Here is a 230,686-nt window from a genome sequence, read left to right as displayed (position 1 = left end):
CAAAATCGATTCGGGGTCGGCCGTTCCCTGTTCCAGGGCGGCGGTGTATTTTACCATTTCATCATATTGCCTTTCTATGATTTCCCATTTAATGCCCCTATTTAGTATGGGCAAAAGGTTTTTGAGCTCTTTCTTTAGGGAAATATCCGGAAGGTAAAGTTTCTGTGAGGCGATGCTCTTCAACCTTGGCATCAGCTCAAACCCCAATAGCCTGCAAAAGGCAAAGGCGACCTCGCTCTGGCCATGGGTGTCCACAAACTGTTTTTCAACCTTCATATCGGTACAGTGCTTGAGCACCCCCTCTATCATATTTGCCACCTCAGAGGAGGAGCATTTCTTCAGTTGGGAATAGATACAGGTTGAGCGGGTGTCGACATGCCAATAGATCATTACACCTTTTCCCCCGTACCTTATGTGCCATTCCGTCATCAGGTTCTGGTCCCAAGAACCAAACTTCTTTGAATCCGAGGCACATGAGGTGGTGGCCTCGCCCCAAAGTTTGGTGTCCTTGACCAAGAATGTCCCATTGGCGACTTCCCTGATCGCCCTACGCAGGGAATCCTTATGGATATAGGCGTTCTTGACATGGCGGAGCTCCTTGTAACTGACTTGGTTGCCCGATGCCAGACGATTGAGCCCCATATTGGTTCCAAGGCCGTAGAGCACCAAAAGCAACCTTTTCCTGAGCTGTTCGGGCGACAACCGTTCCGAAGTCCTCACACTTTTGAACGATTTTGTAAAGCTGGACCAACTGTCCGCCTCGCGAAGTATATCCAAAAGGGAGGTCATTGGCCATTTGGATTGGACCTCTCCCTTGAGCGCACTTATATTAGGTGGATCCATGAGAGGATCCGAGGGAGAGAGTACGATATTCTTAACTCCCGACTGCCTTAACCTTACATATTTGTTGGATGGCAGGTTCTCGTTCAACATTCTCAATGCGGTCTCCATTTCTTCCTTCAGTCCGCTAGTAAACTCTGCCGGGTCGTTCTCAACGCCCAACCGGTCATAGTAGAATTTCCTGTTAATATTGAAATCCATGGGAACGTCCTCATCGGGATTACGGTATTTATCCGCCCCTTCCACCCATATCTCCTTGCACCGAAGTCGTTTTCTCAAAGCTTCGAGGACGGCTATTTCATAATCCACTCGGTCCATATCACCTTTGCCCATCCCTTTGATAAGTTTTATAAAACTGGGCCTGATAATATCCGATGTGGGAACCGAACCATCGGCAAGAGAAAACTTTGAGTTGTGTACTGGGTTCTCCATGAGCCAGTCGATGGCATCCAAGATGGGCGCGTGTGAATCATTATTTGACCTAAAGGTCAGACTGCCCAATATCTGTGGCACCATTCTCCGATAGTGGGAGGAATAACTGGAACGCACCAAGTTGTGTATCTCATTTTTAAAACCCTTTCCGGAATATTTGTGCTCTTTGACGATATCGGAGAGTTTCGCTTTGCTGGCAATTGGAAATATTACTTTGGTGATGGTGCCTTTAGGGTCTTTCAATGATGCCTTAGCAATTCGTGCCAAAAGTGTCGTCTTGCCATAGACCCGTTTCATTTCCTTTACCAATACGGTCTCCACTTTCTTTTTCGCCTTCTTTGATAGCTTTCCCACTAGGAGGATGAACAGGTCCACAAGGTCATCGATGATTTTCTGCCTTCTGACATAAAGAAAGATGCACATCAAGGTATCCCTTATGTATGGTGGGTGCCGCCTTATTTCCCAGGCCGACTCGGAGGCTATCCTTTTGTAAAGCCTTTCCCGAATCTTGGGATGTATCCCGCCGATTTCTTTTGCGGGCAATCCGCAGTCCTCGATAAACGACAATTTGTCCAGTTCGCTGAGAATGGTAGCTAGACTGGTACGGCCAGGGTCGGAACGAATCCAGGTGAACGAACCATTTTCATGTGGTTCACTTCTAAGGCAGCGGTCGAACAGTTCAGTCGTTCCTCTTCCCAAAAGTGAGGCAACATGGGTGAACAGCTTATTTTCAAAGTCGGCAAAGGCAGACGCTATTTCTCTGTAAAGGGCATTTTCCGGAGGACACTTTAACCTTTTCTCGAAATACCATTTTTTGGCAAGATCGTTCGCCTCTTCCTTTTGGATGCCTGTCGGGAACAATTGGTCGCACATCAAAAATCTCAATTCTTGTTGGTCGACTGCGCCTGGACGTCCAATTTTTAAGAACATCAGAATCTCTGAACGGTGCCTTTTGGCCGTACTTGACATCCAATTATAATCTTTCAAAATCGATGGATTCGTATGTAATTGGGTACAGAGATGATCGATCAAATCAGATCTTATGTCCTTTTCTTTCGATATGAAGGCACCGGTTTCCGAATAATTCTTTAACTGCAGTGCAAATGCCAGTTTATGTGGGTATCTCTTGTTTTTAAGTAGTTCTGCTTCGTCGTAACTTATAAACCAGTTTGTGCTTAAATTGTCTTCCATTTTTGACTTTTTGACAATTTAAGGATTATGCTAAATTACCAACCCTTGTATTTATTGGATAAGCCGGGTAAAGTGACCCACCTTCGCCGGATGAAACTGACCAGGGTAAACGAACTGCCCAGATTTGATCTATCCGTGGGTTAAACTTAGTTTTTATTTTTCAATTTTCTTCTCATTGATTCTCCTTTTATGTCGATTCTGTGTGCCGTGTGCACCAAACGGTCAAGTATGGCATCGGCCAGTGTTTTTTCGCCTATTATGTCATGCCATTTTGATACAGGTAGCTGAGAGGCTATTATGGTCGATTTTTGTCCATGTCGGTCCTCGATGATCTCCATGAGCGCGTGCCTGTTGATGTTGTCCAACGGTTTAAGGCCGAAGTCGTCCAAGATGAGCAAGTCCTGTTTTTCAAGTTTGTTTATCTGTTTGAGATAGGAACCATCGGCCTTTGATGTCTTGAGCAGGGTAAAGAGCTTGGCCGTGTTGAAGTACATGACCTTTCGCCCCATGGAGCATGCCTGGTGGCCGATGGCCGAGGCCAGATAACTTTTCCCCACACCGGTACTACCGGTAATAAGTATGTTCTCCCTTTTTGGGATGAAGTCGCAAGAGCCTAGTCGCCGGACCAGGTTCTTGTCCAGTTGGCGTGACGGTCGGTAGTCGATAGCTTCCATGACGGCCGTATACCTGAACCTTGCGGACTTGGTCAATCGCTCTATCCTACGGTTGTGCCGGTCGTCCCATTCGCTCTGGACGAGATAGGCGATCAGTTCATCGTTGGTGTAACCGGTGGACGGACCGCCGGTTTCCATTGTTGTGGTGAAGGCCCTGTGCATTCCATAGAGCCTCATTTCTTTCATCAATTGCATTGTTTTTTCGTTCATATGTTCTGTTTTTAAGTATTGTTCCTATTCGTAGTATTTTCCTCCCCTTATGTTGTTGTGCTCGGGCATTTCCATATCCCCGTCCATACGTTCATCGATCTGGTCCCATCCCTTTTTCAGGATGCGCTCGACCATATTGTAATTGTACGCACCATATTCCGAGGCACGTTTGCACGCATTCTCAAGACGTCCCCTTCCGTACTTTTTGGCAAGGTGGAGCACGCCCAGACAGGACTTATAGGATTGTTCCGGGTGTTGCTTCTTCTCCAGGATGGCAATGATGTACCCTTTACAGTGTCCACCGATATTGCCCGCCCAATCGATGAACCTTTCACTGCTCCATTCGCTTACGAACCTGTGGTGCGAGGGCATATGGTCGGCCAAGGTGGTATAGCCGTATTTTTTCCTGTCCCTTGTATGTACGGCGAACCTTTCGTGCTTATGGTAGATCTCGACGATGTTGTCGGTATAGACCAGCTTGACCTGTTTGCCTATATGCCTGTAGGGCACGCTGTAATAATGCTTGTCCTTCCCAAAATAGATATGGCTGTTCTTGTGTACGGTGGCCTGGGCATATCGTTTTACCTCATAGCGTTTCGCCGGTAACGGCATCAGTTCGCCCTTCTCGATTTCCATGAAAAGTGAACGCCTGGAATATTCCCTTCCCCTGAACGGCATTGCGTTGTGTTTTTCCAACAGTTCCCTTATCGCCATGTTGATATCGGCCATGCTATGGAAGACCTGGTTCCGTAAAGGGGCGAACACCCTGGTGTAGATTATCTTCACGGCGTTCTCCACTATGGCCTTGTCCCTTGGCCTATAGGTACGTGTGGGCAGTACCGCCGTTTCATAGTGTTCGGCAAAGTCGGCGAAGACCTCGTTGACCTTGGGCTCGTAACGGCTGCTCTTGGTGACCGCCGACTTCAGGTTGTCGGGTACCAGGGCCTTTGGTACGCCGCCGTAGAACCATAGTGCGTTTTCGGTGCAGCGGATGAAGTCCTCCAGTTTTTGGCTCGCACAGGCCTCTACATAAGTATATTGGCTGCTGCCCAGTATGCAAACGAACACCTCCAGTTCCTTCAGTTCACCGGTGTCCCTGTCAACAATGTGGAGTTTCTTCCCCGTGAAGTCTATAAAGAGCTTGTCGCCGGCCTTGTGCTCCATGTGCATTACCGGCGAGGTCTCCTTGCGCCATTCGGCGTACCAGTACTTGAACTGTGAGAGCTTGAAGCCATCGGGATGCTTGGCATAATATTCCTCCCAGAGCAACTGTCGGGTAACCCCGGTCTTTCTTATTTCCTTGTCAAAATAGGGAAAGTACTGCCTTAAGGTCAGCAACCGTTGGCTCTTGCGCTTTTGCCCGTCCTTAAAAAGGCCGTGGAGTTCCTCCAGGGTCATCTTCTCCACTTCGTAGGCCGTAAAACGGTACCGCTTGAAGAATTCGATGTACTTCCTGACCGTGACACGGGATATGCCCAATTGTTGGCTTATCCTCCGTTTGCTAGTGCCGGAGGTGTACAGTTTGTAAATCAGTTTTGTTTTTCGCATGTCTATCTGCTTGTTCGCCATGGTGCTTTTTAACAAAAAAAGCACTTAGACTTCTTACAGATAGATCTAATCCAAAAGGTGGTCCACTTTGGCCCGGCGAGGGTGGGTCACTTTCGTCCGGCCAGCTATGGTCACTTTAACCCGGCGTGGGTGGTATACTATGTCCGGCGTTTCCATATTTATGGGGCTTATGAGCTGAATTGATACTTTTCGTAGCTATGAGGTCACTACCCCATTTAAGCTGTTTTTTAATTTAACCACAACGATGCTATGCAAAAATTAAGAAAACACCTGTGTTTATTGTATTTTGAACCCTCATCACGAAGTCCTAATGCATAATTTGGGTTAAATGGATTGAGCATACATTTAGACAGGAATTTTCATCAATAAACACAAAAAATTAGAGTGCGTCCAATTTGCCTGTAACTTTATTTCAGAGCCAAAAAAGAGACTTAGGGTTTGGGCCAGTACAATTCCGGTAGTCCGGCCTGCTTCAAAATCACATTCATCTGGGGCACTTCCTTTTCTTTGAGGTCCGATAGCCTATTTTTCAAAACGGCCCATTGCGCTAGATAATCGGCACTTACATCGCGAACGCCCGGTGTCATGGGCAAATTGCCCTTGCCGATGCTGTTCAGAAAATCCTTGAACTTAATGAGCAGACGAGCCTCGAACATGTAGTTGCTTTGATAGGTACGCATCTCCTTTTGAAGAATGGCTTCGATCCAGGTTTCGATGCGGCTGTCCAACTCCTTTCCTTCCTGTTTCACGGCTTCATTCTTGGTCATTTCCATAAGAAGGTTTAGTTGTTCTTGCACCAAGCGCACATCGCGCACGCCTTTTGCCATTTCCTTAGCACCTGTATAGATAGACTTTGAAATGGCATCTCGTTCCATATACGCCTCTTCCACATTGGGGATACTATTTTTCAACCTGGGGTCTATATCGATGTTAAATTCCTGATGATGGACCTTGTCCCCTACTTTCAAACGTACCGTATACGCTCCTGGAGGGGCATTATACGCCGTAAGGTCCCTATTAGTAGTATATAATTCGGTTAGGCAATCAAACCTTCCAATTTTCATGTTCCATTGATAGCGATGCGCCCCAGCCTTCTTTTTCAATTGGGGCTTTATCAAGGTATCGCAGCCAACGGGCGTCCTATTAGTGCTTTCGGAATGGAGCACAGTCCCATTTTTGTCCAGGATTTCCAAGGACATAGGAGTTTCCTTTGGTACTTCCTTGTTCAGCACATAGTGAATTTGAACACCCGATGGCGGATTTTCACCATACCCGCCATCGGTACTATAGGCGACGGATAATTCGGTAAATACATCCCTTGGATCATACAAATAGGAATCCGCTTGCGCTACCGTCTCCGAAATTTGATGCAACGGAGTCAAATCGTCCAAAATCCAAAGGGCACGCCCCTGTGTTGCCACCACCAGATCCTTACGCTGTACCCTAAGATCAGTGATGGGTACTTCGGGTAAATTGTTCTGTAACGGCATCCAATTGGCGCCATCATCGAAAGAAACAAAGATGCCCGTTTCCGTTCCGGCATACAACAATCCCCTTCGATCGGGATCTTCCCGAACCGTTCGGGCAAAGGTATCCCCGGGAATTCCGTTTACAATTTTCTCCCAAGTGGCACCGTAATCGTTGGTCTTAAAGATATAGGGCGTAAAATCGTTCAGTTTATAGCCTGTTACCGCAATGTAGGCAGTAGCGGGATCATGGGGCGAAGGTTCCACCACGTTGATGATACTTTCCTTCAGGCCCTTTGGTGTCACATTGGTCCAGGTTTCTCCACCATCACGTGTTAGGTGCACAAGCCCATCGTCAGAGCCTACCCAAATGACACCTTCGACCAACGGAGATTCCTCAATATTGAATAAATTGTTGTAGCTCTCTGCCGTTATCTGTTCATTGCTGATGGGCTCCCCTCCTTTCCCTTGATGTTCCTTATCGTTTCGGGTAAGGTCTTCGCTCATGACTTTCCAGGTTACCCCACGATCGGTAGATTTCATAACGTATTGCGAGCCGTAATAAATGACGGATGGATTATGCGGCGATACGATTACGGGCCCGTTCCAATTGGCGCGATATTTTAAATTTTTTGGCTGTTCCCCCGTAACCCTCGTCGGGTATGGCATCACCATCCGGGTATTGTCGATATTCCTGTCCCACTCTACGAAGTTGCTTGCAAAATATGTGGAGTACACATATCGAGGGTTATTGGGGTCCACCGCAACGGTGGAGGATTCCCCCGCACGCATCACATCCCAATGCATTTCCCCTATTCCGTCGTCCATAACCCTACTATCTATGGCAATGGTGCTATTGTCCTGCTGTCCGGAATATACGCGATATGGATAACCATTGTCCGTGATAACCCTGTAAAACTGGCCGGTGGGCTGATTGTTAAGCGTAGACCATGTTTTTCCACCATTGTAGGTCACCGAAGCCCCGCCATCATTGGCATTGATCATGATGTCGCTATTATGGGGATTTATCCAAAGGTCATGATGGTCCACATGACTACCGGGATTTCCTTCAAAGGTCTTGCCCCCATCAATGGATTTCATGGCAAAGCTGTTCATGACCCAAACTTCATCGGCATCGTTCGGGTCGGCTATAATATGCATGTAGTACCAAGAACGGGCATACGTAGTGGCATCATTGGTAGTTTGCACAAAGGATTCTCCCCCATCCTCGGAACGGTAAACCCCGGCCTTATCTCCCAAGGCATCAATTGCGATGTAGACGATGTTGGGATCGGCCGGAGAAATTGCAACGCCCATTTTACCCTTAAGCTCCGGTAATCCCTTTGTGATTTCCTTCCAGTTTTTGCCCCCATCGGTGGTTTTGTAAATTCGACTGCCGGGTCCCCCACTGTGCACTACCCAAGGTTTGCGATGGAAATCCCAGGAAGCCACCATCATGATATCCGGGTTCGTGACATCTACGGTCATATCGACGATTCCTGAATCCTCGTTTACAAAGAGTATTTTCTCCCAGGTTGTACCGCCATCCTCGGACAAGTAAACGCCCCTTTCAGGATTGGGCCCCCAAGGATTTCCCTGCGCGGCCACATAGACCTTATTGGGATTGGTGGGATGCACATACACATCGCTAATGTGCCTTGTTTTCTCAAGTCCCATATGTTTCCAGGTCTTTCCGGCATCAGTCGATTTATAGAGACCGTCCCCATGGGAAGTCTTTACGCCCCGCACGGGCGATTCGCCCGTACCCACATAGATGATATTGGGATCGGACGGTGCAACCGTAATGTCACCAATACCTGTAGTATTAAAGAATCCGTCCGATATATTGTTCCAGGTAGTGCCGCCATCGGTTGTTTTCCAGACACCTCCGCCCGTGGCGCCCATGTAATACGTAAAAATATCATCAGGGATTCCTGTAACCGTTGTGGAGCGTCCTCCTCTAAAAGGTCCAATGTTCCTATAGGTCATTGACTCGTATAATTTTTCGGTCAATTTTGGCGTACTACTTTGTTTGCGTTGCCCATGTAGGCAATAAAAAACAGTTATTAGGCTCAAGAAGTTACATAGTGCTCTTTTCATAGGAAAATGGCTTTAGGTGTTGGTTATTATTGTAATAAAATCTGTCTCATTCCCTCTGGAAGATGGTCAGGTACAATCAAATATAAAGGATATTTTGATAATCCGTATCTTGGGAAATTTGCAACAAAAAAACCGCCCCTTGGGCGGTTTTATATTTTAAAAAAGCAAATACTATTTTATCTCGACCAATTCCAGTTCAAAGGTTAGGTCTTCCCCTGCCAAGGGATGGTTGCCATCAACGATGATATCGTTTTCATTTACTTCTGCCACGCGTAACTGGCGCTCCGTACCATCTGCATTGGTCGCCACCAAGCCCATATTTACTTCAGGCTTCATTCCTTCCGGTAAATTGGCTTTGGGCACACTTTGAAAAAGTTCCCGCTTCTTTTCACCATAGGCCTCTTCTTTAGGGATGACGATTGTTTTCCTTTCGTTGGGTTCCATATTTAGCAAACCTTTTTCAAAACCGGGAATGAGACTCCCCTGCCCTAACTTCACTTCAAGCGGTTCCCTGTTCAAGGAGCTGTCGAACACCTGTCCGTTTTCCAATTTTCCCGTATAATGTACGCGTACCAAATCACCTTCCTTTACTTTACTCATCGTATAAATTCTTTTAATTTTCAATAAGCGGCAAAGGTAGTATTCTCAAAAGGGTTCGACGAAAAATTAGCCAAAACATCCTGATTTTCACCGTATTTTAACAGGATTTGGCCAAAAATTACCCGAAAGCATGCATTTTGAAGGCATTTCTTAAGTTTTTCGCCACTAATGGGCCTGATAAATAATGAGTGTTCCAAGCGTATGTTCCATTGGGCTAAGTGGGTATGTCTTAAAATGAATACGTTTAAATTCCCGACTCCCAGCCCGAAATATTTTTTCATTTTAGACAGCGCCCGGATTGCCATAAGAAACTTTGACTATTCTATCGGATGCTTTAAATATAAATGTAGCTATTATCGGCGAACCGATGCTTCCGCTTCCAATTCCTTCAATTCGCCCAAATAGCGAATGGGAAAGCGTTGGGAACTGTTGATAATGAGGGTGGCCTTTTTATTGGGAAAGGCACTGAGGGTTACCTGATAGGTTTCCAATTTATCCGAAATGGTAAACACGATCCTCATTTCGTTTTTGGAGGCATCGAATTCCTCTTTGTAATGCGTAGGGATGCCCTTGAAGGTAATACCGGTATTAGAGCCATACCCCCCACCCATTTGGCGTTCCCCAAAATAGGGTAAATCGGCAGAAATACTATCCCCCTTTACCGTCATGTAATTGTTGTTACCCTGTAGTAATATGTTCGAAAAGGTGCCTCCTGGGGGCCAAGCGCCGCTCATGGCAACGGCCGAAACACCATTGGTCATGGTTGGGTTTGCGGTATCCGCCAAAAATTTATAGGATTTTTCGTTTAGGAAATTGGAGAAGGAAGTTAGCTGTTCCTGGGTATACGATACTTTGGAAGCACTTCCACAACTAATTAGCAGGAACGTTCCCAAAAAAAATAATATGTACGCATAGGCTTTCATTTTATCCATCATGAGGCCGGGTGCAACATTGCAATATACTCCTGTACGCCACCTTCCAACTTTCGGGTTTCAACCAAATAGCTTTTAATTAGCTCGACCTGGTTTCCTACAAGTTTGCCATTATTTCTGGCCACGGTCGCCAGTTCCCGGTATCGGTTTAAAAGGTGTTCCATGGCATCGGTGAGTCGTTGTTTCAGTTCGAACTGCCGTTGGGTAGTAGGTTCAAAGAGATAGGATTCCAACGTTCGCTTCCATTGTAACAAATCCTTATAACTTCGGTCCAGCCATACCAAACAGGAATTACTGTCCAAAACACTTGTAGTCTTTTTTGAGGATTCCGTAGTCATGATGTACTATTTTTAAGGATTTTTCATACAATAAGTTACGAAATTAATCCATAACGGGACTATGATTTTGGTCATTAATTATACTTTAACTATTATTTAATTTAGAATTCAGAATTATTTAAAAACAGCACCTAAAACCTGTAGGAATTTTGTAATTTGAACGAAACATTTAATAAGAAAGCATATGAATATCAATTTTGAGTACGACGACGTAAAGGCCAGCAATCGATTGGAGATTATGGCCGCGAAGAAACTTGAAAAACTGTTGGACAAATTTGATTTTATAGTGAGGGCCGATGTTTTCTTCAAAAAGGAAAACACCTCTTCTCCAGAAACAGGAAAAATATGTAATATACGGCTAAGTGCACCTGGACCAAGGATTTTCGCCGATGCCAGTACAGGTAGTTTTGAGGCTTCCATTGCAAAGTCCGTAGAGGAATTGCATAGACAATTGCAGAAACGAAAGGATAAAATGCAGACGCATCATTGAGATAGCACTACGAGTTGACACAAATTAAAAATGGCCGAAATCCATAATCTGGATTTCGGCCATTTTTTGTGTTGTGATGGCGCTACGACTTCCATCCACCTTCAAAGGCGAATTCATTTTGTGCGATACGCGTTCTTTCCGCACTTTCCTGTTCCCTTAAATCTTCCGGTAAATTGTTCAAATCGCCTCCATAAAAACCTACGGCAATGGCCGTGGCGATATGAAATCCCTCTGGAACATTGAATACTTCGTGCGCTTTCTTCCAATCCACCCCGGCCATATGGTGTACCCCAATGCCCATATATTCTGCCTGTAGGGTCATATTTCCCAAGGAAAGTCCCAAATCGTGCAGGGCGTGGAAGTTTTCTTTTCCTTCATCCGTATGTTTTTTGAAACCGGCCAACATTAAAAATGGGGCGTTTCCTGCCCATTTTTGATTGAAATCGCTCAGACAGTCCATAATCCTATCGTATCCTTCCGAACCTTTGTGGGCGAAAATGAATCTCCAGGGCTGTCGGTTGTAGGAACTGGCAGACCAACGAACGGATTCGAAGAGTCGGTTAACATCCTTTTCCGTAAGCTTTTGATCGCTAAATATTCTAGGACTGTACCGCTGTTTTAGCAAGGGATATATTTGGTAATCGTTTTTAGCAATTTTGTCTAATTGTAACTGTTCTACTGTCGTCATTTTTTAGTTTTATGGTTTTACTTTTCTGTGAGTAAGATAAGGTCTAAATGGAAAATTCCTTGGTGCGAATGCGACAAATATTAACTTGAATCCATCCCTTTTTTTACTCGTTTAGAATTAGCTTAATCGCTTGACTTTTAAATATTTCATTTTGTACAAATCCTGCACTTGCCATAATAAATCCCTCGATGGGATTTTTATGGCCTCATATGACGTTTGTCAATGGAGAAAACCACATAATTTAGTACCTTCGACCGCTTTAAATACGTTGGTATGTTAGTCTGGATTATTTTTCTTGCCTGTATTCTTGTTTTTCTGGCCCTGGACCTAGGTGTTTTCCACAAACACGACCATGTCATAAAGTCAAAGGAAGCGGGCATTTGGACCGCCATTTGGGTGACCATAGCCTTGGCCTTTAGTGGGGTGGTTTATTGGTTGTTTTCTAATGGGATGATGGATAATCCCACCGGTCTTACCGCAAACGAGGCGGTCTTAAAATACATTACGGGGTATTTAATCGAGTTGTCATTGAGTGTGGACAATGTCTTTGTAATTGCGGTTATTTTTTCATCGTTTAAGATTCCGCCCGTATTTCAGCATCGTGTACTTTTTTGGGGTATTCTGGGGGCCATTGTGTTTAGGGCTTTGATGATTTTCTTCGGGGTAGCATTGATTACTAAGTTCGATTGGATCATTTACGTCTTTGGGGTGTTTCTTCTGTATACGGCATTTAAAATGCTACGGGGCGATGACGAGGATTTTCATCCAGAGAAATCCTTTGTTTTTAGGAACCTGAAAAAGCTGTATCCAATTACCTCCGAAATCAAGGGGCACGACTTTTTTATCAAGAAAATGGGCGTACGGGCAGCCACTCCCCTATTTGTTGCATTGATGGTCATTGAGCTGACCGACATTCTTTTCGCCCTCGACAGTATACCTGCAATTTTGGCGATTACGGCCGACCCTTTCCTAGTTTTCAGTTCCAATATTTTGGCAATCCTAGGACTGCGTTCCATGTATTTTTTGATTTCCCGAATGCTGGAAAAGTTCCGGTATATCAATTATAGCCTGGTAGTAATTTTAGCCTTCGTGGGCCTGAAGATGCTCTTTTCACATTACATACATCTTCCGGAATGGGTATCCCTTACGGTAATATCGGTTTCCCTAATCGGTGGAATTTTAGCTTCGCTCTACATCCCTGAAAAGGATTGATATTTTATGGAATTGGGATAAGTGCTTGGGAGAAATAAAATACCAAAGTCCAAATACCAAAATCCAATCGTCTTTTTAAAGCTAACTGGTCTATTGATTTGTTTTCCGGATTGGAGTTGAAATCCTTACCTATTTTGGGAAGTTTTTGGAAATTTTCGGTCATAGATTTTGCCGACCAGCCAATTTCCGGCAGGAAAATATAGCGCGAAGAAAAGAGCCATTCCCAATGCAAACGTGCGTCCCCCAAAGAATTTATCCAACAGGTTGTCCGGATAGGCATGGGAGGTTTGCAGGGCATAGCCACCAAATTCCAAAAATCCCATGGCGATCAGTCCGTAGGCGTACTGTTCATGGAAGGGTCGGTTTCTTAGCAAAAGCGAAATGGGCACCATGTATAGGATATAGCAAGTAATTACCTGCCACCAATAGGTAAAGCGGGCAATTTCCATTACAGTGCCGAACCAATTCATGCCCAAGCCCCATACTAAATATACCAAGCAGTATAAAAGAATAAGCCTGTTGTCTACTTTGAACTTCATCTTTGCATATTGGAGAAACCTTTCCATAAAACTAGCCGTTTAATTTGCTGTCGATGATATGAAGTGCATCGGCAACGGTCTGCATTTGGTTCATATCCTCGTTTTCCAGACGGATGTCGAAGGCATCCTCTACATCCAGAATGATATCCACCAAATTCGCCGAATTAATGTTCAGTTCCGAAATAAAATTACTGCTGGGCTGGATGTCATCTACCGATACATCCGAAGGTAGATATACCTGAATGATGTCCTTTAATTTTTGGTACTTTTCTTTTTCCTGCATTTTTCAATTAGTTGTTTCTACCGATTCAAGGAACTAAAAATAACACACGCATTGACATCCCCAAAACCAAAACTGGCCTTTGCGATAATTTTTGGTCGGTATGGAATCGTTTTTTGGGGAATTCTGTCCTTTTCAATGATTTTGGTTATTTCTGGATGGGCATCCTCACAGTTCACGTTGCCGAATAGTACCCCTTGCTCCATTTGCAGTATACTTGCGACGCATTCAATACTTCCTGCGGCGGACAAACAATGACCTATCATTCCCTTAAAAGAATTTATATAGGGAAATCCGCCACCATGTAACCCTAAGGCTTTGCTCCAATTGGAAATTTCCATGGCATCTTTAATCGTAGCCGTCAAATGGCCGTTGATCGCATCGATCTCCTTGGGTCGGATACCGGCGTTTTGGACGGCCTTTTGAATGCATCGCCGTACCGCCTCGCCATTGGGCGCCGTCATGGACCCCTCGCCTATCTGACCGCCACTGTTCACCTCGCCTCCCAATACTTCCGCATAGATTCTGGTTCCTCGTTTTTGGGCGCTTTCCAAGGATTCCAGCACCAAAGCCCCTGCCCCACTGCCCGGAACAAAGCCCTGTGCCGAAGCACTCATGGGCCTGCTCGCTGCACCGGGGTTCTCGTTATAATCCCGAGGCAAAATGCGCATGGCATCAAAACCGCCCCAAATATACGGTCCGCTATCGCTACAACTTCCGCAGAGCATCACCTCGGCCTTCCCCGATACAATCCGGTCATAGGCCATCAGGATGCTTTCCGTACCGGTGGTACAAGCGGAGGAGTTCGTCGTAACCTGATTGCCACAGCCCAACATGCCCGCCAAATAGGCACTGATGCCACTAGCCATTGTCTGCACCACCGTGGTACTTCCCAAACGCCGTACCTCCTTATTGTCCACTTGGTAAATGGCATCCCGAAATTTATCGGCCCCGGAAATGCCTGTACCGAAAATGATGCCCTGGTCCCAGTTGGGACTGGCCCCGGTATTGGGTTTTAGGCCTGCATCGGCCCACGCATCCCTGCCAGCAATGACACCATACACCAATCCGGAGGCGTTGAGTCCCCGTAATTGCAGCGGGGTGAAATATTTTTCCAACAGATTGTCCTTGATGAGCGGTTCCCCCGCGATTTGGCAGCCAAATCCTAAGGCCTGCAATCTGGATTGAAAGCGAATACCGCTTTTTCCCATGTGCAGGGCTTCGGTGAAATCCGGAAGCCCAACGCCATTGGGAGCACAAACGCCCAATCCGGTAATGACGACTCTTCTACCCATGTGCTGATTTTTTTAGCATGCCCGATACCGTTCCCTTGCAGGCCAATTCCTTATTGGCGTTGTACATGTGTACCTCGCACTTCAATTTTTGAAACCGGAAGTAGATTTTTTTGGATTCTACGGTCACTTTTTCACCGGGGGAAACAGGTTTTAAAAATTCCATTTCAGAACTGCTCATACCTATCAGTATATTTGGCTTCTCCAGTTCCTCTTCCCGCATTAAAAAGATTCCCAGACAGACCAACCCGATCTGTGCACAGCACTCCGTGAGGATAACGCCCGGTGTCACAGGATTTTCCTTAAAATGTCCCCTATAAAAATCGAGATTCCTGTCAAAGGTAAAGGTGCCTTTTGAACCGTCCTCCGTGACTTCCAATAAATCATCGACGAACAAGAATGGCTTTTCGTAGGGTAGCAATCGTAAGATTTCCTGGTGCGTCATATGCTATCCCAAACTTTCTCCCCCATCCACTTTTAGGACGGTCCCCGTTATCCATTTTGCCTCATCCATACTCAATAAATAGACCGCATTCGCGACATCCTCGGGGGTGGTGAGTCGGCCCTGCGGATTGCGCTTCAAGGCATGTTGCATCAGTTTTCCATACCCGGGGATCATGGCGAGGGACTTGGTGTGGGTCACACCGGCCTGGATACAATTAGCCTTGATGCCTGCCGGGGCGAATTCCAAGGCGATATTTCGTGTAAGGGCCTCCAGTGCGACTTTTGCCACGGAAACCGCCCCATAGCCCGGCATCACCTTTGTATTGCCCTCACTGGTAAAGGAAATGATCCTGGTATCCTCATGGAACAACTTTCTTTCGTGTAATTCCTTGGTCCAATCATACAGGCTCAGGGCCATGGCCTCAAAGGTGATTTCAATATCCTGATGCGTAAGCACGTACTCACTTTCGGCGTGCATAGGTTTCAAATTTCCCTTGGCGATACTGTGCACCAACACCTTGATCTTATGTCCTTCCGGCAGGAAAGCTGCTATTTCCGAAAGTAATTCCTCTCGCTTTTCTGGTTGAATTGCGTCCCTATTGAAGGATTTGAACTGAACCCCTAGGGACGATATTTCCTGAAAGTCCCGCTCGATTTCATCCATGTTCGTACGTCTGTCCCGGTGTACTATGATCATGTTGAAACCGTGTCTTGCCAATTTTTTGGCGGTCGCCAAGCCCAGCCCATTGCTACCTCCCAATATCAATGCCCAATCTTTACTCATGCTATTTTGAATATTTACCATTCTAACAATACCCTTTGCGCCGAAAACCCGGGACCAAAACTGAGTACCATACCCTGCTCACCTTTGGTCAAACCCCTATCCAAGAAGCGCTGTAACACATATAAAACCGTGACGCTGCTCATATTTCCGTACAACCGGAGTACTTCGCGGGTATCGTCTATATTCTTCCCCAAACTACCAAAAAGTTCCTCAACGGTCTGCACGATTTTACGTCCGCCGGGATGAAAGATCAAGTGGTCCACCTTTTCGATACTACTCCCGTATTTTTCAAGAAAAGGATGGACGATATGCGGGAAATATGTTGCAATTGTTTCGGGTACGGCGGGATCTAATATCATTTTGAGTCCGGTATTCACCAAATCGAATCCCATAAGGTGGGTCGCGTCCTTAAAATGGAACATTTCCTCGCCCTTAATTTCAGGACCAACTGCTTCCTTTTCGGAAGAAAGCAAAACACAGGCCGCACCGTCCCCAAAAATAGCGGCACTTACCATATTGGCCATGGAGAAATCGTCCAATTGAAAGGTAGCCGTGGGACTTTCGACCGCTACCAAGGCGATGCGTTTATTGGGATTGTTACGTAAAAAATTATGGGCATAGATCAATCCCGATACCCCGGCCGCACAGCCCATTTCAGTTACAGGGAGTCGGACGACATCCTGCCGCAATCCCAGTTCGTTTATCAAATAGGCATCCAAGGAAGGAATCATGATACCCGTACAGCTTACTGTGATGATATAGTCGAGAGAGTCTGCCGACCACCCCGCGGTTTCCAGGGCCGATTGTAAGGCTTCGCTCCCCAATTGCTTGGACGCAGCGGCATACCGACGGTTCTTTTCCTCGAAAGATGTAGCCGTAAATACATCTTTTACGGGCATAATGCCGTAGCGCTTGTCCACGGCCGCTCCTTCAAATATTTTCACGACTTTTCTTCGAAAGCGCTCTTCCTGGTCCTTAAGCCATTCGTTTACATACGGGATGATGTCCTTGGTTTCGCTTGAATACGCGGGCAAAGCCTTGGAAACGGTCACAATCTTGGTACTATTCATATATTTTAGACGCACTTTTTAAGGATCCAACGGTACCTAAAGGCCCATTTCCACGAAATTTGATGCTGTACATTTGTTAGTTGGTCGGAAAAGGTTTGCAATTCTTTCTTTTTAAAACCCCTTAAAATGGAAATTAATCCATCATTTTTGGCGGTTTCCGTTTTAATAAAAATAACACTAAATGCCTTAAAAAGGTAATAGGCGAGCCGACTTCTCTGTAAATCGTTAATAATTACACCGATATGGGCCATATTAACGAACCTTTCCAAAAATATAGGGATATTGGTATTGCTAAAATGATGCAGGGTCAAGGTGGTGATGACGATATCCACTTCGATGGAATTCAAGGTGAATACATCCCGATTGAGATAGGAAATTTCAGGGAAATCCACGGATTTTATTTTGGCGAGTTCCAATGCATCGTTATTGAGGTCCAGACCGATGAAATTTATAGGGATTTGCGACTTCCTGGCACTTAAGGCTAGTTTTCTGAGCATGTCACCATCGGAACAACCAACGTCCAAAATCGTATACGATTCTTTTTTATGTTCCCGAATCATCCTGAATACGGCGTTTGAGGTGATTTTGATACCCCCTAACAGTCGGTTTACCCTATTGATGTCTTCCAACATGACTCCCAACTCCTTTCTGGAACCTTGAAAGTCGTCCAACTGTTCTTTTTGTCTACTTCGTACCGATATATCCATCATGGCGAAACCATTTTTCCGTGGGTTTTGATAATCATTTGTTGGAGCAGTCCCTCAGACCGCCCAAAGGTGGGAATGCCCCAATTCAAAAAATGATCTTGCAACAATAATTTTTGGAAATAACGTCCATACAACAACCGACGCTTAAAATGGGTGTTCCAAGAGCTTTGGTAGGCTTCCTCCATATCCCTTCGACATTTATAGGTTCCGTTGAAATAACCGTGCACGCACCCTGAGACCAGTTTTCCCGCATGAATGGCCATTGCCATACCATTACCGCAGAGTGGATGTATCAATCCCGCCGTATCGCCGCTCATGAGCACATTGTTTACGATGGGTTTCTTTCTTTCGAAGGAAATCTGACCGATGCTCAGAGGGTGTTCAAAAACCGGTTCTGCCTTTCCTAAAAAATGCTTTAAATGCGGATTTTGGGAAACAATCTTTTCATTGAATGCCGATACTTCCTTGAACTCCTTGAATACATCATATCGTGCCAAATAACAAAAATTGACATGGCCCTTCTCCGTTTTTGAAAGTCCGCCGTAACCACCCTTAAAATTGTGCAGGGCTACGAGGTCATCGGGGAATTCGGGATACGCATAATGCGCCTTTATCGCCAACCAATGGGTTTTTTTTTGGATAAAGGAACGGTGCAGGGCTTTATCCAACCCCGATCGTTTTCCGTATGCACCGATTACAATGGGGGCAACCACCGATCTATCTCGGCTTTCGACTGTAAAGCTATTTCCATTGAACCGGATATTCTGTACCTTTTCAAAATAAAAGGTAACCTTTTGGCTCTTGGCGGTCTCGTACAAGAGATTATCCAGCGCATACCTGCTAATACCCACGCCACCTAAGGAAAGTCGGCACGCTGCAATTTTACCCTGATTGCTGCTAATTTCAAATCGGCTTAAGGGCTTACCGCCCGATGCTATAAGGTCGACCCCAAGTGAATTCAAATACGGAAGGATTTCGTTGGAAAGATATTCGCCACAAACTTTATGATGTGGATAGGGATTGCTTTCAAAAACCGCGATGTCATATCCATAACGGGAAAGCGCAATGGCGGCTGTTAATCCAGCCAAACCACCCCCTACGATGCCTATTTGATGATCGTTCACATCCTGAAAGTACGCAATCCAAAAATAATCCCCGCACAAGGCAGGGATTTATTGGCATCGCCAAAGGGTTTAATATTCCCAGGGTTACCTTGTAATTAAAAAATTGTTTCCTACGAGTGCCTCGTGGGCTTGCCCCGAGGTAGTTTATTTGTAAAAAAAAGCTTCGCAGCTTGTTGCGGGGTAACCGCTAAAGTATTTAGGGTGACTAAAAAGTCAAAATTCGATTCATATGTCACATCGAACGCAGTCAAGAGTTTATTATAATTGACATACGCCAAAATTAGGTCTCGACTTTAGTTTATCTTGAGCATTGGGTGAAAAGAAAACATGTTTTCTTTGAATGCACCTTGCGCAGCAAAACGAAAGGCTCGACCTGACAGTGGAAATGATTTTAAAACAGCTTTCTGATCTTTCCGGGATTTATCCTTTCGTTTGTTGTACGGCCTCTTCCTTCAATTCCTCGCTTGCAACAATGGCCAATTCCACCCTTCTATTTTGGGCCTTGCCTTCAACCGTATTGTTATCGCCTACAGGCTGATTCTCCCCGTACCATTTGGTCGTAAATCGGGAGGGGTCAATACCTTTTGCCACCAAATAATTCGTCACTGAAGTAGCACGTTGTTCGGAGAGCTTCATATTGTATTCGTCGGATCCTGCGCTATCGGTATGGCCTTCCACCAAAATATTGGATTTAGGATATTCCTTAAAAATGCTGGCCAATTTATCCAAAGTGGCGGCGGAAGTTCCCTTAACATCGGATTTATTGGTGTCAAAATACACACCGGCATCTTCATTAAAGGTAACGTTGATTCCCTCGCCCACTCTTTTCACTTCAGCACCTGGAATTTCCTCTTCGATACGTTCCGCTTGCCTATCCATACGGTTGCCGATATAACCACCCGCAGCACCTCCAATAGCGGCTCCTAAAATGGCACCCAAAGCAGTGTTGTTTCCGCTTCCAACGTTGTTTCCAATGACACCACCTATTACGGCACCTCCCGCAGCACCAATTGCGGCACCTTTTTGGGTCTTGTTGGCATTTTTGACGGTACTACAGCTCATAACCATGGCCAAAGCCAAAACATAACTTGTATTTTTTAATAATCTAGATTTCATCTGTTTGTTTTTAAAAATTGGGGATTTATTTCTTTGTAAAATCGTACACCACGGTAACGGGTTCTCCATTTACCTGTACATTGGATTTTAAGGTCATTGTAGATTCCGTAAGGCTTTCAATGTTAAGTCGGTAGCCCAAACCTCCGGAGATGTCCTTGTTCCTTTCGTCAATAAACTTGAACTGTAATTGACTCTGATAGTTTTCCGCACGCTCCACAACAGACCATCTAATATAGCGATCTCCCCCGTTGCAAAGGGTAGATGGGGAAATAGTATACCTTCCGGTGCTGTTGTTGTCCCTAAAGAACCACTCGCTTCCTTCAAGACAGATATCTTCAACATCGTTGAACAGGACCGCCTTAAAGTTACCGGTATTGTTTTCAAAGGAAACATCGTTTAAGGACCAGGTACCACTGAGCAGGTTGCGCTTGGACCTTGCGTCCTTGGAAATGGAACAAGAGGATAGCATCATTGCGAAAATCCCCGTAAGAACTATTGCTTTTTTCATAAATAGCATTGTTTTTAAGATTACCCTATATACGTTACCAAATAAGTTTTTGGATGTATTTAGGCCTATAACGATTTAATACCCACAAATATTTGTAGAAGTATCAAATTAGCTTCGCTCGATTCCATTTTTTGTTGACCGAAACACTAAAAGGCCATCAAATCCAGGAGTTCCTGTTCAAATCTAGATTTGGCCAAATACTGTTGTTCCAAGGCATTATTGAAAGGGATGGGGGTATCCAAGCTGGCAACCCGTTTAATGGGCCCATCCAGATAATGAAAACAGTTTTCTGTGACCAAGGCAGAAATATCACTGGCAATTCCACCAAAAAGACTATCTTCCTGTAGGATAAGGAGTTTCCCTGTTTTCCGTACCGATGCATAAATAGCCTCCGTATCCAAGGGTTGCAAAGTACGCAAGTCAAGCAGGTCTGCACTGATGTCCAGATGCCTTTCCAAGATTTCCAAGGCCCAATGCACCCCCGCACCATAGGTAACGATGGTGATATCCCTCCCGGATTTCAATAAATTGGCCTTTCCAAAAGGTATCGTAAAGGGATTAACGGGGACATCTTCATAGACACTACGGTACAGCCCTTTGTGTTCAAAGTAGAGCACTGGATTTGGGTCCTCGATGGCAGTGGCCAGAAGTCCTTTTGCGTCTGAAGGGAACGCCGGGTACACCACTTTCAACCCTGGGGTTTTCGTAAACCAGGCTTCGTTGGTCTGTGAATGGAAGGGTCCTGCCCCCACCCCGCCCCCGCAGGGCATGCGAATAACCACATCGGCCTTTTCTCCCCATCGGTAGTGGCTTTTGGCCAAATAATTGACGATTGGATTAAAACCGCTGCTGACAAAATCCGCAAATTGCATTTCAACGACCGATTTCATCCCATTTATGGACAGCCCCATGGCCGTTGAGACGATGGCGGATTCACAGATGGGAGTATTCCGCACTCGTTCCTTTCCAAAGGCCTCCACAAATCCGTCGGTAATCTTAAAAACCCCGCCGTATTCGGCTACATCCTGACCCATGATGACCAAGTTGTCATGTTTTTCCATAGCCGATTTCAAACCTTGGGAAATAGCATCTACAAAACGGATATTTCGTTTATGAATCAAGGGTGTAACTTCTTTGTAATCAAATTTTTGATACACATCATGTAATTCATTACTTATATTGGCTGAAATCGATTCCTCGAGAAAGGCCATTTGCAGATTCTGGTCAATTTCACGTGTAATTTCCTCACGGAAAGATGCCTCCATGGTTTCGGTCAACAGACCGGTTTCCATTAAGTATTTGGTATAGTTTTCCAAGGGGTCTTTCGCCGCCCAGGTTTCCATGAGATCCTCGGGCACGTATTTGGTGCCGCTCGCTTCCTCATGCCCGCGCATACGAAAGGTCTTGAATTCCAGTAAAATGGGTCTGGGGTTCTTGCGGATATCAATGCACAGTTCGTTTACTTTGGAAAAAACCTCCAGAATATTGTTTCCATCGATGATATGGGATTCCATGCCGTACCCTATTCCCTTATCCGCAATATGTTCGCAGCGATATTGCTCGTTGGTTGGGGTGGATAGCCCATATCCATTGTTCTCAACGCAGAACAGAACGGGTAATTCCCAAACGGCGGCAATGTTCAGGGCTTCGTGAAAATCACCCTCGCTGGTAGCACCTTCCCCGGTAAAGACAGCGGTTACATTTGGCTCCTTTCGCAGTTTATGCGCAAGCGCGATGCCGTCTGCCACACCCATTTGGGGTCCCAAATGGGATATCATCCCAATGATCTTGAATTCTTGCGTGCCGAAGTGAAAACTGCGGTCCCTGCCCTTGGTAAAACCGCCCATTTTCCCTTGCCACTGGGAAAAGAGTCGGTGTATGGGAATGTTTCTTGTGGTAAAAACTCCCAGATTGCGGTGCATGGGAAGGATATATTCCTCATTCTGCATGGCCAATGCCACTCCTACGGAAATCGCTTCCTGCCCGATACCACTGAACCATTTGGAAATCTTTCCCTGTCGCAATAAAATCAACATTTTCTCCTCGATCATGCGAGGTTTCAGCATGGCGCGGTACAAGGCTAGCTTAACATCATTGGATACCTTAAAAGCTTTAAAATCCATACGTAGGAACATTGGTTGAAATCAGGGAATAAATGTAACAAAAAACACATCATCTTGTTGGAAATCCAACACTTTGGATGAACGCAAGAATTTGTAGCTTTGTAATATATTCTAAATAATTTTTTCATGAGTGTAGTACCCAGTGTTGATTTGAGGGATTTTTTGTCCGACGACCCTAACAGGAAACAAAAGTTCGTACAGGAGATTGGAGCGGCTTTTGAAAATATCGGTTTTGTGGCGCTTAGCGGCCATTTTTTGTCCGATACGTTGGTGGAAGACCTTTACTCCGAAATCAAAAAATTTTTCAATCTTCCCCAAGAGATCAAGGACAAATATGAAATCGATGGCATTGGCGGTCAGCGCGGGTATACCTCCTTTGGGAAGGAGCATGCAAAAGGAAGAAAAGAAGGTGATTTGAAAGAATTTTGGCATTTTGGCCAGTATGTGGAAGACAGCCCAAAGTTGAAAGAGGAATACCCGGATAATGTAACGGTGGATGAGCTTCCAATATTCAATGAGGTAGGAAAAGAAACCTATAAAATGTTGGAAAAGACTGCAAAATATGTATTGCGAGCACTTGCCATTCACTTGGGTTTAAATGAGGACTACTTCGATGAATACATTAAGAACGGGAATTCCATTTTAAGGCCAATCCATTACCCTCCCATTACTTCGGAACCTAAAAACGCCGTAAGAGCGGCGGCCCATGGGGATATCAACTTGATTACCCTGCTTATGGGCGCCCATGGGAAAGGGCTGCAGGTACAGAACCATAAAGGCGAATGGGTAGATGCCATCGCAAAGCCGGACGAGTTGATGATCAATGTGGGGGATATGCTTTCCAGGTTGTCCAACAACAAATTGAAATCCACCATTCACCAGGTGGTGAATCCCCCAAGGGAATTGTGGGGAACGTCTAGGTACTCCGTACCGTTTTTTATGCACCCCATCAGTGAAATGCCCTTGAATTGCCTTGAAAACTGTATTGACAAGGAGCACCCTAAACTTTATGAGGATATCACGGCTGGTGAATTCCTTCACGAGCGACTCATTGAGTTGGGGTTGATTAAAAAGTAATTATGGACCTAAAAGATCAATTGAAAAACCTATTTCCGGACCATGTACCGGAAGAACCCCAGAAGGAAGCACCGCAAAGCGACCTTTGGTTACAGGACAGCCCTATGATCTGTAAATATGAGAAACGAAAAGGAAAACCGATCACCATCATAGAAGGATATACCGGGGCGGATTCCGACTTCAAAAAATTGGCCAAGGAACTAAAAACACGGTTGAGCGTGGGGGGAAGCTTCAAAAACGACCAAATTATCATCCAAGGGGATTATAGGGATAAAATCATGGAAATCCTAAAAGAAAAAGGCTTCAACGTCAAAAGGGTTGGGGGTTAAAAACTTAATATAATGCACGGATAGCGAATAGGTTGCGTCTTTTTTTGTTAATTTTTTTTGTTTTTTTGCTTTAAACCGTACTTTTAACTGTTCAACCTAAACCACTATCAGAAAATGAGTTCCCTGCTACACATAACAAACGGAGACGCATTTACGGAGCGTCTTAAGAAGTTGAATTTAAAAGGCGATATCATCACATGGCGTGAAATGCTATGTGAGGGTAAAACGCTTACGAGCGTAGGCAGTGAGTTCTTTTGGAAGACGAGGTTTGAATTCTTACATAAGAATTACAAGGTTTCAAAGTCTTGGTTTATTGAGAAAACGCTTAAGGAATACCGTTCCTTGTGTAATCACAAACAGCAGGACCAAATAGTACTTTGGTTCGAGTACGATTTATTTTGTCAGGTCAACATGTTAGCGGTCATAAGCTGGTTGTTGACCAATAGAAGATATGCCCAAATTTCTTTGGTGTGTAGTGGCAAGGAAGACAATACGGATAAATTATACTCGTTGAACGAGCTTTCGGACGAACATCTTTTGAAATTATATAAGCATAAGGTGGTGCTGAACCAAGATGATGTGGAATACGCCGATTATGTATGGCAATTGTATTGCAGCAACAATCCTATCCGTCTTGAAAACCTGACTGATTTCAACGATTACAATTTTGCTTATCTAGGTGATGCGGTCAAAACACATTTAAGACGTTTTCCTAGTATTGCCAATGGTCTCAACGAGATGGAAAACAACATTTTGCAATTGGCCATCGATAAAAAGCCTAAGTCCAAAAGTGAATTTTTAGGCACCATTTTAAACAATCAAGGCAACCTAGGCTTTGGGGATTCCCAATACGAAAGGGCCTTACAACGGTTAAAACCATTGTTTTCTTCATTGAACCCAGTACGATTGACCAAAAAAGGAAAGGAAATATTGGACGGACAGACCAGTTACTATTCCTGTATACAGGACAATGACGTCTATTTGGGAGGAGCCTTAAAATATGATTTCCTATACAATACGGATTCGAACAGAATTTTAAAACTCTAGAATGCGTCTAGGCCCATCCGAGCTTATCCTTAATGCCGATGGCAGCATCTACCATCTCAACCTTTTGCCTCATGATATTGCAGAGATCATTATTACGGTTGGTGATCCCGACCGGGTCACCGAAGTCTCCAGCCATTTCGATTCCATACAAATCAAAAAAGGTAAACGGGAATTCCTAACCCATACGGGATTTCTTAATGGAAAACGTATCAGTGTGATCTCCACGGGAATTGGGACGGACAATATCGATATTGTCCTGAACGAATTGGACGCCCTTGTCAATATCGATTTTGAGACCAGAAAGCTTAAAAAAAATCGTATACGATTAAAAATTATCCGGATTGGTACTTCCGGAGCCATCCAAGAGGACATACCGATAGATTCCTGGATACTTACAGAGTTGGCAATGGGGTTTGACGGGCTCTTGCATTTTTACAAAAATGAGCTTTCGGATTTTATGGAAATGGAGGATGCATTTATCCTTCAGACCGGCTGGTCACCGAAAAAATCGAGGCCCTATGTTGTGCAATTCAATGCAGATTTGGCCAAAAAATTTAAATCAAATCGTATACGATTAGGAATAACCATCACAAATACAGGATTTTATGGGCCTCAAGGACGAACGTTGCGACTTGCGCCAAGTACGAACGGTTTTATTGAATCGATTTCCAATTTCAGGTATCGGGACAGACAAATTACCAATCTGGAAATGGAAACTTCGGGCATTTACGCGCTTTCAAAATTGCTGGGGCACCAAGCCGTCTCCCTAAATTGCATCCTTGCAAACAGGGCTACCGGGGAATTTTCCAAAAATCCCGAAGCATCGGTACAAGAACTGATTACCTTTGCACTTCAAAAAATAACATCGGATTGAAAACTGTCAAAATAGTAGGCGTACCGGAACATTTTAACCTTCCATGGCACTTGGCTATGGAGGAAGGTGCCTTTGAAGACCGCGGCATCGATTTGCAATGGGAGGATATTCCCGAGGGTACCGGGAGAATGTGCCAACTCTTGTCCGAGAACAAAACCGATCTGGCCATTATTCTTACCGAAGGTATTGTCAAAAGCATTTCTGAAGGAAATCAGGTCAAGATCGTTCAGGAATACATCGCGTCTCCCCTGCTCTGGGGCGTTCATGTATCGGCCCAAAGCGATTTTGAAAATTTAAGCGATTTAAGGGGCGCAAAAACCGCTATTAGTAGATTTGGTAGCGGAAGCCATTTGATGGCCTTTGTGCAGGCCCAAAACGAGGGATGGGACCCGAATACCTTGCAGTTTGAAGTCATTGACAACTTGGATGGCGCCATTAAAGGTTTGAGCGATGGTACGGCCGATTATTTTATGTGGGAACATTTCACCACGAAACCCATCGTGGACGATGGTGTATTCAGAAGATTGGGGGATTGCCCCACTCCTTGGCCCTGTTTTATGTTGGTAGCCACTGAAAAATTTCTTCAGGAAAATAAAACACTGATGGCGCACATCTTGGAAGTTATCAATCTATATACGGCGGAATTTAAGAATATACCCAGTATCGATAGGACGCTAGCCAATAGATACGGACAAAAATTGGAGGATATACAGACTTGGTTGTCCTTGACATCCTGGAGTCAAAATCAATTGGATTCCGGTGTCCTTGAAAACGTACTTGACACGCTCCAGCAACTTAAATTGATTGAGAAGGCGTTACCGTTAAGACATTACTTGGAGGATATTTAAACCGTTTCCTTTAGGTTAAAATGCTTTCCTATGAGCTTTTTGAACGTACTATCCGAAAGCGGTTTTTGTGCGTAATCCAGAATATGGGGATTTGCCGCTGCCCGCTCCTTATCCTCAGGGTTGTCGCTGACCGTAACCAAAACGATTGCCAATTGTTGTTTTAATTCCTCGGGCACTTGTTCCTCGTACATTCGCATGAAATCCCAACCGTCCTTAACGGGCATTCTTAGATCTAACATTACCATACATGGAAGAGAAAGTCTCTCAAGTCCCCTGTTCATAATGAAATCCAAGCCTTCCTGACCATTAAGGGCCGTATTTATCTCTATATCAAGGCCTAGTTTATTTATAAAAATGGAATGAAGGAAGTTGCTGGATTCATCATCGTCAATCAGCAATATGGAATTTACCTGCTCAAATTTATTCATGGTGTAAACGTTTTTATTCAGAAAAATAAGAAAATTCCTATTTAAGATAAAACTAAAACCTACCAATCTATAGTTTTATTGCCTTCAGCCGATAAAATTTTATTGCATTTAGAAAAATGACGGTTCCCGAACCAATATCCCCTATTGGCACTTAGGGGGGAAGGATGGCCCGATGTTAATATCCGATGCCTTTTCCCATCGATCAGCTTAGCTTTTTTCTTCGCAAAGCCGCCCCATAACAAAAAGACCACGTTTTCACTGTTTTCGGATATTTTTTCGATGACGGAATCCGTAAAGGTTTCCCACCCTTTTCCTTGATGACTGCCCGCTTGATGCGCACGAACGGTAAGGGTGGCATTCAATAGGAGTACCCCTTGGTCTGCCCATCGTTCCAAATTACCGCTGGTTGGATAGGGTTTTTGTACGTCCGTCTCAATTTCCTTAAAAATATTCACCAAGGAAGGAGGATGTGGAATTCCGTCCGCTACCGAAAAGCAGAGTCCGTTTGCCTGTCCCGGTCCGTGGTAAGGGTCTTGCCCAAGGATGACGACCTTGGTCGCCTCAAAAGGGCAATGGTCGAAGGCCGCGAATATATCCGAGCCCTTTGGGTAGCACCTGTTTTGTGTATATTCCCGTTTCACAAATTCCGTTAAGGCCTTAAAATAGGGTTTTTCAAATTCAAGTTGCAGTTGCGATTTCCAACCCGATTCCATTTGTACATCCATAGGCGCGTTTATCTACTTTTTACAAAGCTAGGCGTATATTCCTTGAAGGGCAAGCCAAAGGTGTTTGATTGCGATAAAATCATAGGATTTCAAAATTTCTACTTGACAAAGAACAATCTAGTTATTAAATTTGTAACTCATTAATATCATGTTTGTTATGAAGAAAAACTTTGTAGTGAAGACGGTATTAATCGCAGTAATTGCCGTTTTCTGCTCTTCTCATGTTTCGGGCCAGACACTGTATGCCCTTAAAATTAATGGTAAAATACGTTCCGAAGCCGTGGACATCACTGCTAAATACCAGCCCCGTTTGGTTATGGGCATGGACCAGGCCCTTGAATTTCAAGGAACCGTGGCCAAATTCTTGGTGAAACGGAAGGCCATTGAAGAGGATGAAACCCTTTTTCCCAAGGCCAAATACGAGCTGTTAAAGCAGCTCTCCAGTAAAGAGACCATGGCCATGGCCGATGTGCTGGAATCCTATCGCTTTCAGGAATACATGCGCATCAAGCCCCAAATTCAGCCTATTTTGGAACCTACGAGGGAACAAGAGGATATTTGGGCCGCAACTTCTGAGGCGAATTAATTATCCTCGACAGTTATCGTATCCGGAAGAAACTATGAAAGGTTTTAAAATTCCTTGATTCAAGGAACATATATCTTCATATCTTTTTTGGGCCAATATGCTCCACCAAGCCACTGATTATTGCAATTGACGCCTTTCTCTATATCGTTGCCAATAGCTACCTTTACCGCCATCTAAATAGATATATGGCCAAAATTCATTCTAAAACCTTACAGGATCTCGAGTTCCCCAAAGTTTTGCAACAGATTTCCATAAGATGTAACACTGCCCTGGGAAAAGAGGCGTCGTTAGAAATAGCACCTTTGGGCAATGCATCCGTTATGACGCATTCTTTGGGTATGACATCCGAGTATCTTTCTTCCATCGTAAGCGAGAACAGTATCCCAAATCATGGTTTTGATAGTATCAATGGTGAGTTGCGACTATTGAAAATTGAAAATACAACTTTGGAGCTTCAAGGTTTCAAGCGTATCGCCCATATTTGCGATACGGTGTTGGCACATCAGAAATTTTTCAAAAAATTCCAGGAGTATTATCCCCTGCTGCATGATTTTGCCTTGGAATTGGAACCCAATAAAGAGATTCCGGAACTTGTAAATGGTGTTATAGACCGATTTGGCGAGGTAAAGGACAACGCTTCAGATAATCTTTTGCGGATTCGAAGACAGATGAACCAAGTTAGGGGAAAAATAAGTCAAAGTTTTGGCAATGCGCTAGCCACTTACCAATCTTCCGACTATCTGGATGAAATACGGGAGTCAGTAGTAGAGAACCGGCGCGTATTGGCCGTTAAGGCGATGTACCGTAAAAAGGTGCGCGGTGCGGTCATGGGGACCTCAAAAACGGGAAGTATCGTGTACATTGAACCCGAAGCCTCTTTAAAGTACAGTAGGGAACTCAACAATCTTGAGTTTGACGAAAAGGAGGAAATACAACAAATCTTGAATCGTTTGACAAGTCAAATCCGGCCATTTAGAGCTCTTTTAAGCGATTATCAGGATTATCTGACCCAAATAGATGTTACTGCGGCTAAAGCGAAGTACGCGCAGGATATCAATGCTCTTTTGCCTAAATTGAATGAAGCGCGGAGATTGTATCTACGGGATGCCTTCCACCCTCTTCTTTTTCTTAGTAATAAGCGAAAGGGGGAGAAAACTTTTCCCCAAACCATCGAACTAAATGCCGAGAATAGGATCATCGTGATTTCCGGACCCAATGCGGGCGGTAAAAGTATTACCCTAAAGACTATAGGACTATTGCAAGTAATGCTGCAGAGCGGACTTTTGATCCCTGTACATGAACGAAGCGAAGTCTGCTTTTTCGATAAAATATTAACCGATATAGGAGATAATCAATCCATTGAAAATCATTTAAGTACGTACAGTTACCGACTTAAAAACATGAACCAGTTCTTAAAACGTTGCAATGAAAGCACCTTGTTCCTGATCGACGAGTTTGGAACAGGTAGTGACCCAGAACTGGGCGGTGCCTTGGCGGAAACCTTTTTGGAAGTGTTTTATGAACGGGGCTCTTACGGGGTCATTACCACCCATTATGCCAATTTGAAAGCATTGGCCAATGAACTGCCGCACGCAACCAATGCCAACATGCTTTTTGACAGTAAGACCCTAGAACCGACATTCCAGTTAATCTTGGGTCAGGCAGGAAGCTCCTTTACCTTTGAGGTGGCACAAAAAAATGGCATCCCCTACTCGCTTATCAACAAGGCCAAAAAGAAAATCGAGCGCGGGAAGGTCAGGTTCGATGCCACAATTGCCAAATTACAGAAGGAACGCAGTAAAATGGCGGAAACGGGCTCCAAGCTTAAAGAAGAAGAAGCCAAGGCACGTGAAGAGGCGGAACGATTGGAAAAATTGAATGCCAAGATAAAGTCCAAATTGGAAAACTACCAGGAGCTGTACGACCATGACCAGCGTATGATCCAGTTGGGCAACAAAGTAAATATTGCTGCGGACAAATATTTCCAGAACAACAAAAAGAGACCCTTGATTTCCGAGTTACTGCGGATTGTGGAAACAGAAAATAGTAAGCGCAAGAAGAAATCGGCTGCGGAGGCCAAAAAGGAACGGGCCAAGCAGGCCGAGGTAGCGCAAGAAGTCCAAAAGGAGGTCAAGGTGATTCGGGAGAAAAAGAAAGTAGAAAAGAAAAAGGCCATCCAAAAGGAAAAAAGCAAACCCAGACCTGTTTTTAAGGTGGGCGATCGGGTACGAATGTTTGACGGAAAGGCCGTTGGCACCATAGATTCCCTGGAAAAAGGAAAAGCCATTGTCAATTATGGCATGTTTACCACGAACGTAAGTGTGGACCAGTTAGATTTGGTAGAAAAGTCCAAATAGAGATTGATTATCAAGTACATATATTAAATCGTATACGATTTAAGATGATGGAGCACCCTGAAATTCTTTAAAAAACAGCCGACACCAAGTTGTTGAACCCCAACTTTGGGTGCCGACTGAATTTCTCAAAACATTAACGCTAATTACAACTAACGGATTGAATCGTATACTCGGTACAAATACCTAGAAATGTTTTGGAGCAATAGGCTTCATAACACTTTTCACTATTAATGTAATTTAGGTCGAATTCCCCCATGGTTTTCCAAACAAGGTCCCAGTATTGAAATTGTATATGCACATCATGTGCTCCATTTGGCGGGCTCAAGTTGAAGAAAATGTTCTTTTCATCCACTTTTTTCCAATCGGTTTCTTCGGTTGTTTGGGTTCCTCTTTTCTTATAGGAGAACCTAAAACGAACATCTACTCCAATAGTTTTTCTTAGCCTGGCATTCTTATGAACATACGCATAGGTTTGGCATTCTTCCAATCGATAATCGGTATTGTACCCCATTTTGGCAATGCGATTATCTTTTAAATATTTAATGGTGTAGGCAATCGGTGCTCCTGGATTGTCCCTGCTGTAAAGGGCTCCTTCATTTATAACATAATTAAGACCTCCAGATGATGCTACGTCACTTCCGGTAATTACGCGTGAAGCCACTTCTGCATTTCCGCCAATGGTTACCACGTTGATAGTGGATTGTTCCAAAATCGATTTGTATTTAGCCTCAACTTCTGCATTTACGTCTTTCCCTATACTGGCATACTCCAAGGCGGCATCAAGTTCTACGCTTGTTTCGGTACTTGTTGTTTCCATACGAACCATGATTATTCTTCCATATTGTACGGAACTGACATAGGCAGGAGGGGAATCGGAGTTCATAAGAGATTTAACTCTATTTAGGTCTACCGTACTACCAAATACATCTGCTGGCGAATCCGGGGTAACCATGGTTACTTCATAAAAGACCTGTCTGTAAAGTATGGCCGCTACTCTTTTTTGAGAGCTGCTACTGTAACTGAATTGCGATTCAAACGAGGAACCGCTTGCCCACTCTACACCTACTCCCAAGTCTAAACTCATCTGTTGGGACGTATACGCTGTCGTTGACTCGTAATAGGCGTTGGAGGCAATTTCATAACCTTGAGGAGCAATTTCACTATTCCAATATTCAAGGCCCTCATCCAACGCGGTTTGAACGGTCCCGTAATCTGGATCATTTATTTCTAGGGTTCCCTTATCACCAATTCCAGGAAGGTCTAAGCGTAATTTCATACCGGCTCTTGCTATTTGCAGCGGTTGGGGGGCCCCGTCCAACATTTGATCATTACCAATAACCAATGCACCGGGATAAATAACCCCTAATGTTGGGTCAAAAATTGCAACATCTTCAAAATTTGAGCGAATATTATACTCATTGGTTTTGCATTCTGTAACATTCCCCAGACTGTTATTAGAGTTGTTGCTGACCACTCGGCTCTCTGATCCAGGTGTGCTTTGGACATTTAAAAGGGCATCTGGGTCATAAGAGAGTCTGGCGATATATGCATTAATACTATCGGCCTCTACACCACTGACACCTCCGTTTTTTTCCGGGCCATCAATGGTGTCTTTGCTGCAAGAACTGAGGGCAAATAAGAGAATGGCCAATGTTAAGGACATTCCGTTCATGTTTTTAAAATTGATTGTTTTCATAATTTTACGGTTTATTGGATTCAACACCTCAAAACTATCTTTCAATCAATGGCTTACCTAATTTTGTCCATGGACAAAGTATGGACAAGTGAAATCATATTGGCAAAAATTGGGTATGGACATATTGTAAATTGATATTGACTTATTTTTTTTAGAAATCTGATAATCAATATTTTAAATAAATTTATAATTATCTTTTGACTTCAAATTCATGGACAAAGTATGGACAGGACTGAATGTGAGGTATTTAAGTTTAACTTGTAGTTTCTATATTGATATTTCTCATTTATAACTATGAACTGTATTAAAAATTTAGCGTTTTTTTTGATTTCTATTAATTCACTCCTGTTCTCGCAAGAACCTCTGGTAAAATCGGATAGTCTTGGTGACTTATTAAAGCTAAGTAAGAGTTACAAGGATAGTGTGGATATTTTGGCTCAAATGGTAGAACATCATATGTATAATGACTCAAGGGAATCCATTGCTCTAGCCAATTTAATATTAAGTATTAGTAAAAATAACAATTATGGAAGTGGACTTTCTGACGGACATTTTCTTAAGGCAAATGCTTATGGAGCATTGCAAATAATGGATAGTGCCATGCTGAACTATCAAGAGGCCATTAGGTTCTCAAAGCTTTTTGGCAGTAATAGAAATTTGGCCAGTGCTATGGCCAATATAAGTGTTATAGAAGGACAAAATGGCAATTATGTAAAAGCTATAAAGCTTATGGATACTGTCGCAAAAATGAACCTTGCAGAAAAGGATTATCTCAATTATGGAGTTACGCTCAATAATAGGGCCTACCATTTTTACGAACAAGGAGATTACGTAAACGCCATGAAAGGTTTTAAGGCGGCATTAAATATACTTGATACTATACCGAGGGATATTTTTCGCCAAGGAGATGTTTATAGAAATATCGCCAAACTCAATTATCAGGAAAAAGATTTTGAAGACGCACTTTCTTATTTAAATAAAGCCAATGATATTTATGAAAAAGTTGATGATTACCTATTTCAATCCTATGTTTGGTCGGATATTGGGAATGTCTACTTGGAACTTAAACAGTATGACAATGCTATTGAAAGTTATAAAAAAGGACTCACCATTTGCGAAGATTACGGTTTTAAGGAATCTAGATCTTTATCTTTAGGCAACTTGGCCATTGCACTTCGGGAACAGGGAAAACTTGAGGAGGCCCTGAATAGTTTTCATGAATCGACTAAAAACACTGAACATGATGAAAGTATGGCTAACAGAATTGTCCATGAATATCATGTGGGCTATACCCATGCCCTTCTTAAAAATAAGGATTCTGCTTTATTTCATCTTAACAGGGCTATTTCTTGGTCAGACTCTTTGGGCCAAGCCAATGAGCTTAAAAATGCGTTGGAATTTAGGTCAAAATCTTATGCGCTTTGGGGTATGGAAACGAATGCCTTAGAAGATTTACTTAAAATGAATTTTATAAAGGATAGCATCTTCAATACCAAGAAATCCAAGCAAATAGAACAACTACAAACTTTATATGAAACCGAAAAAAAAGAAGCGGAAATTGCCCTGCAAAAAGAAGAAATCAACACCTTAAATGAAAAGGCCAAAGTGGATACATTGACCAAAGGGCTCTATGCCGGTGGCATGTTCACCTTTGTGACCGTTTCAGGTTTGTTGTTCTTCGGATTCCGGCAACGTATAAAGAAAAACAAAATCGAAAGGGAAAAACAAGAGGCTATCTACCAACAGGAAATTGAGCACAAACAAAAGGAATTGGCGAGTCAGACCCTGCATTTGGTCCAAAAGAACACCTTTATCCAGGAGCTTATGGAAAACCTAGAGAACATCAAGAACTCTCCGGAGAAATTCAAGATGGAATTCCGGCGTATCGTAATGCTTCTAAAAAAAGAAAATGCCTCTGACAAGGACTGGGAGGTCTTTAAAAGTTATTTTGCCGATGTCCACAACGATTTCGACCAAAAACTCAAGACCATTTATCCAGATATATCGGAAAAGGAAATCCGCTTGGCGGCCTTCCTTCGCATGAACCTTACCACCAAGGAAATTGCGGCAACCCTCAACGTTTTACCGGATAGTATTTTAAAGTCCAAATACCGCCTCAAAAAGAAACTGGGTTTGGATAAGGATACCGATTTGAACCAATTTTTAAATACGTTGTGATGCGAAATCCTTTACTACTCATATGTTTTTGGTTTTTTGTAAACGCCAAAGCCCAGGATAATGTAGGGGTCCATAGAGATAGTTTGGCATTTGAAAGCCTAATTGCGCTTTACCAAAAAACCGTTTCCGATGACCTGCCAAAAGCCAAAGTAATTTTGGATAGTCTTGCATTCAATGCCAAAAAAAAGGAATCAGGCTACTTTGAGGCCAGGGCGCATCAGTTATATGGACATTACTATTACTTAATGTCGGACTTTCAAAATTCCATTGATAATTGCAAAAAAGCATTGAATCTATTGGAACAGCTAAAAATGGAGGGTCCCATGCCCAATACACTCAATCAATTGGGTATTTCCCAGCGCTATTTGGGCCAATATGACGAGGCTTTGAAATCACATCAAATAGCAGCTCAACTTAATGAAAAAATAGAAGGAGACCCTATAGATTTGGCTAGAAGTTATTTGAACATGGGCAATCTGATGTTCGATGTAAAAAACTTGGAGGCTTCCAATAAGTACTATCTCCAAAGTGAAGAAATATGCATGAAATATGGTTTGAATGATTTTATCCCGAAATGTTGGGGAAACCTCGCAGCAAATTATCGCTACGAAGGGCACCATGAAAAAGCACTCGAGTACCATTACAAGAGTATCGCACATTTTGAAAAAAATCCAAGTATTGCATTGACGAGGGAGTATAATAATATAGGAGCCGTTTTTGACGACTTGGAGAATTATGGAAAGGCCAAATCGTACTATTCCTTGGCACTGCAGCACTCAGAAAAATATGGGGAGCCACAATTAAAGGGATTGATTTTAAGGAATTTGGGCGAAATGGCTATGGTAGAAAAAAACTATAATCAAGCCGAAGAATACATGCAACAAGCAATGGTCATAGCCAATAGTACAGGGAATATAGAAAGACTAATTCGTAGTTATGGAAAAATGGCAGAAATTAAGGCGGCTACCAATAATTTCAAAAGTGCCTATGAGTATAGGACAAAGTACAACCAATTATATGACAGCCTTAAGGGGGTTGAGGTAACGGAAAGAATAAACAATCTTGAAATTAAGTATCAAACCGAAAAGAAGGAAGCAGAAATTGCACTTCAGCAAGAAGAAATAAAAACACTCAGTCAAGAGGTAGAAATCAGTAATCTTAAAAAAGGTCTTTATGCCGGTGGCATGGCATCTGCCCTAACGGTCTCTGGACTTTTATTCTTTGGATTCAGGCAGCGAATCAAGAAAAACAAAATCGAAAGGGAAAAACAAGAAGCTATCTACCAACAGGAAATCGAGCACAAACAAAAGGAACTGGCTAGCCAGACCCTACATTTGGTCCAAAAGAACACTTTTATCCAGGAACTCATGGAAAACTTGGAAAACATCAAAATTTCCCCGGAAAAGTTCAAGATGGAATTCCGGCGCATCGTGATGCTATTGAAAAAGGAAAATGCATCGGACAAGGACTGGGAGGTCTTTAAAAGTTATTTTGCCGATGTCCACAACGACTTCGACCAAAAACTAAAGACCATTTATCCGGATATATCTGAAAAGGAAATCCGCCTGGCCGCCTTTCTTCGCATGAACCTCACCACCAAGGAAATTGCGGCAACCCTAAACGTTTTACCGGATAGTATCCTCAAATCCAAGTACCGACTCAAAAAGAAACTGGGCCTGGACAAGGAAACAGATTTGAACCAATTCTTAAATACGTTATAAACCCTTAGGTCTAGTATTAAAGCTGCATTATCTTTGTGTTGTGGAAAAAGCAAAAAAAATTATTCTATTTGACGGGCTATGCAACGTCTGTAACGGTTTCGTCCAGTTCGTTATAAAACGGGATCACAAGGATGTTTTTCAGTTTACTTCCTTACAAAGCGATGTGGGCCAACGACTTCTAAAAGAACGAAAAATTGACACCACTAAAATTGATTCCGTTGTGCTGATCGAACCGGGAGTGGCTTTTTATATAAAATCCGATGCTGCACTGGAAGTAGGCAAGTCTTTAAAAGGGTATAGGACAGTTTCTAAAATTTTTCAATTGATTCCCAGTAAAATACGTGATATCGTATACGATTTAATTGCAAAATATAGATACGAATGGTTCGGTAAAAGGGAAGCCTGTATGGTTCCAAGTCCTGAAATCAGGGCCAAATTTCTCTAGTTATTTCGATTGGATTAACAACCATAGCTTACAAGCTACATTTTCTGGATTAAATATAGAAACTTGTAAACATGGATGATAAAATTATAAAGACGGCACGCACAGGTTTTGTTGCAAAAGGAGTAGTTTATTTGATTACGGGTGTATTGGCCTTTTTGGCAGCCTTTAATCTAGGTGGCCAAAAAGCCGGTAAATTAGAGGTCATTGAATTTTTGGAAAAGCAACCTTTTGGGAAATTTATTTTGGTGGCACTTGGACTAGGACTTTGTTGCTATGCATTGTGGCGTTTTATTCAAAGTATCCAAGATCCTGAAAACATAGGGGGTGATGGAAAAGGTACGATTAAACGCATAAGTTTCTTCATTAGTGGACTAATTTACATGGGGCTTGGATTTTTATCTTTGATAAACGCATTCTCACAAACCGGAAATAATGGAGGAAGTAAATCTTCCTTGATACCACTTGAATATCAGCAGTCCTTTTTTATTGTAGTAGGTTTTTGTTTGGCAGGAAAAAGTGTTTATCAATTTGTAAAGGCCTATAAGGGAACTTTTATTTCCAAATTCAAGCTCAAAGCCATGTCGGAAACCACTAAAATAAAATTCATTAAAAATATGGGCTACGCCGGACTGTCGGCCCGGGGTATTTTAGTTGGGATAATAGCCTATTTCTTCATTACTGCCGGGCTTTCTGTGGGTAATACTTCTGGTGAAATGAAAGGCACTGAGAGCGCATTTTCCTTTTTGCAGCAAAATTCTTCTGGACCATGGTTGATGGGCATTGTTGCTGCTGGACTTGCCTGTTATGGCGTTTATATGTTTACCATGGCCCGATATCGCTCCTTTAATTAGGTTAATTGTCGATTCGATATTTAAATTGAGCTGCGGTTAATCCTGTACGGTTTGGAGCCCCTTATTTAAGGTTGTTCAATATAAAATCCAAGGTTTTATTCTCATTTTTATTTGTTTTAAAGGCAAAATTGTCATAGCTATTGGGAACGGCTAGACCTATCTTTAAGCAATGTTCAATCAGTTCTTCCCAATCCAAGGAAACCTTACCGGATAACAATATGTCCATGGATTTTTGTTGTTGATATCGCTTATATATTTTGCGAAGGCCGCTTAAGTACAATCGGTCTTTGGTAAACCCTCCTCCCCTATGGGCTCTCAGTGTGACCGAGAAAGCCGCATCGCGGTCAAGTTTATATTGGGAATGTATCATATCAAAGGTATCGGCAAAAGTATAGCCCTTAATCAAACTATCGGAAGCCAACACCCGATGCGCCAATTCCTTCAAGCGCCTTAATGTCAAGGCTCCGCTCATATACTCACTGAAAACGGCTAGTCCTTCCTGCGTCTCCACGTTTTTGGGAAATCCATTGGAAAATATTTTAAGGGGTTGGCTCTGTGCATTGAAGGTGGTAACCATGTGAACACCGATTTCATGGTTGGCCAAGGTCAGTAATTGATTCTTGCTGAATTTGGTATTTTTCTTAATCAATAATGTCTTGGTGGCATTGCTTACCATGGCATCGGCGGCAATGCTAGTAGAATATTTTATTTTTAGGGGGAAGTCATACCTACTTGCAAATTCTTCAAAATATTCCTTGGCCTCGAGAGGGGTAAATTTTCTTTCCATATCCGGACCATGGGTTTCATCGGTAAAATGCAATATATACTTGGCATTTTCAACGTCCTTTTCAGTCGGGGATCCATATACCCGCAGTGAGTTGTAATGAAATCTGTTCTTTTGGCCAATGGTCTGGATGCATTGAACCATGTTGGAATAGTAATAGATAATCTCCTGATAGGCCGTTCTCAATTTTTCGTCCTTAATACGTTCCAAACGTTGCGAAAAGAACAAACGGTGCAATTTATAAGGGTCAAACTTTAATTTGGGATAGCGAAACTCAGGATTTTGGGTATATTTTGAAGCAAAGAAAGCGTGCTTTTCCTTCTCGATGTTCAAGGGGTTTACATAGCTTAGGAGTTCTATGCTCCTTATCAACCGGTCAAGGTTTCCATCAATTTCGAAAACATATGGATACGCGTTCACCAAATTTTCCATCATAGGTTCTTGCTTCATTTTTGGCCGATTCAGGTAGATTATTAATTTTTTGTAAGCTATACGCCATACGCGGAGAGCTATTGGCAATTAGAGTTGGTTTTTATGGTTTTCATTAACCCCTAACCTCTAACGGCTAACAGCCAACAGCTTTTGTGCTTGAACTTGATACTTAAATTTGTTACTTGAACTTGATCTATTCCTCCCTATTTCACCTCTTCATAGTGGTCGTCCCAATTTTTTACTTTTGGCTTTCCGAGTTTTCCCACGGATTTGGCCACCATCATCGCTACGGTAGCATCTCCCGTAACGTTTACAACGGTTCTGCACATGTCCAAGGGTCTGTCCACCGCAAATATCAATGCCAGACCAATGGCCAATTTATCCTGTGGGAATCCAATGGATTCCAGTACGATTACAAGCATTACCATTCCAGCGCCCGGTACGGCTGCTGAACCAATAGAAGCTAACAAAGCGGTCAAAACTATGGTCAACTGGTTCGCCAAGGTAAGGTCAAAGGCCAATGCCTGCGCAATGAAGACGGCCGCGACTCCTTGGTATAAGCTGGTCCCATCCATATTGATTGTTGCCCCCACGGGTAGGACGAAACTGGAGACTTCCTTGTCCACACCAATGTGCTCCTCTACCCGTTCCATAGTGACGGGCAAGGTGGCAGCACTGGAACTTGTAGAAAAAGCCAACAACTGCGCCGGGCTCATTTTACTTAGAAATGTTAAGGGATTGTACCGAGTGAACGAGGATACGATCAAGGAATAAAACAGAATCATTAATGCCAGCCCCAATACAACCACACCGGCATATTTCAAGAGAGCCAGCAATAGTTCCGGATCACTGGAAGAGACTACGACTCCGGCCAACAAAGCAAATACGGCATAGGGAGCCGTTAACATGATAAGGTCCACCATTTTCAACACAACATCGTTCAAAGAGTCAAAGAACTTTTTGAGCGGTTCGGCATCCTTTTCGCCAATCAATAACATAGAGATCCCCAAGAATATGGCAAAAAAGATTACCTGTAACATGAGACTGTTATCGGTCATAGCAGCGAGGGCGTTATCGGGGACCATATCTTCCAAAAATTTGAGCGGTCCCGCCCCTTTTTGTCGGGATGCCTCTTCCATCTTTGAAGTAACGCCGCTATCGCTGGCATAGGTGTCCGTCAATTTCGTAATGGTTTCTTCTGAAATACCCTCACCAGGCTGCATGATATTCACCAAAACCAACCCTATGGTTATGGCGACAACAGTTGTTGTAATGTAAATTAGAATGGTCCTTACGCCAATGTTCCTGAATTTTGAAATATCCTTTAAGTCTGAAATACCTTTAATTAGTGAGGCTAAAATAAGGGGGATTGCAATCAACTTCAAAAGTTTGACGAAAATGGTGCCAAAAGGCTGTATCCAGTCCCCTACAAAGTCCTTTCCCCAGGTGACTTGGGTCATCAAGAAACCAAAAAGAATGCCCAAGAGCATTCCTATCAATATTTGCCAGTGCAATTCCAGTTTACGCATATGTTAATCTTTTGGCTCAAGATACCAAATAGAAAGCAGACACGCCACTCCCCCATAGATTAAATTTTATTCACCCTGGAAAGGAGCATATAATCCGCCAGAACCAATGCTGTCATTGCCTCCACAATAGGAACTGCCCTAGGGACAACGCAAGGGTCGTGCCTTCCTTTTCCCTGGGTTTGCACAAGGTTCCCTTCCTTGTCTATGGTCTGATACCCTTGGATTACCGTTGCAACGGGTTTGAAGGCTACATTGAAGTAGATGTCCATACCGTTGCTGATACCTCCTTGCACTCCCCCACTATGGTTGGTCTTTGTGGAACCATCCGTGTTGAAGGGATCGTTGTGCTCGCTGCCTTTCATGGTCACTCCTTCAAAACCGCTACCATATTCAAAACCCTTTACCGCGTTGATGGAAAGCATGGCCTTTCCTAATTCTGCATGTAATTTGTCGAAAACAGGTTCTCCCAGCCCAACCGGTACATTCGTGGCCACACAGGTAATCACGCCGCCAATGGTATCCCCGTCTTTTTTGATGGCTTTAATATATTCCTCCATTTTTACGGCCATCTCTTGATCCGGACACCGAACGATATTGTCTTCTGCTGTCTTAAGGTCCAGTTCCAAATAGCTTTTTTCCATTTTCAGGGTGCCTACTTGTGATACAAAGGCGTTGATTTCGATACCCTTTAAAAACTGTTTGGCTATGGCTCCGGCCACTACCCTACTAGCGGTTTCCCGGGCTGAGCTCCTTCCACCGCCCCTATAGTCCCTAAAGCCATATTTTTGGTCGTAGACATAGTCTGCATGGGAAGGCCGGTAGGAATCCTTTATATGGCCGTAATCCTTGGATTTCTGGTTGGTATTGTGAATGGCGAATCCAATAGGTGTCCCTGTTGTCCTTCCTTCGAAAATCCCAGAGTAAATCTCAACTTGGTCCGGTTCCTTGCGTTGGGTTACTATGGCGGACTGACCCGGTTTACGCCTGTCCAGGTCTTTTTGTATCAATTCCAAATCTAATGGGATGCCCGCTGGACAACCATCCAAGACCCCGCCGATGGCCCTGCCATGCGATTCGCCAAATGTCGTTACCCTAAATATATTTCCAAAGGAATTACCCGCCATAATCGTTTTTAATAAAAGATACCTACAAATGTAAACTTTAATAGCCTTATGGAAAATTATCCAGTCCTCTTAAACTTAAATTAACCTATTCATTTGGCCGGTAATGATAATTTAACGGTATCCTTATCAATTGATGATATGGCAGTTAACCATTGCATATACCATTAGGTTTAATTTTGTGAATATTTTAGGGATGAACCCTAATAGAGGGTTTTCTTGTAGAGACAAAATACCCCAATAAAACGAAATGGTTAACTATTTGATGTTTAAGTAGGTGAAAAAGCGAAAGTTGGAAATTGCCGTTATTTCCGATGTTCATTTAGGTACGTATGACACGTACGCCGATGAACTTCTGGCATACCTGTGCAGTATACAGCCTAAAATCCTCATTCTTAATGGTGATATTGTGGATATTTGGCAATTTAAGAAAAGCTACTTTCCAACGTCCCACTTAAACGTCATCAAGAAAATAGTTTCCATGGCCTCAAAGGGTACCGAAGTACACTATATCATGGGAAACCACGATGAGGCACCCAAAACCTTGGCAAATATTTCCTTGGGAAATATTCAGTTTTCCCGTAAGTTGGTTTTGACCTTACATGGAAAGAAAATGTGGTTCTTTCATGGCGATGTTTTTGATATACCCTGGATAAATGGCAGATGGGTGGCCCAATTTGGTAGCCTGGGTTTCGGTTTTTTGATCACTGTCAACAAATTGAACAATTGGTTCCTAAAAAGACTTCGGAAGGAAAAGTACTCCCTGTCCAAAAAAATCAAAAAGGACGAAAAAAAATCCGAAAGGTATATTTCTAATTTTGAGGAGACCGTAATCGACGTAGCCATTCAAAACCGATACGATCATGTCATTTGCGGTCATATCCATACACCCAAAAAGGAACATATTGAAAAACGTGGTGGTAGGGTCACCTATCTGAACTCCGGGGATTGGGTGGAAAATCTAACGGCCTTGGAATATTCCTTGAAACGCTGGAAAATGTACCATTATAAAAACGATAAGCTATCGCCTTTCTTTATGGACGAAGCCCTTAAGGAAATGAACCTCAATCAACTCATCGCTTCCATAGAACTCAAGGAAGAACAAAAAAGGATGCTTCCTCCTGGGGCATAATTATTTCAGTGCCTTTGCCAATATGCTTACCGGATGTTGGGCGATTCGTTTGGTGCCATCAAATATTTGATGTCTACAACTGGTACCGTTAGCAGCAATGATAGTCTCCGGTGATGCGTTGTTGACCGCGGGGAACAATTTTAATCCGCCTACGTTCATACTGGTTTCGTAGTGTTCCCTCTCATAACCAAAAGATCCCGCCATCCCACAACAACCTGAAGAAATGATGGTAACCTTATAGTTTTTGGGCAAGTTGAGAATGTCAAAGGTTACTTTTTGATTGCTCAATGCCTTTTGGTGGCAATGGTTGTGGATTTTTATGTCTGCCGATACTTCCGTAAAAAACGAGGCATCTATTTTGCCTTCTTGAATCTCCTTGGCTAGAAACTCTTCGATCAGGAAACAATTATTTGCTATCGACTCCGAAGCCTCTTTATTTGCCAAAAGCCTTTTATACTCATCCCTAAAAGATAATACGGCAGAGGGTTCCAGGCCAAGAACCGGCCTTCCTTTTTTGGCAAAGTCAACCAACTTCCTTGAATTCTTTTCCGCCAATTTTTTTGCTTGTTTTAAAAACCCTTTGGACAGGAAGGTCCGGCCACTTTCTGCATAAAAGAGTTCCACCTCATATCCTAAACCTACCAATAGTGCAATGGCGTCCTTCCCTATTTCAATATCCAGATAATTCGTGAATTCATCAATATAGAGGACAACTTTCTGTTTTTTTATACCTTTTTGATTACTAATATTTTGAAGGTGTTTATCGAAATTAAAACTATACACTTTTGGTAATTCTCTTTCCAGTGCTACGCCCGATGCTTTTTTTAAGATTTTTCCTAAAAACTTGGACCCATAAACGGCATTGGTCAAACCAGGAACCTTGCTCCCAATTTTGTTCAATTGGGTATTGTAGGCGAATAATTTTCCGCGTAAGGGGTATCCATTGGATTCCTGATATTGGTAAAGAAATTCGGCTTTCAAAGTAGCGACATCTACATTGCTTGGGCATTCGCTGGCACATGCCTTGCAGCTCAAACACAGGTCAAAGACCTCTTTGAGCTCCTGGCTGTCAAAACCATTGGTCTTTTTAGGGTTCGTTAAAAATTCCCGTAAGGCGTTCGCCCTTCCCCGGGTTGTGTCCTTTTCATTTTTGGTAACGTGATAGCTGGGGCACATGGCGCCATTCATCAGATGGGTCTTTCTGCAATCCCCACTGCCGTTGCATTTTTCGGCAGCCTTTAGGATTCCCTCACTGTCCGAAAAGTCCATTAAGGTCTCTATTTCCGGTTCGTTACGGTCAATCTCATAGCGGAAGGATTCATCCATGGGATAGGCATCTACAATTTTCCCCGGATTGAAAATATTATCGGGGTCGAAATAGGACTTAATCCGCTTGAGCAGTTCGTAGTTCCTTTCCCCGATCATTAAGGGCAAAAACTCAGCGCGGACAATGCCATCACCGTGTTCCCCGCTGAACGAACCTTTGTATTTCTTGGTGAGTTTCGCCACGTCCGTGGTAATTTGCCTAAAAAGGGTCACATCAGGCGACTTTTTAAGATTGAGAATAGGCCTTAAATGAAGTTCGCCCGCTCCCGCGTGGGCATAGTACACTGCACTTTGCCCGTACCCCTTCATGATTTGGGTGAATTCCCCAATAAAATCCTTTAAATCTTCTACGGCAACCGCGGTATCCTCTATACAGGCAACCGCTTTCATATCCCCCACGATATTCCCCAACAGCCCTAGACCCGCCTTTCGCAACTCTATGGCCTTGTTGATATTTTCACCGAACAGAACAGGGCTGGCATAGCTTAAGCCCGATTTTTCAATGGTCGCCATCAGTTTTTTGACTTCCGTTTCCAGGGCCTGTTCATCATCGGCACTTACCTGCAACATCAACAGCGCGGCGGGGTCGCCCTCTACAAAGAACCTATTCGCCAATTGTGAACGATTGTTTTTGGTGCAATCCAGGATTACCTTGTCCATCATTTCACAAAGCTGAAGGGAATGTTCCATGACGGGAACAACATCCATAAGGCAATCCTCCAAAGTGTGGTAATGCGTCACCACCATAGCCGATAATTTTGGTGGTAGGTTATCCAATTGGAGGGTGATTTCGGTAGTAAACGCCAAGGTGCCCTCACTTCCACATAGTAATTCTCCCAAGTTTAACGTTGGTCTTTCTCCGCCAAAGATTTCGGATTTCAAAAGTTCGTCAACCGCATATCCCGTATTTCTTCGATGGATGGACGGCTTGGGAAACTCTTTGATTATTTCATTTTTTATATCGTTATTAGCCAGTTCTTTGGATATGCTTTTGTAAATAGAAGCTTCAAATGAATCTGATGATTCGATTTTGGCCAATTCAGAGGCTGTCCTTGCTTTGAATTCGGCCTCACTACCGTCGGACAAAATGGTTTTTAGCGAAACTATTTTGTCCCTTGTCACCCCATATTGAATGGATGTGGTACCGGACGAATTGTTGCCTACCATGCCCCCGATCATACATCGGTTCGAAGTAGACGTGTTGGGGCCAAAAAAAAGACCGAACGGTTTTAAATATAGGTTCAGTTCGTCGCGGATGACCCCGGGCTGTACCGTTACCTGTTTTTTCTCGGTATCTAAATGTATTATTTCCGTGAAATATCGGGACACGTCCACCACAATACCATCACCAACACATTGTCCCGCAAGGGAAGTCCCTGCCGTTCTTGGGATTAGTCCAACTTTATGCTCCTTTGCAAAGCCTATCAATTTTTTGATATCTTCCTTGGACTTAGGGAATGCCACTGCCAAGGGAATCTTACGATAAACCGAAGCATCCGTGGCATATAGTGACTTGTACAGGTCGTCTATCTGAAGTTCTCCTTCTAATTCTAGTTGTAAATGGGACAATAATATATTCAAGGTAGCACAATTTTGACCGCTAAATTAAGTTTTATTGTCTGAGCAACATATACAACAATGTTGCTTTTTGTTATTAATCAAAAATCTAGAATACATGAAAGTTTTAAAAATTTTATCCTTTTTCTTGTTAGTGGGAACGGTTTCAGTAAACGCCCAGGAAATTTCCGATCATGCCCTTGGTTTGCGTTTGGGCGATAGCGACGGTTTTGGAGCGGAAATTTCCTATCAAAAATCAATAGGTAGAAGCAACAGGGCCGAGTTTGACCTTGGCTGGAGGGACAGTAGGAACTACGATGCATTTAAATTAGCCGCGCTTTATCAGTGGGTACGACCCATTGAGGGAGGATTTAACTGGTACTACGGCGTTGGTGGCGGTTTGGGAAGTGTTGATTTTCCAAATATTCCAGGGGTAGACGATGAAGGCGGACTCTTTATTTTTGCGGCCGGGGACATTGGGGTGGAATACAAATTTGACATTCCATTGCTCTTATCATTGGATTTTAGACCGGAAATAGGTGTTCTAGGCTATGACGGTTTCTCAGATAATTTTGATTTTGACATAGGGCTTGGTGTACGGTATACCTTTTAGTCGCTCACTTCCTAATAAAAACAAAAGGCCCTTCAAGATATTTTTGAAGGGCCTTTTTTTATCCTATGGGATAATAGTACATTTGTTTTTTACTAAAAATAGAATATGAGAAGTTTATTGTTGTTTTCGCTATGTGCCATGGCAATGAGTAGTTGTAACCAAGCAAAGGATGGCTACACCATCAATGGATCCTTACGGGGAGATTTGGAAGATGGTACACAGGTTTTCCTCAAGACGATTGGTGAGGGCAATCAGCCCATTGAAGTGGATACCACCACCATTTCCCAAGGAAAATTCGAATTCTCCGGAGTGGCAGAAAAACCCGAGTTATATTACATATTCGTGGATAAGGCCCAAGGATATACCGCCGTAATTCTAGAAAATGGCGATATCGATTTTGAGGCATCCATCGACAGCCTTGGCTTTGCGGATATTGGAGGTACGCCCCAAAATGATTTTTTTGCAAATTATATGGAGGAATCCCGAAAAATTTCATTGCAGGCGAAATCCATTCAGGAGGATTTACAGCGTGCAACAACCTCAGGTGGCTCGCCCGAAAATATTGCGGCCCTACGTGACGAAATGCAGGAACTTACCGAAGAATACCAAGGTTTTGAGACGAAATTTGTTTCGGAGAATCCCAATGCCTTGATATCCGCATTGCTTTTGGAGCGGTCCATAAGTACAAAGACCATTGAATCATCCAAAGCACAGGAACTATATGATACTTTTTCGGCTGAAATCAAGGATTCCAAACCGGGACAACGAATTTTAGATTTGTTGGAACGGCTTAAAGCGTCCGAAGAAGCCGATAAGAATACCTCCATTGGTGCAACGGCACCCAATTTTTCAGGTCCAAATCCCAACGGGGAAACCTTGGAGCTCAAAAATTTATTGGGAAAGGCGACTTTGGTGGATTTTTGGGCCGCTTGGTGCCGACCTTGCAGGGCCGAAAACCCGAACATTGTTTCCGTGTATAAAAAATACCATGATAAAGGACTGAACATTGTAGGCGTTTCTTTGGATAGAACCGCAGATGCTTGGAAAAAAGCCATTGAGGACGACGGACTGGAATGGAACCATATTTCCAACATCGCTTATTTTGACGATGCAATCGCCAAACTCTATAATGTTGATGCGATACCTGCCGCATTCCTGTTGGATGAAAATGGGGTCATTGTTGCCAAGAACTTACGAGGCCCTGCCCTGGAAGAAAAGGTTGCGGAACTCCTCAATTAAACGAAAGATTCATGAATAAAAAAGGCCAAGATTTTACACTTGGCCTTTTTTATTTTATTCAGGTTTCGGTTAGAATTTGCCCCTTACATCTAGAAATGTACCTGTTACGGTCGTATCTCCCGTTCTCGTAACGGAACCAAAAATGTTGACGGCATTATTTTCCCCGATGAATTCCACAGATGCACCATCTTCCAGGATTAAATCCCCGTAAATGGTCAGGTTACCCTCTATTCTTAGTGTCGCACCTGATTTAACGGTGACATCTCCCCTTCTGGAATTTCGTGCCACTGCAAAATGTCCGTTCATCTCAAATAGCGCATTTTCGTGTATCACGACTTGATTTCTTACGGTCCAGGAGCCACAAAGTAAAAGTTCACCATACACATCAAAATCAAAAAAGCGTTTTGAACCTCTGTAACTTTGAGTGGATCCTGAATCTACGTTCAAGTTAGAACTGCCGCTGTAGCCATTTAAGTTGGAGCATCTGGCAACCAAACTTTCATCAGGTCTGTTCAACTTAATAATCTGCAAGCCTTCCAAACCAGAAGCTGCGAAAATATAATCGTCTTTGGAGGCCACAAAGTTGATGGAGCCCTCCAATTGGATGATACCCACCAAACTGGTATCGGCATTTTCCTTGTCTTCGGATAGACAAAGTCCGGCACCTCCGTTCGCCATTAACAATACATTGTCATTCGTTGCCACGGCATTCGTAACAACATCCGCAGCGTCAACGGTTTCAGGGTTCAATAAAATAGGAATATATTCCACAAAGTCTCCCGTACTTCCATTATAGACCCCGGCACCTTTGGAACCTTCTGAAACGATAACGTTGGGGCCATAAAAATCCAATGTTCTTTTCGTGTTTTCCCCAAAATCGGAATCAATGGCGATGTCCTTTATGCTATTCAGACTTTGATCCAAAATGGAAACGCCTTCACTGGCATCCAATACGGCAATGTTGGATTCATTGGCCGCAACGGCCCTTAAATCTGCATAAGGAGCTTCAACAACCGTGCTTAAATCGGATTTATTATACACTCTTACAAAACCTTGCTGACCACTTGTGACTATCACTTTATCAGAAACGACTTCCACATCCGTGGCATTGTAACCATCCTGAAAACCATAGGTTATTCCGGCATCCAGGTCAAATCGTCCGTCAGGGGCATATATTTTGGCCACAAAGGAATTGGCGGTTGCGGTAACTGAAAGTTCGGAATCAACTCCCCCTGCCAAATAAACATAACCATTATCATGTGCAATGGCATTGATGTCTGCATTGGTATAATACAGTCTTGAGGACACCTTTGGATTTCTAGGGTTTTTCACATTTATAATATCCACGGCACCGACAAAACTGGCATCTACCGTATTGTAGGAAACATAGGCATAGTCCCCTTCCACTGCCACGTGGGACGCAGTCAGGTTCTCACCGCCTTGAAATGACGGTACATCTACCTGGGCCACCAAGGTCAAGGGATAATCTCCCGCAGGTTGTGCCTTTGCGCTGGAAGCGTATTTGCCTGTTATGGTAGCTTCGTCCAAGATGTCAAGCACACCGGCTTTATCATATAAAACACTATTTTCCAAAAGTGTTTCATTGGACTCCAATCTCAGGTTGTCCCTGTTGTTTGGATCTTCATACACGGTGGTTTCGTCACTACAGGAAAAGAGCACTGCACCTAAAGTGGCAATCAAAATGGGGAATCTTCTTATCATTGGTAAAAGATTTGGTTTTTATTCAGTCCCTTAACAACGAACCGACCCCGTATTCCTTATGATTTCGTAGTCTTTTTCGATAAAATACAAGAAAAAAACTATAAAAAGTAAAAATCTGTAAGAATAGTATTACTTAATTGAGTTTTCCCAGTTTGGCCAGTACAAAAAGCAGTATGATGGGTATAGCCAATAAGATGACCATCAACGTATCCGTAGCCAAAAGATTTGGCATAAAAATTAGGGTGATCAAGTAGCCACCTACCGCTCCACCAAAGTGTGCGGTATGGCCAATATTGCCCAGACGACTTTTCATACCGTAAATGGAATACAATAAATAGCCAATTCCAAGGACATAGGCAGGGATTGGAATGGGAATGAACATAAGGTATAGACTGTCATTTGGTTGTAAGAGTATGGCCGAATATAAAATTCCCGTAACCGCACCGCTGGCACCAACGGCACTGTAATAGGTTTCGTCCCTATGAAAGAACAGGGCCAGGAGACTCCCTGCTAGAAGGCTTATAAAGTAAATGATAATGAAATTTCCCTGCCCGAACCAGCTAATGACCACATCAGCAAAAAAGTATAGGGTGAACATATTGAAGAAGAGGTGGGCCACATCTACATGTAGAAACCCGGAGGTAAGCATGCGTTCCTTTTGGCCACTTCTAATGGCACCAATGCTAAATTTATATCGGTCAAAAAAATACGTATCGTTAAAACCTTTCAGGGAAACCATAATATTTGCTGCTATAACGGCAATGGTGGCGATGTCCAAGTTGTACATATAAATCCAATATTTATGCTTTCAAATATAGCTATATTTGCCCAGTATGAAAGATGCCATGCAACTACTGGTTTTTATTTTGACCTATCCTTTTTTGTGGATTATTTCCATTTTGCCGTACCCACTATTTTATAGTTTTTCCAATTTTGCCTTCTTTTTGGTGTACAGGGTCATTGGGTACCGACGCAAGGTCGTTCAGGAAAACTTGAATTTGGTTTTTCCCGAGAAGAGCCCAAAGGAAATCCATAGGATAGAAAAGGAGTTTTACCGACATATGTGCGATATGTTCCTGGAAATGATAAAGTCCATGAATTTGAGCAAGGAACAGATCAAAAAGAAATACAAGGTACTTAACATTGAAGTGATCAATGAAATTGAAAAAAAACGAAGTATCCTGGTAGTCTGCTCACATTATGCCAATTGGGAATGGAACGTTAGCATGAACAACTATATAAAGGCCAAAGGATATGCCGTCTACCAAAAAATAGAGAACAAGTATTTTGATCGTTTCATTAAGAAGGTGCGGGGGCGTTGGAATACGACCTTGATTACCCAACAACAAACGGTCAAAACCGTAGTTAGGGATAAGCGGGATGGCATCATTGGTATTTTTGGAATGGTCAGCGACCAATCCCCCCAGGCCCACAGGGCACAATATTGGTCCGAATTTATGGGTGTGAAGGTGCCTATTTTCAATGGGGCGGAGATCATGGCACGTAAAATGGGACTGGCGGTCGTTTTCCTAAAGGTCAGCAAGGTCAAACGTGGGTATTATCAGGCCGAATTTATCCCCATTACCGAAAACGGTAAGAATACCGAGGAAAACGAAATTACCGAAGCCTTCCTTAGATTGACGGAACAGCAAATAAGGGAACGACCGGAACATTATTTATGGACCCATAAACGATGGAAGCACAGGGGCAAAACGCCCGCCTCATTTGCCAAGGTATCTTAATTACCTTCACTTCTCAGGATACAACCAGCTACCTTTCAGTATTTTAAATTCTAATATTTATTGATATTTTAGTTGAAATACTATAATCATATGGAGGTATTGGATACGCTTTACAATGAAATCATTGGATTCTTGGGTATTTCCCAGGCTTGGGAAATTATTAAATCAGGGGATTATAGTTCCTTTAGAACTTTTGAAGGGGTACAGAGCCTTATTTTTCCAATTATTCCCCTTTTGGTATTATTGGAATTTGTATTAGGGCTTGTTTACAAAAAACCTCAAACCAAGGTCTACAAGGTCAATTTTCTTATCTATGTTTTCAATAGGTTTGTAGGTCGGTTTATAGCCATAGCAATGGTGACGCTGTGTATTGGGTGGTTTGAACCGTACGCCCTGATCAATACGGGACCCACATGGTATTGGTTCATCTTTGCCTATATAGTCTGGGAATTTGGGCACTTCATCTACCATTATTTGGGCCATAAAGTCCGACTCTTTTGGTGCCTGCATGCCACGCATCATGTACCGGAAAATATGAACCTGTCCGTAACCTATGCCCATTTTTTTCTGGAAGCTCCCTATGCCGATACGATTAGAACTACGGTTTGTATTTTGTTGGGCATGGAACCGGCCATGCTGTTTTTGATCATGTTTATTGACGGTACCTACGGTGCTTTTATCCATGTTGGAGAAAATATGATCAAGGATGCCCGATTTGGATTTTTGAATAAAATTATGCTTACACCTTCTCATCATAGGGTTCACCATGCACGTAATCCTTTATACATGGACACCAATTTTTGTAATCTACTGAATATTTGGGATCGTGTCTTTGGTACCTATCAGGAAGAGCAAACGGACACAAAACCCGAGTACGGCATCACCCGAAAAGTGAACAGTGGTAATTTTTTGGATGTTTATTTTGGGGAAATTATTGCTTTGGGCAAGGATGTTTGGAAAGCTCCCGGTGTAAAAAACAAATTGGCCTATATTTTTATGCCCCCAGGATGGAGCCATACCGGGGAACATAAAACATCTAAAATTGTACGCGCAAATTATATGGCAAACAGGTCGGGTTAGAGACCTGCGACTTCCTTGATTTCCCCAATAATCCGGTCTGCCAAGGCATCCGCATTTTCCTGACTTTTCGCCTCTGTGTAAATCCGTATAATCGGTTCTGTATTGGACTTTCTTAAGTGCACCCAATTTTCGGGGAAATCGATTTTCACCCCATCAATCGTGGAAATTTCCTCGTTTCTGTATTTATCGGCCATAGCAGATAATATTCCGTCCACATCCAATCCCGGGGTCAGCTCTATTTTCTTTTTGCTCATGAAATAACTAGGGTAGCTCGCTCGTAATTCGGCCACGGTACCTCCCTTTTCCGCCATCAACATCAAGAATAAAGCGGTACCCACCAAGGCATCCCTTCCATAATGACTTTCTGGATAAATAATTCCACCGTTTCCTTCGCCACCAATAATCGCATTGTTCGCTTTCATTTTCGTCACCACGTTGACCTCTCCTACTGCCGCGGCCTCATAGGTGCCTCCATGTTTTTCGGTAATATCCCTTAAGGCCCTAGATGAGGATAGGTTAGATACCGTATTTCCTTTTGTTTTTCCTAAAACGTAGTCTGCACAGGCTACCAAGGTATATTCCTCCCCAAACATTTCCCCATCGTTGCTGATAAAGGCCAATCGGTCTACATCTGGGTCCACAACAATACCAAAATCGGCTTTTTCCTCAACTACCATTTTGCAGATATCGCCTAAATGTTCCTTCAAGGGTTCAGGGTTGTGGGGAAAATGACCGGTGGGATCGCAGTATAATTCAACCACTTCTACGCCCAATTCCTTCAAAAGCTTCGGAATGGCAATGCCTCCTGTGGAATTAACACCGTCTACTACTACCTTGAATTTGGCTTTTCTAATCACATCGGCATCTACCAAGGAAAGGTTGAGCACTTCGTCAATATGGATATCGATATAGCTATCGTTTTTAATGATTTCACCCAAGTGGTCCACTTCGGAGAAATCAAAATCCTCCTTTTCGGCAATTTCCAAAATCTTGGCACCTTGGGCGGCGTCCAAAAACTCGCCCCGTTCGTTCAATAATTTGAGTGCGTTCCATTGTTTTGGGTTATGGCTTGCCGTAAGGATAATGCCACCATCGGCCTTTTCCAATGGCACTGCGATTTCGACCGTAGGCGTTGTGGACAAATCCAAATCTATGACATCGATTCCTAATCCCACAAGGGTGGAAACCACCAAATTCTGGATCATTTCACCGGATAAACGGGCATCGCGCCCTATCACGACTTTCAATTTGTCTTTTTTAGAATAGTCCTTTAACCAAATACCATAGGAAGCGGCAAATTTTACCGCGTCAATGGGTGTTAGGTTATCTCCTGGTTTACCTCCAATGGTGCCTCGTATGCCTGAAATCGATTTAATGAGTGTCATAAATAATAGTAAGTTTTTGCAAATATAAAGGGTTAGGGTAATTTGAAAGTTCTTCAATTCGTAAATTCGACTTTTAAAGTAAAATTCAGGTTCAATGAACTTCTTGGCCCATATCTATCTTTCCTTTAACGATGAAGAGGTCTCAATTGGCAATTTTATTGCGGATAGTATACGGGGCAACAAATACAAACACCTGCCCGGTAAGATTCAAAAGGGGATTTTATTACATAGGGCTATAGATACCTTTACGGATGCCCATAAAATTCCCAAAATGAGCAGTAAACGGCTGCATAAGAATTACAGTCATTATAGTAGGGTAATTGTGGATATCTACTATGATCATTTTTTGGCAAAAAACTGGGATATGTATTCCGATATTCCTTTGGAGAGATTCGTGGATGATTTTTATGATTCCTTGGAGACCTACTACCCCCTCCTTCCCGATAGCACCAAACATATGATACCCTATATGATTGCCGATAACTGGTTGCTCAATTATGCGAATATGGAGGGAATTGCGAACGTTTTAAGGGGCATGAACCGCAGGACCCAGAACAGGTCAAAGATGAATTTTGCAATTTTGGACTTGGAGGAACACTATAGCGATTTTGAGAGGGAGTTTACTGACTTTTTTGAGGAATTGGTTATCTTTTCCAAACAGAAATACAACACCTTGTTAACTAACAATAACCAAACCTAAACTAAATGGGAAAATATTACATACCGCTGCTCTCCCTTCTATTATTTATTCAGTGCCGAAAGGCTCCCGTACCGCCTACAGGGGTCGTGACCGAAAAAACGATGGTGGTTTCGGCCCGTGAGGAAGCCTCCAAAATTGGCGTGGAAATCATGAAAAAGGGAGGCAATGCCTTTGACGCCATGGTCGCCACAGAAATGGCCTTGGTCGTCGCCTATCCTTTTGCGGGGAATTTGGGCGGCGGTGGTTTTATGGTCTATCGTAAGGCCGATGGTGATATTGGTGCTTTGGATTACCGGGAGAAAGCACCGCTTGCGGGCCACAAGGACATGTACCTGGATTCCTTGGGCAATGTGATTCCCAATATGAGTACGTTGGGTGCCACCGCGGTAGGTGTTCCGGGTACCGTGGCGGGAATTATAGAGGTGCATAAAAAGTTTGGGTCATTACCGTTGAAAGAAATTTTTGAACCCGTTATCGCCTTGGCCGAAAAAGGAGTGCCGGTAACGGCAAATCAGGAAAAACGATTGGCCAGTCAACGTGAACTGTTCATTCAAGTGAACGGAGATAGCACTAAGTTTGCCCAAGAATTCAAGGAGGGGGACATCATTTCCTATCCGGCCTTGGCAAATACCATGCGTAGGATTGCCCAAAGTGGTAGGGACGGATTTTATAAGGGGGAAACCGCCCAAAAACTGGCGGCCTTTATCCAAGAAAAGGGCGGATTTGTTACTGAGGAAGATCTGGAAAAGTATGAAGCCGTTTGGCGACAGCCCATCATTTTTAAGTACAAGGACCTACGAATCATATCTATGAGTCCGCCCAGCAGTGGCGGGGTTACCATCAATCAAATCTTTAAAATGATAGAGCCTTTTGAGCTGTCGGATTTTGGCCATAACTCGGCAAAGACCATTCAATTGTTTACCGAAGCTTCAAGAAGGGCCTATGCGGATCGGAATTATTATTTGGGGGACCCGGATTTTGTTGATATTCCCTTGGATGTATTGCTGAGCGATTCCTATTTAAAGGAGCGTATGCAGAATTTCTCTTTCGAAAGGGCCACCAAATCCTCGGAGGTAGAACGAGGGAACGTGGAAATCGTGGAAAGCATGGAAACCACCCATTACTCCATTGTAGATGCTGAAGGTAATGCGGTTTCCGTTACCACCACTTTAAATGGGGCCTATGGTTCCAAATTGTATTCGGATGAACTGGGCTTTTTCCTGAACAATGAAATGGACGATTTCAGTTCCAAGTCCGGGGTACCGAATATGTTCGGACTCATAGGCGCCGAAGCCAATAGTATTGCCCCTGAAAAGCGAATGCTCAGTAGCATGACCCCAACAATCGTAGAAAAGGATGGAAAACTTTGGATGGTTGTTGGTACCCCCGGCGGTTCTACCATTATTACAGCTGTGGCCCAAACCATCCTAAATGCCTACGAGTTCGATATGAGCATGCAGGACGCCGTAAACGCGCCACGTTTTCACCATCAGTGGTTGCCCGATATGGTCATTTTTGAGCCAGACGGTTTTTCCGATACCTTAAAGGAAGAAATGAAAGCGAAAGGGTATATCATCAATGAAGACAGAACGCCCATTATTGGTAAAGTGGACGCAATTAAAATACTACCCGATGGCAAATTGGAAGGTGGCGCAGATAGACGCGGGGATGATGCCGCTGTAGGATATTAAATTCAAGTTCAAGTGTCAAATTCTAACTCAAGTACAAGTTCAAGTGTAAAGTTCAAGATGGAATTAGTTAAGAGTTAAGAGTTAAGAGTGCAAAGTGAATAATGAAAAGTTAAAGTTAAAAGTGAAAATGTTGAAGTAAGAATTTAGATTTTGGAATTGGGTAAAACATTTAACTTGAATTTCATATTAATAGCCAATAGCCACGAATAACAAAAAAAGTATGCTTAGAAGATTATTGAAAATCCTAGGAATTATCGTATTGGTATTTGTAATCGCCTTGGGGGTTCTTTACGCCATTTTCAACGAGCCGTTGCCCAAGGGTAGGTCGGGTCCTGAGGCGGATGCCTTGGCCGAAAAAATGCTCACCTCCTTGAACCATGAATTGTATGAAAACACCCGATTTTTGGAGTGGTCCTTTAGAAACGGTTCGCATCTATACAAGTGGGATCGTCAATTGAGAAAGGCCGAGGTGCAATGGGATAATTACCGGGTGGAATTAGATTTGATCAATACCGGTTCCAGCATTGCTTTTAGGAATGGGGAACGCCTCAATGCCAACGAAAATGAAGACGTAGTGGCAAAAGCAATTTCCATGTTCAATAATGATTCTTTTTGGTTGGTGGCCCCGTACAAGGTTTTTGATCCCGGAACCCAAAGAGAGGTCGTTTCCTTAGAAGATGGTTCGGACGGACTTTTGGTGACCTACAATAGTGGAGGAACAACCCCGGGGGATTCTTATTTATGGGTTTTACAACCCAGTGGTTTCCCGAAAAGTTTCAAGATGTGGGTCAATATTATCCCAATCGGCGGTGTAGAAGCCACTTGGGATGAATGGCTGGTAACGGAAAGCGGTGCTTTCCTCCCCAAGTCCCATGTGATGGGCCCTTTGGAACTTTCCATGGAAGAGGTAAGGGGGTATAATAGGTAGTCTAGAAATTCAATTATAAATACAAACTCAAATACAAAAAAATGGGTTTAGTTGCGATTTTAGAGTTAAGAGCGCAGAGCGCAGAGTGCAGAGTTCAGAGTGCAAAGTGTAAAGCTGTTAGCAAATGGTTTTTGGAAGCAAGAGATTTAAATTTCAAAGCGATTTGCGCATAGCTTTTGGCGCATAGCGTTTAGCGGAAAGTGAAAGGTCAGTCGACAATAGAAAATAACCAAAACCGTATGGCGTTCAGCGTATGGCGTAAAGCGATAAATGTAAAGTGTAAAGTACAAAGTGTAAAGTGAAATATATAAAGTGAAAGGTCATTGGTCAGTCGACGGTCGATAGTAAACAGTAAAAAATAAACAAAAGTCTTTGGCGTGCAGCGTATGGCGCGTAGCTTTTAGCGGAAAATAAAAAGTGTAGACTTTACCAACAGCCAACAGCCAACAGCCAACAGCCAACAGCCAATAGCCAATAGCCAATAGCCAATAGCCAATAGCCAAAACAATGGAAATTAAACTTTTATCTAAGAAAGACCTAACTGAAAGCTTACAAGAACAACTTTCAAAATTATACCTGCAACTGAATGCCGAATTAAAACAGCTTTCCCTGAAAGCAATTCTTGAAGAGGAGGCTTATATAGATATAGCCGTTTCCTTAGAGAATAATGAACTCATCGGGATTGCGATGATGGCGAATTATAAGGTGGTATCGGGCTATAAGGGTATGATTGAGGATGTCATCGTTTCCGAAACCCATCGGGGAAAGGGCATCGGAAGGAAATTAATGGAAACTCTTTTACATCAGGCCGAAAAAAGACAACTGAATGATGTGCTCCTTTTCAGCGGGCATCACAGAACGGCTGCAATCGGTCTCTATAAAAGTCTGGGCTTTACCTTGAAGAACAGCGGACTGTACATTAAAAAATTCCAGTAGCCCTATATTTTTTTAACGTGCTGTAATTGGTTTTTAAGTTCCTGCATTGATTCCTGTAACTGCTTGAGCAGGCCATTGTCCGTAGTGGCATCCACATTAAAGGTAATCTTACTGCTCACTTCCCAGATTTCCTGGATCAAAAAAGGTTTGATATCGTACGGTGGATAGGATTCGTTCAAGGAAACCAAGGTGATGTTATTGGAATTGGGCCTTTTCTCGATTTTCTTTACCATCACGGAATCTTGCAAGACCACCACATACATTTTATTGGCACTCACATGGTCAATATGTTCTATGGCCCTCGCCAATACCCATTCGCCCGGACGCAAATTGGGTAACATACTATCTCCTTCTACCTGAAAACCGCGGTAGGTGGCATTCCGGAACTCCGGTATGGGCAAATCGAATGCCGGTAATTGTTGGTACCAGCTCGTATCTGAAATATTTTGGGGATAACCTGCCGCGGCCTTGGCATTCACCAGTACCATATTGTCCCGATCGGCACTGTCTACGGTGACCACTTTGGGAATGACGCTCGTTTTGGAGGTTTCCAGATATTGGTTGTCACTTTCACCGAACAACCACAAGGGATTGATTTTAAATTGTTTTAGAAGCTCCGCTACCACTTTACCGGATAATTTGGTCCTTCCCCGTTCAATATCGGCGGTAGTGTTCTTTATACCGAGAATCTCAGCAAACTCGGCCTGAGTGTAGCCCAATTCCCGACGGACATCGGTAAATCTTTTGAGTGTCAGTTCGTTTTCCATATTCAAATATAGTCAATATGGATTATTTCCAAAATAAAATATGGATTATTTCCATATTTTGGAATAATTCCATAATTTTGGAATAATTACAAAATCAATTAAAATAAAATTGAAATCAGATAAATCAAAATATACAAGTGGTCACCTCGAGCGCTGCGGAGAGGTTATTTGTTTCGAATCATTTGGATTAAGTCTCGATTGCGCTCGACCGGACATTGGAATTGGTTTATGATTTATTATCGAAATTGAGAAGATGAGCATGGATTTTAACCGAATCAAGGAAAAATTAAATATTCTGGCCGATGCCGCCAAATATGATGTTTCCTGCTCCAGTAGCGGAAGCAATCGGAAAAACACGAATAAGGGACTGGGCAATGCGAGTAACGGCATCTGTCATAGTTATTCTGAGGACGGACGCTGTATTTCCCTTTTGAAAATCCTGCTTACCAACCACTGCATTTACGATTGCGCCTATTGCGTTACCCGTAAAAGCAATGATATAAAAAGGGCGGCCTTTAAAATTCAGGAAGTGGTGGACCTTACAGTAAACTTTTACAGAAGGAATTATATAGAAGGTCTTTTTCTGAGTTCCGGAATTTTTAAGGACCCGGATTATACCATGGAGCGTCTGATCGCCGTGGCCAAGAAACTTCGTTTGGAAGAAAATTTCAATGGCTATATCCATTTAAAATCGATTCCTGGGGCCAGTGACGAACTTATGTATGAGGCCGGATTGTACGCTGATCGATTGTCGGTCAATATTGAAATTCCCACAGTATCCGGCCTTAAATTGTTGGCTCCCGATAAAAAGCACGAAGATTTTGCAAAACCGATGCTCAAGGTCAAGAACGAAATCATCCGATTCAAGGAAGAACGTAAAATCCTAAAAAGTACCCCAAAATATGCCCCTGCGGGCCAAAGCACCCAAATGATTGTAGGCGCTACGGGAGAATCCGATAAGGATGTGATGTACTCCGCAACACACTTTTACAAGAACTTTCACATGAAAAGGGTCTATTATTCAGGTTATGTGCCGGTGAGCAACGATAGCCGACTCCCCTCCATAGGTACCCAGGTGCCAATGCTCAGGGAGAACAGGTTGTACCAGACCGATTGGTTGTTGCGGTTTTATGGTTTTTCCGTGCAGGAACTACTCAATGCAGAGCATCCCAATCTGGAAATGGATGTGGACCCAAAATTGAGTTGGGCCTTACGCAACCTGCAACACTTTCCAGTGGATGTGAACAAGGCGGATATGTCCGTTTTGGCACGCATTCCTGGAGTGGGAATGACCTCGGTCCATAAAATTATGAAGGCCCGTAAATTCCGAAAATTGGATTGGGACCATCTCAAAAAAATGGGGGTGGCCCTCAACAGGGCAAAGTATTTTATCCTGTGTGATTCCCGCCATTGGGAGCGTAGGGATTTGGACCCGCAACGTATTAAAGGATTGATTTTAAGCACGTCCTACGGAAAATTTAGACCTCAATATTCCAATCAATTATCACTTTTTAATTAAAAGAGTAGCCTCATGACAACAACAAAGACATTTATCTATGACGGTAGCTTTAACGGTTTTTTGACCGCCGTATTCGCAGGGTTTGAACAAAAATTGCCTTTTGCCGATATCCAAAAGGAACGTTTGGCGCAGAACGGACTTTTCTCCGAAACTGAGACCATTTTCACCAATATCGAGTTGGCCAAAAGGGTGTGGAACGGTATCAAAGGCCGAAGCAATTCGGCCATCAAGAACATTTATTTTTCATTTTTGAGCGGGGAGAAAAACCTGGAGCCCCTACTCTATCAATACATCCGAAAAATAATGGGCTCCAAACACGTTGCATCCGACTTCTCCGATGCCTGCATTTTAAAAATTAGTCAGACGGCGCAAAAGGTACATCAGGAAAAGCACCGTATGGAGGCATTTGTTCGGTTTCAATTGACCAAGGACGGCATCTATTTTGCGAACATCGAACCTGATTTTGATGTACTTCCTTTGATTTCCAAACACTTTAAGGAGCGCTATGCGGACCAACCGTGGATCATTTATGACCTAAAGCGCAACTATGGTCTATATTATGATTTGCATGGGGTTGAAATCATTACGATGGATCTTTCCAACGGTTTTGGCAACAGTATCCAAAAAAGTACCACAATGACGGACGATGAATATGATTATCAAGACCTTTGGAACAATTATTTCAAGAGCACAAATATCAAATCCCGTATCAACAAAAAACTACATACCCAACACATTCCCAAGCGATACTGGAAATATTTGAGTGAAAAGAAGGAGGCGGTTTAATAAACTAGCTTGAGGCAAGATCGTGATGCATTCGTAGGAAACAATCTCTTAGGTTCGAGGCAGTCTGAAAGGCTTTAGTTAGGGTAGGCCTTTGAATATTGAATCCTTCGGCGGTGCCCTAAAAAAGTATTGTTAAGGCCGTTCGTACGCTTTAATTTTTTGAAAGAAATCCGCTCGCATTCGGTCGGCATCAAAATCCTTGTAATAGAATACCTTTCTGCCACCGTTGTCCTTTGAAGTGGTGATCTCCACTTCCTTCATCCACTCCGGATGTAAAAAAGCATTTACAATGGTCAGGTCCCAGATGGTTCTTTGGGTTCGGCCGCCATCTATATGATCGTCCCAAACCTTTAGAAGAAAGTCTCCCAAGAAATGATTCTTCAATTTGGCACGGGTTTCTTCGTACTCAAAGGTCATTTTACTAGCAACGCTCACTGGAATGATGTGCATTTCCACGGTTGAAAACAATAAATGGGTCAGGGCATAGGGGTCCATGGCACAGTTAAAATCATCCCGCCTCAAAACACCTTTTTCAAAATCATACGTACTTCCCAACCAATATAGTCTAAGGTTATCAACAATGCTAGGTTCGATAAATACAGCGGATGCCACGTTGGTCAGCGCTCCAAGCGCGACAATATTTATCTTTTCACCATTTTTTTGCGCTTTCGCCTGTTTGATTATTTCGTAGGCAGCAGCGGAATGTTGGGCCCGGTCTCCCCAATCGTACATACGGGATGCCCCTCCCCTGTTAGTCTTTGTACTCAACCCCATAATACCCAATAAGGTCTGATTGAGCCTGTGACTGTCCTCCATACTATTTTCTGTAGTCCATTGGGAGGCCTGCCACTGGGTGGCGTTCAGGGCAACAACATCCACGCTATCGTTCATCAAAATGATGCTAAGTGCGTAGGCGTCATCCACTTCGTTCGCTGTATCGGCGTCCAGTACCACTTTAGGTTTCGTCTGTGCGAACCCTTCCAATGAGAATAACCCCACTAGAACCATTAAAACAAAAAACCGGTCTTTGAATTTCATTAATTAAGGTGTTTTAAGATGTAAGATACACTATAATTATGAAGAACGTTCGCCCACAAATTGGTCGCTTTTATTTTTGAAGAGCACATTAAAGGTCGTTAAACTTCCATAGATCTTGGTAATGTACTGTTGCAGGTCCACTTTTTCCTGATCATCCAGATTTTTACTGGCATTGATTTTTTGTTCCATGACCCGGATACGGTCACGCACCATCACTATTTTGTGAAAAAAGGTATCAATCGAGATTTCCTTATTGCTCAAATTGGAGTCCCCAGGTTCCAAAACAAGGCTGCCTCCTTTCCATTTATCGGCAATCGCTACCTGTTCGGTCACATCGCTCCATCTTTTTAAAATCGACATTAATGAGGTCTCCACTTCCAAAAAGCTTACCGTATCCACATCGTTTTCCAAGGCTTCGATTACTTCAAAATCATCGTTGATTTTAATGGTCTCCAGACCTTTGTCCATAAAAGTTACCCAATAGTGTTTTGAGGAGACGTTGGTTACTACTCCCATTCCAAATTCTGCGTGCTTAATGCGCGAACCAATTCCTAATAAATGCATGCGTATGGTTTAATCTAAAAGCTAAGGTAGCACCTCTTCTACTTTTCAACAAGGAAAAATTGGGCGAGAATATGATAAACTTCCCTGCAAGACCTTCTGTTGTAAATATGAAGAACTTCCATTACATTTAAGGTCAATACAACCTAAAACATCATGAAACAACATTTTTTGTTAATACTCATCACTATATTGACAATTGCTTGTAAGGAAGAATCGAAACAAAAGGAAACACCCCAGGAATTGGCCCCTGCCAAATTGAGAGCCCTAATTTTGGACGGACAGAACAACCATTATGTTTGGCCAAAGACCAGTATGATGATGAAGGATTATTTGGAGGAGACCCAGCTTTTTGAGGTAGATATCCATCGGATGGATTCCGTTTGGTTGGGTATAAAGTATAAGGAATCCCGTCCTGAGCCCTACACTTCCTTTATCGAAAAATATCCTTTGGATTCCACGAAATATGGTATCTCCCATCAGCCCATCAAAACATCAAGTTTCTCCATGGATTTTGATAAATATGATGTCATTATTTCCAATTTTGGGAATGAGGCGGCCCTGTGGCCTTTGGCTACCCGGAAAAATTTTCAGGATTATGTCTCCAACGGTGGAGGACTGGTCATTGTACATGCTGCCAACAATGCTTGGGGCGATTGGGAAGAATACAATAAGATGATTGCATTGGGCGCTTGGGGAGGCAGGGATGAAAATTCCGGTCCGTACGTTTATTACGATCAGGATGATACACTAGTCAAGGATACTACTGCCCAAGGAGTTGCTGGATCTCATGGACCTGAGTACGAATTTCTTATCACCACCAGAGAACCTGAACATCCCATAATGAAAGGACTACCCAAGACTTGGATGCACACGCAGGACGAACTTTATGAACGTATGCGTGGACCTTTTGAAAATGCTACCATTCTGGCAACCGCTTTCGCCGATGTAGAACGCAACGCACCCCCATGGGATCCAAACACAGTAGGTTTAGGAGCAAATGTACCTATGCTAATGGCTATCGATTATGGAAAAGGTAGGGTTTTTCATACTACTTTGGGCCACTTTGATTATTCCATGGAATGTGTTGGATTTATAACCACATTACAAAGAGGTTCTGAATGGGCCGCTACAGGAAACGTTACGCAGGAGTTGCCTTCCGACTTTCCTTCTGAAACAGATACTTCATCCAGAAAATGGAAAGGTTGAATAAAAGTATTTGGTGAATTAATTAGGTTGACCTTTGCAGCCTTCCTTCCTTCGGGTATCTATCAAATAAACAATCCTCCATACGCCCTGTTGTTTGACCATTTGAAAGGAGTTTACCCCGCAATGGCTAAAGGAATCGTTTACCCAAAATTCATAAGGTGTCCATGCGTTTGCCATGGCGCCATCAGTCTGTATGGAGTAATCCAATAACTTTTCCCTGAATTTGACGGAGTCCGGTATGCTTACGATCGAGCGAATAAAGTCCTCAAAATTCTGCTGTCGCAAAATAGTTTTCCCTTCCTTACCAGTGCCTATGGTCTGTAAAACGATTTTTTCCGAAACAAGGTTTGCCAATCCCGCGGAATCCTGGGCATGAAATGCGGTAAAGAACTCGTCAACTGTAGTTCTAACAGCGTCCTCATCGGTGGACTGTCCGAAGCAAATTAGGGTACTTACTACAAACAGGGTTGTTACTATTCTTTTCAAAACAGATTATTTTATTCGGAAATAAAGATAACACAATTCCTTGCTGTCCAAACTTTGCTGTAAATTTTATCTCATCAAAACTCATTACTTTTGCTTGGAACAAAAATATCTTTATGTCTACTGCAAAAAAGGAATACAAGCGGGTAACGGTCAAATCCTTGGTCGAAATGAAAAGCAACAGGGAAAAAATATCCATGCTTACGGCCTATGACTATTCCATGGCTAAAATTGTGGATGCGGCGAAAGTCGATGTTATTTTGGTGGGCGATTCCGCCAGTAATGTTATGGCCGGCCACGAAACCACTTTGCCCATTACCTTGGACCAAATGATCTACCATGCGTCCTCCGTTATAAGGGCAGTAGAAAGGGCCCTGGTCGTTGTAGACCTGCCGTTTGGCAGTTATCAAAGTGACCCTAAGGAGGCCCTTAGGTCTGCCATACGAATTATGAAGGAAAGTGGCGCCCATGCCGTGAAGGTTGAGGGAGGGGATGAAATAAAGGAATCCGTAAAGCGCATTCTGGCGGCTGGTATTCCTGTAATGGGACATTTAGGGCTTACGCCCCAATCCATTTATAAATTCGGTACCTACACAGTAAGGGCGAAAGAAGAGGAAGAGGCACAGAAATTAATGGAAGACGCAGCGATGTTGGAAAAATTAGGCTGCTTCGGCATTGTCCTGGAAAAAATACCTGCGGCCCTCACCAAAAAAGTTTCGGAACAATTGACCATACCCACTATTGGTATTGGTGGTGGGAAATATGCGGACGGACAGGTTTTGGTAGTACACGACCTTTTGGGAATGACCCACGAGTTCAATCCTAGGTTTCTAAGGCGCTATATGAACTTGTATGAAGAGATGGGCAATGCCATATCGAACTATGTAAAAGACGTAAAGTCCATGGATTTTCCAAATGATGAGGAGCAATATTGATGGTCATGAAAACAAGCGGTAACAAGCTTATGAGTCGGATTTTAATCATCTTTTTGGTGCTTTTGAACATTGGCTGTGATCAAGTCTCAAAAAAGGTGGTTCGTGAAAATGTTTCCTATCAGGAGTATATCCCGCTGATCCAAAATCATTTCATTCTTACCAATGTGGAAAATACCGGCGCCATGTTGGGATTCGGGGCCAACTTTCCGCCTGCCCTAAAGGTCATACTGTTCCAAGTACTTCCGTTGGTCGTACTTCTGGTCTTGTTGTATAGAGTCCTCACGAGAACCCATACAAACAATTGGATGCTATGGGCTTTTGCCTTTGTAATTGGCGGTGGAATTGGGAACCTTATTGATAGGATTGCCTTAGGGTCGGTCACCGATTTTTTCCAAATACGCTTGGGCTTCTTTAAAACGGGCATTTTCAACATGGCCGATGTCGCCGTAACTACCGGGGTACTCCTGATTCTATTTTTGAGCCTTTTCGGGAAAAAAATCACCATATAACAGGTATGGATGCTTTGGAAAAGGTACTGTCCACCCCAAAAAACCTTCAGGTTTTATACGAGGACAATCACCTTATCATCGTGAATAAGAGGCCCGGGGATATCGTACAAGGCGATAAAACCGGAGATAGGCCCTTGAGCGAAGTTGTCAAGGAATACCTGAAGGAGAAGTATAACAAGCCTGGCAATGTCTATTTGGGTGTGGTACATAGATTGGACCGACCAACATCCGGACTGGTGGTTTTTGCCAAAACCTCCAAGGCACTGCCAAGATTGAACAAGCTCTTCTCCGATAAAAAGGCAAAAAAGACCTATTGGGCCGTGGTAAAGGATGCACCTATAAAAAGTGCGGATACCTTGATCCATTGGCTCAAAAGAAATCCGAAGCAAAACAAGTCGTATGCCCATGAAAAGGAAGTGCCGGACGGCAAAAAGGCCGTTCTGGACTACCGCATGCTCAAAGCCCTGAATACATATTTTCTTTTGGAAATCGATTTAAAAACAGGCAGGCACCATCAGATCCGCGCACAATTATCGGCCATTGGATGCCCCATCAAAGGGGATTTAAAATATGGCTTTCCCAGGAGCAACAAAGATGCAAGTATCCACTTGCATGCCCGAAAGCTGGAATTCTTGCACCCGGTAAAAAATGAGCCTTTGACCATTTTAGCTCCTCTCCCCAAAGATTCCATTTGGGATGCCTGTTCATAATTTTTGTACATTGGGCTTACTAAACACCATAATCATGTACAAGAAAATCTGTATACTTTTTATTTGTGCCCTGTTTTATAATTGTGGCAGTTATAATTCCATAGACACATTTTATAATGCACATAAGAACGATGCCCAAGTAACGGCCGTTAGGGTACCTCAATTCATGCTCAAATTGATAAGTGGCATATCGCCTGAAATGCAATCACTTATTGGAAACACTCGGGATTTGAGATATATGAAGTTTCCCAGCACAACCCCCGCAAGGACTCAATTCTTGAACCAGCAAATGAACGGGATTACCGGCAACTCGTTTATAGAAGTCTACCGAAAGAACGATGATTTAAAAAGAAACGTGGTCTCCATACGTGAAAGGAAAAACAGCGTGAAGGAAATCCTCATGTATAATAACAATGCCGAAACTGGCTCTTTTTTGTATTTCAATGGCGATTTTGACCCGATAAAAGTTCGTGAGATGGCCCAAAACAATGAGTTTGAAACACTCGGAAACAATGTAATCAATGAATTTGCCCCAGGCATCAATCCTGAGAACTGACCTGTTGCTTTTTCGAGGCCCGAAAACCTTCAATAACCACGGAACTTAAGATCAGCGCTCCCCCAAACAGGGTGGTGGCCTTAGGGATTTCGTTCAAAAATAGGGCTCCTATTAGAATCCCATAAATGGGCTGGACACTGCTCAAAATGCTTACGGTTGTGATACTGAAATGCTTGAATGTCATGAGGAAGAGACTATGGCCAATGGCCGTGGTAAGGACCCCCAGTGCCAAAAGTCCTTCCCACTGACCCAAGATTTCCTTTGGAGCGGTAAAAAACAAGGCGGGCAACATCAAAATCGCAATCGTCCCCGTTTGATAGACCATTAAAGTGGTTCCCTGGTATTTTTCCACCTTCAGTTTTAATATGATATTCCGCAAGGCATAGGATACGGCCGAGACCAACCCCATTAAAATGGCCAAGGTATTGGAATCCCGTAAATTGAAATTCGGACTCAGAAAGTAAATGCCCAACAGTACCAAGGCACCGAGCAAGAGGTGCATCCTTTGCAGTTTTGATTTTAATAAAATGGGTTCCAAAAAGGCCGTTATGACCGGATATGTGAAAAGTGACAACATGCCTATGGCAACATTGGACCATTGCAGGGCATAAAAGTAAAACAACCAATGGGCGGCCATCAATACACCTGTGACTAGTATCAAGGGGATGTCCCCATTTTTGACCTTCAACGAGATATTTCGCCACCTACAGAAAAGTATCAGCAGGATAAAAGCAATAATTCCCCGCATCCCTGTAATGACGGGAACGGGCAAATCCACAAACCTGCCCAAAGGTCCGGAGGTGGCAATAAAGAGCATCGCCAAATTGATTTCCAATAAGTGGGAAACATGGGAGCGATTCATAGGAAACTATCGGGTCTGTTTCAGGGCTTTTTCGCGAATGATTTCCGAAACAGGTTTATTCTCCAAATGGCTTTCCAACCAAGAAATTATATCCAAATACAGGAACGCACGCTTTTCATAAGGGTGGTCCTCATATTTTTTAAGCTCGGCATGTAATTTTTCAAATTCCCCTCGAAGTTCGTTCGGATAGATACTGCCAAGATTTCTCAAAAACTTGATCATCTCTTTTTGTACCGCATGCATATCGTTCATTTTAAGCAGGAACTTATAGGTACTCTTTAATTGCACTTCCAAGTGATAGTCCATACCCGCTTCATAATGCGCTACCAAACTCAATACCCTGGCAAAGCACATTAAATCCTCGCGCATTTTTAGATTCTTGTTATTGATGATTTTTTTGAGGTAAACGATAGAGGTTTTGTTATCACCAATACCAAAATACAAACAGGCGATCTTGTAATACAACACCATCACATGATGGGCATCGATTCTATCCTTGTGCTTGGCAATGCCGTATTCAATGATCTTTACCAGATATAGGCCTTTTTCAAAGGTCCCCTCCAAAAAATGTAGATTCAATTTATTGGCATTGAGATACAAAAAGGCCAGGGAATTGATATTATCGTTCTTAGGGAAATCCTTCTCCTTCAGAACCACCTCCATTTTTTGGAGCGTTTCCTTGAATTGGGAGCTGTATTTCACATAAAAAAGGGATTCCAAAAGGTAGTGATTTCCTTTAAGGAAGAATACGGGATTCAAATAAATCATTTCGCGGTAATCGTAGAAAAGATCCACCCATTTACTAGCGTATTTATAGGAGGAAAGGAAGTCTTGGGTCAAGAAACTATACCATAAATGTGCTTTGTACAACCAGAGTTTTTCCCTAAAACCCAAGGTTTCCACATCTACCTTTGGCAAATGTTTTGAAAAATACTGCTTTACTTTCTGAAGGTCCTCATCGCTACGTACATAACCCACCTTTAACATCATACTGTACAATTGAAGGGAAAGGTTGGAAAGTTTACTTGTGATAACGTTCTGCCCAGATAATTCCTTGGCCTGTACCGCTAATTCATCCGCTCTGTCCGGAATACTGCGGGTGATGTATTGTGTCTCGATGATTTTCTCGAACTCAACGATTTCATAGGCGATGTTCTTTTCCTCATTTTCAATGGCCGTGGTTTTTGCCTTGTCCAGAATCTTGAGACTTTGTTTATACAGCCCTTTTTGATAAAGAATGGTGGCAAAGTCCAGCTGTTCACGAATCTGAACTCGAATATTTTGGTTCACGGGATTCAGCCTGAGACTTACCAGAATCTGCTTATAGAGATGTGCCTTTAAATTGGAAAGCTGCGCTTTTTTAACAATTCCGCTGGAAAGTATTACCTTTTCATCATATCGCTTAATTTTGTCCAAAAGATTGAACAACGCTAGAAACTTTGCATCGGTATTCACGCCCAAACGACCTACATAAAGTTTAAATTGCCGCTTTTCAGATTTTGAAAGCGATTTTACCAAAACGAACAACGCATCTTTATGAGCATTTGTCATCGTAAAAATATATGTTTAAATTGTTGTAAATCAATTTATTGATATTATTGAAAAGTAAATTAACGTTGTAAATATTCCTGCGAAATTTGCTTTTTTCGTCGGCAGCGTTATATATTCGTTTAACTTGCTAAAACTACATAAATATAATGAGCAAAGATATAGTACAAATTTTTGATACTACACTTAGGGATGGAGAGCAGGTTCCAGGTTGTAAATTGGACAGGGAACAAAAGTTAGTTATAGCTGAACGGTTGGACGAACTTGGTGTAAACATAATTGAGGCGGGATTTCCCATCTCCAGTCCGGGCGATTTCAAATCCGTTGAAAGTATAGCAAAACTGGTAAAAAATGCCACAGTTTGTGGTCTTACCAGGGCTGTAAAAAAAGATATCGAGGTAGCGGCGGAAGCCTTAAAATATGCAAAAAGACCGCGAATCCATACGGGAATAGGAACTTCGGATTCACATATAAAGCATAAATTCAATTCCAACAGGGATGCGATTATTGAACGTGCAGTTGAGGCAGTGAGTTATGCCAAGAAGTTTGTGGAGGATGTTGAATTTTATGCCGAGGATGCCGGTAGAACGGACAACGAATTTTTGGCCAGGGTGTGTGAGGCCGTAGTCAAGGCCGGAGCTACTGTTCTGAACATTCCCGATACTACTGGATATTGCCTTCCCGAGGAATACGGTGCCAAAATGAAGTATTTGAAAGAAAACGTGAAGGGTATCGATAAAGCTATCCTTTCCTGCCATTGCCATAACGATCTTGGTTTGGCCACTGCCAATTCCATTGCCGGGGTAATCAATGGGGCCCGTCAGATCGAGTGTACCATAAACGGAATTGGGGAGCGTGCCGGAAATACTTCGTTGGAGGAGGTTGTCATGATTATGAGGCAACACCCTAGTCTGAATTTGGATACCACTATCAATAGCCAATTGCTCTTTGATACCAGTAAAATGGTATCGAACAAAATGGGTATGGTCGTCCAGCCCAATAAGGCCATCGTTGGGGCGAACGCTTTTGCCCACAGTTCTGGAATACATCAGGATGGCGTTATAAAGAACAGGGAAACCTATGAAATTATCGATCCCGCGGATGTTGGTGTTACCGAATCCTCCATTGTGTTGACCGCCCGAAGCGGAAGGGCCGCATTGGCCTACCGTGCAAAGTTGGTGGGCTATGAGCTTACCAAGACCCAACTGGACAAAGTCTATGAGGAATTTTTGAATTTTGCGGATAGAAAAAAGGAGATCCTTGACGATGACATCCATGAAATCATTGAATCCAGCAAGGTGAATCTACAAAGTATAGGATAAATATGCGCTTGGATATCGCTGTACTTGGAGGGGATGGCATTGGCCCGGAAGTCGTTGCCCAATCCTTAAAATGCCTACGCTCCGTAGAAGAGACCTTTGGACATACTTTTCGATTCAAGAAGGCCTTGATCGGTGCAGAGGCCATTGATAAAAAAGGGACTCCCCTACCAGATGAAACGTTGAAGATTTGTAAAAATTCCGATGCTATATTGTTCGGGGCAATTGGTATGCCCAAGTACGATGGTAATCCAAATTCAAAGGTATGGCCGGAGCAAGGACTTTTGAAATTGCGGAAGGAACTGGATCTTTTTGCGAATATCCGACCTGTCAAAGTATTTCCCGCCCTTATAAAACAATCCCCGCTCAATAAAAAGTTGATCAAGGATACCGATTTAGTTATTTATAGGGAACTATCCGGGGGTATTTACTACGGAAATAAATCCATAGATTCCGGTACCAATGTCGCCACGGACACGTGTTCCTATTCCGAGGAGGAAATTAGCAGAATAACACATTTGGCCTTTAAAGCGGCAAAGAACAGAAGAAAAAAAGTGACCTTGGTCGATAAGGCCAATGTTCTGGAAACCTCCCGTTTGTGGCGGAGGGTCGTGAACTCGATAGCTCAGAGCTATCCCGAAATTGAGCTGGAAACGCTTTTTATTGACAATGCCGCGGTACAGATGATACTCAACCCATCCCAGTTTGATGTAATCCTGACGGACAATATGTTTGGGGATATTCTGTCAGACCAAGGAAGTGTCCTGGCAGGGTCTATAGGTTTACTGCCGTCAGCATCGGTGGGTACGGAACATGCCATGTTCGAGCCTATTCACGGCTCGTACCCTGATGCAAAGGATAAAAATATTGCCAATCCTGTAGCCGCTATTTTAAGTGCCGGCATGCTTTTGCAGCATTTTAAGCTCAACGAAGAGGCAGATGCCCTTGTTGCGGCCGTATTAAAATCCTTCTCGAAAAAAATCGTTACCCCAGATATTATGGGAAGCAGTAAGTATGGCACCAATTACGTGGGCGATTTTATTGCGGACAATATCATGGAACTGGATGATCATTTTAACATGAACGATGAGAACATAGATTTGGGCAAGTCTACCATAATTTAGTTCAAAACCCCACTTATTCCGATAATAGCTCCTTTATAAAACTATCGAATTCCACCTTGAATTCTTCGTATTTATCCCCTGTTGCGGGACCGTTGAATCCGGTGTGTATTTTTCGAACGTCCCCTTTTTTATCCACAAAAATGGTCGTTGGATAAGAAAGTACATGATTCAACATAGGCAGTTTCTGCTGCGCCTTTTCTTTGTCGTAACTGCCATATTGTGCCAATAGAATTGGGTAGGAGATGCCTATCCTATCCTTGAGCCGCTGTATACTTTTTAAAGCGCGTTCCTTTGTTTTTGCCTGTTCAAAGGCAAGTGCCAATACCGCCAAATCCCCAGTTGTATGATTTTTCAAGTATTCGACAAGGAATTTGGATTCGTCCAAACAGTTTGGGCACCAAGAACCCATAAGTTGAACAATGACAACCTTATCTTTGAAAGAAGGATCGGATAGGGATACCATTTCCCCTGCCAAATTAGGAAAGGAGAAGTCGAATTTATCATAACCTTCTTTTATAAACGTAAGGGAATCCGGACTAGGGAGTTCATAATTTTCGTTTCTCACGGCCATGAAAGGTTCTTTAAAGTGATTGCCCGAGTAGAAAACCCCGTTCATGGTACTATCCGTTACTTTTGCTTGAAACAAAAAGGCATGTGCCCCGTCAAATGCAGAAACCTTTAATGAATCCTTGTCCATGACTCCTTCAAGAAATCGGTAGTCACCGGTAGTTGTTCTAAAGGTTCCTGAAACAATTCCATTTTTTTGGCTAAAAATACCTTTGCCCATGTAGCTGTCATCGGTTCCCGGGCTGAACTCCGTTTCCCATATTCCGGTTGCATCGGTAGTATTCGAAGTTACATTTGAAAATCGTTCCTCAATCCCAAATTCGGCTTCAAATGGAACTGTCCTATCCAAACTTTCAATGACAAACACCCCGTCCATGTATTCACTGTCGAGTTTTGCGGAAATATAACCTTCAAAAACAGGTGCTTTTATCAGAATAGAATCCCCTTCCACTGAAATTTCATCAACCAATATAGTCTCCTCTCCGTTTAATATTTTCAGTTGAATTGATTCACCTTCATTATGGGACAATTCAATATTAAAGGGAAGTATCTGTTTGTCCTTCACTTCTAGTCTGGCCTGCCAAATGCCTTCTTTTGGACTACTCTTTTTTTCACTGTTTGCACAACCGCTAAGAAGCATAAATAAAATGGGAACAAGGGCTTTTCTCATAACTTTTGGATTCTATTGCGAATTAACGACTTAAAAACCTCATTTTAAAATTCGGGATAAAACAATCCGCCGTCTGTTGAATCTGTTATACCATTGTTTTATCTTTACGCGTTCTAAAATAGACCGATGAAAATATCTTACAACTGGCTTAAGCAGTTTATCAATATAGATTGGAACTCCCAAAAAACAGGAGAACTTTTAACGGATTTAGGACTGGAAGTTGAAGGAATAACTCCCTTTGAATCCGTTAAAGGAGGTTTGGATGGCATTGTAGTAGGACATGTACTTAGCTGTGAGCAACATCCAAACGCCGACAGATTGAAGGTGACCAAGGTCGATATAGGCAACGGAGCACCGGTACAAATTGTCTGTGGCGCACCCAATGTTGCAAAAGGACAAAAAGTGCCCGTTGCCACCATAGGCACTACCCTGTACACTAAGGAAGGAGAGGCATGGAAGATAAAAAAAAGTAAAATACGTGGCGAGGAAAGCCATGGAATGATTTGTGCCGAAGATGAACTGGGACTTGGGGAGAGTCATGACGGTATCATGATCCTGGATGACACTTTGAAACCGGGGACTTTGGCCTCTGAAGTTTTCAAGGTTGAGAAGGATGAAGTTTTTGAAATTGGCCTTACACCTAACCGTGCGGATGCCATGAGTCATTTTGGTGTTGCCAGGGACCTCAAGGCGGGCTTGAAACAAAAGGAAATTAATAAGGAATTGATTACCCCACCCGTGAGCCATTTTAATGTTGCCAACAGATCGCTAAGAATCGATGTTGATGTCAAAAACAATAGCCTTGCACCAAGATATTGCGGCGTAACAATTAGCAATATTCTGGTGCAACCATCACCGGATTGGCTCAAAAACCGTTTAAAGGCCATTGGTCTTACGCCAAAGAACAACGTGGTGGATGCCACCAATTATGTTTTGCACGAATTGGGGCAACCGCTACATGCATTCGATGCGAATAAAATAAAAGGGGGTAAAATTGAGGTGAAGACCTTGCCAAAAGGAACAAAATTCCTTACCCTGGATGGCGTGGAAAGGGAATTGCACGAGGACGACCTAATGATTTGCGATGCCGAAAAGCCCATGTGCATCGCCGGTGTTTTTGGTGGTATCCATTCCGGAGTTACGGAACACACTACGGCCATATTTTTGGAAAGTGCCTATTTCAATCCGGTGTCCATCCGTAAAACGGCAAAAAGGCACGGACTTAACACCGATGCATCCTTTCGGTTTGAGCGGGGAATCGATATTGAAAACGTGGAGTATAGTCTTAAGCGGGCCGCTTTGCTGATCAAGGAAATAGCGGGTGGGGACATTACTTCGGATATCGTTGATCTATACCCAAAAAAACACAAGGATTTTGAGGTCTTTTTGGCCTTTGAAAAAATCAATAAACTAATTGGACAGAATATTCCCCAAGATACCATCAAATCCATTTTGGCTTCGTTGGATATCAAAGTACGGAACGTTACAGAAGCCGGAATGGGGCTAACCGTACCATCCTATCGTGTGGATGTACAGCGCCAAGTGGACGTTATCGAGGAGATTCTAAGGGTATATGGTTATAACAATATTGCTTTTAGCGAAAAATTGAATGCATCCGTTGCTTCCTCAAGTCCGTACGAAGATTACAAAATTCAACAGATAATTGGGGATTTATTGGCTTCCAGAGGCTATTTTGAAACGCTGACCAATAGTTTGACTTCCCCCGATTACGAAAATCTTTTGGAGGAGGATTTAAAGGAACGAAAACATGTGACCATTTTGAATCCTTTGAGTGGCGAATTATCGGTACTAAGGAAGTCCTCCTTGTTCACAGCTTTGGAATCGGCCAGTTTCAATATCAACAGAAAGCGACAGAATTTAAAGTTATTTGAGTTCGGTAAGACCTACTACCATGAAGATACGGACCGCAAGGAGGACAAATATCTTGGTATCCTTTTGAGTGGTGATACCAGTGCTAACAGTTGGACGGATCCTTCCAAAAAATCGGATTTCTTTCTTCTCAAGTCCATTGTGGATACTGTTTTGGAACGTTTGGGGATTCAGGATTTAAAGGTGGAACCGGACACTTCTAAATTATTTTCGGAAGGTGTCTCCTACAAAAATCATGAAGGCACGGCCCTCGTTTCCTTCGGACTCGTTAAAAAAGGGATTTTAAAACACTTCGATATTAAGCAGCAAATTTTTTATGCTGATTTTCAGTGGGACGAAGTTTTAAATAGTCTTAAAAGGACCGGTATAACCTTCAAGGAAATTTCAAAATACCCAGAGGTAAAAAGGGATTTCGCCCTACTACTTGATGATGCAGTAACCTTCAAGGATGTTTATGATCTTGGATTTAGGACGGAGCGTAAACTGTTGACGCAGATAAATTTGTTTGATGTTTATCAAGGAAGCAATTTGCCGGAGGGCAAAAAGTCGTATGCCGTAAGCTTTACGTTAAAAGATACCAATGGCACCTTGACAGATGCACAAATAGATAAGATAATGGACAAGCTACAAAGCAACTACGAGAAGGAACTTAAAGCTGAACTACGATAGGAATTAAAAAAGGTTTACAGGAAAAAATACACTGTCTATTTCGTGTATTACCCCGTTGCGTTGTTCGGAATCAGCTGTGACTATTTTTGCCTGATTTCCTTTCGGATCCGTCAACACGATATCAATGCCCTTCATGGTAGCCGTAATTTTCTCTCCCAATATGGTTGTGAAAGAGGCCTCGCCATTTCCCCTGCACATTGCCCTTAAGATAGTGGAGGCCGATATTTTTCCCGCAATGATGTGATAGGACATAATGGCTTTTAGCTTCTCCTTGTTATCGGGATTTAGAAGCAATTTTTTGGTAACGTCCGATAGTTTATTGAAGGCGGCATTGGAAGGTGCAAAAACGGTGAATTGCGCATCGTACGCCAACAGGCAATCCAACTCCGAAGCCCTTAAGGCTGCCAAAAGCACACTGTGCGTTTCCGTTTTTTCGGTGATAGACAATAATGAGTTTCCTATGGGAAGGAAATTTGCGGAAGTAGTTTCAAATGTATCCGTTTTAGGTTCTTGGGCAGTGCAGAACGCTGTAAAAAGGATACATAAAAAAGACACAGGGGATGTCCAGTTTTTCATTTCAAAAGGGTTCTCGGTTTGGGGCAATGGTACTTGTTCGATGTACGGTCACAGAACATGGACAAGATACAATCTTAACACGTATGTGCCTTCTATCAAAACATGACAAATATCAATTTTAACATTATTTTAACAATTATGTGATTTTCTTGGCTTTACTATAAATTCATTTATTGTCTAACTTTGAAATAGTTGCTAAAAAAAAGAAATATGCTATTCCAAAGAACGAATCTACTAGAGAAGTTACGCTTAGAAAAAGAGAAGCTTAGTAAATCAGAGGAACTCATTTTGGACGAAGTAAGGGCCATCCTATCCAAAGTGGACGATGACAATTCCCGCATTGCCAAAAACCTTGTCAATTCCCAGTCAGGTTCTTCGGTGAATTCCTTTACTTTCGATTTATTGGATTCCGATAAAATTTTTCATATCGATCAAATAAAAAATCTCTGTATCGATTACCGTCTACGGTTTTTGGACACAAAATATTTTAAAGGGGAAATTCCTGCCGAAGCCTATTCAAAGATAAGATCACTTGAAAAGGAACACAATACGGAGCTCAGGGGTTTCAAGATTATTGCTCCTTCAAAGCTCTTTAAACTGGAGGATAAGGATGACCCACTTTTATTTGCCCCAATGGGCAACGGGTATTATTATCTCATCCATAAATGGGGGAATGACCTAAATCCGTTTCGAAAATTAATGATGTGGCCATTTAAGAATGTGGGCAACCTTATTTTCGTCATCGTGCTTATCAGCTATTTGACGACCCTGTTAATTCCCAATGGACTGTTTTCAAAATCCAATTCCGTAGCGGAATTCGGGATCCTGTTTTTCTTTATGTTCAAAAGCATCGTGGCAATAGCCATATTCTATGGATTTGCGATGGGCAAAAACTTCAGTCCGGCTATTTGGAACAGTAAGTATTATAACGCCTAGTTTTATTGGCACCGCCAATGGGGTTTAATACCCCGATGCTCGGTTCAAAATGATGTGTTCGTTTTTAATGAATGTCCCTTGGCTTGCCGGAGGTTGTTCACTGCACAATGATCGCTCGTGGAACTCCTTCCAGGTCGATAGCATCGATATACCTAAAATCCGGTGTTGGCGTAATACGCAGTATTCCTCCGTCCGTACCATTGGTCTTGGCATAGCCTATCACTATGTAATCATGTTCCAAATCATAGGCAATGGCCGTTGCCGACTTTATATGTAATTGTGTTATTTGTTCATTGGAGAGGAAGTTTTCAAAAAGGTATAAAGTGGCCTTATTGGCCTGAAAATCATATACTGCCGGATTTTTTTCCCCTCCATCGTCCATATTCATCGTGTAATAAAGCTTGCCAAAGGTGTCAAATGTTGCATATACGGATTGATATAGGTTCGGACGGATATTTTCCCCATATTGGGTATAGGCCTCTTCAAAAGTATTGCGATTTACTGTGGTATGTAGTTCAGGATAACTGATTACGATATCACCATCAGGGTCTTTAAAGATTTTTTTTGCATTGAAGCCTACCAGTTTTTCGTAAACAACGGATTGTTGTCCGATTTCGATGACACTAATGCCATTTTCATCCGTGATTGTTGTATCAAGGGTCAGCACGAACAATTTACCTTGGGAGGGAATTGATTGAAGCGGCTTTAAATCCAACGGTATGTCTACCTGATTATCGGTATCGTTTTGATCTATTATTCGAACAAAATGGGAATCTTCCTTACCAATTTCGCTCTTTGTAAAAGTGAGGAAGACATTCGCACTATCATGTGAAACAGAAGTAACCTCTAAGTTACAGGCATCCAGGTTTAAAAAGGTATCTATCAGCTTGTAATTTCCTGTGTTAAAATCAAATAATAGGACCTTTCCATTACATGTTTCGGTAACTTCATAGAAGCTAAATGAATTATTATTGGCAAAGGTAATTTCCGAATCGGAAAAAAGGGGAAATTCCAATTCACTGGCTTTCAAGGTTAGGTCATCTCCAGTTGCCTGAAGCCTTGCCATTGTCAAGCTACCGGATGCCTCCAATAAAATGGTGTAATCTGCTTGTGTGTTGGTAGGGGTTTCTATTTCCAAGGGTTCTGTGGCCGACTTACTACATGCAGCCAAAAAAACCGTCAGCATAACGCGGACCGTGTAGGTGTAGGTCTTCATGAGGTTAAGATTTGGGTTGTATTTCCTTATGCCGGAACAGCATACATCTTGCCCCTCTGTTCCTTCAATGCCTTATCGGACATATATTCATCAAACGTAGAATATCGGTCAATGTTGCCTTTTGGTGTCAATTCTATTATCCTATTGGCCACGGTCTGTGCAAACTCGTGGTCGTGGGTAGTAAATAGCACCGTTCCCTTAAAATTTTTCAAGGAATTGTTGAATGCCGTAATACTCTCCAAATCCAAATGATTGGTAGGTTCATCCAACATGAGTACGTTTGCCCTGAGCATCATCATTCGGCTCAGCATACATCGCACCTTTTCACCCCCAGAAAGTACCGTACATTTTTTTAGGGCCTCTTCCCCACTAAACAACATTTTACCCAAAAAACCTCGAATATAGACTTCCTCACGTTCCTCTTCTGTCTTTGCCCACTGTCTTAACCAATCTACCAAGTTGATATCTTGGGTAAAAAAATGAGAGTTGTCTGCCGGCAGGTACGATTGTGTGGTGGTTACGCCCCAACTGAACTTTCCGCCATCGGCTTTTTTATTACCATTGATTATTTCATAGAAGGCGGTGGTTGCTCTGGAATCCCTGGAAATAACCGCTATTTTATCACCTTTTGCCAGATTGATATTCACATTGTCAAAAAGAAGTTCACCTTCCTCGGTCGTAGCTTTTAGTCCTTCAATGTTCAAAATCTGATCACCGGCTTCCCGTTCCCTTTCAAAAATAATGGCAGGGTATCTTCTACTGGATGGTTTAATATCATCCACCTTAAGCTTGGAGAGCATCTTCTTTCTTGACGTTGCCTGTTTACTCTTTGCGACGTTGGCACTAAAACGCATAATGAATTCCTGAAGTTCCTTGGCTTTTTCTTCAGCCTTTTTATTCTGTTGCGCCCTTTGTCTGGCCGCTAACTGACTACTTTCGTACCAGAATGTGTAGTTGCCGGAATAAAGGTTCAATTTGCCAAAATCGATATCGCCAATATGGGTACACACCGTATCAAGAAAGTGACGGTCATGGGAGACCACAATTACTGTATTCTGGTAATCGGCCAAAAAGTTTTCCAACCAATTGATGGTTTCATAATCCAGGTCGTTCGTGGGCTCGTCCATTATGAGCACGTCCGGGGAACCAAAAAGTGCTTGGGCCAATAACACCCTTACTTTTAATTTGGAATCCATGTCAGACATCAATGTATAATGCAATTCTTCGCCAATCCCCAAATTTGACAGCAAAGCGGCCGCATCACTATCCGCGTTCCAGCCGTTCATTTCTTCGAACTGTACCTGCAACTCCCCTATTCTATCGGCATTGGCATCATTATAATCGGCATATAGGGCATCGATTTCCTTTTTTATTTCATACAAAGGCTTGTTTCCTTTGACTACAGTTTCCAGAACTGTAAACGCATCCGATGCATTGTGGTCCTGTTCCAAAATGGACATTCTTTTCCCTGGTTCCAGATGAACATGGCCTGAAGTTGGATCTATTTGACCAGAAAGTACCTTTAAGAACGTTGACTTTCCGGCCCCATTGGCACCAATAATACCATAACAGTTGCCTTCCGTAAAGGACACGTTTACTTCATCGAACAACACTCTTTTTCCAAACTGAACGGATAAATTGGATACGGATAACATATAACACGTTTTAAAAATCCGTGCAAAAATACTGAATTTTAAAGGCGAAAACCAACTATCGTTGCACATCATCCTATAGAACCTTCCTTACAACCTAATCCATTAATTTTTAACTAGGTATTAACAGACACAGAGAATACGTATCCTTATTTTTGACCATAAATGTTGCCCGTTTTGTGTATGGATAAAGTTTTACCTATTGCACTTGTTCTAGGTTTGATTGGTTGTAATTCCCCCGTTTCCGATAGCAAAGGTGTCTTTTTTGCAGGGGAAATTGTGAATCCCACCAGCGAATATGTAGTCCTTTATAAAGGCAGTGAAGCAGTGGATTCCGCAAAATTGGACGATACCAACCGGTTCTCTTTTCAACTGGATGCCGTGGATGATGGGCTCTACCATTTTAACCATAGTCCAGAGCAACAATATGTATATTTAGAAAAAGGTGATAGCGTGTGGATACGCTTAAATACTTTGTATTTTGACGAGTCCCTTGTATTTTCTGGTACTAACGAGGAATTGAACAACTTTTTGTTGGAAATCTTTTTAGAAGATGAAGAGGTAGAACAACTGATGTATTCCGATTTGTTCGAATTGGAGATAGATGAATTTTCAGAGAAGGTGGAAAGTCTTCGAAAGGAAAAAATTCAGGATCTGGAAGATTTGAATTCCGAAGCGGAATTATCCGATATAGCCTATGAAATCGCCAAGGCCAGTATCAATTATACCTTTTATAGATTCAAGGAGGTCTATCCTTTTAAACACAAAGGAAAACTGAAAGAAGAGCAACTTCATAAGTTGCCACCTACTTTTTATGCGTATCGCTCTGGAATCGATTACAACAATAGAAATTTAATTTACTTACGCCCCTATTATGATTTTATGAAATCCCACTTGGGCAATCTTTCCTATATGACCTGTTCCAAGTCTTGCGGTAAATCCAATGGTACCGCACATAATCAATTACATTTTAATCAGCACAAACTTGCTATGATCGATAGTTTGGTGGGCGAAAAGGAATTAAGGGATAACCTTTTTAGGAATGTGGCCTTTGATTATTTGTTACGAGAGCATGACGCCGACAGTAATAGGATTTTTATAGATGAATTCCAACGTTTTTCCGGGAACAACATGCATATTGAGGAGATACAGCGCTTATATAAGGGTATTAGCAATATACAGCCCAACAGTCCAGTACCTGATATAAAGTTGGTTTCCATTCATGATTCATTGGTTTCGTTGCCTGCACTGAGCAAGAATAAAAAAGTGGTTTTCTACTTTTGGTCAGGGACCAACAAAAATCATTACGAGAACATTTTCAATCGCGTAAATGAACTAAAGCTTGAAAAACCTGAATACGAATATATTGGTATTAGTTTCAGAACCGATGCCAGCAACTGGAAAGCTATTGTCAACAAATTTGAGTTTGATGCCCATAGCCAATTTATGGCGGAAGATTTTCATCAACTTACCGAAAGCCTTATCCTCTACCCCATGAATAAATGTGTCATTACCAATGACGCTTTGATCGTAGATGCTTTCTCCAATATCTATTGGAACAATTTTTAAGGATTACCGTATTTATACCCTACTTTTTACTGTGGTTCATCAATAACTTTTCGAACCATGTGTCTGGCAATACCTTTTTTAGTCGCATTGAAAACTTTTGAATAAATGCCCCCACGGTATAGTGTACCTTTGGATTTTTGGCATTTATGATTTGAAGCACTTTTAACGCAACTTCCCTAGGGTCACCGCCTTTATCAACATCTTTATCAATGGATTTGAGAATATTTCCATACGATTCCTTATAAGGTGAGTTTTCTTGAATTGGAGCGTGAAAACGACCTGCAGCAATATTGGTGGCGAAATCACCTGGGGCCAAACAGGTGCACTCTACGCCAAACCGTTTGGTTTCCATTCGCAAGCTTTCAGTGATTAATTCCAGCGCTCCTTTCGTTGCCGAGTAAATTCCACGATAAGGCAAGCCCATATATCCGGCTATTGAGGTTATGTTTATGATCAATCCGTTGTTTTGTTGGCGCATTTGCGGCAGAATAGCCTTAATGACGTTTAAAGGTCCTATAAAATTGGTGTCAAACGCATTTAGTATTTCAGCGTTAGGCGTTTCCTCCAAAGGTCCTGTTATTCCTACACCGGCATTATTGATCAAGACATCCACTCTTCCCTCTTTCTGCACCAATAATTCAATGGCCTTGGTAACGGATTCCGGTACCCTAACATCCATCTCCAACAATTCGAAATCTTTGAAACTTGCATATTTTTCCAAGTTTCTTGTAGTTCCGTAAACTATAAAACCATGTTGATTCAAATAGTTTCCTATGGCTTTGCCAATGCCTGAAGAGCCACCAGTGATAAGTACGATCTTTGAATTCATGTTCCAAAAGTAAGCTATGGGAATCGTTTTTTAAAAATCTAATGACGTATATATTTGGAGTTGCATTCGAATTCTCCCGATGAGATAAATGGTGTTTGAATTCTCCGAAACTTGGTTTGAAATCAAAACCGACTTCTTTCAAATACATCATGAAAATGGCCATAGTGCTGTAACTATAAGGCACAAAAAAAGGCAAGCTACCTACATCGCACCGCTACGACCGTATACCCTTGCTGCGTTCCCACCCTGGGGGATTCTACAGGAGCTGGTCGTGTAGGACTTGCCGGGTGCAAATATACAACCTTTTAAATCTTTGGCAATCCTTTTTAGATTCTAATTTTAATGGATTAACTTGCTGGCGACTTAGGAGAGCCTTAAATTTTTAGCATGTTATTTATAGAAAATTATTCTCAAATAGTTTATTCCATTAAATTGCCCATGAAGATTATTGGAATCCCATTAACCTTATTGATTGTTCTTTTATTTTTTGCCTGTGGTAGCGGAAATCAAAAGCCTTCTTCCCTGTTTACTATTGAACTGGAGGGCAATGCAAAGGAAGTAAGACAAAACGATGCGTTGGGTGTTTCCCTTAAAAACATCAAAAACAAGGAAATTGAAAGTGTGATTTATAGTATTGATGGTAATGAACTTCCGCTAGTGAACGACCAATTGGAATTTTCCATTCCAAAATTGGGCAATAAAATATTGAAGGCCAGTGTAACTTATGAGGGAAATACCGTAGAGGTAACCAAAAATCTAAAGGTTTTGGCTTCCAAGGCCCCGGACATTTATACGTATACCATTCTGAACGAATTTCCCCATGACCCCAACGCCTATACGCAAGGATTGGAGTTTTATAAGGATACCTTATATGAGGGTACCGGAAAAAATGGTCGCTCTTTTTTGAGAAAGTTCGATTATAAAACGGGAAAGGTGTATCAACAAATCGATTTGGACGAAACCTATTTTGGGGAAGGTATCACAATTTTGGGAAACAAAATTTATCAACTCACATGGCGCAGTGGAATGGGCTTCATATATGACTTAAAGGATATGAAAAAATTGGACAATTTTCAATACGGGAAAAGTCGGGAAGGATGGGGACTTGCCAATGACGGAGAAAAGCTATATAAGAGCGATGGAACGGATAAAATTTGGATTTTAAACCCTGAAACCCTAGTAGAAGAGGACCATATTGAGATTGCTACGAATAAATCCCTTTTTGCGGACACCAATGAATTGGAATACGTAGACGGCAAAATATATGCGAATGTGTACCAGAAACCGGGTGTCATGATAATCGACGCCAAAAGTGGTGCCATTGAAGGGGTCATAAACTTTGGAGGGCTTAGTGATAAGGTTACCAAAACAGAAAATTGGGTAGATACGGAGAACGTCCTAAATGGTATTGCCTATCATCCTGAAAGAAAGACTTTTTTTGTGACCGGAAAAGACTGGGACAAACTTTTTGAAGTCCAAATACAAAAGAAGTAATATGCCTTTTACAAAACGGCTAAAAGTTTCTGTTGAGGATTTGGACGACCTAAATCACGTAAACAATGTTAGGTACGTGCAATGGATACAGGATATTTCAAAGGAACATTGGAAGGAAAAGGCACCGTTGCAAATACAGAACAGCGTAATTTGGGTAGTACTAAAACACACCATTGAATACAAATCGCCCGCAGTTCTCAACGACCCCATACTAATTTCCACTTATATTGAAAAAAGCAAGGGTGCTATTTCCGTACGTGTAGTTGAAATGTTCCATGAAAAAACAAATACGCTTCTGGTGCGTTCATGTACTGAATGGTGTCTATTGAACAAGGACACGAAAAAGCCTATGCGAATTTCGGAGGATATCAAAAAAATATTTTCTTAGATCTTATATTGTTATAATTAATTGGGCACATATATGCTTTTCCTGTGTACTTTGGATTGCAGAATTTTTTGACCGTTAATTTTCAATTACTTGAAGTCATAATTTGAATAAAATTGAAATTTCCAATTGTAATCATACTGGTCCTTTTTGTACTCTGGGGAAGCGCTTGCAGAAAGGATTTCGAATACGCGCCAAGTGACGGACATCTTTCCTTTTCCAGGGATACGGTTTATCTGGACACTGTATTTAGCAATATTGGGAGTAGTACTTATACCTTAAAAGTATACAACACCACCAAGGACGATGTGCTCATTCCATCCATCGGTTTAAGAAACGGACCCGATAGTTATTATAAACTGAATGTGGACGGAAAAGCTGGGAATAGTTTTACAGATATTCCCCTGTATGCAGAAGACAGCCTCTTTATCTTTATCGAAACCAATGTGACCGCGCTTCCTAATGAAACTCTACAATTATTATATACCGATGCCATTCAATTCGATACCGATATCCATCAACAGGAAGTAACGCTTGTCACCTTGGTCAAGGATGCCATTTTTCTTTATCCAAAAAAGGATACAAACGGCGCAAATGAGATTATTAAATTATATACACATAAGGATGGCTCCGAGGTTTTTGTGGAAGGGTTCGATTTAAAGGACGACCAGTTACATTTTACGAACCAAAAACCGTATGTCATTTATGGATACGCCTCTGTTCCGGAAAACAAAGAGCTGGTTATAGATGCAGGTGCCAGGATCCATTTTCATAGGAATTCTGGAATATTTGTAAAGCCAACGGCCTCCTTAAAGGTTAACGGAACATTTAGTAACGACCGTGAGCAAATGGAAGGCGAGGTGATTTTTGAGGGAGATAGATTGGAACCTTCTTTTTCCAATACTCCGGGTCAGTGGGGAACCATTTTCATTGCCAATGGAAGTGCCCAAAATAGCATTGAGTATCTTACCATCAAAAATGCGGAAATTGGAATGTACGTAGCTGGGAATATAGAAAACGATACTAGTACCTTGGAGATTAACAATAGTCAGATCCATAATAGCGCTATTCATAGTCTTTGGGCACGGTCGGCCACAATAACCGCACAAAATCTTCTTTTGGGCAGTTCGGGTAGTGCATCCTTATATTGTGAATTGGGTGGCCGATACGAATTTACACATGCCACCATAGCCAATTACTGGAATGGCTTTAGGACGGGAAGAGCGTTGAGCTTAAGTAATCACGGAAGTATGGATGCTGTTGCAGGAGCTGATTTGATTCAGGCCGATTTTAAAAATTGTATTATAGACGGAAATTCCATGTCGGAACTCCTGCTCTCCTCCAATAAGGAGAACACCTTTAACTACTTATTTCAAAATTGTTTTCTAAAATTCAGGGAAACGGATTCGGATTCACAGGACGCGACTTTATACGACTTTGAGGGACCTGCTTTTGAAAACATCATTTTAAACGGTAACCCGGATTATTTCAATCCCAGGGACAATGATTTTAGAATCGGTCTTGATTCCGATGTTATCAATAAAGGAAGTATCCCCTTTGCCCAAGAAGTACCTTTTGACTTACTTAATACGGTTAGAACTTCCGCACCGGATTTGGGCGTTTATCAGGCTACGGCAAAAGAGGAGTAGTCCATATCTTAATTTTATAGCCGAAAATACTTTCATAATCAATTAATTAGGAAAGAATATTACAATATCCTCCATTTTTATAAGGATTTCCTAGTTCAAAGACTTTTGGTCTATTAGTAAATTGCACTAGAACTCTAGTGGATTTGGAATATTCGTATGTCATAATTGATTCTGATGCCGTCTCCAATTTGCAACTCGGTACATTTTTGGAGGAACATGGCGACTTTGTCTGTTCTGGTATGGCCAATGGGCCTGATGACGGACTGAACCAAATTTTAAAATACACGCCAGATTTGGTTTTTGTCAATCTAGACCAAAAAGCTCAGTCACTTTTTCAAATGGTGATGGAAATGCATCAATACCTTTTGGAAATGCCTATGGTCATTGGCATATCAAAGTCAAAGAAACACGCCTATGACGCCATAAAAAATGGATTTTTTGATTATTGGTTGGCGCCCTTCAATGAGTTCGATATTAGAAAATCCTTGTTAAAACTGAGGAAAAGAATGCCAAAGACCAAGGAACCTCAGACCATTTGCTTAAAATCCTATAATGATTTCCAATATCTGGACACTAAGGATATACTCTACCTACAGGCCGACAATAATACCACCGAATTCTTTATGAGGGACGGAACGGTTATAAATGCCTTCAAGACCTTAAAAACGTTCGAAAACCAACTGCCTCAAAACTTCATCCGTATCCATCAAAGCTACATCGTAAACACGGACTTTGTGTCAAGAATCAATTTTGGTAAAAATATCTGTGCTCTAAAGGAAGGAGATAAAAACCTGCCATTCTCAAAAACATATAAGGAAAGAATGGATCAACTAAAGATAATCCTCTCAAAGAACAGCGTTTCCTCGCTAAATTGAACAAATTCTTTCAAAACCGGTTCAAATACTCATAGAATTAATTACTCTACTAACTACTGCAAAATCAAGGTTTTATTTTCTTGTACACCTATTACTTTGGTAACGTAATAAAAAAAGCAACACTAAAATTTAAAACCTTACAAAATGAAAAAAATAGTTAGTATCGCAGCTGTCGCCTTAATGGCTTTAGGATTGACCACCTATGTAATTGAAAACACCGCAAACGAGTTTGACTTCATGAAAGATTTGAGCACCATGTTGGCGTGTGATGGTTGCTCCTCAAATGATGATAGAAGAGATCCTCCTTACGGCAAGGCATAATTTTAGTTAAATAAATATTTTAGACGCCCGGCAATAAATGTCCGGGCGTTTTGTTATCTTGTAAGTATTCAGTTACAAAGTGAAAATTACAAGGATTGAAAAAAATTGTTTTATTAATAGCCTTTTATGGCATTTTAGTGAACACCACGAATTCACAGTCGGTCTCTGGAGAAGATATTTCAATTCAAAAGGAAGTTGAGTTAAAAATCAAAAATGGAAGTGTAGAATCCATTTCTTCTAAAAAAAGAAAGAAAGAATTAACAGAGGCATTTGATTTACTAACTAATATTAAAAATGACAGCCTAAAACTTCAATTGTTATCCAATCTTTCCTACTATATTGAACCGCGAGACTCTGCTTTTTTTAGAGAAGTAAATTCCAGAACAATACAGCTCGCAACAAATAGTAGGGATTCAACTTCCTTAGCGTACGCTTATTGGGACTTAGGGTATTTCTTTACTAGAACCGCCGTTAAAGATAGTGCTTATTATAGCTATTCTGAAGCACAAAAAATATTTGAAAATAAAAATGATACCTTTCATTCTGCTCGAATGCTGTACAATATGGCCAAGCAACAACAAGAGATTAGGGACTATATTGGAAGTGAAGCAAATACTATTGCTGCCATTGAAAGACTCAAACCTTTAAAAAAAAATAAGGAATTATACAATTCCTATAATACGTTAGCTATAATATCTCAGGCACTTGGTGAATATGATTTATCAATAAAGTATTATGATGAGGCCTTAAATTACTTGGAAAAACTTCAAAATTCGAATTATGACATAAATCAAAATATTAATAATAGAGGTATGGTATATTTAACTATGGGTGAATATGTCAAGGCGTATGAAAATTTTCAACGAAACTATAATGATCCCATTTTAAAAAATCAAAAAAATGAGATTTATGCCAAAACCCTAAGTAATTTGGCATTAACCAAAATTCACTTGAAGGAAGATTCCGGAGTTTCAAAATTAATCGAAGAGTCAATAGAAATTAATGATAGTCTTAAAGACATTAGGGGCTTGGCTTCCTCTTATTTTGCAAAATCAAAATTTCACTTGTATGAAAATGATACGTTAAATGCTATTAATAGCGCCGAAAAGGCTATAGAGTTGGCAAGTGAAAGTTTAAGTTATGAGCGTCTTTTGGAAACCTATGCTTTTTTAGCGGAAATTGATAACAAGAATGCCTCCAAATATGCTCAAAAGTATATAGCCTTGAATGACAGTATTGTAATGGAAGAGCGGCAGGCACGCAATAAGTTTGCACGCATCCGTTTTGAAACAGATGAATTTATAGCCCAAAATGAGCAATTGGAAGAGGAGACCGCTATTTTGGCCAGACAGAAACAAATTTGGTCCGGTGTAGCCTTGGGTTTCTTTCTTTTGGGAATATCTGTTTATATAATTATCAATCAAAGGGCCAAAAACCAAAAACTATTATTTGCCCAGCAGCAACAGGCAAATAATCAAGAGATTTTCAATTTGATGCTTACTCAAAAACAAAAAGTGGACGAGGTCAAGAGATTGGAACAAAAACGAATTTCAGAGGAACTTCATGATGGTGTACTTGGGAAAATGTTAGGTGCGAGAATGGTGTTGACCGGTCTAAACAAAAGAACGGGACCAGAAGCTATAGAGGCAAGATTGGAGGCCATTAACGCGCTAAAGAATGTGGAGCAGGAAGTAAGGTCTATTTCTCATGAGCTGAGTCATAGTGCCTACCAGAAAATCAATAATTTTATAAACTCAGTTGAAGATTTATTAGGTACGGTCAAAGAAAGTTCCCATATTATCACTATTTTCAACTACGACGAAGACGAGGATTACGATGCGCTTAAGGGTGAAATCAAGATAAATTTATATCGAATGATTCAGGAATGCTTGCAAAATGCCATTAAGCATTCTGATGGCAAAACTTTCTTCGTAAAATTTGAAAGAAACGGTGATATTCTAAATGTTGAGATGGGCGACGACGGAAAAGGGTTTGATTTGGAAAAGGAAAAGAGGGGTATTGGAATGCGTAATATCAGTTCTAGGGTAGAAAAACTGAACGGAACGTGGAAGGTAATATCAGAACCCATGAAAGGAACTACTATTACCCTGGAAATACCCTTACAACATGTGGATTCCAATTCTCAAGCCGCATTACAGAAAGTTTGAGTTAATTTCGCATAAAGAATAAAACAATAAAGCATCAATAAAACTTGTTATAGAATTTATCTGGATGTTAATTGAAAGTAGGACCATTTAATTAAAATAAATGAAAACGGTAAGGATTTTGGCGGTTGATGATCATGAAATGACAACTTTAGGATACAAGTATATCCTTGAAGATTCAGAGTTTGAAGATTTTACCGTGAAAGTGGATATAGCTAAAAGTTATGATAGGGGTAAAGAAAAAATAGAGCACTCTGCACGAACTCTCCCCTATGATATTATTCTATTGGACATTCAATTATTCCCAGCTGAATCCAAAGATCCAAGATCTGGGGTAGATTTGGGTAAGTTGGCGAGGGAAATCGTACCTGACTCCAAAGTAGTTTTCATGTCATCTTTCAGTGATAGCTATAGAATCAACAATATTTTCAAGGCCGTGAATCCCGATGGTTACATGGTAAAATCGGAAATAGATGAAATGTCCCTAAGAACCATGGTGGATACAGTTGTAAAAAAACCTCCATACTATACGGCCAGTGCCTTAGGAGCGGTCCGTAGGAGAATGGCCAGTAATATTGACATCGATGAGCAGGACCAAAAAATTCTTTATTATTTATCCTTGGGAACAAATACGCGGGATATAGCCCCGTTGATAGCATCGGCAAATACAACTGTAGAAGCGCGGAAACGACAATTAAAGTCCTTATTTGGAGTCAAAAATGGTAATGATCTTGCACTAATAGAGGAAGCCAAAAAAAGAGGCTTTTTATAACTAACTTTTGTTAAATTTTAAGTAGTTGATTTTCAGTTAATTATTTAATTTTATTTCAGAATATCAGAATATCCTCAGAAATTCTAAGGTTTTCCTAAGTCCATCGGATTTTCTTTACGGCTATCTTTATGATAAAAGCTTCATAAAGTATGCACTTCAAACCACATAATTACCAACATATTTATTTTGAAAATGCAAAATGCTCGGATGCCGTTGGTGGCTTGGAAGAATTTAAAAAATCTATTGAATTAAGGTTCTTTGCCGATGTGACCCTAAAAACATCCGGTACATATAATGAAAAATTGGATTTGGTTCTGGAATTGGATTGTCCATTAAATCTATTGGATGTACTAGGCCACTTCAACAAAGGACTTTGGGGAAGTACCGAAGCTACAAATTTCGTTTTGGCTCAATGTTTCAATGTACTATTGGAGCAAAACAAAGAGTTAGAAATAGACATTCAGGAATTTACCCTTTACCTTAAGGATACCAATGTAATCATCAAGAATATATATCGGCATAGCATTCCTGAACAGTTCAACAACATAATTACAGAAATTGCAGAACAGTACGTATCAATAACAAAAGGACTTACCGAACAGCCCGAGGAAATTTTCATTCCTGTTTTTGAAGACCCATTGACAAATCCATTTGACTGTCATTTTCAGGAAAAGCTTCCACAGCCAACCTCGTATAACGAATATTGGGGTATCTATTTGGATACCGCCGAGGAAGGGGAAATTTTTGATGTTCGGCAAAAAAAATTCATTTCCGCAAATCTTGATTATTTTTTATACGAGTAAGAAATTCATTAGTGCCGCCAAGGTGTTTAATCTAAACTATTCCTTTGGTCACTATCTCGGTTATAGCATCAGGTGGTTCACATCCTAAATGCAAACAAAAGGCTGAGACCAAGACAAAAGGTCTCATCTCTTTACTCTTGTAGCGCAGCGAACTTGATTTCTGAGACCTCTACGGCTCTGCCTCGAGGTAGATAATTAAGCCTTAACGGTCATTTCGTTGAATATGGCCCTACCTCCCATCATCGCATTCACCTGCTTCCGTACTTCGGAGATTACCTGATTATCCTCTGGGTTTGTAAGAACCTTATCTATCAAATCCACAACTGTTTTCATATCGTCTTCCAACAATCCCCTTGTTGTGATGGCCGCAGTTCCAAAACGTATGCCAGAGGTTACAAACGGTGATTTATCATCAAAAGGAACCATATTCTTATTTGCGGTGATATCGGCCAAGACCAAGGCTTTTTCGGCATCCTTTCCAGTAATTCCCTTGTTACGAAGGTCGATCAGCATCATATGATTGTCGGTTCCCCCTGAAATTATGTTATAATCCTTGGCTACAAAAGCCTTTGCCATGGCATCGGCGTTCTTCTTTACCTGCGTCATATACACGCCAAATTCCTCGGTAAGGGCCTCACCAAAAGCAACGGCCTTGGCGGCGATAATATGCTCTAAGGGACCACCCTGATTCCCTGGAAAAACCGCCAAATCCAATAAAGCGGACATTTTTCTTAGACTACCGTTTTTTAAAGTAATCCCAAACGGATTGTCAAAATCCTTACCCATCAAGATCAAGCCTCCCCTTGGTCCCCGCAATGTTTTATGCGTGGTGGTGGTAACAATATGACAATGGGGAATTGGGTCGCTCAATAGACCCTTGGCAATTAATCCTGCAGGATGCGAAATATCGGCAAGCAGGAGTGCCCCAACACTATCGGCTATCTCCCGAAACCTTTTAAAATCCATATCCCTCGAATAGGCAGATGCTCCCGCTATGATCATTTTTGGTTGCTCCCTTTTTGCGATTTCCTCGATTTTATCGTAATTCAAGGTTCCGGTCTTTTCGTCTACACCATAAAAAACAGGATTGTATAATTTACCTGAAAAGTTCACTGGTGAGCCATGGGTAAGGTGCCCGCCATGCGATAAATCAAAACCTAGTATAGTATCACCAGCTTGTAGACAGGCATGGTATACGGATGCATTGGCCTGGGAGCCGGAATGCGGTTGTACGTTCGCATATTCTGCACCAAACAGTTCCTTTGCCCTATCTATGGCCAATTGTTCCACTTCATCAACTACTTCACAACCACCGTAATAGCGTTTTCCAGGATATCCCTCTGCATATTTGTTGGTAAGTACGGAACCCGCAGCCTCCATAACCTGTGGGCTTACAAAGTTCTCTGAAGCTATCAACTCAATACCATTTGTTTGACGCTTTCTTTCCGCTTCAATGAGTTCAAAAATTCGGGTATCCCTTTCCATGACTTTATGAATTTTAATTCTTGTGCAAAAGTACAATATGCCCTAATTTCTATTACTATAAAATTTAGCATGTCTATATATTTTTATTAAACAAGCGTTAATAACTAAAATGTGGGAATTCATACATGGTACCTAAAAAGAAATTAAAAAGTACCGTTCATTCACTTTACACTATTCTTTATCCTTTTTCGTTATGTATGGGAATATTTCTGGCATAGGTCTTGAAATATGACATTGAAACCCATAAAGTTTTAGTTATGAAAAGATTTCTACTATTATTTGGAATAAGTGCTTTTTTACTTTCATGTAATGGAGTAAAAAGGACTCAGGAAGCATTGAATACAGGAAATTACAATGCTGCCATTAACAAAGCGATCGTAAATATTGCTGAAAACAAGACAAAGAAAAGTAATCAGGCATTCATTGTCCTTTTGGAGGAGGCCTATCAAAAGAATACGGAAAGGGAACTTCAAAACATCAAGTTTCTAAAAAAGGATGGCAACCCGGCAAATTATGAAACCATTTACGAGTCCTATGTTCGATTAAAGGAAATACAGGAAGGGATCCGACCCTTACTTCCTTTATACATCATGGACGAGGGAAGGGACGCCCGATTCAATTTCAATAACTATGATTCCGATATTATTGCCTCCAAGGATTATTTGTCGGATTATCTATACAACAATGCTGTTGGTCTTTTAGGAAATGCAAGATATAAAAATGAATATAGGGAAGCTTATGACGATTTGAAGTATTTAGAGGAAATCAATCCAAATTATCGGGATACCAAAGATAAAATGGACGAAGCCTATCAGAAAGGTTTGGATTTTGTCCTGGTGGAAATGGTAAACAATACGGATAAGGTCATCCCCCAACGTTTGGAGGATGAATTATTGAACCTGAATACCTATGGGTTGAACAACCTCTGGACCGAATATCATACCAATAGGCTTTCCAATATAGATTACGACTATTTGATGGAGGTTTCCTTTCAGGACATTAACATTTCACCAGAGCAGGTGAACGAAAAACAGATCATTAAGGAAAAACAGATCAAGGACGGATTTCAATATGTGGAGGACCAAAATGGCAATATTGTCAAGGACAGTCTTGGAAACAAGATCAAGGTGGACAAATTTAAAACCGTGCGTTGTGATTTCTACCAGTTCACCCAGTTCAAAAGTGCCCAAGTAGTTGGAGTAGTCAATTTTACAGATTTACGAAAACAACAGCAAATAAACCAGTATCCTTTGGCAAGTGAATTTGTGTTCGAACATATTTATGCCAATTACAATGGGGATAAAAGGGCCTTGGACAATGATCTTTTACCGTTTCTTCAAGCGGTACGAGTGCCGTTTCCAACAAACGAACAAATGGTCTACGACGCCGGTGAGGATTTAAAGAACAATCTAAAATCCATACTCACAAGACAACGGTTTAATTAAAAAAGGAACTCCGCAAAAGCGGAGTTTTTTTATACATATTTTTCCAAGCTGATATCGGAGATTCCTCCATGCGAACTATGCGCCACTACCACCCCGTTTTTAATTATCAATAATTGGGGAGACTGATGCAAAACTTCGAACCTATCAGCAATTGCATTGGAAATAGCCCTATACGCGTGTAAATCCAAAAAGTAGAGGTCCATTTGGGAGGGTTCTAAAGAAAAAGACGCATTGAACATGTTCAGCACCATTCTGCTCACCCCGCAGGTTGTTGAGTGCTTAAAAATAGCCTGAGATTTATTTTTTGATTTTGCTACGATTTCCTCCAATTGGTCGGGATTGTTAAGGGTAATCCACGGGATGTCATTTTTTCCATCCTTTTCAATGTTACTATTTTTATTAAAAAAATTCCCGAATAATGCCATCTTAAACTAACTTTAAATGATTGCTTTTAACTTTTAGTCAAAACTGACTTTATGTCTTTAAAAAATTGACTTCGCAGGACATTTTGTCCTGTTATTTCAATTGGTAGGATTGTTGAGTACTTCCTTACAAAAGTAACATTCAACACAAAATTTACACATATGAACTTTAATAATTTCACCATAAAATCCCAGGAGGCCGTTCAGCAGGCCCAGGTCATTGCACAATCATTGGGGCATCAACAAATTGAGAACGAACATCTTTTCAAGGCCATAACAGAAGTAGAGGAAAATGTGGTTCCCTTCATTTTTAAAAAGTTGGGGCTTAACGCCAACCTGATAAAACAGATTTTAGAAAAGGAGCTAAACTCCTTTCCTAAAGTACAGGGCGGCGACATTATGCTTTCTCGTGAAGCGGGTAAGACCGTAAATGAAGCTTCCATCATTGCCAAAAATATGGGCGATGAATATGTCTCCATAGAGCACCTGCTTTTGGCAATCTTTAAATCTAAGAGTAAAATAGCCCAGATTTTAAAGGACCAAGGGGTTACGGAGAAAAATCTGCTAGCTGCCATCAATGAATTACGGAAGGGTACCAAGGTGACTTCTCAAAGTGCGGAGGAAACTTATAATTCATTGAACAAATATGCCAAAAACCTCAATGAATTGGCGGACAGTGGAAAATTAGACCCGGTTATTGGAAGAGATGAAGAGATAAGAAGGGTATTGCAAATCCTATCAAGAAGGACCAAAAACAATCCCATGCTGGTTGGGGAACCCGGTGTTGGTAAAACGGCCATTGCGGAGGGATTGGCGCATAGAATCGTGCAAGGCGACATCCCCGAAAATTTGAAGGACAAAGTCATTTACTCCCTGGACATGGGTGCCCTTATTGCGGGAGCCAAGTACAAAGGAGAATTTGAGGAGCGTCTAAAGGCGGTAATTAAAGAGGTCACGAGTGCAGATGGTGCCATAATCTTATTTATCGATGAAATCCATACCTTGGTAGGTGCAGGCGGAGGACAAGGTGCTATGGATGCTGCAAACATTTTAAAACCTGCCTTGGCAAGGGGCGAGCTTAGGGCTATTGGCGCCACAACTTTGGACGAGTATCAAAAGTATTTTGAAAAGGACAAGGCACTGGAACGTCGATTCCAAAAAGTGACCGTGGACCAGCCCGATACGGAAAGTGCCATTTCCATCCTCAGAGGTATCAAGGAACGCTATGAAACCCATCACAAGGTGCGTATAAAGGATGAAGCGGTAATCGCTGCGGTAGAATTATCCCAACGCTACATTACCAATAGATTTTTACCGGACAAGGCAATTGACCTCATGGACGAGGCGGCATCAAAATTGCGTATGGAAATCAATTCCAAACCAGAGGAATTGGATGTGCTGGACAGAAGGATCATGCAGCTTGAAATCGAAATTGAGGCCATAAAGCGAGAAAACGATCAATCAAAATTAAAATCGCTCAATTTGGAACTCGCCAATGTAAAGGAAGAACGAAACGAGATTTTTGCCAAGTGGGAGACTGAAAAATCGGTTGTGGATAACATCCAAAAAACCAAAATGGACATTGAAAACTTTAAGGCCGAAGCGGAACGTGCGGAGCGTAATGGAGACTACGGAAAAGTAGCTGAAATACGATACGGTAAAATCAAGGAGGCCCAGGAAAACCTTGCAAAACTGCAAGAAGAACTGGACCAACAGCAAAATGCTGGCACACTTATTAAAGAAGAAGTGACCAGCGAGGATATCGCCGAAGTGGTAGCCAAATGGACCGGTATTCCTGTGACAAAAATGTTGCAAAGCGAACGGGAAAAACTTTTGAACCTTGAAAATGTCTTACATAAAAGGGTTGTGGGGCAAGACGAGGCCATTCAGGCAGTCTCCGATGCGATTCGAAGAAGCAGGGCCGGTTTACAGGATATGAAAAAACCGATTGGTTCCTTTCTTTTCCTGGGTACCACGGGTGTTGGTAAAACGGAGCTGGCCAAAACCTTGGCGTCCTATTTGTTCGACGATGAAAATGCCATGACCAGAATCGACATGAGCGAGTATCAGGAAAGACATTCCGTTAGTAGATTGGTGGGTGCTCCTCCGGGATACGTGGGCTATGACGAGGGAGGTCAGCTCACCGAAGCCGTAAGGAGACGCCCCTACTCCGTTGTGTTGCTGGATGAAATTGAAAAGGCACATCCGGATACCTTTAACATTTTGCTACAGGTTTTGGATGAAGGAAGATTGACGGATAACAAGGGCCGTGTTGCCGATTTTAAGAATACGATCATCATAATGACCAGCAATATGGGTAGCCAGATTATTCAGGAGAAATTTGAAAACTCCACGGATATCCATAGTGCATCGGAAGCGGCACGAGTGGAAGTTCTTGGGCTGTTGCACAAAATGATTCGGCCAGAATTTTTAAACAGAATCGACGACATCATCATGTTCACTCCGCTGACCAAAGAGGATATCAGGCAGATTGTGAAGCTTCAGTTGGAAGGCTTGAAAAAAATGTTGGACAAACAGAATATTACCTTGGATGCTACCGATGAGGCCATTGATTACCTGGCGGAACGTGGATACGAACCACAATTTGGCGCAAGACCCGTAAAAAGGACCATTCAAAAAGAGGTTTTGAACAATATGTCCAAGGAACTCTTAAGCGGTAAAATCAAATCCGATAGTGTGATTCTATTGGATGCATTTGACGACGAACTGGTCTTTAGAAACCAGAACGATTTGGTCATGTAAATGGATTTTCAAATCTAAAGACACCCTGAATATATTTTCAGGGTGTTTTTTTATTCGTATTATATACCATGCAGTATTGTTTTTTTATCTTCGTATAAAACATTGGAACATGTCCACCAAAGCTGAAAAAACCACTGCCTACATCATTGAAACAGTTGCCCCAATTTTCAACAAACACGGTTACATAGGTACTAGCATGAGCGACCTTACGGATGCAACGGGTCTTACAAAGGGAGCACTTTACGGTAATTTTGAAAATAAGGAAGCCTTGGCGCTTTCGGCGTTTGAACACAATAGCAAGATACTCTTGGATGCTTTGGACAAGGCCATTGGGGTTTCCGGTTCTACCATGGACAAATTAAAGAGTCTCATGGATTTCTATAAGAAATACGACACTTTTACACTTCCCTTGGGTGGATGCCCTGTTTTGAATGTTGGGGTCGATGCACAGCATAACAATAAACTATTGGCTTCGGCAGCTAAGGAAACTATTAAGGAAATAGAGGGAAAAATCGCTTTGGTATTGGAAAATGGTGTCAATAAAGGGGAAATCAAAATACCGGTATCCCCGCTACAGTTTGCCAAGCAATTATTTACCATGGTTCAAGGTGCAGTTGCCATGTCTACCATAACAATGGACCGAAAGTATCTCCTGAACACCATGACCTATTTGGAAGTGCTGGTAAAGCGGGAATTATAGCACGTACCACATTCTTCTATACACTCCTTTAATAAGGAATTATTCACCAACCACCCGGAATATCCAGGTCTTTTCCGTATACCTTCCTCCAAAATTGGAATCCCGTGCGGACCTTGCTTCGGATATGGAATCGTACCGGGCCAAGAATACGTAGTTGTATTTGTTCGTCTCTCTATAAAATGATCCCGGGGTCAGGCCCTTTTTCTGCAAATCAGCCATAAAGGCGTCGAAATAACGTTTGGTACCAAAAACATTGGCAATTAGATAATAGCCAGGTTCCAAGGTTCCCTGTTTGGTCACTTCCTCATAACGCTCGCCTTTCTCAGGGGTTACGACCTCTTTCCTTGCATCTTCGGCCTCCGCCAATTTTACTTGTGCTATAGAATCTTGTTTGCGCTGTTGTTCCAATACCAAGGCTTCTTCCATGGCCTTTTTGGCTGCATGGGTAGAATCGATTTTTCTTTGTTGAGCTATTGCTTGGGCTTCCGCCAAGGCCGCATTTTCCTTGGCAAAATTTAATGAATCCCGTTTTCTTTGGGCTTCTAGTTTTGATGCTTCCATGGCCAATTGCTCCAATCTAGTTGCTTCCCTTATGGAATCTTTTTGCCGCTGGCGTTCCAATTTGGCCATTCGCTCCTCCTCTTTTTGTGCTTCACGCTGTGCCAGTTTTTCGGATCTGGTCAACTCTGGTTCAACGGGTTCGTCAACAATAAGCTCTTCCTGTGGATATCGTTCTTCTGAGGATAATGGTCCCAATTTATAGGATGTGACCAGTTCAAAGGTAGGGTCGGTTCCTTTTAGGTCATTGGAAACACCAAATTCCACCAAAGCGCCCAATGAAAAGCGTTTAAAAAATCGGCCCCCGGCACCTCCTGAAATTCCATAAAAACTATTGTAACCCAGTTGCGTCCAAAACTTGTTTGTACTTAATAGGGCATTAATTCCCAACTGGGAATCAAAACCGGGTATGGATTTGTAATAGAGGGTTGGTCTTAAAACCGAGTTTTCATAGGACGAAAGTATACCTACCGGAAAATCGTAACTGGCGAGGGCCAGGAATATCCGTCCGTCGGTACTGGTATTCCTTTCGTTCGTACTGATATTGTAATCCATTAAATTTTCCGAGGACAGTCCCAAACTAAACTTATCGATCCGTACATTGATGCCCGGTGCCATTTGCACAATGAAATCATTGGTGATTTCGGTCTGTATCGGATTTGGTATGAAAAACCGTTGGTCCGCCAATTTTTGCTGAAACCCCAAAATATTGATTCCAACTCCCAAACTTGCCGTTTCGCTCAATGGAATATTATAGGCGTAATTGGCAACGATACCTGTATTAATAAAGATTTCCGTATTCTGCTGAAAGAATCCCAAACCTGCCGTGGAAAGCTCGTTCAGACTATGGGAGTAATTAAAAAATAAGCTCGTTGGGTCACCATCAACGGTCTGCCATTGCCACCTTGACCAGAATGCAAAAGAGGATGGATCGTTCCTATCCAATGCAAAGGCCGGGTTCAGTAGACTGGAATTGTATTCCGTTAAATTGTGCTGTCGATAATCACTAGGAAGTGCGACATCCTGAGCATTTAAACCAACAACTACAAAAACAATAAGAAGTGCCCCACAAAATTTATTCATATGCAAAAAAACAAAAAATAGCGGTGTAACGTACTATTTTAAAGTAAATTTAGTTCTGTATAAACGCAATTGTTAACGCTGAACCATGAAAGTACTAAAGATTCTATCAATTTGTCTTTTGTTGACTATTTTTTCCTGCAAAGAGGATACGCCTGTTGAAAAACAGGATGCGAGTTCGGGTATTTCCACCTTTTATTTTATAAGACATGCAGAAAAGGATAGAACCGATCCAGAGGATGCAGACCCAGAACTCAACCAAAGTGGTCTGGGAAGGGCCATGCATTGGGCCGAAATTTTAAATGAAGTGGACTTGGATGCCATTTATTCCACAAATTTCAACAGGACATCCATGACAGCGGCACCAACATCGGTGAAAAAGAACATTGACGTGCAATACTACGATCCAAGAATTTTGGATATAGACCAGTTTAAAAAGGACAATCTAAATAAAAATGTTCTTGTCGTAGGCCATAGCAATACCACACCAGAATTTGTAAACTTACTTTTAGGTGAGGACCGATATGCTCCCATTGACGACGCTGAAAATGGAACCTTGTTCATAGTGACCATTGTAAACGGTGTCCCCTCAAGTACCCGATTGGTTTTTAATTGTAATTGCCCCGATTAACTTTCACGTTTTCCAAGGTAATATTTGAAAGTAATTCCAATTGGTTGTTTACAAATAGACTGTCAATGTTGTAGATTGACGTATTCTTTAATTTGGGTTTATAATTTTTATAGTCCACAAACCTGATATCGCCCACATAACGTTCGTTATACGCCTCCCGAAAACGCTGGCCACCTCCATTAACATGAAATTCATAGGCCAAATAATCGGGTTTAAAGGTTTCCGTATGGAACCAATAGATATAAACATCGTCAAAATCATCTCCGCCGCCTTCTTCTTTAAAGGTAACCTCGATTTTGTAATACGATTTGCCCTTAATGTCGACTTTACCCAAAAGCTTCTTCTGTACGGCCCTGTCGTTCAAACCGTAGGGCAGATTGGCAAAATAATGCACGGAGTTCACGGAATTGGCATAGTTGTTTGCTAGAGAATCGGTCAATACAATAAGACTGTCATTTACAAATCGCTTAAATCCAGAGGGTTCCTTTCTATCCAAAATAAGGGCCGTGTCACTTTCTATAATCCGCTCCAAGACTTTATTTCCATTCTCCAATTTTGAACTGTAATGAATGTCCCTAAAGTCAAAGTCGATATTGGACTTCGTATAGTTACTCCCACCGCTTACTTGAATACTTTGGTCTATTATTTCTTGGGCTGTGGGAATCTTTTCCTTTACCTCACAGCTCATAATAAGGCCAAGTAAAACGAAAAATGAAATAATTCTGGTCATTGATGTTTTCATGCTTAATCGTATACCTATCGGATTCATTACAAAATAAATGCAATAAAACCTTATATCGCTTAAATGTGCTTATTTTTGTGGGAAATGCAAAAGAACATCAACATAAAAAATAAAAGGGCACGCTTTGAATATGAGCTGTTGGAAACCTTTACGGCAGGTATCGTACTAGCGGGAACCGAGATAAAATCCATCCGGTATGGAAAGGCTTCCATAACTGAAAGTTTTTGCGAGTTCAATGACCGTGGAGAACTTTTTGTTATCAATATGCAGATCGACGAGTATTCCCATGCATCGCACTTTAACCACAAACCCAAAGCGGAGCGTAAGCTCCTTTTGAACAAACGGGAGTTGAAAAAATTGCATAAAGAGGTCAAAACGACCGGACTTACCATAGTTCCGTTGACCCTATTTATCAATGACCGTGGTCTTGCCAAAATACAGATTGCTTTGGCAAAAGGTAAAAAGCTTTACGATAAAAGGGAAACCATTAAGGACAGGGACAATAAGCGTAACCTGGATCGTATAAAAAAGAGCTTTAATGCCTAACTGCCTAGTTTTTGTCCTCCAACAAGGGCACAAACCGGAAAGAACCGTATTCCGTCTTTTTGAATTCCTTTTCAGAAGTTCTCTCAAAAAGCGTCATAATCTGCTCTTCGTATCCAACAGGAATCACAAGCCTACCCCCTACTTTTAGTTGGGACATCAATGCCTTTGGTACTTCTGGCGCACCAGCCGTAACGATAATGCGGTCAAAGGGTGCTTCTTCGGGAAGGCCTTTATAACCATCCCCAAAAACAAACTTCTTGGGGCGATAGCCCATTTTTTTAAAGAAGAGGTTCGTTTTTTTAAAAAGTTCCAACTGTCTTTCAATGGTGAAGACTTTTGCCTTGCATTTTAACAGCACGGCAGTTTGGTAACCACTTCCGGTGCCTATTTCCAAAACACTCAAATTGGGTTCCAGTTGCAATAATTCCGTTTGAAAGGCAACGGTATAGGGTTGGGAAATTGTTTGGTCTGCAGCAATAGGAAATGCTTTGTCTTGATATGCATGCCCTTCAAAACTACTGTCCATAAAAAGATGCCTCGGCACTGCCCTGATGGCATCCAAGACCTTATTGTCGGTTATGCCCTTTTCAATCAGCAATTCTGCCAATTGATTTCGCATGCCCCTGTGTTTATAGGTGTCTTTCAATGTTAGCTTGGTTTGGTTACCAAAGTTATAAAAGATAGCATTAGAAATGAAGTGGCCCCAATGGTAATTATCAAAAATGGATTTTACAATGCTGTCGTAACTTATAAACTATGTGTATTTTTGATGAAAAAGTTACAACATGCTCAAAGTTGGGGTTCTAGGGGCCGGTCATTTAGGCAAGATTCATTTACGTTTGCTAAACCAATCCGAAAAATATGAATTGAAAGGGTTTTATGATGCCGATATCATGAATGGTACTAAAGTGGAGACCGAGTTTGGTTATACTTATTTTGACAACATCAACACGCTGATAAATGCCGTTGATGTGGTCGATATTGTCACTCCTACCCTTTCCCATTACGAATGCGCCAAGAAGGCCATGGAAAAAGGCAAGCATGTTTTTATTGAAAAACCCATTACCAATACCTTGGAAGAAGCTGAAACGCTTTTGGTTCTTGAGCAAAAATTTGGGGTCAAGGGACAAGTGGGCCACGTGGAACGCTTCAACCCTGCTTTTACTGCAGTTAGGGAATCCATAAACCAACCCATGTTCATTGAAACGCATCGTTTGGCGGAGTTCAATCCCAGGGGTACGGATGTTCCGGTTGTATTGGATTTGATGATTCATGATATCGATGCCATTTTGAGCGTGGTGAATTCGAAGGTAATAGGGATAAAGGCAAGTGGGGTATCGGTGTTGAGTCAGTCCCCGGACATTGCGAATGCCCGATTGGAATTTGAGAATGGCTGCGTCGCCAACCTAACCGCAAGCCGTATTAGTCTTAAGAACATGCGTAAATCTAGATTTTTCCAAAAGGACGCTTATATATCCGTGGATTTTCTGGAGAAAAAGGTGGAAGTAGTGAAAATGAAGGACGCACCGGAGGTTCCCGGGGATTTTGATATGATCTTGCAAAATGCGGAAGGCGTTAAAAAGCAGATTTATTTTGAAAATCCTTCCATTTTGGGCAACAACGCTATTTTGGATGAACTTGAATCTTTTGCCGATGCAATTAACAACAATACTAGGCCCACAGTAACATTGCAACAGGGTACGGAGGCCTTAAAAGTGGCCCTACAGATTATAGATGCATTTGAGAATAAATCACTGCTGGGATGATTATTGTAATCTCCTAAATGCTTTAAATAAAAGAAAGAATGGAAAAAATTGCGGTGATAGGTGCTGGAACGATGGGTAACGGAATTGCCCATGTTTTTGCCCAAAATGGTTATAAGGTACAGTTAATCGACCTGAATGAAAATGCTCTTGAAAGGGGTATTGCCACCATTTCCAAGAATTTAGACCGAATGCTGGCCAAGGAAAAAATATCCGAAGTAGATAAACAAAATACTTTAGATAATATTGCTACATATACCGATTTGGAAAGCGAGGTAAAACAGGTGGATCTGGTCGTAGAGGCCGCCTCAGAGAAATTGGAAATCAAGCTGGATATTTTTAAAAAATTGGATGCCTTCTGCAAACCTGATGCTATCTTGGCAACCAATACATCCTCCATTTCCATTACCCAGATTGCTTCGGTGACCTCTAGGCCATCCCAGGTAATTGGGATGCATTTTATGAATCCAGTGCCCATTATGCAATTGGTGGAAATCATCCGTGGATATTCTACTTCGGACGAAACCACAAAACAGATTATGGAGCTTTCCAAGAAATTGGGAAAGACACCCACCGAAGTCAACGACTATCCCGGATTTGTGGCCAATAGGATTCTTATGCCTATGATAAACGAGGCCATAGAATCCCTACATCATGGGGTTGCCGGAGTGGTGGAAATAGATACGGTCATGAAATTGGGTATGGCCCACCCCATGGGTCCGTTGCAATTGGCAGATTTCATTGGGTTGGATGTTTGTTTATCCATTTTACAGGTGATGTACGACGGATTTAAAAATCCAAAATATGCACCTTCCCCCCTTTTGGTCAACATGGTTACCGCAGGAAAATTGGGTGTTAAGTCCAAGGAGGGTTTTTATGATTATTCAGAAAACACAAAAGCCGAAACCGTTTCAAATCAGTTTAAATAATATCCATGTCCATAGCCGAAAACCTTAGGTCCATCAAAAAAGAGATTCCTGAAAGCGTAACCTTGGTAGCGGTTTCCAAAACCAAACCGGTGTCGGATATTCTGGAGGCCTACCATAGCGGACATAAAATCTTCGGGGAGAACAAGGTGCAGGAAATGGTCCAAAAATGGGAGGAAATGCCCAAGGATATCCAATGGCATATGATCGGACACGTACAACGCAATAAGGTCAAATATATGGCGGAGTTCGTTTCCTTGATACATGGGGTTGACAGTATAAAATTATTATCCGAAATCGATAAACAGGCGAAAAAGCACAATCGGGTAATCCCCTGTCTTTTACAGGTACACATTGCCGAAGAAGATACCAAATTTGGTTTCGATGCCGATGAAATAACCGATTTGATTCACCATCCGGAATACAAAAAACTACAGAACATATCCGTTCAAGGATTGATGGGTATGGCCACATTTACGGATGACATGGAACAGGTTAGAAGGGAATTCAGGACCTTGAACAGGCTTTTTCGCGAATTGAAAAATACACTTCCCCAAATAGCCATTCTTTCCATGGGAATGAGCGGCGATTATACCGTTGCCATTGAAGAAGGAAGCACGATGGTACGCATTGGAAGTAGTATCTTTGGAAAACGGAATTACAAGTAAACGTGTTAGTGCAACGTTCAAAATAGGATTGAAATTATTTTATGTACGCCATACTGGATATAGAAACGACGGGAGGGAAATTCAATGAAGAGGGCATTACGGAAATCGCGATTCATAAATTCGATGGGCATAAAGTAACCGATTCTTTTATCAGCTTGATCAATCCCGAAAAGGAAATCCAGCCGTATGTGGTCAATTTAACGGGCATAAACAACAAAATGCTCCGCACCGCACCCAGGTTTCATGAGGTTGCCAAAAGAATCATCGAAATTACCGAGGATGCCGTACTAGTAGCACATAATGCTCAGTTCGACTATCGTATACTGAGAACGGAATTTCGTAGATTGGGTTATAACTACGAGCGAAAAAGCCTCTGCACGGTCGACTTGTCCAAAGTGCTTTTACCCGATGCCGAATCCTATAGTTTGGGTAAATTGGTTAGATCCCTGGGTATTCCGGTAAGTGACCGTCACCGGGCAAATGGAGATGCCCTGGCTACCGTAAAATTATTCAAGCTACTGCTGGCAAAGGATACGGGAAAGACCATAATCCAGGATGTCATTAGAAAAGAGGCGCATGGGGAACTCTCTGAAAAACAATTGGATATTGTCCAAAGCATGCCCAATAAGACCGGCGTTTTTTACATGCATAACAAGGATGGGGATATCATTTACTTGAGCAAAAGCACCGATATCAAAAAAAAGGTGAACCAACTATTTACCAAGGCTGGGGAACGGGCCAGAAAACTGACCAAGGATACCAGAAAGGTTACCTATGAAAAAACGGGCAGCGAATTGGTGGCACTGCTCAAAGAACATCAAGAACTATTAAAAAATAGGCCTAAATACAATTCCATGCCAAGAAAAAGAATGTTCTCCCATACGCTCTGTCTTTCAAAAAATGAATATGGGTATTTGGGATTAAAAACTGTCAAGGTAAATCAGTGTACGGACGCTTGGGGATTTTTCAACGGGGAATTCAGTGCCAAAAATCATTTGTTTAAGATTACTAGGGAATTCAACCTATGTGACAAAATCAATGGCATAAGTGAGGCCAGAGGTAACTGTGCCAACTATTTGGAAGGCAAATGCAAAGGTGCCTGTATTCAAAGGGAAGATGTTGAAACCTACAATGAACGGATTTTGGAAGCTCTGCAAAAATATTCGCTAAGGAATAAGGAAGTGGTGTTGGTGGATAAAGGTCGTGAGGTAGGTGAATATTCGGCCATTATGGTTCGGAAAGGTTCTTTGGTGGGTGTTGGTTATTACGACCTTAACCATCAAATAAATAATATTCATATCTTAGAAAATTTGATAACTCCAATGAACGGCACTCAAAACGCCAATTTCATTATTGAATCATATCTAAGAAAACGGAAAATATTGAAAACGATTTCCTTGTAAATACCATTGAACAAGAAGGGCGAAAATACCGATTGGAAACAGAAACTTCATGAAATCATTTATGAGGCAGATACCCCTATGGGCAAATGGTTTGATATTGTCCTTATTTTTGTCATACTCTTCAGTGTGCTGTTGATTATGTTGGAAAGTGTGAAGCAAATCGATGAGGAATATCATAGAACACTTCTTACCTTGGAATGGGTCGTCACCATTCTTTTCACCATAGAGTACATCGCAAGAATCATTTGCATACAAAAGCCCTTTAAGTATATTTTCAGTTTCTACGGCATCATCGATTTTTTATCCACGATTCCCTTATACCTTTCCTATGTGCTCGCGGGCTCCCAGGTTTTGTTGGCGGTGCGGGCATTTAGATTGTTGCGCGTATTTAGGATATTGAAATTGGTCCGTTTTCTTGGCGAAGCCTCACAATTGAAAAGTGCTTTGAGAGCAAGTAGCGCCAAGATTACGGTCTTTTTGTTTGCCGTTTTGATACTTTCCGTAATGTTGGGTACTTTGATGTATTTGGTAGAAGGCGACGAAGCTGGATTTACCAGCATCCCAATGAGTATTTATTGGACCATAGTTACTTTAACCACGGTAGGTTACGGAGATATTGCTCCCATAACCCCACAGGGTCAGTTCATAGCAACCGTTATTATGCTGCTGGGTTATGGTGTTATTGCCGTGCCAACGGGGATGGTAACCGTTGAATTTGGGAAACGGTCCAGGGCTTTAAAAACGGGCGAGGATAAAGTGGAAAAATTCGTCCATGTAAACACCCAAGCGTGTCCATCATGTTCCAAGGAAGGCCATAGGGACGATGCCAGCCATTGTTATAATTGCGGAAGTTTGCTGAATGAATAAAGTGCTCATTTCTGTAATTGGTCCCACGGCGATCGGAAAAACGCGATTGGCCATTTTATTGGCAAATCATTACAAAACGGAAATCATTTCCGCGGATTCCCGACAGTTTTTTAAGGAAATGTCAATAGGTACCGCTGTACCAAACCCTACCGAGCTTTCTAGTGCCGTTCATCATTTCATACAGCATAAAAGTATACTTGAACCCTATTCCGTGGGTGATTTTGAGAGGGATGCCCTAAACATGTTGAAGGGAATATTTCAAAAAAATCATGTGGCAATCATGGTGGGTGGTAGCGGTCTTTATGTGGATGCCGTCACCAAGGGACTGGATTCCTTTCCCCAAGTGGATAGTGCCATACGTGAAAAACTGAACAGGGAGCTAGCCGAAATAGGAATTGAAAGTTTACAATCCAGACTCAAGGAACTCGACCCCGATCACTATCAAAAAATGGATATTCAAAACCCCCATCGTATCATAAGGGCCTTGGAAATCTGTATTGGTACGGGAAAACCTTATTCCAGTTTTTTGAATAGGCCCAAAGACAAAAGAAACTTCAAAGTGGTATCCGTTGGTTTAATGGCCGACAGAAAAGTGGTCTATTATAGAATTAATGAAAGGGTGGATGGTATGATGCAGGACGGTCTGTTGGCAGAAGTGAAATCCCTCGTTGCATATAGCGAATTGAACGCACTGCAAACGGTAGGTTACAAAGAACTTTTTGAGTATTTAAATGGAAATTGGACCTTGGATTTTGCAGTTTCAGAAATCAAGAAAAATACGCGAAGATTTGCCAAGAGACAGATTACCTGGTTCAAAAAAACCGAGGATGTCCTGTGGTTGGATTTTGATAATACTGCAGATAAAATGATTACCAAAGTTGATAGGAAGGTCAAAGAATTACAAAATGAATGAGACAAAAATTATTTTCGTAATGGGTGTTTCCGGTTGTGGAAAATCGACCGTTGGAAACCTTTTGGCCAAGAAATTGGGTTATGCCTTTTTTGATGGTGACAATTACCATCCCCAAGCGAACATAGATAAGATGAGCAAAGGGATTCCCTTAGATGATAATGATAGAAAAGGTTGGTTGGAAACATTGAATGAATTGGGGATAAAACATCGGGAACAGGGGGCCGTAATCGTATGTTCTGCACTAAAAGCAACCTATAGGGAAATGCTAAGGAATGGGTTGGAAGAAGTGGCTGTTTTTCTATTTCTAAAGGGTACTTTGGAGCAAATTAGTTATCGGCTTAGTTTAAGAAAGGGGCATTTTATGCCCAAGGAATTGTTGCAATCTCAATTTGAAACTTTGGAGGAGCCAGAAAACGCACTTGTAGTAGCAATAGATCATTCTCCAGAAGAAATTGTAAATCAGGTTCTTCATCTTCTTTCAAATTAAAAAAGCACCCTAGTGAGGTGCTTTTTTGTTCTTATAATTGTTAGGACACGATTATTCGTCCTCATTTTTTATGACCAACCGGAAGCCCTCGCCATGGATGTTCAAAATTTCAACATTTTCATCTCGTTTTAGGTATTTTCTAAGTTTGGCGATATACACGTCCATACTTCTGGAAGTAAAGTAATTGTCATCTCTCCAGATTTTGGTCAGTGCCAATTCCCTAGGCATCAGATCATTTTCATGGAGAGCCAAAAGCCGTAACAGCTCGTTCTCCTTTGGGGACAATTTTATAGCTTCCTCTTCCTTGTACTTTAAAAAACGAAGTTTTGAATTGAGATGGAAACCGCCAATTTCAAATTCGAACTTTTTACTATCGGCAAGGCTGCTGGATGCTTTTCTTTGAAGTATGGCCTTTATTTTCATCAATAGCACCTCAGAGTCAAAAGGTTTGTTCAGATAATCATCGGCACCCGCCTTATAACCTTTTAGGACATCCTCCTTCATGGTTTTCGCCGTTAAAAAAACTATGGGAACGTTCTCGTTCTTTTCCCTTATTTCTTTAGCCAAGGTAAACCCATCCTTATAGGGCATCATAACATCCAAAATGCAGATGTCATAGTTGTCCTTCTTAAACTTTTCAAATCCCTCCATACCATTTTTGGCCAAGGTTACATCAAAGTCGTTCATGGACAAATAGTCCTTAAGGACAATACCAAAGTTTGGATCGTCTTCTACTAAAAGTATTTTCTTATTTACTGTTTCCATAATTTTTAAATTAAAGGCAGTTTAATGTAGAAAGTGCTTCCTTTGTCTTTTTCACTTTCCGCATATACTTCCCCTTGATGATCATCTACTATTTTTTTTACATAGGCCAGTCCTAATCCATGACCCTTAACATTGTGAATATCCCCAGTGTGTTCTCTATAAAATTTTTCAAATACCCGTTTTAATACGGCCTTGCTCATCCCTGCTCCTTGATCCTGCACTTTAATAAGAATACTATTCTTGACTACTTCTGTATATACATCTATTTTTGGCGAATCATTTGAATATTTTATGGCATTATCCAAAATATTTACAATAACATTGGTAAAATGCATCTCATTTGCCAAAACTTCTGAACGGTGTGCATCCAAATGGGTTTCAATATAACCCCCTCTATCCTGAACGATAAGTTCAACATGTGTAATTGCATCGTTAATTATATCATGCGCATCTACTCTATCCTTACTGATATCCAATTGATTTTTTTCCAATTTGGAGATACGAAGTACATTTTCAACTTGAGCGTGCATACGTTTGTTCTCGTCCCTGATCATTTGTAAATAGCGGGAAACTTTTTCCTGGTCACCTATGATTTTTGGATTTCGAATCGCTTCAACTGCAAGATTGATAGTTGCAATGGGCGTCTTGAACTCATGCGTCATGTTGTTGATGAAATCTGATTTTATCTCGGATATCTGTTTTTGCCTGATCAACTGGTATATCGCCCCTGAATATGCAATGACGATTATTAGTGTAAAAAGGAGTGACAAAAGTGCCAATCCCAAAATGGACTGGACCAAAAAGCGCTTCTTTTTTGGAAATGAAACCAACAAGTCAAAGTTGGAAATACCGTCAAAATCCGTAAATAGGGGTGACTTATAGATATTCACTTCTGAATATTTGAATTTTCTGGATTTCAACTTGGTCGGCAGACCATTGCTATATACACCATATTCAAAAGCTATATCCACTCCCCTATCAGCTAATTCCCGCTGTACCAATAACTCAATTTCCTGTTTGGATACGCGCTTGTGAATGGGAACCCTTTTGGCGTAGTTCGTAAAAAGATCTTCAACGGCATATTTGTCTATATCCCTCAAACCACCTATTTTTTCCAATCTTTGGATAGGTGTAAGCCGATATCCTTTTCCATCTATATTTAAATCTTCCCTAAAGATAGAAGTAGTACGCTTGCTTGTATAGTTTTTGATGAAAGTGGTATCGCCCACTTCTCCATTATCAAAGAACGTTGAGGAAATTCCATAGTCCTCCTCCAGGATACCATGCTCATACAACAATATCTCATTGGAATTGACATCCCTATCAATGAAAAAGAAATTTCTGAAATGGGTTTCCTTCAATTCCCCGATACTATCCTTAGCATAAAGATATCTATCGTAATAATTTTTTTTCTCCCGCTCCTCTATTTGATTGGTAACACTGTTTAAAGCCTCGGAAACAACATTTGAAAACTGTTCTTCCTTGTTCTCGACGGATTTTTTTATCCAAATACTTTGAATGAAAATCAACCCAATGAGAGAAAGGCTCATTAGAACTACCAAGAGAACAAATAACCTCTTATTCATTATAATGTTAAAATTAATTATTTACAGGGAAGCCCTAAGTACGTTTAACCAAACCTTAACACAAATGTTAAAATTTGCAGTCCTTAGTAAAAATCAAGGATTCGAGAATGAATCTCATCCACTTTTGCACTAGTTTTTTCTAGGTTAACATTTTCAATGACATAATCCGCTAAGGGCAACTTTTTTGAATCCTCCAACTGATTGTTCATTCGGGCCAAGATCTCCTCACGTGTCGCGTTGTCCCGTTCCAAAAGCCGTTTTATGCGTACTTCCATAGGGGCAGTGACCAAAATAACCTTATCATATAAACCCTGGGCGTCATTTTCAAACAACAATGCAGTTTCTTGAATTACATATGGGGCATTTTGAGTTTCACTCCATTTAACAAAATGTTTCCGAACGACAGGATGCACAATTTTGTTTAACCTTTTCAATAATTTGGGGTCGTTAAAGACCGACTTTGCTATATATGAACGGTTCAATTTGCCATCTTGATAGGCCGTTTCCCCAAACAAGTCTACCAATTTTTTTCTAATGGTTTTGGAGGTATGCATAAGTTTTTTGGCCTCCAAATCAGAATTATAAATAGGCACACCCAATTCTTCAAACATCTTTGCTACGGTAGTTTTTCCACTACCAATGCCTCCGGTAAGGCCAATTATTTTCATCTGTTTAAAAGCGTTTAAAAAATTTTAGATGCCACAAAAAGTAATAAATTAAAAATAGTTTCCTCTTTATAAGTCAGGTATTATTCCTTCTTTAAAATAAATTCAACTTCCTGGGGTCTTAGGATGGCACTATTGATATTTTCCGGTTTTTCCCGGAGCACCACGGGCAACATATTTTGGTTATTTTCCTCGATTTTTTCATAATCTGCCAAAACCAGAAAATCCTCTGAGGAAATCTTTTTGAGCACTTCCAAGGGTGCTTGGCAAACGACCTGAACGACATCAGGGAACATACGGACCTGAACGCTATCCGGTAGGTTCAACATAGTGACCGGAACTTCAAAAACCTGTTCTGAAAATTTGTAAATCTTCCCAGAAATTGTCACTATAGAAGGCTCAAAATTGGTCTTGGTCAATTCCCGGGATTTAACCAACGTAATTTTCTTTGTAAAATCAGTAGTTAGGTTCAATAGTTCCGTATAGGAGGTAGAAACGGACGAAATAGTATCAATTTGGGGTTTTGGGCCGTTGACAACAATGGTTTTGGGTTCAATTACCAAAGAGTCCATAAGTGTGTGGTTCTTGGCAAATGTAATGTTGAGCTTTGGTAAAACAGGAACTTCCTTGGATTCAAGTGTAGTCAATTTCACAAAAATCGTGTCGTTGTCCATATCCAGCAGTTCCATGTTGTTGGATAGTTGATCTCGTACTTGCTTTCTGTAAACGGATGGAGGTATGTAAAAGCGATCCGACTTCTTTTGTATGTCCGATAAATTGATCTGGATGCTCTTTTTTCTGATGCCAAACCCAATAAATTGAAAGCCTACCGCACGTAACCGAACCCGTAGTTCACTTCTAGGATTTTCTAATAAGAGATACTCTGGTGGAACATTTACATAGTTCAATTCAAAAGAGGTTGTACCTACAAACGTTTGGGCAAGATTGTTTACCAACCATGCCAAAAAGGAGAAAAATAAAAAGACCAAAAATACCTTGACCTTACGCTTTTTTAATCCAGTCTTTATTCGCTCTATGATCACAACCTATCCTAAGTTCTAAAAAATAATTTCGGAAAAATTTCCTCCGGTGTCCTACTACTAAATGTAGTATAAAAAGTAGACTTCAAAAAACCAAAACCATAGCCGCCAAATTGCACCAACGTAGCGAAAACAGCCATACTGCCCACTTTTAAGCTTTTAGTGCTAACAGTAGCATCCATAAACAAGACCAGAAAGTAAATCAAAACGCAAATTAAAGGAGCCTTAAAACCCAAAAAAGCGAATCCAATAGATGTTAAGAGGAATAAAATAAACAATGTGGGAAACCAATAGGTCAATTTTGCCGTTGTTGGGTGCCACTTGTTAAGTATGGGGCGTACCATTCCAAATTTCCTGACCTGTATGTAAAATTTGTTCCAGTCTATCCTTCTTTTATGGTATACAAAGGCTTCGGGTATCAATTTTGTCTCATAACCCTTTTCCCAGATACGAATCGTCAAATCTGGGTCTTCGCCGGGATGGATATTCCCATAACCGCCAGTAGCTTCAAATGCTTCCTTTGAAATGCCCATATTAAAACTTCTGGGCTGGAATTTATTTACGGCATCCCTTCTTCCGCGGATTCCGCCTGTGGTCAAAAAGGAGGTCATGGCATAATTGATTGCCTTTTGCACATCACTAAAGGAGGAGTGTGCCGCATCAGGGCCGCCATAGCAATGTACAAATTCCTGGGTTAGGCTTTTTTCAGCCTCCTCCAAATATTGTGGCGGTAGAATGCAATCGGAATCCAGGACAATGAAATAGTTCCCCTTGGCCTTTTTCATACCATAATTACGGGAATCCCCTGGGCCAGAATTTGGTTTTTGAAAATAGGATATATTGAGTTGTCCCTCATAACTTGCAACAACCTCTTTTGAGGGAACTGTGGAACCATCTTCAATAACCACAACTTCAAATTCCTTGGGATAGGTCTGTTTTAAAAGACTCTCCAAAAGTTCCTCTATTTCGCTGGGCCTGTTATATACCGGGATTATAAACGAAAATGATAAATTCATTTCAAATTTTCATCTGTTTATTTTTATTGTTTTTAACAGATTTGATGTAATTCAAAATACCCATCTTACTGGATATCAATATATTATATGCTCATTTCACACAATTAAAATCCCCGATAATCCTCGGAAAATCTTGTTAGAATTTATCTATCACCTCCTGACTAACGCCTGTATTGGAGAATCCGCCATCATGAAAAAGATTCTGCATGGTCACTTTTCTTGTTAGGTCTGAGAATAAGGTTAGGGTATAGTCTGCACAATCTTGGGCAGTGGCATTCCCCAAAGGCGACATTTTTTCCGCGTAATTAATAAAGCCATCAAAGCCCTTGATACCCTGACCGGCAGTGGTTGCAGTTGGGGATTGGGAAATAGTATTGACCCGAACCTTCTTTTCCTTACCGAAGAAATAACCAAAACTACGGGCTACGGATTCCAGATAGGCTTTATTATCGGCCATATCATTATAGTCTGGAAAAGTTCGCTGTGCGGCCATATATGTTAAGGCAACAATACTGCCCCATTCGTTCATTGCATCGTTCTTGTATAAGGATTGCATTACTTTATGAAAGGATAGCGCGGAAACATCCCAGCCTTTTGCCGTAAAATCATAGTTTTCATCGGTATAGGCCCTTCCCTTTCGCACATTCACTGACATCCCTATAGAATGTAGTACAAAATCCAACTTGCCCCCCAAAATTTCCATCGACTTGGTCACTAAATTGGACAAATCTTCCTCGTTCGTGGCATCGGCGGGAATAATTTCGGAACCCGTCTTTTCGGCCAACTCCTTGATCTGCCCCATTCGCATCGCTATGGGAGCATTGGTTAGGACAAATGTTCCACCTTCCTCATGTACACGTTCCGCCGTTTTCCATGCGATTGAATTGGCATCCAAAGCGCCAAAAATGATTCCCTTTTTTCCTTTCAATAGATTATAGGCCATGTTCGTTGGTTCTTTCAGTTGTTAATTTTTCAAAGATATTTAAAATATACCAATCCGATTTTACCCCTTCGGATTTAATTTAGCAATTGCCGGGCATGCGCCAAGGCGGAATCAGATAGTTCGTTGCCTCCTAGCATTTGGGCGAGTTCCACTACTCTTTCATCATTGGACAGTTTGCGCATGTTGGTACTGGTTCCATCGGTCGTATCGGTCTTAAATACTTTAAAATGGTGATTGCCCTTGGATGCGACCTGTGGCAGGTGCGTAATGGTAAATACCTGCATATCCTTGCTCATTTCCTTCATGATGTCCGCCATACGGTTCGATATTTCCCCGGATACGCCCGTGTCAATTTCATCGAACATGATGGTGGGCAATTTTTCGTATTTCGCCAAAATGGCCTTTATGACCAACATGATCCTGGAAAGTTCACCGCCCGATGCCACTTTTTTAAGTTCGCCATAATCACTTCCTTTATTGGCCGTGAACAAAAAAGATAGCTCGTCCATGCCGTTGGTCCTAAACGCATCCGTACTTTCCAGTTGGATTCTGAAGGAAGCACTGGGCATTCCCAAGTGGGCCAAATCCGATTCCAACTGGTTTTTTAAATCAGGTATGATGGCATTCCTGCGTTCCCTTAATACCAGTGCCTGCTCCTCCAATGAGGATTCCAAGTCTTGGAGTTCCCTCCTTTTGATGGATATCTTTTCATCCACATGGGCGGTTTCAAAGGCTTTTTGGGAAAGTTCCTCCCTTATTTTAATCAATTCCGATATTTCAGAAACCCCGTGTTTTTTCTGTAGATTGTACAGTAACTGCAATTTGGTGTTGGTCTGTTCCAAAAGCTCCGGATTGGACTCTACACCATCCTGAAAAGCCTGCAGCTCCGCATTTATGTCATCCATTTCAATATAAATAGATTGGATGCGCTCGTGTAGGTTTTCATATTGCTTCCCAAAACCGGACAGTCGGGAGAGAGTGCTTTTTAAGTCGGACAAGAGTGTTGTTAGTCCGATCTGTTCGTCGTTCATCAATTGGTCGCCCTTGGAAAGTTCCTCCATGATCAATTCAACATTGTTCAATTGCTCGTATTGCTCTTCCAATTCTTCCAAAATACCTTCCTTTAAGGGCGCCGCTTCCAGTTCAGTCAATAAAAAATCATTATAGTCCTGTTCCTTTAGGGCGTTATTTTGAAACTCGATAAGTTCCTCAAGTGCCGATTTTGTGGATGTATAGGAAGACAACGTCTTTCTAAATTCATGGAGTCCAGACTTATTGTCCGCCAAGGCGTCAATCAATTTTAATTGAAAATCGATCTCGGTCAATCGCAACGTTTGATGTTGGGAATGGATGTCTATGAGTCGGTCACCCAATTGGGACAGCACATCCAAGGTTACCGGGGTATCGTTAATGAATGCCCTCGATTTGCCACTGGGGAGAATTTCCCTTCGAATTACCGAACTATCCTCATAATCCAAATCATTCTCCTTAAAAAACGATTGGAGACCATAGTTCTTAATCTGGAAATAGGCTTCTATAACGCACTTGCGTTCTTTGTCCCTCAGAGAAGACAGATCCGCCCGCTTTCCCAATACCAAGGAAAGACCTCCCAAAAAAATGGATTTTCCGGCACCCGTTTCACCGGTGATAATGGTAAAACCAGCATCCAAACCGACTTCTAGACTATCGATCAGTGCGTAATTGTCAATGGAAAGATTGGTCAGCAAATCCTTGAATTTTTAGAAAATCAAAGGTAATCTATTTAGGGTATCAAAATCAAATTCAAGAACAAGTTCAAGTTCAAAACGAAAAGTCAAAAGTTAAAAGTGGAAAATATTAAATTTTAGTGCGAATAGCGCTTTTCGTTCAGCGGACAGTGAAAAACGAAAAATAATTAGCTATTTGTTGGAAAAATGAATTAAAAATTCAAATTCCAAATGTCTGTTGCGCTATTAATCTAGTAGCGATTAGCGTTGTGCGTACAGCGAACAGCAAATGGCCAAAAGCCAAAAAATCAATACTTAATTTCATTCCAAGTGCTGGAATACAGGGGGGCAATTTTGTTGAGGGTCTCCTTTAGTTTTACAATATCCACCTTGGGACCATCGGAGAAGATATTCTGGATTTCCTCTGACTTGGCATCAAAAAAGGTCTGAATCAGAAAAGCATTGGGCCTTCTATTTATCATGGTCTGGAACAGGTTCATGGTACCTGCAATGATTTGCTTTCCAGTGCTGTTGTTATCGGCCAAAATATCCAAACCTTTTCTATGATAGTTGTACATCGCCACGCGATATTCTTTATACGTATTGGATAGTAAATTGTCCACCAATTCAAATCTGCTACGATCCGTTGTTTGTGTCCAACCACTATAATTACTACCTTGGGCTTGCGTTACGATACTTTGGGCCTTTCGATAGAAATCGGTACCGCCTTCCAAGGAAAACGTATCCGCATCAAGTCCCAAAATAATATAGACATAATAAGCGACCACGGCCACTAAGTTGGATTCGAATACATTTTCATTAAAGACCAAAGGTTGGAATTCTATGTATTGAAAGTTGAACTGGTTGTCCTTATAATTGAAGACCGGGCTTTCATAGGAAGTGTTGTAGACCGGTCGTGAGGATTGGATTTGGATGTTACCACTAAATCGGTCCGATTCATAGTCCGTAATCGTTATGAACATTTGGGCATTTACCCGTTCATTTTCCTTATAAACTCTGTTCGTCCACTTGTTTTTATTGACGAAATCACTCAAGGAGCGTTCCAAGGTCTTGAAAATTTGTTGGTTGGTTTGTGAAACCTGATCCGAATTTATAGTCACCGTACAATTCAATTCCTGCGCATGAAGCGATAAAATACCTAGAAAAATTAACAGGATCGATAACAACTTACGCATAGCGTCTTTTTATGATTTCGTTCAGGATATCCTTGGCTACTGCAGCCTTAGTTTTTAATTCAAACGTTTGGATCTCCAAATTGGTATCTATAAAGCTAATTTTGTTGGTGGTGCCTCCAAATCCGGCTCCCTGATCGTTCATGGAGTTCAAAACGATGGCATCCAAATTCTTACGTTTGAGCTTCGATTTTGCATTTTCCAGTTCGTTTTCCGTTTCCAAGGCGAAACCGACCAGAAATTGAGATTTTTTTTCTTGACCGAAGGAATACAAAATATCCCTGTTTTTAACAAGGTCAATTTGCAATTCGGCATCGGATTTTTTTATTTTTTTGGCCGATTTGACTTTCGGCTTGTAGTCGGCCACAGCGGCCGCACAAATGACAATGTCAGAATCGGCGAAATGCCTGTGGGCCTTTTCATACATCTCATCGGCGGAGACAACCCGAATCAAATGTATGCTTTCATTGGCTGCTTCATATTTTGAAGGTCCGGATACCAAAAAGACTTCTGCACCTAGATCTGATGCAGCCTTCGCCAATTCAAACCCCATCAATCCGGAAGAATGATTTCCAATGAAACGCACGGGATCAATGGCTTCGTAGGTAGGCCCAGCGGTAATCAATACCTTTTTATTCTTTAAGGGAAGCCCGGCGGACAAATAATTGGATAGAAACTGTACGATAGCCTCGGGCTCCGCCATCCTTCCTTCTCCATGCAGTCCACTGGCCAATTCACCGGAAGCCGCAGGAATCATCAAATTTCCAAAAGACTCCAGTGCCTCGAAAGACTTTTTTGTAGTAGGATGTTGGTACATGTCCAAATCCATCGCAGGAGCAAAAAAAACGGGGCATTTTGCCGATAGGTAACATGCCAAAAGGATATTGTCTGCAGCCCCGCTTGCCATTTTTGAAAGCGTGTTGGCGGTTGCGGGGGCTATAAGCATGATATCCGCCCAGAGTCCCAATTCCACGTGGTTGTTCCAATCGGTCGTATTGTTTTCTGTCTTGACGAAATTGGAAACTACGGGATTTTTTGAGAGCGTGGCAAGGGTCAACGGGGATACAAAGCAACTGGCGCTTTCGGTAAGAACGATTTTAACCTTAGCGCCAGCTTTTATCAATAAACGTACTAGAAAGGTCGTCTTATAGGCAGCTATCCCTCCGGTTATGCCTAAGAGGATGTTTTTGCCTTCCAACATATTTTCTATACGTCTTTCTCCGTATTTCTGTGGTAAATTTTATCATTCAACCACTCTTCTACTGCTAAGGCGTGTGGTTTGGGAAGCTTTTCGTAGAATTTGGAAACTTCTATTTGTTCCTTGTTCTCAAAAACCTCTTCCAGGCTATCACTATAGGTGGCGAACTCCTCCAATTTCTCGAGCAATTCTTTCTTAATTTCGGAATTGATCTGTACGGCACGCTTAGAAGCAATGGAAATTGCCTCGTAAATATTGTTGGTAGGGGCATCAAACTCATTTCGGTTAATGGTCACCGTTGATACAGGCGCTTTTGAGTTTTTTAAATCGTTCATGTTCATACTAAAACTAATTATTTTGATTCTTCTATGGTGTTGAATTTCTGTAATTCGTTATTGATCCGCTTCAAGAGCTCAGCAGATTCCTTTTCATATTTTGTACTTGGAAATTGTTTCATCAACGTTTTATATGCTTCCATAGCTTCAGTAAGTCGCTCCTCCTGAAGGCTTTCAAAACTATTGATGGCCAAATGTGTTAGGGCATCTACTTTAATAAAATAGGCGTCCTCCCTGTAAATGGAACCAGGAAAATCCGAAATAAAGTTATCGCTTGCAGCAATGGCAGATTTCAACATATCGTAATTAAATTCCCCAAGCTTGTTATATTGCTTGAGAATCTCAAACGCTTTTTTCTCCTTTTTTCGTGTGAGCTCCTGGGCCATGGCATTGGCATCGTCAAAGAATTCCGACTCTGGATACGTGTTAATAAAGTTCTGTAATTTTAAAAGCGCCTTGTCCGTATCGGTCTGGTCCAAGGAATAGGTGGGGGAAAGCTCATAGTAACTTTTGGCACCTAAAAACGATGCTTCGGTAATTTTATCGCTTTTTGGATACGATTTTATAAACCGCTCAAATTGATATCCGGCCATGTTATAATCCCCGCGCTCAAAATAACTGTTCGCCAAAAAGAACATTACCCGCTCACCTTGGGGTTTGCCTACGTATTTAGGCGCAATCTGCTCTAAAAGCCTATTTGCCCGCTTAAAGTCCTTTGCATCGTAGAATTTTTCGGCAAGGTCGTATTTTGCCTTCAAATCCTCGTTCTTGAGCACTTTTTGGTACTCGCTACAGGATTGAAAAACAACCAACAGCAGACCAAAAGCAATAAATTTTCTCATTTTGAAAAACATTTTGCAAAATTAGTGATTATCAACGGATTTAAAAAACATTTTTAATCCGCTAAAAATAGGACCGTTATTGGATAAACCCGTCGTATTTGGCATGGATTTAACGCCGATGGGGTTATGCCGGAATCTTGGTAAGGGAAGCTATAAAATCGGCTATTTTATTCTTTAGACCTGAAGATGCTTCCAATAGTGGCAACCGTACCGATGCCCTGCACATACCCAGAATCTCAAAAATTGCCTTTATACCGGCAGGATTGCCTTCCTCAAAAATAAGGCCCATCCCTTCTTGCATCATGTAGTGCAATTCATAGGCCTCGTCACTGTTGCCATCCATTCCAAGACCTACCATTTGTGAAAATACGGAGGGCAAACCTTGACCTATAACGGAAATGACACCTTCTCCACCGGCCAAAATAGTGGGCAAAGCGGTAATATCATCCCCAGAAAGCACCAAGAAGCCTTTAGGTCTTTGTTCAATCAATTCCATTACTTGTACCATATTTCCACAGGCCTCCTTTATGGCAACGATATTTTCAAAATCCCGTGCCAACCTGAGCGTAGTACTTGGCAACATATTGCTTCCAGTCCTACCCGGCACGTTATAAAGAATTATAGGTAAGGGAGAAGCTTCGGCCAAAGCCTTATAATGTTGATAAATTCCTTCCTGAGTCGGTTTGTTGTAGTAGGGCGAAACGGAAAGTACCGCATCAAAATGGCTAAGGTCCGTGGTTTGGAGTTCTTCTACCAAAGCAGCGGTATTGTTCCCCCCTATACCTATTACCAATGGAAGCCTACCCTCGTTTGCCTCGATTATGGTATCCTTGACCAATTGCTTTTCGCGTTTGGAAAGGGTGACAGATTCTGCCGTGGTACCCAAAACCACAAGGTAGTCCACACCTCCTTCAATAGTAAAGGAAACTATTTCTTTCAAGGCTTCCACATCTATAGAACCCGACGCCGTAAACGGGGTTATCAACGCCACACCTGTTCCCTTTAACTTTTCCATACACTATATTTCTTTAAAAACGCCTAAATACTTTTTCAATTCCAGTTTGAACGTTTTAAAATCGGACATTGGGGTGTTCATTATCAGGTCGTTGTAATCCGGTCCCACAGTTCCGAATCCTACTTTGATCCTTGCTTTGGTCTTGATGGACATCAAATTCAGCAACAGGTTGTTTTCATCATAATAGTTCACCAATAGATCGTATTCCCTGTTCAAGAACTCCAACGCATAACTGTTTTCGATTTCGCCGTTCCAACCCAAGTCTTTATCCGAAAATATCGGGGTGGAATACGGAGAATTCTTGTCATAGTAGCTTTTATAGCCTATGATTTTCACCGCATTCGGCCTTAAGGAAAAATCATCCAAAAACTGATAGAACACATCGGTCTTATCGAATTTGTCCAAATCCACAATACAACCCAAAGAACTTATCCCCTTTTCACGGGTACTTACGTATCCCGGTTTTTCGAGCTCCTGTTTGATAAATTTAAGTCCGAATTTCTGTTTAAACCTGTCCTTAATTCCTTTTAAAAACATGTATTTTTACATTTCTACAAATGTAAATAATATCCGTTCAACTGTATGACGAAGTTAAAACACTTTGGTTGTTTAAAAATAAAACATTTTGTTTTATTTATAACATTTATGGGAATGATAGCCTGCCGTCAATCTCAGGACAGACTCATTAATATTGAAGGAAAACAACTGATTGTAGATAGTACCTATGCGGTTGTGGATTCAATTTCCAATTTTATTCTGCCCTACCATAATCATGTAGAAAAAATGTTGGACAGTACATTGGCATATGCTTCTTTGGACATTTCCAAAACGGACGGAATTTACAATACCACGGCCGGTAACCTTATGGCGGATATCATTTTGGAGCAAGCGGCTCCTATATTTAAAAGCAGAACGGGAAAGGATTTGGATTTTGTATTATTAAACCATGGAGGTATCCGATCCAGTATTTCCAAGGGAAAGGTCTCTGCCCGAACGGCCTTTGAGGTGATGCCCTTTGAAAACAATACGGTGGTAGTGGAATTGAAAGGGCAATCCGTAAAAGAAATGCTGACCTATCTTATTAGGTCCAAAAGAGCACACCCAATTGCAGGTATTCAGTTGGTTTTGGACAAGGACGATAGTATCAAATCCTTAACCATTCAGGGGGTACCTTTTGATGAGAAGAAAAGTTATTATGTGGCTACTTCCGACTATCTGGTCTCCGGCGGTGATGATATGTTTTTTTTTAAAGACGCCTTGAAGGTGACGGACATTGATTATAAAATTAGAAATGCCTTGATCGATTATTTTACAAAAGTGGATACGCTTGCGCCAATAGTTGATCTGAGATATTACAAGATTGAATAAGTGGGGCAATTGGCTTTAAGCCATCGGTTCGACGCTGTGCGCTAAGCCCAATTCGTTTTCAATCTTGTGATTTGGTTTTTGATATTTTTGCTACTAGCTAGAACCTTAAATCTTTTGATTTTGAATTTGATTTTTGAACTTGAAATTACAAATGGATAGAAGAAAATTTGTTACACATACGATAGCGGGTTCGGTAATGCTATCGGCCGGAGGCGTCTTATTGAATTCCTGTAAGGCTTCAAAAAAGCATCTGACCATTCTACATACCAATGATGTACATAGCCACATCGAAGCCTTTCCTAAAAATCATGCTGACTTTCCAGGATTGGGCGGCTTAGCTAGACGTGCGGGGTTGGTACAAAAAATACGAAAGGAAAATCCCAATACGCTTTTATTGGACGCTGGCGATATTTTTCAGGGAACCCCGTATTTTAATTTTTATGGCGGTGAACTTGAGTTTAAGCTAATGAGTATGCTGCGATATGACGCCGCCACCATTGGCAATCACGATTTTGATAATGGAATCGACGGGCTTTTGGCGCAATTACCCTATGCAAGTTTCGATTTTCTCATCGCCAATTATGATTTTACGAATACAGTCTTGGACGGATATACCAAGCCCTATAAAACGTACATTAAAGATGGTTTAAAGGTTGGTATTTATGGCCTAGGCATCAATTTGGCGGGTTTGGTGACCAAAAAACTTTATAAGGAAACGGAATACTTGGGCCCCTACGAAGTGGCAACGGACATTGAAGCTCTTTTAAAGATAACCGAAAAATGCGATATCATCATTTGCCTATCCCATTTAGGATACAGCTATGAAAATGAAAATAGACCTGATGACCTGAAATTGGGTAAACGTACCAAGTATACGGATTTGATTATTGGTGGCCATACACATACATTTTTGGAAAGGCCTACCGTGGTTACCAATGCAAACGGACGTGGAATTTTGGTTAATCAAGTGGGTTGCTTTGGCGTCAATGTAGGTAGGGTCGATTTTTATTTCGATGAAGCCGGCGGTAGTGCGGAAGGTGTTACCATTTCAGTATAGGATTAGAATGAAAGAAGAACTATTACGAACGGATTCCGGCAATCAGGCCTTTAAAAAACTGGTGCAATTATTGGATGCAGATCTTGCCAATCGCGATGGGGAGGACACCCTTTTCTATTCCCAATTTAACGGCATAACCCAATTACAGCACTGCATTGTTTTTTTCAAGGATGGTGTTGCAATAGGTTGTGGGGCTTTTAAGAAGTTCGCTGACCAAAGTGTAGAAATCAAACGTATGTACGTGCTACCTGAACATAGATCCAAGGGCATTGCTTCAAAAGTATTGGGAGCTTTGGAGGCGTGGGCATTGGAATTGGGAAATACACAGTGTGTTTTGGAAACCGGGCTCCGGCAACCGGAGGCCATCAGTCTGTATAAAAAGAGTGGGTATGAAGTCACCGCAAACTATCCTCCCTATGAGGGCATTGAAAACAGCGTTTGTTTCAAAAAGAAAATCGGATTTTAAAAGTAAAATTTATTGGCGATACCAAGGGGATTGATATCCCAAGACTTGTAAGCCTTAACGCTAGTTGGGCAGACCTACAAATTAAAACTTCCTTTTGGAAGAATTTCTAGTGCGCTTGCCCCGAGGTGGTTCAATCGGGATCTTAATCTTCCGAAGATTTTTTTGGGTCGTAGAGTATGATGACCTGTACTATAATAGCAAGGAAAATCAATACATAAATTTCTAGTCGTGTGAACAGATCAACGGAGTCCACGGCTTTCTTGCTAATGTTCATTTGTCTACCCCCTTCACTTAATTGGATTTTGGAAAGGTCAAAAAGGTTTTCCTTTACATCATCAATTTTGGACAGCAAAGATGTTCTTTCAATCATATTGGTTTGTACATAAGCTCTCTCTTGTAATTCCAATTCCTCCAAATTTTGCCTGAATTCGTTGAAAATCCTTTCCTCCTCCTTGGTCAGTTTCGTTTCGGAATATCGCCGAACCAGAGTTTGAATTTTGTCATTGATCTCCAAGTTCCTATTCCCATAAAAAGTGGAATCCTTTCCCATCATGGCGATTTCCTTTTCATGAACGTATTGGGAAAACTCGAATATGATATCGTTAACAACGAGTCGGTCTTCATATATAGTAATAACAGAATCCTTTACCCTTAGAAAATTGTTTCTATCGATTAGATTCGTTGCAAGAATCAACACAAAAATCATTAAGATTCCCAACACCCATTTTATCTTGTTCAGTATCGTCATGTTCAGGTTATTTTAGAAGCTGATTAAAAATACAAAAACCTTAAACAATTTCATATACCTTGAATTATAAGGAATTTAACATCAGTAAATTCCTATTGGTGGAAATGTATTTTTCCATCCATACAAAATTTGATAATTTGACCTTAATGTTTATCAAATCAAAAGCGAAGTGACAATGATAACCAAAAGACCTGTACTTTTTTCATTTCTTGTACCAGTAGGAAGATTGTCCCTACCGAGGAACCGTCGGAAAAACATGGGAATTGGAATATATTTCTGGTCCAAGGTTTACTTTTTATTGACCTTAGCCGATGGAAAACTGGTTCTTAAATCTGGGGACAAAATTCTTATCAAATTTAGATTGGTAAGTCGTTAAACGATTGAATTCCGCGAAAAGGCTACAACCTAAAAGACGGATTTAAAAAACTATGTTGGACTTAATAAGGTAATATTAAAGTTAAAAATGGATTGTTATGGGTAAGAAGTTTGCCAGTATTGATGTGGAACAAAGGACATTCATAGAAAACCAACATATATTCTTTGTTGGAACTGCAGCTTGTGAAGGGAGGGTAAATGTATCCCCAAAAGGAACCGATAGTCTAAAAGTCATTACTGAAAACAAGGTGATTTGGTTAAATCTTACGGGCAGCGGAAACGAAACGGCGGCCCATTTATTAAAAAACGCCAGGATGACCCTTATGTTTTGTGCCTTTGATGGGAAACCAAAGATTTTAAGGTTATATGGAAATGCGAAGATTTACCACAAAAGAGATGAGGCGTTTCAAGTATACAGCGAACTTTTTCCAAAAAATGCCGGTGCTAGACAGATTATAGAAATGGATGTAGACCTTGTTCAGGTTTCCTGCGGTTTTGCTGTACCTTTGATGGATTATAAAGAAGAACGAAATACCCTGAACGTTTGGGCCGAAAATCAGGGAGAGGAAAAAATTAAGGAGTATTGGAAGCATAAAAACACACAGAGTATAGATGGTTTTGAAACCAATATTTTAAATTAACTGATTAGAAAATAAAGAGTGTCATGAAAAAAATTCTTGGTAGTTGTTTAACCGTTTTACTTCTTGGTGCTTGCGGTGAGGAAAAGCCAAAACCAAAACTTGAGGCATCCACGAATAAGGATTGGGTCATTATTTTTGATGGAAATTCTACCGATGCCCTTAGGGGTTATGGTATTGAAGACTTTCCAGAAGGTATTTGGTATGTGGAGAACGGTGCCTTGGTTGCCAGTCCTGATACCACAAATAGGGACCTTGTTACCAAGCAGCGTTTTAGGAATTTTGAACTGGAATATGAATGGGCCGTTGATACCGCAGCAAATTCAGGGGTTTTCTTTCACATGCAGGAAGATTTGTCCATGGAAGCGGGAAATGGCAATAGTCCAAACTGGTTGGACAACTATGAACTGCAAATCCTGGACGATGAAAATTTTTACGACACCCTTGCCGTACGATCTGCTGGTTCCTTGTACGATTTGATTGAACCTGTTGCCAAGGAACTAAAACCAATCGGCGATTTTAACAGAGCAAGACTTGTTCACAATAACGGACACGTTGAGCACTGGCTAAACGGGAACAAAGTCATAGAATTTGAGATGAACAGTCCCGAAATGAAGAAATTGTTGAACGAAAGCAAGTTTAAGGAAAATCCCGATTTTCACTCCCACCAGGAAGGTCACATCATGTTTCAGCATCACGGCCAACGTGTTTACTTCAAAAACATCAGAGCTAGGGAAATCGAATAGTATTTATTGAATCAATTACATATAAAAAACGGTACTCCTTACTTTTTCCGTTTCATTAACTCGGCTTCGATATCCTTTAGACTGAACCCCTTGGCCTGTAATAGGATCAAATAATGAAAAAGTAGGTCGGCACTTTCATAAAGAAACAAATCATCTTTGTTATCCATGGCTTCTATGACCGTTTCCACGGCCTCCTCCCCTACTTTTTGGGCAATTTTGTTGATGCCTTTTTCAAAAAGGGAAGCAACATAGGAAGTGTCGCCTTTAGCGGCTTTTCTCCGTTGGGCAATTGTATTTTCCAATTCTGAAAAGAATCCAAAATTAGAATTGTTTTCCTCGTTCCAACAAGTATCACTTCCTGTATGGCAGGTTGGCCCTACCGGATGTACGTATATCAATAGCGTATCGTTATCACAATCATTTTTTATGGCAACCACCTTTAAAAAGTTACCACTTTCCTCACCTTTGGTCCACAACCGCTCCTTTGTCCTGCTATAAAAAGTAACCTTTCCACTTTCTTGGGTTTTCTCCAGGGCCTTTTGGTTCATATATCCCAACATGAGCACATTTTTTGTTCGTGCATCCTGTATAATGGCTGGAACAAGTCCGTCCGTATTTTTTGTAAAATCTACTTCCATCGTAAGTCGTTATTCGGCCAAGGCAAAATTCACGGCCGCATTTGAATGAATTAATGTAGTGTCAAAGGTAGGAATATTGCAATGTTCCTGTTGGATCAACAAAGGTATTTCGGTACAACCTAAAATAACTCCTTTTGCCCCTGCTTTTACTCCAGCATCGATAATCCTGAGGTAAACTTCCCTGGATTCAGGCGAAATAATTCCTTTGGAAAGCTCTGTATAGATAATGTTATGGACCAATTCTTGGTCTGACTCTTTGGGTATCATAGTTGTTATTCCAAACTGCGTTTTGAGGATATCTTTATAAAAATCAAGCCCCATGGTATATTTGGTTCCCAACAAAAGCACCGTATCAATTCCTTTGGAAACAACAGCTTGCCCAGTAGCTTCGGCAATATGGAGTAAGGGTATGTTGGTTACCTTCTTTATACTATCCGCACATAGGTGCATGGTATTCGCACCGATGAGAATCATTTCTGCTCCGGTTTGCTCCAACCTTCTGCCGATATTGGCAAATTCCTTGTTCAAGGATTCCCAATCCCCGGCACTTTGCTTTTTGGAGATTTCATGGAAGTCTACCGACTCCATCACCAATTTACACGAATGGGAACCTCCCAATTTTGAATTCACTATCTCGTTTAGGTACTGATAATACAGTTGGGTGGACTGCCACGTTATACCTCCAATAAGTCCGATTTTTTTCATCTATCTCTATATCCTAACGGGAACGCTTTCTTTTTGAAGTTCCTTTTTTAAATCCCTTATTTTAATTTCCTTAAAATGGAACACACTGGCGGCCAGGGCGGCATCTGCTTTACCTTCCTTAAAGGTGTCCGTAAAGTGCTGCATATTTCCTGCCCCGCCTGATGCTATAATTGGAATAGTAAGTTCGTCGGACAATTTGGCCAAGGCTCGGTTTGCAAAACCGTCCTTTGTACCATCGTGGTCCATGGAGGTAAACAATATCTCACCGGCACCCCGTACTTCAACCTCTTTGGCCCATTCAAATAGTTTCCGTTCCGTAGGTACCTTGCCTCCCACCAAATGCACAATCCATTCTCCATCAATTTGTTTGGCATCGATGGCCACCACAATACATTGAGATCCAAATTTAGCTACCAAATCATTGATTAATTTCGGATTCTTCACCGCCGAGGAGTTTATGGAAACCTTGTCCGCACCGTTTTGCAGTAAAATATCCACATCCTCTACTGAGGAAATACCACCTCCAACGGTAAATGGTATGTTTACCTTTTCAGCTACGTGATACACCAAATCCGCCAAGGTCTTTCTTTTTTGTTCTGTTGCCGAAATATCCAGGAAGACCAGTTCATCCGCGCCTTCCTTGCTATAGATTTCTGCAAGTTCCAACGGATCACCGGCATCCCTTAAGTCTACAAAATTGACGCCCTTTACTGTTCTGCCGTCCTTTATATCTAAACAGGGTATGATTCTTTTTGCTAACACTTTTTAATTTAGAATTAAGGATTTAAAATTTAGAATATTAATTTTCTCATATTCATGGTTAAGAAATTTGATTTAATCGTTTTCGAACGGTCATGATTGAACTAACCGTTATGGCAAGTAGTTCGTTGGCTTCCTTTAAAAGAACATTCAAATTATTTTTTTCATTAATTTCAGTTTTTTGAAACATTTCAAGCCAAAACATACTTTCATCCAATTCTTCTTCCACAATCTTCAGTTTATTAATAAAATCTTTATCGGATTTTGCTCTACAAGCAGCTCTATAATTTGCACCAACTGAGCTGGAACTACGAATCAATTGTCTTACCCAAGCATCAAATTCCCTTGATTTAGGAATTAGCTTACAAAGTTCCCAACATTCAAAGGAAAAATTTTGAGTTCTAATTTTTAAATCCTTCATTAATTTTTATTATTCAGCTTTTATTCTTCATTCTGAATTCGTCATTCAAAACTGTTAAATCTAGACCATCATAAAAACCTAAATCCTTGTTCCTCAAAAGCTTTACCCAAAAAGCGATTTGACCCGTGTGGTAAGATAAATGCTCCACCGCATGCATTATGACCCCTACTCCTGAAAAGGAAAACCCTTGAACGGAACGAATTTTGACCAATTGCTCTGGTTTGGCATCAAAAATGACCCTCTTGGCATCATCCACCGTACTGCCCAGTTTTTTAAGCAATTCCACTTTAGTGAGCCCCCCTTTGGTTTGAAATTCGGCATCCCTATTGCGTATATCGTCCACCTCGCCCAGGGAAGAAATAATATATTGGGTCATGTTACCACAAATATGGAGAATTAAATTTCCAATGCTATTCAAGGAGTCGTTCGGTTTTTGCCAGACCTCCGCATCGTTGATGGATTCCATACTTGTTTTAATCATCCGGGTACTTTCATCCATTCGATAGAGGGCATTCTTGGCCAGCTCCTCTATGAATCGTGCTTCTTTATCCATGGTTCATAATATAAGTTTCCAATTGTTTCAAGGTAATCCTATTTTCATATATGGCCTTGCCGATAATGACTCCCTCACAACCAATTTGCGCCAACCGGGGAAGTTCTTCAAAACAGGAAATCCCCCCCGACGCAATTAGTTTTAGAGATTTCCCCGATGTTTCCTTTACTATTTTTTCATACAGTTGAAACGAGGGGCCTTGTAACATTCCGTCTTTTGATATATCGGTACAAATAACATAGGAAATCCCTTCTTTCTGATATTCCTGAATAAAAGGAATCAGGTCTTCGGTCGATTCTTCCTGCCATCCGGAAACGGCCACTTTTTCTTCCATCGCATCGGCCCCTAAAATTATCCTTTCTGCCCCATGTGCATTCAGCCAACCAAGAAATACTTCCCTATTTTTTACCGCTATGCTTCCACCTGTAATTTGACTGGCACCACTTTCAAAGGCAATTTTCAAATCCTCATCGGTTTTTAATCCACCGCCAAAATCTATTTTCAAGCTTGTTTTGGATGCAATCTGTTCCAGTACCTTATGGTTAACGATATGCTTGGATTTTGCCCCGTCCAAATCCACTAGGTGAAGGTATTTTATACCATGGGCCTCAAACTCCTTGGCGACTTCCAAAGGATTTTCGTTATATATTTTCTTGGTATCATAATCCCCTTTGGAGAGCCGTACACACTTCCCTTCTATTATGTCGATGGCTGGTATGATTCGAAGCCCCCTATCCCCCAATGGGGAAATACCATCCATAGTTACCTTTGTCATACCCATAAAAAATTCTCCAATATTGCCGAACCATATTCCCCCGATTTTTCAGGATGGAATTGGGTCCCATAAAAATTATCTTTTTGAAGGGCCGCACTGTAGGGTAGACCGTAATCCGTAATCGCAATAGTATCTCCACATAAGGATGCGTAAAAACTATGAACCAGATACACATAATCTTCAGTAAGACCTTGAAACAAGTCACCCTTCAAATCATATATCTTGTTCCAGCCAATTTGTGGAATTTTTAAGCTCCTTTCAGGTGTGTGTGGGCCAAACTTTACAACATCGACATCAAAGATGCCCAGTCCTTTGGTATTACCTTCTTCCGAACCGTTACACATCAACTGCATTCCCAAGCAGATACCCAAAACTGGTTGTTTAAGGGTGGGAATCAATTTATCCAACCCACTTTCCCTTAATTTTTTCATAGCGCTACTGGCTTCTCCAACGCCAGGAAATATTATTTTTTCCGCATTTCGTATTTCGTCTACAGCATTGCTTAATACAGCATCATACCCTAAACGTTTTATCGCAAATTTGATACTTTGGATGTTTCCCGCACCATAATTTATAATAACAATTTTCATAACACACCTTTCGTAGATGGTAGGAACATTTTTTCAGCGTCCCGCTTTACCGCCATTTTTATACTCTTTGCAAAGGCCTTGAAAATAGCCTCTATCTTGTGGTGCTCATTGGTTCCTTCTGCCTTGATATTTAGGTTTGCCTTGGCACCATCCGAAAATGATTTAAAGAAATGATGGAACATTTCGGTGGGCATGTCCCCAATTTTTTCCCGTTTGAAATCGGCATCCCAGACCAACCAGTTTCTTCCGCCAAAGTCGATAGCGACCTGTGCCAAGCAATCGTCCATGGGCAGGCAAAATCCGTATCGTTCAATGCCCAATTTAGTTCCCAAAGCTGCATAAAACACTTCTCCTAAGGCAATTCCTGTGTCTTCTATCGTATGGTGCTCGTCCACTTCCAAATCGCCGTCGACTTTAATCTTTAGGTCCATCTGCCCATGTCGCGCCAATTGGTCCAACATATGGTCAAAAAAGGCCAATCCGGTATGGATGTCGCTTTTTCCCGTCCCATCCAAATTTAATTCGATAAGGATGTCCGTTTCGTTGGTTTTACGATGTGTAGAAGCCGTTCTTTCCTTCAGTTTTAAGAACTCAAAGATTTTTTGCCAATCGTTGCTTTCCAATGCAATAAATGCATCCAGCTCTTCTCTTTTCACCGTAATTTCGGAAGTGCCCAGATGTGTTTCGTCATTGATGTAGATGCCTTTGGCACCCAAATTCTTAGCGAGTTCCATATCGGTTAATCGGTCGCCAATGACAAAGGAATTTTCAAGGTCGTATTCGTCAGAGAAATATTCTGTAAGGAGTCCGGTGCCCGGTTTTCTAGTATTGGCGTTCTCATGGGGAAAGGTGCGGTCCAAGAATACTTTATCGAATACCACGCCTTCATTCTCAAAGGATTTAAGAATGAAATTATGAACGGGCCAGAAGGTTTCTTCCGGGAAGGAATCGGTTCCCAAGCCATCCTGATTGGTAATCATGACCAGTTCATAATCCAGCTCCTTGGCTATTTTTCCTAGAAAGGTAAACGCCTTTGGATAGAAAACCATTTTTTCAAAGGCGTCTATCTGCTCGTCTACCGTTTCCTTAATAAGGGTACCATCCCTATCGATAAATAGGACTTTGCGGCCCCCTCCGCCCCCAATGGGGAAACTATTTTTAGCTTTTTCCGATTTCATTCGTTTAAAATTAGGTTAACAGATTGATTTTAAACATTTCCTTTAATAGAGGTTTTTAACTTATGATAGCAAAGCCCTCGATGAGGGTTTCACAGGTTTAAAATTAGTTCAATAGTTTAATTTTTAAGCATTTACATTTGTACGGGGACTGGATTGCCATAACAAATCCCTCGATGAGGGTTTCATGGTAATTCTTTTAAGGCCTTTATCAAAAATTCATTTTCCCTATGGGTCCCTACGGTAAATCTCAAGGTGTTTTCACAAAGCGGTTGCGTAGTTCTATTGCGAATGACAATACCTTTTTTTAGCAATTGGTCATATCTGAGCAATGCATTGTCCACTTTGGCCAGAATAAAATTGGCATCGGTAGGATAAACTTGTTCAACAAATTGAATGGTTTTCAACGTTTGTTCCAATGCCTTTCTTTCTTTAAGGATATTCTCGACTTCTTGGATAATTCCTTCCTGATTCATTACCCTTTCCAACGCCCGTTGTTGGGTCAGTTCGTTGACATTATAAGGCGGTTTTATTTTGTTTAATACCGATATTATTTCTTCGGATGCCATACATATCCCCAAACGGATGCCGGCCATGCCATAGGCCTTTGACAAAGTCTGTGTTACAATCAAATTGGGATAGTCCGATAATTTGGATACCCAACTATCCTCCAATGAAAAATCTATATAGGCTTCGTCAATGACCACCAAACCTTGAAAGGACTGCAACAAAAATTCAATGCTTTCCGCAGCGAAACTATTCCCTGTGGGGTTGTTGGGCGAACAGATGAAAATCATTTTGGTTTGGGTATCCATCGTATTTAAAATCGTGTTCACATCCGGTTGGAAATTCTCCAACAATAGTACTTCCCTATTTTCCACTACATTGATATCTGCCAAAACCTTGTACATGCCATACGTTGGCGGCAGTGTAATAATGTTATCCACTTTTGGTTCACAAAAGGCCCTGAAAAGCAAATCGAGCACTTCATCACTGCCATTGCCCAATAAAATATTGGCTTCTGAAATTCCCTTTTGCGCGGCCAGTACCGACTTCAAACTCCGCTGCTGTGGATCCGGATAGCGATTGACGCCATTTTGAAACGGATTTTCATTGGCGTCCAAGAAAATCATTTCCGAACCATCCGAAACATATTCGTCCCGGGCCGAGGAATAAGGTTTTAAGCCCTTTACGTTTTCCCTGATCAATTTATTCAGTTCAAATTTTTGCATATCAATATTTCTCGACCTTGATCTAAATGACATTTTTTAGTTCTTTCAACCGTAAGGTGACCGCATTCTTATGTGCCTGCAAACCTTCCGCCTCCGCCATAAGCTCAATGGCCTCGCCTATATTCAGAATTCCTTCCGGGCTTATTTTTTGAAAGGTCATACTTTTCATAAAACTGTCCAGATTCACGCCACTATACTGTTTCGCATAACCATTGGTGGGAAGTGTATGGTTGGTTCCGGATGCATAGTCGCCCGCACTTTCCGGGGTATAATTTCCAACAAATACGGATCCGGCATTTGCCACGTTGTCAATAAAATAATCTTCGTCCTTGGCACAGATAATGTAATGTTCCGGCCCGTACGCATTGATCAATTCTACGGCCGTTTGCCCATCTTCTATATAAATCGATTTACTATTTTCTATGGCCATTTCGGCGATGTCCTTTCGTGGTAATTCTTTGAGCTGATTTTCAAGTTCTGTTTCTACTTGGTTTATCATTTCTTTTGAGGTTGAAACCAATAGTACCTGACTGTCCGTACCGTGTTCGGCCTGACTCAATAAATCGGATGCAACGAAAGCGGGATTTGCTGAATCATCGGCAAAAACCAAAAGTTCACTAGGCCCTGCGGGCATATCGATGGCCACGCCATGCTTTGTGGCAATTTGCTTTGCGACGGTTACATATTGATTTCCGGGTCCGAAAATTTTATAGACTCTGGGAACGGATTCCGTACCAAAGGTCATTCCTGCAATCGCCTGGATACCCCCAACTTTCAGGATTTTTGTCACGCCACATAATCCCGCTGTATATAATATCGCAGGATTGACATTACCTTGCTTGTCCGGTGGCGTACATAAAACAATTTCTTTACATCCCGCCAAATTCGCCGGTACCGCCAACATCAAAATAGTAGAAAATAAAGGGGCCGTTCCCCCAGGAATGTATAAACCGACTTTTTGAATGGGTCTCTTTTCCTGCCAACATTCCACACCAGGAGCGGTTGTTACAGAAACCTTTTGGGTCTTTTGGGCCCTATGAAACTTCTCGATATTGCTTTTTGCCAATTGAATGGCTTGCTGTAGCTTTTGGGATACCGAACCTGCTGCATCCTTTATTTCCTGTTCAGATACCAATAAACTATCCAGCACTACCCCATCAAAGGTTACCGTATACTTCTTCAAAACGGAATCCCCACCATCCTTCACTTCTGAGAAGACCCTATTTACCGTATCCTCGATATCAGATATAGTTTGGGTGGGTCTTTTTAGCAACTTGTCCCAAGATTCTTTACTTGGGCTATAAATTTTGTTCATACTTTCAATCTCAAATTAGCAACTGATTTTTAGCTTTTGGAAATTCATTATATTTTATAACTACGAGCAAAATGCCAACATCCAATAGCCGTTTCACAAAACCATTTTCTCGATTGGGCATACCAAAATACCTTCGGCACCCACCTTTTTCAATTCGTCAATCACTTCCCAAAAGGTATCCTTATCGATAACCGTATGCACGGAACTCCATCCTTCTTCCGCCAAAGGTAGCACCGTTGGACTGCGCATCCCGGGAAGTAGTTTTAATATATCATTTAACCTATCATTTGGGGCGTTCAACAGCACGTATTTTGATTTTCGGGCTCGCAAAACCGACTGAATCCTAAATTGAAGTCTTTTCAACAAGGCTTTGCGCTCCTCTGATATCTTTGGTGAAACAGCCAATACCGCTTCGCTGGTAAGCATCACTTCCACTTCCTTCAAATTATTCTTGAAAAGGGTGCTACCACTGGAGACAATATCACATATTGCATCCGCCAAGCCAATATTGGGTGCTATCTCCACAGACCCGTTAATAATGTGTAATTCCGCCTTGACCCCTTTTTCCCTTAAATAATTGTTCACGGTATTGGGATACGAGGTAGCGATACGTTTTCCTTCAAAATCGTGTACGGATTTATATTTAACCGATTTTGGAACCGCCAACGAGACCTTACACTTGGAAAAGCCCAATTTTTCCGCAATCGAAATATCCTCTCCTTTTTCAATCAAAACATTTTCCCCGATTATGGCTATATCCACCACTCCGTCCCTCAAATATTGGGGAATGTCGCCATTGCGCAAGTAAAAAACCTCCATGGGAAAGTTTCTACTGGATGCCTTCAATTGGTCCTTGCCATTATCTATGGAAATGCCACAATCCTTTAAAATTTGAAGGGAATCCTCGTTCAATCTTCCCGATTTTTGAATCGCAATCCTAATTTTTGTCATGCTCGTTTCTTTATTTTTTTGTTGATGCTATTGAAACCAAAAACAAAACCCGCTTGATTTCTCAAACGGGTTTTAAAATATGTCTGTAATACTACAATACATTTTTACCTCGCTTGAGAGCAAGTATAAAAATGATGATGTGTATTTTTTTTCTTCATTACTGTGTAAAAGTAAAATTTAATTTTTTTATGGAAAAGAATATTTCCGAAAAATAACAATTGACTCGATATTCGAGATTTAGTTCAAAAAGCGAAATGCTTAGGTATTTTAGTTATTTCCCAAAATCAAAGGCAATCCGTCCCCTCCACTTCCAATGACCACTACTTTTGAATTTGGGGATTCTGACATTTTTAAGGTAGCATCGATACCTTTATCCTGCAAAATCTTATCGGTCAAGGATGCACTTAGTATTTTATTGGCATCGGCCTTGCCTTGCGCTTCAATTCTTTGACGCTCAGCCTCCTTTTCGGCAGTAATCAATCGGAATTCATATTCCAAGGATTCCTGTTCCTGCTTCAATTTTCGCTCTATAGCGTCCTTGATAGTCGGTGGCAAAGTAACATCACGTACCAGTATTTCATTGAGCTGTATGTATTCGTCGTCCACAATCTTTTTGGTCTCCTCAAAAATCTCCATTTGAATGGCGTCCCTTTTACTGGAATACAATTGCTCCGGTGTATAGCGACCAACTACGGAACGCGCCGCGGAACGGATCGTGGGTAACAATACGCGTTGTACATAATCTTCCCCCTTTTCTTGGTGCAACTTGCCCAACTCATTGTATTTTGGTTGAAACCAGGCCGATGCATCCAGCTTTATATCCAGACCATTGCTGGAAAGTACGTTCATTTTTTCAAAGACTTCCTGCTGCCTAACCTCATAGATATATACCTTGTTCCAAGGTGCGACCAAGTGAAATCCTTCTCCCATGGGGGGCTTATCCGTTACCACACCGTTTCCAAACGTTCGGTAGAGCACACCTGCTTCACCAGAACCAATGGTAACGGCAGATTTTGAAATTAATATGACCAGTACAATAAAAATAAAAATGACCGGCAAGGCTATTTTTGGTAATTTGTCCATCTCTTTGTGTTTAAATTAGTCCGTTATATTTTCTTAGGAACCACTCCGTACTAAACGCCACTATGATTATGGCCAAGAGTATCCTGTAGTCTATCAAAGATACGATATTTTCAATGCTTTTTTGTGTCGGCACGTAGTTGTTGTTGCTGGTTAAATCCTCGATCAAGCTATCGATTTGGTCTGGAAAAAAAGAAGCACCATGGGTGTTATTGGCAAGCAGGGCCATTTTTTTGTGGTCACTGGAAACGAATTGTTTTTCAAGATTAAAATCAGAAATTGCAAAGCTCCCGTTTTTTGAGATTCCCTCCCCTTCCACATTTACTGTAAATTCATAGGATCCCGGTTCCAAATCGCTCAAATCCGCTTCGTAGTATCCGCTTCTTATGGCCATGGTCCTACTGGAGGAATTCCCGTTTTCGGTGTTTGTAATGGTTATATTCAGGGTTGCATCTGGGTCAAATATATATGCCTGGTCAAAATACGTGGCGGTAATGATCGCCCTATTGCTGCCCTCAAAGGTATTTGAATACTCCAGGTTGAGTCGGTCTCGCTGTGCACTTGCCGTAAAATACCGCACCAGTCTCCCCATAAAGCTATCGAAATTCGTGAAATCGCCAGTGGAACGATAGGTCTGAGCGCGCCATCTCCAAATATCGGCACCTGCCAAAATACCCTTCTTCCACGATTCCTGTTCCATAACAGTAAGCAAGGGTGAATTGATGTTCACGCCCCTGATTTCAGAATCCAGTAATACATCATGGGGTATCTTCATTGTAATGGGACCTGCATCGCTCGTTAATGGGGGAAAATCGTCGGTATCAAAATCGGAAATATCAAAATTGGAAAAAGCGGCATTGGGCCTCCCAAACACCTCTTGTTCCGGATAACCCAGTTCAACCTCAAAATCTTCCTGAACCTGATTGAGAAAATTAAAGTCGGTATTGACCCCAGTTATGATCAAATAATTGGTTTTTTTGTTTTTTATGAATTGAAAGATGGCATTAAAACTTCTATTGGGATCATACAGCAGAAAAATATCCATTTCCTCTAAAGTTCCGGCTAGAGCATTTGGTTTTAAGAATGTCACATTTCTTTGTTCGTTACTTTCAATCGCTTTTTTAAAAGCTCCCAAATCTGGATGCAGAATTTCAGAAACGATGCCGACATTCGTTTTTTCGTCGATCACTTCCACCATAGTTTCTCGGCTATTGTTTGCAATATTTCTTTCCGAAGGCAATTGGGACGTGCTAACGCTTATCCTTTTTAGGCCTACAGTAGTAGCATCTATCAGCGTATTGATGTTTTTTAAATTGTTGGATTCCGATAGTTCAATGGTTTCGGAAAAAATAGTCCTTTCCCCTACCTTTATTTGGACCCGTGTAGCAATAGAGCCGCTTCCCTGATATCGTACATAGGTTTCAACCGGGAATTTATTGTTCAGGAAAGCATAGGTGTTTGTATTTATAGGTCCGATACCCAAATCTTCATACGCCGTAGTATCGCCGACCGTGATAGTATACACGGGCTTTTTAGGACCACTCTGATAGGTATAGTCCCTGCCCACGTTTTGATTCCCATCGGAAATAAGGATCAATGCACCCTGCTTTCTCCTATAGGCCTCGTTAATACTAAAAATAGGTTCGCCTATATTCGTATATTTATCCTTAAAGGAAAGACTGTCCAAAGGTTTCAAATCGGTTCCAAAGGCGAATCTGCTTATGGCAAACCTATTTTGAAGGTTTTCGGAATTGTTCAAGGCTTCCAGAACGGTATTTACGTCAGTTCCATGTTCCTGCATGGATGTGGAATTATCGACCAATATATTCAATACCGGATTTTCAATGGTATAGGTAGATTTGGCAAATTGGGGATTAATGAGGAGCAACAAAATACCAAATACACCTAAAAAGCGAAAGAAAGCCAAAAAAAGGGTCAACCGAGTCCTTTTCTTTTTCCTATAAAAATACTGAAACAGTGCTACCAAAATAGCAACCATTGCGGCTAAAATAACAAGGAGAACTGTTTCAGTTTGCATTAATTGAATTTGTTGAGATGACTTTTGGAAGTCGGGAAATATTCGGTGCTTATGTCAGCATCCCGCCATCCACATTGAGCACCTGTCCCGTAACGTAAGCCGATAGGTCAGAGGCAAAGAACAGACAGGCATTGGCAATGTCTTCCGCAGTGCCACCACGCTTTAGAGGGATGCCGTCCCTCCAGCTTTGGACCGTTTTTTCATCCAGCTTCTCTGTCATTTCCGTTTCTATGAAACCCGGTGCAATGGCATTGCAGCGAATATTTCGAGATCCGAGTTCCAGTGCAACCGATTTTGTAAAACCGATCATACCGGCCTTGGAGGCCGCATAATTGGTCTGTCCGGCATTGCCTTTTACACCAACCACGCTACTCATGTTTATGATTGAGCCCTTGCGTTGTTTTAGGAAGGTACGTTGTGTGGCCTTTGTCATGTTAAAGACCGACTTCAAATTGATGTCCATAACGGAATCGAAATCTTCCTCGGACATACGCATTAAAAGATTATCCTTTGTGATTCCCGCATTGTTTATAAGTACGTCGATTACGCCGTTAAAATCCTTTAAAACTTCGGCAACCAGGTTTTCCGCTTCGGCGTAGCTTGCAGCATTACTTTTGTAGGCTTTTGCCTTTACGCCAAGGGCATTAAGTTCCTTCTCCAACTCCAAGGCGGGTGCCTCGCTAGAACTATACGTAAACGCCACATTGGCCCCATTTTCCGCAAATACCTTGGCGATTCCCTTTCCAATACCTCTGCTGGCACCGGTAATTATTACATTTTTTCCTTCTAACAGTTTCATGTAGTTACTATTTCTATGGTCTTTTATCAAATATAAGTATATAGACGAAAAAAAATCCCGTTGTTACGGGATTTTAATATGGCTTTAAGGTACGTCCTAAGACATTACTTCTTTTACTTTAGCACCTATTTCGGCAGGAGAATCCACCACATGGATTCCGTGCTCCCGCATGATTTTCTTTTTTGCCTGTGCCGTATCGTCACTACCACCTACAATGGCCCCGGCATGTCCCATGGTCCTTCCCGCAGGAGCCGTTTCCCCAGCAATAAACCCTACGATCGGTTTTTTACTTCCGCTCTCCTTATACCATTTTGCAGCATCGGCTTCCAATTGACCGCCAATCTCACCGATCATGACTACACACTCGGTTTCAGGGTCATTGATCAAAAGTTCTACGGCTTCTTTAGTAGTTGTACCAATAATAGGATCACCACCAATACCGATAGCCGTAGTGATTCCCAAGCCTTGTCGTACCACCTGATCGGCAGCTTCGTATGTCAATGTACCGGATTTTGATACGATGCCAATGTTCCCTTTCTTAAAAACGAAACCTGGCATGATACCTACCTTGGCCTCTCCTGGTGTGATGACTCCAGGGCAGTTTGGACCGATTAACCTACAATTTCTGTCCTTTATATAGTTGGAAGCGATCACCATATCCGCTACCGGAATTCCTTCAGTAATGGTAATAATCACTTTGATGCCCGCATCCGCAGCTTCCATAATTGCATCCGCCGCAAAAGCGGGCGGAACGAAAATGATAGAAGTATCTGCCCCAACTTTTTCAACAGCTTCACTAACGGTATTAAAAACAGGTTTTCCCAAATGCTCTTGGCCGCCTTTTCCCGGAGTAACACCACCAACGATATTGGTACCATATTCAATCATTTGTTCGGCATGAAAGGTGCCCTCGCTTCCTGTAAATCCTTGTACAATAATTTTGGAATCCTTGTTTACTAAAACGCTCATATTGCTGTTGATTTTTATTGGCACAGCCAAGGGTTAAACACCGATTGGCTTGCCTCGAAATTAAAATTAGTTCATAACGTATTACCCGTTGGTTTGACCCGAGGTATAATTCTGCTGCAAAAATATATGTTTGTCAAAGAATACTAAAGTATTCCGCTTCTTATTTATTGTCCAGTTTTTTTATTATTTCCGGTATTTTTTTTGTGTATGCCAATTGCTTCAGCTTCTCGCGAGATTCTTCAATAGGCGTACCAAAATAGCTTTTACCTCCAGGAACCGACTTTGTAACGCCCGTTTGGCCCATGATGACGGCCTTTTTCCCTATGGTGATGCCACTATTGGTACCCACTTGCCCCCATAGGGTGACTTCATCCTCAATGACCACACAACCGGCAATACCAGTTTGGGAAGCGATCAAACATTTCTTGCCAATAACCGTATCGTGTCCTACATGGACTTGATTGTCCAATTTTGATCCCGCACCTATGGTAGTATCCCCGGTAACGCCACGGTCTATGGTACAGAGGGCGCCCAAGTCCACATTGTCCTCAAGAACGACCCTTCCTCCGGACAACAATTTATCAAAGCCTTCAGGCCTGTTTTTATAATAAAAAGCATCGGCGCCAAGGACGGATCCCGCATGGATCGTAACCCCATTTCCAATGATGCAATTATCATAAATACTCACATTGGCATGAACTACACAATTGTCCCCAATGGTAACATTGTTCCCTATAAATACATTGGGTTGTATTATGGTATTTTTTCCGATGTTGGCCGAGTTGGATATCGCCCTGACCGAAGCTACAAAGGGACTGAAATACTGGGTGAGTTTGTTGAAATCCCTAAATGGGTCATCCGAAATCAAAAGGGCCTTGCCTATTGGGCAATCTACCTCTTTATTGATTAGAATTACGGTCGCCTTGGAATGTAAGGCCTTGTCGTAATACTTTGGATGGTCTACAAATACAATGTCCCCTGCTTCCACTACATGGATCTCATTCATGCCCAACACGGGAAAATCCGGATCACCAACAAAATCGGATTGAATGATTTCGGAAATCTGTTTTAGGGAAAAAGTAGTCGGAAATTTCAAGTACCTGGTTTTATTCTTTTACACGCTCCATGTATGATCCGCTGGAGGTGTCGATCTTAATTTTATCGCCCTCGTTGATGAACAACGGTACGTTCACCTCTGCACCAGTTTCCACTTTGGCTGGTTTTGTGGCATTTGTGGCGGTATTTCCTTTTACCCCCGGCTCCGTATAGGTTACTTCCAAAACTACACTTGCCGGCATTTCAACGGACAGGGGCATGGCATCCTCCGTATTGAACATAATCTTAACCACTTCCCCCTCCTTTAAAAGTCCAGGCGCATCCAAAGCGCTCTCGGCTAGTGTAATCTGGTTGTAGTCCTCTGTGTTCATAAAGTGGTAGGTCTCCCCTTCCGCATACAGAAATTGGTACGATCGTGTTTCTACACGTACATCCTCAATTTTGTGTCCTGCAGAAAATGTGTTGTCCAATACCTTCCCGGTAGAGACACTTTTTAGTTTGGTTCTAACAAAAGCCGGTCCCTTACCCGGTTTCACATGCAAAAATTCAATGATTTTATAGATATCATTGTTGTATCTGATGCACAATCCTTTTCTAATATCTGATGTAGATGCCATTCGTTATATTCTTAAAATGATTTTTGATAATTTATCTGGATAAACCAAGACGTTGCAAAAGTACAGTAATTAACTGTTACTGAAATATCCTTTCATAATTCCACGTTGCGAATCCCTTATGAACTGTAGAATTTCGTCACGCTCTGGAGTCGCCTCCATTTCGGCCTCCAAAATTTGGACGGCCTGGGTATTGTTAAAATTCTTCTGATATAGAATGCGATATATATTTTGAATTTCCCTGATTTTATCCGATTCATAGCCCCTCCTTCGTAAACCGACGGAATTAATCCCGACATAGGAAAGTGGTTCCCGGGCGGCTTTCACGTAAGGGGGTACGTCTTTTCTAACCAGAGATCCTCCTGTTACAAAGGCATGCTGCCCAACCGATACAAATTGGTGCACCGCCACCAATCCGGCCAAAATAACATTGTCACCAATGGTCACATGTCCGGCCAAGGTAGAATTGTTGGAGAAAATACAATTGTTGCCCACCAAACAATCGTGGGCGATATGGCAATAGGCCATGATAAGACAATTTTTGCCCACCACCGTTTTCATACGATCCGATGTGCCTTTATGAATGGTAGCACATTCACGGATGGTAGTTCCGTTTCCAATGACCACGGTCGTTTCCTCGCCCTTGTACTTTAAATCCTGTGGTGGGGCGGAAATTACGGCACCAGGAAAAATATTGCAGTTTTTCCCGATTCTAGCACCTTCCATGATCGTGACATTGGAACCGATCCAAGTGCCCTCTCCAATGGTTACGTTGTTGTGAATGGTGGTAAAGGGTTCTATTACCACATTCTTTGCAATCTTGGCGCCTGGATGCACATATGCCAGCGGCTGATTCATACTGTCCTTATTATTTTGATTTTACGATTTGGGCCATCAGTTCCGCCTCAGAGACCAATTTATCATTTGCATAGGCATAGGCCTGCATGTGGCATATTCCCCTTCTAATGGGCGAAATCAAATCACATTTGAATATTAAAGTATCACCGGGAAGCACCTGTCTTTTGAACTTTACGTTGTCCATTTTCATGAAAAAAGTCAAATAGTTTTCTGGATCCGGTACGGTACTCAACACCAAAATCCCGCCTGTTTGGGCCATCGCTTCCACTTGTAAAACACCTGGCATTACTGGAGCACCTGGGAAATGTCCTACAAAGAAAGGTTCGTTCATAGTTACGTTTTTCATACCCACAACGTGCGAATCAGAGAGTTCCAATATTCTGTCTACCAATAAGAAAGGAGGTCTATGCGGTAACATTTTCATAATTTGGGTAACATCCATCAAAGGCGGTTGACTCAAATCATATTTAGGTACGTTATTTCTTTTTTCAAGCTTTATGATTTTGGAAAGCTTTTTTGCAAATTGGGTGTTTACAAAATGACCGGGCTTGTTGGCTATTACCTTTCCACGAATTCGGGTTCCGGCCAGTGCCAAATCCCCTACAACGTCCAAGAGTTTATGACGGGCGGCCTCATTGGGCTGATGCAAGGTGAGGTTATCCAAAATCCCGTTCGGTTTTACGGATAGCTTCTTTTTATTAAAGGCCTTTTCCAGTTTTTTCATCGTCGCCTCGGATATCTCCTTGTCAACATATACGATCGCATTGTTCAGATCTCCTCCTTTGATAAGGCCATTTTCCAAAAGCATTTCAAGCTCGTGCAGAAAACTAAAGGTACGTGCTGCGGAAATCTCCTCTTTAAAATCGGAAAGTTTATCCAGGGTGGCATTTTGTGTACCTAGTACTTTGGTGCCAAAATCCACCATGGTGGTCACCTGATATTCATCCGCAGGAATAACGGTGATTTCACTTCCGCTGGCTTCATCTTTATAGCTTAGCACATCCTTAACGACATACTCTTCCCGCATTGCTTCTTGCTCAACAATACCCGCGCTTTCCAAAGCTTCTACAAAAAACTTTGCGGAGCCGTCCATAATGGGCGGCTCGGGAGAGTCCAGCTCGATCAGTACATTATCGATTTCCAAACCTACCAGTGCGGCCAGTACATGCTCCGAAGTATGGATTTTTACGCCGTTCTTTTCCAAATTAGTACCTCGCTGGGTATTTACCACGTAATTGGCATCGGCTTCTATAATAGGTTCACCTTCAAGATCTACACGCTTAAATTTATAGCCATGGTCTTCAGGTGCGGGAACAAACTTTATGGTCACGTTCTCCCCGGTATGCAGACCTACTCCGGCAAGGGAAACTTCCTTGGCAATGGTGCGTTGTTTATCATTCGTATTCATCGTCGATCCTTATTTTCCAAGTTGTCGATTCTGTTCATTATTTTAGGTAAGTTTTTAAAATGCACGTACGACTTGTTAAAGTCGCCATAATTCAATGCCGGCGATCCTTGAAGGACTTCGTTGTCCTTTACATTTCTTCCTATTCCGGATTGCGCCTGTATTTTTACATTATTGCCAATAACGATATGACCTACGATACCCACTTGACCGCCTATCATACAGTGCTTCCCGATTTTTGTAGAGCCCGCAACCCCTGTTTGGGCGGCAATTACCGTATGTTCCCCAATTTCTACGTTATGGGCAATCTGAATTTGATTGTCAAGTTTCACACCTTTTCTCAAGATGGTGGAACCCAGAGTTGCCCTATCGATGGTGGTACCGGCCCCCACATCTACATTATCCTCTAAAATCACATTTCCCGTTTGGGGAACCTTGCTGAATTCTCCTTCGGAATTGGGGGTGAACCCGAAGCCATCGGCACCGATAATCACTCCGCTATGAACCACGCAATTGTTTCCAATGATACTTTCAGAATAAATTTTGGCCCCCGCAAAAACGACAACGTTATTGCCTATTCGCACGTTATCCCCAATATAGACATTGGGGTAAATCTTGACGTTATTTCCAATGGTTACATTACTTCCAATATAGGAAAACGCCCCCAAATACAAATCGTCACCAAATGTGGCGGAATCCGATTTATAAACAGGTTGCTCAATGCCCGTTTTGTTATTCTTGACCTGATTGTAATATTCCAGTAATTTGGAAAAGGACTTATAGGCATCCTCCACTTTGATAAGGGTCGTTTCCAAATCCTGCTCCGGAATAAAATCCTTGTTTACTATGGTGATGGAAGCTTTGGTCTTGTAAATATGGGAAGTGTATTTTGGATTGGCCAAAAAGGTCAAAGAGCCCTTTTCTCCTTCCTCGATCTTGGCCAATTTGTGAACGGCTATCTCTGGATTTCCATGGACTTCACCCTCTAAAATACCTGCAATTTGACCTGCTGTAAACACCATGGGCACAAATGTAAGAAAAATTGTTATACGGCATCTTTGGGGTAACAGATATAATATTTGGTCACCGTTTTTGACAGGGCTGTAATATTCAAGTGATCCGAAAGTTTTGCTACATCTACGATTTTCCCATTTTTTCGTAAAATGTGGATGTTTTGGCTTTCTTGATTATAGGCCCTGTTCTCAATTTCCCCGGTGAATATAAAATAGGAGATTTCATCCTCCGTGGATAACCCGAACATCTTGGCAACCTTCTCCTTCCTTCGGGTCAATTTTCCCTTTTTGATGGGCTCTTTTTTAACTTTGATGTGCAGCAGCTTTCTATTTATCAACATTTTGCAAAGTGTAGAGAGCACCTTATCATCCTCTTCCTGCCAATTCTTTACTGCGGATAAAATGTCGATATCGTCCAACTTTGAGAACCGCTCCAGCACTTGAGCGTCAAATCTATCCCGATTAATATCATTTTGTAGAAAGAAAAGTAAAGAGTTGCTCCCATGTAATTGCCGGCCATTTTTGATCAAGAAACGCGCCCTCTTTAGAATACTGATCAGAATTTGCTCTGCCACCACCCCAGTCTTGTGTAAATACACTTGCCAATACATAAAACGGCGGGCCATCAAAAACTTTTCCACAGAATAAATACCCTTCTCTTCCACTACGAGATTACCACTGTCCACCACATTTAACATGGTGATGAGTCGGTCTGCATTGGTATTTCCTTCAGATACGCCCGTATAAAAACTATCCCTTTTGAGGTAGTCCAATCGATCCATATCCAACTGACTTGAAACCAGCTGATTCAAAAACCTTTTAGGATGTTTCCTTGTAAAAATGGAAATTGCCTCGTCCAATTCTCCGTTGAAAACCTTGTTTAGTTCTTGCATGAATTGAAGCGAAATTTGCTCGTGGCTAACCCCGTTTACGATACTATGTTCCATAGCATGAGAAAACGGGCCATGACCAATATCGTGCAAAAGAATCGCTCCCAGAAGTCCTTTTTCTTCCGCCTCCGAAATAGCTACACCTTTAAATCGTAGTACCCGAATCGATTTTTGCATTAGGTACATGCTACCTAAAGCATGGTGGAACCTGGTATGGTGCGCACCTGGATAAACCATATAAGAAAGTCCCATTTGCGATATTCTACGCAAGCGTTGAAAATACGGATGGGCTATCAGGTCAAAAATCAAATCGCTGGGAATCCTAATAAATCCGTAAATTGGATCATTGAATATGGTGAGTTTTTTGGGTTTCATTTAAACATTAGAAGTTGCATCCAATTTTCAAAGTTATGTAAATTAATAAGGTAATACCTTGTGGTTTGAATTGAGATGTGAAAAACGAAAAGTGAAAATTGGAAAGTGAAAAGTTAAAAATGGAAATTTTGAATTTTAAGATTTTCATTAACCAACAACTAGCAACCAAAAACGAATAACGAATTAGAATACTTAATGAACAAAATAAAAATACTTTGGGTGGACGATGAAGTGGACCTATTAAAGCCACACATTCTCTTCCTTCAAAATAAAAATTACGAAGTAACTACTTGTCAGAGTGGACAGGAAGCTTTGGAAGAATTGGAAAAAACACGGGTGGACATTGTTTTTTTGGACGAGAACATGCCGGGTATTTCAGGATTGGAAACCTTGAGCGAAATCAAGATTATTGATTCCTCATTGCCCGTGGTGATGATTACCAAGAGCGAAGAGGAATTTATTATGGAAGAGGCCATAGGCTCCAAAATTGCCGATTACCTCATAAAACCGGTGAACCCGAATCAAATTTTGTTGTCCCTTAAAAAGAGTCTGGACCATTCCAGATTGGTATCGGAAAAGACCACCAGTAACTATCAGCAGGAATTCCGGAAAATTGCCATGAACCTATCCATGGTGAATTCGTATGAGGAATGGGTAGAACTCTATAAAAAATTGATTTATTGGGAGCTTCAACTCGAACAAATAGAGGACAGTGGAATGTTCGAAATCCTGGAATCCCAAAAAGTGGAAGCTAACAACCAATTTGGGAAGTTCATCGATAAAAATTATGAAGATTGGTTCCACGGAGGCGATGCCCCGGTACTATCGCATACCCTTTTTAAAAATTGGGTAGCCCCCGAAATTAAGGATGAAAAGACACTGTTGATCGTAGTGGACAATTTGCGATACGATCAGTGGTACTCCTTTGAGGATACAGTAGGTTTGTTCTACAAAAAGACCAAGGAAAAATCCTATTACAGTATTTTGCCAACAGCTACTCAGTATGCCCGAAATGCGATTTTTTCAGGATTGACTCCTTTGGACATGGAGAAAAAATATCCAGATTGGTGGAAGAACGATACCGATGAAGGAGGCAAAAACCTTTATGAAGACAAATTTTTGGAGGCGCAATTGAAGCGATTGGGACTCGACTTAAAATGGGAATACCATAAAATTAGTAGTCTTAAGCAAGGGAAACAACTATCCCAGAACTTTAGATCCCAAAAAGATAATGACCTTACCGTAATTGTCTACAATTTTGTGGACATGCTCTCCCATTCCAAAACGGAGATGGAGGTCATTAAGGAATTGGCATCCAATGACAAGGCCTATCGCTCGCTAACACAAAGCTGGTTCAAAAACTCCCCACTGTTGGAAATCATCCAGCAGGCGCAAGGCCTAGGACTGAAATTAATCATTACGACGGACCATGGCACTATCAATGTAAAATCCCCGTCCAAGGTCATTGGGGATCGGGACACCAGCTTAAACTTGCGGTACAAAACGGGTCGGAGTCTTAGCTATGAGGAAAAGGACGTGTTTGCCGCAAAGGACCCAAAAAGTATTTTTCTTCCTAATATCAATGTGAGCAGTTCCTTTATTTTTGCCAAGAACGACCTTTTCTTTGCCTACCCAAATAACTACAATCATTACGTAAGCTATTACAGGAACACGTATCAACACGGTGGGGTTTCCTTGGAGGAAATGATCGTGCCTTTTATAGTTTTGGAGCCAAAATAGTCTTCATGGAACTTATTTATACCGAAAAGGAACTTCAGAAAACGGCAAATGCCATCCTAGCGGAATTTTCTACAAACATATTCGCCTTTTACGCTCCCATGGGTGCCGGAAAAACGACCCTGATCAAGGCCCTCGTAAAGGAATTGGGCGCCGTTGACGAAGTAAGCAGCCCCACGTTTGGACTGGTCAATGAATATGCAGATACCCATGGTAATCCGATCGCCTACCATTTTGATTTTTATCGATTGAAGGATGAAATGGAAGCCTTGGATTTTGGCTTGGAAGACTATTTCAATGTCGATGCCTATATTTTTATGGAATGGCCGGAAAAAATCCCATCCCTTTTGCCGGACAACGTAATTGCCATAAAAATTGAAATTTTGGATACAACAACCAGAAAGATATCCATGGTTTGATCAAGTCATTCGCACAATTACCTCCATTTTCAAAGAAAATCAACATCGTTTAGCAAAGGGAATTATTGTATTTTTTCGATGAAATACATGTATATCGATAAAATGTATATTTTTCACGACGAAATGCACAATTTTAACGTTTAAATGCATTTTTTTTGTCCATTATTTCTTACGTTTGCAGTAGAACAATTTGATTACTAACTAAAACCCCTAGTGAAAATGAAAAATAAAAGAACATTTCTTGCGTCCCTCGCATTAGGAGTATTTCTGTTAGGAGTTATTTCTCCAACAGTTCTAGACCAAAAGCCTAGTGTGGATAAACGATTAATTACCAAAACCGGGAAAAAGCAATAGTCTAAAATTTCAGTTTTGAAAATTTAACAAAAGGACAATCAATAAATTGTCCTTTTTTTCGTTGAGATATTTTAGCTTGTATTCCAAGCAAAGAAATATCGATGACGTAAATGAATAATTCAGAAAGAAAGCGAGCAAAGAGGAAGTTATTTTTAGACTCATTGATGGTCTTTTTAATTATAGCTTCTCCTTTCATCTTCAAACTTCACGAATATGTATCCACTGAAGAAGGGGCTACATTAAACATTTTAGGAATTGAAATAAATGATAATGGTTTTGCTAACTTAAGTGTTTACATATGGTTCATGTTAGGAAAATTAGTTCCATTATACCTTCTTTTAATATGGTTTTTTACATGTAAGCACTGGTGGTATCATATAATATTGATTCCTATTACAATGTATGCTTTTCAAATTTTCGAAGAGATTTATTCAGATGATTATTATATTGATACTGAAAACATCCTTTGGCTACTACCAATTTGTATGGTAATTATTCCTTTTGTTTATTTCATTAGAATTAAGCTTTATGACAAGTACGTACATGGTATCGACTTGGAAGCCATGGAGGCTGAATTGGAAGAGCTTAAAGAAAAAAATAGTAAAGACGGATATTCCTCAAAAGCTTCCCATGAAAATGACGTAGACGTAGCCGAAGATTTAAAACCCGAGTCGCTCTCCGAAGAAATAAACCGAAAACTTTCCACGGACAATATAGAGCAAGGCTTAAAAATCTTCCAGGACAAACTGCAAAACTGGTTCCATTTCAGGCTTTGACCATCAGGACATTTAGGTATACTGTTACGAAATCCATTTATCTAAAAATCGTACATTTGATTTAGGACGTATTCATCCTTTTTTAGATATGCCTCTATGAACCAACCAAGCTCTCCATTTAGTAAACAGCAATTAATACCCCAAGAGGAAACTCTTGAGGTCCTACGGCAAAAAGGGGAACTCTTTATAGGTATTCCCAAAGAAAATCAATATCAAGAAAAACGGATATGCCTCACTCCTGATGCAGTAAATGCCATTACTTCCAATGGTCATAGGGTACTTTTGGAATCGGGTGCCGGGGAGGGTGCCAATTTCTCCGATAAAGATTACGTAGATGCCGGAGGAGAAATAACCCGCGATACGAAAAAGGTCCTTTCATGTCCGCTGTTGCTTAAAGTGGAGCCACCTACCCTATCGGAAATAGCCTTGATCCATCCGCAGACTACGGTAATATCGGCCTTACAAATAAAAACCCAGAACAAAAGTTATTTTGAGGAGTTGGCCAAAAAACGGATAACGGCCATCGCTTTTGAATACATTCGTGACGAGGATGGCAAATATCCCGCCGTGCGCTCCTTAAGTGAAATTGCCGGAACTGCCTCCGTACTCATTGCCGCGGAATTAATGGCGGCCACCAATAAGGGAAACGGACTCATGTTCGGGAATATAAGTGGGGTTCCACCTGCAGAGGTGGTTATCATTGGTGCCGGAACTGTTGGGGAATATGCCGCAAGATCGGCCATTGGACTAGGTGCCAACGTGAAGATTTTCGACAATTCCATAACCAGGCTTAGGAATATCCAGACCAATTTAAAACAGACAGTCTACACCTCTACCATACAACCTAAAAACCTGCTCAAATCCTTAAAGCGATGCGATGTCGCCATAGGAGCCACCCGAGGTAAAGGTCGGTCTCCGGTCATTGTAACCAAGACCATGGTGGAACATATGAAAAAAGGTGCAGTGATAATTGACGTAAGCATTGATACCGGCGGGTGTTTTGAAACCAGTGAAATCACGAACCACAATAAACCTACCATTGAAAAGAGTGGGGTTTTACATTATGGTGTACCCAACATTCCATCTCGATATCCTAAAACGGCCTCTGTATCCATCAGTAATATTTTCACCCCATATCTCTTAAAAATTGGTGAGGACGGCGGACTTGAAAATTCCCTGCGTTTTGACAAAGGGCTGCGAAACGGTCTTTATATGTACCACGGCATCCTGACAAATAAATCCGTTGGGGATTGGTTCGACCTTTCCTACAGCGACATCAACTTTCTTATTTTTTAGAAATAGGACTCCAAGCTTTCGGTATTGGCAGTAAACCGCTAATTTTGCTCATCTAATTGTATCGATGACCATGTCTTTTTTAAAGCGATTGGGATTTTTTTTGGGCGGATTTGCCATCGGGATTCTATTTTTGGCATTGTTTTTACGAAAGAAATCGGACGAAACAGGAGTCAGTTTCTGTTACTTCCCCAATTGTAGAACCTTAAAGGACATTCGGTCCAAATCCTTGTACTACTCGGACGCCGTTCAGCGTCAACTTTCCGAAAAGGAATTGGATACCTTGGATATTGTTTTTCTTTTGAACGAAGGCACCGTGGATTTCTCAAAGAGCGACACAAAAAGTACGCCTTGCAAAACCTATTTTATCAAAGGAAAACAAAAAGACCAGCAACTGTCCGCTTGGGTCAAAAACTGCAGCGAGAAAGCCAGTATTGAGTCGGTCTCGATCGAGTAACTAGATTTTTCTTCGTTTTCGTTCCTTCTTCAGCAAGGAAAGCTCCCTACTGGTTTGCCCTGCAACGGACGTATTTTCCTCTGCCCTTCTGATGAGATACGGCATAACATCCCTCACTGGGCCAAAAGGTAGGTACTTGGCCACATTATATCCGTGTGCCGCGAGGTTGAAAGAAATATGATCGCTCATACCATAGAGCTGTCCAAACCAAATGTCCTTATGGTTTTTCTCCACTCCTTTTTCCCGCATCAATTCCATAAGTTTATAACAACTATATTCATTATGGGTACCTGAAAAAATCGACATATCCTCCAGGTTTTCCAGCATATAGGCAATGGTGGCATCAAAGTTTTCATCGGTGGCCGCTTTTGACTCACAAATGGGGCTTGGGTACCCTTTCTCCCTTGCCCGTTCATTTTCCTTTTCCATGTAGGCCCCGCGCACCACCTTGATTCCAATTTTGAAACCGTCCTTTTGTGCCCTTTCGTGCAAATCCCTTAAATAGGGCAATCTGTCCCATCTGTAGGTCTGCAGCGTATTGAAAACTATGGCTTTCTTCTTGTTGTACTTGCGCATCATATCTTCGGCAAGTTGGTCGGCAGCATCCTGCATCCAACTCTCCTCTCCGTCTATTAACAAGGAAACATCCAGGTCATGCGCCTTTTTGCACACTTTGTCAAACCTATTGATGACCCGTTGCCACTCGGCCTCCTCCTTTTCCGTTAATTTTCCGCCTTCACTTATTTTTTGATACAGGGCAAACCTTCCAAATCCGGTTGGTTTGAAAACGGCAAACGGTATGGCATCCTTTTCCTTTACAAAATCCAAGATTTTTAGGATCATCTCCGTGGCATTGTCCAACGGGTCTTCCTCATCCTTTCCTTCCACGGAATAATCCAATACGGAACATACTCCTTTTTCGAACATTTTATCCACCACAGGCATACAATCCGCCTCGTTGACGCCCCCACAAAAATGATCGAACACGGTGGCCCTAATGAGCCCTTCTACGGGTAGATGCGCCTTGATGGCAAAATTGGTCATTGCCGTTCCAATTTTGACCAAGGGTTCGTTGGCAATCATCTTAAAAAGAAAATAGGCCCTTTCTAATTCAGAATCTGATTTTAGAGAAAATGCAGTTGCGGTATTCTCAAAAATAGCGTCCATACGCGTACAATTTTTAAGGCTCCAAAGATAAAGACAGGATTTCTATTCTATTGAGTAAAATAACCTTTATTTTGCGCTCTTAAATAAAAGATTTTTGGTGTACTCGTAATTCCAATCCCATGCAGTCCATAGTATCAGATTCATATTCCGTCCATTTTGAAAGCAATGCATTTGAAGCCCTAAATTCCCATTTGTCCTCGCACAATTACTCAACCATTTTTATTTTGGTGGACGAGAACACCCATGAATTGTGCCTGCCCCAGTTTATGTCGGAAATTGCAGGGGACTATAATTTTGAGATTATTGAAATTGAATCGGGAGAGGCCAATAAGACTATTGAAACCTGTGTGGGGGTTTGGGAAGCACTATCAGAACTTGGTGCCGATCGTAAAAGTTTGCTCATCAACTTAGGAGGTGGCGTTCTTACCGATTTGGGTGGATTTGTGGCCTCGACTTTCAAGCGGGGGATAAAATTCATAAATGTCCCCACGACCCTCTTGTCCATGGTGGACGCGTCCGTTGGAGGAAAAACTGGTGTAGATCTTGGGCCTTTGAAAAATCAAATAGGGGTTATCAATCAGCCTGAAATGGTATTAATTGTATCCGACTTTTTAGAATCCTTAAACGAACGACAAATTACAAGCGGTTTTGCGGAAATGCTCAAGCACGGTCTCATACGAAATGCCGATTACTGGGAATCCTTAAAGCAGGTAAGTTCCCTTTATGAACTAAGAGATCATATTTTGCCATCCGTGGCGCTCAAAAATGATATCGTCTTACAGGACCCTACCGAACAAAACATCCGTAAGGAATTGAACTACGGACATACTTTGGGCCACGCCATTGAATCCTACTTTTTGGAAAACGAGAACAAGGAGACCTTGTTGCACGGTGAGGCCATTGCCATAGGCATGATTACCGAGGGCTACCTTTCCTACAAGCTTACTGGATTACCTTTGTCACAATTAGAAGATATAAAATCCACTTTTTTGAAGTATTATGAGAAAGTGTCATTCACGGCCAAGGATATTGACGCCATTCTGGAACTGTTGAAATATGATAAAAAGAACTCCCATGGAAATATCAATTTTGTCCTTTTAAAAGGAATCGGAGAAACCCAGATAGATGTAACCATTTCACCCGAATTATTTCAGGAAGCTTTTGCATACTACATGGAATAAATTCTACATATACTAAAACTACTGTTTCACAACTCTTTAGATATATCAATGCATTAAATAATTAGTTTAGGTTCAAGAATTAAGTATCACAGTAACCAACCTAAACTATTATGACCAGACGACTCATTGATTACAAAAAGTTAGACCATCATCTAGCCACTTTATTAATTGAAAAATACCCTTATGGATATGGGGATGAGGACATTATCGTATTCAAAAATGCAAGTGGTGAATTTGTGGAAGCGGTAGAACTGAGAACGGAAGATACCTTATACTTAGTGAAAATAAGTAAAAGTCTCTCCAACTTTATCGCCAATTTTGAAGATACCATAGAAAAGGAATTGGACAGAAAAACTGCGGCTGATGCTATTGAGGAAGATGAACAAATTATCCCTGAATTGGAGATGAACTACGAATCCGAAGACGAGGATTACTCAGACTTAGACTAGTCTACGCATATTTTTCCAATAGGATATTGGCGTGATGTTTTTGGTGTCCGCTAATGGCAAAACCCAATGCCGCAACACTCCAAGGAATTCCACTGGCAGTACCAACCCTGCCCAACTGGGTATTTCCAAGATTTTTAAAAAGTGTTATAGTCGCATTACGGACGGCTAAATACTCTTCAAGTATTTCCTCCTTGGTCCTATTAAGGCTATTGCTTTCCAAAATGTATGCATCCTGATCAAAACCGGGCAACTCAACCTTGTCATTTCTTGAGAATCTAAATGCCCTATACTGAAAAATGCGTTCCGTATCAATGATATGAATCAACACCTCCGCAACGGTCCATTTAGTATCGGCATAGGCATAACCTAATTTTTCCAAAGGAAGTTCCTTAACATAATCTAGAAACCACTCTTTTCCCTCGTAAAACGAATCCATGAGGTTGACATCTTCCAGGGTGTTGATATAGGTATCGTAAAAATTGGAGGAACCTAAGTTTGGAATTTCTGATTTCTTCATAATATGTGCCGATAGTTTGGTCAAAAAAGCCCAATCAGTTCTTGATCGGGCTTGGAAAAAGTGTCAAATAAATACTATAATTCATTAAAAATGGTATGCATCAATCGTTTCTTGTCGTTAAAACTTTCTTCCAACGAAATCATGGTCTCCGTTCTGCTGATGCCATCAATATCATCGATTTTGAAAATGATGTTTTTTGCGTGTGTGGTATCCTTCGCCCTAATCTTACAAAAGATATTAAACTTGCCCGTAGTGATATGGGCAATGGTCACGTTTGGGATTTGATTCAAACGTTCCAAGACAAATTTGGTTTGATGTGTTTTTTCAAGGAATATGCCCACATAGGCTATAAAAGCATATCCAAGCTTTACATAATCCAACGTGAGTGAGGAGCCCTTGATGATTCCTGCTTCCTCCATTTTTTTTACCCTGACGTGAACGGTACCGGCGGAAATCAGTAGTTTTTTAGCAATATCGGTAAAAGGAGTTCTGGTGTTGTCAATCAACATATCCAGAATTTGATGATCAATTTCGTCTAATTTTACTTTACCCATGGTTGATTTATTTTATGCAAAAATAAAAAATATTAAAAAGAATTATAATAAATATTACGTTTTTGTACGAAAATCGTAATGAGTCTAAACTTAACCAAAAATAATTTTATTGTTTGATCAAATCCGTGATTTTCTTGGTATTTAGCCAATTCAAATCTTGTTTGATTAAACAATCTTTGGTTATATGTCCAAAATATATATTTGGTTTATGTCCCTTTTCAGTTATCGTAGGTACAAATTTCACATTGTTATCCTCTAAAACTTCCTTGTATAGTAAGGAAATGCATTCCCCTTCCTGTAAGGATTCATCCAATATATGGGCATTTTCAACAAGAATATCGACAAATAGCTTATTGTTTTCCGGTATTTTAAAATAATTTTCTAATGGGTACGAATCCATTTTGTCATTAGCAATTGTATAAATAGCTTTATAAAGTGCCTGAAAAATCAAATCTCGCGTTCTCTCCCGTTGATAATCACCAGGGAAATGACCGGCTTCAAAAAGTATCGTAGGTATTCCTTCCATTTGAAAAGCATCCCCGACACAATTAGGATTGAAAGAATCGTCAAACCGACCTACCTGACCTGGAACCGATTTTTGTAGTTCCTCATTCATGGCCACTATAATTTTCATGGCGATGCCTCTTGAATCGGAATTATTTCGAGCCTCGTCAAATGAAGGCGCCAAAAAGGACACAGTGGCCGGACTTTTTATGCTGCCTACGTTAAAAATGGTCCGTTGATCGTGCAGGTTAAAACAATAGTCCGGTTTGAACGCTTCAAAAACTCTGCGAAGCACCTTGCTTTCTGGCTGCGACCTATGCTGTGCGTCCCTATTTAAGTCAATTTCGTTGGAATTTGACCTGGTGTAGGCCTTAGCGCCATCCGGATTGAGAATTGGAATAATCTGTAAAGTAACCTTCCCCAGAAAATCCCCGACCAGTGAGGGGCTTTGCTTTAATAGGTTTAGAAGATCAAGTACTGCTTTGGTAGTGGTAGATTCATTACCATGCATTTGTGACCACATCAATATACGCTTTGGCCCTTGACCAACTCTAACTCCATAAATTGGCCTATCTTTTACGGAACGTCCCAAAACCTTTAAATTAAACGAATTGCCCAGACCATTTAGGAATGCTTCGATATGTTGATTGGTTACGTACCTACCTTGAACGGATGTTACCTTGAAATTTAGATAGTCGTCTTTGTCCGGCATAATTTTTAATTTCGCTCAACGAAAATAATACAAACTATCTTAGAAATCCCAAATTTACTACCACCCCCTACCTATATGTTTATAGCTAATGGACAATTCGTGAAAGGCAAAACTCCTTGAAAAAATTTAACAAAAGTTTTTGTAGGCATGCTTCAATTCTTGGTGAATAAAAAGGACGATTTTGGTTATTTTGCACCCATGTTTAAAAGAGTACTTTTTGTTTTTATTTTGTTCATTGCTTTGGTCTCCTGTTATAGTCCAAGTAGGGATTGTCAGGCATTTAAAACAGGGGAATTTTTATTCGATTATCAAATTGGGGATTCCCAGAAACAAGGGCGGTTTATACGAGGTGAAAATTTCAGTGTGGATTATTATGAGAACAAAGTTGATAGTGCATCCATTCGATGGATCAATGATTGTGAGTTTGTACTTCAGGACTTGAAGAGCAAAGTAGGCATCCACTATAAAATCATCAAAACGACCGATAGTTCTTACACCTTTGAATATAAAAATGCCGTTAAGGACCCTAATCGAAAAGTCGTCGTAAAAACTGGTACGGCAGTCAGGTTAAAGTAATAAGTTTAAACTCAAGTGCTAGAATCAAGTTCAAGTGCAAAATTTCAACAAAAGATTACCGGTTCCTTTTTAATTATTTTACCATTTCACAAACTAACTGTTTCACTATCTCACCAATACACTATTTCACCAAATCATTATTTTTTTAGGTTTACATAGGTTACGAATCCCATCATCCCGGATTTTATCAAATCAAATTCTTGAATTTTAAGCAGTTTTATCAATTGTTTGAAATTTTGCTGGATTCACACCGAATTTAATTAGTACATTGAAATTCCATTACGATATTCATAAAATCAACCTTTTAAATAAAATGAAAAAATCAAGTAAACAAAATCAATCAATTAGCCGAAGAAGTTTTGTAAAGAAAAGTGCCATGGCCTCTTCCATATTCATTGTCCCAAGGAACGTTCTTGGAGGGCCTGGGTTCATAGCCCCAAGTGATCAGCTCAACTTAGCGGCCATTGGCTCTGGAGGTAAGGGATTTAGCGATATCACTAACGCATCAGTTAATGGTAGGGAACGTGTAGTGGCCCTTTGCGATGTAGATTTTTCCGGTTCTGCGTCCAAGGCTGTTGAAGCTTTTCCAAAAGCAAAACTTTACGATGACTTTAGGGTGATGCTTGATAAGAAAAAGAATATAGACGCAGTTACCATTTCGACCCCGGATCACGTACATGGACCTGCCGCCAAATATGCCATGGAAAGAGGTATCCATGTGTATGTTCAAAAGCCGATGACCCATAATATCAAGGAAGCCAGAAAGCTCACGCAAATGGCCAGGGAGAGCAAAATTGTTAGTCAAATGGGTAATCAAGGTGGTTCCAATCCTCTATTGGGAATGGTCCAAAAATGGATAGACGACGATAAAATAGGTGCTATCAGTAAAGTACAGATTTGGACAAACAGACCCGTATGGCCCCAAGGAATCCAGATGCCCAAGGCCGATGCCAGTCTTAAACCAAAGGATCTCAATTGGGACCTATGGTTGGGACCAGCCGAAGAGAGACCTTTCATTCCTAATTTGCATCCGTTCAATTGGCGAGGTTGGTGGGATTTTGGTACAGGTGCATTGGGAGATGTTGGTTGTCATTTGGTGGATATTCCTTTTAGGACCCTAAACTTGAAGTATCCAACGGCCGCTGAGTGTAGTGTCGGTTCTGTTTATACACAGATGTGGACACCGGATTATTATCCAGAAGGTTGTCCTCCATCCTCATTCATCACATTGAATTTTGATGCAACGGAGAAAACCAAGTCGCCCATTGAAATGACCTGGAGTGATGGAGGCATCAGGCCGGCCCATCCAGATATCATTCCGGCAAATGATGATATAGGAGGGAGAAACAGTGCCAATGGCGTTCTGATTATTGGAGAAAAGGGAATCATATCCACCAATATCAACGACAGTTCACCATTGATGCCAAAACTGTATCTAAACGATGGCACTACGGAATTTGGTCCAGAAGTGGAAGAAAATTTAGAACCAGAGTATGGGCACCAGCGAAAATGGGTAGACGCTTGTAAAGCGGGATTTGGAAGTGAGGAACACTTGGCCTTAACATCTTCCTTTGATTATGCGGGCCCAATGACGGAAACCGTACTTATGGGGAATCTCGCCATACGAAGCTACATGCTTAGAAAAGAAAATGAACAAGGCCAAATGGACTTCTATGCCCGCAAAAAATTATTATGGGACGGTGAAAATATGAGAATCACCAACTTGGAGGAAGCCAATCAATTTGTAGGAAGGACCTATAGGGATGGGTGGGAAGTATAGATTTTTGAACTATTAATTAGGTCTATTAAAGACAACCTCTGGGTTGGCGCTTTTATGTTCGTTAAAAAGACGCTGTTGCTGCTTTACCGTTAAGGTACTGCCATCATGGCTCCAACCTGGAGGTCCAAAAATATACATGAACTTATGGGACCATTTGTCCGCTTTCTTCACATCGTTCCATATATCCTTGAACTCATGCGTTAAAATAACTAGGGGATTATAGGAATTTGGTGCGTGAATCACCCCGAATTTCACCTCTATATCATCATCCAATTCCTTCCAAGTCCCGAATATTTTATCAAATATGTTGAGGAACCCCCCGTGGTTTTTATCCAAATACTCTATATTCTGCGAATGGTGCACCTGATGCATCGTATGGGTATTGAAAATCTTTTCTATCCAACCCATTTTGGGTACATACTTGCTGTGTAGCTGAAATTGCCAAAAAGATTCTATCGCCAAACAAAATATCACCACTTCCACAGGAAATCCTATGGCCGGCATCCACATATAGAAAAACGGTTTGTACAATAAAGTGAACCATCCATTTCTAATGGCGGTACCCAAATTAAAATGATCCGAAGAATGATGCACAATGTGGGCTGCCCAAAGTATCCTAATTTCATGATTGGCCCTGTGGAACCAATAGTACGTAAAATCATCAGCCAGTTGGCACAGTAGGAAAATATACCATTCATAGCCAAAGGATTTATATCCCATGATATTCATTCTAACCCCATCCACCATAGGGTTGAATAGTTCATAGGTAAAATTGAAAACCACAATCAATACGGTAACCTTGATCAACGGACCCAGTATGGCGGATCCGATTCCCATCGCCCCGCTAGCCATTAAATCCTTCCAGACATATAAATCCTCGTCACCATGGGTGTGACTATAGGTAAGTTCCAATAATATGAAAGCAATAAAACAGGGTACTCCGTAAATGAGGGGGTTCGTTAAATCCATTTAATTCCGTGATTTCGCCAAATATAATTAGAAAAGGTTCTTATGAAGGAGAATTAAAATAATTCATTTCTATAAAACTATAAATAATTCAAAAAATTAGCGTTGCTGTTGATTTTTTAGGATGGTATTCTGCTCTTTCATTAAACTTTCCAAATTTGACAGCAGCTCGATGTTTTTTGGAGTCACCACCTCCGCATTGGCGGGATCTTCAGATTTTTCCTTGAACCTATTTATGAACTTGAGCATTACAAAGATGGTAAAGGCTATGATTCCGAAATCTAGGATAACTTCAATAAATTCCCCATAACCAATTGCTACTTCTTCCATGGCTTCAGTTGCTTCCCGTAAAATCCATTTCTTATTACTAAGATTAACATCATCCGTCATCAATGATAAAGGCGGCATAATGACCTTCTTGACCAAGGTATTTACCACTTCATTAAAGGCGGTACCAATGATGATACCAATGGCCATGTCTATCATATTGCCTTTAACTGCAAAATCCTTGAACTCTTTGAACAGACTTTTCATGTATTACCTAAATTAAAATAAAGTAGTTTGACCTTCACCCTGCTCGCCGTCCTTTTCATCACTGTCGTACTTACTTGTAGGCCCTGAGCCATCATTTCCATTTTCTTCTGGAGAAATATTTTCCTCATCCACCACTTCAATATCCTCGGCATCTTCGGGTTCCTTTTCCTCATAAGGCAGCGGATCCAACAGGTTGATATTTTTTACTTTCTCAGGTGTCAGTTGATTGCCCATAGCCTTGATTCCCTTAACTGCTATAAAATCCTCCAGTTCCACCCTCAGATTTTCCTTTGGATCCTTGCCCCTGGGTTTGGGGAATTCAACTTCTACCACCGGAAGCCAATCGGTTGAAACGATTTCCAAATACGACTTTGAGTGATCAGTTATGAAGGTTTCCTCCTTATTTTCGTTTTCAACATGGAACCTTTTCACATAAAAACGTTCCTTTTCACCTTCCCAATAAATGGCCGAGATTGGTTTGTTGGGATTGTATTTTTCCAGAACGATCATATCCTCGTCAAAATGGGAAGTCAATACGGGCTGAATGGTTTTCACGACCCCTTTTTGTGTAATAATCAGCAAAAGGTCATCTCCCTTAAATTCCCCTATGAGTTCTCCCCTACCGTCAACATTCAATCTTCGGACGACATCATCAAACCAGATCTTTCTGGGTTTTAACGTTGAAACGCCCTTTTCCTTGAGCTCTATACGCTTCACGGAATATTTGGTCACCACATTCCCTTTGGAGCTTCTGCCTTTAATAAGTACATCGGCAAAATCGATATCCCACTTCAATTTTTTGATGCTTCCAGCTTGCCTCAGATTCACGGTAACCACTTCGGCTTCCCCATTAGGATTGGCTGAAAAATATAATACCTGTGAATTGGGGGTGCCTGCCGTCAAATCATAGCTTTTGTCCCTTGTAATGGAAGTGACATTGAACCTTTTAATATAGGAGGGGCCTCCTTTACCATCTTTATAAATCATGTTATAAATAGTGCGCTTGTCCTTTTTCTTAAAAACGGCTACGTGGATAATGTTCTTACCCACAAAAGTCTTGGCGTCTACCTTGGTTACCTGCATGGAACCATCCCTAGTAAATACTATGATATCGTCAATATCGCTGCAGTCCGTCACATATTCGTCGCGCTTTAATGAAGTCCCCACAAAACCTTCCTCCCTATTAACATAGAGCTTGGTATTTCTAATAACCACTTTTGTTGCCTCGATATCATCGAAAATGCGTATTTCGGATTTTCGCTCCTTGCCTTTACCATAGGTTTCCTTTAAGTTTTTAAAGTAGTCTATGGCAAATTCGACCAAATGTTCCAAATGGTGCTTTACTTGGGCGATTTTCTCCTCAAGGCTTTCCAAATGTTGTTGGGCCTTGTCCAAATCGAACTTGGAAATCCGTTTTATCCTGATTTCGGTCAGGCGAACGATATCCTCCTCGGTGACGGGACGCCTCAAATGCGTGGTATGGGGTTTTAAGCCTTTGTCAATGGCAGTGATGACGCCTTCCCAAGTTTCCTCTTCCTCGATATCCCGATAAATCCGATTTTCTATAAAGATTCTTTCAAGCGAAGCGAAGTGCCATTGTTCCTCCAACTCAGAAAGCTGGATTTCCAATTCCTGCCGCAACAGTTCTACCGTAGCATCCGTAGAACGTTTCAGCATTTCCGTTACTCCGATAAACAATGGTTTATTATCTTCAATAATACAGCCTAAAGGAGAAATGGAGGATTCGCAGGCCGTAAAGGCATACAGTGCATCTATAGTCTTATCGGGCGAAATCCCGGATGGCAGGTGGACTAAAATCTCTACTTCCGCAGCGGTATTGTCCTCGATTTTCTTGATCTTAATCTTCCCCTTTTCATTCGCCTTTAGGATGGAATCGATTAACGTAGAGGTATTGGTTCCATAGGGTATTTCGCTGATAACCAGACTATTCTTATCCAATTGGGAAATTCTTGCACGCACCCGAATCTTCCCTCCACGTAATCCGTCATTGTAATTGCTTACATCGATAATCCCGGCGGTTGGAAAATCGGGAAACAACGTAAAACGCTTTCCTTTTAGGTGTTTTATGGAGGCATCTATCAGCTCGATGAAATTATGCGGCAGGATTTTGGTCGAAAGCCCCACAGCAATACCTTCCGCCCCTTGGGCCAACAAAAGCGGAAATTTTACCGGTAGGTTTACAGGTTCCTTTTTTCTACCGTCATAACTTAATTGCCACTCGGTGATCTTAGGACTGTAAACGACCTCCAAGGCAAATTTGGACAATCTGGCCTCTATGTATCTTGATGCTGCGGCACTATCTCCAGTAAGAATGTTTCCCCAGTTCCCTTGGGTATCGATCAATAAATCCTTTTGCCCGATTTGAACCATGGCATCGGCAATACTGGCATCCCCATGGGGATGATACTGCATGGTATGCCCCACAACGTTCGCGACCTTGTTATACCTACCGTCATCCAATTCCTTGAGCGAATGCATGATACGCCGTTGAACTGGCTTAAACCCGTCCTCAATGGCGGGAACGGCACGTTCCAAAATAACATAAGAAGCGTAGTCCAAAAACCAATCCTTATACATACCGGTAACCCTGGTAAGGGCATCGGAAGATTCGTCTTTGTTTGGTTGTTGACCTTCAGATAGATTATCGTTCTGACCGTCGTTCAATGCTGCATTTTCTTCCATTCAGAAGCAATCGTATTTCTAATTTATTTTTGATTTTCCTCCACAAGGTCAATCTCCACTTTTAAGTTTTCTATGATGAATTCCTGTCTATCCGGTGTATTTTTGCCCATGTAAAAATTCAGCAATTCCTCTATGGACATGGCCTTGTCCAACATTACCGGCTCCAACCGAATGTCGTCCCCAATAAAATGCTTGAATTCATCTGGGGAAATTTCGCCCAAGCCCTTGAACCGCGTTATTTCAGGCTTGCCGGAAAGTTTTTGAATGGCCAATTGACGCTCCTCGTCACTATAGCAATATATGGTCTCTTTCTTGTTCCGAACCCTGAACAACGGGGTTTGGAGAATGTACAGATGATTTTCCTTGATCAATTCGGGAAAAAACTGCAGGAAAAAAGTGATGAGCAATAACCTAATGTGCATTCCGTCCACATCGGCATCGGTAGCGATTACAATATTGTTATACCGAAGGTCCTCCATGGATTCCTCTATATTCAGTGCAGCTTGCAGCAAGTTGAACTCCTCGTTTTCATAAACGATTTTTTTGGACATGCCATAGGAATTCAATGGCTTGCCACGTAGGCTGAAAACGGCTTGGGTATTCACGTCCCGGGATTTTGTAATGGAACCGGAAGCCGAATCCCCCTCCGTAATAAATAGGGTGCTTTCCAACCTTCGCTCATTTTTCATATCCCCCAGATGCACCCTGCAATCCCGTAATTTTTTATTGTGCAGGCTGGCTTTTTTGGCTCGGTCCCTGGCCAATTTTCGGATTCCGGAAAGTTCCTTACGTTCCTTCTCCGCCATGATGATCTTACGCTGGAGTTTATCAGCTGTCTCCGGATTTTTGTGTAGATAATTATCCAACTGGGTACCTAAAAAGTCGTTTATGTAGGTCCTAACCGTTGGAAAATCGCCTCCCATTTCCGTGGAGCCCAATTTCGTTTTGGTCTGACTTTCAAAGACGGGTTCCATGACCTTGATGGAGATGGCCGAAATAATCGATTTGCGCACATCCGAGGCATCATAGTTCTTCCCATAGAAATCACGAATCGTCTTTACAATGGCTTCCCTAAAAGCCGCTTGGTGGGTACCTCCTTGGGTGGTGTGCTGTCCGTTGACAAAGGAATGGTATTCCTCGCTGTACTGCGTCTTGCTATGTGTAATCGCGACCTCTATATCATCCCCTTTCAAATGGATAACGGGGTACAGCATGTCATCCATATTGTTATTGTCCTCCAATAGATCCTTTAGCCCATTTTCCGAATGGAATTTCTCACCATTAAAAACGATGGTCAACCCTGGATTTAGGTATACATAGTTTTTGAGCATGCGCTCCACATACTCGTTCCGGTACTTGTAATTTTTAAAAATACTTTCGTCCGGAACGAAAGTGACCTTGGTTCCCTTTCTTTTGGAAGTATCTTCCGGGCCTTCCTCCTTATCCAGATTCCCAAAACTGAATTGTGCGGTCTTTACCTGATTGTCCCTAGAGGACTGGACCTCAAAAAAACTGGAAAGGGCATTCACAGCCTTTGTACCCACACCGTTAAGTCCTACGGATTTCTTAAAAGCACGACTGTCATACTTACCCCCGGTGTTCATTTTGGAAACAACATCCACCACCTTGCCCAAAGGTATGCCCCTACCATAGTCCCGAACCTTAACGGTCTTGTCCTTGATTGTAATCTCAATGGTCTTTCCGGCGCCCATAACGAACTCGTCGATACAGTTATCAATGACTTCCTTGAGCAGAATATAGATTCCGTCGTCTGCCGAAGAACCGTCCCCCAATTTTCCGATATACATCCCAGGCCGCAATCTGATGTGTTCTTTCCAGTCGAGCGAGCGTATGTTATCTTCTGTATACTGAGATTCTTGGGACATTTAACTAAAATTTATGAAAGTGTGGTTAAAGATAGCATGACTCGCATAAAGATAAAACCCCTTAACAGTAAAGTAATTAACAATAGATGGCCCCGTATTGTTGATATAGTAGCTACCTGTCCTCCAAGGGAAAATTATAAAGCCCATGTTTTTCAACATGCCCACAAACCAATTTTTTTATCCTGAAAGGTGATGTATTGGTGTAAATTGAAGTATTCATATTGAAAAGAACAGCCAATGAAACCAATTTAAAGCAGGTTTTAAGTAAAATAGGTTTGCCCCTTTGGGAGATAGGGGACTTTACACATTGAATCTAAAGTGCATTACGTCACCATCCTTAACGATGTATTCCTTGCCTTCCACACGCATTTTACCTGCTTCCTTCACCTTGGCCTCGCTGCCAAATTTCACATAGTCGTCATAGGCGATTACTTCGGCGCGGATGAAACCTTTTTCAAATTCGGTATGAATGACTCCGGCTGCTTGGGGTGCCGTCGCTCCTACTGGAATGGTCCAAGCCCTAACTTCCTTTACTCCCGCTGTAAAATAGGTTTCAAGATTTAGGAGTCGGTATGCACCACGTATCAATTTTGCAGATCCCGGCTCTTTCAAACCAAGGTCTTCCAGAAACATTTGCCGTTCTTCGTACGTCTCTAACTCGGTTATATCGGCCTCTGTACCTACGGCCAAAAAAATCACTTCTGCATTTTCGTTGGCAACGGCCTCCTTTACTTTTTCCACATAGGCATTTCCTGTGGATGCCGACTCTTCATCCACATTGCACACATACATTACGGGCTTGTCTGTTATGAACTGTAGTGGTTTCACGAATTCCGTCCTATCTTCATTGGATATTTCGATGGCCCTAACGGAAACCCCGGATTCCAGGCCATTTTTAATCGCCATCAAAACTACCTCTTCCTTTTGTGCTTCCTTATTTCCTGTTTTGGCCGCTCTTTTTACCTTGTCCAATTTTTTGTCCACCGTCTCCAAATCCTTTAATTGAAGTTCCATGTCAATGGTTTCCTTATCCCGGATCGGATTCACACTTCCATCAACATGGACGATATTTTCGTTATCAAAACATCTTAATACGTGTAGGATAGCATCGGTCTCACGGATATTTCCCAAAAACTGGTTTCCCAAACCTTCACCCTTGCTGGCTCCTTTTACCAAACCGGCAATATCCACGATTTCCACGGTCGCAGGCACCACACGTTCCGGTTTTACCAACTCCTCCAGTTTTTCCAACCGTGTGTCAGGGACGTTTACCACACCAATATTCGGCTCTATGGTACAAAACGGAAAATTGGCACTTTGTGCCTTCGCGTTGGACAAACAATTAAATAGGGTCGATTTTCCCACATTGGGCAATCCCACGATTCCTGCTTTCATTTTTTAGAAGTTAGATACTAGATATTAGATGATAGACTTTTATTTCAGGGCGCAAAGATAGCTTTTACGCTGTTATTATTCCTATCAAATAAAAAACCCGAACAGAGTTCGGGTAAAACGATTGAAGACCCTTTGAAAATCAAACTTATTAAGTCTAATCTTCTGGATGCATGAAAGCCTGTTTGGCCAGCAAGGTCTCCTCTGATTCCACGTGGTCCTCATCGGGCACACAGCAATCCACAGGACATACGGCCGCGCATTGTGGCTCTTCATGAAAGCCCATACATTCCGTGCACTTATCCGGTGCTATATAATATACTTCATCGCTAATAGGTTCTTGGGCATCCTCTGCGTTCACGGCCTTACCATTGGGCAAAACCACGTCTCCCTTCAAAGAAGTACCATCGCCATAGCGCCACTCATCTGCTCCTTCATAAATTGCCGTATTGGGACATTCCGGCTCGCAGGCCCCACAGTTTATACATTCGTCTGTTATTATTATAGCCATAATTCAATTTTTATTTAATATCGATTCAAAATTAAAACCATCTTTGGGTACTTCTGCCCCACACTTTTTCAATTGAGAATCTTACTTTTGCACAAAAGTAAACCCTAGTAAACTTGTATACAAATATAATGGCAGAACAACCAGAAAGCATAAAAGCTTTTGTTAAACTCGGAGAATTTTTGGGTGATTTTTGCCAATTTACCAAAGGGAACAATGAAATTAAAGGAGACCAAGTAACTTGGTTCCAAAAACTGGAGGCCGTGGTAGGTAGGGCATCCAGTCATAACGGCTGGTTCACAAAGGAGAACATCCTATTCGCCTTTGAACAGTGGTCCAACGCGTTGCAGGCCGATAACTTGAAAAAATGGCTGGATCGGTATGATATTCAAAGTTCGAGCCCCTTAACAGTTGCCATCATTATGGCCGGAAACATTCCCTTGGTTGGGTTCCATGATTTTTTATCCGTGCTGGTAACCGGAAACCGCGCCTTGGTAAAGTTATCCAGCAACGACACCCTTTTGCTGCCCTTTTTGGCAGAATATCTTGTATCGGCTGACCCCTTACTTTCAGACCGTATTTCATTTTCGGATGAAATCCTGACCGATTATGATGCGGTCATCGCTACGGGAAGCAACAATACCGCCCGCTATTTTGAGTATTATTTCGGCAAGAAGCCGAACATTATCCGAAGAAACAGAAATTCGGTTGCAATAATCCAGGGCGACGAAACACCCGAAACACTTTCGCTATTAGGTGAGGATATTTTCCTGTATTATGGCCTAGGATGTAGAAGCGTATCCAAAATCTTGGTCCCCCATGGGTTCGATTTTGACCGGCTCTACAAAGCCATTTATCCCTTTAATCCTATTATACACGAGAATAAATACGCCAATAACTATGATTACAACAAGGCCGTGTACCTTATGAGCGAATTCAAGTTTTTGGACAACGGTTTCCTAATATTGAAGGAAGATGACGGCTATGCCTCTCCCATTGCGACTCTTTTTTACGAATATTATGAAACTTGGGAGTCTCTAGAAACTACGTTGACGAGGGATGCCGATAAAATCCAGTGCATCGTTTCTTCCAAACCCCGTCCAGGCCATATCGCCTTTGGAGAATCCCAAAAACCCGCACTCTGGGATTATGCGGATGGAGTGGATACTGTTGAATTCCTGTTAAAAACATCCCTCAAGAATTAAATCCATCTTTATCTTAAATCAATAGAAATTTCTGACCTTTATCCCCTTAATCAATTGAAAAATGCAAAAACATAATTTTAGTGCTGGTCCCTGTGTCCTTCCTAGGGAAGTACTCCTTAAAGCCTCTGAGGCCGTTATGGATTTTAACGGATCTGGCCTGTCCTTAATAGAAATTTCTCACCGAAGTAAGGATTTTGTGGCCGTAATGGAACGTGCCCGTTCCCTTGTGTTGGAATTATTAAATCTAGAGGGAAAGGGGTATCAGGCCCTATTTTTACAAGGGGGTGCCAGTATGGAGTTTTTAATGGTGGCCTACAATCTTTTGGAAACGAAGGCGGGCTATTTAAATACAGGAACTTGGAGCGATAAGGCCATCAAGGAGGCCAAACTTTTTGGGGAGGTAGTGGAAGTCGGGTCTTCTAAGGACGAAAATTTCAACTACATACCAAAGGGATATGCGGTTCCTTCTGGTTTGGATTATTTACACCTTACATCCAACAATACCATTTTTGGAACACAGTTTAAAAAATTTCCTACGACCGATGCTCCGTTGGTCTGCGATATGAGTTCCGATATTTTCTCACGGGTGCTGGATTTTTCTAAATTCGATTTGATATATGCCGGCGCACAAAAGAATATGGGCCCTGCCGGTACCACATTGGTCGTTATCAAGGAGGAAATATTGGGCAAGGTGTCCCGGAAAATTCCATCCATGCTGAACTATCAAGTACATATCGATAAGGAAAGCATGTACAACACCCCACCCGTTTTTGCCGTCTACACGTCCATGCTCACCTTGGAATGGCTAAAGAATATGGGAGGCATCGCCGCCATTGAGGAAATCAACGAGAAAAAGGCCCAGTTACTGTATTCGGAAATCGATTTGAATCCCGTATTCGAGGGGTATGCCAACAAAAATGACCGTTCCAATATGAACGCCACCTTTAATTTGGCGGAAGAAGGTCTTAAGGATACGTTTGACGCCATGCTGAAAGAAGCCGGAATCAACGGTTTGAACGGGCATCGCTCGGTTGGTGGATATAGGGCCAGTATGTACAATGCCCTTTCCTTGGAAAGTGTTGGAGTCCTGGTGGACGTAATGAGCGAAATGGAACGGAAAGCATAACAAAATGAAACCCTAATCGAGGGAGTTGTTATGGTAAGTAAATTACTTATTCCAGATTAAATATTTAATAATCAGGCTATTGACCACATATTTAACGTATGAAATGAGCCATAACAAGTCTTGATACCCACCTTGATGGTTATTGGCGAATTGCATCTGACCTTTTAACAATATTAAATATAAACAGATGAAAATATTGGCGAACGACGGAATATCCCAGAAGGGCATTTCGCTTCTTGAGAAGAATGGATTTGACGTAATTACTACCAATGTGGCCCAAGAACAACTGGGCCATTTTATAAATAAAAACGAGGTAACCGGACTTTTAGTACGAAGTGCCACAAAGGTCAACAAAGATTTGATCGATGCATGTCCCAACCTAAAGCTCGTTGGCCGTGGTGGCGTAGGCATGGACAACATCGATGTGGAATATGCCCACAAAAAAGGTATCCAGGTAATCAATACGCCCTCGGCATCCTCATTGTCGGTAGCGGAGCTGGTATTTGCCCATTTGTACGGAGGTGTCCGGTTTTTATATGATGCCAATAGAAATATGCCTTTGGAAGGCGATAGCAAGTTCAAGCAACTAAAAAAATCCTACGGAAACGGAAAGGAACTTGCCGGTAAGACTTTGGGTATCATTGGATTTGGAAGGATTGGACAGGCCGTTGCAAAATTGGCCCTTGGTGCCGGAATGAAAGTGGTCTTCTTTGACCCATTGTTGGATGATGTTTCCCTAACATTGTCCTTTTTTGACGGACAATCCGTCACTTTCCATCTAAAAAAAACGGATAAGGAAGAATTGTTAAGGATATCGGACTTCATAACGGTCCATGTTCCCGCACAGAAAAACTATGTTTTGGGCAAGAAAGAATTCGACCTGATGAAAGATGGCGTTGGAATTATCAATGCAGCCAGAGGAGGTGTAATTGATGAAGTCGCACTTGTGGACGCCTTGGAGAGTGATAAGGTTTCCTTTGCCGGGATGGATGTGTACGAATCGGAACCCCGGCCTGAAATCAGGATATTGATGCATCCTAAAATATCCTTGACACCACACATTGGAGGTGCCACAAACGAAGCACAGGACAGAATTGGGATTGAGTTGGCGGAGCAGATAATTTCACATTTTAAATAGTGCTTTATTGCGACTTTTTTGAACTCTTTTTGTACATTACCGGCAGAACATTAAATTAACTATAAAATGGCAGGATTATTAGATTTATTGAATAGCCCAATTGGCAAACAGGTTATTAGTGGTGTTGCAGGACAGACCAATCAACCGGAAAGTAAAACGGCGGATGTGTTGAGCATGGCCATGCCCCTAATTTTGGGCGCTATGAAAAAAAATGTAAAATCTCCAAGTGGCGCGGAAGGTTTGATGAGCGCTTTGAACAGCAAGCACGATGGAAGTATTTTGGACAATTTGGGAGGATTGTTCCAAGGTGGGGTAGATGATTCCGTAATGAACGATGGAGCTGGGATTTTAGGCCATGTTTTTGGTGGTAAGCAGCCGCAGGTAGAAAATGCCCTAAGCCAGAAATCCGGATTGGACGCAGGAACGGTCAGTCAAATTCTTAAGATAGCCGCTCCTATCGTTATGGGCTATTTGGGTAGGGAAACCTCTCAAAACCGTGTCAACGATTCCAATGGAATGAATGCCCTTTTGGGAAGTATGCTGGGCGGACAACCGCAACAAAACCAAAGTTTAATTACCACATTATTGGATGCCGATGGTGACGGAAGCATTTTGGATGACGTTGCAGGAATGGTTATGGGCAGCAATAAAAAGAAAGGCGGACTAGGAGGTCTCTTGGGAGGTCTTTTTGGCAAATAAGCTATTTTTAACCTTATTTAACGAAGCCGTTTGATTGTTCAAACGGCTTTTTTGTATCTTAATGATTATGAAAAGGAAAATACTCAATACATCATTAAAATTCATGGGCGTTCTCTCGCTCGGCCTTTTATTGGCGCATTGTGGAAGCACCAAGGAGGCACTTTCCATTTCCGATAAAGAAAGGCAGGCGTTCGAGTCAACCAAGGGTGACACTGTTAGAATTGCCAATGAAGAAACTGAATATGAAATCATAATCATAGATCCCGGTTTCTACACTTGGCTAAATTCCATAGCCAGGCCGGAAGGTTATTATTCCCAATCCTTTTTGGAAAACAGGAATATTTTAATGGTCATGGAATGGAATAGACGAGTTTTACAACCTGCACAGTTCAGTCCAAATCTGTACGAATTGCAAATCGATTATAAATCGGAAATTGATTATGGGTATGAAGTCAATTATAAACTCTATAATTACTTTATTTATTTTCAACGCAAATACAATCAAAGACTGGGACCTTTTTTACCTAGGATTTAGGGTTTATCTTTGCCCTGCAAATCAAAAAAAATGCAGAAGTTAAAGAAGCATTGGGGAATACACTCTACTTTCCAACTCATAATAATATTCATCGTTTTCGCTATTACCGGTTCTTCATCGGTATATGTGGCAAAACCATTTTTGGATGTAATTGGACTAGAGCAAGACAATTTTCCGGATACTTGGTGGAGTCCAATTGTCTATTGGACATTACGTATACTTCTTATATTTCCCTTTTATCAAGTACTTTTGGTGGCCTACGGATGGTTGTTTGGACAATTCAAGTTCTTTTGGACCTTTGAAAAAAAGATGCTGAAAAGAATGGGGTTTGGCTTTTTGTTTAAGGGTTAAGTTTTATTTAACAATTATTAGGGTAGCATTTGCTAGTTTTGCTGTTATGGGAAGTAGGCTATTTACATATCTAGCGGCTTTTGTCTTATTCACCTTGATGCTTTTCAAGGTGTCTTCCATTCATATTTATACACATCAAGATGGTTCCGATAATATCGAAAACTGTGAAACCTGTTACTTTTCCTTTCAAAATCAGCAAGTAGCGTTTAGTACTGTTTCGGTGCTAATTTTCACGGCATTGGTGCTGATTTATATCGACAGAAAATTTACAAAGGAGACTACTGAACTTTTAAAGTCTCCCAATCTTCCATATACACATTTCGGGAGGCCTCCCCCAATTTTACGCTAATTTCCATCTTTTCAAATCGGTAAACTATGGTTGCCGATATTATTTAGCGTAAACATCATTTAATGAGGTATTATTTAATACTACTTTTTGTATTTGCTGGCTTCAGGGTAAGTGCCCAGGATTGTAATTCCATTTTGGTGGGAGAGGTATATGATTTTCATGACAATCGTCCCTTGAACGGGGCTACCGTTTCCATAACCGGCAAGGATAGAACTACGCTTTCCAAGGAAGATGGTAAGTTCAGTTTTAGGAACCTATGCGATGGTGTCCTGGAATTGGAGATTTCACATCCGTCATGTACCACAAAGTTTGTGGTCCTAACAATTAAGGGAGATACTTTTGAGAAGGTTTTTTTGGAACATCATTTGGAGGAACTGGAAGAGGTAAAGGTTGTTGGCAATATTCCAAAAAACACGAATTCCGGTCAGGAAGAGCGTTTGTCCCAAAAGGATATCGAACGAAGTAGCGGTAGTAGCTTGGGAGACGCACTAAAGAAAATTACGGGCGTATCCACCTTGAATACTGGTGGCAATATAGTAAAACCTGTCATTCAAGGATTGAACGGTAGTAGGGTTTTGATACTCAACAACAACGTGCGCATGCAGGATATGGAATGGGGAGATGAACACGCTCCCAATGTGGATATCAATGCAAATCAGGAAATAAGCGTCATCAAAGGTGCCGCAGAACTTGAATATGGAGGGGATGCCGTTGGAGGTGTTATTGTTTTAAACCCATTGCCCATCGTTCGAAAGGATTCGCTGTTTGGAAAAACACAAATGAACCTTTTCTCCAATGGTCGTGGAGGTAATATCACGAGCACAATTGCCAAGTCCTATGATTCCGGACTTTATTTAAAAACACAAGGATCCTATAAGCTTTTGGGCGATTTGGAAGCTCCAGATTATATGTTGTCCAATACAGGCATCAGGCAAATTGGGGTTTCCTTCAATGTTGGAAAAAGGGACTTCATACAAGGCTGGGAGGCCTACTATTCCTTTTTCGATACCGATATAGGAATCCTTAGGGCCTCGCATATTGGTAATGTGGACGACCTAATCCAGTCCATTAATAGTGAGCAGCCCAATGTCATCAACGATTTCACCTATACCATTGCCAGACCCAACCAAGAGGTTTCACACCATCTTGGCAAACTGAATTATTACCGCAGAATGGAAGGGTTTGGTAAATGGACGGTACAGTACGATTTTCAGAAAAACCGAAGGTTTGAATATGATATTCGGGTTGGTGATGATGCCGACAAAGCTTCCTTGGACTTGCAGTTGACCACACATTCCCTGTTAACGGATGTAAAATTTGATGCGAAGCAAGGGTTGGATATTAAGGTAGGCCTGTTGGGAAGATATCAAAACAACTTTGCCAACCCCGATACGGGCGTTAGACGACTCATTCCAGATTATGATAAATATGATTTGGGGGCCTTTGGCGTGGCCGAATACAGTCTAAATGAGTCTTGGACCGTAGATGGAGGTTTGCGCTACGACTTTAATAGGATAAACGCTAAAAAGTTCTATCGCACCAGTCGATGGGAAGAAAGGGGGTACGATCAGGATTTCAGTGATATTGTATTGGAGGATTTGGGGACACAACTTCTCACAAATCCAATTTTCAATTTTCACAATTTTTCTGGTAGTGCCGGCCTAAATTATGAAATGGGTGATGACAATTTGTTACGGGTAAATTACACCTATTCGCAAAGGGCGCCCAATCCAGCCGAATTGTTTAGTGAAGGCCTTCACCACTCCGCGGCAAGGATTGAATTGGGCGATTTGCGCATCAACAGTGAAAAGTCCTCCAAAGTTTCCATATCCTTGGAGCGAAACGCCCAGAATTGGGGCTATACAATTGCACCTTTTTTCAATAGCATCAAGGATTTTATACTACTGGAACCCACGGGTGCGGAATTCACCATTAGAGGAGCCTTTCCCGTTTGGTCCTACAGGCAGACCGATGCCACCTTGTATGGATTGGACGTCTCCATATATAATAACTGGAACACAAATATACGTTCGGAACATAAATTCGCCTGGGTTCGAGGTACCGATGTCGTTACCGATATCCCATTGATCAATATTCCGGCGGCAAACTTGAACAATAGTATTGAATTTAAAATTCCTTCGTGGAACAGTTTTACGTTTGGCATGGAAAGTCAGTTCGTATTTGAGCAAAAAAGATTTCCCCCAAACATCACCGTCTTCTCACCGGAACAACAAGAAGATGTCCTTTTGGCCATCAATACACCACCGCCGGCATATCACTTGATCGCCTTAAACGCGGAAAAGTCTTTTTCACTGTTAAACGAAAATGATTTAACCGTAGGATTGGCTGCGACCAACCTATTAAATACCTCATACAGGGATTATTTAAACAGGTTACGGTATTTTGTTGATGACATGGGGAGAAACATTAATTTAAGAATAATCTATAATTATTAATAAAAACAAATGACTATGAATACAATTAAAACTAAAATGAAAAACAACAACGCTATCAAATCGATTCTCTTACTATGCTTCGTTGTATTTGGCTTTGTGTCCTGTGATAATGACGATGACAATCCAGCACCAATTGATGAGGAAGAGGTCATAACCACAATGAACGTTAGATTGACGGCTTCTGGTAGCCCAGTAACTTTAACATCCCAAGATTTGGACGGTGATGGGCCCAATCCTCCAGAAATAACGGTTTCAGGAAACTTGGTTTCAAATACCACCTATAATGGGAGTATCGAGCTATTGAACGAAACGGAAACTCCCGCGGAGGATATCACTGCAGAAGTTGAAGAAGAAGATGAAGAACATCAATTCTTTTTTACGGCTTCAGGTGCGATTACGAGTGTTGATTACGATGACGAGGATGGTGATGGAAACCCAGTTGGCTTACTTTTTACTTTAACTACAGGTGATGCAGGTAGCGGAACCTTACAGATTACCCTACGTCATGAACCCAAAAAACCAAACGATGGAACTTTGGCCGATGCGGGTGGTGAAACAGATATTGCCCAATCCTTCACTTTGGTGGTTGAGTAAAACGCCACTTTAGTTCTTCGATAGTTTAAATTCTTTAGATACTATTAAATTTGTTCAAGTTGTAAAAAAGTCTTTCCTATTCAATGGAAAGACTTTTTTCATTTAGACCATTGAACACATAGATATTTGGGAAATGCTAATTGGAACTATTTTGTATCCAAGGTATACCACTCAATGTCCGTTAGGGCCGCTCTCCTACCCTTTTTGAAGGTTGGATAGTTCGTTGTTAAGTAGTCCACAATGACTTGCTGGTTTTCGCCCAAATCCCAAAGCCCCTGTGTTTCCTGCATCCAACGGATGGTAGCGTTCCATTGTTCCTTGCCCATTCTGTTTTGTACGATCAATTTGGAAGAATGGCACGTCGTACAATTGGTAATGACCTCCTGTAGTCCTTCAGCAGCAACCAAACCGGTTCTCACATGAATACCGTCCACAATTTCATCCGGATTTTCATCCGCTACCTTGTAGGTATCCTCATTTTGGATTTTTTCAGATTGCTTTTTATACAAATAAGCTGCACCCAAGGTCAGCATCAAAATAGCTGCAATGGCAACATAACTGATTATCGGTTTTTTCTTCATTAATCGATGTTCTTTGCCCTATACCACTTTAACGGCAATCCTGTGACAGGCATTGTTTAGGTATCCCTTTGGGTTCCATCCCGGTAACACCATAGGTTGTTTTTTTCCTTCACTATCGGTGGCCCTTGCCCATACCTCATAATATCCCTTTTTGGGAAAATTCACTGTGGCTTCGAAGCGTTGCCATGCCAATCGGTTTACAGGTCGCTTTAAGGAACATGGCTGCCATGATGATCCAAAATCTATTGAAAATTCCATTTTCTGCACTTCAAATTCTCCGGCCCAGGCATGGCCAGCTATTCGGAAATTGGTGCCGATTTCGATTACCGCTCCGGATTTGGGAGAGGTTATCAAGGATTTAACAGGCATGGATTCTATAATGCACATGTTCTCATCCTCGACTTTTTCTCCCGGGGCAACGGTTTCACAAGGGACTCGGTAGGAACTTCCCCCCATCTTTTCACCATCATGGATTTTATTTCTCACGCTGATTCTATTGATCCACTTACCCGATACGGATGCCGGCCAGCCACCAGCCACCAATCGCAATGGGTAGCCATGTACCAAAGGAATATCCTCACCGTTCATGGCATAGGCAATTAGCGTTTCATCCTGCAGGGCCTTGGTTATGGGAACCCCCCTGGAAATCGGCTGCAGATTGGGATTCCTACTGAGATGTAGATCGGCGCCATGGTATCCTATGTACACCGCATTGGATTTTATACCGACATCCTCCAATACATCCCGCAACCGTACTCCGGCCCATTTGGCACAGGATACCGCCCCTACGGTCCACTCATTTCCTTTGGCAGGAGGATCAAATTCACTTCGCCCATTACCCCCACATTCCAAAGTTAATTGATAGGTATGGCTTTTAAATTTTGATTTCAATTCGGAGAGCGTATATGTTTTCTCCTGCTTGACCGACTCACCGTCAATCGTTAAGGTCCAATTTGACGCGTCAATTGATTCTGGAACAATGCCGTTGTTCCGTATGAACATGTATTTGTTTGGTGTGATGGCATCGTTGAGCAAGTGGGCCCTGGCTTCCATATTCCAAGGCTTATCGTTAAGTAGGACCATTTCAGGGTCCTTATGGAACATTTTAAAAGGGTCAGGATTCTGGAAAGTCAATGGAACATAATCTTTTGGAAGTAAATCCTTAAAAACGATATCACTTAAAACGATGGCAGAGAAGCCCCCAAAACTGGCTTTTTTAACAAAATTTCTTCTTTTCAAGATGCGTGGATTTGCTCCTAAAGTTACATCTTTTTAAAATTTCGGAAGAAATTATACCTCTATGGTTTTTCTATTTTTGGCCGACTTGAACACATACGTATAAAACCACATAATGGTAAACGTTGGAATGATATCCAAACCAGGAATAATCTCTTCAATGAAGGTAATGATCCCGGCAGCCTGACCAATTTTTCCTTTGTACATACGTGTCATAAGCCAACCCGATAAAGGGGCCCAAATGACATCCGAAAACTCGCCCACAAATGGAATTGCAAAGGATAGCATTCCAATAGCATCGAACAGAAGCCCTAGGAATAATTGTTTGTATTTTTTATCTGTAGATTTTGACATGTCATAAATTTAAAAAACCTACTGAAAAGAACAATAACAATGCCAAGTTTCACAAGGAATTTTATTTGAGAAAGGGTGTACCCTTTATCATTAGCCTCAAGGTAGTACTAAAGTTATGTCATTAAAATTATATAAAATTAGGTCTCGACTCCGCTCGACCAGACAGGGGATATAATTGGTTAAAAATATCCTAATCGTAAATAATAAGGTTTTAGGATAAATCTGAGCTGATCAATTTTAGAAATTCATTTCGGGTTTCAATTTTTTCAAATTGCCCCCTAAAACCAGATGTAGTAGTAACGGAATTTTGCTTTTGGACACCCCGCATCATCATACACATGTGGGATGCCTCAATAACCACGGCCACCCCTTTGGGCTTCAACGTATTGTTGATGCATTCCAGAATATCATGGGTAAGTCGTTCCTGTACCTGCAATCGTCGGGCAAAAACATCCACTATCCGTGGAATTTTACTAAGTCCAACAATGTGTCCATTTGGAATATAGGCGATGTGTGCCTTACCAAAAAATGGCAACATATGATGCTCGCACAAAGAATAAAGTTCAATATCCTTTATAATGACCATATCGTCATAATCCTCCTTGAACATAGCCCCCTTCAAAATTTCCTCGGCATCCTGTTTGTAGCCTTGCGTGAGAAACAACATGGCTTTAGCGGCCCTTTCCGGTGTTTTTAAGAGTCCTTCCCTACTTTTGTCCTCCCCTATTTCATCGATTACCGATGCAAATTTTTCCTTGATTCCATCGGTAATTTCCATGTTGTATTCCTCTAAATTTCTATATGGCGCCATTTATTATGTTTAATAAATTAAAATATTCGTTGAACAAAAATATTCATTGATACATCAATTCAAGCCAATATATCGTTAAAATTCGAATACCGAAATCAAATATTTCTATAGTGTGCGTTTCCAACTGTAAATACTTTCTCAAATGTCCGATGGATTTTTTTATCTGACCCCCATTCTTTATTTTCACCACTTCAATAATCCGTGATATGATTACAGCCACGAACATCCATAAATATTATGGGGAATTGGAAGTGTTAAAAGGTGTTGACCTCCATATAAAACAGGGCGAAATCGTTTCCATAGTGGGCGCCTCAGGTGCCGGAAAAACAACGCTTTTACAGATTTTAGGCACACTGGACGTTCTTACGAACACCAACGATGGCACCTTAATAGTTAACGGAACGGAGACGACCCAATTGTCCGACAAGGAACTGGCCAAATTCAGGAACGAACACATCGGCTTTATTTTTCAATTCCATCAACTTTTACCTGAGTTTACGGCCTTGGAAAATGTATGCCTACCGGCGTTTATAAAAAAAACACCCAAATCAGAGGCTGAAAAAAGAGCCAAGGAACTATTAGATTTTCTTGGACTATCGCATCGCTATGACCATAAACCCGCCGAACTTTCCGGGGGCGAGCAACAAAGAGTGGCCGTGGCACGGGCCTTGATCAACAATCCCTCTATCATTTTTGCCGATGAACCTAGTGGCAACTTGGATTCTGAAAGTGCGGACAACCTCCACAACCTGTTTTTTGAACTTCGTGAAAAATTCGGACAAACCTTCGTAATCGTTACCCATAACGAAGAACTTGCTGAAATGGCCGACAGAAAGTTGACCATGGTGGACGGTAAAATTGTGGACAAAGAGGTCATACTTTCCTAAATCCATGTTCGAGGAAATCCTATTGTTTCTTAAAAAACCCGTTTACGAGGAAATGGATTCCCTAAACACCTCGGAAAAACTCAGATATATACTAAAATTGGTGGTATTGGCTATTGCACTAAGCGTCCTTTTGAGCTTCCTACTTGGTTTATTGGAAACCCTCTTCAATTTGGATTTTGGGAAACATGCTATGGATGATTTTCTAGAAAATTACCCGTTGGTCTACCTATTGATTTTTGCGGTCGTAGGCGCTCCCGTCCTTGAGGAAATGCTATTTCGAGGGCCCATGATATGGTTCAAGAATTCCAAGTTTTTCCCGTTCATTTTTTATGTATTGACACTAGGCTTCGGGTTTATGCACATTTCCAACTATGAAATGACCCTTCAAAACCTGGCGTTGTCCCCTATTCTAGTCGCACCACAGTTGGCTGCGGGACTATTACTCGGGTTTGCCAGGGTCAGATTCGGCCTACTTTATTCCATACTCCTTCACGCCCTTTACAATTTCGTATTGGCCGGACCCATTTTAGTGTTCCAACTATTAGATATCCCCATCGAATGAACAAAAAGGAACTAAAGGAATTTTTGGACCAAAAGGTAATCGAATACAACAATCCCAGATTTTTGGAATCGGATCCCATTCAAATTCCGCATCGGTTCAACAAAAAAGAGGATATAGAAATCAGTGGTTTTCTAACGGCGACCATTGCATGGGGTAATCGAAAAAGCATCATCAACAATGCCCAAAGGATGATGGATTTACTGGGCAATAGCCCCTATGACTTTGTACTGAATCATACGCTGGCAGATTTGGATGCTTTGGACAGTTTCGTTCATAGGACCTTCAATGGAAATGACTTGGTATATTTCATTCGAAGCCTCAAGAACATTTATGAAAATCACGGGGGACTTGAAGGTATTTTTACCCAAAACCAGGGTAAAACCTCTTTGCAACCCACCATTTCCCTTTTTAAAGAACGCTTCTTTGAACTCCCATTCGAGAGGCGCATTGCGAAGCATGTCTCCGACCCCTTAAAAGGTTCTGCGGCAAAAAGAATCAATATGTTTTTGCGCTGGATGATTCGGGATGCAAATACCAATGTCGATTTCGGTTTATGGAAAAATATATCACCTTCCAAATTGTCCTGTCCCTTGGATGTACATTCTGGTAACGTAGCCAGAAAACTAAAACTGCTCAAACGCAAACAGAACGATGCCAAAGCATTGGAAGAACTGGATAAAAGTTTGAGAAGACTCGACCCAATTGACCCTGTAAAATATGATTTCGCTCTTTTTGGTTTGGGTGTTTTTGAAAAATTTTAGTTCAAGCTTTCGAATTCCCTATCGGTCAGGGTTTTTAAGAATGCGATAATGGCCTTTGATTCGTTGTCCGTCAACCCCAGGGAATCCGCAGGAAGAGTCTGATTGGGAACATCAAGTCCCATTCCCTGTCCACCCCCCACATTATAAAAGGTGATGACTTCTTCCAAGTTGCCATACACGCCATTATGCATGTAGGGCGCTGTCAATTCACTATTTCGAACGGTAGAAGTTTTAAAAAAATTACGTTTTTCAGCTACCTTGTATGGAAAATATTGTCCCATATCCTCATCCAATTCAGGATGGTCAAAGTCATCTGTTTTGGGTACGCCCAAATTTTCAAATTCGGTTTCCATGTATTTGGGAGGAACCGTACCATTGAAAGCAGGGGGAAAATGACATGTGGCGCATGCAGCCTTGCCCATAAAAAGATTGAAACCTTCTATTTCCTCGTCCGTAAGTGATGCTTCCAAATCCTGCATATTTCGGTCAAATTTGGAATCGAAAGGAGCCAAGCTTCGTATGTACGTCGCAATGGCGTTTCGTACATTCAGGTCGGAAATGGTCCCGTTGAACAACGAATCGAACTGAATCTTATAATCCGCATTCGCTTGAACTTTTTGTTCCAAAAGTTTTAAATCGATATGAAACTCGTCCTCATTGTTCGCTACGTTTACGATTTGATCCTCGAGACCATCCGAACGACCATCGAAAAAGAACGAGGTTTGATAGGCGGCGTAACTTAATGTAGGAGTGTTTCTTTGAAGCTCTTTATTGTTAATGCCGATTGCTATTTTCCGCCCGTCCGTAAAGGCTTTCTCCTTTATATGGCAAGTTGCGCAGCTTATGGTTCCGGTACTTGATAAGGAAGGGTCGTTGAAGAGTTTTCTCCCCAATTCAATACGATCTTGGGTCATTTGTGGATCCCGTTGTTCCGAAAACATTTTCATATTGAAAAAGTTTTTATCAAAAAGATTCGTAACGGAAGGATTTAAAGTGCGGGACGTGTTCATGGAAATCCCCCAATCGATGGCAGTCAAATGGATCAATTCCAATTGTTTGTTAGTATGATTTTTTATAAAGGTGTAACGGTCAAAACTGTCAAAATCGGAAGTATTTAAATCCTTCATCGTTAAGGCGATTTCGGTCTTCCATTGCTGATAGAGGGATTTGTCGTTGAAAGCATTTTCATACATATCGATAACCTTGGAAAGTGTTTCGTAATTGTATACCGCCTCGTTCAAGGAATTTGACAACATGGGGGAATCAAAGCCTGTAATGCCCTTGGTCGCAATGTTAACAACGGCATCACGAATCATCTTGAGGTGATGGCGATCTCTTTGATTAATCAATATATGATTCTTTCTAACAAAAGGTATGCGCACTTTTAAGTATTCCAATACGGTATTCAATTCCTTGTTGGAAAAGCCCTCTTCGGCAAACAAAAGTTCCTCCAAAACTTGAAAACTTTTTGGCTGAAGCACCTTAACATCTTGATAATCGTCTATTTCAACCTTTACTAGGTTTGGTGCGTTCATGGAAAGGTAATTTTCATAATCGTAAGCGATGAGCAGGGGCTCTACCCTCTTATACCATTTTCTAGACTTTAAAAATAATTCCCGATTGGCCGCTACCGACTTTAAGGTATCCATTTGCGAAATAAAATGCGCCGTGCTATCCAAAGTAGTAAAGTATTGCGCTCGTATCGATTCATTAAATGCGGATTCCATCTCATTTGAAGCCAACAATTTAGGTTCCGTATCCCCTTTGCATGAAATCATCAACACAAATGTGGTAACCATAATCAATCCCAAATCTTTTATTCCCATTTTCGTTCAATTTTTAAATAGACAAAAAGGGTCTCTTTTGTAAGAAACCCCTTTGAATAAAATTCTAAATCCTATTATCTAGGTAAGCCTGTTACTCTAAAAAGGAAGGAACCTTCCAAGGTAGCACTGGATTCATCGATGGCCGTTGGATCCACAAACTTCAAACCGTCCGCACGTACCGCTGTATCAGGTGTATCGCTAAAGCTCCATCCATGTACCTGTGCACCGCCCATGAACGTTGGCTCGGAAGCGCCAATAATATCGGTTACATCAATAAGACCGGTTATTTCCCACATATCGGTAGTAGTTCCCAAACCTAATCCTGCCGCAACGGTCTGGTTACACTCCATGACCTCTACAAAGGCACCTGTATTCAAATCCAATTGCCATAGTTTTGCAAATCCGGAAATATCGGCATTCAAAGAAGCATAACCGTTGGGGTCTTCTTGGATATAGGCATAGTTTTCGGTTACCAAAATATTATCGGGCGAATGCATCCCATCACCTTTTCCGCCTTCCAGGTCACCATCCACCACAACGGTCAATTTGGCGTCACCGGTAGGATTATCTGGATTGAGTTCCAATTTATATACCCTACCAAATCCGGTCCCTCTCAAGTTAAGGTCCGGGTTATCGCCCCGAATCCTTCCGGTGGCATTGAAATAAACTTCCCTGTTGGCCTGGGCAGAACCCTTTCTCCAGTCAATATCCTCAATTCGCTGAAAGCCTATCGCAGATGAATCGATGGCCTCTTGGTTCAATTCGGCCAAGGTCCTTTCCGTAACTTCTACCCATTCAACATCGTACTCGATGTCTTCGGCCATTCCCATTTCAAACAATTGTCCACCTGCACCAGGTGCGGTTTCCACCGGGTTTTTCCCCCTCAATACATATAATTTTCCACCATACAAATCTCCTCTGGAACCTACGTACATTCCAAAATGTGCTTGTGGATAGGTATTATTACTATCATCATCTCCCATAAACACAACGGTTTGGGACGGATAGGCATCCTTACCGATTACCACGGCATTTTCCGTGGACCACTCGCCCATAGCTGGAAGTCTTTCGGCCTCTACCCTATTTTCTGCGGCCCTAAAAGGATTTACTTTGTAGACGCCTTTGGCGTTTCCTCCCCATTCACCGCCGGAAAGGTACAAAGGCCCAAATCCATGTTCCTCAACGGTTACCGAAGAACCGGAACACATGGCGGTAAAGGCAGTGGCCGTTGAATTGACGATGTAATCCCCTTCCATGGGCTCTAAATTCGAGTTCATTCGGATTCGGGCAATGGAATAATCGGCCTCCAGATTGTTGATAAATGCGTACGTACCATCTCCATAGGGATACAAAGCGGCACCGTCCATATAAGAACCGTATACAAAGGTGGAATCCGATGCTAAGATATCAGCGGAAGAAAGAATCATTTTTAGATTGGCGGAACTTGCAAAAGATCCTTTCAATTCAAAAACATCATTAGGCACTACAGAACTGGTCAAAGGTACCATTTCCTCAATGGTAAGGTCCTGTCCGTCCTCGCCATCCTGACCATCTACCCCATCCCTTCCGTCAACACCGTCGATGCCGTCACGACCGTCCATACCATCGATTCCATCCTCCGGATTACAACTAACGGCCGCAATCCCAAGCAGGGAAAGTGCACAGATTTTAAACAATACATTTTTTGATTTTTTCATTTTCGTTACAGTTTTCAGGTTATGAATAGTCCAAAACTATAACGGGTACCTTGTTATAAGGTGTCCTTAAAATTAGGAATGTATTACGATTAGTTTTCCTAAATGTTAGGGCTTTAATTTAATGTAAATTCACCGTTTATAAATTCATTGTAAGTTGGTTTCAGCCAACGATGCCCATATTGCCCAAATCCAAGGTTTGTTTCTTACCGCCTTCCGCAATAGACCTGTAGATGGCCTCCACAATGATCATGTCCCTCTTCCCCATTTCCCCAGGGGCAACATTTGGTGTTCCCATGAGTATGTGTTTGGCAAAATCGTCCATTTGAAGAGCCTGCTGCCTTTGATGTGGAAAACTGATGACGTTTCCGTTGGATGTTCTACCGCTGATGGGCCCATAGCTATGGGCAGGATCCAATTCAAACCAACCATTGCTGCAATGTGATTTTAGCCGATTTCCATTGGCATTATGGGAGGTCATCATATGGGCGACGGCACCATTTGGAAATTCAAATTGGGCCGTTATGGTTTCGTCCGTATCCTTAAAATAATCGGGTCTGGTACTAAATTCCTGTGCTGAAACCGATGAAGGGTTTGACCCACATCCGTAAATACTGGTCTGTATGGAATAAACGCCCATGTTCATCAAGGCACCTCCGCCGGATAATTCCTTATTGAGTCGCCATTGATCCGGATTCCCATTGGAAATATATCCTGCATCCGAAGAAACAAAATGAACATTCCCAAATGTCTTTTCGGCTACATATTTTTTTACTTCCTTCGTATACGGGTCGGACTGCATTCGATAGCCAACTGAAAGTTTCACACCGGCCTTGTTACAGGCATCGATGATGGCATCACATTCGGCCACACTAATGGCCATGGGTTTTTCGCAGATAACATGTTTCCCTGCCTTTGCTGCACGAATGCTAAAATCTGCATGCATGCTGTTTGGTAGCACCACATATACGATATCAATATCCTCGTTATTGGCAATAGTATCAAAATTGTCATAATTATAGGTGTTCTCCTTTGGTATCCCGTATTTATCTTGCCAAACTTGTTCCTTTTCCTTAGTTCCAGTAACGATGCCCGCCAGATAACAGTGCTCCGTATCTTGCAACGACGGAGCCAATTGATACGTACTGTAGCTGCCGAGGCCCACTAGGGCCACGCCCAATTTTTTATTTTCATTTTTTGCGCTTTGGCCACAGGCCAGACTGGTACTGCCCAATAATGCCGTGGCCGTTATTCCTTTTCCAAGGGTCCATCCAAAGTCGCGACGAGTGAATGTTTTCATGCGTTTAAAATTTGGTCAATAGTTCGATTCTTAAAAATTTCCTTTTACATAGGTCTTTAACTTACTGTAACAAAACCCTCGATGAGGGTTTCATTTCCTTCCTTTAATGATTAATCAATTTGATACACTTTTAAATATACTAAGAATAAAGTTGAATTTTGGATCGTGTAAAAAGAGATATATACATATAATGGTTATTTTTAGGGGCCTAATTCAGAGAACATATGAAACGATTACTTTTACCAACCATCCTAGTTTTACTATTTCACTTTCAATCCAAGGCCCAGGGAAGGGAACTTCCGGTCGATACGGTAGTTACCACCCAACATAGCGTTGTCATAAACGGGACTTCCATTGATTACACCGCAAAAACGGGAACGCAGCCCGTTTGGGACGAAAATGGCGATCCCATTGCCTCCTTGCATTATACCTATTATACCCGTAACAATGTCAAGGACCGTGCGGCCAGACCTTTGTTGATTTCGTTTAACGGCGGGCCTGGTTCCGGTTCCGTATGGATGCATTTGGCCTATACAGGCCCCCGAATATTGAACATTGATGACGAGGGATATCCCGTGCAACCCTATGGGGTTAAAGAAAACCCTTATTCCGTTTTGGATGTAACCGATGTGGTCTACGTAAATCCCGCGAACACCGGGTATTCCAGAACGATTCCGGAAACTGGCGATAAAGTGGACCGTAAAAAGTTCTTTGGTATCAATGCCGATATCAAATACCTCGCAGAATGGCTGAACACCTTTGTTACCCGACACAACAGATGGCGCTCCCCAAAGTACCTCATTGGGGAAAGTTATGGTGGTCCTCGTGTAATGGGCCTTTCCCTGGAATTGCAAAATGCACAATGGATGTACTTGAACGGGGTGATCTTGGTCTCGCCCGCCGATTATAAAATCATCAGAAATTCCGGACCCGTTGCCGAGGCGATGAACCTGCCTTACTATACGGCGGCTGCATGGCATCATAAGGCATTACCTTCGGCATTGCAAAACAAGGATTTACTTGAAATTTTACCCGAATCCGAGGAATATACAATCAATACTTTAATCCCTGCCTTGGCCAAAGGCGGGTTTATACCGAATACGGAAAGGTCTACGGTTGCCGAAAAAATGGCCTATTACTCCGGATTGGAAGCGAAAGATATTCTGGACCAGAATTTATCCGTTCCAACTTCTTTCTTTTGGAAAAACCTCTTGAAGGAAAAAGGGGGATATACCGTTGGGCGATTGGATTCCAGGTATTTGGGAATGGACAAACAATTAATGGGCATGCGACCCGATTATAATTCCGAAATTACTTCCTGGCTGCACAGTTTTACACCGGCCATTAATTACTATCTACAGGAAGAACTTAAATTTAAGACAGACATTAAATACAATATGTTCGGTCCCGTACATCCATGGGACAACTCAGATGAAAATACCCGGGAGAACCTAAGACAGGCCATGGCCCAAAATCCCTATTTGAACGTGATGGTACAATCCGGATATTACGATGGCGCCACTACGTATTTCAATGCAAAATATCTTATGTGGCAAGTGGACCCCAGTGGTAGAATGAAAGACCGATTCAGTTTTAAGGGGTATCGTTCCGGTCATATGATGTACCTTCGTAAGGAGGACTTACAAAAGGCCAATGATGACATTCGTGAATTCATCAAAAACACGCAAGCAAACGGCAAAAGTGCAAAATACTAGTATTCGCCGCTGAGAACACTTGGCGAAATAGCCAAAACGGAAAGCGAGGTAGCTGGGGAAATGAAATCCATTGGATAATAATCATGTTCAATTTTAAATCCAATGGCCTCTCTATAAAGTTGCGCTCGCTTTCTTTTTTTCTTTTGTTTGAAAACATCGATGGTGACACCTACACTAACACCACCAAGGACGGTCGCCAATAGATCGGAATTGTCCCAACCACCGTATTGGTTCTGGTCGATACCCTCCTTTGCAAGACCTATTAGTAAGCTTCCGCCAATTGATCCTGCGAAGGTCCATGCCCTGTTTCCATCCGAAATCTGGTTCGCCAAACCTGCACCAACCATACCAAAAAGGTTACCGCCCACAAAATGAAGCACCTTGTCCTCACCAATTTGGGAGTATCCTTTAACTGCAAAGCATGCCGCAAGGCAAAATAATAATACTGTTCTCATACCACGCAAATATATTGAAAGCATTGGTTTGTTGCGGTTTTTTATCCGATAATCAAAAAGTACATACTTCCCCAGGGCTTCACAAATCACCTTTGACCTTACTAGTGTACCAAAATCTATCCCGAATCACTTTACATAAAAACTATAGTTTAAAATAGTATCTTAGGGCTTTATTCAACGTCTTGGAGATTAAAAGCTATTTAAGGACAAATAAAATAATTCACCTGGCCTTGGTGGCCGGTGTTTCGGTTTTTCTGCTACTTTCCTATCTAGGTTCAGGGGAATTTAACGCCCAAATGGATGAATCAAATCCATTTTTATACCTCGTTCCCATTACGGCCGTCGCAGGTTATTTTGGGAGTCAGTTTATTTTTAGAAATCAGATTTCTGCCATAGATAAAACGATGCCTTTGGAGGAAAAATTGAAAAGGTACCAGTCCGCATCGATCGTTAAGTATGCCTTATTGGAGGGCCCCGCTTTTTTGGCCATAGTCGGGTATAATACATCCGGTAATGCCTTGCCTTTGGTCATAGCCGTGTGTTTGGTCCTGTACTTGGCCGTTCAACGGCCAAACCTACAAAAGCTCTTGGATACGCTTCCTTTGACATCGGACGAAAAAAGAATACTTCAACACAATCACTATCAATAACGTACAAATGAAAAATTTCAAGGTTTTGCTTATGGGAATCCTCGCCACTTTTTTATCCCAGCACACGGTTTTAGCTCAGGATTGGGCCAACTTAAAAATGTTCCAAGAGGCCAATGGATCTTTGGAAGCCCCCAAAGAAAATGAAGACAGGGTCGTTTTCATGGGCAATTCCATCACCATTGGTTGGCTGAATTCCAGACCGGAATTCTTTGAGGGAAAACCGTATGTGAACAGGGGCATTAGTGGACAGACCACGCCCCAGATGCTGATTCGCTTTCGGCAGGATGTGGTGGACCTTCATCCAAAGGTGGTGGTCATCCTTGCCGGAACCAATGATATTGCCGGGAACACGGGACCGTCCACCTTGGAAATGATCATGGACAACATCAAGGGCATGGCAGAAATTGCACACGCCAATGATATTAAGGTGGTACTATCATCTACCTTGCCAGCGTATGATTATCCTTGGAAACCAGGGATGGAACCCGCCGGAAAAATAGTGGCACTTAACAAAATGATAAAGGCCTATGCTGAAGAAAAAGGGCATTTCTATCTTGATTATTTCTCGCAAATGGCGGATGAAAGGAACGGATTGCCAAAAAAATATGCCGATGATGAGGTCCACCCCACCGTTGAAGGATATAAGGTCATGGAGCCTTTAGTGGAGGAAGCCATTCAGAAAGCCTTGAATAAATAGCCCTTGAAAAAAAAGGACTTACAAGAGGATATATCGACCCAAAACTGGGACAGCATCGTCATAGGTTCAGGTGCTGGGGGGCTGACCACCGCTTTATGCCTTGCAAGGGCCGGACAGAAAGTCCTATTGTTGGAACAACACGACGTACCCGGTGGATGGTGCCATAGTTTTTATCTGGAGGGACACCGATTTACTCCGGGTGTACATTACATTGGATTGGTAGGTGAAGGTGAATCTACCAGTAATTTGTACAAAGGTTTGGGCATTGCCAATGATTTGGTGTTTTTTAGGATGAATCCCGATGCTTATGAACATGTGCGTATTGGAAACCACCGATTTGATTTTCCCGATAATCCCGAAGAACTTGAAAACCGATTGATTGACAGATTTCCGAAGGAAAAAAAAAGAATCAAAAAATACCTAAAGCTAATCCGACTGGCAAGCGAGGAACTCTACACGTTACCTTACATAAAGGGTTTTTGGAAAAAATTGACCATTCCGTACAGAACCCGGCATTTTGGCAAATACGGTTTGTTCAGTCTCAAAAGGGTCATAAATTGGCATATCAGAGACCCACTTTTAAAAAATGTCCTAAATATTCAATGCGGCGACCACGGGGTGCAGCCAAGGAAGGCTGCATTTATTTTACATGCCGCTTTGATGTACCACTATTTTAAAGGAGGATACTATCCCATGGGTGGCGGAGGTGCCTTGGTAAAATCAATGACCAATAAATTCAAGGAATATGGAGGTGTCCTTAAAACTTCCACCTCCGTTAAAAAAATACTGATCGAAGGCGAAACGAACAAGAAAGCTACCGGAGTGGAGCTTGCCGATGGAAGGCAAATTTTCGGGAAGCATATTGTTTCCAATGCGGATGTCGGCATCACGTACAACCAACTCATCGGGAAGCAGCACCTAAGCCAAAAGCTTCAAAAAAAATTGGAAAAAACGGTCTATTCATGCACTTCGCTCATGTTGTTTTTGACGGTGGATATGGATGTGCGAAAGGCCGGTTTGGACTCCGGAAATATTTGGGTTTTACCGGATAGGGATATGGATGATTACTATGACAGCATAATGAAATCGGACCTTCAAAAGGTCGGATTTTTCGAGGCGCTTTTCGTGAGCTGTACCACCTTGAAAGACCCTACAAGTTTTGATGGAAAGCACCATTGCCTGGAAGTAATCACCTTTATAGACTACAGGACATTTGAGCCTTTTGCGGAGGAAAGTGCCGAACGGTCGGAAAAATACCTCCGGTTTAAGGAGGAACTCACCAAAAAAATGGTTTTGGGCTTGGAAAAAGTGGTCCCAAATATCAGCAAGCACATCGTCCACCAAGAATTGGGCACCCCAATTACCAACGAATATTACATCAATACAACAAGAGGAAATGTCTACGGAACAGAAAAAAGCCTAAAGCATATTGGACCTTTTGCATACAAATCCAAAAGTGAGATAGAAAACCTATATCTATGCGGTGCCAGTATTTTATCGCACGGTGTGGCCGGGGCAAGCCATTCTGGGGTAAATACGGCAGCGGTTATTCTAGGATGCCACGCCGATGAACTAAAAGAACCCCAGGAAGGGCAGGAATTGCTCATTTTGGAGGCCGAAGACACTCCCAATAACTACCCGGAGGAGATACAAAAGAAAATCAGGCTACGACAAAAAAGGACGCAGGAAAAATCAAAAAGCTTGGCCTAACCAAAAAGCAACGGAAAAAACTTACCCTCCATTTTCTGCCCCTTTGAAATAGGCGGGACACCCTTTAAGAGTTCATCATTGGTATTGCTTACCGTACCATCAGCAAAAACGTTTAGGACAAAGGCCCTTCGAGGCCTATTCGATTTGTTTTCATAGGAACCATGTACCATTAAGGGATGGTGAAAAGTGGCATAGCCCTTCTTCAAGGGAATGGGAACAGGGTTAAATTCCCTGCGCTGATCTTCGGTCAAATAGTCCAAAAGCCCCTCCATGTTTCCGGCAAGTTCAGGGGCATCCAGCAACCCCCAATTGTGGCTTTTTGGAACATAATACAAGCACCCGTTTTCTTCGGTGGCATCGTCCAGACCTGTCCAACAGGTTAAATGTTGCATGGCCACGGTGCGTGTCCAATACGAGTAGTCCTGGTGCCAGGCCACTACCCCACCGTGCTTTGCAGGTTTATAAAAAAGCTGGTCGTGCCAAAAACGAACCGCCCTATTTCCCAACAATTGATAGGCCGCCATTACAAACGCCGGATTCCATAGAACATCATGAAAGCCTTCCGTAATCCTCCAATGCCCAAGGGAATGAAACAATACGGAATCCTGGTCCTTGGATTCGTTACTGTGAAATTCGTAAAAAAGCGAGTGTGCAGGATGTTTTGGATCCATAAGCTCGTCCAATTCCTTTTGCAAGTGTAAAATTTGCCCTTCGTCCAACAGTTTGATACCGGATACATATCCATATTCCTCGTAATGGGTCAATTGGGCTTCGGATAGTTTATAAGCCTCCCATTCATCTGCTGTTTTGGGGAATTTAAAAAGTTCTGAGATGAGCGAATGTCGCTCTGCCAAATCCCTAATTTGCATCGGTCAAAAATAATAAAGGTTACCCTTAAAGATACTGAATTCTATTTTCTATATTGACGTGTAAATCCAACTATTATGAAGTACTTTTTACTTGCCATCACTCTAGGTATTTTCGTTTCCTGCGCTGAAACTAGTAACGATGCGGAGGACATCTACCAAATCAAAAAAATCTTACATGACCAACAAACTAGCTGGTCCAACGGTGATATTGAGGGTTTTATGGCCGGATACTGGGAGAGCGACTCCCTTAAGTTTTACAGTGGTGCCAAACTTTCCAAGGGCTGGGAGACAACCTTGGAGAATTATAACCTGCGCTATCCTTCAAAAGCACATACGGGCAATTTACAATTTAAAATCGCTGATATTTCCAAAATAAACAAAGATGCCTATTGGGTGATGGGAGAATATCATTTGACCCGGGAGGTTGGGGATGCCAAAGGGACCTTTCTCATTATTTTCAAAAGAATTAATGGGGATTGGAAGATAGTGGCCGATTCATCTTGCTGATCATATTCCATATCCCACTTTTCCTTATTTTTGACAAATTTCACAAAATACCTATGAAACCCTCATCAAGGGATTTGAGTGATTAACTAAATTCCTCTTCCAAAGGAGGCAATTAAAAATCAATATGTTGCATTTAATTTAAACGTATGAGAAAATTAGTTTGGTTGGTGGCGGTCCTTTTGGCCGCATGTAATTCCTCACAGAAGACAGTAAGCACGGAAACCATTTCAAAAGGACCCGTCGACCCTAAAGTCTATGCGGAAACAATAACAGAGGCCGAATTGAAGGAGCATTTGTACATTTACGCTTCCGATGAATTTGAAGGCCGGGAAACCGGACAACCCGGACAAAAAAAGGCCATTGCCTACCTAAAAGCGGAATATGAGAATTTGGAGATTCCTCCCGCCCAGTCCAATGGTGATTACTTTCAGAAAGTACCCATTGAAATCAGCAATATTCCCGTTGGCAAGTTAAGCATCGACACTTCCGATTATCTTTTGGGCGAGCACGTACTTACCTTTTCAAAAGCCCAATCCGGGGACAATGAAATTGTATATGTAGGATACGGTATCGAGGACGATAATTATTCTGACTACCAGGGAATGGACATTGCCGGCAAGTTGGTATTGATGAAAACCGGGGAGCCCATGAACTCGGACGGTACGTACACGATTTCCGGTACCTCTGAAAAATCGATTTGGAGCAACATGTCGGAATCACTTGGAAAACGCTTCCAATTGGCCGAAGACAAGGGAGCTATTGGCGTACTTTACTACGATGCCGATAATTACCCAAGATTTAAAAGTCGGTTCGACTATATGCGAAACAGTAATAGTGGCAGAATGAGCCTTAAGGACCTTCAGGAAAATGACTTTTCAAGTCTGTTTATCGATGGTACGTTGGCAAAAGCGATTTTACCATCTATAGAAACAGACCAAACGCCCAAGGAATTAGACTCAAAAGCAACATTGGCATTTGAAAGTTCCAACGAGGAGGTAGATTCGGAGAACGTAGTGGCATTTATACAGGGAAGCAAGAAACCCAATGAATATATTATCATTTCATCGCATTTGGACCATATAGGAATTACCGAAGAGGGCGAGATCAACAATGGCGCGGACGATGACGGGTCTGGAACCGTGGCGCTCTTGGAAATTGCGGAAGCCTTTAAAAAAGCTCAGGAAGACGGAAATGGACCGAGTAGGTCTGTGGTCTTCTTGCACGTGACCGGAGAAGAAAAGGGCCTTTTGGGTTCTGAATATTATACCGATGTAGAGCCCATTTTTCCCCTAGGCCAGACAGTTGCGAATTTGAACATTGACATGGTGGGAAGAATAGACCCTAAGCGGGATGGGGATAGAAATTATATCTACCTCATTGGTTCCGATAAATTGAGTACGGAACTACATGAGCTTTCCGAGGAAGTGAATTCCAAATACACCCAATTGGAATTGGATTATACCTATAACGATGAAAACGACCCCAATCGATTTTATTACCGAAGCGATCACTACAATTTTGCCAAAAACAACATTCCCATAATTTTCTATTTTAACGGAACACATGACGATTATCACAGGCCTAGTGACACTCCGGACAAAATAAACTATGATTTATTGGAGAACAGAACCCGACTGATTTTCTATACGGCATGGGAATTGGCAAACAGGGCCAATCCCGTTGTTGTCGATAAGGCTTCGGATTAAGGAAGTTTAAGATTTAAGTTAAAGGCCGATAGTTATTATCGGCCTTTTTCTTTTAAAAAGTAAAGACTGGAATCTGGGCATTCCTTGCTCTACACAGGCTTCTTACCCTACATTCAGGATACAAAAAAGCCCCGGACATATCATGTACAGGGCGAGTTTAAAATGCTTTTTGGGTGGAAGACCGGGTTCGAACCGGCGACCTCTGGAACCACAATCCAGCGCTCTAACCAGCTGAGCTACAACCACCATTTATAAGCGGTGGCAAAGGTAATTTTTTTTCTTCTACTTATCAAAAGAAAATCTACTTTAAAATATTGTTGATCGTACAAAAAGATTAAGTTACACTTATATTATCAGGTTTTAATTCAACCATTAAAAACTTGTGCACTAGAGTAAGAGAAATTGACAAATTAATACGATGGTGAATTTACCTTCTAACTGATTTTTTTTATAAAGTAACACTAATCAAAAGCCAATCTATTACAAACTCTATATACGTTCAAGAATAAAATAAAAGTAAAATTTTAGTATTTTTCGTTCACACACGTATCAATATCCATTTAACTATTAAACAGGATGAAAAGTTCAAAAATGCTTAAAACTACATTTCTGTTCCTATTTATTTCCATAGCTGTATACTCACAAAAGATACCTTCCATACTTAAGGACACGATTTATATTTTGGAGCTCAACAAACGAGCGGAAGAACTGCGCTATAGAAAATCGGATTCCATTCAAATAATCGCCTTACAGGCTTTGGAGCTAAGCAAGGAAATCAACTATGAAAGAGGTGTATTGTATTCCACATACAATCTGGCCAGCTACGAGTTGTATCAAGGGAACAGCAAGAAATCCTTGGAAATAAATTTAGGAATTTCAAACCATCCAAGCTTGTCCAAATACCCAGATTTGGGCATAAAAATATATAATGATATTGCCCAAGCCCACTTCATACAATCAGATCATCCAAAGGCCTTTCAAAACTTCCTCATGGCCAATTATTTGGCTGAAAAAACCAAAAATTTAAACGAATTGGTTCGTATTAACAACAATTTGGGTACAATGTTCCTATTATTGGGAGATTATAACGAATCAATGCTTTATTATGACGCTGCAAGAAAAGTTATCGATCAAGAAACGCCAGTTCACATCCATGGTATTATTCTATCAAATCTTGGCTATCTGAATATGCGGAAAAATAATTTGGATAGAGCAAAGGATTATTTAAAGCAAGGTCTTGAACTTGCAAAAAAAACCAACTTTTCAACAATCATTGCGTTCAATTATCTGACTACCGGTGAAGTATTTAGTTTAAATAAGGAATATGACAAAGCATTGGAATTTTATGAAAAAGCCGAAAAGGAATATCAGAAAAGTGGGGATAAAAAAGGTATTTCGGATTTATATTTTGGATTTGCGTCAGTTCATTACGAACTAGGTAATTATGCCCTTTCGAAGGAATTTGCCCTTAAAAGCCTAGATTTATACAAATCCTTTAAATTAAGATCTGGCCTGGAAAAGTGTTCTCGCATACTCTATAAGTTGGCAAAGTATGAAAGTGATTTTGAAGACTCCCTTAAATATTTGGAAAGTGCCGAAGCCTACTCTGACTCCATTTCCAAAGAACAAAATAAGACCAATCTCTCCATGCTAAAGGCAAAGTTGGCCTTTGAGGAGGAAAGGTCAAGACTTGAAGAAACCAATCTGGCCACCATAAATACCCAAAAAAAATACATAGGTTGGTCATTGGTATCACTAATAATGGCAATAGTCGTTATTTTTTTTATTCAGAAATCCAGTAAAAAAAGAAAAAAATTAAATACCATTCTTGCCGACAACGAGCGAGAATTACACCTAACAAATCAAACAAAAGATAAATTGTTTTCCATTGTGGGTCATGATCTTAGAGGTCCTATCATATCGTTGAAGGGTTTGTTGGATGTCTCCCTAAATGAAGAAAATGGTGAAAGTCAGTTCAGGAGATTTGGACCTAAATTACAGAAGGACCTTGAACATATTCATTTTACTTTGGACAACCTTTTGAATTGGGGTCAAACACAAATGAAGGGATCAAGTATGGTACCAAGAAATCTTCTAGCACGAAATGAAGTCGAAGATATCTCCAAGATTTTTAATGAAAATCTAAAAAACAAAAGAATTAAACTTATCAACTCTATACCAGATAATTTATGTGCCAAAATGGATTTGAACCATTTTGAAATTGTCTTTAGAAATTTAATAAGCAATGCAATTAAATTTTCACATGAAGGCGGAAAAATTTTTATTGATGGAGAAATATCAAAAGACAAGGTGTTGATTAAAGTTAAGGATAACGGTGTTGGCATTAGCGAAGACAATATTAAAAAGATATGGGACTACAAGGAACATTTATCAACTTTTGGTACGAACGACGAAAAAGGTACTGGTCTTGGGCTGATGCTTTGCAAGGAAATGGTCGAAAAAAATAATGGTGATATTTGGGTGGAAAGTGAAATAAATAAGGGCACAACTTTCAAAGTAAGTTTGCGGCCCTGTACTTAATCACCTAAAATTTCCAACTTTAGGATGCATTTTCGTTTTATCTTTAAAGGCTTTACTTTATTAGTAATATAAATAATATTTAGATGTAGAAATTTCAAACTATCGATGAATTACATAAATTCAAGATAAAACACATAAAAATTGATAGTTCACAACAAAAAATGAGACATGTGGTAAAGGCATTGTAAATTCACATTTTGTATGAGCAAATTCAGGTGATTTCTAAATTTAAAACCTTTAAGAACTACGACAGCAAAGCCTTTTATATAAGAGGAGTGCTTCTACTATTTATTTTCTTTACTTATGGTGCACTTGCCCAAATGTCTTATAAGGATTCCCTATTGATTGGAATTTCAAAGTTTCAAAACTCCTCCAAAGAAAATACTGAGTATGTAGAATTGTTATTGGAATTAGGTCTAGAGCAGCGGTATTTCAATCTGGACAGCCTTAAATTACTATCAGAGGAAGGGCTTAGAATAAGTGAGAAAATAGGCTATGAAATCGGTAAGGCAAATGCTTACCTAGGTTTAGGAACATTTTATTCAGACAAGGGCAAATATGATGAGTCCTTGGGCAACTTGCAAAAGGCCTTGGATATCAGTTTTGTTGAAAAGGACGATACCTTACGCTTAACAATTCTCAATACCATAGGCGAACAATTTGACTATAAGGGTGATTATGACCTTGCCCTAAGCAAATACCTTGAATGCATTGAACTGGCAGAATATCTTGAAAATCAAAAGATGTTATCCATAATCAACGAAAATATTGCCAACCTCTATATTTCCCAAAAGGATTTTGAAGAAGGTATGTTCTATTATGAAAAGGTCAAAAAAATCAACGAAAAAATAGGAGATGCAATCATCATGGCTGAAACCATGAGCAATATGGCCTCGGCCTATGCCGATATGGGAAAATTGGAACTTGCCATGTTCAATATAAATAGTGCCATAAAAACCTTTGAGGATAACAGAATCAGGGATTGGCTCGCCTATGCATACCAGGTAAAAGGTAAAGTGTACTTAAAACAGCAGAAGAATAAATGGGCCTTATATTGGTATGCTCAAAGTGAAATCCTTCACGATAGGTTAGACGATTTAAGGGAGGAAATACAGCTTTTGACGGGAATGGCAAAAGCGCATCTGAAATTGGGAAATGATAGTATATCAACAATATATGCACAGCAGGCTTACGACCATTCCTTAAATCTGGATGTTTTATCAGGAATAGAGGAAGGTGCTGAATTATTGTATGAAATATACAAGAATAAAGGCGACTATAAAATGGCCCTAGAGTACCATGAAATTTTCAATGAGATTTCCGGAAAAATTTCCAGAAAGGAAAGTAAAAAGGGACTTACGATGTTAAAAACCAAAATAGCGTATGAGAGGCAGAAGGAGCAGTTAATCCTTGAAAATAAGGAGGCTTTGGCCAAACAGAAGAACTATGTATATGCCACCTTAATTGTTTTAATAATATTCTTGTTCATAACAGCCCTAATTAAACGTAATGCTAAAATTCAGAAGGAGTTGAATAAGGAACTTATTTTAAAACAAGAAGATTTAGAAAGAAAGGAAAAGTATTTGTACGAGGTCGACCAGACCAAGAACAAGCTTTTTTCAATCATTGGTCATGACCTCAGAGGCCCCATTGGAGCATTCCAAGAGCTGATCAAATTGTTTAAGGAAGGTGACATGTCCAAGGAAGAGTTTTTAGGCTTTGTACCCAAATTGAAATCGGATATAGATAATATCGCCTTTACGCTCAACAATTTACTTTCTTGGGGACAAACCCAAATGAATGGGGCCCATACGAAACCTGGAATCACGGCCATAGAAAGTATAGTTAACGAAAATATAGCCTTGCTTTCAGAAGTAGCAAACAATAAATCCATAAGGCTTATCAACAGAATAGAGTCCAATACACTGACTTGGTGCGATAGTGACCAAATTGATATTGTAATCCGCAACTTGATCAGCAATGCCTTGAAATTCACTCCTAAGGACGGTATGGTAACCATAAGCGCAGCCGAAAAAGCCAGACACTGGGAAATTCTTGTACGCGATAATGGTGTAGGTATGAGCAAGGAAACCATTGGAAAAATATTCGACCAGGCCAATTCCCATACTACCTATGGAACCAATGATGAAAAAGGTACCGGACTTGGTTTGTCACTGTGCAAGGAAATGGTTGAAAAAAATCATGGTAACATTTGGGTGGATAGCTCCATCCACAAAGGATCCAGCTTTTACTTCACCATACCAAAAGCCAAAAAACAATACAAGAAAACGGCCTAAATCAAGGAATCAAGGGAGTCTACGGCCAGCATACGCTCTACGGTAAAACCTTCGGCATAATCCACCCCGATCAATCTGCCCAAATCTTGAGCCCTGTAGCGCACACTTTCAATAAAGGTCTTGCTACTGATGGGCGTCTCCGGCTCCTTGCTCTTTGGGTCATGGAACTGGGAGGAATACGCCAAAATGGCTTCTGTTTTCTTTCCCATGAATAGGCTTATATCCACTGCGAAATCAGGTATCAGGTTTTTCCATTGGATATAATGATATACCAATTTTGGACGCCACTTTTCTTGAACCTTACCATCAAGAAGAGTCTCAATTTTTATAAGTCCGCTTAAAAAGCAGGCATGGCTCACCAATTCACTTCCCTTGGCATGGTCAATATGTCGGTCATTTATGGCATTGCATAGGACTATTTCAGGTCTGTACTTTCGAATCATTTTAATAACCTCCAATTGATGTGCCTCGTCATTTACAAAGAACCCGTCACGAAAGCCTAGGTTCTCCCGGACCAAAACTCCCAAAATGTTTTTGGCATTTTCAGCTTCCTTGTCCCTAATTTCTGCAGTACCCCGAGTTCCCAACTCACCTCGGGTCAAATCCACAATGCCTACCTTTTTGCCTTTGGAGACTTCCTTGGCTATGGTCCCGGCCGCACCAAGTTCAGCATCGTCCGGATGCGCTCCAAATACCAAAATATCTAATTTCATTTATAAGTGCCTTTTTGGATTTTTAAAAATATCAAACGGTCGTTTTAGTCTCTTTCTTGACTTTTTTAATGGCATATTCAATATCCGCAATTAGATCTTCCGGCTCCTCGATTCCTACTGAAAATCGAATCAACCCATCCTTGATGCCTTGTTCTGCCCTTACTTCGGCACTCATCAGGGCATGGCTCGTCTGGGTTGGTGAAAGTACCGTACTTTCCACACCTGCCAAACTCATGGAGGATTTGATTATTTTTAGGGATCTCTGAAAAAGCGAGGCATCCAAATAGGGCTTCAATTCAAAAGAAAGCATTCCCCCAAAGCCTTTCATTTGCCGCTTGGCAAGTTCATGGTCCTTATGGATGGTCAACCCGGGATAATACACTGCATCAATATCCACATGGGCTTCTAGATACTGGGCCATTGCCAAAGCATTTTCGTTTTGGGCCCGGACCCTGAGCCCCATCGTCTTTATACTTCTTTCCAACAACCAAACCGTGTAATCACTAAGGCTACCTCCAAAGTTTTTGGCCAAATGGAATATGCGATGCATATGTTCCTTGGTAGAGGCTACGGCACCCGCACAGATATCCGAATGACCGCCCATGTATTTGGTGGCACTATGAATGACCACGTCGATGCCAAAATCTATCGGATTTTGGTTCACCGGACTGGCAAATGTATTATCGATCATGGAAACGATGCCATGTTTTTTCGCTATGGCGGCCACACCTTCTATATCGGTTATTGTCAACAAGGGATTCGAGGGTGTTTCTATATAAAGCACCTTGGTGTTTTCCCTAATTTCGTTCTCAAAATCCTTAGGCTCCCATCCTTTTGTAAAGGAATAGGAAATACCATATTTATCGAACTCTTCGGTCACCAAATTATAAGTGCCCCCATATAAGGTCTGTTGTAAAACAATGTGGTCCCCTGCCCTAAGGAATGCCAAGAGGGCCGTACTTACCGCAGCCATTCCGCTTCCAAAAATCAAGGCCGACTCCGCATGTTCCAATGCGGCGATCTTTTTACAAAGACCTTCCTGGTTGGGCGTATTAAAATACCTAGGGTATCGCTTAACATCTACATCATCAAACGCATACGAAGTACTCATATACAAGGGGGAAACCGCGCCTTTATATTTGGTATCCTCCAATTCTCCCACGTGTGTACAAATTGTATTCAAGCCTTTACCTCTTTTATCCATTGTTCCTAGTTTAATGAATTGCTAAAGTTACGAAATGAAGGTGAAACTTAGTCGACGCAGTTTACGCGCTTACTCAAGATCAAAACTACTCCCTGAAACACTTTAAGCAAATAAAAGCCGACAAACTTTGGTTCGATTTTTTTAAAATACCTTTCAACCAAAAATAAAATCTGCTAATTTTCTACAATGATTCATATGCCTTACTTTATGAAGACCCAATTACTTGCAATTCTCATCCTTTTTTCGGTAATCATTTCCTGTAAAAATACCGCGACCGTAGTCCCCCAAAAATCAACTTCCGGCTATCAAGGACAAGGTGTCAGCCCTGTCGTGCCTACCGTAAACAGACCGGTACAAAAACAATGGAAGGGCATCTGGTCCATGGAAAATCAAACCTACTTTTCGAACGATTTTGATGGTGCCCGATTGAACGGTGTGGCCGAAGACGGTAACGACCATTACACCATTTGGATAACTGCAGAGAATACGCCCATAAACGTGAGTCCTTGGTATTCCTTCAAAGTTTGGACCGGTAAGCCCAGGGAAATTACCATTAAACTTTCCTATCAGGATTCAAGAAGTAGGTATTATCCCAAAATCAGTTCAGATGGTATCCATTTTAAGGTTTTGGACAGTACCAACTACAAGGTAATAAATCCGGGCGAAGGGGAGTTTGGCATCAAAGCGGCACCCGAGTTTGCTGAAATTACCTTAACCATTGGTAATGAACCCGTTTGGATATCGGCCCAAGAACTTTATACTTCCAAAAGAGTGCAGGAATGGGTAGATTCACTCTCCGTTAAACCCTTCATTACCAATTATGAAATTGGGAAATCCCACGAAAACCGTGCTATCCAGCTCATGGAGATCAAGGAATATCCAAGTACCAAGAAAGCATTGATGATCATCTCCAGACAACACCCGCCGGAAGTTACTGGATTCCTTGTGATGAAATCCTTTATGGAAACCATATCCAGTGATACGGAACAGGCAAAGACTTTCAGGGAAAAGTTTGATATTTTCGCCGTACCGCTTATGAATCCCGATGGCGTGGACAACGGACATTGGCGTCATAACATGGGCGGTATTGACCTGAATCGCGATTGGGAAAATTTCAATCAGCCGGAAACAAGAAGCGTGCGCGATTTTCTGAACAAAAAAAATGAAGAGGGCTACGAATTCGTTTTTGGGGCCGATTTTCACTCAACTTGGGACGATATCTATTATCCAATTGACAGCACGGTCATCGGACAAAAAGGAAAGATCGTTTACGATTGGATCGAAAGCATTTCAACCCGACTCCCTCAAAAAAGAACGAATATTGCTCCCTCTGATAAAATCAAACCGACCATGGTTTCCAGAAATTACTTTTATGTACACCATGGCATGCCGGCCATCGTTTTTGAACTGGGCGATAACACGCCCCGGGATTTTCTAAAGGAGAAAGGAAAGGTTGCCGCTGAGGAGATAATGCGGTTGTTGTTGGAGAAGGAATAGTTGTTGGTTGTTCGAAATGGATTTTTGTAAATTTTATAATTATAAACGATTTATATAAACCAATAACAACTTTAGCTTAAAAACGAAGCGGTATTCTGTGATTTGAAATTAGGATTTTGAGATTTTCTCTTCTATCCTTTGTTCAATATTGCATGGTTTTGACTATATACCTGCTCCAAGGTCGGTCAAACTATATATTTAGATATTCTTCCAGTCGCACCGTGTATCAACAGCTTCATGATAGCACCTACTTTTTTTTGGCGTAATTCACCTGATACCTCCAGTAACTCAGTGCTCCCAAGGCCAAAACGCCAGCAACCGTATACCACACAAAGGTTGGTGTAATCACCTGTGCCCCACTCGCATAGCTATGAAGTCCCACCAAATAAAAGTTCACACCAAAATAGGTCATCATGATACTACCAAAGGCAACGACGCTCAAAAAATTAAAGGTCCACCTTCCCCTTAGCCCGGGAACCAATCGTGTGTGGATAACAAAGGCGTAAACCATAATGGATATCAAGGCCCACGTTTCCTTAGGGTCCCAGCCCCAATAACGGCCCCAACTTTCATTGGCCCATTGACCCCCTAAGAAGTTCCCAATCGTCAGCATGACCAAACCTATCGTCAATGAGAGCTCATTGATGATGGTGAGTTCCTTCAAATTGATATCCATACGTTCGCGATTTTTCTTATTGGTCAACAGAATCAAGATCAAAGAAACCACCCCTAAAATCATCCCCACTGTCAAAGGACCATAGCTGCCAACAATGACCGCCACATGTATCATCAACCAATAACTGTCCAATACGGGAACCAAATTGGCAATGGAAGGGTCCACCCAACTCTGGTGGGCTATCCATAACAACATGGAGGTTACAAAGGCCGATGCGGCAACGGTCATATTACTTTTTCTACCAAACAATAAGCCCATGCCCATCGTTGCCCAGGAAACATACAGGATACTTTCATAGGCATCGCTCCATGGCGCGTGGCCGGAGATATACCATCTCAAAATCAAACCGGCGGTATGCCACAGGAAGAATAAATAAATGACCCCTTTGAAAAAATAGACCCCAATTCTCCAGATGGAACGATCTTTAAAAATTTGAAAAATGAGAATCAAAAAGAAAAGTACGCCAACCAAGGCATAATACTGATACAGCCGATTAAAGATATTCAGCTTGTTGTAAATAACTTCGGTGTTGATTCTTCGTTCCGATGGCAAAACTTCGCTACCATTGTTCACCTGATTTTGCTTGAAAGCGGCCAGAAGTCTGTCTGCTTCACCATAGTCCCCTGTCTGCTGTGCCTTACTTAATGTCATCAAATAATACGGCATGGCATTCTTGACAAAATTGGCATATAGGGAATCCTGAATTTGAATCTGTCCCCCACGATATTCTACCGCCGATATCCATTTGTTGTTCTCATCGTTCAACAGTGGGAAAATTTTAACGATATCCTGACCCAAGGCCTGATTCAATAGACTTAAACGGATGTTGGCATCCTTGAAATCCTGTTCAAACTTGTTTGGGTTATTTGTAGCTGTTGCCTCCCTTAAGAAAGGCTCCAGCTTGTACGTCCCGTCCGGATTAAAAAAATCAGTCGCCTTTACGTATTTCTGCCCTTGCGGAATTCCTATAATTTTTCTTATGCTATCGTTTTGTGCCTTTTTGTCCAAGGCAATAAACTCCGCATTGTACCAAACTGCGGGGTTCATGATCATGGAAAGAAAAATTTGGTCTGAACTATACCCCAAATAGGTATCCTTAAGGCTCAACTTCCTCAGTAATTCCGAAGAAAAGGTATTGACGGGCTTCATCCTTCCGCCTTCATCCTGAATCACCAATTTCCCGAATTTATCCGCATGTTCCTTGGCCACCATGGAGGATTTTATGAGGGAATCTATTTGTTGTTGGGTGGGTGCTTGGGTATGGTCATGGCCATCGTCCACTGTATGCTCCTGCGCTTGTAAGGAACTAGATAGCCCAATTATAAGTATTAGGGCCGTAAGTATCTTTTTCTTTTTTTCCTTCAATTTATCCAAGGACTCCGCCAAATCCTTGAAGCGGGTTTTCCCAAAGAACATGATTCCCATCAAACCAATATACAACAGAAAATACCCTACATAGGTAATCCAAGTGCCCCAAAAATCGTGGTTTACTGAAAGTCGGGTGCCTTTTTCGTCAGGGTCAAAACTGGCCTGGAAAAATCGGTATCCCTTATGGTCCAAAATGTGGTTCATGTAAATATCATAATCAAAGGGCCTTTCATCCTTTATGGTCACCTTGCTCATAAAGGAGGCATAGGCGTTCTCCGTTCCAGGATATTTTTCGGCTATAAAATCGTTAAGTTGTATGGCAAAAGGAAGCTCGTAAATCTTGGAACCATATCGCAGGGCAAAATCCAAGCCCCCAACGTTGAATTTATCGCTAAACTGGGTCTGCCCCTTACTTCCCAACACCTTTACTTCCTTGGTCTCGCCATTACTGGATACGGAAAGTACAAGCGCATCCAAATCGAATTCCATTTTTTCGGCTTCGGGTATTTCCACAATGCCGTAGGTTCCCTGTACTAAGGAATCGGGGATGACAAACTGCATATTGGCCGTATTGTACAAAGAACGCAATTGTAATTTTTGTACACTATCCTGGACCAACTGTCCCTGAAATTGGTCGGCCATGCGCATAAAACTTCCTTGAAACGGAGAGGATATTCGATATTCGGGGCCATCGGTGAAAATATTTATGGCCCCATCAGTCTCATTGTTCAATGAAAACAGCACGCCGTGAATGCTCATGACCTTGCCATTCTCCAAAAAATGTTCGTGTCGCTGACCATCGCCCGCTTCCACGATTTTTAGATATGTATTCCCTGTCGTTCCCTGAATGAGGCCCTCCTTGGCACCCTCAATAAAGTCAACGTAGGAAATGGTAAATTCTTGACCGTTAAAGTCCCCGGTCCATGGCAGATTGGATTTTATGGCTTCTGGGGTTACGATCAAATCATCCTCCATAGTTTTCCTTCTTGGCTCTCCATTGATATCACCCTCAATGTAGGCCGTCAAATAGGTCTTATCCGAAAAGAACACATTTTCAGTTTCCCCTTCCCTGATGGGCATCATGCCCTCGTAGCTGATATATCGGGTTACAAATGCACCAACAATGATCAATATCCAAGACAAATGCAGGACTAGAACGGGCCATTTTTCCTTTCTCAACAAGCGATAACGCGCAATGTTCCCAATGAAGTTGATTACAAAAAAGACCATAATAACCTCGAACCAAGTGGTATTGTATATCCAGATTCGGGCAGTTTCCGTACTATACCAACTTTCAATAAAAGTCCCAAATGCCATGGCCACGGCAAATACGATAAACAAAACGGACATTAAACGGGTGGAGAAGAAAATTTTCTTTAACAGATCTGTCATTTAAGAAGACAATGGTTTTCAGGTTGCAAAAATAAGTCCTTTTACACTTTTTTTTAAACGATATCCATGGAGAATAGTGTAACAAAATGTTAATTTTCTAGGGACTACAATAGTCTGTAAAAGTGAGAATCACATCCATATATCCTCTAGTTTGGCTATCACAAAGAATATAAATGTTTTTCAAAAAAATGTTTCCTAGTCTGGAAACACTTTCAAGAAGCTTCCCAGGGAACAAAGGAACTGCAACAGTTTACCCATAAAATCTCCAAGCAATTCTTTGTATTTTCGCCGAATGATTTCCGTAGTCATCATAGGAACTGGGAACGTGGCCCAAAATTTGGCATCGGCATTGTATGGTGTTCTTGAAATACATCTGTCAGGAATCCTTGGCAGGTCAGAGGCTTCCGTATCCTATTTTGAGGGCAAAGTCAATGTTATTTTGGATTGGATGGAAATCCCAAAGGCCGATATCTACATCATCGCCGTGAAGGACGATGCCATAAAGGAAGTGTCCGATGCCCTGAACGTAGAAGGAATGGTGGTGCATACTTCCGGAAGCGTTGGTCTGGATGCCCTGTCAAAGCATGAACGAAGGGGTGTTTTCTACCCCCTACAGACCTTTACCGCTGGAAAGATCATTGATTTTAAAACGGTTCCCATGTGTCTGGAAGTTTTCAATGAAAAGGACATGGAGATATTAGAAACATTGGGGAGAAAAATTAGCAATAAAGTTCAGCACATTGATTCCGCCCAGCGAAAAGTGTTGCACGTGGCCGCAGTTTTTGTGAATAATTTTACCAACTACATGTATACCATCGGAAAGCAAATTTGCAATGAAAATGACTTGGATTTTTCAATACTATATCCTTTGATAAAGGAAACCGCCGCCAAAATAGAAACCTTGTCCCCCGAAGCTGCACAAACAGGCCCGGCCATACGGAGCGATTTAAAGACCTTGCACGGACACCTTACTTTGTTAACCGATGAAAAACATAGGACCCTATATAAACTAATAAGCAATGCGATAAAGGCATCCAACCAAAACGAAAATGAAGAAAAGCTATAAGGAGTACTTAAAGGATATTAACACATTTATTTTTGATGTCGATGGCGTTTTGACCGATGGGAGCGTCCTTGTGACCACCACAGGGGAAATGCTCCGAAAAATGAGCGTAAAGGACGGATACGCACTAAAGGTCGCCATCGATAGAGGGTATAATATATGTATCATCACGGGCGGTACCAACGAGGGTGTGAAAAAACGCTTGCAAGGTTTGGGCATCACCGATTTTTACATGGGCTCCCATCACAAAATCGATGCTCTGGAAGAATACTTGGGCATTTATGGAATCGATCCGAAAAATGTACTTTATATGGGCGATGACATACCGGATATCCCTGCCATGAAAAAGGTGGGCGTGGCCTCCTGCCCGCAAAATGCCGTACCGGAAGTTAGGGCCATCTGTGACTACATCTCGCATATCAACGGTGGCTCTGGATGCGCACGGGACGTCATTGAACAGGTACTTAAAGTACGGGGAGACTGGATGGATAATTTTGACGCGGCAAACGCTTAGGGATGTTACGGGAAAAGCTTGGCGATTACAAATTGATATTGGCATCTGGCTCGCCTAGGAGAAAACAGTTCTTGGAGGAGATGGGGCTGGACTTTGAAATTAGGTTGAAGCCTGTGGAGGAAATCTACCCCGAAGTACTTCAAGGTGCGGAAATATCTGACTTTCTTTCGAAACTAAAGGCATCGGCTTTTGAAGGGGCATTGGGTCCAAAAGAAATTCTAATTACGTCCGATACCGTGGTATGGCATAAAAACACCTCCTCGGCCAAAGCGGGCGATGCCAAAGAGGCCCATGACATGATTGCCAAATTATCTGGCGATTGGCACGAGGTCATTACCTCGGTATGTTTTACCACAAACAGCGAACAGATTATTAAAAACAGCATCACCAAAGTAAAGTTCAAGAACCTGTCCGATGCCGAAATCGATTATTACATCACCCATTTTGCGCCCTATGACAAGGCCGGTGCTTATGGCATCCAGGAATGGATAGGCCTTATTGGCATTTCTGAAATTCAAGGTTCCTACACCAACGTGGTGGGTCTACCTACAAACCTGGTATACGAAACGCTTTTGGATATGGTTTCCAGATAGATTTTCCTTAATTTTAAAGAAAAGAACGTTTTATGTTTAAGAAATGGTTGACCTTGGAAATGTCGGTGGTCCTATTGGCTGCCGTCTTTACGACATTTCAGTCCTGCAATTCCAAAGTAGCGAACGATACAAAGGAAGAAAGTGTAACGCCAAAAAAAGAACCGGAATCCCCGCGAAAAAAATTATCCCAAGAATTTAAGGACTATTGGTATTCCGGCACAGCGGAAATTACATCCTATGAACTAAAGCAAGCGCGCTATGGAGAAATACGAACAGGCAAGGCTGTGATGATTTATGTAACGGAACCTTTTTTGAAAGACAAACAGGTAAAAGCGGACCAAAGTTCGCCAGATAATATTCCCGTCCTAAAATTGAACGCCACCAAGAAATACCTGACCGGCATTTACCCCTACTCCATTATGACCAGTAGTTTCTATCCGGTTTATGACAACCAGCACGCGCTTAAAGTGTCCTTTTCAGCGCAGGAATGGTGTGGCCATGTATATGCCCAAATTAACAATAAAGAAGCGTTTCAGGTCATGTCCCGTTCCTATTTTGAATCGGAGGGCGACCAAGATTTCAACCTGAAAAAAACAGTTTTGGAAAATGAACTTTGGAACAAACTAAAAATCAATCCGGAAAATCTGCCGCAAGGCACCCATCAAATCATTCCTTCCCTCGAATATGTTAGGCTCAGCCACAAGGAATTAAAAGCCTATGATGCAGAAGCCACCCTAACAAATTCTGATGGTTTTTATACCTATGAAATTACGTATCCGGAATTGGAAAGAAGCCTTTCCATAACCTTTGGAAATGCTTTTCCGTATCCCATCGAAAGCTGGTCAGAAACCTCAAAAAGTGGGTTTGGCCCAGACGCCCAAATTCTTACTTCAAAAGCTACTAAAATCAAGACCATTAATGCCCCCTATTGGCAACAGAATCACAATAAGGATTTATATTTGCGGGACAGTTTAGGTCTATAATTTATGGAAGGTTTTATTGAAGATCACAAAAGCAGTCTCCTGTTCAGTCTTGTACTTTTTGTAATTATCCTCATTTTTAAAATCATATTTACCTCCATCGTAAAGAAAGTGGGTAAATTGAGCGATTTTAATCCCGTACGGATCAATTTGATTATCAAGTACATCAATATCGTATTGATTACCTTGGCCATCATTGCCCTCACCTTTATTTGGGGCGTAAACTACCGGGATCTGGGCGTTCTGCTTTCCTCCGTTTTTGCAGTAATCGGCGTAGCCTTATTTGCGCAATGGTCTATTTTGAGCAATATTACTGCGGGGGTCATCATCTTCTTTTCCTTTCCATTTAAAATTGGCAATACCATTCGAATACTGGACAAAGAAATTCTGGATACCGACAATCCCGAGAGGGAGGTTTTTGTCATTGAGGATATTAAGCCCTTTCATCTTCACTTGAGAAGGGCAAACGGGGAAATTATTACCTATCCCAATAACTTGGTCCTTCAAAAAGGGGTGGTATTGATATCGACATACAAAAGCGAGGAAATTGCTGCGGATAAATAAGTTACCAGTCTGTTAAAGAAGTCGTAAAATCGAGTCTTGGGCATGCAATCTTTTTATCTTTGAGATTAGACCAAAAACCAATTTAATGCGCCGTATCACCATATTTTTACTCATGGGCCTCCTTTTTATTGGCCCATCCTTTGCCCAGACACCAAAAAACCATTCCCCCGCCGATATTTTCCATGAGATTCAAAAACTGAATTTTTTAGGCACGGCATTATACATAGCGGCCCACCCAGACGATGAAAACACCAGGCTTATCTCCTACCTTTCCAACCATGTCCACGCCAGGACAGGCTACCTTTCCTTAACAAGGGGTGATGGCGGCCAGAATTTGATCGGTCCGGAGCTCAGGGAATTGCTGGGCGTACTGAGGACACAGGAACTTTTGGCCGCTAGAAGAGTGGACGGAGGCGAACAGTTGTTTACAAGGGCCGTTGATTTTGGATATTCAAAAAATCCGAAGGAAACATTGGAAATTTGGGACAAGGAACTGATTCTTGGTGACGTGGTTACGGCCATTCGTAAATTCAAGCCCGATGTCATCGTTAACCGGTTTGACCATAGAAGTCCCGGAACAACACATGGGCACCATACTTCATCGGCCATGCTAAGTATGGAAGCCTTTGATTTGGCCAATGACCCCAAGGCATTTTCGGACCGATTGGAAAACACCGATACCTGGCAACCCAAACGTTTGTTTTTTAACACGTCTTGGTGGTTTTATGGTAGCCAAGAAAAGTTTGAACAGGCGGACAAAACCAAACTATTGAATGTGGATATAGGAACCTATTATCCTATATTGGGCATGTCCAATAATGAAATTGCTTCCTTGGCCAGTAGCCAGCACCTTTGCCAAGGTTTTGGAAGATTGAGCTCCCGTGGCACTGAAGAAGAATATCTTGAACTCCTAAAAGGCGACTTACCTCAGAATAAGTCGGATCTATTTGAAGGCATCAATACCACGTGGACCCGGGTGGCCGGTGGAAAGGAAATAGGAGCCATTCTTGACAAAGTCGAAGCGGAATTTAATTTTAAGGATCCCTCCATTCATTTACCCGATTTGGTAAAGGCCTATCAGCTGCTTCAAAAAATAAACGATGACCATTGGAGGGAACTAAAAACTAAAGAACTTAAAGCGATTATCGAGGAAGTGGCGGGTCTTAATTTGGAAGCATTTACTACCCAAGCCTTTTCCAACCCAGGAGAATCCATAGAACTCAATTTGGAGGCGGTCAATAGAAGTAATGCCGACATCGTTCTGGAATCGGTATCGGTAAATGGAGAAAAACTTTTAATTGAATCGACGGATTTGAAGTACAACGAGCTGTTCAAAAAACAACTGAAGATCACCATTCCCAACACTACAAACTATACAAGTCCCTATTGGCTTATGGAAAAGGGAACATTGGGAACCTATACAGTGACCGATTCGGAATTAATAGGAAAATCTGAAACCCCTAGGGCCTTCAAAGCGACTTTTAATCTACTTTTTGACGGTGTCAATATCCCGATAACAAAAAATGTATCCTATAAATACGGAAGACCGGACAAAGGGGAAATATATCAGCCTTTTGAAATCGTGCCAAAGGCAACGTCCATGTTGAAGGACAAAGTTCTTATATTTTCGGACGGAACGCCAAAACAGATTCCGGTTACCGTAAAGGCCCATAAGGACCATGTATCGGGTAAAGTACGTTTGGAAATTGGCGACGGCTGGATTCTCGATTCGGCTACCCAACCATTTTCCATTGAGAAGAAGGGCGACGAGCAGACGCTGGTATTTACACTGACCCCTCCCACTACCGAAAATGAAACGTATTTAACTTCTATAGTATCCATAGACGGCGAAAACATTTCAAAGGAACTGGTAACCATCGCCTACGATCATATACCTACTCAGACCGTGTTGATGCCCTCCGAGGCAAAAGTCGTTAGACTGGATATTCAAAAAGCTGGTCAGCATATTGGTTATATCATGGGCGCCGGGGATGATGTCCCCACCAGTTTGGAACAAATTGGGTATACAGTGCATATTATAAATCCTACGGACATAGACGAAAATTCCTTGGGTAAATACGACGCCGTAGTCCTGGGTATCAGGGCCTATAATGTGGTAAATGAATTGAGCTTTAAGCAACGATATATTCTGGAATACGCAAAAAACGGGGGTACCGTAATCGTCCAGTACAACACGGCGGGCAGATGGGCGGACCAATTTGAAAATATCGCCCCGTATGATCTTCAGATTTCCCGTGACCGGGTGACCAATGAAAATTCCGAGGTTAAAATAATCGCCCAAGACCATGAATTGGTAAATTATCCCAATAAAATCTCCTCCAATGATTTTAATGGATGGGTTCAGGAACGCGGTCTTTATTTTCCGGATAGCTGGAGCAAGGAATTTACACCCATCCTGGAAATGAAAGATGAAGGGGAAAGAGCCACAAAAGGAAGTTTATTGATAGCTCCTTACGGAGAAGGTCACTATATTTACACAGGATTAAGCTTTTTCAGGGAACTTCCCGCGGGTGTTCCAGGAGCCTATAAATTATTTTCGAACATGCTATCCGTGGGTAAGGATAACCTGTCAAAAAAGGAACAGATCAAAGGATGAGTCAGGAAAAAGATGAACATAAAAGTTGGAAACGTGAGTATTCCCTGGTTCTGATTCTTAATCTTGTTTACATTATCGTTTTTTATCTTATAATGACTTCATACAATTAAAATGGGCGCACTGGACTGGACGATTCTTGCTGGTACCCTATTATTCATTGTAACCTATGGGGTATGGAAAACCAAGGGAAGTGCGAACGTTGACGATTATGTAAAAGGTGGAAACGAGGCGCAATGGTGGACCATTGGACTCTCGGTTATGGCCACACAGGCAAGTGCCATAACGTTTCTGTCCACGCCCGGTCAAGCATTTCACGATGGTATGGGTTTCGTACAGTTTTATTTTGGCCTACCACTGGCCATGATTATCATCTGTTTGGTGTTCGTTCCCATTTATCATCGCATGAAGGTATATACTGCCTATGAATTTTTGGAAGGACGGTTCGATTTAAAAACCCGTTCCTTGGCGGCCATCCTATTTTTGATTCAGCGGGGCCTTGCCGCGGGAATCACCATTTTTGCACCTTCGATTATCCTTTCGGCCGTTTTGGGTTGGGACTTGGGCACCCTCAATATTATCATAGGTACCTTGGTAATCATTTACACGGTTTCGGGTGGGACCAAAGCGGTCAGTGTTACCCAAAAGCAGCAAATGTTCATCATCATGACGGGCATGTTCGTGGCCTTTTTCTTTATATTAGGATTTCTTCCTTCGGACATTACTTTTTCCAAGGCCCTAAAAATAGCCGGCGCGAGCAATAAATTGGATATCCTTGATTTTAGTCTGAATACCAAGAGTAGGTATACCTTTTGGAGCGGTATCACGGGCGGTCTCTTTTTGGCCCTTGCCTATTTTGGTACAGATCAGAGCCAGGTACAACGCTATTTATCCGGAAAATCCATCAGGGAGAGTCAACTGGGATTGGTCTTCAATGCCATATTTAAAATCCCCATGCAATTTTTCATTCTATTGGTCGGGGTGATGGTCTTTGTCTTTTATCAATACAATCCTTCGCCCTTGAATTTTAATCCGGCGGCGACAACGGCCGTGATGGAGTCTGACTATGCCGAGGATTATAAAATCCTTCAGGAAGGACAGGTTGCCTTGGAAGCTGAAAAGCGTATCGCCCAAAATCAGTTTTCGACCGCCCTCGATATTAAGGAATACACGGCCGTTCAGGAAGCGAAACAACAAATCATTCGGATCAATCAAAAAGATAGCACAAACAGGGTTGCCGCAAAAGCCCTGATTTCACAAGCAGATGATTCCATCGAAACCAATGATAAGGATTATGTCTTCATTCACTTTATTCTGAACAACCTGCCAAAGGGATTGATCGGTCTTTTATTGGCGGTAATTCTCTCGGCCGCCATGTCCTCTACGGCATCGGAACTGAACGCCTTGGGAACCATTACGGCTCTAGATTTGTATAAACGTAATAAAAAAGGAAGCTTTACGGAAAAACACTACTTACTTGCTTCCAAAGGTTTTACTCTTGCCTGGGGTGTCATCGCCATTTTGATTGCCTGTATTGCCAATCTTTTTGATAATCTAATTCAACTAGTGAACATTATAGGTAGTATTTTTTACGGAAATGTACTTGGCATATTTCTCTTGGCTTTTTTCTTCAAGTTCGTAAAGGGAAATGCAGTGTTTTTTGCCGCCATCATTACCCAGATAATTATCTGCATCATATATTACAACCTAATCCATATTTATCCTTCTGGAGAAGAAAAGCTAGGGTACCTATGGTTAAACTTTATTGGGGCTGCCCTGGTCATAATTACGGCCATTATTTTCGAAGCCTTTGACAGAATGTTGAGCAAGCCTCCAACAGAAGCATAAAACCAATCAACTATCCTAATTTCCATGATTGCCCACGATATCAAGCGTTCGTTTATTTCAAAATATCAAAGGGAATCGATCCTGGTAAAGGCTCCCGGAAGAATCAATTTGATTGGGGAACATACAGATTATAATATGGGGGTTGTACTACCCGCTTCCATTGAAAAAGGAATTTATTTTGCCATTCAAAAAAATGGGAGTTCGTCCATTCACATAGAAACTTTTCTGACGGATGCCGAAAAAATCGAATTCGACCTAAAGGGAAATCCTAAACCTTACCAGGCCTTTTGGGGAAATTACTTCAAGGCCATTTTGGAAATCATGGTATCCAAAGGATATTCATTAAAAGGTTTCGATTGTGTATTTGGAGGAGATATTCCAATAGGAGCCGGACTATCTTCCTCCGCCGCCCTTTGTTGTGGTTTCATTTTTGGCGTTTCGGAAATTTTAGGCCTTTCCATTAACAGGGAAGAGAATGCCCTCATAGCACAGGCCGCGGAACATAGGATTGGACTTAACTGCGGATTGATGGACCAATATGCCGTTCTTTTTGGAAAAAGGAACAATGCGCTGTTTTTGGATTGCAGGGATTTGACCCATGAGTTTGTACCGATTAATTTAAGTGGTTACAGCTGGGTACTTATCAATTCGAATATAAAACACAACCTTGCTGTAGACTCCGAATACAACAAACGGAGAATTTCTTGTGAAATGGTCGTTTCCAAGGTCAATGAAAATATTCATCCCGCAGCTTCTTTAAGGGATGTTACCCTAGAACATTTGGAAAAAATAAAAATGGAGGTAAGCCCTACGGATTACAAAAGGGCAAAATATATTCTAGAGGAAAACGAAAGGGTTTTAAATATGATAGCTGCCCTAAAAGCCGGTGACACCCAAGAAGTAGGTAATCTACTTTTACAAGGCCATTGGGCCATGTCTCGGGAATTTGAAATAACGACTCCCGAACTTGATTTTCTGGTAAAAACAGGTGAGAAATTGGACGGCGTAGTGGGTTCCAGAATGATGGGAGGTGGATTTGGCGGGTGCACCATAAACCTACTTAAAACGGACAAAGTTGAATCCTGTCTGTCCGAAATAAAAAGTGCCTATCGTAAAGAGACCAACATTGAATGTGAAACCTATCCGTTGGAAATTGGGGATGGGGTCCATGTGCTAGATTAAGCTGCCAAGAAGTAAGCCCACTGGATGTCCATACGGATGGAATTTATAAATTAAGCGAATCTATTGGAATAAAGTCTCTTTCGTTACCAATAAAAAAGCCCGCAAGCTACATGCATTACGGGCCTTTTACAAAGACAAAAATATTCTTAGGCTCCCCATTCCTTTAAGGAATCCTCGTTCATTTTTACATAATCGGCATTACCGGCCTCTTTCGCTTTTGCCAATGATTTTTTTGCAGCTTCTATGGCTCCTTTTTTATCCCCGGCCTTCGCCAAGATCAAGGATTGCTGTCTTAATTGCCAATATGCAGGATTCTCCGTCATGTTCATGGCGGTATCCATCCATTCCTTGGCCTTATTTATGTCCTTGCCCTCACTTAAATAATAAACCGCAGCAGCATAGTAATCCCCAGCTCCTGGTCCGGACATGATTCTATCAATATTTTTCATTACGGTAGCATCGGTTGGAACCTCTATGGGAACGCCTACATAGACCTGCTCCCACATAATACCCAAATTGGCACCTGTTGTAGTAAGGTCATCTATGGTGATGGTAAAAGTTTCAATGGGCATTTCAATAGGATACACAGGTACGGTCGCCGTGGCAACAATTTTGCTCTCTTCCCAATTACTGGGTACGCCACCTCCATTGGTATCCGTGTAGAAAAACACTTCCCACTCCTTTTGACCTGGCTTTGTAAAGATGGAATAGGTTCCCGCTTTTACCTCGCTACCTGCAATGGTTACGTCCGTATCAAACGAAATTGTTGTGTAGGCATTGGCACCCGTTCTCCACAATTTGCCATAAGGTACCAAATCGCCAAAAACTTTTCTTCCACGCATGGAAGGCCTGGAATAATTCACCACTACCTCCGTCAATCCAACCATTTGAACCAATTTGGAAGCGGGACTTGGGGCCGGAGTATTGATTTGGGCCTCAAGGGATAATGATGCCACAATGGCCAATAAAAAGAGTATTACTTTGTTCATAGTTAATTGATTTATTTAGTTTTAACAAAACTAGGTATAAACCAAAATCCCATTTGTTAAGAAAGTATTAAATAAGCGGGATACAAGTGCTAGTAAATGGCAAAAGGTACGGAAAGGGTACCCGTATTTAGATAGGCTGCAAAATAGAAAATCCCGGGTCCGTTAATTGTGTTGGATATTGAACCCGATGTATCTACTTCATTCCCGGAGTTCCAAACGAGCCTCCCGCCTGCATCAAAAATGGCACTTCCAAAAACCGTATTGGAGGTTTGAATTTCATAAACGAACGAACCCATATTTAGATCCTTATATATAAGTATCGTTTCGTCCTCGTCAATTTCTATGGGTTCTTCGGGGGTTTCAGGTTCTTCGGGGGTTTCCGGTTCCTCAGGGGTTTCCGGTTCATCGGGAACCTCGGAATCGACAAATGTAATTTTAAACAGTCTTGCGGCACTGGTGATGGAAGGTGTTTGTCGTGAAAAAAATTCAGAAGTAAAGAGGAATTGGTTGGCACTTATTTGGGCGATACCTTCGGTTTGTACAAAGGACAGTCCTAAATCGTAGCTGCTAAAACTTCCATTGAAGATGTTCGTACCGATGGAATTCTCGAATTTGATTAAAAACGGCATTAGAATGGTTGAATATCCCAGTAAATACAATTCGGTTCTTGCACTATCATAAACGGCGTCCGTCACCAAGCCCACCTCGTTTAATGAACCGATGTTCGTAGCGACATGGCTACCGATGGTCTTTGGAATGGAATATGCGACAGATCCCAGACTTTGCCATTGCTTCGTAAAGACAACCAACGCATCATCCAAAGCGATGAAAGCTTCCGCATCCCAATCGGAACTTCCGTTATTGGTAAAATCCGTTTGGTCCTCATATGTGAATTCGATTCTTTCGGCCTGTACCTGGTCGTACACTAGATAGTCCGACTTCGCAATTCGGTAAATCACCAAATCCGTTCTCGTTCCAACATTGTTCCCAAAATCCCCGATATAGATATAATTGGCATCCTGTGTCAATGCCTCCCAGTCCGTATTTTGGGCATTGGTAATTGTTATGCGTCTGGTTATGGCCAAGGAAGTGGTATCCATCTCATACAGAATTGGCTCGTTCCCAGAATCGTTATGGGTTATCAATCGGTCATTAAAAAAAAGTAATCCGGATGATTCGTTGATTTCGGCATTCAAACCGCCAACTTCAGAAATCGTTTGTTGCGCCGTAAGCACGGACGTAAATAATACCAACAAAACTGTAAAATATTTCATGGCAAAACTCACATTGCAAAGGGAAAATACAAAATCCTTTTGGTAAGCAGCTTACGTGCACTTATTTAAACTATCAAAGATTCAGATTCATCGGTGAAAATTCATATCCTCTTGCATAGATAAATGCTAAGACTTTATATTTTGTTTAACTTAATTCAATATTTGTTAAACAAAAATTAGGTATATTTGTTAAAAGGATTGTATGAAACTTTATCAGCTTAAGTCAAAACAATATTTGCCCATAAGTCAATCAGAGGCTTGGCAGTTTCTATCGAATCCTGCGAACCTAAAGGTAATTACACCAGAACATATGGGTTTTGATATTCTGGATGGCGCTGATAGGAAAATGTTTCCCGGCCAAATTATCCAGTATATCGTGAAACCTTTTCCAGGGTACTCCACCAAGTGGGTAACGGAGATAACCCATGTGCAGGCCGGAAGCTATTTTGTGGACGAGCAACGTTTTGGACCCTACAAATTGTGGCATCACAAACACTTCATCAGCGTAATACCCGGTGGTGTTTTAATGGAAGATATCATTGATTATAAATTGCCCTTTGGGATTTTGGGCCGGATGTCGCACCCATTTCTGGTAAAAAAGCAATTAAAGCAAATATTTATGCATCGAGAGCAAAAATTGACCTCACTTTTTGGTAGTATGCTAGATAAACAAAACACCGTTGAATTTAAATGTATATAAATGAAACCCGTATCAAGGGATTTGTTATAGTGAATCACATAACTCTAGAAAAGGAAATGTTTAAGAATCAAGTTATTGACCTAATTTTAAACATATGAAATGAGCCATAACAAGTCTTGATACATAACGAGATGGTCATTGGCGAATTACACCTGACCTACGAAAAACAATAAAAATAAACAGATGAAAACAATATTATTGATAGGTGGATCTCATGGAATTGGTTTGGATGTAGTAGACCAATTAAAGGAAACTCATAATCTTTTGGTAGCATCCAGAACGGAACTCCCGGAATCCCATAAAAATATTAACCATATTCAGTTCGATGCCACGGAAGATGTATTAAATATGGACGATATTCCCAATTTGGATGGTTTTGTGTATTGCCCTGGAAGTATCAACCTGAAACCTTTTAAGATGATGAGTTTGGAAACCTTTGAAAACGATATGGAAATCAATTTCTTTGGTTTGATTCGGGTTGTAAAGGACATTATACCCAAGATGAAGGATGATTCAAGCATGGTATTTTTCAGTACGGTAGCTGTCTCCAATGGAATGCCCTTCCACACCAGCGTTGCGGCGGCAAAAGGTGCCATAGAAGGCTTTGCCAAATCCTTGGCCGCTGAATATGCGCCAAAAATAAGGGTGAACGTCGTGGCACCTTCATTGATAGATACTCCTCTGGCCAGCAGACTGCTCAACAACGACAAAAAAAGGGAATCCATGGGGGAAAGACATCCATTGAAAAGAGTTGGAAAACCAGAAGACATAGGGAATATAGTTTCCTTTCTTCTAAGCGATAAAAGCTCTTGGATGACGGGACAGGTCATTGGAGTTGATGGAGGAATCTCTACACTAAACCTTAGTTAAATGTCCAAAAAGAACGTCACTATTTTTTGGTTCCGAAGGGATTTACGGCTGGATGATAATGTAGGCTTTTTGGCCGCATTGAAGTCGGACCACAAAGTACTGCCCATTTTCATTTTCGATACCCATATTCTTTCCAAACTGCCCGAAGACGATGCTAGGGTAACCTTCATTTTTGAAACCTTGCAGAAAATGAGGAAAGAACTACAAGATGACTGGAACAGCTCATTGGCCATATATTCCGGAACGCCAAAATCGATTTTCGAGGAATTGATAGAGATGTACAATATTGGAAGCGTGTACACGAATAGGGACTATGAGCCGTATGCGAGGGACCGTGATGGGGAAATCGAGGAGCTTTTGGCGAGCCAGGATATAGCCTTCAAGACCTTTAAGGACCAAGTTATTTTTGAGACCTCCGAAGTTATGAAGGACGATGGCGATCCTTACGTGGTGTATACACCCTATAAGAACAAATGGAAGGAAACCTTTGACAAGGATAAACATCTACAAATCCATTATACGAATAGTTATTTGGATAATCTAATCGAAAACACGAGGCTTCCCAACCTTACGTTGAGCGATTTAGGGTTTAAAAAATCGGACATAGAGGTGCCGGATTTTACTGTCACCCCTACCCTAATCAATAATTACGAGGATACCCGAAACTATCCGGCAAAAGAAAATGGTACTTCTAGATTAGGACCGCATTTAAGGTTTGGAACGGCATCAATACGGAAAATGATGAAAAAGGCCATCAACGAGGATAATGAGGTTTTTTGGAGCGAATTGATTTGGCGCGAATTTTTTATGCAAATCCTTTGGCATTTTCCTCATACCAAAGACAAGGCCTTTAAACCAAAATATGACCGAATCGAATGGCGCAACAAGGAGGAAGAATTCGAGAAATGGAAAAAGGGACAAACGGGTTATGCCCTTGTAGATGCCGGAATGCGTGAACTAAATTCGACCGGCTATATGCATAATCGGGTGCGAATGCTCGTCGCTAGTTTCCTGTGCAAACATTTATTGATCGATTGGCGCTGGGGAGAGGCCTATTTTGCCGAAAAGCTCTTGGATTATGACATGAGTGCCAACGTAGGCAACTGGCAGTGGGCGGCCGGTAGCGGTGTTGACGCGGCCCCGTATTTTAGGATATTCAATCCAATGACCCAAGTGGATAAATTCGACAAGCAAAAAGAGTATATCAACAAATGGGTACCGGAATTACAGGAACTGAATTATCCAGATAAAATGGTAGATCATAAAATGGCCAGAGAGCGCTGCTTGGAAACCTATAAAGAGGCACTTAACAATTGATTATCTTGAAAGCTGCTCAAATGTGGCTTCCAACTCCTGTTGTTCCGCCAATCTTCTTCTCAGGATATTGACATATTGCAGGGCCAGTCTAGTATCATAATCGGAATACGCAGCGGATGCAAACTCCAAGGCCCTTTCCAAATCACCATTGATTTCATTGATGATGGCCATATTGTAATGGGCCCTTCCGGCAATTTTGGATTTTCTGTTATCAAGTTCCGTAGCCCATAAATCGGCCGCTCCATCCCAATTGCCAGTTCTGGCCCTTCGCATCGCGATTTTAAAATTGTTGGTGCCGCGTACAAAATAATTCCGTGCTACTCGCACGTTAATGGGCCTTGTCAAGAGCGCGTAATCCATGCCAATGGTGTTACTTATTTGAAAAACGCCTTCCTTTCTTCCCGCTATGGCTTCAAACGCCTTTGCCGGATTGACACCCTCTCCCACCGATGTAAGGAAGTCATTAAAAATATATTCGTCCAAAATTGTTTTTGTAACGGGATCGTAAATCCTCCAGCCATTTTCAATTAATGTATTTAAGGTTAACCTATGACCTGGAATCCCTATGTTAATACCTACGTTGTTAGGTATACTTACGGTGGTTAATTCATAACTGGGCGTTGTATCCGTATCATAAAACTCCAAGGAAAATAAAATGTCCACCTCGTTCTCCTGACAAATTTGCGCTACAAAATCCGTAGGCAAGGCAGCTGGAAAAACACCCAAACCTTTGCGCGATCCCTCAACATCTTCGATTATCCTGACCACTTCAAATCTGCTGTCCCTCTTCAATGCATCCAGAAGCCCTTGAATGGCATATTCTGCGCCTTCTTTGTCCAAATCCTTTCCTTCAAGGGACAAGACCTTATCCAGTTTATCCAGTTTATTGTTTTCTTCCGATGGAATACTCCTGTTGAGGATACCAATCTTGGTCACATGGGCCGGAATGGCAATCCTCGGAGCCTGCGTCACTCCCATGGTCAATCTATTGGTAGAACTACAGGAAACGTTCATTAGAATGATTCCGGCAATTAGGAATATGTTTAAAATGTTCTTCATGCTATCGGATTTAAGGATATAATTGGTTGATTTATAACGAAAAACTTTACTGTTAAGTATTTCAGGAAGTATGTAAAAAACGCCAAGAACTTAGAAGTCTTGGATTATCTGTTCTAAGAACATAAAAATTTGAACAAGCCTATATTGTAGGCGCTTCCTTCAGACCTTTTAAAACCTTATATTTACGCTACAATGAAATCATTCTTTCAATTTATATTTAGAAACACTAAATAATCCATACCAAGTAAACCGATAAAAATGAAAAAATTCCTAGTACTAGCATGCTGCTTCGGTCTGATTAACGTTGTTCAGGGCCAAAAAATGAGTAAGGACAAAAAAGCGGTCATTGCTTCCGTTGAAAATCATAAGGAGCAACTTATCAAAATCAGCGACTCCATTTGGGCGTTGGCAGAAACAGCCTTTGAAGAGACGGAATCTTCCCGAATCCTTGCTGACTATGCCGAAAAAAATGGACTGACTGTAACCCGGGGCGTTGCCAATATCCCCACTGCCTTTACGGCCACATACGGTTCCGGCAAACCGGTTATTAGTATTTTGGGTGAATTTGATGCCCTACCCGGAATCTCTCAAAAGGCGAGCCCGGAAAAATCGCCTTTAAAAGAAGGAGCGGCGGGCCACGGTTGCGGCCACAATATGTTCGGCACGGCAAGTTTAGGGGCCGCCATTGCCATAAAGGAATTAATGGAAGCTGGAAAAATACAGGGGACCGTCAAGTTTTTGGGCACACCAGCAGAAGAAAAGTATTTTGCTAAAGTGTGGATGGTTGAGGCCGGACTTTGGGACGATGTGGACGTAAATGTGAGCTGGCATCCTTCCGCAGGTATTGAGGCCGATGTACAAACGGGCCTTTCCCTAATCGATTTCATCGTTGAGTTCTACGGACAGACAGCGCATGCATCCGCGGACCCCTGGAACGGCAAAAGTGCCTCCGATGCCCTGGAGCTGTATACCACCGGCATCAACTACTACAGGGAGCATATTTTGCCAACTTCACGTATTCACTATCACATACAAGATGGCGGACAGGTAGTAAATGTGGTCCCGGACTATGCAAAGCTTTGGGTACGGGTTCGCGACCCAAAGAGGTCCAAAATGTTGCCTACCTACGAACGCGTAAAGGCCATGGCGGAAGGTGCTGCCATCATGGCGGATGTAGACTATAAAATTTCATTGGTCTCCGGTATTTATGAAACCTTGGTCAATAGGACCGGTGGTGAAATCATGCAGTCCAACCTGGAGCTATTGGGCCCTATTACCTATACGGAAGAGGAGGAAGCTTTTGGAAGGGCCATCCAAAAAGCGACGGGAAAACCCGAAGTTGGAATGGACGGTAAGGTATACCCGCTTAAGGAAACGGAAGAGAATCCGGGTGGCGGTTCCACGGATGTAGGCGACGTGAGCTGGAATGTACCCAACATTAATTTGGGAGTTACCGTAGCGCCAAAAGATACACCCTGGCATTCTTGGGCCGTTGTGGCCTGCGGCGGTATGTCCATTGGCCATAAAGGAATGGTGCATGCGGCCAAAGCGATGGGTATGACCATGTTGGACCTTTTTGAAAACCCAAAAATGGTGGAGGCCGTGAAGGAAGAGTTCAAGACCAGAAAAGGAAATGAGGTGTACGAGCCCATGATTGATGGGCCACCACCTATTGGAAAAAATTAAGAAAAAATAAGATTGCTATGTTCGGATTATTTAAAAGAAAAACAGAAAAGGAAAAATTGACTGTAGAATATCAAAAGCTCATGAAAGAGGCTTTTGAACTATCGACCATTAACAGAAAAGCAAGTGATGAAAAATATGCAAAAGCGGACGAAATCCAGAAAAAACTGGATGCCTTGGAATGAAGTTAAAAGACCAACATTAATGGTCCTTTGTTTCTTTTTTCTTCAATATTCGCTAAAGGCCCAGGAAGAATCAGAAACGGGCTTCGATTTTAAGTACGACCATTATTCGCTCATTGTGAAGGACTTGGAAAAAACGGGAAAATTCTATAAGAACATTCTAAAACTTAAGGAAATTCCCCATCCTTCAGCCACTTCCGGATTTCGTTGGTTTGTAATCCATGGGAACTCGCAATTGCATTTGATCGGAAAGGACAGCGTACCTATGAAGCACAACAAAAGTGTCCATCTTTGTTTGGCCACACAGAAACTGGATGAATTTATTGCCCATTTGGAAGAAAAGAACGTTCCATACTCGGACTGGCCAGGTAAACCAAACGCCGTTACCTTGCGGGCCGATGGAGTCCGACAAATTTATGTGCAAGATCCTGAAAATAATTGGGTGGAAATCAATACGGCCGTTCATTAAAAAGTCATGCTCATCTTTATAATGACCAAAACTGTTTTGGGTTGGAAATAAAAGGGATATCGCCCGAAAACACTTGGCCGATCAGGCATCAGGTTATGTGGCCCAACCATCCAATCGAATTCGTAAAGCTGGAGAAAGATACCTCCGGAGCACATTACGGAATTTTCGTTGAAGATAAATTGGTGAGCTGTATTTCCCTTTTTATAGCGGATGATTCGGCCCAATTTAGAAAGCTTGCAACATTACATGGATACCAAAAAAAAGGATATGCTTCGGCGCTTATCGACCATATAATCGCCATTTGTCTTCAAAAAAAGGTACAAAAAATTTGGTGCAATGCCCGACTGGACAAAACCGACTTTTATGAAAATTTTGAACTGATAAAAACAAAAAATAGCTTTTCAAAGGAAGGAGTATCCTACCTAGTGATGGAGCGAATTTTGTGAAGATAATCTGGTAGCGTAATTTTACGTAGCTATCTTGAACTAAAAATCATTTTAATGAGCAATACTATAATACGAAAGTTTCCTCTCGGTTTTCAATGGCAGACCCAGGACCCATTTTTATTCTGTGTACACCACTTAGATCATTTTCCTGAAGGTACACCAGATTTAGGTCCAAATCCAGAACTACTGAAAGGAAGACCTTTGGGCGGGGATTTTGATCCCCACCAGGACTGGCGTATGTATCATGGTCAAACCATTCCCGGATTCCCCGCACATCCACATGTTGGATTCGAGACGGTAACAGTTGTTAACCAAGGTTTTTGCGATCATTCCGACTCCTTAGGTGCAGCAGGAAGATTTGGCTTGGGCGACACTCAATGGATGACCGCAGGAAGCGGTGTGCAACATTGCGAAATGTTTCCGCTATTGCATACCGATAAGGAAAACACCTTGGAACTATTTCAAATTTGGTTGAACCTACCAAAAAAGTCCAAGTTTGCCGATCCCTATTTTAAGATGCTCTGGCATGAGGATATCCCTATAATAATAAGGGAAAAAGCTACGGTTACCGTAATTGCCGGGAACTTTAATGATATTACGGCGCTTGCACCACCGCCGGATTCTTGGGCATCGGAGCCTGAAAATAAAGTAGCTATTTGGAGTATCGTTATTGAGGCCAACGGAGAAATCCGTCTTCCAAAGGCAGAGAAAGGCATTAACCGAAGTATTTATTTTTATGAAGGGGACGAAATTAGCATTGAGACCGAAACAATCCCCAAAAACTTTGGTATGGATGTGAATCCTGAAGCGGATATCAACCTAAAAGCAGGTTCAAAAGTTGCCAAGCTATTGGTGCTGCAGGGGGCCCCTATCAACGAGCCCGTTGCCCAACAAGGTCCCTTTGTAATGACCACACAGGAAGAACTTCAAAAAGCTTTCTCACAGTTTAGATTGACCCAATTTGGTGGATGGCCATGGCCCTATCCCGATAATGTTCATGATGCCGAAAAAGGTAGGTTCGCGAAATATCCGGATGGAACTGTAATTGAAAAATAGTTATCCCCAATTAAATCCTGTCTATTTTTGCCCCGATAGCTTTCAATCGTACATCGATATTCTCATAGCCCCTATCGATCTGTTCAATATTGTGGATAATAGAGGTACCCTTTGCGGATAAGGCAGCGATCAGTAAGGATACACCAGCACGTATATCGGGTGAGGTCATCGTGGTCGCTTTCAATGTCGACTTAAAATTGTGCCCCATGACGGCAGCACGATGCGGGTCGCAAAGAATTATCTTGGCACCCATATCCAATAGTTTGTCCACAAAGAACAGTCGGCTTTCGAACATTTTTTGGTGAATGATGACTTCCCCTTTCGCCTGAGTGGCTACTACCAAAATAATACTAAGAAGGTCTGGAGTCAACCCGGGCCAAGGCGCATCGGCAATGGTCAATATCGACCCATCAATGTAATTTTGAATTTCATATCCGTTGGTATGTTTCGGAATAAAGATATCATCTCCTCTCCGTTCCAATTGTATCCCCAGTTTTCTGAAAACCGTGGGTATTTGTCCCAAATCGTCCCAACTTACATTTTTTATGGTCAATTCACTTCGAGTCATGGCTGCCAAGCCGATCCAGCTTCCGATCTCGATCATATCGGGCAACATGGTATGTTCCGTTCCCCCCAAGGATTCCACACCATCAATGACCAACAAGTTGGACCCGACTCCCGAAATCTTGGCACCCATCCGAATGAGCATTTTACACAACTGTTGTAAATAAGGCTCGCATGCCGCATTGTATATGGTGGTTTGACCTTTCGCCAATACCGCTGCCATTAGGATGTTGGCGGTGCCGGTAACTGAAGCTTCATCAAGCAACATATAGGTACCTTTCAACTCTTTTGCCTCAACCCCATAGAAATATTCCTCCTTGTTATATCTAAACTTGGCACCGAGCTTTATGAAGCCTTCAAAATGGGTATCCAAACGCCTACGACCTATTTTATCCCCTCCAGGTTTTGGAATATATCCTTTTCCGAACCGGGCCAATAATGGTCCAACCAACATTATGGAACCCCTAAGTCCTCGCCCGTCCTGTTTGAACTGATCGGATTGTAGATAATCTAAATTGATATCATCGGCCTTGAACGTGTAGGAACCCTTTCCTCTTTTCTGAATCTTTACACCAAGATCTTCCAAAAGGGATATCAGTTTGTTCACATCAACGATGTCCGGGATGTTGTTTATTGTAACTTTTTCCGATGTCAAAAGTACGGCACACAGAATTTGCAATGCCTCGTTCTTTGCACCTTGTGGCGTTATTTCACCGGAAAGTGAATGTCCGCCTTCAATCTTAAATGTTCCCATCTAGGAAATGGAAGTTTAGTAGCGTTTTTTACCGCGATTATTGTTTCTATTCTTTTTACCGGAACTTGGCCTTGGGGTTTTGGCAACCTTGTTTTTAAGGAATTGTCCGCTATCGGTAAGATTTTCGCCTTTGGCGGCCAAATCTATTTCACCATTGCTCAGCTCGTACAAATGGTTGAAAATTGCGGTATCGTCCACAACTTCCTTGTTCCAGTTAAGATAGCATTTCTTCATATGATTGGCAATGGCGTACTCCAGGCCGGAGCGCTTGTCACCTTTTTCCCATTGTACGGCAACGTCGATCATTCGCTTGATGTTGTTCCCGTAAAATCTGTATTTAGGATAGTTCTGGGGATATTCCAAAGGTTCTGGACGCTTTTGCAACATCTCCTTAGAAGTTATTGGGAAAGGTGATTCCACGTCGAGTTTAAAGTCGGACATGATAAATAGCTGATCCCACAATTTGTGCTGAAAATCAGGCACGTCGCGCAAGTGGGGCTGCAAGTTGCCCATAACGCTGATAATGGACTTTGCCACACGGTTACGTTCTGCATCATCTTTTATGGAAACGGCATAGTCCACCATTTTTTGAAAATGCCTACCGTATTCAGGGATGATCAATTGGGGACGCTCTGTATTGTATTCGAGGTTGTTTACTAAATCCAAATTGGAAAATTTATCTTAAAAAATGTTTCGAAGAAGTCTTCTTTTTAACGTCTGCAAAGTAATAAAATTATGGCGGAAATACTATTTTACTACATAATCGAAATTTAACTTATTGAATTTTGCCCGAAATCCAAAGAATAATCCCTCACACTTGTAACTCCTTAAATACCCCTAGGAATTTGGAACCATTGATTTTAGAGGGAAATCACTCCCTCTATAGCCCCTACTTCCTTATATTTCTCAATGACCTGGTCCGGATTCTTGAGGTTGACGGTAATCGAAACACTGGTGTACTTTCCGTTTTTGGATTTTTTTGATTCGATGACGGCACCCATATTGTCAAAAATCTTGTGTATGCTATTGATTTTTTCCTGATCAGATAAAACAATGAATTTGTACAAGTAATTTGAGGGCCATGTGCTAGTCGCTGATAACTGTTCCCTTAATTTACTATAAAACGCATCAGAATTATTTTCTGCCATTATATTATTTTTTACAAAGATACGGGTAAATGATTAGTTTTTTAAAACCTAGCGTTTGCGTAAATTTACAGGGTAAATCTACAGTATTTGGACTTTAAGAGGATTGTGATAACCGGTGCCCCCGGCACCGGAAAGACTTCGGTAATTAAATCTTTGGAAGATAGTGGATATTACTGCTTTCATGAAATCATTCGTACCATGACCCTGGAGGCCAAAAAATCGCAAAGGTCAGATTCGGTTTTGAGCAACCCCATTGAATTTGTGGACGATTCTTTGGCATTTAACCATACACTTTTAAAAGGTAGATTGGCACAGTTCCAAGAGGCCGGAAACCTAAAAAATGATGTACTTTTTTACGACCGGGGCACCCCCGATGTTTTGGCCTATATGGACTATTTTGGACAAGCATACGATGTGGAGTTCAAGGAGATTTGTAAGCAATATAGATATGACCAAGTGTTCATTCTCCCTCCTTGGGAAGAAATCTATGTACAGGACAATGAGCGATTGGAAAGCTATTCCCAGGCTGTAGACCTACATATTCATCTGGAAGAGACCTACCGATCTTTGGGTTACGACATCGAGGAAGTACCATTTGGAACTGTAGCGGAGCGTTTGAATTATATAGTGAAAAGGATAATCATATAAGTGAGCTTAGATCCACATAAAGTACTCAAAGAATATTGGGGCTACCCACATTTTAAGGGCTCTCAGGAAGAAATTATTAAAGCGGCCCTCAATGGTAGGGATGTTTTGGCATTATTGCCCACAGGTGGTGGGAAGTCGGTTTGCTTTCAAGTTCCCAGCATGGCCACCGAGGGTATCTGTATCGTAATTTCCCCTTTAATCTCCTTAATTCAAAACCAGGTTTCGCAATTAAAAAGCATGGGTATAAAGGCCATTGGCATGACCGGCAAGATGCGTTTTGAGGAGATTAATGATCTTCTGGACAATTGTGTCTATGGAGACTACAAATTTCTATACATGTCTCCTGAACGTTTGGAGCAGGAAATGGTACAGGACCGCATCCGTCAGATGAACGTCAATTTTTTGGTGGTCGATGAGGCCCACTGTATTTCGCAATGGGGCCACGATTTTCGTCCGGCGTACCTACAATGTAAAATCCTAAGGGAGCTTCATCCAGAAGTCCCTATGATGGCCTTGACCGCTACGGCCACACAAAGGGTAGAAGCGGATATTGTTAAGCAATTGGAATTGTTGAATCCACTGATTCAAAAGCAATCGTTCGTACGGGATAATATTTCCTTTAGGGTAGATACCCAAGAAGACAAGCGGTTTCAACTTTTGTATTATTGCAAGCGACTAAAAAGTAGCGGAATAATTTACACACGCTCGAGAAGGGTTACCGAGGATATCAGTAACTATCTTTTACAAAATGGGATTTCGTCGACGTTCTATCACGGGGGAATTCCCGAAAAGGACAAAAGGGACAAATTGGACAAATGGCTCCAGAACGAGATAAAGGTAATGGTAGCCACCAATGCTTTTGGCATGGGTATCGATAAGGCCGATGTTTCCCTTGTGATTCATTATCAAGTTCCGGACTGTATCGAAAATTATTTTCAGGAAGCAGGCAGGGCTGGACGTAATGGGGAAAAGGCCGCTGCAATCCTCATCACAAATAAAACCGACCAAGAACTTGCCAAAAAACAATTTTTAGATGTATTGCCCGATGTCTCCACGGTAAAATACATCTATAGAAAACTGAACAACTATTTTCAAATCGCCTATGGGGAAGGGAGTAACGAAACATTTCGAATACATTTCAATGAATTCTGTGATGCCTATCAGTTAAATACTCTGATAACATACAATGTATTGAAGATTATGGATAGATACTCCGTCATCGCACTATCTGAATCTTTCAACCGTATGTCCAGTGTACTCTTTATATGCACCAAAGAATTGCTTTTAGGCTATTTAGGTAGAAACGCTTTTTTAGACGACCTGACAAAATTGATATTGCGAACCTATGGCGGAATTTTTGAAAACCATACGGTCATCAATACCTTTACCCTGGCCAAAAAATTAAGTTTCCCCGAAAAGAAAGTGCTGGAATACCTCGAAATTTTGGCGCGGGATGAAATAATCGAATACAATGCTTCCCATAGTGACCTTGAAATTACCTTTTTGGTACCAAGGGAAGATGAGCAGACCATAAATCGATTTGCGAAAACTATCAACGAACAGAACCAATTGAAACAGGCCCAGGTAACGGCCATGCTTAATTATATTGGAACGGACCATGTATGCCGAAGTAAGCAATTGCTAACCTATTTTGGGGAAAAGAACCCCGATTCCTGTGGAATCTGCGACGTATGTCTAGGAGCTCCTTCTAAGGGTACTCAACTTCTGGAACTCAAGAACAGAGCGATAGGATTACTGAAAAATCAGGATGCCTCCTCAAGAACATTGCTAACTTTGCTTCAGTGCCAACAAGAATTGCTCCTACTGGTATTACAAGAACTTTTGGAAGACGGGATTGTGGAGATTACCTCCAAAAACGAATATAAAATCATCTAATGCAAGCATTACGAATAGTATTTATGGGAACCCCAGATTTTGCCGTGGGGATTTTGGATGCCATCGTTCAAGGCGGTTACAAAGTAGTAGGTGTGGTTACGGCCCCTGACAGACCTGCTGGAAGGGGAAGAAAACTAAACGAGTCCGCAGTAAAAAAATACGCCCAGGACAAGGGCCTGCCCATTTTACAACCGACCAATCTCAAGAGCGAGGATTTTTTGGGAGAATTAAAGGCATTGAACGCGAACCTTCAAGTGGTCGTTGCCTTTAGAATGTTGCCAAAGGCCGTTTGGCAAATGCCGGAATTTGGCACTTTTAACCTCCATGCCTCCCTGCTGCCCCAATATAGGGGCGCGGCCCCCATCAACTGGGCCATTATCAATGGCGAAATAAAAACGGGAGTCACCACGTTTTTTATCGATGATAAAATAGACACAGGGGCTATCATCCTCCAAAAGGAAACCGAAATTCACAAGGACGAGGACGCTGGTTCATTACATGACCGTTTGATGGTATTGGGCGCCGATGCCGTTATGGAAACTTTGGAAAGGATTTCACAAGGAAATATGGGTGCTATGGTACAGGAAAATCCGGCCGAATTGAAAGTGGCCCATAAAATCCAAAGGGATACATGCAAAATCGACTGGAGCCGTCCCATGGATGAAATATATAATAAGATTCGGGGATTGAGCCCCTACCCCGCCGCTTGGAGCACCCTAACAAATGATGGGGAACAACTGGATATTAAAATCTATAAGGCTACCAAGGAAAAAACAGACCATTCCTTGGATTTTGGGAGCTTACTGTTCGACAAAAAAGAGCTAAAAGTTGCAGTTAAAAATGGGTTCCTGAAATTATGGGAAGTACAACTTCAGGGGAAACGAAAAATGACGGTATCAGATCTGTTGAATGGCCTTAATCTATCAAAAAATGCCAAAATTGGCTGAAGCCCCGTCATTATTGGGATAGCCGAAGACGTAAAAAAAGCCTTACTTTATCAACAAACCTCTTGAGTTATCAACAAAATAAGGGATTTGCCCCCATTTTACTTGTGTTGGTCGTAAATCCATATAAATTTGTTATAGGTTTAAAATTATTTAACAACAATTAATTTAATCAGATTATGAACAAAACAGAATTGATTGATGCAATGGCAGCAGACGCGGGCATCACTAAAGCAGCGGCTAAAAAGTCATTGGAGTCTTTCTTAGGAAATGTTGAAGGTGCTCTAAAAAAGGGCAATAGAGTTTCTCTAGTTGGTT

The 230,686-nt window shown here is 41.7% G+C and carries 216 protein-coding genes, 1 tRNA gene and 1 other RNA gene (2 of these 218 only partly in view); 108 read left to right on the top strand and 110 right to left on the bottom strand.

Annotation, left to right across the window (positions count from 1 at the left end; all coding sequences use genetic code 11):
* The 7 genes from FEK29_RS09845 to FEK29_RS09810 all read right to left on the bottom strand — a co-directional run.
* Window positions 1-2,463: the 5' portion of a Tn3 family transposase gene (locus FEK29_RS09845; protein WP_116183696.1), read on the bottom strand. 432 nt of this gene lie to the left of the window's left edge; the window shows 2,463 of its 2,895 coding nt (coding positions 1-2,463); it begins with the start codon at window positions 2,461-2,463; the stop codon falls past the left edge of the window.
* A gap of 146 nt (window positions 2,464-2,609) precedes the next feature.
* Complete coding sequence (gene istB / locus FEK29_RS09840) at window positions 2,610-3,347, bottom strand: IS21-like element helper ATPase IstB (RefSeq protein ID WP_138258248.1); 738 nt, start codon at window positions 3,345-3,347, stop codon at window positions 2,610-2,612.
* Between the two features lie 24 nt (window positions 3,348-3,371).
* Window positions 3,372-4,895: an IS21 family transposase gene (istA, locus tag FEK29_RS09835; protein ID WP_240042721.1), complete on the bottom strand. Its 1,524-nt coding sequence runs from the start codon at window positions 4,893-4,895 to the stop codon at window positions 3,372-3,374.
* A 452-nt stretch (window positions 4,896-5,347) separates the two neighbouring features.
* A complete protein-coding gene (locus FEK29_RS09830) occupies window positions 5,348-8,482 on the bottom strand; it encodes a WD40/YVTN/BNR-like repeat-containing protein (protein ID WP_138258246.1) in 3,135 nt (1,044 codons plus the stop codon).
* Between the two features lie 171 nt (window positions 8,483-8,653).
* Window positions 8,654-9,082, bottom strand: a complete 429-nt coding sequence (locus tag FEK29_RS09825; protein ID WP_138258245.1) for an FKBP-type peptidyl-prolyl cis-trans isomerase — start codon at window positions 9,080-9,082, stop codon at window positions 8,654-8,656.
* Between the two features lie 353 nt (window positions 9,083-9,435).
* Window positions 9,436-10,017: a DUF4251 domain-containing protein gene (locus FEK29_RS09815; RefSeq protein ID WP_138258243.1), complete on the bottom strand. Its 582-nt coding sequence runs from the start codon at window positions 10,015-10,017 to the stop codon at window positions 9,436-9,438.
* The gene (locus FEK29_RS09810; RefSeq protein ID WP_138258242.1) at window positions 10,014-10,352 is read right to left on the bottom strand and encodes a hypothetical protein; all 339 of its coding nucleotides are present in this window, start codon (window positions 10,350-10,352) and stop codon (window positions 10,014-10,016) included. Before FEK29_RS09810 ends, FEK29_RS09815 begins: the two co-directional genes overlap by 4 nt.
* Before the next feature lie 184 nt (window positions 10,353-10,536).
* On the opposite strand from FEK29_RS09810, the gene hpf reads away from it, so the two are divergent.
* Complete coding sequence (gene hpf / locus FEK29_RS09805) at window positions 10,537-10,842, top strand: ribosome hibernation-promoting factor, HPF/YfiA family (protein WP_138258241.1); 306 nt, start codon at window positions 10,537-10,539, stop codon at window positions 10,840-10,842.
* 82 nt (window positions 10,843-10,924) lie between these two features.
* Here hpf and FEK29_RS09800 read toward each other — a convergent pair whose 3' ends face one another.
* A complete protein-coding gene (locus tag FEK29_RS09800) occupies window positions 10,925-11,530 on the bottom strand; it encodes a nitroreductase family protein (protein WP_138258240.1) in 606 nt (201 codons plus the stop codon).
* A 273-nt stretch (window positions 11,531-11,803) separates the two neighbouring features.
* On the opposite strand from FEK29_RS09800, the gene FEK29_RS09795 reads away from it, so the two are divergent.
* On the top strand, window positions 11,804-12,742 hold the full coding sequence (locus FEK29_RS09795; protein WP_138258239.1) for a TerC family protein: 939 nt from the start codon (window positions 11,804-11,806) through the stop codon (window positions 12,740-12,742).
* 125 nt (window positions 12,743-12,867) lie between these two features.
* On the opposite strand, the gene FEK29_RS09790 is transcribed toward FEK29_RS09795, so the two are convergent.
* The 11 genes from FEK29_RS09790 to FEK29_RS09740 all read right to left on the bottom strand — a co-directional run bounded on the left by FEK29_RS09790 (window position 12,868) and on the right by FEK29_RS09740 (window position 22,729).
* On the bottom strand, window positions 12,868-13,308 hold the full coding sequence (locus tag FEK29_RS09790) for a hypothetical protein (protein ID WP_138258238.1): 441 nt from the start codon (window positions 13,306-13,308) through the stop codon (window positions 12,868-12,870).
* A 4-nt stretch (window positions 13,309-13,312) separates the two neighbouring features.
* A complete protein-coding gene (locus FEK29_RS09785; protein ID WP_138258237.1) occupies window positions 13,313-13,564 on the bottom strand; it encodes an acyl carrier protein in 252 nt (83 codons plus the stop codon).
* A 17-nt stretch (window positions 13,565-13,581) separates the two neighbouring features.
* A complete protein-coding gene (locus FEK29_RS09780; protein WP_138258236.1) occupies window positions 13,582-14,856 on the bottom strand; it encodes a beta-ketoacyl-[acyl-carrier-protein] synthase family protein in 1,275 nt (424 codons plus the stop codon).
* Complete coding sequence (locus FEK29_RS09775) at window positions 14,849-15,298, bottom strand: 3-hydroxyacyl-ACP dehydratase FabZ family protein (protein WP_138258235.1); 450 nt, start codon at window positions 15,296-15,298, stop codon at window positions 14,849-14,851. Before FEK29_RS09775 ends, FEK29_RS09780 begins: the two co-directional genes overlap by 8 nt.
* 3 nt (window positions 15,299-15,301) lie before the next feature.
* Window positions 15,302-16,081, bottom strand: a complete 780-nt coding sequence (locus FEK29_RS09770; RefSeq protein WP_205123412.1) for an enoyl-ACP reductase FabI — start codon at window positions 16,079-16,081, stop codon at window positions 15,302-15,304.
* Between the two features lie 14 nt (window positions 16,082-16,095).
* Window positions 16,096-17,151: a type III polyketide synthase gene (locus FEK29_RS09765; RefSeq protein ID WP_138258233.1), complete on the bottom strand. Its 1,056-nt coding sequence runs from the start codon at window positions 17,149-17,151 to the stop codon at window positions 16,096-16,098.
* A 5-nt stretch (window positions 17,152-17,156) separates the two neighbouring features.
* The gene (locus FEK29_RS09760; RefSeq protein WP_138258232.1) at window positions 17,157-17,861 is read right to left on the bottom strand and encodes a methyltransferase domain-containing protein; all 705 of its coding nucleotides are present in this window, start codon (window positions 17,859-17,861) and stop codon (window positions 17,157-17,159) included.
* A complete protein-coding gene (locus FEK29_RS09755; protein ID WP_138258269.1) occupies window positions 17,858-18,982 on the bottom strand; it encodes an NAD(P)/FAD-dependent oxidoreductase in 1,125 nt (374 codons plus the stop codon). The genes FEK29_RS09760 and FEK29_RS09755 overlap by 4 nt, the downstream gene beginning before the upstream one ends.
* 420 nt (window positions 18,983-19,402) lie before the next feature.
* On the bottom strand, window positions 19,403-20,098 hold the full coding sequence (locus FEK29_RS09750; RefSeq protein WP_138258231.1) for an OmpA family protein: 696 nt from the start codon (window positions 20,096-20,098) through the stop codon (window positions 19,403-19,405).
* Window positions 20,099-20,123: 25 nt separating this feature from the next.
* On the bottom strand, window positions 20,124-20,606 hold the full coding sequence (locus FEK29_RS09745) for a lipocalin family protein (RefSeq protein WP_138258230.1): 483 nt from the start codon (window positions 20,604-20,606) through the stop codon (window positions 20,124-20,126).
* A gap of 146 nt (window positions 20,607-20,752) precedes the next feature.
* A complete protein-coding gene (locus FEK29_RS09740; RefSeq protein WP_240042720.1) occupies window positions 20,753-22,729 on the bottom strand; it encodes an alpha-ketoacid dehydrogenase subunit alpha/beta in 1,977 nt (658 codons plus the stop codon).
* 126 nt (window positions 22,730-22,855) lie between these two features.
* Between FEK29_RS09740 and FEK29_RS09735 the strand changes: the two genes are divergently transcribed.
* The 5 genes from FEK29_RS09735 (at window position 22,856) to FEK29_RS09715 (ending at window position 26,904) form a co-directional block, all read left to right on the top strand.
* Complete coding sequence (locus FEK29_RS09735; RefSeq protein WP_138258229.1) at window positions 22,856-23,806, top strand: isopenicillin N synthase family dioxygenase; 951 nt, start codon at window positions 22,856-22,858, stop codon at window positions 23,804-23,806.
* A gap of 2 nt (window positions 23,807-23,808) precedes the next feature.
* A complete protein-coding gene (locus tag FEK29_RS09730; RefSeq protein WP_138258228.1) occupies window positions 23,809-24,135 on the top strand; it encodes a translation initiation factor in 327 nt (108 codons plus the stop codon).
* Window positions 24,136-24,249: 114 nt separating this feature from the next.
* Window positions 24,250-25,182 carry a DUF1835 domain-containing protein gene (locus FEK29_RS09725; protein ID WP_138258227.1) on the top strand — a complete coding sequence of 311 codons (933 nt, stop codon included), beginning with the start codon at window positions 24,250-24,252 and terminating at the stop codon, window positions 25,180-25,182.
* A 1-nt stretch (window position 25,183) separates the two neighbouring features.
* A complete protein-coding gene (locus tag FEK29_RS09720; protein WP_138258226.1) occupies window positions 25,184-26,056 on the top strand; it encodes a nucleoside phosphorylase in 873 nt (290 codons plus the stop codon).
* Window positions 26,053-26,904: a substrate-binding domain-containing protein gene (locus FEK29_RS09715; RefSeq protein ID WP_138258225.1), complete on the top strand. Its 852-nt coding sequence runs from the start codon at window positions 26,053-26,055 to the stop codon at window positions 26,902-26,904. Before FEK29_RS09720 ends, FEK29_RS09715 begins: the two co-directional genes overlap by 4 nt.
* Here the strand turns inward: FEK29_RS09715 and FEK29_RS09710 are convergent.
* Window positions 26,901-27,332: a response regulator gene (locus tag FEK29_RS09710; RefSeq protein ID WP_138258224.1), complete on the bottom strand. Its 432-nt coding sequence runs from the start codon at window positions 27,330-27,332 to the stop codon at window positions 26,901-26,903. The genes FEK29_RS09715 and FEK29_RS09710 overlap by 4 nt on opposite strands.
* Window positions 27,333-27,391: 59 nt before the next feature.
* Entirely contained in the window at window positions 27,392-28,057 is a 666-nt protein-coding gene (locus tag FEK29_RS09705; protein WP_138258223.1) for a uracil-DNA glycosylase, read from the bottom strand.
* Between the two features lie 157 nt (window positions 28,058-28,214).
* Between FEK29_RS09705 and FEK29_RS09700 the strand changes: the two genes are divergently transcribed.
* Both FEK29_RS09700 and FEK29_RS09695 read left to right on the top strand, forming a co-directional pair.
* A complete protein-coding gene (locus tag FEK29_RS09700; protein WP_138258222.1) occupies window positions 28,215-28,643 on the top strand; it encodes a hypothetical protein in 429 nt (142 codons plus the stop codon).
* Window positions 28,644-28,828: 185 nt separating this feature from the next.
* On the top strand, window positions 28,829-31,000 hold the full coding sequence (locus FEK29_RS09695) for an endonuclease MutS2 (protein ID WP_138258221.1): 2,172 nt from the start codon (window positions 28,829-28,831) through the stop codon (window positions 30,998-31,000).
* Between the two features lie 139 nt (window positions 31,001-31,139).
* Here the strand turns inward: FEK29_RS09695 and FEK29_RS09690 are convergent, their stop codons facing one another.
* Window positions 31,140-32,696: a thiol-activated cytolysin family protein gene (locus FEK29_RS09690; protein ID WP_138258220.1), complete on the bottom strand. Its 1,557-nt coding sequence runs from the start codon at window positions 32,694-32,696 to the stop codon at window positions 31,140-31,142.
* A 324-nt stretch (window positions 32,697-33,020) separates the two neighbouring features.
* Here FEK29_RS09690 and FEK29_RS09685 point away from each other — a divergent pair, with 324 nt between their 5' ends.
* From FEK29_RS09685 to FEK29_RS09670, 4 genes are all read left to right on the top strand, one after another.
* Window positions 33,021-34,874, top strand: coding sequence for a tetratricopeptide repeat protein (locus FEK29_RS09685; RefSeq protein WP_161595340.1), 1,854 nt, complete (start codon window positions 33,021-33,023; stop codon window positions 34,872-34,874).
* A complete protein-coding gene (locus FEK29_RS09680) occupies window positions 34,874-36,595 on the top strand; it encodes a tetratricopeptide repeat protein (RefSeq protein WP_138258218.1) in 1,722 nt (573 codons plus the stop codon). The genes FEK29_RS09685 and FEK29_RS09680 overlap by 1 nt, the downstream gene beginning before the upstream one ends.
* Before the next feature lie 40 nt (window positions 36,596-36,635).
* Entirely contained in the window at window positions 36,636-37,040 is a 405-nt protein-coding gene (locus FEK29_RS09675) for a thiol-disulfide oxidoreductase DCC family protein (protein ID WP_138258217.1), read from the top strand.
* 71 nt (window positions 37,041-37,111) lie between these two features.
* Entirely contained in the window at window positions 37,112-37,891 is a 780-nt protein-coding gene (locus FEK29_RS09670; RefSeq protein ID WP_138258216.1) for a DUF1206 domain-containing protein, read from the top strand.
* 61 nt (window positions 37,892-37,952) lie between these two features.
* On the opposite strand, the gene FEK29_RS09665 is transcribed toward FEK29_RS09670, so the two are convergent.
* The 3 genes from FEK29_RS09665 to aroC form a co-directional block, all read right to left on the bottom strand.
* Complete coding sequence (locus FEK29_RS09665; protein ID WP_240042719.1) at window positions 37,953-39,125, bottom strand: flavohemoglobin expression-modulating QEGLA motif protein; 1,173 nt, start codon at window positions 39,123-39,125, stop codon at window positions 37,953-37,955.
* Window positions 39,126-39,310: 185 nt separating this feature from the next.
* Window positions 39,311-40,636: a dicarboxylate/amino acid:cation symporter gene (locus FEK29_RS09660; RefSeq protein ID WP_138258215.1), complete on the bottom strand. Its 1,326-nt coding sequence runs from the start codon at window positions 40,634-40,636 to the stop codon at window positions 39,311-39,313.
* Between the two features lie 59 nt (window positions 40,637-40,695).
* Complete coding sequence (gene aroC, locus FEK29_RS09655) at window positions 40,696-41,760, bottom strand: chorismate synthase (RefSeq protein ID WP_138258214.1); 1,065 nt, start codon at window positions 41,758-41,760, stop codon at window positions 40,696-40,698.
* A gap of 274 nt (window positions 41,761-42,034) precedes the next feature.
* Here aroC and FEK29_RS09650 point away from each other — a divergent pair, with 274 nt between their 5' ends.
* Window positions 42,035-42,889 (top strand): UDP-2,3-diacylglucosamine diphosphatase, encoded by an 855-nt coding sequence (locus tag FEK29_RS09650; RefSeq protein WP_138258213.1) that lies wholly within the window; start codon window positions 42,035-42,037, stop codon window positions 42,887-42,889.
* Here the strand turns inward: FEK29_RS09650 and FEK29_RS09645 are convergent, their stop codons facing one another.
* Window positions 42,890-45,796: an FAD-binding and (Fe-S)-binding domain-containing protein gene (locus FEK29_RS09645; RefSeq protein WP_138258212.1), complete on the bottom strand. Its 2,907-nt coding sequence runs from the start codon at window positions 45,794-45,796 to the stop codon at window positions 42,890-42,892.
* Window positions 45,797-45,890: 94 nt separating this feature from the next.
* Here FEK29_RS09645 and FEK29_RS09640 point away from each other — a divergent pair, with 94 nt between their 5' ends.
* Window positions 45,891-46,385 carry a hypothetical protein gene (locus FEK29_RS09640; RefSeq protein ID WP_138258211.1) on the top strand — a complete coding sequence of 165 codons (495 nt, stop codon included), beginning with the start codon at window positions 45,891-45,893 and terminating at the stop codon, window positions 46,383-46,385.
* 105 nt (window positions 46,386-46,490) lie between these two features.
* Window positions 46,491-47,624, top strand: coding sequence for a TlpA disulfide reductase family protein (locus FEK29_RS09635; protein ID WP_138258210.1), 1,134 nt, complete (start codon window positions 46,491-46,493; stop codon window positions 47,622-47,624).
* Between the two features lie 69 nt (window positions 47,625-47,693).
* Here FEK29_RS09635 and FEK29_RS09630 read toward each other — a convergent pair whose 3' ends face one another.
* Entirely contained in the window at window positions 47,694-49,346 is a 1,653-nt protein-coding gene (locus tag FEK29_RS09630; protein WP_138258209.1) for a FimB/Mfa2 family fimbrial subunit, read from the bottom strand.
* 133 nt (window positions 49,347-49,479) lie between these two features.
* Entirely contained in the window at window positions 49,480-50,133 is a 654-nt protein-coding gene (locus FEK29_RS09625) for a rhomboid family intramembrane serine protease (RefSeq protein ID WP_138258208.1), read from the bottom strand.
* 58 nt (window positions 50,134-50,191) lie between these two features.
* On the opposite strand from FEK29_RS09625, the gene FEK29_RS09620 reads away from it, so the two are divergent.
* Together FEK29_RS09620 and FEK29_RS09615 are read left to right on the top strand one after the other, a co-directional pair.
* Entirely contained in the window at window positions 50,192-51,088 is an 897-nt protein-coding gene (locus tag FEK29_RS09620) for a lysophospholipid acyltransferase family protein (protein WP_138258266.1), read from the top strand.
* A gap of 90 nt (window positions 51,089-51,178) precedes the next feature.
* Window positions 51,179-52,168, top strand: coding sequence for a sterol desaturase family protein (locus FEK29_RS09615; RefSeq protein WP_138258207.1), 990 nt, complete (start codon window positions 51,179-51,181; stop codon window positions 52,166-52,168).
* Here the strand turns inward: FEK29_RS09615 and glmM are convergent.
* Window positions 52,165-53,553: a phosphoglucosamine mutase gene (gene glmM, locus FEK29_RS09610; RefSeq protein WP_138258206.1), complete on the bottom strand. Its 1,389-nt coding sequence runs from the start codon at window positions 53,551-53,553 to the stop codon at window positions 52,165-52,167. The genes FEK29_RS09615 and glmM overlap by 4 nt on opposite strands.
* 94 nt (window positions 53,554-53,647) lie before the next feature.
* Here glmM and FEK29_RS09605 point away from each other — a divergent pair, with 94 nt between their 5' ends.
* The 4 genes from FEK29_RS09605 to FEK29_RS09590 all read left to right on the top strand — a co-directional run bounded on the left by FEK29_RS09605 (window position 53,648) and on the right by FEK29_RS09590 (window position 57,808).
* Window positions 53,648-54,253 (top strand): acyl carrier protein phosphodiesterase, encoded by a 606-nt coding sequence (locus FEK29_RS09605; protein ID WP_138258205.1) that lies wholly within the window; start codon window positions 53,648-53,650, stop codon window positions 54,251-54,253.
* A 5-nt stretch (window positions 54,254-54,258) separates the two neighbouring features.
* A complete protein-coding gene (gene ggt, locus FEK29_RS09600) occupies window positions 54,259-55,944 on the top strand; it encodes a gamma-glutamyltransferase (protein WP_138258204.1) in 1,686 nt (561 codons plus the stop codon).
* Window positions 55,945-56,164: 220 nt separating this feature from the next.
* Window positions 56,165-56,872, top strand: a complete 708-nt coding sequence (locus FEK29_RS09595; RefSeq protein ID WP_138258203.1) for a hypothetical protein — start codon at window positions 56,165-56,167, stop codon at window positions 56,870-56,872.
* A 507-nt stretch (window positions 56,873-57,379) separates the two neighbouring features.
* On the top strand, window positions 57,380-57,808 hold the full coding sequence (locus FEK29_RS09590) for a GNAT family N-acetyltransferase (protein ID WP_138258202.1): 429 nt from the start codon (window positions 57,380-57,382) through the stop codon (window positions 57,806-57,808).
* 2 nt (window positions 57,809-57,810) lie between these two features.
* On the opposite strand, the gene FEK29_RS09585 is transcribed toward FEK29_RS09590, so the two are convergent.
* The gene (locus tag FEK29_RS09585) at window positions 57,811-58,575 is read right to left on the bottom strand and encodes an XRE family transcriptional regulator (RefSeq protein ID WP_138258201.1); all 765 of its coding nucleotides are present in this window, start codon (window positions 58,573-58,575) and stop codon (window positions 57,811-57,813) included.
* Window positions 58,576-58,834: 259 nt separating this feature from the next.
* Here FEK29_RS09585 and FEK29_RS09580 point away from each other — a divergent pair, with 259 nt between their 5' ends.
* Together FEK29_RS09580 and FEK29_RS09575 are read left to right on the top strand one after the other, a co-directional pair.
* On the top strand, window positions 58,835-60,094 hold the full coding sequence (locus tag FEK29_RS09580) for a putative DNA modification/repair radical SAM protein (RefSeq protein ID WP_138258265.1): 1,260 nt from the start codon (window positions 58,835-58,837) through the stop codon (window positions 60,092-60,094).
* A gap of 12 nt (window positions 60,095-60,106) precedes the next feature.
* Window positions 60,107-60,880 (top strand): TIGR03915 family putative DNA repair protein, encoded by a 774-nt coding sequence (locus FEK29_RS09575; protein WP_138258200.1) that lies wholly within the window; start codon window positions 60,107-60,109, stop codon window positions 60,878-60,880.
* A 132-nt stretch (window positions 60,881-61,012) separates the two neighbouring features.
* Here FEK29_RS09575 and FEK29_RS09570 read toward each other — a convergent pair whose 3' ends face one another.
* Both FEK29_RS09570 and FEK29_RS09565 read right to left on the bottom strand, forming a co-directional pair.
* The gene (locus tag FEK29_RS09570; RefSeq protein WP_138258199.1) at window positions 61,013-61,918 is read right to left on the bottom strand and encodes a nucleoside hydrolase; all 906 of its coding nucleotides are present in this window, start codon (window positions 61,916-61,918) and stop codon (window positions 61,013-61,015) included.
* 36 nt (window positions 61,919-61,954) lie between these two features.
* Window positions 61,955-62,482, bottom strand: a complete 528-nt coding sequence (locus FEK29_RS09565) for a hypothetical protein (RefSeq protein ID WP_138258198.1) — start codon at window positions 62,480-62,482, stop codon at window positions 61,955-61,957.
* Window positions 62,483-62,635: 153 nt separating this feature from the next.
* Between FEK29_RS09565 and FEK29_RS09560 the strand changes: the two genes are divergently transcribed.
* Window positions 62,636-63,688: a ThuA domain-containing protein gene (locus tag FEK29_RS09560; RefSeq protein WP_138258197.1), complete on the top strand. Its 1,053-nt coding sequence runs from the start codon at window positions 62,636-62,638 to the stop codon at window positions 63,686-63,688.
* An 18-nt stretch (window positions 63,689-63,706) separates the two neighbouring features.
* On the opposite strand, the gene FEK29_RS09555 is transcribed toward FEK29_RS09560, so the two are convergent.
* Window positions 63,707-64,174, bottom strand: a complete 468-nt coding sequence (locus tag FEK29_RS09555) for a nuclear transport factor 2 family protein (protein WP_240042718.1) — start codon at window positions 64,172-64,174, stop codon at window positions 63,707-63,709.
* Between the two features lie 113 nt (window positions 64,175-64,287).
* On the opposite strand from FEK29_RS09555, the gene panB reads away from it, so the two are divergent.
* Genes panB through FEK29_RS09535 form a run of 4 tightly spaced genes read left to right on the top strand, consistent with a single transcriptional unit; the run spans window position 64,288 to window position 66,881 of the window.
* Window positions 64,288-65,106, top strand: a complete 819-nt coding sequence (panB, locus tag FEK29_RS09550; RefSeq protein WP_138258196.1) for a 3-methyl-2-oxobutanoate hydroxymethyltransferase — start codon at window positions 64,288-64,290, stop codon at window positions 65,104-65,106.
* Between the two features lie 5 nt (window positions 65,107-65,111).
* Window positions 65,112-65,615 carry a signal peptidase II gene (lspA, locus tag FEK29_RS09545; RefSeq protein WP_240042717.1) on the top strand — a complete coding sequence of 168 codons (504 nt, stop codon included), beginning with the start codon at window positions 65,112-65,114 and terminating at the stop codon, window positions 65,613-65,615.
* Between the two features lie 5 nt (window positions 65,616-65,620).
* A complete protein-coding gene (locus tag FEK29_RS09540; protein ID WP_138258195.1) occupies window positions 65,621-66,325 on the top strand; it encodes an RluA family pseudouridine synthase in 705 nt (234 codons plus the stop codon).
* A gap of 34 nt (window positions 66,326-66,359) precedes the next feature.
* On the top strand, window positions 66,360-66,881 hold the full coding sequence (locus FEK29_RS09535; protein WP_240042716.1) for a DUF4252 domain-containing protein: 522 nt from the start codon (window positions 66,360-66,362) through the stop codon (window positions 66,879-66,881).
* On the opposite strand, the gene FEK29_RS09530 is transcribed toward FEK29_RS09535, so the two are convergent.
* Both FEK29_RS09530 and FEK29_RS09525 read right to left on the bottom strand, forming a co-directional pair.
* On the bottom strand, window positions 66,865-67,743 hold the full coding sequence (locus tag FEK29_RS09530) for a DMT family transporter (RefSeq protein ID WP_240042715.1): 879 nt from the start codon (window positions 67,741-67,743) through the stop codon (window positions 66,865-66,867). The genes FEK29_RS09535 and FEK29_RS09530 overlap by 17 nt on opposite strands.
* 6 nt (window positions 67,744-67,749) lie before the next feature.
* Window positions 67,750-69,294, bottom strand: coding sequence for a hypothetical protein (locus FEK29_RS09525; protein ID WP_138258193.1), 1,545 nt, complete (start codon window positions 69,292-69,294; stop codon window positions 67,750-67,752).
* Between the two features lie 146 nt (window positions 69,295-69,440).
* Here FEK29_RS09525 and FEK29_RS09520 point away from each other — a divergent pair, with 146 nt between their 5' ends.
* A complete protein-coding gene (locus tag FEK29_RS09520; RefSeq protein WP_138258192.1) occupies window positions 69,441-70,613 on the top strand; it encodes a 2-isopropylmalate synthase in 1,173 nt (390 codons plus the stop codon).
* Window positions 70,614-70,615: 2 nt separating this feature from the next.
* Window positions 70,616-71,734: a 3-isopropylmalate dehydrogenase gene (gene leuB / locus FEK29_RS09515; protein ID WP_138258191.1), complete on the top strand. Its 1,119-nt coding sequence runs from the start codon at window positions 70,616-70,618 to the stop codon at window positions 71,732-71,734.
* Window positions 71,735-71,747: 13 nt separating this feature from the next.
* Here the strand turns inward: leuB and FEK29_RS09510 are convergent, their stop codons facing one another.
* On the bottom strand, window positions 71,748-72,971 hold the full coding sequence (locus FEK29_RS09510; RefSeq protein ID WP_138258190.1) for a TlpA disulfide reductase family protein: 1,224 nt from the start codon (window positions 72,969-72,971) through the stop codon (window positions 71,748-71,750).
* Window positions 72,972-73,097: 126 nt separating this feature from the next.
* On the opposite strand from FEK29_RS09510, the gene pheT reads away from it, so the two are divergent.
* Window positions 73,098-75,530: a phenylalanine--tRNA ligase subunit beta gene (gene pheT, locus FEK29_RS09505; protein ID WP_138258189.1), complete on the top strand. Its 2,433-nt coding sequence runs from the start codon at window positions 73,098-73,100 to the stop codon at window positions 75,528-75,530.
* 3 nt (window positions 75,531-75,533) lie between these two features.
* Here the strand turns inward: pheT and FEK29_RS09500 are convergent, their stop codons facing one another.
* A complete protein-coding gene (locus tag FEK29_RS09500; RefSeq protein WP_138258188.1) occupies window positions 75,534-76,106 on the bottom strand; it encodes a fasciclin domain-containing protein in 573 nt (190 codons plus the stop codon).
* 210 nt (window positions 76,107-76,316) lie between these two features.
* On the opposite strand from FEK29_RS09500, the gene FEK29_RS09495 reads away from it, so the two are divergent.
* Window positions 76,317-77,042, top strand: a complete 726-nt coding sequence (locus FEK29_RS09495) for a hypothetical protein (RefSeq protein ID WP_138258187.1) — start codon at window positions 76,317-76,319, stop codon at window positions 77,040-77,042.
* Between the two features lie 97 nt (window positions 77,043-77,139).
* Here FEK29_RS09495 and FEK29_RS09490 read toward each other — a convergent pair whose 3' ends face one another.
* Complete coding sequence (locus tag FEK29_RS09490; protein WP_138258186.1) at window positions 77,140-78,258, bottom strand: hypothetical protein; 1,119 nt, start codon at window positions 78,256-78,258, stop codon at window positions 77,140-77,142.
* A 26-nt stretch (window positions 78,259-78,284) separates the two neighbouring features.
* Entirely contained in the window at window positions 78,285-79,913 is a 1,629-nt protein-coding gene (locus tag FEK29_RS09485; protein WP_138258185.1) for an ABC-F family ATP-binding cassette domain-containing protein, read from the bottom strand.
* 180 nt (window positions 79,914-80,093) lie between these two features.
* Between FEK29_RS09485 and FEK29_RS09480 the strand changes: the two genes are divergently transcribed.
* Window positions 80,094-81,479: a transaldolase gene (locus tag FEK29_RS09480; protein WP_138258184.1), complete on the top strand. Its 1,386-nt coding sequence runs from the start codon at window positions 80,094-80,096 to the stop codon at window positions 81,477-81,479.
* Between the two features lie 19 nt (window positions 81,480-81,498).
* Here FEK29_RS09480 and FEK29_RS09475 read toward each other — a convergent pair whose 3' ends face one another.
* On the bottom strand, window positions 81,499-82,308 hold the full coding sequence (locus FEK29_RS09475) for an SDR family oxidoreductase (RefSeq protein WP_138258183.1): 810 nt from the start codon (window positions 82,306-82,308) through the stop codon (window positions 81,499-81,501).
* A 187-nt stretch (window positions 82,309-82,495) separates the two neighbouring features.
* An RNA gene (gene ffs / locus FEK29_RS09470) (signal recognition particle sRNA small type) lies at window positions 82,496-82,594 on the bottom strand.
* Window positions 82,595-82,695: 101 nt separating this feature from the next.
* Between ffs and FEK29_RS09465 the strand changes: the two genes are divergently transcribed.
* From FEK29_RS09465 to FEK29_RS09435, 8 genes are all read left to right on the top strand, one after another.
* Window positions 82,696-83,802 carry a glutaminyl-peptide cyclotransferase gene (locus FEK29_RS09465; RefSeq protein ID WP_240042714.1) on the top strand — a complete coding sequence of 369 codons (1,107 nt, stop codon included), beginning with the start codon at window positions 82,696-82,698 and terminating at the stop codon, window positions 83,800-83,802.
* A 1-nt stretch (window position 83,803) separates the two neighbouring features.
* Window positions 83,804-84,190, top strand: coding sequence for an acyl-CoA thioesterase (locus FEK29_RS09460; RefSeq protein ID WP_138258182.1), 387 nt, complete (start codon window positions 83,804-83,806; stop codon window positions 84,188-84,190).
* 113 nt (window positions 84,191-84,303) lie between these two features.
* On the top strand, window positions 84,304-85,836 hold the full coding sequence (locus FEK29_RS09455) for a hypothetical protein (protein WP_240042713.1): 1,533 nt from the start codon (window positions 84,304-84,306) through the stop codon (window positions 85,834-85,836).
* Window positions 85,837-85,979: 143 nt separating this feature from the next.
* Window positions 85,980-86,711, top strand: a complete 732-nt coding sequence (locus tag FEK29_RS09450) for a LytR/AlgR family response regulator transcription factor (RefSeq protein WP_138258180.1) — start codon at window positions 85,980-85,982, stop codon at window positions 86,709-86,711.
* 144 nt (window positions 86,712-86,855) lie between these two features.
* Window positions 86,856-87,032, top strand: a complete 177-nt coding sequence (locus FEK29_RS17940) for a hypothetical protein (protein ID WP_161595339.1) — start codon at window positions 86,856-86,858, stop codon at window positions 87,030-87,032.
* A gap of 95 nt (window positions 87,033-87,127) precedes the next feature.
* The gene (locus FEK29_RS09445; RefSeq protein ID WP_138258179.1) at window positions 87,128-89,200 is read left to right on the top strand and encodes an ATP-binding protein; all 2,073 of its coding nucleotides are present in this window, start codon (window positions 87,128-87,130) and stop codon (window positions 89,198-89,200) included.
* Window positions 89,201-89,300: 100 nt separating this feature from the next.
* A complete protein-coding gene (locus FEK29_RS09440) occupies window positions 89,301-89,969 on the top strand; it encodes a response regulator (RefSeq protein ID WP_138258178.1) in 669 nt (222 codons plus the stop codon).
* Window positions 89,970-90,118: 149 nt separating this feature from the next.
* The gene (locus FEK29_RS09435; protein ID WP_138258177.1) at window positions 90,119-90,772 is read left to right on the top strand and encodes a hypothetical protein; all 654 of its coding nucleotides are present in this window, start codon (window positions 90,119-90,121) and stop codon (window positions 90,770-90,772) included.
* A 195-nt stretch (window positions 90,773-90,967) separates the two neighbouring features.
* On the opposite strand, the gene glyA is transcribed toward FEK29_RS09435, so the two are convergent.
* The gene (glyA, locus tag FEK29_RS09430; RefSeq protein ID WP_138258176.1) at window positions 90,968-92,257 is read right to left on the bottom strand and encodes a serine hydroxymethyltransferase; all 1,290 of its coding nucleotides are present in this window, start codon (window positions 92,255-92,257) and stop codon (window positions 90,968-90,970) included.
* Window positions 92,258-92,514: 257 nt separating this feature from the next.
* Between glyA and FEK29_RS09425 the strand changes: the two genes are divergently transcribed.
* Window positions 92,515-93,702 carry a hypothetical protein gene (locus tag FEK29_RS09425; RefSeq protein ID WP_138258175.1) on the top strand — a complete coding sequence of 396 codons (1,188 nt, stop codon included), beginning with the start codon at window positions 92,515-92,517 and terminating at the stop codon, window positions 93,700-93,702.
* Window positions 93,703-93,731: 29 nt separating this feature from the next.
* Here FEK29_RS09425 and ytxJ read toward each other — a convergent pair whose 3' ends face one another.
* Window positions 93,732-94,127, bottom strand: a complete 396-nt coding sequence (gene ytxJ / locus FEK29_RS09420) for a bacillithiol system redox-active protein YtxJ (RefSeq protein WP_138258174.1) — start codon at window positions 94,125-94,127, stop codon at window positions 93,732-93,734.
* Between the two features lie 159 nt (window positions 94,128-94,286).
* On the opposite strand from ytxJ, the gene clpB reads away from it, so the two are divergent.
* The gene (clpB, locus tag FEK29_RS09415; RefSeq protein WP_138258173.1) at window positions 94,287-96,887 is read left to right on the top strand and encodes an ATP-dependent chaperone ClpB; all 2,601 of its coding nucleotides are present in this window, start codon (window positions 94,287-94,289) and stop codon (window positions 96,885-96,887) included.
* A gap of 109 nt (window positions 96,888-96,996) precedes the next feature.
* Window positions 96,997-97,587 carry a TetR/AcrR family transcriptional regulator gene (locus tag FEK29_RS09410; RefSeq protein ID WP_138258172.1) on the top strand — a complete coding sequence of 197 codons (591 nt, stop codon included), beginning with the start codon at window positions 96,997-96,999 and terminating at the stop codon, window positions 97,585-97,587.
* A gap of 39 nt (window positions 97,588-97,626) precedes the next feature.
* On the opposite strand, the gene FEK29_RS09405 is transcribed toward FEK29_RS09410, so the two are convergent.
* A complete protein-coding gene (locus FEK29_RS09405; protein WP_138258171.1) occupies window positions 97,627-99,228 on the bottom strand; it encodes a PorP/SprF family type IX secretion system membrane protein in 1,602 nt (533 codons plus the stop codon).
* 85 nt (window positions 99,229-99,313) lie between these two features.
* On the opposite strand from FEK29_RS09405, the gene FEK29_RS09400 reads away from it, so the two are divergent.
* Window positions 99,314-99,856, top strand: coding sequence for a SixA phosphatase family protein (locus FEK29_RS09400; RefSeq protein WP_138258170.1), 543 nt, complete (start codon window positions 99,314-99,316; stop codon window positions 99,854-99,856).
* On the opposite strand, the gene FEK29_RS09395 is transcribed toward FEK29_RS09400, so the two are convergent.
* The gene (locus FEK29_RS09395; RefSeq protein WP_138258169.1) at window positions 99,834-100,586 is read right to left on the bottom strand and encodes a DUF6503 family protein; all 753 of its coding nucleotides are present in this window, start codon (window positions 100,584-100,586) and stop codon (window positions 99,834-99,836) included. The two genes, FEK29_RS09400 and FEK29_RS09395, sit on opposite strands and share 23 nt — an antisense overlap.
* A 96-nt stretch (window positions 100,587-100,682) precedes the next feature.
* Between FEK29_RS09395 and smpB the strand changes: the two genes are divergently transcribed.
* Window positions 100,683-101,144, top strand: coding sequence for an SsrA-binding protein SmpB (smpB, locus tag FEK29_RS09390; protein WP_138258168.1), 462 nt, complete (start codon window positions 100,683-100,685; stop codon window positions 101,142-101,144).
* A gap of 4 nt (window positions 101,145-101,148) precedes the next feature.
* On the opposite strand, the gene FEK29_RS09385 is transcribed toward smpB, so the two are convergent.
* On the bottom strand, window positions 101,149-101,790 hold the full coding sequence (locus tag FEK29_RS09385) for a protein-L-isoaspartate(D-aspartate) O-methyltransferase (protein WP_138258167.1): 642 nt from the start codon (window positions 101,788-101,790) through the stop codon (window positions 101,149-101,151).
* Window positions 101,791-101,929: 139 nt separating this feature from the next.
* Here FEK29_RS09385 and FEK29_RS09380 point away from each other — a divergent pair, with 139 nt between their 5' ends.
* The 7 genes from FEK29_RS09380 to FEK29_RS09350 are packed head-to-tail and all read left to right on the top strand — an operon-like array spanning window position 101,930 to window position 108,171.
* Entirely contained in the window at window positions 101,930-102,910 is a 981-nt protein-coding gene (locus FEK29_RS09380; protein ID WP_138258166.1) for a Gfo/Idh/MocA family protein, read from the top strand.
* Window positions 102,911-102,948: 38 nt separating this feature from the next.
* The gene (locus tag FEK29_RS09375; protein WP_138258165.1) at window positions 102,949-103,836 is read left to right on the top strand and encodes a 3-hydroxyacyl-CoA dehydrogenase family protein; all 888 of its coding nucleotides are present in this window, start codon (window positions 102,949-102,951) and stop codon (window positions 103,834-103,836) included.
* 5 nt (window positions 103,837-103,841) lie between these two features.
* Entirely contained in the window at window positions 103,842-104,501 is a 660-nt protein-coding gene (locus FEK29_RS09370) for a YggS family pyridoxal phosphate-dependent enzyme (RefSeq protein WP_138258164.1), read from the top strand.
* Window positions 104,502-104,542: 41 nt separating this feature from the next.
* Window positions 104,543-105,904 carry an exonuclease domain-containing protein gene (locus FEK29_RS09365; protein ID WP_138258163.1) on the top strand — a complete coding sequence of 454 codons (1,362 nt, stop codon included), beginning with the start codon at window positions 104,543-104,545 and terminating at the stop codon, window positions 105,902-105,904.
* A 6-nt stretch (window positions 105,905-105,910) separates the two neighbouring features.
* A complete protein-coding gene (locus tag FEK29_RS09360; RefSeq protein WP_240042712.1) occupies window positions 105,911-106,771 on the top strand; it encodes an ion transporter in 861 nt (286 codons plus the stop codon).
* A complete protein-coding gene (miaA, locus tag FEK29_RS09355; protein ID WP_138258162.1) occupies window positions 106,764-107,684 on the top strand; it encodes a tRNA (adenosine(37)-N6)-dimethylallyltransferase MiaA in 921 nt (306 codons plus the stop codon). The genes FEK29_RS09360 and miaA overlap by 8 nt, the downstream gene beginning before the upstream one ends.
* Window positions 107,677-108,171, top strand: a complete 495-nt coding sequence (locus FEK29_RS09350) for a gluconokinase (RefSeq protein WP_138258161.1) — start codon at window positions 107,677-107,679, stop codon at window positions 108,169-108,171. The genes miaA and FEK29_RS09350 overlap by 8 nt, the downstream gene beginning before the upstream one ends.
* A 51-nt stretch (window positions 108,172-108,222) precedes the next feature.
* Here the strand turns inward: FEK29_RS09350 and FEK29_RS09345 are convergent, their stop codons facing one another.
* The 13 genes from FEK29_RS09345 to FEK29_RS09285 all read right to left on the bottom strand — a co-directional run bounded on the left by FEK29_RS09345 (window position 108,223) and on the right by FEK29_RS09285 (window position 121,012).
* A complete protein-coding gene (locus tag FEK29_RS09345; RefSeq protein ID WP_138258160.1) occupies window positions 108,223-108,936 on the bottom strand; it encodes a response regulator transcription factor in 714 nt (237 codons plus the stop codon).
* Window positions 108,937-108,941: 5 nt separating this feature from the next.
* Window positions 108,942-110,522: a sensor histidine kinase gene (locus tag FEK29_RS09340; RefSeq protein ID WP_138258159.1), complete on the bottom strand. Its 1,581-nt coding sequence runs from the start codon at window positions 110,520-110,522 to the stop codon at window positions 108,942-108,944.
* A gap of 83 nt (window positions 110,523-110,605) precedes the next feature.
* Window positions 110,606-111,190, bottom strand: coding sequence for a dephospho-CoA kinase (gene coaE, locus FEK29_RS09335; protein ID WP_138258158.1), 585 nt, complete (start codon window positions 111,188-111,190; stop codon window positions 110,606-110,608).
* An 80-nt stretch (window positions 111,191-111,270) separates the two neighbouring features.
* A complete protein-coding gene (locus FEK29_RS09330; RefSeq protein WP_138258157.1) occupies window positions 111,271-112,230 on the bottom strand; it encodes a CdaR family protein in 960 nt (319 codons plus the stop codon).
* 8 nt (window positions 112,231-112,238) lie between these two features.
* The gene (locus FEK29_RS09325) at window positions 112,239-113,243 is read right to left on the bottom strand and encodes a glycosyltransferase (RefSeq protein WP_138258156.1); all 1,005 of its coding nucleotides are present in this window, start codon (window positions 113,241-113,243) and stop codon (window positions 112,239-112,241) included.
* A gap of 136 nt (window positions 113,244-113,379) precedes the next feature.
* Window positions 113,380-114,186 carry an enoyl-ACP reductase FabI gene (locus tag FEK29_RS09320; protein ID WP_138258155.1) on the bottom strand — a complete coding sequence of 269 codons (807 nt, stop codon included), beginning with the start codon at window positions 114,184-114,186 and terminating at the stop codon, window positions 113,380-113,382.
* 74 nt (window positions 114,187-114,260) lie between these two features.
* Window positions 114,261-115,913, bottom strand: coding sequence for a DNA repair protein RecN (gene recN / locus FEK29_RS09315; RefSeq protein ID WP_138258154.1), 1,653 nt, complete (start codon window positions 115,911-115,913; stop codon window positions 114,261-114,263).
* Window positions 115,914-116,200: 287 nt separating this feature from the next.
* Window positions 116,201-117,088 (bottom strand): type IX secretion system protein PorD, encoded by an 888-nt coding sequence (gene porD, locus FEK29_RS09310; RefSeq protein WP_138258153.1) that lies wholly within the window; start codon window positions 117,086-117,088, stop codon window positions 116,201-116,203.
* Window positions 117,081-118,286, bottom strand: coding sequence for a bifunctional phosphopantothenoylcysteine decarboxylase/phosphopantothenate--cysteine ligase CoaBC (gene coaBC / locus FEK29_RS09305; RefSeq protein ID WP_138258152.1), 1,206 nt, complete (start codon window positions 118,284-118,286; stop codon window positions 117,081-117,083). The genes porD and coaBC overlap by 8 nt, the downstream gene beginning before the upstream one ends.
* Window positions 118,287-118,291: 5 nt before the next feature.
* Window positions 118,292-118,624: a DNA-directed RNA polymerase subunit omega gene (locus FEK29_RS09300; RefSeq protein WP_193554886.1), complete on the bottom strand. Its 333-nt coding sequence runs from the start codon at window positions 118,622-118,624 to the stop codon at window positions 118,292-118,294.
* Between the two features lie 11 nt (window positions 118,625-118,635).
* Complete coding sequence (locus tag FEK29_RS09295; RefSeq protein WP_240042711.1) at window positions 118,636-119,460, bottom strand: outer membrane protein assembly factor BamD; 825 nt, start codon at window positions 119,458-119,460, stop codon at window positions 118,636-118,638.
* A gap of 124 nt (window positions 119,461-119,584) precedes the next feature.
* Window positions 119,585-120,475 (bottom strand): 4-hydroxy-tetrahydrodipicolinate synthase, encoded by an 891-nt coding sequence (gene dapA / locus FEK29_RS09290; RefSeq protein WP_138258150.1) that lies wholly within the window; start codon window positions 120,473-120,475, stop codon window positions 119,585-119,587.
* Between the two features lie 3 nt (window positions 120,476-120,478).
* Window positions 120,479-121,012 carry a DUF6913 domain-containing protein gene (locus tag FEK29_RS09285; protein WP_138258149.1) on the bottom strand — a complete coding sequence of 178 codons (534 nt, stop codon included), beginning with the start codon at window positions 121,010-121,012 and terminating at the stop codon, window positions 120,479-120,481.
* Between the two features lie 114 nt (window positions 121,013-121,126).
* Here FEK29_RS09285 and FEK29_RS09280 point away from each other — a divergent pair, with 114 nt between their 5' ends.
* The 3 genes from FEK29_RS09280 to FEK29_RS09270 all read left to right on the top strand — a co-directional run bounded on the left by FEK29_RS09280 (window position 121,127) and on the right by FEK29_RS09270 (window position 123,366).
* Window positions 121,127-121,843 carry a 5'-nucleotidase C-terminal domain-containing protein gene (locus tag FEK29_RS09280; protein WP_240042710.1) on the top strand — a complete coding sequence of 239 codons (717 nt, stop codon included), beginning with the start codon at window positions 121,127-121,129 and terminating at the stop codon, window positions 121,841-121,843.
* A 151-nt stretch (window positions 121,844-121,994) separates the two neighbouring features.
* Complete coding sequence (locus FEK29_RS09275; protein ID WP_138258147.1) at window positions 121,995-122,900, top strand: bifunctional metallophosphatase/5'-nucleotidase; 906 nt, start codon at window positions 121,995-121,997, stop codon at window positions 122,898-122,900.
* A 7-nt stretch (window positions 122,901-122,907) separates the two neighbouring features.
* Complete coding sequence (locus tag FEK29_RS09270; protein WP_138258146.1) at window positions 122,908-123,366, top strand: GNAT family N-acetyltransferase; 459 nt, start codon at window positions 122,908-122,910, stop codon at window positions 123,364-123,366.
* Window positions 123,367-123,508: 142 nt separating this feature from the next.
* On the opposite strand, the gene FEK29_RS09265 is transcribed toward FEK29_RS09270, so the two are convergent.
* Window positions 123,509-124,114 (bottom strand): MCP four helix bundle domain-containing protein, encoded by a 606-nt coding sequence (locus FEK29_RS09265; protein WP_138258145.1) that lies wholly within the window; start codon window positions 124,112-124,114, stop codon window positions 123,509-123,511.
* A gap of 473 nt (window positions 124,115-124,587) precedes the next feature.
* Between FEK29_RS09265 and FEK29_RS09260 the strand changes: the two genes are divergently transcribed.
* Both FEK29_RS09260 and FEK29_RS09255 read left to right on the top strand, forming a co-directional pair.
* Window positions 124,588-125,130 (top strand): pyridoxamine 5'-phosphate oxidase family protein, encoded by a 543-nt coding sequence (locus FEK29_RS09260; protein ID WP_138258144.1) that lies wholly within the window; start codon window positions 124,588-124,590, stop codon window positions 125,128-125,130.
* Between the two features lie 23 nt (window positions 125,131-125,153).
* A complete protein-coding gene (locus tag FEK29_RS09255) occupies window positions 125,154-125,873 on the top strand; it encodes a 3-keto-disaccharide hydrolase (protein WP_138258143.1) in 720 nt (239 codons plus the stop codon).
* A gap of 38 nt (window positions 125,874-125,911) precedes the next feature.
* Here FEK29_RS09255 and hisIE read toward each other — a convergent pair whose 3' ends face one another.
* From hisIE to FEK29_RS09150, 21 genes are all read right to left on the bottom strand, one after another.
* Complete coding sequence (gene hisIE / locus FEK29_RS09250; RefSeq protein WP_138258142.1) at window positions 125,912-126,511, bottom strand: bifunctional phosphoribosyl-AMP cyclohydrolase/phosphoribosyl-ATP diphosphatase HisIE; 600 nt, start codon at window positions 126,509-126,511, stop codon at window positions 125,912-125,914.
* Between the two features lie 9 nt (window positions 126,512-126,520).
* Window positions 126,521-127,216: an aspartate/glutamate racemase family protein gene (locus FEK29_RS09245; protein ID WP_138258141.1), complete on the bottom strand. Its 696-nt coding sequence runs from the start codon at window positions 127,214-127,216 to the stop codon at window positions 126,521-126,523.
* A 6-nt stretch (window positions 127,217-127,222) separates the two neighbouring features.
* Complete coding sequence (gene hisF / locus FEK29_RS09240) at window positions 127,223-127,978, bottom strand: imidazole glycerol phosphate synthase subunit HisF (RefSeq protein WP_138258140.1); 756 nt, start codon at window positions 127,976-127,978, stop codon at window positions 127,223-127,225.
* 58 nt (window positions 127,979-128,036) lie between these two features.
* Window positions 128,037-128,396, bottom strand: a complete 360-nt coding sequence (locus FEK29_RS09235) for a four helix bundle protein (protein ID WP_138258139.1) — start codon at window positions 128,394-128,396, stop codon at window positions 128,037-128,039.
* Window positions 128,397-128,409: 13 nt separating this feature from the next.
* The gene (locus tag FEK29_RS09230; protein ID WP_138258138.1) at window positions 128,410-128,949 is read right to left on the bottom strand and encodes a DinB family protein; all 540 of its coding nucleotides are present in this window, start codon (window positions 128,947-128,949) and stop codon (window positions 128,410-128,412) included.
* Window positions 128,942-129,724, bottom strand: coding sequence for a 1-(5-phosphoribosyl)-5-[(5-phosphoribosylamino)methylideneamino]imidazole-4-carboxamide isomerase (gene hisA, locus FEK29_RS09225; protein WP_240042709.1), 783 nt, complete (start codon window positions 129,722-129,724; stop codon window positions 128,942-128,944). The genes FEK29_RS09230 and hisA overlap by 8 nt, the downstream gene beginning before the upstream one ends.
* Window positions 129,721-130,314, bottom strand: a complete 594-nt coding sequence (hisH, locus tag FEK29_RS09220; protein WP_138258137.1) for an imidazole glycerol phosphate synthase subunit HisH — start codon at window positions 130,312-130,314, stop codon at window positions 129,721-129,723. Before hisH ends, hisA begins: the two co-directional genes overlap by 4 nt.
* On the bottom strand, window positions 130,311-131,492 hold the full coding sequence (gene hisB / locus FEK29_RS09215; RefSeq protein WP_138258136.1) for a bifunctional histidinol-phosphatase/imidazoleglycerol-phosphate dehydratase HisB: 1,182 nt from the start codon (window positions 131,490-131,492) through the stop codon (window positions 130,311-130,313). Before hisB ends, hisH begins: the two co-directional genes overlap by 4 nt.
* 182 nt (window positions 131,493-131,674) lie before the next feature.
* Window positions 131,675-132,721, bottom strand: a complete 1,047-nt coding sequence (gene hisC / locus FEK29_RS09210; protein WP_138258135.1) for a histidinol-phosphate transaminase — start codon at window positions 132,719-132,721, stop codon at window positions 131,675-131,677.
* 22 nt (window positions 132,722-132,743) lie between these two features.
* Complete coding sequence (hisD, locus tag FEK29_RS09205) at window positions 132,744-134,036, bottom strand: histidinol dehydrogenase (protein ID WP_138258134.1); 1,293 nt, start codon at window positions 134,034-134,036, stop codon at window positions 132,744-132,746.
* A gap of 93 nt (window positions 134,037-134,129) precedes the next feature.
* Window positions 134,130-134,987, bottom strand: coding sequence for an ATP phosphoribosyltransferase (hisG, locus tag FEK29_RS09200; RefSeq protein ID WP_138258133.1), 858 nt, complete (start codon window positions 134,985-134,987; stop codon window positions 134,130-134,132).
* A gap of 267 nt (window positions 134,988-135,254) precedes the next feature.
* On the bottom strand, window positions 135,255-136,070 hold the full coding sequence (locus tag FEK29_RS09195; protein ID WP_138258132.1) for a prohibitin family protein: 816 nt from the start codon (window positions 136,068-136,070) through the stop codon (window positions 135,255-135,257).
* Window positions 136,071-136,080: 10 nt separating this feature from the next.
* Window positions 136,081-138,105 carry a vWA domain-containing protein gene (locus tag FEK29_RS09190; protein WP_138258131.1) on the bottom strand — a complete coding sequence of 675 codons (2,025 nt, stop codon included), beginning with the start codon at window positions 138,103-138,105 and terminating at the stop codon, window positions 136,081-136,083.
* 49 nt (window positions 138,106-138,154) lie between these two features.
* Window positions 138,155-138,904 (bottom strand): 3-oxoacyl-[acyl-carrier-protein] reductase, encoded by a 750-nt coding sequence (gene fabG / locus FEK29_RS09185; protein WP_138258130.1) that lies wholly within the window; start codon window positions 138,902-138,904, stop codon window positions 138,155-138,157.
* 96 nt (window positions 138,905-139,000) lie between these two features.
* Window positions 139,001-139,873: a succinate--CoA ligase subunit alpha gene (sucD, locus tag FEK29_RS09180; protein ID WP_138258129.1), complete on the bottom strand. Its 873-nt coding sequence runs from the start codon at window positions 139,871-139,873 to the stop codon at window positions 139,001-139,003.
* Between the two features lie 160 nt (window positions 139,874-140,033).
* Window positions 140,034-140,969: a UDP-3-O-(3-hydroxymyristoyl)glucosamine N-acyltransferase gene (locus FEK29_RS09175; protein WP_138258128.1), complete on the bottom strand. Its 936-nt coding sequence runs from the start codon at window positions 140,967-140,969 to the stop codon at window positions 140,034-140,036.
* 10 nt (window positions 140,970-140,979) lie between these two features.
* The gene (efp, locus tag FEK29_RS09170; protein WP_138258127.1) at window positions 140,980-141,546 is read right to left on the bottom strand and encodes an elongation factor P; all 567 of its coding nucleotides are present in this window, start codon (window positions 141,544-141,546) and stop codon (window positions 140,980-140,982) included.
* Between the two features lie 69 nt (window positions 141,547-141,615).
* Window positions 141,616-142,401: an acyl-ACP--UDP-N-acetylglucosamine O-acyltransferase gene (lpxA, locus tag FEK29_RS09165; protein ID WP_138258126.1), complete on the bottom strand. Its 786-nt coding sequence runs from the start codon at window positions 142,399-142,401 to the stop codon at window positions 141,616-141,618.
* A gap of 10 nt (window positions 142,402-142,411) precedes the next feature.
* Window positions 142,412-143,809: a bifunctional UDP-3-O-[3-hydroxymyristoyl] N-acetylglucosamine deacetylase/3-hydroxyacyl-ACP dehydratase gene (locus FEK29_RS09160; RefSeq protein WP_138258125.1), complete on the bottom strand. Its 1,398-nt coding sequence runs from the start codon at window positions 143,807-143,809 to the stop codon at window positions 142,412-142,414.
* Window positions 143,806-144,828 (bottom strand): UDP-3-O-(3-hydroxymyristoyl)glucosamine N-acyltransferase, encoded by a 1,023-nt coding sequence (lpxD, locus tag FEK29_RS09155; protein ID WP_138258124.1) that lies wholly within the window; start codon window positions 144,826-144,828, stop codon window positions 143,806-143,808. Before lpxD ends, FEK29_RS09160 begins: the two co-directional genes overlap by 4 nt.
* Before the next feature lie 23 nt (window positions 144,829-144,851).
* Window positions 144,852-146,084 (bottom strand): HD domain-containing protein, encoded by a 1,233-nt coding sequence (locus FEK29_RS09150; RefSeq protein WP_138258123.1) that lies wholly within the window; start codon window positions 146,082-146,084, stop codon window positions 144,852-144,854.
* Window positions 146,085-146,279: 195 nt separating this feature from the next.
* Between FEK29_RS09150 and porX the strand changes: the two genes are divergently transcribed.
* The 5 genes from porX to FEK29_RS09125 all read left to right on the top strand — a co-directional run bounded on the left by porX (window position 146,280) and on the right by FEK29_RS09125 (window position 151,120).
* Window positions 146,280-147,824 carry a T9SS response regulator signal transducer PorX gene (gene porX / locus FEK29_RS09145; protein ID WP_138258122.1) on the top strand — a complete coding sequence of 515 codons (1,545 nt, stop codon included), beginning with the start codon at window positions 146,280-146,282 and terminating at the stop codon, window positions 147,822-147,824.
* 5 nt (window positions 147,825-147,829) lie between these two features.
* Window positions 147,830-148,240 carry a tRNA (adenosine(37)-N6)-threonylcarbamoyltransferase complex ATPase subunit type 1 TsaE gene (gene tsaE, locus FEK29_RS09140; RefSeq protein ID WP_138258121.1) on the top strand — a complete coding sequence of 137 codons (411 nt, stop codon included), beginning with the start codon at window positions 147,830-147,832 and terminating at the stop codon, window positions 148,238-148,240.
* Between the two features lie 464 nt (window positions 148,241-148,704).
* Window positions 148,705-149,370 carry a hypothetical protein gene (locus FEK29_RS09135; RefSeq protein WP_193554885.1) on the top strand — a complete coding sequence of 222 codons (666 nt, stop codon included), beginning with the start codon at window positions 148,705-148,707 and terminating at the stop codon, window positions 149,368-149,370.
* A gap of 96 nt (window positions 149,371-149,466) precedes the next feature.
* Window positions 149,467-150,666 (top strand): alanine dehydrogenase, encoded by a 1,200-nt coding sequence (locus FEK29_RS09130; protein ID WP_138258120.1) that lies wholly within the window; start codon window positions 149,467-149,469, stop codon window positions 150,664-150,666.
* A gap of 64 nt (window positions 150,667-150,730) precedes the next feature.
* Window positions 150,731-151,120 carry a DUF4258 domain-containing protein gene (locus FEK29_RS09125; RefSeq protein ID WP_240042708.1) on the top strand — a complete coding sequence of 130 codons (390 nt, stop codon included), beginning with the start codon at window positions 150,731-150,733 and terminating at the stop codon, window positions 151,118-151,120.
* Here FEK29_RS09125 and FEK29_RS09120 read toward each other — a convergent pair whose 3' ends face one another.
* Window positions 151,121-152,287: a proline dehydrogenase family protein gene (locus tag FEK29_RS09120; RefSeq protein WP_138258119.1), complete on the bottom strand. Its 1,167-nt coding sequence runs from the start codon at window positions 152,285-152,287 to the stop codon at window positions 151,121-151,123.
* Window positions 152,288-152,406: 119 nt separating this feature from the next.
* On the opposite strand from FEK29_RS09120, the gene aroB reads away from it, so the two are divergent.
* Together aroB and FEK29_RS09110 are read left to right on the top strand one after the other, a co-directional pair.
* Window positions 152,407-153,468 (top strand): 3-dehydroquinate synthase, encoded by a 1,062-nt coding sequence (aroB, locus tag FEK29_RS09115; RefSeq protein ID WP_138258118.1) that lies wholly within the window; start codon window positions 152,407-152,409, stop codon window positions 153,466-153,468.
* A gap of 110 nt (window positions 153,469-153,578) precedes the next feature.
* Window positions 153,579-153,917: a hypothetical protein gene (locus FEK29_RS09110; RefSeq protein ID WP_138258117.1), complete on the top strand. Its 339-nt coding sequence runs from the start codon at window positions 153,579-153,581 to the stop codon at window positions 153,915-153,917.
* Between the two features lies 1 nt (window position 153,918).
* Here the strand turns inward: FEK29_RS09110 and FEK29_RS09105 are convergent, their stop codons facing one another.
* From FEK29_RS09105 to FEK29_RS09095, 3 genes are all read right to left on the bottom strand, one after another.
* A complete protein-coding gene (locus FEK29_RS09105; protein WP_138258116.1) occupies window positions 153,919-154,434 on the bottom strand; it encodes a DinB family protein in 516 nt (171 codons plus the stop codon).
* A gap of 74 nt (window positions 154,435-154,508) precedes the next feature.
* Window positions 154,509-154,988, bottom strand: coding sequence for an Lrp/AsnC family transcriptional regulator (locus FEK29_RS09100; protein WP_027066901.1), 480 nt, complete (start codon window positions 154,986-154,988; stop codon window positions 154,509-154,511).
* A 106-nt stretch (window positions 154,989-155,094) separates the two neighbouring features.
* Window positions 155,095-156,204 carry a M14 family metallopeptidase gene (locus tag FEK29_RS09095; RefSeq protein ID WP_138258115.1) on the bottom strand — a complete coding sequence of 370 codons (1,110 nt, stop codon included), beginning with the start codon at window positions 156,202-156,204 and terminating at the stop codon, window positions 155,095-155,097.
* 147 nt (window positions 156,205-156,351) lie between these two features.
* On the opposite strand from FEK29_RS09095, the gene FEK29_RS09090 reads away from it, so the two are divergent.
* Together FEK29_RS09090 and FEK29_RS09085 are read left to right on the top strand one after the other, a co-directional pair.
* The gene (locus FEK29_RS09090; RefSeq protein WP_240042707.1) at window positions 156,352-156,780 is read left to right on the top strand and encodes a hypothetical protein; all 429 of its coding nucleotides are present in this window, start codon (window positions 156,352-156,354) and stop codon (window positions 156,778-156,780) included.
* Between the two features lie 313 nt (window positions 156,781-157,093).
* A complete protein-coding gene (locus FEK29_RS09085) occupies window positions 157,094-158,560 on the top strand; it encodes a Gfo/Idh/MocA family protein (protein ID WP_138258114.1) in 1,467 nt (488 codons plus the stop codon).
* A gap of 12 nt (window positions 158,561-158,572) precedes the next feature.
* On the opposite strand, the gene FEK29_RS09080 is transcribed toward FEK29_RS09085, so the two are convergent.
* The 6 genes from FEK29_RS09080 to FEK29_RS09055 form a co-directional block, all read right to left on the bottom strand.
* Complete coding sequence (locus tag FEK29_RS09080) at window positions 158,573-159,529, bottom strand: sterol desaturase family protein (protein WP_138258113.1); 957 nt, start codon at window positions 159,527-159,529, stop codon at window positions 158,573-158,575.
* Window positions 159,530-159,625: 96 nt separating this feature from the next.
* Window positions 159,626-160,060: a large-conductance mechanosensitive channel protein MscL gene (gene mscL, locus FEK29_RS09075; RefSeq protein ID WP_138258112.1), complete on the bottom strand. Its 435-nt coding sequence runs from the start codon at window positions 160,058-160,060 to the stop codon at window positions 159,626-159,628.
* A 12-nt stretch (window positions 160,061-160,072) separates the two neighbouring features.
* On the bottom strand, window positions 160,073-162,763 hold the full coding sequence (locus tag FEK29_RS09070) for a DNA gyrase/topoisomerase IV subunit A (RefSeq protein WP_138258111.1): 2,691 nt from the start codon (window positions 162,761-162,763) through the stop codon (window positions 160,073-160,075).
* 23 nt (window positions 162,764-162,786) lie between these two features.
* Entirely contained in the window at window positions 162,787-164,649 is a 1,863-nt protein-coding gene (locus FEK29_RS09065) for a DNA topoisomerase IV subunit B (protein WP_138258110.1), read from the bottom strand.
* A gap of 300 nt (window positions 164,650-164,949) precedes the next feature.
* Entirely contained in the window at window positions 164,950-166,044 is a 1,095-nt protein-coding gene (ychF, locus tag FEK29_RS09060) for a redox-regulated ATPase YchF (RefSeq protein ID WP_138258109.1), read from the bottom strand.
* A 154-nt stretch (window positions 166,045-166,198) separates the two neighbouring features.
* On the bottom strand, window positions 166,199-166,552 hold the full coding sequence (locus FEK29_RS09055; RefSeq protein ID WP_138258108.1) for a 4Fe-4S dicluster domain-containing protein: 354 nt from the start codon (window positions 166,550-166,552) through the stop codon (window positions 166,199-166,201).
* 128 nt (window positions 166,553-166,680) lie between these two features.
* On the opposite strand from FEK29_RS09055, the gene FEK29_RS09050 reads away from it, so the two are divergent.
* The 8 genes from FEK29_RS09050 (at window position 166,681) to FEK29_RS09015 (ending at window position 175,002) form a co-directional block, all read left to right on the top strand.
* On the top strand, window positions 166,681-167,754 hold the full coding sequence (locus tag FEK29_RS09050; RefSeq protein WP_138258107.1) for an acyl-CoA reductase: 1,074 nt from the start codon (window positions 166,681-166,683) through the stop codon (window positions 167,752-167,754).
* A gap of 61 nt (window positions 167,755-167,815) precedes the next feature.
* On the top strand, window positions 167,816-168,880 hold the full coding sequence (serC, locus tag FEK29_RS09045; RefSeq protein ID WP_138258106.1) for a 3-phosphoserine/phosphohydroxythreonine transaminase: 1,065 nt from the start codon (window positions 167,816-167,818) through the stop codon (window positions 168,878-168,880).
* 187 nt (window positions 168,881-169,067) lie between these two features.
* Entirely contained in the window at window positions 169,068-170,018 is a 951-nt protein-coding gene (locus tag FEK29_RS09040; protein ID WP_138258105.1) for a D-2-hydroxyacid dehydrogenase, read from the top strand.
* A gap of 66 nt (window positions 170,019-170,084) precedes the next feature.
* Window positions 170,085-170,717 carry a DUF937 domain-containing protein gene (locus FEK29_RS09035; RefSeq protein WP_138258104.1) on the top strand — a complete coding sequence of 211 codons (633 nt, stop codon included), beginning with the start codon at window positions 170,085-170,087 and terminating at the stop codon, window positions 170,715-170,717.
* 67 nt (window positions 170,718-170,784) lie between these two features.
* Entirely contained in the window at window positions 170,785-171,252 is a 468-nt protein-coding gene (locus tag FEK29_RS09030; protein ID WP_138258103.1) for a DUF6146 family protein, read from the top strand.
* Between the two features lie 30 nt (window positions 171,253-171,282).
* Window positions 171,283-171,603: a DUF6787 family protein gene (locus FEK29_RS09025; protein WP_138258102.1), complete on the top strand. Its 321-nt coding sequence runs from the start codon at window positions 171,283-171,285 to the stop codon at window positions 171,601-171,603.
* A 411-nt stretch (window positions 171,604-172,014) separates the two neighbouring features.
* Window positions 172,015-174,408, top strand: a complete 2,394-nt coding sequence (locus FEK29_RS09020) for a TonB-dependent receptor (protein WP_138258101.1) — start codon at window positions 172,015-172,017, stop codon at window positions 174,406-174,408.
* A gap of 15 nt (window positions 174,409-174,423) precedes the next feature.
* Entirely contained in the window at window positions 174,424-175,002 is a 579-nt protein-coding gene (locus FEK29_RS09015) for a type 1 periplasmic binding fold superfamily protein (protein ID WP_394347771.1), read from the top strand.
* Between the two features lie 146 nt (window positions 175,003-175,148).
* Here FEK29_RS09015 and FEK29_RS09010 read toward each other — a convergent pair whose 3' ends face one another.
* The 4 genes from FEK29_RS09010 to folE form a co-directional block, all read right to left on the bottom strand.
* Entirely contained in the window at window positions 175,149-175,583 is a 435-nt protein-coding gene (locus FEK29_RS09010) for a monoheme cytochrome C (RefSeq protein ID WP_138258100.1), read from the bottom strand.
* Between the two features lie 18 nt (window positions 175,584-175,601).
* Window positions 175,602-176,822 carry a sulfite oxidase gene (locus tag FEK29_RS09005; protein WP_138258099.1) on the bottom strand — a complete coding sequence of 407 codons (1,221 nt, stop codon included), beginning with the start codon at window positions 176,820-176,822 and terminating at the stop codon, window positions 175,602-175,604.
* A gap of 51 nt (window positions 176,823-176,873) precedes the next feature.
* On the bottom strand, window positions 176,874-177,173 hold the full coding sequence (locus FEK29_RS09000; protein ID WP_138258098.1) for a hypothetical protein: 300 nt from the start codon (window positions 177,171-177,173) through the stop codon (window positions 176,874-176,876).
* A gap of 211 nt (window positions 177,174-177,384) precedes the next feature.
* Window positions 177,385-177,984, bottom strand: a complete 600-nt coding sequence (folE, locus tag FEK29_RS08995; protein WP_138258097.1) for a GTP cyclohydrolase I FolE — start codon at window positions 177,982-177,984, stop codon at window positions 177,385-177,387.
* A gap of 206 nt (window positions 177,985-178,190) precedes the next feature.
* On the opposite strand from folE, the gene FEK29_RS08990 reads away from it, so the two are divergent.
* The 3 genes from FEK29_RS08990 to FEK29_RS08980 are packed head-to-tail and all read left to right on the top strand — an operon-like array spanning window position 178,191 to window position 180,194.
* A complete protein-coding gene (locus FEK29_RS08990; RefSeq protein ID WP_138258096.1) occupies window positions 178,191-178,871 on the top strand; it encodes an ABC transporter ATP-binding protein in 681 nt (226 codons plus the stop codon).
* Window positions 178,872-178,875: 4 nt separating this feature from the next.
* Window positions 178,876-179,433, top strand: a complete 558-nt coding sequence (locus tag FEK29_RS08985) for a CPBP family intramembrane glutamic endopeptidase (protein ID WP_138258095.1) — start codon at window positions 178,876-178,878, stop codon at window positions 179,431-179,433.
* Window positions 179,430-180,194, top strand: coding sequence for a TIGR02757 family protein (locus FEK29_RS08980; protein WP_138258094.1), 765 nt, complete (start codon window positions 179,430-179,432; stop codon window positions 180,192-180,194). Before FEK29_RS08985 ends, FEK29_RS08980 begins: the two co-directional genes overlap by 4 nt.
* Here the strand turns inward: FEK29_RS08980 and FEK29_RS08975 are convergent.
* From FEK29_RS08975 to FEK29_RS08965, 3 genes are all read right to left on the bottom strand, one after another.
* On the bottom strand, window positions 180,191-182,020 hold the full coding sequence (locus FEK29_RS08975) for a cytochrome-c peroxidase (RefSeq protein ID WP_138258093.1): 1,830 nt from the start codon (window positions 182,018-182,020) through the stop codon (window positions 180,191-180,193). The genes FEK29_RS08980 and FEK29_RS08975 overlap by 4 nt on opposite strands.
* A gap of 74 nt (window positions 182,021-182,094) precedes the next feature.
* On the bottom strand, window positions 182,095-183,717 hold the full coding sequence (locus tag FEK29_RS08970) for an alkaline phosphatase PhoX (RefSeq protein WP_161595338.1): 1,623 nt from the start codon (window positions 183,715-183,717) through the stop codon (window positions 182,095-182,097).
* A 160-nt stretch (window positions 183,718-183,877) separates the two neighbouring features.
* Window positions 183,878-185,014: a Gfo/Idh/MocA family protein gene (locus tag FEK29_RS08965; RefSeq protein WP_138258091.1), complete on the bottom strand. Its 1,137-nt coding sequence runs from the start codon at window positions 185,012-185,014 to the stop codon at window positions 183,878-183,880.
* 224 nt (window positions 185,015-185,238) lie between these two features.
* On the opposite strand from FEK29_RS08965, the gene FEK29_RS08960 reads away from it, so the two are divergent.
* Window positions 185,239-186,729 (top strand): S10 family peptidase, encoded by a 1,491-nt coding sequence (locus FEK29_RS08960; RefSeq protein ID WP_138258090.1) that lies wholly within the window; start codon window positions 185,239-185,241, stop codon window positions 186,727-186,729.
* On the opposite strand, the gene FEK29_RS08955 is transcribed toward FEK29_RS08960, so the two are convergent.
* Window positions 186,726-187,184, bottom strand: coding sequence for a hypothetical protein (locus FEK29_RS08955; protein ID WP_193554884.1), 459 nt, complete (start codon window positions 187,182-187,184; stop codon window positions 186,726-186,728). The genes FEK29_RS08960 and FEK29_RS08955 overlap by 4 nt on opposite strands.
* A gap of 182 nt (window positions 187,185-187,366) precedes the next feature.
* Between FEK29_RS08955 and FEK29_RS08950 the strand changes: the two genes are divergently transcribed.
* Genes FEK29_RS08950 through FEK29_RS08940 form a run of 3 tightly spaced genes read left to right on the top strand, consistent with a single transcriptional unit; the run spans window position 187,367 to window position 190,241 of the window.
* Window positions 187,367-187,834, top strand: coding sequence for a hypothetical protein (locus FEK29_RS08950; protein ID WP_138258089.1), 468 nt, complete (start codon window positions 187,367-187,369; stop codon window positions 187,832-187,834).
* A gap of 7 nt (window positions 187,835-187,841) precedes the next feature.
* Window positions 187,842-188,531, top strand: coding sequence for an SGNH/GDSL hydrolase family protein (locus FEK29_RS08945; RefSeq protein WP_138258088.1), 690 nt, complete (start codon window positions 187,842-187,844; stop codon window positions 188,529-188,531).
* A 3-nt stretch (window positions 188,532-188,534) separates the two neighbouring features.
* The gene (locus FEK29_RS08940) at window positions 188,535-190,241 is read left to right on the top strand and encodes a phytoene desaturase family protein (protein ID WP_138258087.1); all 1,707 of its coding nucleotides are present in this window, start codon (window positions 188,535-188,537) and stop codon (window positions 190,239-190,241) included.
* On the opposite strand, the gene FEK29_RS08935 is transcribed toward FEK29_RS08940, so the two are convergent.
* Entirely contained in the window at window positions 190,238-191,110 is an 873-nt protein-coding gene (locus FEK29_RS08935; RefSeq protein ID WP_138258086.1) for a phytanoyl-CoA dioxygenase family protein, read from the bottom strand. The two genes, FEK29_RS08940 and FEK29_RS08935, sit on opposite strands and share 4 nt — an antisense overlap.
* Before the next feature lie 75 nt (window positions 191,111-191,185).
* Between FEK29_RS08935 and FEK29_RS08930 the strand changes: the two genes are divergently transcribed.
* Both FEK29_RS08930 and FEK29_RS08925 read left to right on the top strand, forming a co-directional pair.
* A complete protein-coding gene (locus FEK29_RS08930) occupies window positions 191,186-191,617 on the top strand; it encodes a YybH family protein (RefSeq protein ID WP_138258085.1) in 432 nt (143 codons plus the stop codon).
* Between the two features lie 146 nt (window positions 191,618-191,763).
* Window positions 191,764-193,323 carry a M28 family peptidase gene (locus tag FEK29_RS08925; protein WP_138258084.1) on the top strand — a complete coding sequence of 520 codons (1,560 nt, stop codon included), beginning with the start codon at window positions 191,764-191,766 and terminating at the stop codon, window positions 193,321-193,323.
* Between the two features lie 171 nt (window positions 193,324-193,494).
* Here FEK29_RS08925 and FEK29_RS08920 read toward each other — a convergent pair.
* A tRNA-His gene (locus tag FEK29_RS08920) sits at window positions 193,495-193,570 on the bottom strand.
* A gap of 344 nt (window positions 193,571-193,914) precedes the next feature.
* Between FEK29_RS08920 and FEK29_RS08915 the strand changes: the two genes are divergently transcribed.
* Complete coding sequence (locus tag FEK29_RS08915; RefSeq protein WP_161595337.1) at window positions 193,915-195,864, top strand: tetratricopeptide repeat-containing sensor histidine kinase; 1,950 nt, start codon at window positions 193,915-193,917, stop codon at window positions 195,862-195,864.
* Between the two features lie 275 nt (window positions 195,865-196,139).
* Complete coding sequence (locus FEK29_RS08910; RefSeq protein WP_240042706.1) at window positions 196,140-198,161, top strand: tetratricopeptide repeat-containing sensor histidine kinase; 2,022 nt, start codon at window positions 196,140-196,142, stop codon at window positions 198,159-198,161.
* Here FEK29_RS08910 and bshB1 read toward each other — a convergent pair.
* On the bottom strand, window positions 198,158-198,874 hold the full coding sequence (gene bshB1 / locus FEK29_RS08905) for a bacillithiol biosynthesis deacetylase BshB1 (protein WP_138258082.1): 717 nt from the start codon (window positions 198,872-198,874) through the stop codon (window positions 198,158-198,160). The genes FEK29_RS08910 and bshB1 overlap by 4 nt on opposite strands.
* Window positions 198,875-198,905: 31 nt before the next feature.
* Window positions 198,906-200,078, bottom strand: coding sequence for a trans-sulfuration enzyme family protein (locus FEK29_RS08900; protein ID WP_138258081.1), 1,173 nt, complete (start codon window positions 200,076-200,078; stop codon window positions 198,906-198,908).
* 207 nt (window positions 200,079-200,285) lie between these two features.
* Here FEK29_RS08900 and FEK29_RS08895 point away from each other — a divergent pair, with 207 nt between their 5' ends.
* Window positions 200,286-201,575, top strand: a complete 1,290-nt coding sequence (locus FEK29_RS08895) for a M14 family metallopeptidase (protein ID WP_138258080.1) — start codon at window positions 200,286-200,288, stop codon at window positions 201,573-201,575.
* A gap of 247 nt (window positions 201,576-201,822) precedes the next feature.
* On the opposite strand, the gene ccsA is transcribed toward FEK29_RS08895, so the two are convergent.
* Complete coding sequence (gene ccsA, locus FEK29_RS08890; RefSeq protein ID WP_138258079.1) at window positions 201,823-205,011, bottom strand: cytochrome c biogenesis protein CcsA; 3,189 nt, start codon at window positions 205,009-205,011, stop codon at window positions 201,823-201,825.
* A gap of 292 nt (window positions 205,012-205,303) precedes the next feature.
* Here ccsA and FEK29_RS08885 point away from each other — a divergent pair, with 292 nt between their 5' ends.
* The 8 genes from FEK29_RS08885 (at window position 205,304) to galK (ending at window position 214,369) form a co-directional block, all read left to right on the top strand.
* A complete protein-coding gene (locus FEK29_RS08885; RefSeq protein WP_138258078.1) occupies window positions 205,304-206,077 on the top strand; it encodes a Rossmann-like and DUF2520 domain-containing protein in 774 nt (257 codons plus the stop codon).
* The gene (locus FEK29_RS08880; protein WP_138258077.1) at window positions 206,061-206,588 is read left to right on the top strand and encodes a KdsC family phosphatase; all 528 of its coding nucleotides are present in this window, start codon (window positions 206,061-206,063) and stop codon (window positions 206,586-206,588) included. The genes FEK29_RS08885 and FEK29_RS08880 overlap by 17 nt, the downstream gene beginning before the upstream one ends.
* A 2-nt stretch (window positions 206,589-206,590) precedes the next feature.
* Window positions 206,591-207,181, top strand: a complete 591-nt coding sequence (locus FEK29_RS08875; RefSeq protein WP_138258076.1) for a Maf family nucleotide pyrophosphatase — start codon at window positions 206,591-206,593, stop codon at window positions 207,179-207,181.
* Between the two features lie 32 nt (window positions 207,182-207,213).
* Window positions 207,214-208,164: a septum formation inhibitor Maf gene (locus FEK29_RS08870; protein WP_138258075.1), complete on the top strand. Its 951-nt coding sequence runs from the start codon at window positions 207,214-207,216 to the stop codon at window positions 208,162-208,164.
* A gap of 3 nt (window positions 208,165-208,167) precedes the next feature.
* The gene (locus tag FEK29_RS08865; protein WP_138258074.1) at window positions 208,168-208,725 is read left to right on the top strand and encodes a mechanosensitive ion channel domain-containing protein; all 558 of its coding nucleotides are present in this window, start codon (window positions 208,168-208,170) and stop codon (window positions 208,723-208,725) included.
* A gap of 85 nt (window positions 208,726-208,810) precedes the next feature.
* Window positions 208,811-211,342 (top strand): PIG-L family deacetylase, encoded by a 2,532-nt coding sequence (locus FEK29_RS08860; protein ID WP_138258073.1) that lies wholly within the window; start codon window positions 208,811-208,813, stop codon window positions 211,340-211,342.
* 111 nt (window positions 211,343-211,453) lie between these two features.
* Entirely contained in the window at window positions 211,454-213,187 is a 1,734-nt protein-coding gene (locus FEK29_RS08855; protein WP_138258072.1) for a sodium:solute symporter, read from the top strand.
* 24 nt (window positions 213,188-213,211) lie between these two features.
* Window positions 213,212-214,369: a galactokinase gene (gene galK / locus FEK29_RS08850; protein WP_138258071.1), complete on the top strand. Its 1,158-nt coding sequence runs from the start codon at window positions 213,212-213,214 to the stop codon at window positions 214,367-214,369.
* Window positions 214,370-214,515: 146 nt separating this feature from the next.
* On the opposite strand, the gene FEK29_RS08845 is transcribed toward galK, so the two are convergent.
* The gene (locus tag FEK29_RS08845) at window positions 214,516-215,358 is read right to left on the bottom strand and encodes a DUF2911 domain-containing protein (RefSeq protein WP_138258070.1); all 843 of its coding nucleotides are present in this window, start codon (window positions 215,356-215,358) and stop codon (window positions 214,516-214,518) included.
* 89 nt (window positions 215,359-215,447) lie between these two features.
* Entirely contained in the window at window positions 215,448-216,632 is a 1,185-nt protein-coding gene (locus tag FEK29_RS08840; RefSeq protein ID WP_138258069.1) for a T9SS C-terminal target domain-containing protein, read from the bottom strand.
* 202 nt (window positions 216,633-216,834) lie between these two features.
* Between FEK29_RS08840 and FEK29_RS08835 the strand changes: the two genes are divergently transcribed.
* The 3 genes from FEK29_RS08835 (at window position 216,835) to FEK29_RS08825 (ending at window position 219,519) form a co-directional block, all read left to right on the top strand.
* On the top strand, window positions 216,835-217,332 hold the full coding sequence (locus FEK29_RS08835) for an SRPBCC family protein (protein WP_138258068.1): 498 nt from the start codon (window positions 216,835-216,837) through the stop codon (window positions 217,330-217,332).
* Between the two features lie 183 nt (window positions 217,333-217,515).
* A complete protein-coding gene (locus tag FEK29_RS08830) occupies window positions 217,516-218,202 on the top strand; it encodes an SDR family NAD(P)-dependent oxidoreductase (protein ID WP_138258067.1) in 687 nt (228 codons plus the stop codon).
* Window positions 218,203-219,519 carry a cryptochrome/photolyase family protein gene (locus FEK29_RS08825; RefSeq protein ID WP_138258066.1) on the top strand — a complete coding sequence of 439 codons (1,317 nt, stop codon included), beginning with the start codon at window positions 218,203-218,205 and terminating at the stop codon, window positions 219,517-219,519.
* Here FEK29_RS08825 and FEK29_RS08820 read toward each other — a convergent pair whose 3' ends face one another.
* Window positions 219,520-220,578: a DUF6340 family protein gene (locus FEK29_RS08820; protein ID WP_138258065.1), complete on the bottom strand. Its 1,059-nt coding sequence runs from the start codon at window positions 220,576-220,578 to the stop codon at window positions 219,520-219,522. It lies immediately after the preceding gene.
* Window positions 220,579-220,836: 258 nt separating this feature from the next.
* On the opposite strand from FEK29_RS08820, the gene FEK29_RS08815 reads away from it, so the two are divergent.
* The 5 genes from FEK29_RS08815 to FEK29_RS08795 are packed head-to-tail and all read left to right on the top strand — an operon-like array spanning window position 220,837 to window position 224,414.
* Entirely contained in the window at window positions 220,837-222,264 is a 1,428-nt protein-coding gene (locus FEK29_RS08815) for an amidohydrolase (protein ID WP_138258064.1), read from the top strand.
* A 17-nt stretch (window positions 222,265-222,281) separates the two neighbouring features.
* Window positions 222,282-222,446: a Lacal_2735 family protein gene (locus FEK29_RS08810; RefSeq protein ID WP_138258063.1), complete on the top strand. Its 165-nt coding sequence runs from the start codon at window positions 222,282-222,284 to the stop codon at window positions 222,444-222,446.
* Entirely contained in the window at window positions 222,400-222,912 is a 513-nt protein-coding gene (locus FEK29_RS08805; RefSeq protein WP_240042705.1) for a VOC family protein, read from the top strand. The genes FEK29_RS08810 and FEK29_RS08805 overlap by 47 nt, the downstream gene beginning before the upstream one ends.
* A 41-nt stretch (window positions 222,913-222,953) precedes the next feature.
* On the top strand, window positions 222,954-223,358 hold the full coding sequence (locus FEK29_RS08800; RefSeq protein ID WP_138258061.1) for a GNAT family N-acetyltransferase: 405 nt from the start codon (window positions 222,954-222,956) through the stop codon (window positions 223,356-223,358).
* A gap of 54 nt (window positions 223,359-223,412) precedes the next feature.
* A complete protein-coding gene (locus FEK29_RS08795) occupies window positions 223,413-224,414 on the top strand; it encodes a pirin family protein (protein WP_138258060.1) in 1,002 nt (333 codons plus the stop codon).
* 10 nt (window positions 224,415-224,424) lie between these two features.
* Here FEK29_RS08795 and murA read toward each other — a convergent pair whose 3' ends face one another.
* The 3 genes from murA to FEK29_RS08780 all read right to left on the bottom strand — a co-directional run bounded on the left by murA (window position 224,425) and on the right by FEK29_RS08780 (window position 226,880).
* Entirely contained in the window at window positions 224,425-225,732 is a 1,308-nt protein-coding gene (murA, locus tag FEK29_RS08790) for a UDP-N-acetylglucosamine 1-carboxyvinyltransferase (protein WP_138258059.1), read from the bottom strand.
* A gap of 15 nt (window positions 225,733-225,747) precedes the next feature.
* Window positions 225,748-226,398 (bottom strand): DUF4290 domain-containing protein, encoded by a 651-nt coding sequence (locus tag FEK29_RS08785; protein ID WP_138258058.1) that lies wholly within the window; start codon window positions 226,396-226,398, stop codon window positions 225,748-225,750.
* Between the two features lie 194 nt (window positions 226,399-226,592).
* Complete coding sequence (locus FEK29_RS08780; RefSeq protein ID WP_138258057.1) at window positions 226,593-226,880, bottom strand: DUF493 family protein; 288 nt, start codon at window positions 226,878-226,880, stop codon at window positions 226,593-226,595.
* A gap of 87 nt (window positions 226,881-226,967) precedes the next feature.
* Between FEK29_RS08780 and FEK29_RS08775 the strand changes: the two genes are divergently transcribed.
* From FEK29_RS08775 to FEK29_RS08760, 4 genes are all read left to right on the top strand, one after another.
* Window positions 226,968-227,528 carry an RNase adapter RapZ gene (locus FEK29_RS08775; RefSeq protein ID WP_138258056.1) on the top strand — a complete coding sequence of 187 codons (561 nt, stop codon included), beginning with the start codon at window positions 226,968-226,970 and terminating at the stop codon, window positions 227,526-227,528.
* Window positions 227,529-229,424 carry a RecQ family ATP-dependent DNA helicase gene (locus FEK29_RS08770; RefSeq protein WP_138258055.1) on the top strand — a complete coding sequence of 632 codons (1,896 nt, stop codon included), beginning with the start codon at window positions 227,529-227,531 and terminating at the stop codon, window positions 229,422-229,424.
* The gene (fmt, locus tag FEK29_RS08765) at window positions 229,424-230,371 is read left to right on the top strand and encodes a methionyl-tRNA formyltransferase (RefSeq protein ID WP_138258054.1); all 948 of its coding nucleotides are present in this window, start codon (window positions 229,424-229,426) and stop codon (window positions 230,369-230,371) included. The genes FEK29_RS08770 and fmt overlap by 1 nt, the downstream gene beginning before the upstream one ends.
* A gap of 176 nt (window positions 230,372-230,547) precedes the next feature.
* Window positions 230,548-230,686: the 5' portion of an HU family DNA-binding protein gene (locus tag FEK29_RS08760; protein ID WP_138258053.1), read on the top strand. The gene runs 134 nt beyond the window's last position; 139 of the gene's 273 nt are visible here — the first part of the coding sequence; its start codon is at window positions 230,548-230,550; its stop codon lies beyond the right edge, outside the window.

The organism is Maribacter aurantiacus (assembly GCF_005780245.1).
Classification (GTDB): domain Bacteria; phylum Bacteroidota; class Bacteroidia; order Flavobacteriales; family Flavobacteriaceae; genus Maribacter; species Maribacter flavus.
The sequence above is the reverse complement of the archived record's forward strand: the minus strand, read 5'-3'. Positions and strand labels throughout refer to the sequence as shown.

Excerpts from the sequence above, each read along its gene's own strand:
- FEK29_RS09660 (WP_138258215.1), bottom strand. The coding sequence starts at position 40,636 with ATGCGTAAACTGGAATTGCACTGGCAAATATTGATAGGAATGCTCTTG.
- hisH (WP_138258137.1), bottom strand. The coding sequence starts at position 130,314 with ATGAAAATTGTTATTATAAATTATGGTGCGGGAAACATCCAAAGTATC.
- FEK29_RS09055 (WP_138258108.1), bottom strand. The coding sequence starts at position 166,552 with ATGGCTATAATAATAACAGACGAATGTATAAACTGTGGGGCCTGCGAG.
- FEK29_RS08870 (WP_138258075.1), top strand. The coding sequence starts at position 207,214 with ATGTTTAAGAAATGGTTGACCTTGGAAATGTCGGTGGTCCTATTGGCT.
- FEK29_RS09090 (WP_240042707.1), top strand. The coding sequence starts at position 156,352 with ATGCTTCAATTCTTGGTGAATAAAAAGGACGATTTTGGTTATTTTGCA.
- FEK29_RS08990 (WP_138258096.1), top strand. The coding sequence starts at position 178,191 with ATGATTACAGCCACGAACATCCATAAATATTATGGGGAATTGGAAGTG.
- FEK29_RS09525 (WP_138258193.1), bottom strand. The coding sequence starts at position 69,294 with ATGACAAATGCTCATAAAGATGCGTTGTTCGTTTTGGTAAAATCGCTT.
- FEK29_RS09765 (WP_138258233.1), bottom strand. The coding sequence starts at position 17,151 with ATGAATAGTACCAAGATTGTGACCGTTTCCAAGGCTTTGCCCGCGTAT.
- FEK29_RS09625 (WP_138258208.1), bottom strand. The coding sequence starts at position 50,133 with ATGTACAACTTGGACATCGCCACCATTGCCGTTATAGCAGCAAATATT.
- FEK29_RS09630 (WP_138258209.1), bottom strand. The coding sequence starts at position 49,346 with ATGATAAGAAGATTCCCCATTTTGATTGCCACTTTAGGTGCAGTGCTC.
- FEK29_RS09700 (WP_138258222.1), top strand. The coding sequence starts at position 28,215 with ATGAAGAAAAACTTTGTAGTGAAGACGGTATTAATCGCAGTAATTGCC.
- FEK29_RS09120 (WP_138258119.1), bottom strand. The coding sequence starts at position 152,287 with ATGGACGCTATTTTTGAGAATACCGCAACTGCATTTTCTCTAAAATCA.
- lspA (WP_240042717.1), top strand. The coding sequence starts at position 65,112 with ATGAAAACAAGCGGTAACAAGCTTATGAGTCGGATTTTAATCATCTTT.
- hisG (WP_138258133.1), bottom strand. The coding sequence starts at position 134,987 with ATGACAAAAATTAGGATTGCGATTCAAAAATCGGGAAGATTGAACGAG.
- FEK29_RS09540 (WP_138258195.1), top strand. The coding sequence starts at position 65,621 with ATGGATGCTTTGGAAAAGGTACTGTCCACCCCAAAAAACCTTCAGGTT.
- FEK29_RS09255 (WP_138258143.1), top strand. The coding sequence starts at position 125,154 with ATGAAAAAAATTCTTGGTAGTTGTTTAACCGTTTTACTTCTTGGTGCT.
- FEK29_RS09720 (WP_138258226.1), top strand. The coding sequence starts at position 25,184 with ATGCGTCTAGGCCCATCCGAGCTTATCCTTAATGCCGATGGCAGCATC.
- FEK29_RS09585 (WP_138258201.1), bottom strand. The coding sequence starts at position 58,575 with ATGGAAAACGAACTGACACTCAAAAGATTTACCGATGTCCGTCGGGAA.
- hpf (WP_138258241.1), top strand. The coding sequence starts at position 10,537 with ATGAATATCAATTTTGAGTACGACGACGTAAAGGCCAGCAATCGATTG.
- FEK29_RS09030 (WP_138258103.1), top strand. The coding sequence starts at position 170,785 with ATGAAAAGGAAAATACTCAATACATCATTAAAATTCATGGGCGTTCTC.
- FEK29_RS09815 (WP_138258243.1), bottom strand. The coding sequence starts at position 10,017 with ATGATGGATAAAATGAAAGCCTATGCGTACATATTATTTTTTTTGGGA.
- FEK29_RS09640 (WP_138258211.1), top strand. The coding sequence starts at position 45,891 with ATGAAAGTTTTAAAAATTTTATCCTTTTTCTTGTTAGTGGGAACGGTT.
- FEK29_RS09065 (WP_138258110.1), bottom strand. The coding sequence starts at position 164,649 with ATGTCCCAAGAATCTCAGTATACAGAAGATAACATACGCTCGCTCGAC.
- FEK29_RS08830 (WP_138258067.1), top strand. The coding sequence starts at position 217,516 with ATGAAAACAATATTATTGATAGGTGGATCTCATGGAATTGGTTTGGAT.
- FEK29_RS09105 (WP_138258116.1), bottom strand. The coding sequence starts at position 154,434 with ATGAAGAAATCAGAAATTCCAAACTTAGGTTCCTCCAATTTTTACGAT.
- hisIE (WP_138258142.1), bottom strand. The coding sequence starts at position 126,511 with ATGGAAGTAGATTTTACAAAAAATACGGACGGACTTGTTCCAGCCATT.
- FEK29_RS09750 (WP_138258231.1), bottom strand. The coding sequence starts at position 20,098 with ATGAAATCTAGATTATTAAAAAATACAAGTTATGTTTTGGCTTTGGCC.
- FEK29_RS09160 (WP_138258125.1), bottom strand. The coding sequence starts at position 143,809 with ATGAATACGAATGATAAACAACGCACCATTGCCAAGGAAGTTTCCCTT.
- ytxJ (WP_138258174.1), bottom strand. The coding sequence starts at position 94,127 with ATGGCATTATTCGGGAATTTTTTTAATAAAAATAGTAACATTGAAAAG.
- FEK29_RS09365 (WP_138258163.1), top strand. The coding sequence starts at position 104,543 with ATGTACGCCATACTGGATATAGAAACGACGGGAGGGAAATTCAATGAA.
- FEK29_RS09025 (WP_138258102.1), top strand. The coding sequence starts at position 171,283 with ATGCAGAAGTTAAAGAAGCATTGGGGAATACACTCTACTTTCCAACTC.
- aroC (WP_138258214.1), bottom strand. The coding sequence starts at position 41,760 with ATGGCGGGTAATTCCTTTGGAAATATATTTAGGGTAACGACATTTGGC.
- FEK29_RS09110 (WP_138258117.1), top strand. The coding sequence starts at position 153,579 with ATGACCAGACGACTCATTGATTACAAAAAGTTAGACCATCATCTAGCC.
- FEK29_RS09780 (WP_138258236.1), bottom strand. The coding sequence starts at position 14,856 with ATGGGTAGAAGAGTCGTCATTACCGGATTGGGCGTTTGTGCTCCCAAT.
- FEK29_RS09095 (WP_138258115.1), bottom strand. The coding sequence starts at position 156,204 with ATGCCGGACAAAGACGACTATCTAAATTTCAAGGTAACATCCGTTCAA.
- FEK29_RS09770 (WP_205123412.1), bottom strand. The coding sequence starts at position 16,081 with ATGAGTAAAGATTGGGCATTGATATTGGGAGGTAGCAATGGGCTGGGC.
- miaA (WP_138258162.1), top strand. The coding sequence starts at position 106,764 with ATGAATAAAGTGCTCATTTCTGTAATTGGTCCCACGGCGATCGGAAAA.
- FEK29_RS09710 (WP_138258224.1), bottom strand. The coding sequence starts at position 27,332 with ATGAATAAATTTGAGCAGGTAAATTCCATATTGCTGATTGACGATGAT.
- FEK29_RS09490 (WP_138258186.1), bottom strand. The coding sequence starts at position 78,258 with ATGAAGACCTACACCTACACGGTCCGCGTTATGCTGACGGTTTTTTTG.
- FEK29_RS08865 (WP_138258074.1), top strand. The coding sequence starts at position 208,168 with ATGGAAGGTTTTATTGAAGATCACAAAAGCAGTCTCCTGTTCAGTCTT.
- FEK29_RS09270 (WP_138258146.1), top strand. The coding sequence starts at position 122,908 with ATGAAAGAAGAACTATTACGAACGGATTCCGGCAATCAGGCCTTTAAA.
- FEK29_RS08885 (WP_138258078.1), top strand. The coding sequence starts at position 205,304 with ATGATTTCCGTAGTCATCATAGGAACTGGGAACGTGGCCCAAAATTTG.
- lpxA (WP_138258126.1), bottom strand. The coding sequence starts at position 142,401 with ATGAATCAGCCGCTGGCATATGTGCATCCAGGCGCCAAGATTGCAAAG.
- FEK29_RS09735 (WP_138258229.1), top strand. The coding sequence starts at position 22,856 with ATGAGTGTAGTACCCAGTGTTGATTTGAGGGATTTTTTGTCCGACGAC.
- FEK29_RS09565 (WP_138258198.1), bottom strand. The coding sequence starts at position 62,482 with ATGCATTTATTAGGAATTGGTTCGCGCATTAAGCACGCAGAATTTGGA.
- FEK29_RS09795 (WP_138258239.1), top strand. The coding sequence starts at position 11,804 with ATGTTAGTCTGGATTATTTTTCTTGCCTGTATTCTTGTTTTTCTGGCC.
- FEK29_RS09595 (WP_138258203.1), top strand. The coding sequence starts at position 56,165 with ATGCTTAGAAGATTATTGAAAATCCTAGGAATTATCGTATTGGTATTT.
- FEK29_RS09280 (WP_240042710.1), top strand. The coding sequence starts at position 121,127 with ATGATAGCCTGCCGTCAATCTCAGGACAGACTCATTAATATTGAAGGA.
- istB (WP_138258248.1), bottom strand. The coding sequence starts at position 3,347 with ATGAACGAAAAAACAATGCAATTGATGAAAGAAATGAGGCTCTATGGA.
- FEK29_RS09130 (WP_138258120.1), top strand. The coding sequence starts at position 149,467 with ATGAACCAACCAAGCTCTCCATTTAGTAAACAGCAATTAATACCCCAA.
- FEK29_RS09080 (WP_138258113.1), bottom strand. The coding sequence starts at position 159,529 with ATGGATTTAACGAACCCCCTCATTTACGGAGTACCCTGTTTTATTGCT.
- FEK29_RS09475 (WP_138258183.1), bottom strand. The coding sequence starts at position 82,308 with ATGAATTCAAAGATCGTACTTATCACTGGTGGCTCTTCAGGCATTGGC.
- FEK29_RS09620 (WP_138258266.1), top strand. The coding sequence starts at position 50,192 with ATGCAACTACTGGTTTTTATTTTGACCTATCCTTTTTTGTGGATTATT.
- efp (WP_138258127.1), bottom strand. The coding sequence starts at position 141,546 with ATGGCATCTACATCAGATATTAGAAAAGGATTGTGCATCAGATACAAC.
- FEK29_RS09485 (WP_138258185.1), bottom strand. The coding sequence starts at position 79,913 with ATGTTATCCGTATCCAATTTATCCGTTCAGTTTGGAAAAAGAGTGTTG.
- FEK29_RS09040 (WP_138258105.1), top strand. The coding sequence starts at position 169,068 with ATGAAAATATTGGCGAACGACGGAATATCCCAGAAGGGCATTTCGCTT.
- FEK29_RS09370 (WP_138258164.1), top strand. The coding sequence starts at position 103,842 with ATGTCCATAGCCGAAAACCTTAGGTCCATCAAAAAAGAGATTCCTGAA.
- FEK29_RS08895 (WP_138258080.1), top strand. The coding sequence starts at position 200,286 with ATGAAGACCCAATTACTTGCAATTCTCATCCTTTTTTCGGTAATCATT.
- FEK29_RS08795 (WP_138258060.1), top strand. The coding sequence starts at position 223,413 with ATGAGCAATACTATAATACGAAAGTTTCCTCTCGGTTTTCAATGGCAG.
- FEK29_RS09375 (WP_138258165.1), top strand. The coding sequence starts at position 102,949 with ATGGAAAAAATTGCGGTGATAGGTGCTGGAACGATGGGTAACGGAATT.
- FEK29_RS09260 (WP_138258144.1), top strand. The coding sequence starts at position 124,588 with ATGGGTAAGAAGTTTGCCAGTATTGATGTGGAACAAAGGACATTCATA.
- FEK29_RS09570 (WP_138258199.1), bottom strand. The coding sequence starts at position 61,918 with ATGAAATTCAAAGACCGGTTTTTTGTTTTAATGGTTCTAGTGGGGTTA.
- FEK29_RS09740 (WP_240042720.1), bottom strand. The coding sequence starts at position 22,729 with ATGGATTTTAAAGCTTTTAAGGTATCCAATGATGTTAAGCTAGCCTTG.
- fabG (WP_138258130.1), bottom strand. The coding sequence starts at position 138,904 with ATGAAACTGTTAGAAGGAAAAAATGTAATAATTACCGGTGCCAGCAGA.
- folE (WP_138258097.1), bottom strand. The coding sequence starts at position 177,984 with ATGGCGCCATATAGAAATTTAGAGGAATACAACATGGAAATTACCGAT.
- FEK29_RS08820 (WP_138258065.1), bottom strand. The coding sequence starts at position 220,578 with ATGAAGAACATTTTAAACATATTCCTAATTGCCGGAATCATTCTAATG.
- FEK29_RS08840 (WP_138258069.1), bottom strand. The coding sequence starts at position 216,632 with ATGAAATATTTTACAGTTTTGTTGGTATTATTTACGTCCGTGCTTACG.
- FEK29_RS09695 (WP_138258221.1), top strand. The coding sequence starts at position 28,829 with ATGGCCAAAATTCATTCTAAAACCTTACAGGATCTCGAGTTCCCCAAA.
- mscL (WP_138258112.1), bottom strand. The coding sequence starts at position 160,060 with ATGAAAAGTCTGTTCAAAGAGTTCAAGGATTTTGCAGTTAAAGGCAAT.
- lpxD (WP_138258124.1), bottom strand. The coding sequence starts at position 144,828 with ATGGTGTTTACAGCAGGTCAAATTGCAGGTATTTTAGAGGGTGAAGTC.
- FEK29_RS09265 (WP_138258145.1), bottom strand. The coding sequence starts at position 124,114 with ATGACGATACTGAACAAGATAAAATGGGTGTTGGGAATCTTAATGATT.
- FEK29_RS08930 (WP_138258085.1), top strand. The coding sequence starts at position 191,186 with ATGAAGTACTTTTTACTTGCCATCACTCTAGGTATTTTCGTTTCCTGC.
- FEK29_RS09615 (WP_138258207.1), top strand. The coding sequence starts at position 51,179 with ATGGAGGTATTGGATACGCTTTACAATGAAATCATTGGATTCTTGGGT.
- FEK29_RS09810 (WP_138258242.1), bottom strand. The coding sequence starts at position 10,352 with ATGACTACGGAATCCTCAAAAAAGACTACAAGTGTTTTGGACAGTAAT.
- FEK29_RS08935 (WP_138258086.1), bottom strand. The coding sequence starts at position 191,110 with ATGCAAATTAGGGATTTGGCAGAGCGACATTCGCTCATCTCAGAACTT.
- FEK29_RS08875 (WP_138258076.1), top strand. The coding sequence starts at position 206,591 with ATGTTACGGGAAAAGCTTGGCGATTACAAATTGATATTGGCATCTGGC.
- FEK29_RS09345 (WP_138258160.1), bottom strand. The coding sequence starts at position 108,936 with ATGGAAACAGTAAATAAGAAAATACTTTTAGTAGAAGACGATCCAAAC.
- FEK29_RS09465 (WP_240042714.1), top strand. The coding sequence starts at position 82,696 with ATGTTATTTATAGAAAATTATTCTCAAATAGTTTATTCCATTAAATTG.
- FEK29_RS09560 (WP_138258197.1), top strand. The coding sequence starts at position 62,636 with ATGAAACAACATTTTTTGTTAATACTCATCACTATATTGACAATTGCT.
- hisB (WP_138258136.1), bottom strand. The coding sequence starts at position 131,492 with ATGAAATCGGAAAAAGCTAAAAATAGTTTCCCCATTGGGGGCGGAGGG.
- FEK29_RS08860 (WP_138258073.1), top strand. The coding sequence starts at position 208,811 with ATGCGCCGTATCACCATATTTTTACTCATGGGCCTCCTTTTTATTGGC.
- FEK29_RS09435 (WP_138258177.1), top strand. The coding sequence starts at position 90,119 with ATGCACTTCAAACCACATAATTACCAACATATTTATTTTGAAAATGCA.
- pheT (WP_138258189.1), top strand. The coding sequence starts at position 73,098 with ATGAAAATATCTTACAACTGGCTTAAGCAGTTTATCAATATAGATTGG.
- FEK29_RS09410 (WP_138258172.1), top strand. The coding sequence starts at position 96,997 with ATGTCCACCAAAGCTGAAAAAACCACTGCCTACATCATTGAAACAGTT.
- FEK29_RS09085 (WP_138258114.1), top strand. The coding sequence starts at position 157,094 with ATGAAAAAATCAAGTAAACAAAATCAATCAATTAGCCGAAGAAGTTTT.
- FEK29_RS08980 (WP_138258094.1), top strand. The coding sequence starts at position 179,430 with ATGAACAAAAAGGAACTAAAGGAATTTTTGGACCAAAAGGTAATCGAA.
- FEK29_RS09015 (WP_394347771.1), top strand. The coding sequence starts at position 174,424 with ATGAATACAATTAAAACTAAAATGAAAAACAACAACGCTATCAAATCG.
- FEK29_RS09195 (WP_138258132.1), bottom strand. The coding sequence starts at position 136,070 with ATGGACAAATTACCAAAAATAGCCTTGCCGGTCATTTTTATTTTTATT.
- panB (WP_138258196.1), top strand. The coding sequence starts at position 64,288 with ATGTCTACTGCAAAAAAGGAATACAAGCGGGTAACGGTCAAATCCTTG.
- FEK29_RS08915 (WP_161595337.1), top strand. The coding sequence starts at position 193,915 with ATGCTTAAAACTACATTTCTGTTCCTATTTATTTCCATAGCTGTATAC.
- tsaE (WP_138258121.1), top strand. The coding sequence starts at position 147,830 with ATGGAACTTATTTATACCGAAAAGGAACTTCAGAAAACGGCAAATGCC.
- leuB (WP_138258191.1), top strand. The coding sequence starts at position 70,616 with ATGCGCTTGGATATCGCTGTACTTGGAGGGGATGGCATTGGCCCGGAA.
- murA (WP_138258059.1), bottom strand. The coding sequence starts at position 225,732 with ATGGGAACATTTAAGATTGAAGGCGGACATTCACTTTCCGGTGAAATA.
- FEK29_RS09510 (WP_138258190.1), bottom strand. The coding sequence starts at position 72,971 with ATGAGAAAAGCCCTTGTTCCCATTTTATTTATGCTTCTTAGCGGTTGT.
- FEK29_RS08780 (WP_138258057.1), bottom strand. The coding sequence starts at position 226,880 with ATGGCAGAAAATAATTCTGATGCGTTTTATAGTAAATTAAGGGAACAG.
- FEK29_RS09680 (WP_138258218.1), top strand. The coding sequence starts at position 34,874 with ATGCGAAATCCTTTACTACTCATATGTTTTTGGTTTTTTGTAAACGCC.
- coaE (WP_138258158.1), bottom strand. The coding sequence starts at position 111,190 with ATGAAAATAATTGGCCTTACCGGAGGCATTGGTAGTGGAAAAACTACC.
- FEK29_RS09285 (WP_138258149.1), bottom strand. The coding sequence starts at position 121,012 with ATGTTTTTAAAAGGAATTAAGGACAGGTTTAAACAGAAATTCGGACTT.
- FEK29_RS09790 (WP_138258238.1), bottom strand. The coding sequence starts at position 13,308 with ATGGAAAGGTTTCTCCAATATGCAAAGATGAAGTTCAAAGTAGACAAC.
- FEK29_RS08900 (WP_138258081.1), bottom strand. The coding sequence starts at position 200,078 with ATGGATAAAAGAGGTAAAGGCTTGAATACAATTTGTACACACGTGGGA.
- FEK29_RS09235 (WP_138258139.1), bottom strand. The coding sequence starts at position 128,396 with ATGAAGGATTTAAAAATTAGAACTCAAAATTTTTCCTTTGAATGTTGG.
- FEK29_RS17940 (WP_161595339.1), top strand. The coding sequence starts at position 86,856 with ATGAAAAAAATAGTTAGTATCGCAGCTGTCGCCTTAATGGCTTTAGGA.
- dapA (WP_138258150.1), bottom strand. The coding sequence starts at position 120,475 with ATGGAAAAGTTAAAGGGAACAGGTGTGGCGTTGATAACCCCGTTTACG.
- FEK29_RS09690 (WP_138258220.1), bottom strand. The coding sequence starts at position 32,696 with ATGAAAACAATCAATTTTAAAAACATGAACGGAATGTCCTTAACATTG.
- serC (WP_138258106.1), top strand. The coding sequence starts at position 167,816 with ATGCAAAAACATAATTTTAGTGCTGGTCCCTGTGTCCTTCCTAGGGAA.
- FEK29_RS09635 (WP_138258210.1), top strand. The coding sequence starts at position 46,491 with ATGAGAAGTTTATTGTTGTTTTCGCTATGTGCCATGGCAATGAGTAGT.
- FEK29_RS09800 (WP_138258240.1), bottom strand. The coding sequence starts at position 11,530 with ATGACGACAGTAGAACAGTTACAATTAGACAAAATTGCTAAAAACGAT.
- FEK29_RS09020 (WP_138258101.1), top strand. The coding sequence starts at position 172,015 with ATGAGGTATTATTTAATACTACTTTTTGTATTTGCTGGCTTCAGGGTA.
- FEK29_RS09460 (WP_138258182.1), top strand. The coding sequence starts at position 83,804 with ATGCCTTTTACAAAACGGCTAAAAGTTTCTGTTGAGGATTTGGACGAC.
- ggt (WP_138258204.1), top strand. The coding sequence starts at position 54,259 with ATGGGAAAATATTACATACCGCTGCTCTCCCTTCTATTATTTATTCAG.
- FEK29_RS09320 (WP_138258155.1), bottom strand. The coding sequence starts at position 114,186 with ATGGCCTATAATCTATTGAAAGGAAAAAAGGGAATCATTTTTGGCGCT.
- FEK29_RS09500 (WP_138258188.1), bottom strand. The coding sequence starts at position 76,106 with ATGAAAAACTGGACATCCCCTGTGTCTTTTTTATGTATCCTTTTTACA.
- FEK29_RS08960 (WP_138258090.1), top strand. The coding sequence starts at position 185,239 with ATGAAACGATTACTTTTACCAACCATCCTAGTTTTACTATTTCACTTT.
- FEK29_RS08970 (WP_161595338.1), bottom strand. The coding sequence starts at position 183,717 with ATGAAAAAATCAAAAAATGTATTGTTTAAAATCTGTGCACTTTCCCTG.
- FEK29_RS09670 (WP_138258216.1), top strand. The coding sequence starts at position 37,112 with ATGGATGATAAAATTATAAAGACGGCACGCACAGGTTTTGTTGCAAAA.
- FEK29_RS09400 (WP_138258170.1), top strand. The coding sequence starts at position 99,314 with ATGAAAGTACTAAAGATTCTATCAATTTGTCTTTTGTTGACTATTTTT.
- FEK29_RS09580 (WP_138258265.1), top strand. The coding sequence starts at position 58,835 with ATGGATTTTAACCGAATCAAGGAAAAATTAAATATTCTGGCCGATGCC.
- FEK29_RS09340 (WP_138258159.1), bottom strand. The coding sequence starts at position 110,522 with ATGAATAAGAGGTTATTTGTTCTCTTGGTAGTTCTAATGAGCCTTTCT.
- FEK29_RS08805 (WP_240042705.1), top strand. The coding sequence starts at position 222,400 with ATGCAAAAGCGGACGAAATCCAGAAAAAACTGGATGCCTTGGAATGAA.
- aroB (WP_138258118.1), top strand. The coding sequence starts at position 152,407 with ATGCAGTCCATAGTATCAGATTCATATTCCGTCCATTTTGAAAGCAAT.
- FEK29_RS09190 (WP_138258131.1), bottom strand. The coding sequence starts at position 138,105 with ATGCAAACTGAAACAGTTCTCCTTGTTATTTTAGCCGCAATGGTTGCT.
- FEK29_RS09350 (WP_138258161.1), top strand. The coding sequence starts at position 107,677 with ATGAATGAGACAAAAATTATTTTCGTAATGGGTGTTTCCGGTTGTGGA.
- FEK29_RS09785 (WP_138258237.1), bottom strand. The coding sequence starts at position 13,564 with ATGCAGGAAAAAGAAAAGTACCAAAAATTAAAGGACATCATTCAGGTA.
- FEK29_RS09495 (WP_138258187.1), top strand. The coding sequence starts at position 76,317 with ATGCTATTCCAAAGAACGAATCTACTAGAGAAGTTACGCTTAGAAAAA.
- porD (WP_138258153.1), bottom strand. The coding sequence starts at position 117,088 with ATGCGTAAGTTGTTATCGATCCTGTTAATTTTTCTAGGTATTTTATCG.
- FEK29_RS09705 (WP_138258223.1), bottom strand. The coding sequence starts at position 28,057 with ATGGATGTACAAATGGAATCGGGTTGGAAATCGCAACTGCAACTTGAA.
- FEK29_RS09380 (WP_138258166.1), top strand. The coding sequence starts at position 101,930 with ATGCTCAAAGTTGGGGTTCTAGGGGCCGGTCATTTAGGCAAGATTCAT.
- FEK29_RS09245 (WP_138258141.1), bottom strand. The coding sequence starts at position 127,216 with ATGAAAAAAATCGGACTTATTGGAGGTATAACGTGGCAGTCCACCCAA.
- FEK29_RS09535 (WP_240042716.1), top strand. The coding sequence starts at position 66,360 with ATGTACAAGAAAATCTGTATACTTTTTATTTGTGCCCTGTTTTATAAT.
- FEK29_RS09010 (WP_138258100.1), bottom strand. The coding sequence starts at position 175,583 with ATGAAGAAAAAACCGATAATCAGTTATGTTGCCATTGCAGCTATTTTG.
- FEK29_RS08880 (WP_138258077.1), top strand. The coding sequence starts at position 206,061 with ATGAAGAAAAGCTATAAGGAGTACTTAAAGGATATTAACACATTTATT.
- clpB (WP_138258173.1), top strand. The coding sequence starts at position 94,287 with ATGAACTTTAATAATTTCACCATAAAATCCCAGGAGGCCGTTCAGCAG.
- FEK29_RS08975 (WP_138258093.1), bottom strand. The coding sequence starts at position 182,020 with ATGGGAATAAAAGATTTGGGATTGATTATGGTTACCACATTTGTGTTG.
- FEK29_RS09440 (WP_138258178.1), top strand. The coding sequence starts at position 89,301 with ATGAAAACGGTAAGGATTTTGGCGGTTGATGATCATGAAATGACAACT.
- smpB (WP_138258168.1), top strand. The coding sequence starts at position 100,683 with ATGCAAAAGAACATCAACATAAAAAATAAAAGGGCACGCTTTGAATAT.
- FEK29_RS09745 (WP_138258230.1), bottom strand. The coding sequence starts at position 20,606 with ATGAAAAAAGCAATAGTTCTTACGGGGATTTTCGCAATGATGCTATCC.
- FEK29_RS09405 (WP_138258171.1), bottom strand. The coding sequence starts at position 99,228 with ATGAATAAATTTTGTGGGGCACTTCTTATTGTTTTTGTAGTTGTTGGT.
- ychF (WP_138258109.1), bottom strand. The coding sequence starts at position 166,044 with ATGAAAGCAGGAATCGTGGGATTGCCCAATGTGGGAAAATCGACCCTA.
- sucD (WP_138258129.1), bottom strand. The coding sequence starts at position 139,873 with ATGAGCGTTTTAGTAAACAAGGATTCCAAAATTATTGTACAAGGATTT.
- ccsA (WP_138258079.1), bottom strand. The coding sequence starts at position 205,011 with ATGACAGATCTGTTAAAGAAAATTTTCTTCTCCACCCGTTTAATGTCC.
- FEK29_RS09275 (WP_138258147.1), top strand. The coding sequence starts at position 121,995 with ATGGATAGAAGAAAATTTGTTACACATACGATAGCGGGTTCGGTAATG.
- FEK29_RS09730 (WP_138258228.1), top strand. The coding sequence starts at position 23,809 with ATGGACCTAAAAGATCAATTGAAAAACCTATTTCCGGACCATGTACCG.
- glyA (WP_138258176.1), bottom strand. The coding sequence starts at position 92,257 with ATGGAAAGGGATACCCGAATTTTTGAACTCATTGAAGCGGAAAGAAAG.
- FEK29_RS09325 (WP_138258156.1), bottom strand. The coding sequence starts at position 113,243 with ATGAATTTATCATTTTCGTTTATAATCCCGGTATATAACAGGCCCAGC.
- FEK29_RS09070 (WP_138258111.1), bottom strand. The coding sequence starts at position 162,763 with ATGGAAGAAAATGCAGCATTGAACGACGGTCAGAACGATAATCTATCT.
- FEK29_RS09605 (WP_138258205.1), top strand. The coding sequence starts at position 53,648 with ATGAACTTCTTGGCCCATATCTATCTTTCCTTTAACGATGAAGAGGTC.
- FEK29_RS09775 (WP_138258235.1), bottom strand. The coding sequence starts at position 15,298 with ATGACGCACCAGGAAATCTTACGATTGCTACCCTACGAAAAGCCATTC.
- FEK29_RS09590 (WP_138258202.1), top strand. The coding sequence starts at position 57,380 with ATGGAAATTAAACTTTTATCTAAGAAAGACCTAACTGAAAGCTTACAA.
- FEK29_RS09530 (WP_240042715.1), bottom strand. The coding sequence starts at position 67,743 with ATGAATCGCTCCCATGTTTCCCACTTATTGGAAATCAATTTGGCGATG.
- FEK29_RS08925 (WP_138258084.1), top strand. The coding sequence starts at position 191,764 with ATGAGAAAATTAGTTTGGTTGGTGGCGGTCCTTTTGGCCGCATGTAAT.
- porX (WP_138258122.1), top strand. The coding sequence starts at position 146,280 with ATGAACAAAATAAAAATACTTTGGGTGGACGATGAAGTGGACCTATTA.
- FEK29_RS09395 (WP_138258169.1), bottom strand. The coding sequence starts at position 100,586 with ATGACCAGAATTATTTCATTTTTCGTTTTACTTGGCCTTATTATGAGC.
- FEK29_RS09425 (WP_138258175.1), top strand. The coding sequence starts at position 92,515 with ATGAAAAGATTTCTACTATTATTTGGAATAAGTGCTTTTTTACTTTCA.
- glmM (WP_138258206.1), bottom strand. The coding sequence starts at position 53,553 with ATGACACTCATTAAATCGATTTCAGGCATACGAGGCACCATTGGAGGT.
- FEK29_RS09725 (WP_138258227.1), top strand. The coding sequence starts at position 24,250 with ATGAGTTCCCTGCTACACATAACAAACGGAGACGCATTTACGGAGCGT.
- FEK29_RS08825 (WP_138258066.1), top strand. The coding sequence starts at position 218,203 with ATGTCCAAAAAGAACGTCACTATTTTTTGGTTCCGAAGGGATTTACGG.
- FEK29_RS08855 (WP_138258072.1), top strand. The coding sequence starts at position 211,454 with ATGGGCGCACTGGACTGGACGATTCTTGCTGGTACCCTATTATTCATT.
- FEK29_RS09125 (WP_240042708.1), top strand. The coding sequence starts at position 150,731 with ATGACCATGTCTTTTTTAAAGCGATTGGGATTTTTTTTGGGCGGATTT.
- FEK29_RS09230 (WP_138258138.1), bottom strand. The coding sequence starts at position 128,949 with ATGGATAAAGAAGCACGATTCATAGAGGAGCTGGCCAAGAATGCCCTC.
- FEK29_RS09100 (WP_027066901.1), bottom strand. The coding sequence starts at position 154,988 with ATGGGTAAAGTAAAATTAGACGAAATTGATCATCAAATTCTGGATATG.
- hisD (WP_138258134.1), bottom strand. The coding sequence starts at position 134,036 with ATGAACAAAATTTATAGCCCAAGTAAAGAATCTTGGGACAAGTTGCTA.
- hisA (WP_240042709.1), bottom strand. The coding sequence starts at position 129,724 with ATGACAAAGGTAACTATGGATGGTATTTCCCCATTGGGGGATAGGGGG.
- istA (WP_240042721.1), bottom strand. The coding sequence starts at position 4,895 with ATGCGAAAAACAAAACTGATTTACAAACTGTACACCTCCGGCACTAGC.
- FEK29_RS08955 (WP_193554884.1), bottom strand. The coding sequence starts at position 187,184 with ATGAGAACAGTATTATTATTTTGCCTTGCGGCATGCTTTGCAGTTAAA.
- FEK29_RS09480 (WP_138258184.1), top strand. The coding sequence starts at position 80,094 with ATGGATAAAGTTTTACCTATTGCACTTGTTCTAGGTTTGATTGGTTGT.
- FEK29_RS09665 (WP_240042719.1), bottom strand. The coding sequence starts at position 39,125 with ATGAAGCAAGAACCTATGATGGAAAATTTGGTGAACGCGTATCCATAT.
- FEK29_RS09575 (WP_138258200.1), top strand. The coding sequence starts at position 60,107 with ATGACAACAACAAAGACATTTATCTATGACGGTAGCTTTAACGGTTTT.
- FEK29_RS09050 (WP_138258107.1), top strand. The coding sequence starts at position 166,681 with ATGGCAGAACAACCAGAAAGCATAAAAGCTTTTGTTAAACTCGGAGAA.
- FEK29_RS09520 (WP_138258192.1), top strand. The coding sequence starts at position 69,441 with ATGAGCAAAGATATAGTACAAATTTTTGATACTACACTTAGGGATGGA.
- FEK29_RS09295 (WP_240042711.1), bottom strand. The coding sequence starts at position 119,460 with ATGAGAAAATTTATTGCTTTTGGTCTGCTGTTGGTTGTTTTTCAATCC.
- FEK29_RS09150 (WP_138258123.1), bottom strand. The coding sequence starts at position 146,084 with ATGAAACCCAAAAAACTCACCATATTCAATGATCCAATTTACGGATTT.
- FEK29_RS09760 (WP_138258232.1), bottom strand. The coding sequence starts at position 17,861 with ATGATGGATATATCGGTACGAAGTAGACAAAAAGAACAGTTGGACGAC.
- hisC (WP_138258135.1), bottom strand. The coding sequence starts at position 132,721 with ATGCAAAAATTTGAACTGAATAAATTGATCAGGGAAAACGTAAAGGGC.
- FEK29_RS09135 (WP_193554885.1), top strand. The coding sequence starts at position 148,705 with ATGAATAATTCAGAAAGAAAGCGAGCAAAGAGGAAGTTATTTTTAGAC.
- FEK29_RS09035 (WP_138258104.1), top strand. The coding sequence starts at position 170,085 with ATGGCAGGATTATTAGATTTATTGAATAGCCCAATTGGCAAACAGGTT.
- FEK29_RS09000 (WP_138258098.1), bottom strand. The coding sequence starts at position 177,173 with ATGTCAAAATCTACAGATAAAAAATACAAACAATTATTCCTAGGGCTT.
- FEK29_RS09300 (WP_193554886.1), bottom strand. The coding sequence starts at position 118,624 with ATGAACATGAACGATTTAAAAAACTCAAAAGCGCCTGTATCAACGGTG.
- FEK29_RS08810 (WP_138258063.1), top strand. The coding sequence starts at position 222,282 with ATGTTCGGATTATTTAAAAGAAAAACAGAAAAGGAAAAATTGACTGTA.
- FEK29_RS08845 (WP_138258070.1), bottom strand. The coding sequence starts at position 215,358 with ATGAACAAAGTAATACTCTTTTTATTGGCCATTGTGGCATCATTATCC.
- bshB1 (WP_138258082.1), bottom strand. The coding sequence starts at position 198,874 with ATGAAATTAGATATTTTGGTATTTGGAGCGCATCCGGACGATGCTGAA.
- fmt (WP_138258054.1), top strand. The coding sequence starts at position 229,424 with ATGCAAGCATTACGAATAGTATTTATGGGAACCCCAGATTTTGCCGTG.
- galK (WP_138258071.1), top strand. The coding sequence starts at position 213,212 with ATGATTGCCCACGATATCAAGCGTTCGTTTATTTCAAAATATCAAAGG.
- FEK29_RS09830 (WP_138258246.1), bottom strand. The coding sequence starts at position 8,482 with ATGAAAAGAGCACTATGTAACTTCTTGAGCCTAATAACTGTTTTTTAT.
- FEK29_RS08835 (WP_138258068.1), top strand. The coding sequence starts at position 216,835 with ATGAAACTTTATCAGCTTAAGTCAAAACAATATTTGCCCATAAGTCAA.
- FEK29_RS08965 (WP_138258091.1), bottom strand. The coding sequence starts at position 185,014 with ATGAAAACATTCACTCGTCGCGACTTTGGATGGACCCTTGGAAAAGGA.
- coaBC (WP_138258152.1), bottom strand. The coding sequence starts at position 118,286 with ATGTTGGAAGGCAAAAACATCCTCTTAGGCATAACCGGAGGGATAGCT.
- FEK29_RS08945 (WP_138258088.1), top strand. The coding sequence starts at position 187,842 with ATGAAAAATTTCAAGGTTTTGCTTATGGGAATCCTCGCCACTTTTTTA.
- FEK29_RS08815 (WP_138258064.1), top strand. The coding sequence starts at position 220,837 with ATGAAAAAATTCCTAGTACTAGCATGCTGCTTCGGTCTGATTAACGTT.
- FEK29_RS08985 (WP_138258095.1), top strand. The coding sequence starts at position 178,876 with ATGTTCGAGGAAATCCTATTGTTTCTTAAAAAACCCGTTTACGAGGAA.
- FEK29_RS09825 (WP_138258245.1), bottom strand. The coding sequence starts at position 9,082 with ATGAGTAAAGTAAAGGAAGGTGATTTGGTACGCGTACATTATACGGGA.